Source organism: Streptomyces sp. NBC_00988 (genome assembly GCF_045162645.1).
In the GTDB taxonomy this organism is placed as follows: Bacteria; Actinomycetota; Actinomycetes; order Streptomycetales; family Streptomycetaceae; genus Streptomyces.
The window spans coordinates 3900749-4131434 of record NZ_CP108730.1; the positions used below are offsets into that span (position 1 = coordinate 3900749).

Consider the following 230686-nt stretch of genomic DNA (forward strand, 5'->3'; position numbering starts at 1 on the left):
GTCCGTGACCAGGACGGCCGCGGCGAGCGGGTCGTGTTCGGCCTGGCTGATCAGGTCGGCGGCGACGTGCACCGGGTCGGCGGTGTCGTCGGCGAGAACCGCGATCTCGGTCGGGCCGGCCTCGGTGTCGATGCCGATCTTGCCGGTGAAGTAGCGCTTGGCGGCGGCGACCCAGATGTTGCCGGGCCCGGTGACCATGTTGGCCGGGGCGCAGGACTCGGTGCCGTGGGCGAACATCGCGACGGCCTGGGCGCCGCCGACGGCGTAGACCTCGTCGACGCCGAGCAGCGCGCAGGCGGCGAGGATCGTCGGGTGCGGCAGCCCGTCGAAGTCCGCCTGCGGCGGCGAGGCGAGCGCGACGGACTGGACGCCCGCTTCCTGTGCGGGCACCACGTTCATGATCACGGACGACGGATAGACCGACCGACCGCCGGGCGCGTACAGCCCCACCCGGTCGACCGGCACCCACTTCTCGGTGACGGAACCACCCGGCACCACCTGCGTGGTGTGGGTCGTACGGCGCTGCTCGCGGTGGACGAGCCGGGCGCGCCGGATGGACTCCTCCAGGGCCGCGCGGACGGCCGGGTCGAGCTGCTCCATCGCGTCGCTGAGCGCCTGGGCCGGAACCCGTACCGATTCCAGCCGCACCCCGTCGAACTTCTCGGCGAAGTCGATCAGCGCCGCGTCGCCCCGATGATGCACGGCCTCGCAGATCGGCCGCACCTTCTCCAGGGCGGCCGAGACGTCGAAGTCGGCTCGGGGCAGCAGGTCGCGCAGGGCGGGTCCCTCGGGGAGGGCGTCGCCGCGCAGATCGATTCGGGAGATCACAGAGCAATTCTCGCAGACGGCGATCGGGCGCTGCTCCCGCATATCAATGGCTGATACAGAACGTGGCCGGAACCCGGAAGATCCCCTTCACGTCTAGTGTTCCGGGCGTCACGGAGCGGGCATGAACAGCTGTGCGAAACCCGTGAGTAGTTGAGAGGGATGAAAGAGCAGTGACCGAGGGTGCCGGCATCCGCGCGGGGGATGTGCCGGACGATGCGACCGCCGCCGAGGCCGGTATGTGGCAGGCCTTCCGCAACGGCAGCGTGTACGACCTGAGCAGCGGCGACAGTGTCGTCGACGATCCGCACGGCGGACATCCGTGGGGCCCCGAGCGGACCGTGCGGGCGCGGTTCGTGTGCTGGCTGCTCCTCGACGGACCGCCCGCGCTGTCGGGCCGGGTGGCCTCCCTGAAGCTCACCGGTGTGCAGATCAGCGGCGTCCTGGACCTGGCGGGCGGCACCGTCACGCCGTACGTCGAGCTGAAGGGCTGCCGTTTCGAGCGGGAGGTGCTGCTGCCGGAGGCCCGCTTCCAGACCGTACGGCTGGTGGACTGCTCGGTGCCGCGGCTGGAGGCGGCGCGGGTGCACACGGAGGGTGACCTGCATCTGCCGCGCTGCCGCTTCCACAACGGCGTCCGGCTGACCGACGCGCACATCGGCACCGATCTGCTGCTGAACCAGGCGATCGTCTACCGGGACCGCACCGGGCGTTCGATCGCCGCCGACGGCATGACCGTGGGCCAGGATCTGCAGGCCGAACTCCTGGAATCGCACGGTGAGTTGAGCTTGCGCAGTGCCAAGGTGGGCGTCTCGCTGAGCCTGCGCGGCGCCCGGCTGGCGAACCCGTACAGCCGACTCGCCCTGAACGCGCCCCAGTTGACCGTGGGCCGCACCCTGTACCTGACCCCGGCCGGTGTCGGCGGCCCCTGGCTGAGCGGCACAACTCCCGCGCGCGGGACGCGTATCCAGCGTTTCTCGTGCCAGGGCGGGGTGCGGCTGGACGACGGGCGGTTCGGGGACGCGGTGGACCTGGAGCGGGCCCGGTTCACCTTCACGGACGACCAGGAACTGTCGCTGCTGCGGATCCAGGCGCCGGAGTTGCGCTTCCTCGGGGAGCGGCCGCAGCGCGGCAAGGTGGTGCTGTCGGGGGCGCGGGTCGTCAACCTCATTGACCGGGCGAGCAGTTGGCCAGGTCCGGGCAACCTGCACATGGGCGGCTTCGCGTACGAGAACCTCGTACCGCAGGGCCCGTTCCCGCTGGACGACCGCCTCGGCTGGGTGGCCGCGGCGACCCCCGAGTACGCCCCGGAGCCGTACGAACGTCTCGCGACCGTGCTGCGCAACGCCGGTGAGGACGAGGACGCGCGCGAGGTGCTGCTCGCCAAGCAGCGGCGGCGCCGGGAGAGCCTGCCGGTCGCGGCCAAGGTGTGGGGGGTCGTGCAGGACTGGACGGTCGCCTACGGGTACCGGCCGGGCCGGGCCGCCGTATGGATGGCGGTGCTGTGGGCGGCGAGCTCGCTGGCCTTCGCGCACGCCGCCCACGCGCCGGTGAGCGGGAACGGGCATCCGCCGTGGAGCCCCGCCCTGCTCGCGCTGGACCTGCTGCTGCCGGTGATCGACCTGGGGCAGGCGGGCCAGTGGCAGCTGCACGGCGGCTGGCAGTGGCTGTCGGTGGCGCTGATCCTGCTGGGGTGGATCCTGGCCACGACGGTCGCGGCGGGCGCCACACGGCTGCTCAGACGCGGCTAGAACCCCTCCTGCGGGGTCTCGCGCACAGCACTCGAACAGTTGAGCAACAGTCACCTTTTACCTCGGCTTGACCGAAGCGCGTACAACTTTCAGCCGGGTGGTCAAACGGTCTGGCGCACTCCGGATCGGCGGTCCTTCAATGGTCGACACCATGGCTCTGCTGCGCGCGTTCATCCGTACCGCCCGGATGGCAAGGAACACCTCGCGGCTCGCCGCCCGGCTGCCGGCCGACGACGAGGTCCTCCTCGACGCGCCCGACGACCGGCTCGGCCCCGCGCTGGTCGCGGCCGGGCGCGGCGAGTACGGGCCCGCCTCCGACCTGCTCGCCGCCACGCGCACGGCCGCCGAGTGGGAGGACCGCGACCGCCACACACGCCGGCTCGCCGCGTTCGCCCGCTGCCGCCCCGAGTGGCTGGACGACTGGCGCGCGGCCGCCCCGCGGAACCCGGACGCACTCCTCCTCACGGCCCAGCTGGCGATGGACCGCGGCTGGGAGTCGCCGGCCCGCGCCGAACTGCTCCGCGAGCTGAGCCCGCTGATCACGGCGGCGGCCGAGGCCGAGCCGCACGACCCGGTGCCGTGGCGCATCGCCCTGGACCGGGCGCGGGGCACGAACGCCGGGCACGCCGAGTTCGAACGGCTGTGGGGCGAGGCGGTCCGCCGCTCCCCGCACCACTACGGCTGCCATGTGGCGGCCCTCCAGTACCTGTCGGCGGCCTGCTGCGCGCAGTGGGGCGACACGCCCCACACCGCCCGCTGCTCCCACCGCGAGTGCTTCGACTTCGCCGAACCGGCCGCCCAGGACGCCCTGCCCGGCTCACTCGTCCAGGCCCTGCCGGTACGCGTGGCCTTCGCGTGCCTGACCGACGGCTGCGCTCCCACGGTCCCCCGCGCCCGCCTGGACGCGGCGGCCGACCTGGCCATCGCCCTCTCGGCCACGTACGCGGCGGCGGACCCGTGGCCCGCAGAGGTCCGCAACCTCCTCACGTACGTCCTCATCCGCCTCGAACGCTGGACGGACGCCTTGGACCAACTCCGCCTGATCGGCCCGTACGCCACGTCGTTCCCCTGGGACCGGATCTCCGACGACCCGCTGGGCCAGTTCCTCGAAATCCGGGACGGCGTACGGATAGCGGTCGCCTCGGACGTCCCCCTCGGCGGCCCGGTTCCCCCCGCTCTGCGGGCGATTCCGGCGCAGCCGTGGGCCTTCGAGGACGCACCCGGGTATCCACGGAGTGAGCACGGCGGACGTGCCCGCTCCGGCGACCATTAGGCTTTTGCGCCGTGACCACCGTCCGGCTGCCGCTCTTCCCCCTGAACTCGGTTCTGTTCCCGGGGCTCGTGCTTCCTCTGAACATTTTCGAGGAGCGCTATCGCGCCATGATGCGCGATCTGCTCAAGACCCCTGAGGAGGATTCGCGCCGATTCGCCGTCGTGGCCATCCGCGACGGCCACGAGGTGGCATCGACCGCCCCGGGCATGCCCGACCAGACGGCCGTGCCCGAACGCGGCCCCGCCGCCGGCTTCGGCCCCGACCCGCTCAAGGCCTTCCACTCGGTGGGCTGCGTGGCCGACGCGGCCACGATCCGCGAGCGCGCCGACGGCAGCTTCGAGGTACTGGCGACGGGCACGACCCGCATGCGTCTGCTCTCCGTGGACGCCTCGGGCCCGTTCCTGACGGCCGAGCTGGAGGAGCTGACCGAGGAGAAGGGCGACGAGGCGGGCGCGCTCGCTGAGGGCGTGCTACGCGCGTTCCGCCAGTACCAGAAACGCTTGGCAGGCGCCCGCGAGCGCACCCTGTCGACCGGCGAGGCCGAACTCCCGGACGAACCGGCGGTCGTCTCCTACCTGGTAGCCGCGGCGATGATGCTCGACACGGCGACCAAACAACGCCTCCTCCAGGCCCCCGACACCGCCTCCCGCCTACGCGACGAACTGAAACTCCTCCGCTCCGAGACGGCCATCATCCGCAACCTCCCGTCCCTCCCGGCATCGGACCTGACCCGAGGCCCGACAAGCCTGAACTGACCCCGGAAACCGGACAATTTGATGGCGAAGAAGCCAAAACAACAACAGTCGGGCGGCACCCCCGCGACAGTCGTCCTCACGACCGCCGGGGTGCCGTACGAACTCCACGCCTACGACCACGACCCGTCCCACCCCTCCTACGGCGAGGAGGCGGCCGAGGCGATGGGCGTCTCCCCGGACCGGGTCTTCAAAACCTTGCTGGCGGACGTGGACGGCACCCTGACGGTCGCGGTCGTCCCGGTGGCAGGCCAACTGGACCTGAAGGCCCTCGCCTCGGCGGTAGGCGGCAAACGCGCGACCATGGCCGACCCCACCCTCGCCGAACGCACCACGGGCTACGTCCGAGGCGGCATCTCCCCCCTGGGCCAACGCAAAAAACTCCGTACAGTCCTGGACACCTCGGCCACCACCCACCCCACGATCTGCGTCTCGGCCGGCCGCCGCGGCCTGGAGGTCGAGCTCTCCCCCGAGGACCTGAAAACCCTCACGGATGCGGTACTGGCCCCCATCGGCCGTGCGTAGCCTCTCGACGCCGCGCCTGTCCTCGGTTAAGCACGAGAGACATGTCGAAGAAAACACGGAAACGAAAGTGGCGCGTACGGAAGCACAGGGCCAATCATGGGCGCCGACCGGCGTAGGCGTTTCCAGGGCCATCTCTCCGGGGGGGGTGACTTCTCAACACAGGCCGGCTAAATCCAGCCCGTCCGGCGTTTGAGGACGAGGCCCCTTCAGGGCCGATGGGGGTCTGGGGGCAGAGCCCCCAGGCGGAGCGGAAGGGGCGGCAGCCCCTGGGGATGGGACGGGTAGGGGCGGCGGGGGCGAGAAACCTAGGACAGAGGAGCCCCGTACCCATCCGTAGGCCCGACCCCCTGCGCCACATACCCCGGCTCAGGATCCCGAGGCCCGAACAACGCCGTAAGCCCCAGATGAACGACCAGCGCGGCAACCGGCCAGGCCAGCAACGCCCCCTTCGCCCCCAACTTCAGCGGCGCAGAAAACGTAACCCCCTTACCCACGGCCTTCGCGTGCGCGAGCACATCCTTGGTCGGCCCGAACCACATCCCCAGCCGCCAGGCGAGGAACGAGGCGAGCAGCCCACCCAAGGCCAGCGCAGCGACCAGCGGCACTCCCCCACGCCGCCGCACCAAAAAGACGACAAGCGCGCTCACGACCCCAAAAGCCACCGCGAGCAGAGTGAACGTTCCGTCCACCCCCACGGCCTGCTCGCCCTCGGAGTCCTTGAGGTAGACGACCCAGCTCTTGTCGACGATGTCCCCGACGAGCGGCACATGCGGCGCCAGCCACCACCACAGCACCCCGAGCAACAGCCCACCGACCGCCGAGGCGACCGTGACGACCACGGCCTCGATCAGCTCGGTCTTGATCCCGGGCCCGTCCTGGCCGTAGGACGCGTCCTGCGGGGGATACGCGGGATACCCGGCACCAGAGGCACCCGGGTCACCCGAGGTGCCCGGGTCACCCGGCGGCTGCCACGCGTCGTGCGGGGACTGGTCACGCGGCGGCGGAGGCGGAGTCAGCGGTGCGGTCACTCTGCCATCGTGCCAGGCCCGGCTGTGCGGCGCGTCACCGGACGGCAGCCCGACGGTACGCCCAGGCGGCGACGGCCAGCGAAACGCCCCCGACCCCGGCGCATACGGCGAGGTCACCGAGGACGAGCGCCCAGTCCGGATGCGCCGCGAAGGTCTGCGCGAACGCCTCCACGCCGTACGTCGAGGGCACCAGATCCCGCAGGAACCGCACCGCGTCCGGCATCCGATCAGCCGGCAGCACACCCAGCAGCAAGGCCGCGGACATGCCCAACTGCCCGAGCAGCGTGGCGAGTTCGGGCCGAGGAGCAAGCAGCCCGAGGGCCGCCCCGAGCCCGGCGAGCGCGGCCCCGGCGAGCGGGATCACCGCCGCCAGGATCCAGATGTTCCCCATCGGCAGCCCGAACAGCACGCACCCGAAGACTGCGGTCAGCACGGTCCCGGGCACGGTGAAGGAGGCGTACGCCCCCGCCGCGCCCAGCACCACGGCCGCGGGCGGCACCGGCAGGGTGGCGTAGTGGTCGAGCCCGCCGCTGCCGCGCAGCTGCCCGAAGTACTGCGCGAGCAGGTTGAGCCCGACGTAGGCGACGACGAGTACGGACGAGCCGGCGACGACGAACTGGGCGTCGTGGCTCCCGCCGTCGACGACCCCGCGCATCATGATCAGGATGCCGACCGACTGGAAGGTCGCCACGAACAGCAGCGGGATCCGCGCGACCCGCGCCCGGGACAGCTGCGCCCGGTACACGGCGGCCATGGAGGGCCACAGCCTCGCCCTGGGCCCCAGCTCGGCCGCGCCCGAGGCGGTGGCCTCCGGCACGGCCAGGGGACCACTCGGCAGAACATCGGCGGATACGACACTCACGTCGCGCTGCTCCTCTCGACGCCGGCAGCCGTCCTGTCCCCTACGGATACAACGGCGGTCGCCCTGTCCCATACGGATACGACGGCCCGTGTACTCATGCCTTCACCAGCCCCTGCGCGTTTCCGCCCAGCGTCAGATACACGTCCTCCAGGCTGGGCGTGGCCAGGGTGAAGTCGTCCAGGGCGGCGAACGCGGCCCCGCCGGTCACCGTGGCGACGGCCACCCGGGCCTCCTCGGGCGCCAGCCGCAGCGTCCAGCGGCGGCCGGACTCGACGGCCCGGTCCCGCAGCGCGGCGACCTCCGGGACGTCCAGCGGCGGCTTCTCCCGCCACACCAGCTCGACCCGCACCTCGCCCGCGACCTGTTCCTTGAGCCCGGCGGGGGTGTCGCAGGCGATGACCTTGCCCTGGTCGATGACGGCGACCCGGTCGAGCACGGTCTCGGCCTCGATGACGTTGTGGGTGACGAGCAGCACGGTGGACCCGCGCTCGGCCCGGCGCCGGTCGACGGCGGACCACACGGCCCGGCGCGCCACCGGATCCATCCCGGTGGTCGGCTCGTCGAGCACCAGCAGCGACCGCTCCCCGACCAGCGCGGCGGCCACACAGGCCAGCCGCCGCTGCCCGCCGGACAGCTTCTTGAGCGGCCGCCCGGCAATGGCCGTAAGCCCCAACTCGTCGAGTACGGCGTCCCGCTCGGCCCGTGCGTCGCGCAGGTCCAGGCCGCGCAGCCGGGCGGTGGTCTCGGCGGCGAGCGACACGGTGAGTTCGTCGAGCGCGGAGGACTCCTGGCCTAGGTAGGCGAGGATCCGCGCGGCCCGCTCGGGGTGGCGGACGATGTCGTGGCCGAGGATCTCGACGCTGCCGGCGTCGGGCCGCATGAGCCCGGTCAGCTGGCGTACGAGGGTGGACTTGCCGGCGCCGTTCGGGCCGAGCAGTCCGAAGATCTCGCCCCGGCGGATGTCGAGGGTCACGTCGTCGGTGGCCCGCACCTCGGGGGTGCCCGGCGCACCACGCCGTCCGCGCACCGCCGGGTAGGTCTTGCTGAGCCCGCGCACCGCGCACACGACATCCCCACCGTGTCGAAGTGCCTGTCCCGCGCGCGTACTCACGGGACGAGACTACGGGGTCCTGGAGCCCCGCCCGTTCGCGGGTCGGTCGAGAACGGCACATTCGTCGGTAAAGCCGTCCCGCCGTGAGGCCGCCCGGCCACCGGGCCGACCGGCTCCGCTCACTCTCCGGCAGGGGCGTGCTCGGCCGCCGTCCGTACGTCGATCTCGCGCCAGAAACCGGCCCGGATCGCGTACCGGTCGTGCTCGTCGATCTGGTCGTCCTTGTGCGCGAGGAGGCCGAACCGGGCGGCGTAGCGCAGCAGTTCGCCGTCGATGCGGTGCGGGACCCGCGGGTACATCCCGGACAGTTTCTGCAGGTGGGTGCCATGGTCGCCGAGGCGGCCCATCCAGCGGCGGGCGAAGACCTGGCCCACCTCGTAGGGGTCACCGCCGACCGTGGTGATGTCCTCCTCGCGGTCGGCCCAGCGCTGCTCGGCGGTGGTCAGCTGCGCCAGCGTCGGCATCGAGGCGACCTCGGGCGACTCGGCGGCGCCGCCCGGCCGGTCGACCCACCCTTTGTCGGAGGACCAGCGCAGGGTCGCGCTGGCGGGCTGCTGCGCGGGCGCGGTGGCACCGGGGGCCTTCAGGCTCGCCAGGTCCTTCGGGGTGGGCACACCCTTGTGCGCGGGCACCCGCTCCTGCGAACCGTTCTCCGAACCCGCCTCCGCGACCGCGTGCTCGCCATCCTCGGCCGGCCGCTCACGCGTGGCCGGCGCGGACTCGGGCAGCGGCGCGGACAGGATCGCGGCGATCTCCGGCCGCGGCACCGGCGGCGGGGCGCACACCCCGCCGAGGTCCTTCGCCCGTACGGCCTTGGTGATCCAGGTCCGGTCCAGCACCCGCCGCTCGTCGGCCTCGGCGACCAGGTCCTCGGACTGGTTGTAGTCCCCGTCCGCGGCCTGCACGGCCCACAGGTGTACGGCGACGCCGTGCTCCTTGGCGGCCATCATGCCCGGCAGCAGATCGCCGTCGCCGGTGACGAGCACGACGTCGGAGCAGGCGCGGTTGCGGGCCAGCTCGGTCAGCTCGGCGTGCATGGCGGCGTCGACGCCCTTCTGTGCCCAGCGGCCGTCGCTGCGGGTCAGGGCGCCGAGGCGGACGGTGACGCGGGGCATGACGCGGAGCCTGCGGTGCTCGGGCTGCGGGACGCGGTCGGGGGCGCCGTCGAACCAGTAGATGCGCAGCAGGGGTCGTTCGGTGTCGGACTCGGCGCGCTCGCGCAGCCCCTGGATGAGGGCGGCGTGATCGACGGTGATCCTGGAACGCGAGGGCTCTCCGGCGAGGAGACTTGCTGCGGCCCCCAGCAGGTACCCGGCGTCCACCAGGACGATGCAGCGGTCCACGCGACTCACCCTCTTCCCGGTCGGTTCACTTCGGGCTTGCTTCGAGTCTGCCCGACCGCGCAGGGGTTAACGGCCCGAACTCGATCTTCGGCGTGGCGTTTCGGGTCTTCTCTCTCGTACCAACCATGTCACACACGGTAATTATCCGAAATGCGTTCTTCGTCAGGCTATGTGAATCTGGTCGCGGCCCTGGCCCCTAGATCCCCCTCAGGAGGCAGATCACCATGGCCAAGAACAAGCACCGTGACCGTAAGCAGCCGCAGTCGGAGCGCGCCCAGGAGCAGGCCACGTCGTCCTCGATGGAGGCACAGGCCGAGCAGCGCATATCCCAGGCGACGCCGAGCGACATGGCCCGCAAGGGCAAGCAGAAACGCTTCGGCCACAACTGAGGCCTGTTTCAAGGGTTGTTGAACGACTGAGGGGCGCATCCGTCGACGGATGCGCCCCTCAGTCACGTCTGCTGCCTGTTGCTCAGCCCGCCAGGCAGGCCGCGCCGAGCAGCACCTTCAAGTCGCCGAACAGCGCCGGGTCGGGCTTCACCCGGTGCTTGTCCAGACGCAGGATCGTGGTCTTGGTCGGGCCCTGGAGCTTGATGCGGACCTCGCTGTCGCCCCGGTGGTGGCTGAGGATCTCACCGAGCCTGCTGATCATGGGCGGCGTGACCCTGGTCGCCGGGATGGTGAGGATCACGGGCGCGTTGGTGCCCGCGTTCGACACGTCCGGGACCTGCATCTCCATCGCGACCAGACGGGGCACGTCCTCGCGCTTGTCGAGGCGGCCCTTGACGAACACGATGGTGTCCTCGACGAGTTGGGTCGAGATGAGCTGGTAGGTCGCCGGGAAGAACATGCACTCGATGGAGCCCGCGAGGTCCTCGACCGTGGCGATCGCCCAGGCGTTGCCCTGCTTGGTCATCTTGCGCTGGAGGCCCGAGATGATGCCGCCGATGGTGACGACCGCGCCGTCCCCGTGCTCACCTCCGGTGAGCTGGGCGATGCCCGCGTCGGCCTTGTCGGACAGCACGTGCTCCAGGCCGAACAGCGGGTGGTCGGAGACGTACAGACCGAGCATCTCCCGCTCCTGGGCGAGGAGATACGTCTTCTCCCACTCGTCGGTGGTGAACTCCACGTCGAGCCCGAAGCCGGGCTCGCTGGTGTCCTCCTCGCCCATGCCGCCGAAGAGGTCGAACTGCCCCTCGGCCTCCTTGCGCTTGACCGCCACCACGTTGTCGATCATCGGCTCGAAGTGCGCGGTGAGGCCCTTGCGGGTGTGCCCCAGGGTGTCGAACGCACCGGCCTTGATGAGGGATTCGGTCGTGCGCTTGTTGCAGGCGGCGGCCTCGACCTTGTCCAGGTAGTCGGGGAAGGAGCCGTACTTCCCCTTCGCCTTGCGGGACCTGATGATCGAGTCGACGACGTTCGTGCCGACGTTGCGCACGGCCTCCAGGCCGAAGAGGATCACGTCGTCGCCCTGGGCGGCGAAGTTGTGCACGGACTCGTTGACGTTCGGCGGGAGCACCTTGATCTTCATGCGACGGCACTCGTTCAGGTAGATCGCGGACTTGTCCTTGTCGTCCTTGACCGAGGTGAGCAGCGCCGCCATGTACTCGGCCGGGTAGTTGGCCTTCAGGTAGGCGGTCCAGTACGAGACCAGGCCGTACGCGGCGGAGTGCGCCTTGTTGAACGCGTAGCCGGCGAAGGGGACCAGGACGTCCCACAGGCCCTGGATCGCCTCGTCGCTGTAGCCGTTCTTCCGGGCGCCCGCCTGGTAGATGGTGAAGTTCTTCGCCAGTTCCTCGGGCTTCTTCTTGCCCATCACGCGGCGCAGGATGTCGGCCTCGCCGAGCGAGTAACCGGCGACGATCTGGGCGGCCTTCTGCACCTGCTCCTGGTACACGATCAGGCCGTAGGTCACCGCGAGGACCTCCTCAAGAGGCTCCTCCAGCTCCTTGTGGATCGGCGTGATCTCCTGCCGCTTGTTCTTGCGCTCGGCGTAGTTGATGTGCGAGTTCATGCCCATCGGGCCGGGGCGGTACAGGGCCGAGACGGCGGAGATGTCCTCGAAGTTGTCGGGCTGCATCTGGCGCAGCAGCGAACGCATCGGGCCGCCGTCGAACTGGAACACGCCCAACGTGTCACCCCGGCAGAGCAGTTCGTACGTCTTGGGGTCGTCCAGCGGGAGGGCGAGCATCTCCAGGTCGATGCCCTTGTTGGACTTCACCATCTTCACGGCGTCGTCCATGATCGTGAGGTTGCGCAGGCCCAGGAAGTCCATCTTGATCAGGCCGAGCGACTCGCACTGCGGGTAGTCCCACTGCGTGATCGTCACGCCGTCCGTGTGCCGCACCCAGATCGGGGCGTGGTCGACGATCGGCTCGCTGGACATGATGACGCCGGCGGCGTGCACACCCATCTGCCGGACCAGGCCCTCGACGCCCTTGGCGGTGTCGATGACCTTCTTGACGTCCGGCTCGTTCTCGTACATCCCGCGGATCTCGCCCGCCTCGCCGTAGCGCGGGTGCTTGGGGTCGGTGATGCCGGAGAGGTCGATGCCCTTGCCGAGGACGTCGGCGGGCATCGCCTTGGTGAGGCGGTCGCCCATCGCGTACGGGTAGCCCAGCACGCGCGCGGAGTCCTTGATGGCGTTCTTGGCCTTGATCTTGCCGTAGGTGCCGATCATGGCGACCTTGTCGGCGCCGTACTTCTCTGTCACGTACCGGATGACCTCGACGCGCCGACGCTCGTCGAAGTCGATGTCGACGTCGGGCATGGAGACGCGCTCGGGGTTGAGGAACCGCTCGAAGATCAGGCCGTGCGGGATCGGGTCGAGGTCGGTGATGCCCATGGCGTACGCGACGATCGAACCGGCGGCGGAGCCACGGCCTGGGCCGACCGCGATGCCGTTGTTCTTGGCCCACATGATGAAGTCGGCGACCACGAGGAAGTAGCCCGGGAAGCCCATCTGGATGATGACGTCCAGCTCGTAGTCGACCTGCTTCTGGCGGTCGTCGGGGACGCCGCCCGGGAAGCGGCGCTCCATCCCGAGGCGCACCTCCTCCTTGAACCAGGTGACCTCTGTATAGCCGTCGGGGATGTCAAACTTCGGCATGAGGTTCTTCGCCTCGAACATGCCGGTGGTGTCGATCTGTTCGGCGACCAGGAGGGTGTTGCGGCAGCCTTCCTGCCAGGCGTCCGAGGAGTCCACGGCGTACATCTCGTCCGTCGACTTCAGGTAGTAGCCGGTGCCGTCGAAGCGGAAGCGGTCCGGGTCGGAGAGGTTCTTGCCGGTCTGGATGCAGAGCAGCGCGTCGTGGGCGACGGACTCGTGCGCGTACGTGTAGTGCGAGTCGTTGGTCACCAGGGGCGGGATGCCGAGCTTCTTGCCGATCTCCAACAGGCCGTCACGGACCCGGCGTTCGATCTCGATGCCGTGGTCCATCAGCTCCAGGAAGTAGCGGTCCTTGCCGAAGATGTCCTGGTACTCGGCGGCGGCCTTCAGGGCTTCTTCGGGCTGGCCCAGGCGCAGCCGGGTCTGCAGCTCGCCCGAGGGACAGCCGGTGGAGGCGATGAGCCCCTCGGACCACTGGGAGATGGTCTCCTTGTCCATGCGCGGCCACTTCTGGAGCCAGCCCTCGGCGTACGCGTCCGAGGACAGCTTGAAGAGGTTGTGCAGGCCCGTCTTGTTCGCCGCCCAGATCGTCTTGTGGGTGTAACCACCGGAACCGGACACATCGTCGCGCTTCTGGTGCGGCTGGCCCCACTGGATCTTGCGCTTGTTGCGGCGGGACTCGGGGGCGACGTACGCCTCGATGCCGATGATCGGCGTGACCCCGGCCTTCGTCGCCGTGTGGAAGAAGTCGTAGGCCCCGTGGAGGTTGCCGTGGTCGGACATCGCGATATGGGTCATGCCCATCTCGTTGCACGCGTTGAACATGTCCTTCAGCCGCGCGGCACCGTCCAGGAGCGAGTACTGGGTGTGGACATGCAGGTGCGTGAACGGCGGCTTTGACACGGCTTGGCCTCCAGGGGAAACGATCGACAAAGTGCGGCGGGCGGTCTGGGGGGACGAGACCGAATCCTATGCCTCGGGACTGACATCAGAGATGAGTACTGTGACGCGAAGCGTCTCGATGAGGGGCGGTCGCCGGGTGACGGGCGGGCGGGCACTCCCACGTACCTTCGAGCGTTGGAAGGTGACGACAGACCCGTCACATGTCACGCACCACCCGTACCAGGAGGCACAGAGCGATGTCGGTTCCGCAGCTCAACGACGAGCACCGCGGCGAGGAGATCCTTGCCGTCTTCGACACCGCCTTCGGCGAGCTCCTGGCCGCCGACCCGGCCGCGTTCCGCGTGAAGTTCCGGAAGATGGCGGCCTCCGCCTTCGCCTTCTACCGGGGCACGGCGGCGCTCTTCTACCACGACCTGGATGCCGAGAAGCGGGGCGGCCCGTACCTGGACGACCGCACCTCGCGCGTGTGGATCCACGGCGACCTGCACGCCGAGAACTTCGGCACGTACATGGACTCGAACGGCCGCCTGGTCTTCAACGTCAACGACTTCGACGAGGCCTACGTCGGCCCCTTCACCTGGGACCTCAAGCGCTTCGCCGCCTCCGTGGCGCTCATCGGGTACGCGAAGGCGCTCAGTGACGAGCAGATCACCGAGCTGGTGCAGGTGTACGCGGGCGCGTACCGCGAGCGGGTGCACGCGCTGGCGACCGGCGCGAAGAGCGACGAGGTGCCGCCGTTCACGCTGGACACGGCCGACGGCCCACTGCTGGGGGCGCTGCGTACGGCCCGCTCCCTGACCCGCTTCGAGCTGCTGGACTCGATGACCGAGATCCGCGACTTCGAGCGCCGGTTCGCGTCGGGCGGCGGCTCCATCGAGCTGGACGCGGCGACCCGCTACAAGGTCCTCGCGGCCTTCGACGGCTACCTGGAGACCCTCCCCGAGTCCTCCCTCGACCGCCCCGACTCCTACCGCGTGAAGGACGTCGTCGGCCGCCGGGGCATCGGCATCGGCTCGGCCGGGCTGCCGTCGTACAACATCCTCCTGGAGGGCAACAGCGACGCCCTGGAGAACGATGTGGTGATCTACATCAAGCAGGCCCAGACGCCGGCCGTCTCGCGGCACATCACGGACGCGGCGATCCGGGACTACTTCCAGCACGAGGGGCACCGCACGGTGATCTCCCAGCGCGCCCTCCAGGCGCACGCGGACCCGTGGCTGGGCTGGACCGAGCTGGGCGGGACCGGGCAGCTGGTCGCCGAGGTGTCGCCGTACGCGGTGGACCTGGACTGGAGCGACATCGACGACCCGGAGGAGATCGCCGCCGTCGTCGCGGACCTCGGGCGGGCCACGGCCACGATGCACGCGGCGGCCGACGACCAGTCCGGCGAGTCCCTGGTGCCGTTCTCCACCGAGCGGGCCATCGACGCGGCGATCGCAGCCGACGAGGACGGCTTCGCGGGCGTGCTCGTCGACTTCGCGCACAGCTACGGCGCACGCGCGCGTGCCGACCACCAGACCTTCGTCGACCTGTTCCGCAACGGCCGGATTCCGGGTCTGTAACCATCCGTACGCTCACAGGAACCCTTTAGGGGTCCCTTACCGGAGCACATGACAGACTCACCTCCGCTATGGACATATCCGGGATCCAGCTCAGGGCCGTACGCGCGGCGCTGTTCACGGCACTGGTCGTGACGCTCAGCACCGCGTCGCACGTGCTGCTGTCCCGGGTCCCGCTTCCGCTCGGCACGGTGGCGGCGATCGCCGCCACCGTGTTCGTGATCGCCTACGCGCTCGCGGGCCGCGAGCGCGGCTTCGGCCGGATCGCCGCACTGCTGATCCCGCTGGAGCTGGCCGCCGACACGGTCTTCACCACCGGCCAGCACGCCTGCTACGGCAGGGCGGGCGGCCCGGTCGCCGGACCGCTGCGCGCGGTCGGCCTGGACGTGCTGTGCAGCGGCGGCAGCGTGGGCACCTCGCTGGCCCGGATGACCGACAACCCCCATCAGGCGGCGGCGCTGCTCACGCACACCGACGCCACCGCCGCCTGGCTGCTGCTCGGCGCGCACATCGGTGTCGGCCTCCTGGCCGCCGCTTATCTGCGCCGCGGCGAACGCGCGATCTCCGAACTGCTGCGCGCGGCAACGGCGGTGGGCTTCCGCCCCCTGCTCCTGGCCGTCGCCGCGGTGTCGGGCCGACGCACCGCGCCGGTCCGCCGGCTGCCGCGCGCCACGCACCGCACGGCCACCGCCCGTGAGCGGCTGCTGGTGCACTCCCTGGGACGGCGTGGACCGCCGTGCTCGGTCCTGCCCGCGGTCTGAACACCCCACAGGTACCTGAGCACACATCAGTCCCCCACACGTATTCCGCGTACGACGTGTACGCGTCCCATATGGAGATCACCAACATGAGCAAGCGGAACAGCGCGGCGGCGAAGACGCAGGCCCGTGAGCGGCTGCGCGCCGAGCGCGAGCGCCAGGCCAAGCGCGCCAAGGTCAGGCGGCAGCTCATAGTCGCCGGTTCGGTCGTCGCCGTCCTGGCGATAGCCGGCGGCATCGGCTACGCCGTCGTACAGAACAACAAGCCCACCTACTGGGAGTCGGCGAAGGACGACAAGCTCGTCAAGCCGGCCAACACCACCGGCACCAACGGCACGACCGTCGTCCTCGGCAAGAGCACCGCCAAGAAGACCCTGGTCATGTACGAGGACCCGCGCTGCCCGATCTGCGCCCAGTTCGAGCAGACCGTCGGCTCGACCGTGAAGAGCGACTTCGACGCCGGCAAGTTCAAGATCCAGTACGTCGGCGCCACGTTCATCGACAACAAGGACAACGGCGAGGGCTCCAAGAACGCGCTGAGCGCCATGGGTGCCGCGCTGAACGTCAGCCCCGAGGCGTTCCTCGAATACAAGACCGCGCTCTACTCGACGAAGTACCACCCGGACGAGTCGACCGACAAGTTCAAGGACGACGCGTACCTGATCAAGGTCGCGAACACGGTCCCCGCCCTGAAGAACAACGCGGCCTTCCAGAAGGCCGTGAAGGCCGGCACCTACGACAAGTGGGCGCTGGACATGTCCGCGACGTTCGACAAGAGCGGGGTGACCGGCACCCCGACCCTGAAGATGGACGGCAAGACGCTGACCGGCTCGGACGGCACGAACGCGCCGATGACGGTGGCCGACTTCACCACGGCGATCACGGCGGCCCTCAAGGCCTGAGCCTTGTTGTAAGACGCTGTTGTAAGACGCACAGCCGAAGAGCGGGCGAACTTTTACGAGTTCGCCCGCTCTCGTTAATACTGATCAGTAACCTGGTCGCTCGTGACCAGTCGATACAGAGCACCCGAGAGCGTCAACTCGCCCTCCCCGCGCCGCCGTACGGTCGTCAAGGCCGCGGCCGCCACCGCGGTCCTGGCCGGCCCACTGATCGCCGCACTGCCCGCCGGGGCTGCCACCGAGACCCCTTCCTTCCTGCACGGCGTCGCCTCCGGGGACCCGCTCCCGGACGGCGTCCTGCTGTGGACCCGGGTGACGCCCACCGCCGAGGCGGTCCCCGGCTCCGGGCTCGGCCCGGACACCGAGGTGAGCTGGACGGTGGCCACCGACAAGGCGTTCACGAACGTCGTCTCCAGGGGCTCGCTCACCGCGACCGCCGCCTCCGACCACACCGTCAAGGCCGACATCCGCGGCCTGGCCCCGGCCACCGACTACTGGTTCCGCTTCTCGGCCGGCGGCACCGACTCCCCGGCGGCGCGCACCCGCACCGCGCCGGCGGCGGACGCGACCGTGTCCGGCCTGCGCTTCGGCGTCGTCACCTGCGCCAACTGGGAGGCGGGCTACTTCTCGTCGTACCGCCATCTCGCGGCCCGCAACGACCTCGACGCGTGGCTGCACCTGGGTGACTACATCTACGAGTACAAGTCCGGCGAGTACGCCGCGCGCGGCACGGTCGTACGGCCGCACGCGCCCCTGAACGAGATCATCACGCTCGCCGACTACCGCACCCGGCACGGCAAGTACAAGACCGACCCGGACCTGCAGGCGCTGCACACCAAAGCACCAGTCATCGCGATCTGGGACGACCACGAGTTCGCGGACAACGCCTGGTCGGGCGGCGCGGTCAACCACACCGAGGGCGCCGAGGGCACCTGGACGGCCCGTCAAGCGGCCGCGAAACAGGCGTACTTCGAGTGGATGCCGGTCCGCCCGGCGATCGCCGGCACCACCTACCGCCGCCTGCGCTTCGGCAAGCTCGCCGACCTCTCGCTCCTCGACCTGCGCTCCTTCCGTTCGCAGCAGGCGAGTTCGGGCAGCGGTTCGGTCGACGACCCGGACCGTACGATCACGGGACGCGCCCAACTCGACTGGCTGAAGGCCGGGTTGAAGGCGTCGGACACCAAGTGGCGGCTGGTCGGCAACTCGGTGATGATCGCGCCGTTCGTCATCGGCTCGCTCACCGCCGACCTGCTCAAGCCGCTCGCGAAGCTGCTGGACCTGCCGGAGGACGGCATCGGCGTCAACACCGACCAGTGGGACGGCTACACCGACGACCGCCGTGAACTCCTCGCGCACCTGCGCTCGAACGCGATCGGCAACACGGTCTTCCTCACCGGGGACATCCACATGTCCTGGGCCAACGACGTGCCGGTGGACGCCGGCACGTACCCGCTCTCGCCGTCAGCGGCAACGGAGTTCGTGATCACGTCCGTGACCTCCGACAACCTCGACGACATAGTGAAGGTCCCCGAGGGCACGGTCTCCGCGCTCGCCGCACCGGTCATCCAGCTCGCCAACCGGCACGTCCACTGGGTCGACACGGACCGCCACGGCTACGGCGTCCTGGACATCACGGCCGACCGGGCGCAGATGGACTACTACGTCCTGTCCGACCGCACGTCGGCGACCGCGACCTCGTCCTGGGAGCGGTCGTACCGGACGCGCAGCGGCACGCAGAAGGTGGAACGGACGTACGACCCCGTGTAGTTACAGCGTGTCGAGGAAACCGAGGGCCACCCGCCAGGTGGCCTCGGCGGCCTCCTCGTCGTAGTCCGGGAGGCCGGGGTCGGTGTACAGGTGGCCGGCTCCGGCGTACCGGTAGACCTCCACGTCCGCGCCCGCCTTGCCCATCTGCAGATACCAGGAGCTGAGCCAGTCGTCGGTCTCGAACTGGTCCGGCTCGGCGACGTGCAGCTGGACCGGCAGGTCGTCGACGGAGGCGTTGGCCGCGATGTCCGAGGTGCCGTGCAGGAGGAGCAGCCCGCGGGCCTTCTCGTCGCCGAGGGCGAGGGTCTGCGCGACGGAGGCGCCGAGCGAGAACCCGGCGTAGACGAGACCGCGCTCGGAGTAGGGAGCGGCGGCCAGCACGGCCCGCTTCAGCAGCTCGTCCTTGCCGATCCCGTCGTTGAAGGCCATGCCCTCCTCGACCGTCTCGAACGTATGCCCCTCGAAGAGGTCCGGGGTCCACACCTCGTGGCCCGCCACGCGCAGCCGCTCGGCGGCGCCCTGCACCGCCGGCCGGAGACCGTACGTCGAGTGGAAGAGCATGATGTTCATGAAGCCATCGTGCCAGTACGGTCGGACACATGGAGAACGTACTGCGCCCGCTGATCGTCATCGGCGGCTCCGTCGTCCTCACGCTGCTCATCGGCTGGGTCACCGACCTGCTGCTGCGCAAGGCGGACGCCCGGCACGACGACACCACACTGTGGGGCCTGCTGCGCCGCGGCCGGGTCCCGTACCAGCTCGTACTCTGCGCGGCCTTCCTCCGAGCCTCCTACGACCAGGCACAACTGCTGGAGGAACACCGGATCGGCATCGGCCAGACCCTCACCCTGGTGCTGATCGGCGCCACCGCGTGGCTGATGATCCGGGTCGCGGCGGCGATCGTGGAGTCGTCGTACGCCCGCTACGCCCGCGTCTCCCGGGACGCGGCCCGGGTCCGCCGGGTCCGGACCCAGGTGACGCTGATCACGCGGGTGGTGGCCGCGATCGTCGGCGTGGTGGCGGTCGCGGCGATGCTGCTGACGTTCCCGGCGATGCGCGCGGCCGGTGCATCCCTGCTGGCCTCGGCGGGCGTCCTCGGCATCGTCGCCGGTGTAGCGGCGCAGTCCACTCTCGCCAACCTCTTCGCGGGACTACAGATCGCCTTCGGCGACATGGTCCGTATCGGCGACACGGTGGTCGTGGACGGCGAGTGGGGCGCGATCGAGGAGATCACCCTGACCTTCCTGACGGTCCGCACCTGGGACGAGCGCCGGATCACCATGCCGGTGTCGTACTTCACGTCCAAGCCTTTCGAGAACTGGTCGCGCGGCACCCCCCAGATGACCGGCATCGTCTATTTCCAGGTGGACCACTCGGCCCCGGTCGACGCGATGCGCACGCAGCTCCGCGAAATCCTCCGAGCCTGCCCGGCCTGGGACGGCCGCAGCTACGGTCTCGTCGTCACCGACACCACCCCGAACACCATGGAGGTCCGGGCCCTGGTCACGGCAAAGGACGCGGACGACATCTGGACGGTACGGGTCACGGTCCGCGAACAGATGATCCGCTGGCTGTACGTGGAGCATCCCTACGCGCTGCCTCGCGTCAACACGACGGACGCGGCACCGATCCCGGGCGAGGACCCATCCCCCAACGGAGGCGCCACCCGCTCGGCTCACGAGCCGCCGGGGGGCAACCGGGTCTGAGGATCGGGCGGGGCGGGGCATGCCGGTCGGCTGACGGCCACGGCTGAACTACCCACCCACGCCCACCCGTTCACCGTCTGTTGAGGGGTGGGCGTTTGCCGTTGGGGGGGGTGGCACCTCTGGCGGCTGACCGGTTCAAGGCCTCAACGCCCATGCTGGGCAACGTCGTTGGACCGGGCGACCCGCGAAGCGACCGGGAACTGGCTACGGCTGAGCAACTCCGGGCACCCCAACACCCGTGCCCAGTACCACCATTGACCTGCACGCCCAGCGAGGCAACCGGTCCCCCGCAGCCGGAGCGACCAGCCGGCCCGAGGTCGCAACGCCCATGCCCGGCGAGAGCCCTCCCCCGCCCCGAACGCCCGAGCCCGGGCCGAGGCCAGTGACCGGCACCTCAATCCCCGTGCGCGGCACCGCCGTTGACCGGAACCAAACCCCAGCCGATCAGCCCCAGCCCCTCAACGCCCCCGCTCAGCCCCGCCATTTACCTGAATCACCTGCGACGTCACATGCCCGGCAGCCGGGGACGCGAGCCAGTGCAAGGTCGCGGCGACATCCCCCGGGGTACCGGCCCGCCCGGTCGACGTGTCGTTGATGAGCCGTTCACGCCGGGCGGCGTCGATCTGTGGGCCGAAGAACTCGGTGTCCTCGATGTACCCGGGCGCGACCACGTTCACGGTGATGCCGCGCGGGCCGAGATCCCGGGCCAGGTCATAGGCGTACGGATGCAACGCGGCCTTGGCGCCGCCGTACGCCCCGCTCCCCGAACCCCGGTACGCGGCGATGGAGCTCACGAACAGCACCCGCCCGCCCGGCTCCGCGAGCCGCGGCTTCAGCGCCTCGGTGAGCAGCGCGGCGCTCAGGGTGTTGATGCGGAAGTTGACCGTCCAGTCGTGCGCGACGCGGTCCAGCGGATCACTGCTGGCACTGCCCGGCTCCAACGCCCCGGTACCGCCCGCGCCGTGCACCAGCACATCCACGGTGCCGAACTCCTCGGCGACGAACCGCCCCACCCCGCGCACGACTTCGGGCTCGCTCAGGTCCCCGGCGTACGTCAGCGCCCCCGGCACCGCGGCCTTCTCCAACACCTCGCGCCGTCGCCCGAGGAGCAACACCCGATCCCCGTCGGCCGCGAAGGCATGCGCCGCGGCGAGCCCAATTCCCGTACCGCCACCACTGATTACGACGTTGCGAGCCATGCGACGAGCCTACAAAGCGAACCGGGCGTTCCTCTCCCGCGTTACAGGACTGCCATGCGCGGGCGGAAGGCCGCCGACGGCGCCGCGCCCCCCACGGCAAACGCCCACCTGTCGGCCAACGGTGTACGGGCGGTGCGTAGGTGGGAGAGCACTCACCTCAAGCTACGGACATCCAGATGCCGGAGCACCCGGTCCACGATCTCCGGATCCGCCCCGGGTTCGCTCCGCGCAGCCAGCACCTCATGCCGGGCCGCGCTCATCATCTCCCCCTGGATCCGCCGCATGCGCTTCACCCGCTTCACCCGCTTCTCGTACGCCTCCCGCCGCTCCCCGTCCCCCACCTCGGGAGAGATCCGCACCCCGATGTCGAACGCCCGCCGCAGCAACTGCTCGGACACCTCCTCCGGCAGCTCCTCGACATCCTCGATCTCCCGCAGCCTCCGCTTCGCGGCCTTCGCCGCCCGCACCGCCAGCTCCTTCTCGAACGCCTTCTCGCTGTCGGTGTCGGCCCGCACCCCGAGCCGCTTCACCAGCCACGGCAAGGTGAGCCCCTGCAGCACCAGCGTCGCCATGATCACCCCGAACGCGATGAACACGATCTCGTCCCGGTCCGGGAACGCCGACCCGTCGTCCATGGTCAGCGGAATCGCCAGCGCCAGGGCCACGGACGCCACCCCGCGCATCCCGGCCCACCACATGATCACGGTCTCCCGCCAGGACGTCGGGATCTCCTCGTCGTAGTCCCGCTTGGCGTGCAGCCGTTTCGTCAGCCAGGTCGCCGGCAGCAGCCACGCCAGCCGTACGACGACCACGACCCCGACGATCGCCGCGGCCCAGCCGAGCATCTCGCCCCACCGCCCGGACGCCGTACGGATCGCGTTGTGCAGTTCGAGCCCGATGAGCCCGAACGCGACCCCGGTGACCAGCGTGTCCACGACATCCCACACGGTCGCCCCGGCGAGCCGGGTCAACACGTCGTCGGCACCCAGGGAGTACTCCGCCAGGAACAGCGCGGTGGTGAGCACGGCGAGCACCCCGGAGCCGTGCAGTTCGTCGGCCAGGACGTACGAGGCGTACGGCACCAGCAGCGTCAGCCCGATCTGCAGGGTGGCGTCGTCGAGCGCCGACATCAGCTTGTTCGTGGCCCACCCCAGGGCCACTCCGACCACTACGGCGACCACGGCGGACAGCACGAAGTCGAGCCCGGCGCGCCAGAACTCGAAGCTCCCGCTGACGGCGGCGGCGATCGCCACGTGGTACAGCACGATGGCCGTCACGTCGTTGAAGAGACCCTCGCCCTCCAGGATCGACACCAGCCGCCGCGGCAGCCCGAGTTGCCCCGCGACGGCAGTCGCGGCGACCGGGTCGGGCGGCGCCACCAACGCGCCGAGCGCCACCGCGGCCGCGATCGGCAGCCCCGGCACGATCACGCTCGCGACGGCGGCCACGGCGAGGGTGGTGACGAACACCAGCGCCACGGCCAGCAGGAAGATGGGCCGGATGTTGGCCGTGAACTGCCGCCAGGAGGTGCGCCGTACGGCCGCGTACAGCAGCGGTGGCAGCAGCAGGGGCAGGATCAGTTCGGGCGGGACGTTCACGTTCGGCACGAAGTCGGCCACCGCGAGGACTATCCCGAGAAGGGTCATGAGCACCGGCGCCGGCAGACCGAACCGGTCCCCCAGCGGGACGCTCACCACGGCCCCGAGCAACAGGACGAACAACAGGGCCAATTGATCCACGGTCAGGGCTCCGGCCGGATCTCGACGTTCACACAACGGACGCCCCAGCCTGCCACGCCGCCTACCCCACCAGCTCTTTCGACGCCCCTCGGTTGTAGAGCAGGTCGCAGAGCACCGGTCAGAGAACGCGCCGCATCGCCAGGTGCGGAATCCCGGCGTCCGCGAACTCCGGCCCGTACGCCTCGTAGCCGAGCCGTTCGTAGAACCCGAGGGCATGCGTCTGCGCATGCAGATCTACGGCGGCCAGCCCACGCGCGCGTGCCGCGTCCTCGATGGCCCGCACCAGCGCGACCCCGACCCCGAGCCCCCGTGCCTCCTTGGTGACGGCCAGCCGCCCCAGGGACCCCACGGCCGGGTCCCCGCCGGTCTTCGCCGCGGCCGCCTCGCCGTACAACAGCCGCCCGGTCCCGAGCGGCGTCCCGTCCTCACGCACGGCGAGGACATGCGTCGCTACGGCGTCGTACGCGTCGTACTCGATCTCCTGGGGCACGCCCTGCTCGACGACGAAGACGTCCTTGCGCACCGCGAAGCAGGCCTCGCGGTCGGCCGGGTCCTCGGCGACGCGCACCGCGTACGACGTCGGACTCATGCGTAGGTCTCCTCGCGCACCAGGTCGAGGGCCTGCTGGAGGTCGTCCGGGTAGCCGCTCTCGAACTCGACCCACTGGCCGTCGGCGGGGTGCTCGAAGCCGAGCCGGACGGCGTGCAGCCACTGGCGGGTCAGGCGCAGCCGCTTGGAGAGCGTCGGGTCGGCGCCGTAGGTCAGGTCGCCGACGCACGGGTGGCGGTGGGCGGCCATGTGCACGCGGATCTGGTGGGTGCGGCCGGTCTCCAGCTTCACGTCGAGCAGGGAGGCCGCGCGGAACGCCTCGATGAGGTCGTAGTGCGTGATCGACGGCTTGCCCTCGGCGGTGACCGCCCACTTGTAGTCGTGGTTCGGGTGGCGGCCGATGGGAGCGTCGATGGTGCCGCTGGTCGGGTCCGGGTGGCCCTGGACCAGCGTGTGGTAGCGCTTGTCGACCGTGCGCTCCTTGAACTGGCGCTTCAAGGAGGTGTACGCACGCTCCGACTTCGCGACGACCATCAGGCCGGACGTGCCGACGTCGAGGCGGTGCACGATGCCTTGGCGCTCGGCGGCACCGGACGTCGAGATGCGGTACCCGGCGGCGGCCAGGCCGCCGATGACGGTCGTCCCGGTCCAGCCGGGGCTGGGGTGGGCGGCGACGCCGACCGGCTTCACGATCACGATCACGTCATCGTCGTCGTAGACGATCTCCATGCCCTCGACGGGCTCGGCGACGATCTGCACGGGCGCGGGCGCCTGCGGCATCTCGACCTCCAGCCAGGCCCCGCCGTGCACCCGCTCGGACTTCCCGACCACCGAGCCGTCGACCGTGACCTTCCCCGCCGCGGCCAGCTCGGCGGCCTTCGTACGGGAGAAGCCGAACATGCGGGAGATGGCGGCGTCGACACGCTCGCCCTCCAGGCCGTCGGGCACGGGCAGGTTTCGGATCTCGGGAACTGTGCTCACCCGGTCGAGTATGCCGGACGGGTCCGACACCGCCTTACCCGAGCCGAGGCGCTCAGGCTCTGCGGACCCGCGCTCAGCCCTCGTGGATCCGCGCTCAGTCCTTGTGGACGGTGCCGTCCGGGTCCAGGCCGCGGAAGGAGAGCAGCACGATCAGGATGCCGCCGCACACGATCGCCGAGTCGGCGAGGTTGAAGACGGCGAAGCCCTTGGGCGCGATGAAGTCGACGACCTCGCCCTGGAAGATGCCGGGCGAACGGAAGATCCGGTCGGTGAGGTTGCCGAGCGCACCGCCCAGCAGCAACCCGAGCGCGATCGCCCACGGCAGGCTGTAGAGCTTGCGGGCCAGCCGGGCGATCACCACGATCACGGCGGCCGCGATCATCGTGAAGATGACCGTGAAGGCCGCGCCGAACCCGAAGGCCGCGCCGGGGTTGCGGATCGCGTGGAACTCCAGCCAGTCCCCGAAGACCTCGATCGGCGCGTGGTGCTCCAGCTTGGCGACCACGAGTAGCTTGCTGACCAGGTCCAGGGTGTACGCGAAGGCGGCCACCACGAACAGGACGGCGATCCGGCGCCTGCCCCTGGGGGGCGACGCGGTGTCACCCTGCTCCGGCTCTGCCCCCGCCGCCTCTGGGGTATCCGGCGTACCGATGATGCGCTCCGCCTCTGCCACGTGAGTCCCTCGACCTAGGTGCCTAACTCAGGATGAGGGTACGGCACACCTGTCGGGGGCTTCAGTACCGGCGTTCAGTACCGGCGCTCCTGCTTCTGCTTGCACTCGACGCACAGGGTGGCCCGGGGGAAGGCCTGCATACGGGCCTTGCCGATCGGGTTGCCGCAGTTCTCGCACAGGCCGTAGGTGCCGGCGTCCAGCTTCCCCAGGGCGCGCTCGGTCTGGATCAGCATCTCGCGCGCGTTGGCGGCCAGCGCCATCTCGCTCTCGCGCGTGATGTTCTTGGTGCCGGTGTCGGCGTCGTCGTCGCCCGCGCCGTCCCCGGAGTCCCGCATCAGACCGGCGAGGGCCTGCTCGGTGGACGTGATCTCCTCGCTGAGCCGTGCGGCCTCGGACTGCAGCTCGGTACGGGCCTCCTCGACCTCCTCGGGCGTCCAGGGGTCCTCGCCGGGGCGCACCGCGAGCTCGCCGGGCACCGCCGCGACCCGCGCCTTCGGAACGGCCCTCTTCGCCGCCGTGGCCGTGCCAGGAGTCTTCTTCGCAACCACCGTCGTGGCTCCCGTCTGCTCCGCGGCCTGCGCCGCGCCCGCCTTTGCCTTGTTGGCCGCGCTCTTCTTCGTACCGGTCGTGCCCTTGGTTCCCGCAGTGCGATTCGTGCCCGTGGTGCTCTTCGTGGAACCGCTTTTCGCGCCGGCGGTGCTCTTCGTAGGGCTGCTCTTCGTCGACGTGCTCTCAGGGGCGGTCTTCTTGACGGCCGCTTTCTTCACGGCCGCTTTCTTGACGGCCGTCTTCTTCGTGTCCGTGGCCTTCGGGACGGCCGTCGCCTTCGTAGCGGTCGTCTTCGTAGCCGTGGCCTTCGTAGCCGCCGCCTTTTTCGTCGCCGTGGATGTGGATTTCGAGGCGCTCTTCTTGGCCACCGTCTCCTCGGCCACCGCCTTCTTGACGGCCCCCGGTCTCTCGGCCCCTTCCGCAGTCGCCTTCTCCGAAGAAGCCGCCTTCGTAGCGACCGCCTTCTTCGCCGCGGTCTTCTTCGTTGCGGTCTTCTTCGCCACCATGGCCGCGGCCCCTTCACATTTTGTGATCACGCACGCGAATCGTGCTGGGACGATAAATCGACTTGAGTCCCGCGGCAACGGGGCACGCCGCCCGATTCGTCCACCCCCCTGGCCCCGCGCGGCAAGCCTTCATGCGTTGTGCCCAGCTCCCCGCCGGGTAATCCGCCGAGTCCGGCACCTCGAACATCGAACGCGTGTTCAGCGCCATTCGAGTCATGAAACGTGTTCGCAAGCCTCTCGCCGAGGCCCCCGCAAAACCGGTCGGCCGCTGTCCGTGCGGCGCCGTACACTTGCCGGAGCGAGAAGCGTGGATGGGGACGAGTAGCGGCGTACGCAGCCCAGAGCGACCCGGGGACGGTGGAAGCCCGGGGGCGAGCGCGACGTGAAGATCACCCCGGAGCCGCCGGAAGAAAGCCGCAGCCCACCAGCCGCGGCCGGTAGACCCGGTATCGCGACCCCAATGAGGGGGCTCACTGGTGTGCTGGACGCACCGGGGAGCCAAGGAGGGTGGTACCGCGGGAGCGCGCCGCACACGGCGTACGGAAAGTCGTAGCTCTCGTCCCTCCGGACGGAAGGCAGAAAGTCCGCCGGAGGAAGCTCGCTGATGACAACGCCGACGTACCGCCAGGTGCCCGCCCAGGTCGACCTGCCCGCGCTGGAGCATGCCGTGCTCGACTTCTGGCGCGAGCAGAAGATCTTCGCCAAGACCCTGGACCAGTCCGAGGGGCGCCCCGAGTGGGTGTTCTACGAGGGCCCGCCCACGGCCAACGGCATGCCGGGCGCCCACCACATCGAGGCGCGCGTCTTCAAGGACGTCTTCCCCCGCTTCCGCACCATGCGCGGCTACCACGTGGCCCGCAAGGCCGGCTGGGACTGCCACGGCCTCCCGGTGGAGCTGGCGGTCGAGAAGGAGCTGGGCTTCACCGACAAGCAGGACATCGAGGCGTACGGCATCGCCGAGTTCAACGCCAGGTGCCGCGAGTCCGTGACCCGGCACACCGACGCCTTCGAGGCGCTCACGACCCGCATGGGGTACTGGACGGACCTCGACGACCCGTACCGCACGATGGACCCCGAGTACATCGAGTCGGTCTGGTGGTCCCTCAAGGAGATCTTCAACAAGGGCCTGCTCGTCCAGGACTACCGCGTCGCCCCCTGGTGCCCGCGCGACCAGACGGGCCTCTCGGACCACGAGCTGGCGCAGGGCTACGAGACGGTCGTCGACCCCTCCGTGTACGTCCGTTTCCCGCTCACCTCCGGTCCGCTGGCCGGCCGTGCCGCACTCCTGGTCTGGACGACGACCCCCTGGACGCTGGTGTCCAACACGGCCGTCGCCGCCCACCCCGAGGTCACCTACGTCGTCGCGACGAAGGGCCCCGACAGCACAGAGCAGCTCGTCGTCGCCGAGCCGCTGCTCGCCAAGGCCCTCGGCGAGGGCTGGGAGACCACCGGTGAGTCCTTCACCGGCGCCGAGATGGAGCGCTGGACGTATCAACGTCCGTTCGAGCTCGTGGAGTTCCCGGAGCCCGCCCACTACGTGGTGAACGCGGAGTACGTGACGGTCGAGGACGGTACGGGTCTGGTCCACCAGTCCCCCGCCTTCGGCGAGGAGGACCTCAAGGTCTGCCGCGCGTACGGCCTGCCGGTCGTGAACCCGGTCCGCCCGAACGGCACGTTCGCCGAGGACGTCCCGCTCGTGGGCGGTGTCTTCTTCAAGAAGGCGGACGAAAAGCTCACCGAGGACCTCAAAGACCGCGGCCTGCTCTTCAAGCACGTGCCGTACGAGCACAGTTACCCGCACTGCTGGCGCTGCCACACCGCGCTGCTGTACTACGCGCAGCCCTCCTGGTACATCCGCACCACGGCCGTCAAGGACCGCCTCCTCCAGGAGAACGAGAACACCAACTGGTTCCCGGACACCGTCAAGCACGGCCGGTACGGCGACTGGCTGAACAACAACATCGACTGGGCGCTGTCCCGCAGCCGCTACTGGGGCACCCCGCTCCCGATCTGGCGCTGCGCGGAGGACCACCTCACGGTCGTCGGCTCCCGCGCGGAGCTGACCGAGCTGACGGGCACCGACCAGTCGGGCCTGGACCCGCACCGCCCGTTCATCGACGCGGTCAGCTTCGCCTGCCCCCAGTGCGGCGAGAGCGCCACGCGCGTGCCCGAGGTCATCGACGCCTGGTACGACTCGGGTTCGATGCCGTTCGCGCAGTGGGGCTACCCGCACAAGAACAAGGAACTCTTCGAGTCCCACTACCCGGCGCAGTTCATCAGCGAGGCCATCGACCAGACCCGCGGCTGGTTCTACACGCTGATGGCGATCGGCACCCTGGTCTTCGACAAGTCGTCGTACGAGAACGTCGTCTGCCTCGGCCACATCCTCGCCGAGGACGGCCGCAAGATGTCCAAGCACCTGGGCAACACCCTGGACCCGATCCCGCTGATGGACCGTCACGGCGCGGACGCGGTGCGGTGGTTCATGGCGGCTGGCGGCTCCCCGTGGGCGGCACGCCGCGTGGGCCACGGCACGATCCAGGAGGTCGTCCGCAAGACCCTCCTGACGTACTGGAACACGGTCGCCTTCCAGGCCCTGTACGCGCGCACGTCCGACTGGGCGCCCAGCGCGGCGGACCCGGCCCCGGCCGACCGCCCGGTCCTGGACCGCTGGCTCCTGTCCGAACTCCACGCGCTCACCGACCAGGTGACGCAGGCTCTGGAGTCCTACGACACCCAGCGCGCCGGCAAGCTCCTGTCGGCGTTCGTCGACGACCTGTCCAACTGGTACGTCCGCCGCTCCCGCCGCCGCTTCTGGCAGGGCGACAAGGCCGCGCTGCGCACCCTGCACGAGGTCGTCGAGACGGTCACCCAGCTGATGGCCCCGCTGACCCCGTTCATCACCGAGCGGGTCTGGCAGGACCTGATCGTCCCGGTGACCCCGGGCGCCCCCGAGTCGGTCCACCTGTCCGCGTGGCCGGAGGCGGACCTCTCCGTCATCGACCCCGAGCTCTCCAAGCAGATGGTCCTCGTACGGCGCCTGGTGGAGCTGGGCCGGGCCACGCGCGCGGAGTCGGGCGTCAAGACGCGCCAGCCGCTGTCCCGCGCGCTGATCGCGGCCACGGGCTTCGCCGCCCTGGACCGGGAACTGCACGCGCAGATCACGGAGGAGCTGAACGTCGAGGGGCTCGCCTCGCTGAGCGAGGTCGGCGGCTCGCTGGTCGACACCACGGCGAAGGCCAACTTCCGCGCCCTGGGCAAGCGGTTCGGCAAGCGCGTCCAGGACGTCGCGAAGGCCGTGGCGAACGCGGACGCGGCCGCGCTGTCCCTGGCGCTGCGCGAGGGCACGGCGTCCGTCGAGGTGGACGGCGAGACCATCACGCTGGCCCCGGATGAGGTGATCATCACAGAGACCCCGCGCGAGGGCTGGTCCGTGGCCTCCGACTCGGGGGCGACGGTCGCCCTCGACCTGGAGATCACCGAGGAGCTGCGGCAGGCGGGCCTGGCCCGTGACGCGATCCGCCTGATCCAGGAGTCCCGCAAGAACAGCGGCCTGGACGTCGCCGACCGGATCGCCCTGCGCTGGACGTCGACCGACCCGGCGGTCATCGCGGCCCTGTCCGAGCACGCGGCCCTGATCGCCGACGAGGTCCTCGCCACGGACTTCGCCCAGGGCGAGGCCGACGACAGCTACGGCACCCCGTTCACCGACGAGGGCCTGTCCCTGGTCTTCCGCCTGCACAAGGCGTAAGCACCACCACCGGCACGGGAAAAGGGCCCGGCCTCCTTCGTGGAGGCCGGGCCCTTTTCTCACGCCCAACGGTCAACTCACCTGAACCAACGGCCGACTCACCTGCCCCAACGGTCAACTCACGTGATCCAGCGCTCAACCCGCGTAAAAAGGGCGGGGCCCCGGATCGAAATCCGGGGCCCCGCCCTGAACGCTGCCGACGCCGAAGGCGTACTAAAGGCCGGTCAGTTGTCGTCCTCGTCGATCAGGAACCCGCGCATCGGCGAGGGAGCCTGGCCCATCGGCGACGGGCCCTGCGGCCGTACCGGCGCCATCGGCTGGGTCATGGCCGGGGACATCTGCTGCTGGCCGCCGTAGGACGGACCGGCGGGCGGCGGGCCGCCCATGCCCTGGTTGCCGCCGTACGACGGGGCGCTCGCGCCGGCCGGGGCCATGGAAGGCGCCGGGGACGGCGGAAGCGACGCGGTCGCCGGAGTGCGCGGCGGGGCCAGCGAGTCGTCGGCCTGGGTCTCCAACTGACGCAGCTGGGACTCCAGGTAGGACTTCAGACGCGTGCGGTACTCGCGCTCGAAGCCGCGCAGGTCCTCGACCTTGCGCTCCAGCGTGGCGCGGGCGGACTCCAGGGAGCCCATCGCGACGCGGTGCTTCTCCTGCGCGTCCCGCTCCAGGGCGTCGGCCTTGGCTCGGGCGTCACGCTCAAGACCCTCGGCGCGCGAACGGGCCTCGCCGACGATCTTGTTGGCCTCGGAACGGGCCTCGGCGATCGCCTGGTCGGCGGTCTGCTGGGCCAGCGAGAGGACACGGGCGGCACTGTCGCCACCGGGGCCCTGCTGCGGCATGCCGCCGCCCATGGGACCGCCCATGGGGCCGCCCATCTGCTGCTGCATGGGGGGCTGGCCGCCCATCTGACCCTGCATCGGGCCTTGGCCCATCTGCTGCATCTGACCCTGCATCGGGCCCTGGCCCATCGGACCGCCCATGGGGCCCTGTCCCATCGGACCCTGACCCTGCGGGCCGCCCTGACCCTGGCCACCGGGGCCGGCGGGCAACTGCGGGGCACCGCTCGGCAGCTGAGGCGGGCCGCCCATGGGGCCGCCCATCTGCTGCTGCGGCGGGCCCGATATGCCGGCGGGCACCGGGCCACCCGGACCGCGCATGCCTTGCGGGGGCATGCCCTGCGGGGGCATCCCCTGCTGCTGCATGCCACCTTGCTGCATGCCGCCCTGCTGCATGCCACCCTGCTGCTGGTCCTGTTCGGGGGGCTTGCGCATGTTCTGTTGGTTCTGCGCCGCGGCGCGCGTGGCCGCGGCCAGCTTGGCGCGCAGGTCCTCGTTCTCGCGCAGCAGGCGCGTCAGTTCGGCTTCGACCTCGTCGAGGAAGGCATCGACCTCGTCCTCGTCATAGCCTTCTCGGAGGCGGACGGTCGTGAACTGCTTGTTCCGCACGTCCTCGGGGGTCAACGGCATCTCTTCACCTCAACGTAGTCATCGGCAGTCGGCAAGACCGTATCGTCCACTGTCACCTCGCGAGATTGCCCACGATAGAGATCAAGATGTAGACGATGATCATCAGGACGAAGAAGGACAGGTCGAGCGCCACGCCCCCGAGACGCAACGGCGGGATGAACCGCCGCAGAAGCTTCAACGGTGGATCGGTGACAGTGTAGGCGGCCTCCAGAACGACCACCATCGCCTTGCCGGGTTGCCATGAGCGGGCGAACTGGAAGACGTAGTCCATGACCAACCGGAAGATGAGCACGATGAGGAACACCATCAGCGCGATGTAGATCACCTGCGCGAACACGCTCATGGTCTGTCTTTCCCTCTCCCCTGTTCCGTGCTTTCTAGCGGCTGTCTGTCTCAGCTCTGATTGAAGAACCCGCCCTCTGCGATGCGGGCCTTGTCCTCCGCCGTGACATCGACGTTAGCAGGCGACAACAGGAACACCTTCTGCGTCACCCGCTCGATGCTGCCGTGAAGACCAAACACCAAACCGGCCGCAAAGTCGACAAGTCGCTTGGCGTCTGTGTCATCCATCTCAGTCAGATTCATGATCACCGGGGTGCCTTCACGGAAGTGTTCCCCGATGGTACGGGCCTCGTTGTAGGTCCGGGGGTGAAGTGTGGTGATCCGGTAAGGCTCTCGTTCCGACACGACCTTGGGCATGATCACCGGTGCGTTCTTCTCCAGGGACTGGCGTTCTTGTGTGATGGATGCCACGGGCGCGATTCGCGCCGGACGCCCTGATTCCGCACCCAGCGAAGCGGAATGGGACACCGGTTCGCGAGGGGCCGGAGGCTGCACCACTCGTACTGGTTCGTCCCTTTGAGACTGATGTGGGGTGTGTGACTGGTGCGACGGCTCGTGCCGTCGACGGTCCCGCTCGGGCTCCGGGTCCAGTTCGGGTTCGAAGTCGTCATCGGGGTCGAAACCCCGGCCGTCGTACCCATCGTCCTCCACGAGGCCGAGGTAGACCGCCATCTTGCGCATCGCGCCGGCCATGCTCTGAGTCCTCCGCTCTGTGGTGGATCGGCTGACGACTGCCAAGTGCCCGCGATCCACGAGGTCGTTATGCCCGCCTTCAGCGGCATTGACCATATTTTCTGCTGTGGTCCGACTTCCTGGCGACGTTACCCGAGCCTGGGGCGCACGCCGAGTACCGCAGTGCCGACGCGTACATGTGTCGCTCCGGCTGCCACGGCCTGTTCGAGGTCCGCACTCATCCCTGCCGACACCATGTTCGCAGCAGGATGGGCTCGGCGCAGGTCAGTCGACAAATCCATCAACCGCCCGAACGCCTCCAGTTGGCGTCCGGCGTACTCACCGGTGAGCGGAGCGACGGTCATCAGCCCGTCGAGCCTCAACCCCGGAGCTCCGGCGACGAGATCGGCCAACTCCCCGATCCCGCCCGGTCCGACGCCGCCCCGCTCGCCCCGCCCGCTCACTCCCGCGTCGAGCGCGACCTGGATGAGACAGCCCAGTTGGCGTCCGGACCGCTCGGCCTCCTTCGACAGCGCGGTGACGAGCCGGGCCCGGTCGACCGACTGCACGACATCGGCGTAACCGGCCACGGATCGCACCTTGTTGGTCTGCAACTGACCGACGAAGTGCCAACTCAGCGGCAGATCCGCGCATTCGGCGGCCTTCGGGGCGGCGTCCTGGTCCCGGTTCTCGGCGACATGACGCACACCGAGTTCCGCCAACATCCGCACGTCACTTGCCGGATAGGTCTTGGTGACCACGATCAGGGTCACTTCTTCACGCTTCCGCCCGGCCGCGGTACACGCGGCGGCGATGCGCTCCTCGACTTTCGCCAGATTTACGGCGAGTTCGTCCCTACGGTCCGTCATGTCCCGTCAGTCCAGCCAGACATAGCTCGCCAGCCGCCCGGTCGTCCGGTCGCGGCGGTACGAGAAGTGGTCGTCCGATTCACGGGTGCACACCGGCGACTGCTCCCGGTCGCGCACCCCGAGCCGGTCGAGCTGCGCGTGCGCCCCGGCGGTCACGTCGACCGCGGGAGTGCCCCAACTCGTCTCGGCGTACGCCGCCGGTTCCACGGCGGCGACGTCGGCGCGCATGTCCGCGGGCACTTCGTAGCACCGGCCGCAGACGGCGGGTCCGGTGCGGGCGACGATCCGCGCGGGATCGGCGCCGAGTTCGACCATGGCCCGTACGGCGGCGGGGACGACCCCGGCGACCATGCCCGGGCGTCCGGCGTGGGCCGCGCCCGCGATCCCGGCGACCGGGTCGGCGAGCAGGACCGGCGTGCAGTCGGCGGTCAGCACGGCGAGGGCGAGGCCGCGCCGGGCGGTGACGACCGCGTCGACGGAGGGGACGTCCGAGGCACCCCAGGGCCCCTCGACGACCGCCACGTCCGCGCCGTGCACCTGGTTCATCCAGACCACCAGGGCCGGATCCAACCCCAGTGACTTGGCGGCCAGTTCGCGATTGGTACGGACCGCGTCGGCGTCGTCGCCGACCGCGCCGCCGAGGTTGAGCTCCTCGTACGGAACGGCGCTCACCCCGCCCCACCTGTCGGTGAAGGCGAAATGCGCGCCGCTCACGGTGTCGAACTGTCCTATCACTTCAGGAAGTCCGGTACGTCCAGCTCCTCGGCGGCGCTGTCCGAGTAGGTCCGCGACGGCGGGACCGGCGGGGCGACCGGGAGGTCGGCGACCGGCTCCTGGGCGGGCTCCGGCTCCTCCTTGGGCTTGACGCTGCCGAGCGAGCCGAAGGACGGACGGCTCTCCTGCCGTACCGGAGTCGGCTCGTCGCGGCGGGCCGAGGACGAGCTCGTGCCCGTCTCGCGGCGGGTCGGCGGCTGCCCGCCGTCGAAGCCAGCCGCGATGACCGTGACCCGGACCTCGTCGCCGAGGGCGTCGTCGATGACCGCGCCGAAGATGATGTTGGCCTCGGGGTGGGCGGCCTCGCTGACCAGTTGGGCCGCTTCGTTGATCTCGAACAGGCCGAGGTCGGAGCCGCCGGAGATGGAGAGCAGGACGCCGCGGGCGCCGTCGATGGAGGCTTCCAGGAGCGGCGAGGAGATCGCCATCTCGGCCGCCGCCACCGCGCGGTCGTCGCCGCGGGCCGAGCCGATGCCCATGAGGGCCGAACCGGCCTCGGACATCACGGACTTGACGTCGGCGAAGTCGAGGTTGATCAGGCCGGGCGTGGTGATGAGATCGGTGATGCCCTGCACACCGGAGAGCAGGACCTGGTCCGCCGACTTGAAGGCGTCGAGGACCGAGACCTGGCGGTCCGAGATGGACAGCAGCCGGTCGTTCGGGATGACGATGAGGGTGTCGACCTCTTCGCGGAGTTCGGCGATGCCGTCCTCCGCCTGGTTCGCCCGGCGCCGTCCCTCGAAGGTGAACGGGCGGGTGACCACGCCGATGGTGAGGGCGCCCAGGGAGCGCGCGATGTTGGCCACGACGGGGGCGCCGCCGGTGCCGGTGCCGCCACCCTCTCCGGCCGTCACGAAGACCATGTCGGCCCCCTTGAGGACCTCCTCGATCTCCTCGCGGTGATCCTCGGCGGCCTTGCGGCCGACGGCCGGGTTGGCGCCGGCGCCGAGTCCGCGGGTGAGTTCGCGGCCGACGTCGAGTTTGACGTCGGCGTCGCTCATCAACAGCGCCTGCGCGTCGGTGTTGATGGCGATGAACTCGACGCCCTTGAGACCGACCTCGATCATCCGGTTGATGGCATTGACACCACCGCCGCCGACACCGATGACCTTGATGACTGCGAGGTAGTTCTGCGGTGCTGCCACGTCGAAGGCCTCTCGCCTCGAATTACGTCGCCGTCACCGTGCGGTTCCGCGCGGGACGGCAGATGCCGAATGGGACGGTCCGTAGCGCCGACCCGAACCCTAACGTTGAAGTTTAGGGTTACCAATGTGTCCGTTCCATGAAGTCTTCTGAACAGGACACTAAGTCGACAAGTGGCGCACGTTCAACGAACACGCCGAACCTCCCGTTTTTCTTTTCACCCTATGTGATCAGCCGTAGCGCTGCCCAACCAGGGTGCTGGCCTGCGCGAATGTGCGTCAACTCCCGGCTGACGCAGGGGCGGTGGGAACACTTACGTCGAAGTGCCGGGCGCCGGAAGCTGCTTTCATGAGAGCGGTGAGCGTACGCGCCTTCGCTGTGCCCTTCTCACCGCTTCCCCACGCGACGGTACGGCCGCCGGTCAACTCCAGTGAGATGTCGTCGTAGGAACGGACCTTGACGACCTGGGTGACGCGTGCGATCGCGGCCGGAATGTCACCCGCGACCTTCACCGCCTCGCGCACGAGTCGGTCCTCGCCGAAGCGGCGCAGGCCCGCCGCGGACGAACTCGACGGGGAGAGCGTCAATTCGAGGGTGGGGACGGACTTCGGCGGCGTGGAAACGGTGGCGAATCGCACGCCCTCGTCGTCCACTTCGATGAAGTTTCCGCCCTTTTTCTCCACCAGGACCGGGCTGCGTTCGGTCACTTTCAGCCCGATTCCATGAGGCCAGGAACGGACTACGTCAACGGTGTCAATTCGGGGCAATTTCCTGCGGAGTCGGGCTTCGATCGCATCGGTGTCGACGGAGACGAGCGGTCCGCCGACTGGAACGCCGGCGGCTTCGCGCACCTGCTCCGGCGTCAGGACCTTCGTGCCGGAGACCGACACCTTCTCGACCCGCAGCCACTGCGAGCCGTAGAGCAGCCAGACCGCGGCGGTGCCCAACAGGACCGCAGCGAGGGCGAGTACGACAATCAGACGAAGGCGTCTTGGTCCCAGACGCCGGACAAGGGGCGGGCCGGACGACTCCTGTTGGCGTTCACCGCGCTCGGCGGTGGTCGGTCCGGCCACGCTCCCCTGCCTCTCTCACATATGACTAACGGTGCCGCGAGGCGATCGCCTCGTACACCATGCCGACGAGCAGGTCGTCGGCGTCCCGGCGGCCGAACTCGCTTGCCGCGCGCGACATTTCGTACAGCCGGTGCGGGTCGGCGAGCACGGGCAGGACGTTGCCCTGGATCCACTCGGGCGTCAGTTCCGCGTCGTCGACCAGGAGTCCGCCGCCGGCCTTGACCACCGGCTGGGCGTTCAGCCGCTGTTCGCCGTTGCCGATGGGCAGCGGGACGTAGGCGGCCGGGAGTCCGACGGCGGAGAGTTCGGCGACGGTCATCGCGCCCGCGCGGCAGAGCATCATGTCGGCCGCGGCGTACGCGAGGTCCATCCGGTCCACGTACGGTACCGGGATGTAGGGGGGCATCCCCGGCATCTGGTGCACCTGCGGCAGTTCGTTCTTCGGGCCGACCGCGTGCAGGATCTGGATTCCGGCCTGTTGGAGGTACGGCGCGACCCGCTCGACCACCTCGTTCAGGTGCCGAGCGCCCTGCGAGCCGCCGGAGACCAGCAGCGTCGGCAGGTTCGGGTCGAGCCCGAACGCGGCCCGGGCCTCGGGCCGTACGGCCGCGCGGTCCAGGGTGGCGATCGAGCGGCGCAGCGGGATGCCGATGTAACGGGCGTCCCGCAGCTTGCTGTCCGGGGTCGAGACCGCGACCCGGGCCGCGTACCGCGAGCCGATCTTGTTGGCCAACCCCGGGCGGGCGTTGGCCTCGTGGATCACGATCGGCACCCCGAGGCGCTTGGCCGCGAGGTAGCCGGGCAGCGCCACATAGCCGCCGAAGCCGACGACACAGTCCGCCTTGGTGCGCTCCAGGATCTGCTCGGCCGCCTTGATCGTGCCGCGCAGCCGGCCCGGCACGGTGATCAGTTCGGGGGTGGGCTTGCGCGGCAGGGGTACGGCGGGGATCAGCGCGAGTTCGTAGCCCCGCTCGGGTACGAGACGGGTCTCAAGGCCGCGCTCCGTGCCCAGGGCTGTGATCCCCACGGTGGGGTCCTGCCTGCGCAGGGCGTCCGCGAGGGCGAGCGCCGGCTCGATGTGGCCGGCGGTCCCCCCACCGGCGAGTACGACATGCACCGAAATTCACCGCTCTCCGGACGAACGCGCCGCCGAGGCACGCCGTCGCATCGTGTTCCATCTCCGGGGCGTCCGGCCGGAACCGGGTCCCCTGCCCCCACGCTTTCTACCAAAGCGGGGTTGCCGCATCGCAAGCGCCGCCCGCGCAGCGGGGTCGTCGCGCGCGAAGGCGATCAGCAACCCGATGGCGAACATGGTCGGCAGCAGGGCGGAACCCCCGTAGGAGAACAGCGGGAGCGGGACGCCGGCGATCGGCAGCAGGCCGAGCACCGCACCGATGTTGATCACCGCCTGAGCGATGATCCAGGTGGTCACGCCTCCCGCGGCATACCTCACGAAGGGGTCCTCCGTGCGTCCGGCCACGCGGATACCCGCATAGCCTAGAGCCGCGAAGAGGGCGAGCACCGACAGTGTGCCCGCCAGACCCAGTTCCTCACCGGTGACGGCGAAGATGAAGTCGGTGTGGGCCTCAGGGAGTTGACCCCATTTCTCCACACTCGCCCCGAGCCCGGAGCCGAAGATCCCGCCGGATGCGAGCGCGTAGATCCCGTGCACGGCCTGCCAGCAGTCGGCGACCCCGGTCTTGGGCTCGGTGGCGCCGATGCAGGCGAGCCGGGCCATGCGGTTGGGGCTGGTCTTGATGAGGATCACACCGATCACGGCCGCGATCGACAGCACGCCGGCGAAGAGCCGGGTCGGAGCGCCGGCCAGCCACAGCAGGCCGAACAGGATCGCGGTGAGGATGATCGCCGTACCCATGTCGCCGCCGAGCATGATCAGCCCGAGCAGCATGAACGCGACCGGCACCAGCGGCACCAGCATGTGCTTCCACTGGGACAGCATCGCCTTGTCCTGCTTGCGGGCGAGCAGGTCGGCACCCCACAGGACCAGGGCCAGCTTGCCGAACTCGCTGGGCTGGATCTGGAAGGAGCCGCCGAGCGAGATCCAGTTGCGGTTGCCGTTGACCGACATCCCTATCCCCGGCAGCTGCACCAGCGCCATCATGAAGACGGCGCCCGCGAGGATGGGATAGGCCAGCGCCCGGTGCAGTTTGACCGGCATCCGCGAGGCCGCCAGCGCCAGGACCCCGCCGATACAGGCCGCGAGGAACTGTTTGCGGAAGAAATACGAGCCGGGCAGCGAGAGTTGGAGCGCGGTGATCTGGGAGGCCGAGTAGACCATCACCAGACCCAGCACGGTGATCAGCACGCTGCCGCCGGCGATCAGGTAATAGGCGGTCAGCGGGCGGTCCCAGGCCCGGCGCGCGTTGGCGTACAGCCGTCGTACGGGGTTGTCGCGGACGGTCCTGGCGGCGGCGGGACGTCTGGGGGTCCGCTGCTGCACGGGCGGCCGGCCGGTACGGCTACTGGGCATCAGCGCCTCCGCTTGCGTCGGTCAGGCGCCGAGTTCGCGAACCGCCGTGGCGAACGCGTCACCGCGCTTGTTGTAGTTGGCGAACATGTCCATGGAGGCGCAGGCCGGGGCGAGCAGCACCGTGTCGCCGGCGGCGGCGAGCCGCTGTGCCTCCTGGACAGCCGCGAGCATCGCCCCAGTGTCGGTCCGGTCGAGGTCGACGACGGGTACTTCCGGCGCGTGTCGCGCGAGGGCTTCGCGGATCAGCGCGCGATCGGCGCCGATCAGCACCACGCCCCGAAGGTGCTTCGCCGACTTGGCCACCAACTCGTCGAAGGTGGCGCCCTTGGCGAGTCCGCCCGCGATCCACACGATCGACTCGTAGGCCGCCAACGAGGCTTCCGCCGCATGGGTGTTGGTGGCCTTGGAGTCGTCGATGTACGCGACACCGTCCACATCGGCCACGTGCGCGATGCGGTGCGCGTCGGGCGTGAAGGCCCGCAGCCCGTCCCGTACGGCCTTGGCGGGCACCCCGAAGGCGCGCGCGAGGGCAGCGGCGGCAAGGGCGTTGGCGATGTTGTGCGGGGCCGGCGGGTTGACGTCCGCGACCTCGGCGAGTTCCTGCGCGTTCTTCTGCCGGTCCTCGACGAAGGCACGGTCCACCAGAATGCCGTCCACGACGCCGAGTTGGGACGGCGCGGGGCTGCCGAGGGTGAAGCCGATGGCCCGGCACCCCTCCTCGACGTCGGCCTCGCGGACGAGGTCCTCGGTGGCCTTGTCGGCGACGTTGTAGACGCAGGCGACCCGATTGCCCTCGTAGATACGGCCCTTGTCGGCGGCGTACGCCTCCATGGAGCCGTGCCAGTCGAGGTGATCGGGCGCCAGATTCAGGACGGCGGCGGAGTGGGCGCGCAGCGAGGGCGCCCAGTGCAGCTGATAGCTCGACAGTTCCACGGCGAGGACGTCGTACTGCTCGTCCCCGAGTACGGCGTCGAGGACCGAGACGCCGATGTTGCCGACCGCCGCCGTGCGCAGGTCCGCCGCCTTCAGGATGGAGGCGAGCATCTGGACGGTGGTGGTCTTGCCGTTGGTGCCGGTGACGGCGAGCCAGGGGGCCGCATCGGGGCCGCGCAGGCGCCACGCCAACTCCACGTCCCCCCAGACCGGAACGCCCGCCGAACGGGCCGCCGTGAACAGCGGCTTGTCGGGCTGCCAGCCGGGGGTGGTGACGATCAGTTCGGTGCCGTCGGGCAGGGTCGCACCATCTCCGAGGCGCACGGTGATGCCGAGCGCCTCCAACTCCGCGGCCTGGGCCCGGGAGCGCTCGTCGGCGCCGTCGTTGACGACCGTGACGAGCGCGCCGAGTCCGTGCAGGACCTTGGCCGCCGGGATCCCGGAGACACCGAGCCCGGCGACGGTGACGTGCTTGCCCTCGAAGGAGGGCCCCTGCCCTTCGGTCACTTTTTCGCTGCCCATCCCGCGTAGAAGAGGCCCAGGCCGACGATCACGCAGATGCCCTGGATGATCCAGAATCTGACCACCACGAGCACTTCGGACCAGCCCTTGAGTTCGAAGTGGTGCTGGAGCGGGGCCATGCGGAAGACCCGCTTGCCGGTGAGCTTGAAGGAGCCGACCTGGATGACCACCGACATGGTGATGAGGACGAAGAGGCCACCCATGATGGCGACGAGCAGCTCCGTGCGGGAGAGGATCGCCAGACCGGTGAGGACACCGCCGAGGGCGAGTGAGCCCGTGTCCCCCATGAAGATCTTGGCCGGCGAGGTGTTCCACCACAGGAAGCCCAGGCAGGCGCCCATCAGTGCCGAGGCGATGACCGCGAGGTCGAGCGGATCGCGCACTTCGTAGCAGGCGTTCGGGTTGGTCAGGGTCTGCGCGTTGGCGCAGGACTCCTGGAACTGCCAGACACCGATGAACGTGTAGGCACCGAAGACCAGCACCGAGGCGCCGGTGGCCAGGCCGTCCAGACCGTCCGTCAGGTTCACGCCGTTCGACATCGCGAGGATCATGAACAGCGCCCAGATCACGAACAGGATCGGGCCGAGCTTCCAGCCGAAGTCCGTGATGAACGACAGCTTCGTGGAGGCCGGGGTGTTGCCGCTGACGTCCTTGAACTGCAGGGCGAGCACCGCGAAGCTGATGCCGACGATCAGCTGGCCGGCCATCTTCGCCTTGGCCCGCAGGCCCAGCGAACGCCGCTTGACGATCTTGATGTAGTCGTCGAGGAAGCCGACCAGGCCCATGCCCACCATCAGACCGAGCACCAGCAGACCCGAATAGGTCGGCGCGTAACCGGTGATGACCTTGGACAGGAAGTACGCGGCGACCGTCGCGAAGATGAACGCGATACCGCCCATCGTCGGCGTACCGCGCTTGCTGCCGTGCGTGCGCGGGCCGTCGTCCCGGATGTACTGGCCGTAGCCCTTGCGGGCCAGCAGCTTGATCAGCAGCGGGGTGCCCACCAGGGTCAGGAACAGGCCGATGACTCCTGAGAACAGGATCTGCTTCATCATCGGACGGCAACCTCACCCTCGGTACCGGCCTCGACGAGCGCCTGCGCCACGCTCTCCAGACCGACCGACCGGGACGCCTTCACGAGAACGACGTCTCCCGGGCGCAACTCGCTGCGCAACAGGTCGACCGCCGCCTGTGCGTCGGACACGTGCACCGACTCCTCACCCCACGAACCCTCGTTATATGCGCCCAGTTGCAGCCAGGACGCTTCCCTGCCCCCGACCGCGACGAGCTTGCCGACATTGAGCCGGACGGCCAGCCGTCCGACCGCGTCGTGCTCGGCGAGCGCCTCGTCCCCGAGCTCGGCCATCTTGCCGAGCACCGCCCAGGTCCGCCGCCCCTTGCCCATGGCCGCGAGCGCGCGCAAGGCGGCTCGCATGGACTCGGGGTTCGCGTTGTAGGCGTCGTTGACGATGGTCACGCCGTCCGGTCGCTCGGTGACCTCCATCCGCCAGCGGGAGAGGGAGCCCGCCTCGGAGAGCGCGGTGGCGATCTCGTCTGCGGACATGCCCAGCTCATGGGCGACGGCGGCCGCGGCGAGCGCGTTCGACACGTGGTGCTCACCGTACAGGCGCATGGTCACTTCGCTGCACCCGGAGGGTGTGTGAAGGCTGAAGGCGGGCTGTCCGCTGTCCGTGAGTCTCACGTTCTCGGCCCGTACGTCCGCTTCGCCGGACTCTCCGAAAAGGATCACCTTCGCCTTCGTACGGGACGCCATGGCCCGTACGAGCGGATCGTCCGCGTTGAGGACCGCGACGCCGCCGTCTTCAACTGAAGGGAGCGCTTCTACGAGTTCGCCCTTTGCCTGTGCGATCTGCTCCCGGCCGCCGAACTCGCCGATGTGGGCGGTGCCGACGTTGAGCACGAGGCCGATCTGCGGGGGCGTCAGATCCGTGAGGTAGCGGATGTGACCGATGCCGCGGGCGCCCATCTCCAGGACGAGGAACCTCGTCTCGGCGGTGGCGCTCAGCGCGGTCAGCGGCAGCCCGATCTCGTTGTTGAACGATCCCGGTGTGAACACCGTGGGCGCCTTGCGCGCGAGCACCTGGGCGATGAGGTCCTTGGTGCTGGTCTTGCCCGCCGAGCCGGTGAGGGCGACGAGGGTCGCGCCGAGCCGTCGTACGACATGACGGGCGAGGGCGCCCAGGGCGCTCTGCACGTCGTCCACGACGATCGCGGGCGCGCCGACCGGGCGGGACGCCAGGAGGGCCACCGCGCCCGCCTCGACGACCGCGTGCGCGAAGTCGTGGCCGTCGACGTGCTCGCCGACGAAGGCGACGAAGAGGCTGCCGGGTTCCACTTCCCGGGAGTCGCGGACCACCGGGCCGGTGACCTGGACGGACGGATCCGGTATGTCGTGCGTCTGCCCGCCGACGACTTCTGCGATCTCGGCGAGGGAGAGGGCGATCACAAGTTCATCCCTGGGTCTTCTGGATAGCTTCGCGAAGCACCTGGCGGTCGTCGAAGGGACGGACCACTCCGGCGATGTCCTGGCCCTGCTCGTGGCCCTTGCCCGCGACCAGCACGGTGTCCCCCGGCTGTGCGCGGGCGACGGCGGCGGCGATGGCGGCGGCCCGGTCCTCGAAGACCTGGACCTCGCCACGCTCGTGCGCGGGCACCGACGCGGCGCCCTGGAGCATCGTCGCGAGGATCGCGAGGGGGTCCTCGGAGCGGGGGTTGTCCGATGTCAGTACGGCGGTGTCGGCGAGCCGGGCGACAGCGGCGCCCATCGGCTCACGTTTCGTCTTGTCCCGGTCCCCGCCGCAGCCGAGCACGACGTGCACCTTGCCCTCGGTGACCTTGCGCAGCGCGCGCAGGACCGATTCGACGGCGTCCGTCTTGTGGGCGTAGTCGACGACCGCGAGATACGGCTGTCCGGCGTCCACGCGCTCCAGGCGGCCCGGCACGCCCGGTACCGCGGCGATGCCGTCGGCGGCGAGCTGCGGGTCGAGGCCCGCGGCGGCCAGGGCGGCGATCGCGGCGAGGGTGTTGGCCACGTTGAAGGAACCGGCGAGCGGCGAACGAGCGGTGATCAGCTCGCCCTTGGGGCCGACCGCGGTGAACGTCGAGTCCATCGGGCCGACTTCGACGTCCTGGGCGCGCCAGTCGGCGTCCGGGTGGCCCTCGGCGGAGTAGGTGATCACGGGGACCGTGGCCTCGGCGGCGAGCCTGCGGCCGTACGCGTCGTCGAGGTTGACCACCCCTTGCCGGCTGCGCAGCGGGGTGAACAGCTGCGCCTTGGCCTGGAAGTAGTCCTCCATGCCCGTGTGGAACTCCATGTGTTCCGGGCTGAGGTTGGTGAAGACCGCGATGTCGAAGATGCAGGCGTCGACCCGGCCGAGGACCAGCGCGTGGCTGGAGACCTCCATGGCGACCGCGTCGACCCCGCGCTCCAGCATGACCGCGAACAGGGCCTGGAGATCGGTGGCTTCGGGGGTCGTGCGCTCCGACTTGATGCGCTCGTCGCCGATGCGCGTCTCGACCGTGCCGATCAGCCCCGTGGACCGGACCGTTCTCAGGCCGCCCTCCACGAGGTACGCGGTGGTGGTCTTGCCGGACGTTCCGGTGATGCCGATCTGGAGCAGATCGCGGCCGGGGTGACCGTAGATGGTCGCCGCCAGCTCGCCCATCTGCCCGCGCGGGTCCTCGACGACCAGCACCGGCAGACCCGTCGCGGCCGCGCGGTCGGCACCGGCCGGGTCCGTCAGGACGGCGACCGCACCGAGGCCGGCCGCCTGCGTGACGAAGTCGGCACCGTGCAGACGGGCGCCGGGCAGCGCGGCGTACAGGTCGCCGGGGCGGACGGCGCGCGAGTCATGGGTGATGCCCGTGATCTCGGCGGTCGGCACCGGCGCTGTCGTCATGGTCACGGCGGCGCCCAGTTCGTCGGCGAGTTCCGCGAGGGGTGTGGCGGAGATCTGCGCCGGCCTGGGCGGCCCCGGGTAGGTCACGGATGCGCCCTTCTGGGGGGTTTGGGAGTGGTCGGCGGGTGGCACGGCGGTGAGCGTACCGGGCGCACCCGCCCCGGGGCGAAGCGAGGGGCCGGGCCTGCTGTCCTGCTGGCCCTGGTTCCCGGACTGGGAGGTGATCATGGTCACGGATCGGTTCCTGGCTGTTGCGCTGATCAGGGCGTGAAGGTCACGGGCAGATTCGCGGCCTTCGCCCCGGTGGGCGGGACCTGGAGGGTCTTGAGGGCGAACTCCATCACCTGCTTGTAGATCGGTCCGCAGATCTGACCGCCGAAGTAGCTTCCGCTGGTGGCGTTCTGGATCGCGCAGTAGACGGTGATGCGGGGGTTGTCGGCGGGCGCGAACCCGGCGAACGACGAGGTGTATCCCTTGTACTTGCCGGTGGCCGGATCCACGCGGTTGGCAGTGCCGGTCTTGCCCGCGACCCGGTACCCCGGAATGGCGGCCTTACCGCCCGTGCCCTGCTCGTCGTCCACCACGGACTCCAGCATCTGGGCGAGGGTCTTCGCCGTCTTCGCACTGATGACCCGGGTCTTCTTGGGCGTCGCCGCGGGCGTGAAGCGGCCGTCGGGCCCCTTCGTGCCGCGCACCAGGGTGGGTTCGACGCGGACTCCGCCGTTGGCGACCGTCGAGTAGACGGAGGCCGCCTGGAGCGCGTTGAGGGACATGCCCTGGCCGAAAGGAATCGTGTACTGCTGCGAGGTCGACCACTTGTCGGCGGGCGCGAGGATGCCCTTGGTCTCGCCGGGGAAGTTCAGCCCGCTGTAGCTGCCGATGCCGAACTTGCGCAGATACGAGTACAGGACCTGGTTGGCCTCGGGCTGCGTCTTGCCGAGCTGGCCGGCCGCCTCGATGGTCCCGATGTTGCTGGACTTCGCGAGGACACCGTTGAGCGTCAGGTTCCAGGTCGCGTGGTCCACGTCGTCCTGGAAGAGCCGGTCCCCGCGGTGCAGCCGGTTCGGCACGACGACATGCGTCAGCGGGGTGGCCGCGTTCTCCTGGAGTACGGCGGCCATCGTCATGACCTTGGCGGTGGAGCCGGGCTCGTAGGCGTCCTGGACGGCCGCGTTGCCCAGGGAGGCCGCGTTCGCCTGCGCAAGGTCGTTCGGGTCGAAGCCGGGCGCGTTGGCCATGGCGAGGATCTCGCCGGTGCGGGTGTCCTGCACTATCACGTACCCGCGGTCCGCCTTGGACCTCTTCACCTGCTCGGTAATGGCGTTCTGCGCGGCCCACTGGATGTCACGGTCGATCGTCAGCTCCACGTCGGCCCCGGGCACCGCCGGCGTCTCCGTGGACCCCGCGGTGGGCACCTGGAGACCGCCGGACTGGGCGTAACGGACCTTGCCGTCCTTGCCGGTGAGGTCCTTGTTCAACTGCTGCTCGACCCCGCCGCCGCCCTTGCCGTCGGCGTTGACCCAGCCCAGTATCCCGGCGGCGAGATCGCCGTTCGGGTACACGCGCTTGGTGGTGGGGACGGCGAGGACACCGGCCAGCACGTTGACCGTGGTCGGGTCGGTGGCGGACTTGGTGTTCAGCGCGCTCTTCAGGTCCTTGATCTGCTTCCAGACCTGCGGGGTCTGCCGGTTGGCGAGCACTACGTAGCGCAGGTTCTTGTTCGCCGGGCTGAGCTTCTTGACGAGGGAGGCCTGGTCCACGCCGAGGATCGGGGCGAGGAGGGCGGCCGCCTGTTCGGGCCCGTCGTCGATCTTCAGCTGCTTGCGGGTGAACAGCGTCGGGTCGGCGGTGATCGTGTACGCGTCCACGCTGGTCGCCAGCGCCACGCCGGAACGGTCGGTGATCTCACCGCGCTCGGCGGCCAGGACGTAGTCGACGTACCGGTTCTGCGCGGCCTTGGCGGCGTACGCGCTCGCGTCGACGGCCTGCACCTGGAGCAGTCGTACGACGAACGCGATGAGTACGAGGGTCAGCGCGAGGCTGATCATGCGCAGCCGGGGGCGGGGGCTGCCGAGGCGCAGGGAGCGCGGGCCCGCCGGGCGGCCGGCTGCGGCTGAGGGAGGAGGTGAGGCCGGGCGGCGGGCCGGACGGGCACCGGGACCGGGGCGGCGCCGAGGGGCGTTGCCCCCTTCTGGCCGTTCGGGCCTGGCCGGTCCGGGCACTCGGCGGCGCGGCGGTTCCCTGTCGGACACTTCCGTCACCTGCCGGGGGTTGTCGGGGTGGAGGACTGTGCTGTGGATGACTGCGCTGTGGAGGTCTGGGTTGTAGAGGACCGTGCTGTAGAAGTCTGTGCTGTAGAGGACTGTGCTGTAGACGACTGCGCGGGCCGGGTCGCGACGGGGGTGGCCGCGGGGGCCGGTGCCGGTACGGCGGCCGTGGGGCCCGGGCTCGAACTGGGGCTCGGGCTCGGCCTGCTGACGAGTGCTTCGGGTGCGAGGACCGCCGGTGCACTCACGGTCTTGGCGGCGGCCTGCTCCGGGACACCCTTCACCGTGCCGTTCGGGCCGAGGAAGGCGGGGTCCCCGCCGGGCACCATGCCCAGCTCGTGGGCGCGGCGCTGGAGGGCGTCAGGGGCGGAGTAGGCGTCGACGTCCCGCTGGAGGGCCTGTTCCTCGTCGGTGAGGCTCTTCGTCTGCTTCTGGAGGTCGTCCAGCTTGAACTGCCCTTCGCTGAGCGCGGAGTTCAGCACCAGCAGTCCGATCAGGCCGCCACCGAGGAGGAGTACGACAAGGAGGACGAACGGGGTCCGGGCCGCCTGGATCCCGCCTGTCTGTGCGGGCCCGGTCGGGAAGAGCCGCGCGAGTCGGGCTGCTCTCCCCCTCAGTTCAGGTTTCCTACTCACTCACGCCCCCGAGTTGGAACATCAAACCCACCCGCTACGAGCACCGGCTCAACCCGCGAGCCGACCCTCCGCCGCACCCCGTGCTCAATCAACCTCACCCCGTGCTCAATCAACGACGTCCTCCCTGATGCGCTCGGCCCCCCGCAGCCGCGCGGGTGCTGCTCGCCGGTTCTCGGCGACCTCTTCCTCGGTGGGAAGTTCGGCACCGCGCGTCAGGAGCTTGAGCCGGGGCTGGTACTGCTCGGGCACGACCGGCAGCCCAGGAGGCGCGGTGTTGGCGGCGCCGGCCGCGAACACCTGCTTGACCAGGCGGTCTTCGAGCGAGTGGTACGACAGGACGGCGATCCGGCCGCCCACGGCAAGCGACTTCACGGCGGCGGGGATCGCGCTCTCCAGGACGGACAGTTCGCCGTTGACCTCGATGCGCAGCGCCTGGAAGGTGCGCTTGGCCGGGTTGCCGCCGGTGCGCTTGGCGGCCTGCGGCAGCGAGTCGCGGATCAGCTCGACGAGCCGCGCGCTGTTGCTGAACGGCTCCTTGTCGCGCTCACGGACGACCGCGGAGACGATCCGCTTGGCCTGCTTCTCCTCGCCGTACGCCCGCAGGATGCGGACGAGTTCACCGGGCGCGTAGGTGTTGAGGACCTCGGCTGCGCTGATGCCGGTCGTCTGGTCCATGCGCATGTCGAGGGGGGCGTCCTGCGCGTAGGCGAAGCCGCGGTCGGCCTCGTCGAGTTGCATGGAGGAGACGCCGAGGTCGAACAGAACACCCTCCACGCGCGCGAGGCCGAGCCGCTCCAGTACGTCGGGCAACTCGTCGTAGACCGCGTGCACGAGGGTGGCGCGGTCGCCGAAGGGGGCGAGGCGCTCGCCGGAGAGGCGCAGGGCCTCCTTGTCGCGGTCGAGGGCGACGAGGCGGGCCTCGGGGAACCGGGTCAGCAGGGCCTCGCTGTGCCCGCCGAGGCCGAGCGTGCAGTCGACGACCACCGCGCCCGGCCGCTCCAGCGCGGGGGCCAACATGTCCAGGCACCGCTGGAGCATCACCGGGACGTGTCGACTCTGGCTCAAGGGGCCCTCTCAGATCCGGCACGGAGCTGTACGCACCGCCGGGTCCCCGCCCGCCGATGAAGAGGAGGCCTGCCGGCGCCGGAAGCGTCAGCCGACCGGGAGCGGGAGGAGGCCGAGCCGTACGTACGCGCCGCGCACGTGTCGTTCAAGCTGGGGGAGAATCCGGAAGGTCGCCGGGGTCTCCGGGAAAAGTCCAGCAGGGAGAGCCTCGCCTCCCGCTTCGCGCAACTTTAGTCCACGCTGTCTCACGGTCAATCAACCGGCCTGCGCGTCGCGGGCCCGGGTGCGTGCGAAGCCTCAAAACGGGAAGAATCACCCGGACGGGTGCACCCCCGCCACCCGTGTGGGTTACCTCACAAGAGGACGCAATGACGCTCTTTTTCCCGTCCCGCACCAAGACCGCACCGCCGGTGACCAGTACCGTCATAGATATGACGACCTCCGCATCCGTACCCACAGAGTCCGAAGGCGCCATAACCGACGGCGGGACCGTGACGGACCGCCTCGTCGAGGCCAACGCGCGGTACGCCGCCGCCTTCACCGATCCCGGGATGGACGCCCACCCCGTCCTGCAGGTGGCCGTGGTGGCCTGCATGGACGCGCGTCTCGACCTGCACGCCGCGCTCGGCCTGGAGCTCGGCGACTGCCACACCATCCGCAACGCGGGCGGTGTGGTCACCGACGACGTGATCCGTTCCCTCACCATCAGCCAGCGGGCGCTCGGCACCCGCAGTGTCGTTCTCATCCACCACACCGGCTGCGGCCTGGAGTCCCTCACCGAGGAGTTCCGGCACGACCTGGAGATGGAGGTCGGCCAGCGCCCCGCCTGGGCGGTGGAGGCCTTCCGGGACGTCGAGCAGGACGTACGGCAGTCCATGCAGCGTGTGCGTACCTCGCCGTTCCTGCTGCACACTGATGATGTGCGCGGCTTCGTCTTCGACGTGAAGTCGGGTCTGCTGCGCGAGATCGACCCCGCCTGACGCACCCGCCCGCCCCGAAACTTCGAAAAGTTCGCCCCTCGGACCGCCCAAAAGGTCGTAAGACCCGACAAAGCGAAGGCAGTTGTCCACAGGCGAGTGACACGAACCGGTAACGGCAACAAGAATGCGGGTGTGGCGTCGCGCGGAACTTTTTCTGCGCGGTGTCCGTGTTTCGGGGTGGGCCGGTCCGCAGTGCGTGCGCCGGCCCATGGAAAGAACGGGCCGAGGAGGGCCGGGTGACGACCTATGACGATCGAGCGAGCCTTACAGATCTGACCGCCACTGTGGAGCGAGTCCGCAGTTCGGTGGAAGGAGTGATCGAGGGCAAGCCCGAGGTCGTACGGCTTTCGCTGACCGTGCTGCTCGCCGAGGGACATCTTCTGATCGAGGACGTTCCGGGTGTGGGCAAGACAATGCTGGCCAAGGCGCTGGCGCGGTCGATCGACTGTTCGGTGCGGCGAATCCAGTTCACGCCCGACCTGCTGCCTTCGGACATCACCGGTGTGTCCATCTGGGACCAGCAGCAGCGGGACTTCGAGTTCAAACCGGGCGCGATCTTCGCGCAGATCGTGATCGGCGACGAGATCAACCGCGCCTCGCCGAAGACCCAGTCCGCGCTCCTGGAGTCCATGGAGGAGCGGCAGGTCACCATCGACGGCCAGACCTACGAGCTGCCCAGCCCCTTCATGGTGGTCGCCACGCAGAACCCGGTCGAGATGGAGGGCACCTATCCGCTGCCCGAGGCGCAGCGCGACCGTTTCATGGCCCGGGTCTCCATCGGCTATCCCAGCGCGGAGGCCGAGCTGCAGATGCTGGACATCCACGGCGGGGCGAGCCCGCTGGACGACCTCCAGCCCGTGGCGCACGCGCACGACATCGTCAAGCTGGTCGAGGCGGTCCGCGGCGTCCATGTCGCCGACCCGGTGCGCAGGTACGCGGTGGACCTGGTCTCCGCCACGCGCAACCACGCCGACCTCAGACTCGGCGCCTCCCCGCGCGCGACGCTGCACCTGCTGCGCGCGGCGAAGGCCTCCGCCGCCCTGAGCGGCCGTGAGTACGCGCTGCCGGACGACATCCAGGCGCTCGCGGTCGCGGTCCTGGCGCACCGCCTGCTGCCCACCGCGCAGGCCCAGCTGAACCGTCGTACGGCGGAGCAGGTCGTCCAGGAGATCCTCCAGCGCACCCCCGTGCCCGCGGCGCCGGCCCCGCAGAGCGGCCTGGGTCTCGGGGCGTACGGGCAGCAGCAGCCCCGGAGGCTGTGATGACCACCGGGGAGGCGGAGACCGACCGGGACGAGAAGGGCGGTGTCCGTACGGCCCTGGCCGGGCTGACGACCCGTGGGCGTTCCTTCCTGGCCGCCGGTATCGCCGCCGCGGTCTGCGCGTACGTCCTGGGGCAGAGCGATCTGCTCCGGGTCGGGCTGCTGCTGGCGGTGCTGCCCCTGGTCTGCGCGACCGTGCTCTACCGCACCCGCTACCGGGTGGCCGGCAGCCGCCGGCTCTCCCCCGCGCGCGTGCCCGCCGGCAGCGAGGCCCGCGTCCATCTGCGGATGGACAACGTCTCGCGGCTGCCCACGGGCCTGCTGATGCTCCAGGACCGGGTGCCGTACGTGCTCGGCCCGCGTCCCCGGTTCGTCCTGGACCGGGTCGAGGCGGGCGGCCGGCGCGAGGTGTCCTACCGGGTCCGCTCCGACCTGCGCGGCCGCTACCCCCTGGGCCCGCTCCAGCTCCGCCTGACGGACCCCTTCGGGATGTGCGAACTGACCCGCTCCTTCTCGACCTTCGACACTCTCACGGTCATCCCGCGCGTGGAGGCCCTCCCCCCGGTCCGCCTCAGCGGCGAGGCCAAGGGCTACGGCGACGGCCGGAACCGCTCGCTGGCCCTGGCGGGCGAGGACGACGTGATCCCGCGCGGTTACCGCTACGGCGACGACCTGCGCCGCGTGCACTGGCGCTCCACCGCGCGCTACGGCGAGCTGATGGTGCGCCGCGAGGAGCAGCCCCAGCGCGCCCGCTGCACGGTCCTGCTCGACACCCGGGGCATCGCCTTCGCGGGCCAGGGCCCTGACTCGGCCTTCGAGTGGGCCGTCTCCGGCGCCGCCTCCGTCCTGGTGCACATGCTGGAACGGGGCTTCTCCGTACGGCTGTTGAGCGACACCGGCAACTCGGTGCCGGGCCAGGACGCCGACGGGTTCGCGGGCGCGAGCCAGGAGTCGGCGGACGCAGCCGGGCTGATGATGGACACCCTCGCGGTGATCGACCACTCGGACGGCTCGGGCCTGTCCCGGGCCTACGACGTTTTGCGCGGCGGGAACGAAGGGCTGCTGGTGGCCTTCTTCGGCGACCTCGACGAGGAGCAGGCGGCGGTGGCCGCGCGGATGCGCCAGCGCAGCGGGGGCGCCCTCGCCTTCGTGCTGGACAGCGACGGCTGGGTGCGTGAGTCGACCGATGTCCCCGGTGCGGGGGACGAGCCCGAGGAGCGGCTGCGGATGCTGCGCGACGCGGGCTGGACCGCCGTGGGCGTGCCGCGCGGCGCCTCGCTGACAGATCTGTGGCAACAGGCCGACCGGGAGCGCAACGGCATCACCGCGACCGGACTCGGGGAGGGATGGGCATGAGCGGGCGGGCACGACTGGCGATCTGCGCCTGGGTCGCGACACTGCTGGCGTCCTGCGCCATGCTCCCCCTGGTCTCCCCGGCGACCTGGATCATCCAGGCCGCCTTCATGCTGGCGATCCAGACCGGCGTGGGCGCGGCGACCCGCCGGGTGCCGCTGGCCCGGCCGCTGACGGTCGCGGCGCAGGCCCTGGTCACGCTGCTGATGCTGACCCTGGTCTTCGCGCACACGCAGGCCCTCGCCGGGTTCGTCCCGGGCCCCGAGGCCTTCCAGCACTTCGCCGACCTGCTGCAGCAGGGCTCCGACGACGTCTCCCGGTACGCGATCCCGGCACCGCTGCACGACGGCATCCGGCTGATGCTCATCGGCGGTGTCCTGGTGATCGGCCTCGCGGTGGACACCCTGGCCGTCACCTTCCGCAGCGCGGCCCCGGCCGGACTGCCGCTGCTCGCGCTGTACTCGGTCGCCGCCGGGTTGTCCGAGAGCAGCGTCAGCTGGCTGTGGTTCCTGCTCGCCGCCGCCGGCTATCTGATGCTGCTGCTGGCCGAGGGCCGGGACCGGCTCGCCCAGTGGGGCCGCGTCTTCGGCGGGGCACAGCGCACCACCCCGGGCTCGGACTCCTCGGGCCCGCTCGCCCCGGTCCGCACCGGGCGGCGGATCGGCGCGGTCGCGATGGCCATCGCCCTGCTGCCGCTGCCCACCATCTCGGGCGGCCTGCTGGACGCCGCCGGGACGGGTGTCGGCGCGGGCAACGGAAGCGGCGGCACGATCTCCGCGGTCAACCCGCTGGTCTCGCTGCGCGACAGCCTGAACGTGGACGAGAACCGCCAGGTCCTGTCCGTGCGCACCAACACGAACGACATCTCGGACATGTATCTGCGGATCGTGTCCCTGGACGACTTCGACGGCACCACCTGGAAGCCGTCCCAGCGGCACATCCAGAGTGTGCCGAACACGTTCCCCACCCCGACCGGTCTCGGCGCCGACATCAAGCGCTCGGAGATCAAGACCCGGATCTCGGCCGCGGACTGGTACGCCCAGGACTGGCTGCCGATGCCGTACCCGCCCAGCGGCGTGAGCATCGACGGCAGTTGGCGCTACGAGCCGGTGGGCATGACGGTCGTCGGCGATCACGGGCAGAACACCCGCGGGGTGACCTACCAGGTCACCAGCCTCGACGTGCAGCCGACCGCGGAGCAGCTGGCCACGGCGCCGGAGCCGTCGGCGACCCTGCGGAACCAGTACACGAAGGTGCCGAAGTCGCTGCCGGCGGTCGTGGCCGACACCGCCCGCAAGGTCACCGAGGGCTCGACCAGTCACTACGAGCAGGCGGTCAAGCTCCAGGACTACTTCGCGGTGAACGGCGGCTTCCAGTACGACACCCAGGTGGACGTCGGCACCGGCCGCGACGCGATCGCCAAGTTCCTGAAGGACAAGCAGGGCTTCTGCGTCCACTTCTCCTTCGCGATGGCGGCGATGGCCCGCACCCTGGGCATCCCGGCCCGGGTCGCGGTGGGCTTCGCGCCGGGCACCCCGGAGGCCAACGGCTCGGTGTCGGTGGGCCTGAAGGACGCGCACGCCTGGCCCGAGCTGTACTTCGAGGGCGTGGGCTGGACCCGCTTCGAGCCGACCCCCAACCGGGGCTCGGTGCCGTCGTACACCCAGTCGACCACGCCCGGCAGCGACGTCCCGGACCCGGCCCTCCCCTCGACCTCGACGAGCACGGCGCCCTCCGCGGCCCCCTCGGCGAGCGAGAGCTGCACGGCCCAGCTGCGGAAGCTGGACGGCTGCACGAGCCAGGCCCCGGCACTCGCGACGGGCGATGACCCGCGCGGCCCCTGGTCGTACGTACAGCTGGTGGCGCTGGGCCTGGGCGCGCTCCTGCTGCTGACGATCCCGTTCTCGCCGATGCTGTGGCGGACCCGGATGCGCTCCGTACGACTGGGAGCGCACGGTCGTACGGATGCGGACGCGGCGGTCCACACGCTGGCGGTGTGGGAGGAACTGACCGATACCGCCTGGGACTTCGGGATCTCGCCCGACGAGTCGCTGACCCCGCGCAGGGCGGCGGCGCGGATCGTGGAACTCGGGCATCTCGATCCACCGTCGGCCGCCTCGGTGCACCGGGTGGCGGACGCCGTGGAGCAGGTCCTGTACGCGCCCCGGCCGCAGCTCGCGGCGGGGCTCGCGCAGGACGTGCGGCGGGTGGCCGTCGGGTTCCAGGACACGTCCGGCCGCTCCACGCGGCTGCGCGCACTGGTCGCCCCGCGCTCGACCGTCCGGGTGGTGTGGGCGCTGTCGGCCTGGTGGACGTCGGTGACGACGCGGGCGGCGGCGCTGCGGCCGACCCTGCGCAAGCCGTCCGGACAGCGGGGCTAGCGAGCGCGGCCCAAAGAGCACGGCAGGGCATACGGGAGGGGGTGACCACCGGACCGGTGGTCACCCCCTCACTCGTGTCCGAGGAGCGCCGCGTGTGCTGCTTCCGCGGCGCCGGGTGCTGCTACTGGCCGCCCTGCTGCTCGTCGCGGCGGCGCTGCCAGCGCTGCTCGATACGATCCATCACCGAGCGCCGCTGCCGTCCCTGGCTGCGGGCGTGCGGAGCGCCTGCGGCGGGCTGTTCGCCAGGCTTGGGGGCCTTGCGCCAACCGGTCACGGCGAGTACCGCGCAGCCCAGCATGACGAGGAATCCCACCACGCTGACCCAAATCTGCAGCGTGACCATGCCGGCGATGAGGAGCGCGATACCTACGAGAAAGCCGGCCACTGCCTGGTAGACCCGTCGCCGGGTGTACGTGCGCAGGCCGCTTCCTTCGAGCGCTGTCGCGAACTTGGGGTCTTCGGCGTACAGCGCTCGCTCCATCTGCTCAAGCATTCGCTGCTCGTGCTCCGAGAGCGGCACGGAGTCCTCCTCATCGTGCAGTCGCCGGGGCGACCCGGGGGGTCCCTTCAGGATAGGCAGGGAATCGCCCCCGTGAAACCCGCCCCTCTACGCCAATTGGCCAACCGGAACCCGCCATGGCCGTTCCGACTCGCTGAAGCTTCCATTCCCCAGGAGCCGTCCCGTCATGCCGGGCGGTCTCCCTCGATCATACGGCGCCGGGCCCCCGATCGGGGGGCCTGTGGCGTACTCCATGTGCTGTCGAGCCCCTGATCAGGGGTCCGGCGCGGGAGGCCACTCACGCCTCGCCGGCACCTCGCGTCTCGCCGAGCACATGAAGCTGCGTGGCCACGGAGTGGAACGCCGGGAGCTCGGCCGCCGCGGCCTCCAGCTTCAGCAGCGCGTCCAGGGCGCCGGGCTCGGTGTCCACGAGGACGCCGGGAACCAGGTCGGCGAAGACCCGCACCCCGTGCACGGCGCCGACGTCGAGGCCCGCGCCCTCGACGAACGCGGCGAGCTGCTCGGCGGTGAAACGGTGCGGAACGGGGTCGGCGTCGCCCCAGCGGCCGTTCGGGTCGTCGAGGGCCTGCCGGGCCTCCTTGAAGTGGCCGGCGAGGGCGCGCGCGAGGACGGCACCGCCGAGTCCGGCGGCGAGCAGGCTGAGGACGCCCTCGGGGCGCAGCGCGGCCACCACCGTGCGGACGCCCTCGGCGGGGTCGTCCACGTACTCCAGGACGCCGTGGCACAGCACCGCGTCGTAGCCGCCGCGCTCGACCACGTCGAAGAGGCCGTGCGCGTCGCCCTGGACGCCCCGCACGCGGTCGGCGACACCGGCCTCGGCGGCGCGGCGCTCCAGCGCGAACAGCGCGTTCGGGCTGGGGTCGACGACGGTGACGCGGTGCCCGAGGCGGGCGACGGGCACCGCGAAGTTGCCGCTGCCGCCTCCGGTGTCGAGGACGTCCAGCGCGTCCCGACCCGTGGCCTTGACCCGGCGGTCGAGGGCGTCCTGCAGGACGTCCCAGACCACGGCGGTACGGAGGGAGGCGCGGGGGCGGCTCGGGTCCGACACGGCAGTTGACTCCTCGGCGCGGCACCGCCTGTGCACGGCGGAGCGAACGGGCTGCCTCCCCGGCCCGGGTGCGGGCGGAGGGAAGGCTTCAGGCGCCTTCCACCCTATTGCCTCCGGTGCCGTACCTGGTCATGTGTCTCGCGCGGCGAAACGCCGCCGGCTCACCCGGCGCGGTCCCCCGGCCGCTCCGGGTCCTGGCGTGGCTGGGGCAGGACCGGCTGGAGGACGAGCATGCGCTCGACCAGGCGCAGGAACATCGCCACGTCGCGTATGAGGTCGTCGGCGTCCCGGCGGGTCGCCGCGCCCTGGATGCCCGCCTCGGCCCGCGCGCGGCGCCGGGCGCCGGAGGCGAACAGGGCGCTCCACTCGGTGAGTTCGGGCGCGATCTCGGGGAGCACTTCCCAGGCGCTGCGGATACGGCCGCGGCGCCGGGCCGTGGGCTCGGGCTGGACGCGCGCGGCGAGTACCGCGGCGGCGGTGCGCAGGGCGGCCAAGTGGGCTGTGGCGTAGCGCTCGTTCGACGTTTCGAGGACGGCTGCCTCGTCCAGTCCCGCACGGGCCTGGGCGAGGAGGTCGAGGGCGGCGGGCGGGGCCGTGGCCCGGCGGAGCACGGGGTGCACGTCGCTCGCCGGGCCGGTCAGTGAGGGGGCAGGGCCGGCGGCGCGGCGCCGACGGGCGGCGGCTGCGGACGGGTGGGCCATGACGAACCTCCTGTCGTCGTGTGACGGCACGCCCAGTCAGGTAGTGCCGTATGTGCCCCATCGTGGGGTATGGCACTGACAATCCGTTCTGACCTGCGCTTTTGCTTCGATCGAAGGTTCGGGTTACTTTTTGCACTGACCAGTCAGTTCAAAAGTTCGTTTGCGGGCAGGGGGCGGGGAACCGTGGGTGGGGTCGGTGTCACGGCCGAGGACTTCGGGGTCAAGGGGCCGCGCGGCTGGGCGTTCCGGGGGATCTCCCTGGACGCCGGCCCCGGCTCGCTGATCGCCGTGGAAGGACCGTCCGGGTCCGGGCGTACGAGCCTGCTGCTCGCGCTCACCGGGCGGATGACGGCGTCCGAAGGGACCGCCGCCGTGGGCGAGTTCACGCTCCCGAAGCAGTCGGCGGCCGTGCGGCGGGTCAGCGCCCTGGCGAATGTCGCCGGGGTCACCGACCTCGAACCGGCACTGACCGTCGGCGAGCATCTGCGCGAACGGGCGCTGCTGCAACGGCGGTTCGGGGACTCGGTACGCGGGCTGCTGCGGCCCCGCACCGAGCGCGCCGTCGAGGCGGGGCTGCGGATCGAGCGGGCCCTGACCGCCGCCGGGCTCGACCGCGAGGCGCTGCCCAAGGGCGCGCGGACCGCCGTACGGGATCTGGAACGGCCGCAGGAGCTGCGGCTGTCCATCGCGCTGGCGCTCATCGGGCGGCCCGCGCTGCTCGGTGTGGACGACGTCGACCTCAAGCTCTCGGCTGCCGAACGGGCGGAGATCTGGGCGCTGTTGAGGTCGCTCGCCGATTCCGGAACGACTGTCGTAGCGGTGTCCACCGAGGGGACGGAGAAGGCCGATGCACGCGCCACGACTGGCCGCGCTTGAGCTCAAGCGCTTCGGCAGGGGGAAGCTGCCGCGCGCGGCGCTCGTCGCCCTCCTGCTGCTGCCGCTGCTGTACGGCGCCCTGTACCTGTGGTCCTTCTGGGACCCGTACGGCCGCCTGGACCGCATCCCCGTGGCGCTCGTCAACGACGACAAGGGGGCGAGTGCCGACGGGAAGAAGGTCACGGCGGGCGCCGACATCACCAAGGGGCTGCGCGACAGCGGGACGTTCGACTGGCACGAGGTGAGTGCGGCCACCGCACGGAAGGGCGTCGAGCACGGCACGTACTACTTGTCACTGACCATGCCGGCCGACTTCAGCGAGCGCGTCACCTCCAGCGCGGGCGACTCCCCGGAGACGGGCGCGCTCCAGGTGCGGACGAACGACGCGAACAACTACATCGTCGGGCAGATCTCCCGGACGGTGTTCAGCGAGGTGCGGTCGGCCGCGTCCACCAAGGCCTCGCGGACCTTCCTGGACCGGATCTTCGTGTCGTTCTCCGACATCCACGGCCAGACCGTTAAGGCCGCGGACGGCGCCGACAAGCTGAAGGGCGGCATCGGTACGGCCGAGGAGGGTTCCAAGGATCTCGCCGACGGCCTGAAGGACGCCAAGAAGGGCAGCGGCAAGCTCTCCCAGGGTCTGAAGAAGCTGGACACGGGCGCGGGCGATCTGGAGGACGGCTCGCAGCAGGTGGCGGCGGGGACGCAGACCCTCGCCGACACGGTCAACGGGGTCGCCGACAAAGTGGGCCCCTTCCTTAAGGACAACGAGAAGACCATCGGGGACACCGCTCAGTTGGTCGCCGACTCGGCGAGGACGATCCGCGCCAACCTGGGCACCCTCGTGAAGACGGCCCCGGTCGCCGCCAAGGGCGCGCACGCGGCCTCGGACACCCTGGACGAGGTCTACAGGGCGCGCTGCGAAACCGCCGTCCTGAAGGACGCCGCCTGCCCCGACCTGAAGAAGGCCGCCACGGCCGCCTCGGACGTGGCGAAGGTCGCCGACGACGTCAACAGCCTGGTCGCCGACCAGAACGGCGACCTGAAGAAGCTCGACGCGAACCTGGCCACGCTCCAGACGCAGGCCCAGGCGCTCGCCGACCGCGCCCCGCACCTCTCCGAGGACCTCGACGACGCGGTGGCCAAGGTCAACAGGTTGAACGAAGGTGCCTCGAAGGTCGCCGCGGGCGCCAAGACCCTGCACACCGGGCTCGGCACGGCGAAGACCGGTGCCGCCGACCTGGACACCGGCGTCGGCAAGCTGAGGACGGGCGCCGTGGACCTCAACGGCGGCCTGTACAAGCTCGTCGACGGCTCCGGGAAGCTCGCCGGCGGTCTGCACGACGGCGCCGCGCAGATCCCGGACTACGACAAGCAGGACCGCGACCAGCGCACCGGTGTCATGGCCGACCCGGTCCAACTGGCCTCCCAGGACCTGCACAAGGCGCCCAACTACGGCACCGGGTTCGCCCCGTACTTCATCCCGCTGTCCCTGTGGGTGGGCGCGATGGTGGCCTACATGCTGATCGCGCCCATGAACCGGCGCGCGCTCGCCGCCGGTGCCTCGGCCTGGCGGATCGCGCTCGTGGGGTGGCTGCCGGTGGTGGCGGTCGGGGTGCTCCAGACGGTGGCCCTGATGGCCGTACTGCACTGGGCGATCGGCCTGGAGATGGCACGGGCGGCCGGCACGGTCGGCTTCCTGTTCCTGGTGACGGCGTGCTTCGCGGCCATCGTGCAGTGGCTGAACGCACGCTTCGGGGCGGCGGGCCGGATCCTCGTACTCGCCCTGCTGATGCTCCAGTTGACGTCGGCGGGCGGCACTTATCCGGTGCAGACCAGTCCCGGTTTCTTCAACGCGATCCACCCCTTCCTGCCGATGAGTTACGTCGTCGAGGCCCTACGGAGGCTCATCACAGGCGGTGGCCTGGGACCCGTGTGGCACGCGTGCGTGGTGCTCGTCGCCTTCACCGCGGGGGCGCTCGCCCTGACCGCGCTGTCGGCGCGCCGCCGCCAGGTGTGGACGCTGGACCGGCTGCACCCGGAGCTGAGCCTGTGACCGCGCGCGGGACCTCGGCACCCGTGCCCGCGGCGGGAGCCGGGCCTGTGACAATCAGGCCCATGGAAAGCAGCAACACCCCGTCGGGCGGCAGCACGCGCCGCGAGGCCACCCGGCAGAAGCTCTACGAGGCGGCCGTCACCCTCATCGCCGAACAGGGCTTCTCCGCCACCACGGTGGACGAGATCGCCGAGCGTGCCGGGGTCGCGAAGGGCACCGTCTACTACAACTTCGCCAGCAAGTCCGTCCTCTTCGAGGAGCTGCTGCGGCACGGCGTGGGCCTCCTCACCGCCTCGCTGCGGGAGGCGGCCGAGCAGACCGCGCGGGACGGCGGCAGCAAGGTCGACGCCCTGGACGCGATGGTCCGCGCGGGCCTCGTCTTCATCGCCCGCTACCCGTCCTTCACCCAGCTCTACGTGGCCGAGCTGTGGCGCACCAACCGCGCCTGGCAGCCCACGCTCATGGTGGTACGGCAGCAGGTGAACGCGGCGATCGAGGACGTGCTGCACGCGGGCGTGGCCAACGGCGAGTTCAGCCCCGAGATCGATGTCCGGCTGACCGCGGCCGCGCTGATCGGCATGGTCGTGGTGGCCGCCCTGGACTGGCAGTCGTTCCAGCCGGAGCGCTCCCTGGACGACGTCCACGCGGCGCTGTCCCGGCTGCTCCAGGGGCGGGTCAGCGGCGGCCGCTGACGGCGGCACACGGACAACGCACACACAGAAGCGCCGGTCCGTTGTGGCCGCGTCCCCCGCGGGCCACCTCGAACCGGCGCTCCCTTGTGCTCCCCCGTACGTTCCCCCTGTTGGAACCCCCGTTGGTCAGTCCCAGGGTTCCCCCGTGCCTCGCTTCCGCCGAAGGTCCGGCGGAAGGAGCGGCCAAGGGCGCGGGCCCCGTTCCGCCGCCCCGTGTCGGCGGTTCCGGAGCCGCGCCCCTTTCCGTGCCCCTACTCTCTCGTTCGCGCAGGTCGCACCCCATCCGCGCGCGTACTCATCTCACTCCCTAGGTACGGATACTCAGCCGTACGCACTCAGGCCCAGGACGCCATGTTGCCGAGTGGTTACTATCGCCTCCGTGTCCGTACTCCCCCTGGTCTTCACCAGCGGCTGGGCCAGCGGCGTCAACGCGTACGCGGTGGTGCTGCTGCTCGGGATCTTCGGCGCGACCGGAGTGACCGACGCGGTCCCCGAGTCGCTGCAACGCCCTGAGGTCCTCGTCACAGCGGGCGTCCTGTTCCTGTGCGAGGCCGTCGCCGACAAGATCCCCTACGTCGACTCCCTGTGGGACTCCGTGCACACGGTGATCCGGCCGGCCGCCGGGGCGTGGGTCGGGGCGGTGCTCGCGGGGCACAGCGGTTCGATGAACGATGTCGTGGCGGGCCTGATCGGCGGTTCGTCGGCGCTGGCCAGCCATACCGTCAAGGCCGGGACGCGGATGGCGATCAACACCTCGCCGGAGCCGTTCAGCAACGTGATCATGAGCTTCGCGGAGGATCTCGGGGTCGGCGGGATCGTCTCGTTCGCGATGTTCCATCCCCAGGCGGCGGCGATCATCGCGGCCGTGCTGCTGGTGGCCGGACTCACGGTCCTGTTCTTCCTGGTCTCGCGGATCCGGCGCTTCCTGCGCCGCCGGGCCCAGCGCCGGGAGGAGAAACAGCTCGCCGCGCAGGTGGGACACCCATCCGGCCGGCCACCGGACCCGCCACCGTGGTGACAGCCCGCGACCGGACTGTCAGTGGCGGCCGATAAAGTCGCAGGCATGGCACGGATTGCGGTGATCGGCGCCGGCATGGGCGCGATGGCGGCCGCTGCCCGGCTGGCCGTCGCGGGCCACCGGGTGGCGGTGTACGAGCGTACGGAGACGTACGGCGGTGCGGTGCGCCGCTTCGAGCGGGACGGGTTCTCCTTCGACACCGGCCCCGGACTGCTGCCCGTGCCCGCGGTGTACCGCGACCTGTTCGTCAAGACCGGCAAGGAGCCGCTGGAGGACCTGGTCGAGCTGGTCCAGGTCGACCCGTCGTCCCGGCACGTCTTCGCGGACGGCACGGAGGTGTCGTTGCCGAACGCCTCCCGCGCGGGTGTCGTCACGGCCCTGGACGAGGCCCTGGGCGGCAGCGCGGGCCAGCGCTGGGGCGACTTCCTGATCCGGGCCCGCGAGGCCTGGGACCGCACCCGCAGGCCCCTCCTGGAGGAGCCCTTGTGGACCGACTGGCCGGTGCTGGCCGGCCAGGAGCCGTATCCGTCGGTCCCGCACAAGAAGCTGCTGCGCACCCGGCGGGCGGGCACCCTCGCCGAGATCGGCGCCTGGGAGCTGCGCGACGAGCGCCTGACGGCCCTCCTGGAGAGCCACGCGCTCGCGTACGGCCTCGATCCCCGTACCGCTCCGGCGAGCGCGGCCGTGCTGCCGTACATGGAGCACGCCTTCGGCACCTGGTATGTGCCGGGCGGCATACGGGAGTTGGCGCGCGCGGTGTACGAGCGGTGCGTGGCGAGGAGGGTCGAGTTCGTCTTCGGGGCCGAGGTGACGCGGGTCCTGGAGAAGGACGGGCGGGCGGCGGGAGTGGAGCTGGCAGACGGGACAGTGATCGACGCGGACCATGTCGTCGCGGACGTGGACCCGCCACGGCTGCGGACCCTGACGGAGCGTCCGCTGGACGAGGAGGGCGATGTGCGGGCCGACGCGGACTCACCCCGGCCGGTGCGGTGCACGCTCCTGCTGGCTCTGCGTGGCCCGCGTGAGGACGGGACCGTTCACCGGACGGTGGTCCACGCCCCGGACCGCGAGGCCGAGTTGGACCTTCTGGCCTCCCCCGGCGGCGACGAGCCCCGCTGTCCCACGGTGACGGTGCTGCGCCCCGACGACCCCGCGCTCCGGCCGGACGGTGACCACGAGTCCGCGGTGGTGTCCGCCGTGCTGTCCAGCGAGGCCGGCTGGGACGACGAGGGCACGGTCCGGCGGTACACGGACTTCCTCCTGGAAGCCGCCGGACGGGCCGTACCGGGGCTGCGGGAGCGCCTGTTGTGGCACGAGGTGCGTACCCCGCAGCACACGGAGGGTGAGACGGGCGCCCGCTTCGGCGCCGTGCCCGCGCCCTCGCTCGCCGCCGGGCAGGGCCGTTTCCTGCACCCGGCGAACACCACGCGCGTGCCCGGGCTCTACCGGGTCGGCGGCTGGTCCCACCCCGGCGGCGGGCTTGCGCACGCCGGTATGTCGGGGGCGCTGGTCGCCGGACTGATCGTGGAGGGGCCGCAGTTCAGAGGGTCCCAGTAGACGGGGCCTGCCTGGTGGGCGGGTCCGAGTAGTCGGGCCTCAGTAGTCGGGTCTCAGTAGCTTCAGAAACGGTACTGCTCGTCGTAGCCGGGGCCCGACTGCGGCTGCTGCTGCGGCTGTTGCTGGCCGTCGCCCTGGTAGGGGTACTGCTGCTCCGGCGGCATCTCGCCGCCGTAGGTCTCGTCGTTGCGCTGCTGCGGGACCCACACCCCGCCGGCCGGGGTCTCGCCGCCGTAGCCGCCGTTGCCGTACTGGTCCTGCGTGTAGCCCTGTTGGGGATACTGCTGCTGACCGTCGTAGCCCGTGTCGTAACCGGTGCCGCCGTAGGTCTGGGTGCCGATGTACGGGTCGGAGTAGGCCGCGTACTGCTGCTGGCCGGTCGTGTCGTAGCCGTACTGCTGCTGGTCGTAGCCCGTGTAGTTGTTGTTGTCGTAGCCGTAGTTCTGGTCGGCCGCCGCGTAGGCCTGGTCCTGGGTCTGGCCCGCGGCCGCCGCGGCGTACGCCTGGTCCGCGCCCTCGTAGTTGGGGTCCGTGGCGTTGGCGTACGCGGCGGCGCTGTACACGCCGTACGAGCCGGTGTCGTCCGGGAGGGGCTGCGGCTCGTAGACCGAGGTGGTCTCGGCGGCCGTGGGGGCGACGGGGCGGTTCGGGGTGAACACGTCGTCGCGGTCGTAGTCGTCGTCCTGGCCGAAGGCCTTGTTCTGGCCGTACTCCTGGAAGCCGTCCGCCGCCCCTTCGGGGCCGGAGGCGTCCAGGTTCGGGTCCTGCTCGTCGGGCTCGCCGCGGCGGCGCTTGGTGCCGCCCGCGCCCGGTCGGCCGGAGACCGCCCAGCCGGCTTCGAAGCCGCGGCGGAACGACAGCGTGACGTAGGTCTGGCCGACGGCGAACGCCACGGCGCCCAGGCCGATCACGACGACGGAGGGAATCAGCACTCCGAGGACGACGCCCAGGAAGCCGACGAAAGCGAGCAGCCGCCAGCGCAGGCGTGCCTTGTACTGCAGCAGCACCTCACCGAGCAACCACAGTGCGACGACGCCGAACGCGATGTAGAGGACCGTCCAGCCCATGTACGCCCCTCTCCCAGTGGCCGCTACGCAGTGTGTCCTATTCCGGAGCGACCGGTCTAGGCCCGCGGTGGGTGGTGCAGGCCCAAGTTCTCGTAGATTTCAAGTGACGCCGTGGAGCTGTTGAGCGTGATGAAGTGCAGTCCGGGGACTCCCTCGGCCAGCAGCCGGGCGCAGAACTCGGTGGCGAACTCGATTCCGATCGAGCGTACAGCGGCCGGATCGTCTTTGGCTGTGAGGATTCGCTCTTTCAGAGCGGCCGGGATGTCGGCGTTGCTGAGCTGCGGCAACCGCTCCAGCATCCGCACGCTGGTCACCGGCATGACCTCGGGGATGACCGGGGTCGCGCAGCCCGCGGCCCCGACACGGTCGCGCAGCCGCAGATACGACTCGGGTTCGAAGAACATCTGGGTGATCGCGTAGTCGGCGCCCGCCCGGCACTTGTCGACGAAGTGCGCGACGTCCGTGTCCCAGTCCGGGGAGCGCGGGTGCATCTCCGGGAAGGCGGCGACGCCGACGCAGAAATCGCCCGACTCCTTGATGAGCCGCACCAGTTCGGCCGCGTACGTCAGCCCCTGCGGGTGCGCCACCCAGTCGGCCATGGGGTCGCCGGGCGGGTCGCCGCGCACGGCGAGGATGTTGCGGATCCCGGCGTCGGCGTACTGGCCGATGATGTTGCGCAGTTCGGCGACGGAGTGGTTGACCGCGGTGAGGTGGGCGACCGGGGTGAGCGTGGTGTCGGCGACGATCTGCTCGGTCTCCCTGACGGTGCCCGCGCGCGTCGAGCCGCCGGCGCCGTAGGTCACCGAGACGAAGTCGGGGGCGACCGCCTCGACCCGCCGCAACGCGCTCCACAGGTTCCGCTCGCCCTTGGGGGTCTTCGGCGCGGAGAACTCGAACGAGTACGTCGCTTTGCCGGTCGCGAGCATGTCCCGCACGGTGCGTGCGCGATCAGTCCTGGTCGATGCGGTTCCGAAGGCCATACCCGCAGGTTAGTCAGGGGGCGGCGGTCACCCAACCGGAACAGGGAATTTGCCGGGTTTGTCGCCCTGTTGTCCACCCATCGGACAACAGCACGCCCTCTGGGCGCCGGTCAGGCCTGCCGCAGCCGCTTCGCGAATTCCATCGCCGCCGCGCCCGGATCATCGGCCTCCGTGACGGCCCGTACGACGACGACGCGGCGGGCGCCCGCTTCGAGGACCTCGTCCAGGTTGCCGAGGTCGATGCCGCCGATGGCGAACCAGGGGCGGTCGGTGCCCAGGGCGGCCGTGTACCGGACCAGGTCGAGGCCGGGGGCGTGGCGGCCGGGCTTGGTGGGGGTGGGCCAGCACGGGCCGGTGCAGAAGTAGTCCACGCCCTCCTGGACGGCGGCCGCGGCCGCTTCGGACTCGGCGTGCGTGGAGCGGCCGATCAGGATGTCCTCGCCGAGGATCGCGCGGCCCGCGGGGACCGGGAGGTCGCCCTGGCCCAGATGCAGTACGTCGGCGCCAGCGGCGTGGGCGACGTCCGCGCGGTCGTTGACCGCGAGGAGTCTGCCGTGCCGGGCGCAGGCGTCGGCGAAGACCTGGAGGTGCTCCAGTTCCTCGGCGGCCTCCATGCCCTTGTCGCGCAGCTGCACGATGTCGACCCCGCCGGCCAGGACCGCGTCCAGGAACTCCGCGAGGTCGCCCTGGCGTCGGCGGGCGTCCGTGCAGAGGTAGACCCGGGCGTCGGCGAGTTCCGCGCGGGCGGCGGCTGCGGCGGTGTCGGGCATGCGTGTGTCCCCCGTTGTCCTGCTTGTCGTGTGGTGGTGTCGCGCACGGGCCGCGGGCAGGGCCTGCTCAGGCAGGCCCTCACGTCGCCGCGGCCCGTACACCTCTCGGGCGTGCGGGTCAGACGGCGAGCGCCTGGGCGCGGCGCTTCACCTCCGTGCCGCGATTCTCGCTCAGCGCCTGCGCGGGGGTGCCGGGCAGGCTGGGGTCGGGGGTGAAGAGCCATTCGAGCATCTCTTCGTCGGAGAAGCCGTCGTCCCGCAGGAGCGTCAGGGTCCCCGTAAGGCCCTTGACGACCTTCTGCTCGGCCCCGTCGATGAAGGCGGCGGGGACGTGCAGCGCGCGGTTCTCACCACGGCGTACGGCGATGACTTGGCCGTCCTTGACCAGCTGCCGCACGCGTGTCACCTCGATATCGAGCATCTCTGCGATGTCGGGCAGCGTGAGCCAGGCGGGGACGAGAGCTTCGGTCTTTGCGTCAATCTCGGTCACGTAAACAGCGTGCCATCCCGGACTGACAGTCGGAAGTCGGGCCGGTCCGACCCGGGGGGACGAACTAGGCGATAGCCGCCTTCATCGGCAGAGAAGCATCGGCCAGCAGCGTGTGATCCATGGGCGTGGCCGACTCGATCAGACGGCGGCCCTGGGCCAGGTCACGGGGGCGGCCGACCGCCAGGAGGGCCACCAGACGGTCCCCGCGCAGCCAGCAGACGCTCCACGCCGGGGTGGCCGGGTCGCCGCGCCACAGGGTGGTGTCGGCGGACGCGTGATGGCCGGCGTACTGGACGAACCGGCCGAACTGCTCCGACCAGAAGTACGGCACCGGGTCGTACACCGCCGGGCTCTCCCCGACGATGTTCGCGGCGACCGTGCGCGGCCCCTGGAGGGCGTTGTCCCAGTGGTGGACGAGAAGTCGCTCGCCGTACCGTCCCGAAGGGAAGGAGGCGCAGTCGCCGACCGCGTACACGTCCGGTACCGAGGTGCGCAGCCCGGCGTCGGCCAGGACCTCGCGGTGCGCGCCCAGTTCGATGCCGGAGCCCGTCAGCCAGGCGGTGGCGGGGCGGGCGCCGATGCCGACCACGACGGCGCCCGCGGGCAGCCGTGAGCCGTCGTCGAGGACCACCTCGCCGGGTTCGACGTGCGCCACGCGTGCGTGCGTCCGCAGCGAGGCTCCGGCGGCGGCGTACCAGGCGGCCATCGGCGCGGCCACCTCGGCGGGCAGCGCGCCCGCGAGCGGCCGGTCGGCGGCTTCTACGACGGTCACCGCGCAGCCCGCCTCGCGCGCGGCCGTGGCGAACTCGGCGCCGATCCAGCCCGCGCCGACGACCACGATGTCGTGCTGCCGGGCGAGCACCGGGCGCAGCCGCTCGGCGTCGTCCAGGGTGCGCAGCAGATGCACGCCCGGGATGCCGTCGGCGCCCGGCAGCCGGATCGGTTCGGCACCGGTGGCGAGGACGAGGACGTCGTAGGGCACCGGGCCCTCGGCGGTGTCCAGTTCGTGGTCGGCGGGGCGCACGCCCACCACCTCGCGCCCCAGCTGCACCTCGATGCCGAGCGCCTCGAAGTCGACGTCGAAGGCGGAGCCCTCGGCCTTGCCGAGCAGGACGGCCTTGGACAGCGGGGGCCGGTCGTACGGCTGATGGGGTTCCGCGCCGATCAGGGTGACGGTGCCGGTGAAGCCCTGCTCCCGTAGCGCGACCGCGGTCTGCACCCCGGCCATGCCCGCGCCGACGACGACCACACGCCGCCCTGTCACCGTGCCCTGGTCCCGCGTCTGCTCGCTCACTCGATCACCATAGACACCTGACAATTTGTCAGTCAGCGGGCGCGTCAGGTGACCTGTTCCACAGTGCTGGTCCCGTTTCCCGCCTGGGACTCCCACTCCCAGGTCTCGTCGAGGCGAATGCGGCCGTCGGGCAACTCGACCACTTCGGACACGCAGTGCCCGGAGGACGTCGTCCCGTCCGTCTTCAACTGCACGTACCGGAAGTCCAACCGGTCCCCCGCGCGCGTGCCGACGAGACGCCCCCGTACGACGTCGCCGCCCGCGTACTCGGCCCAGATCTCACCGTCCTGCTCGTGGTACGCGAACCGGGTGCGGGTGCCGACCTGACCTGGGGCCTGGTCCGCGACGGGGGCGAGGACGAGACCGTCGAGCGAGCGGGCCATGGACGAAGGCTCCCTTACTGGCGCACAAAGCACGGGCTAGGGTGGCCAAGGTAAAGCACTCGCGGGAGTCCGGACGTACCGGGCTGAGAGGGAGGCTGGCGGCCTCCGACCGTACGAACCTGATCCGGGTCATGCCGGCGAAGGGAGGGGCTGGACGCCCATGCCTGCACACAACTCAGACGTCCTCGTCGTCGGGGGCGGGATCATCGGCCTGGTCACGGCCTGGCGCGCGGCCCAACGCGGCTTCGCCACGGCCGTGGTGGACCCCGAGCCGGGTGGCGGGGCCGCCCAGGTGGCCGCCGGGATGCTGGCCGCCGTCACCGAACTCCACTACGGCGAACAGACCCTGCTCGCCCTCAACCTCGCCTCGGCGCACCGCTACCCGGACTTCGCGGCCGAACTGACCGACCTCACCGGCCTCGACCTCGGCTACCGCCGCTGCGGCACGCTGGCCGTCGCCCTGGACGCCGACGACCGCGCCCATCTACGCGAACTGCACGCCCTGCAGCACCAGTCGGGGCTCGACTCCGAGTGGCTGTCCGGGCGCGAGTGCCGGCGCCTGGAGCCGATGCTCGCGCCGGGCGTGCGCGGAGGGCTCAGGGTCGACGGCGACCACCAGGTCGACCCGCGGCGGCTGGCGGGCGCGCTGGTGGCCGCCTGCGAGCGCGCCGGGGTCGTCTTCCACCGGACGTGGGTCGAGCGGCTCACGGTCGGGCGGGACCGCGCCACGGGGGTCGTCACGCGCGAAAACACCGCGCTCACCGCAGACCAAGTGGTGCTCGCGGGCGGCAGCCTCAGCGGGCGGCTGAAGGGGGTCCCGGACGACGTCCTGCCGCCCGTACGGCCCGTGAAGGGGCAGGTGCTGCGGCTGACCGTGCCGGAGCGGTACGCGCCGTTCCTGAGCCGGACCGTGCGGGCCGTGGTGCGCGGCAGCCAGGTGTACCTGGTGCCGCGCGAGAACGGCGAGCTGGTCGTCGGCGCGACCAGCGAGGAACTGGGCTGGGACACCACCGTGACCGCGGGCGGTGTCTACGAACTGCTGCGCGACGCCCACGAGTTGGTCCCCGGGATCACCGAACTGCCGCTCACCGAGACCCGGGCCGGACTGCGCCCCGGGTCCCCCGACAACGCGCCACTGCTCGGCCCGACCGCCCTGCCGGGACTGCTGCTGGCCACCGGGCACTACCGCAACGGCGTGCTCCTCACGCCGGTCACCGGCGACGCCCTGGCGCACGCGCTCAGTACCGGTGAACTCCCGGACGAGGCACGCCCGTTCACCCCGAAGCGGTTCGCCCGCACGCGCCTCGTGGAGCAGCCCACATGAACATCTCCGTCAACGGCGAGCACCGGGAGATCGCTCCCGGCACGCCCCTCGACGTGCTCGTACGGTCCCTCACCCCGGCTCCCTCGGGTGTGGCCGCCGCCCTCAACGAAACCGTCGTCCCGCGCGCGGAGTGGCAATCGACCTCCCTCTCCGAGGGAGACCGCGTCGAGGTCCTCACCGCCGTCCAAGGAGGCTGACCCATGGCCGACGACCCCTTCGTCCTCGGTGGCACGTCCTTCACGTCCCGGCTGATCATGGGCACCGGAGGTGCGCCCAGCCTCGACGTCCTGGAGCGCGCGCTGGTGGCTTCCGGCACGGAACTCACGACGGTCGCGATGCGGCGCGTCAACGCCTCCGTGCACGGCTCGGTGCTGTCCGTCCTGGAACGGCTCGGCATCCGGGTGCTGCCGAACACCGCAGGCTGCTTCACGGCGGGCGAGGCCGTGCTGACGGCCCGGCTGGCGCGGGAGGCCCTGGGGACCGCGCTGATCAAACTTGAGGTGATCGCGGACGAGCGCACCCTGCTGCCCGACCCGATCGAACTCCTCGACGCCGCCGAGACCCTGGTCGACGACGGCTTCACGGTGCTGCCGTACACGAACGACGATCCCGTGCTGGCGCGGAAGCTGGAGGACGTCGGGTGTGCGGCGGTCATGCCGCTCGGGTCGCCCATCGGTTCCGGGCTCGGGATCCGCAACCCGCACAACTTCCAGCTGATCACCGAGCACGCGCGTGTGCCGGTGATTCTGGACGCGGGGGCGGGTACGGCGTCCGACGCGGCGTTCGCGATGGAGCTGGGGTGTGCTGGTGTGATGCTTGCCTCAGCCGTGACGCGGGCACAGGAGCCGGTGCTGATGGCGTCGGCGATGCGGAGCGCGGTGGAGGCGGGGCGGCTGGCGTTCCGGGCGGGGCGTATCCCCCGTAGGCACTTCGCCGAAGCGTCCTCCCCGACAACCGGCGTGGCCTGCCTGGACCCGGAACGCCCCGCCTTCTGAATCCCCGGCCCGCGCACCACCCGCCGAGCCGCACAGCCCGGCCCCAGGCACCCGCCCCACCATGAGGTATCCGTCACAGGTCGGCTGCAGTACCGCCTCGAAACCGGGCGAAAGGGCCGTGCTTTCAGCCTTGGCTCGTACACTCACCTGCGTGGATACGACCCTTCATGACCCTCTCGTCGGGCAGTTGCTCGACGGCCGGTATCGCGTCGACGCGCGGATCGCCGTCGGCGGGATGGCCACGGTCTACCGGGCCGTGGACACCCGCCTGGACCGGGTTCTCGCGCTCAAGGTGATGCACCCGACGCTGGCGGCCGACGCCCACTTCGTGGACCGGTTCATCCGGGAAGCGAAGTCCGTGGCGCGGCTGGCGCATCCGAACGTGGTGCAGGTCTTCGACCAGGGCGCCGACCGGTCGTACGTCTATCTGGCGATGGAGTACGTCGCCGGCTGCACCCTGCGGGACGTGCTGCGCGAGCGCGGGGCGCTGCAGCCGCGGGCCGCCCTCGACATCCTGGAGCCGGTGCTGGCCGCGCTCGGTGCCGCGCACCGGGCCGGGTTCGTGCACCGGGACATGAAGCCGGAGAACGTGCTCATAGGGGACGACGGCCGGGTCAAGGTCGCCGACTTCGGGCTGGTCAGGTCCGTGGACACGGTGACCAGCACCACGGGGTCCGTGCTCGGCACGGTGTCGTATCTCGCGCCGGAGCAGATCGAGGGCACCACCGCCGACCCCCGGGTCGACGTGTACGCGTGCGGTGTCGTCCTGTACGAGATGCTCACCGGCCAGAAGCCGCACGACGGGGACTCCGCCGCGATCGTGCTCTACAAGCACCTGCACGAGGACGTCCCGCCGCCCTCGGCGCTCGTCCCGGGCCTGGCGTACGAGCTGGACGAGCTGGTCGCCACCGCCACCGCGCGCACCCCGGACCTGCGGCCGTACGACGCGGTCGCGCTGTTCGGTCTTGTCCGCGAGGCGCGGTCGCGGCTGAGCACCGGGCAGCTGGACGCGGTGCCGCCGCAGGCACTGACCTCGGAGTATCCCAACGCCGAGAACCGTACGAGTGTGATCCCGCGCTCGCTGACCGTGCCGCGTCCGCTGCCGGTCAACGAGGACGACGAGCCGGGTGACACGTTCGACCGGACCAGCCGGTTCGAGAGCGGTCCGCCGCTGCCGCCCCGGCGGCGCGAGGCGCGGCGGCCCCGGCGCGGGCTGCTGGCGATCGTCGCCGCCCTGCTGCTGATCGTCGGGGTCGGGGCGGGGGTCTGGTACATCAACTCCGGCCAGTTCACCAAGGTCCCGCCGCTGCTGGCGAAGACCGAGGCGCAGGCGAGGGAGCGGCTGAAGGACGCCGGTCTCGACGTCAAGAAGGTCGACCACGCGTACAGCGACACCGTGAAGCGCGGCACGGTCATCAGCACCGACCCGGAGTCCGGCGCCCGCATCCGGGACAACGACTCGGTGGCCCTGACCATCTCGGACGGCCCGGAGACCGTGAACGTCCCCGACCTGACGGGCACCCGCCTGGCCAGGGCGCAGACCCTGCTGAAGCGGGACGGGCTGGCGGCCGGCATGGTCATCAGGGAGTTCAGCGACGACGTCGCCAAGGGCCTCGTGATCAGCACGGACCCGGAGGCGGGCACCAAGCGCCACGCGGGCTCGGCGATAGCCCTGACCGTCAGCAAGGGCAGCGCGGTCGACGTGCCCGACGTCACCGGCGAGGACCTGGACGACGCGAAGTCGGACCTCCAGGAGGCCGGTCTCACCGTGAAGGTGTCCGACACCGAGATCACCTCGGAGTACGACGCGGGCCAGGTCGCCCAGCAGACCCCGGCCGGCGACGGCCAGGCCGCCGAGGGCGACACGGTGACGCTGACGCTGTCCAAGGGCCCGGAGATGGTCGAGGTCCCGAGCGTGGTCGGCGCGAGCGTCGACGCCGCGACGAAGCTCCTTGAGCAGTCCGGCTTCGAGGTCAAGGAGGACCGGGGCCTGCTCGGTCTGTTCGGCGACACCGTGAAGAGCCAGTCCGTGGACGCGGGCGAGCAGGCTCCCAAGGGATCGACGATCACGATCACCATCCGGTGACGGAGGCGGCACGCGCGCGTGACACCCTGGACGGGTGAGCAGCGAGTCCCCTTCCAGCGCCCCCGGATTGCCTTCCAGCGCCCCCGAGTTCCCCTCCCGCAACCCGGTCGGCGGCCATGTCCCCGTGGCCGGCGGCCTCCACTCCGTGGGGCTGTCCTACGCCCGTGAGCTGGCCGCCGAGACCGTGCAGGTCTTCGTCGCCAACCCGCGCGGCTGGGCCACACCGATCGGGAACCCGCGCCAGGACGAGGAGTTCCGCGCGGCCTGCGAGGCCGAGTCGATCCCGGCGTACGTGCACGCCCCGTACCTGATCAACTTCGGCTCGCACACCGAGGCCACCGTAGAGAAGTCCGTTGATTCGCTACGGCACTCGCTGCGGCGCGGGCGGGAGATCGGCGCGCTCGGTGTCGTCGTGCACACCGGGAGTGCGACGGGCGGGCGGGAGCGGTCGGTGGCGCTGGCCCAGGTGCGCGAGCATCTGCTGCCGCTGCTCGACGAGTTGACCCACGACGACGACCCGTTCCTGCTCCTGGAGTCGACGGCCGGCCAGGGCTCGTCCCTGTGCTCCCGGACCTGGGACTTCGGACCGTACTTCGAGGCGCTGGACGCCCACCCGAAGCTGGGCGTCTGCCTGGACACGTGCCACATCTTCGCCGCCGGGCACGACCTGACCGGCCCGAGCGGCATGCACCAGACCCTCGACCTGCTGGTGGACACCGTCGGCGAGGGCCGGCTGAAGCTCATCCACGCCAACGACTCCAAGGACGTCGTCGGCGCCCACAAGGACCGCCACGAGAACATCGGCTCCGGTCACATCGGCGAGGACCCGTTCCGCGCCCTGATGACCCACCCGGCGACCGCGGGCGTACCGCTGGTCATCGAGACGCCCGGCGGCAAGGAGGGGCACGCGGCGGATGTGGAGCGGCTGAAGAAGCTGCGGGACGGCTGACGCCCGGACCGCCGTCAGCCGGCACCCAGCGCGTACGCCCCCACCACCAGCCCCGCGCCCAGCAGCGCCAACGCCCCGCGCAGGAAGCGGTACTTCGCCGCGAGGATCACGCTGACGTCCTGGAACTGCGTGAGCAGCCAGCGCACCGGGTCCCGGCCGACCTCGGCGACACCGCGCAGCAGTGCCTCGGGGTCGTCGCGGGCCTCGACCGCGTCGGCGTAGAACGTCGGGCCCAGGGTCCTGCGTACCGTCCAGGTGCGGGGCAGGATCACCCCGAGCAGCAGGAGGGTGCCGGCCGCCCACAGCACCGCGGCGCCCACGAGCAGCACCCGGCCGGTGCCGGAGACGCCGGCCGGCGCCCGGCCGCCGCCGATCAGCAGCGCGGGCACCGCCAGGGCACCGGAGAGCAGCACGGACGCCTTCACGTCCGCCCTGCCCAGGTCCTCCCGTACGGTGAGCAGCAGCCGTTCGGCGACGTACCGGGCGTCGGTGTCGGAGTCCGGCACCACGGGCTCCGGGGAGTTCACGTCCGGCCGCCGGACTCGTCCGTGGTGTCCGGCGCGGCGTCCTGCGGCTCGTCGGCGTACGGCTTCGGCGCGGCGGGCGGCACCGGCAGGGCGCCCGCCACGGCCGGCGGCGGCATCAGCGGTGCCGGAGGTACCGGCGGCGCGAGGGGCGTCGGCGGAACGGGCAGCGCGGTCGGGGCGGGCGGCAGTCCGTTCTGGAAGACACCGTGGGCGGCCGTGCGGCTGAAGTCGATGAGCGCCTGTACCTGGTCGTCGATCTGGTGGCGCTGCACCACCCCCTGGTTGATCAGGTTGGTGAGGTAGTCCAGGGCGCCCTGCCGCTGCTCCCGCGCCTGCACCTGGAGCGCGCCCAGGATGTCCTGCGCCCGGGACGGGTCCTGGGCCAGGACGTGGGCGTACTGTTCGGCCTCGCCCGCGGCGATGAGCCCCCGGGCGACGTCCATGTTCGCCTCGATCCGCGCGTTGTTGGCGGCGTCCACGGCCCTCTGGACCTCGCTGTCCGACTGCACCGCCACCATGTTGGCGTGGTGGTCGGAGGCGGCCTGGCCCAGGTCGATGCGGATGAACACCTGGGTGGACAGGCCCAGTTCGGCCCCGAAGTCGTTCCAGCGGCCGCTCGCCAGCTCGTCCTGGATCGCCTCGTCCGCCTGCTGCGCGGAGTCCAGGTTGTGCCGCCTGCTGATCCCGCGCAGCCGGGCCTCAAGGGGCGGGCGGAGCATCCGCTCCACGTCCACCACCCGCTTCTCAGCGGCCAGATGGAAGTTGTGCACCTCCCAGTTGACGTCGGCGCCCGCCTTGAAGCGTGACTTGTCCCCGTAGGTGGGAAGTTCCAGCTGGAAGGAGACCTGGTGCTGGCCGCGGGCGATCCAGCAGACCGAAGTCGGCTTGCCCATCAGGGGTTTGTTGTGGTGCTCGGCCCCGCGGACCGTGACGACGCTGTGTCCGCCGTTGCGGTAGAAGAGCACCGAGGCGACCTGGCTGCTGCGGTGCCGGTAGGGGCCCGTCGGGGTGAACTCCGTGACGAAGGGGCCTCTGATGTTGTGCGGAAGGACGAACTCCCCCTGGGGGTTCTGGGGCTGCCAGGCCTGTTGGCCCCACATGTTGTTGCTCATGGTGTTCCCGCTCCCTGGACCGCCTCCCACATACGGCGGACCTGCTGGTCGTCCAACGGATTGTCGGGGTCTTCCGACAGTTCTTTGATCAGTGAAAGCAACCGGTGCCGGTCGTCCGGCCCATGCACGAGCAGCGGCAGGAACCGCTCCAGCGGCTCCGCCCAGACCCGGCCCGCGCAGCCGCGCAGCCAGTCCGCCAGGGTCTCCACGGCCGCCTCGTACGACCGGCCGGTCTGCAGCGCGGTCCACAGCAACCCGGCGAGTTCCGGGGCGAGTTCGGGCCGTACGGCGGCCAGCGCCAGCATCAGCGGCCAGTCGCCGTAGCCCTCCAGGTCCGGGTGCTGGTTCCACAGGTCGACCACGGAGAGGCCGGCCAGGTAGATCGCGCTCTGCAGGCCGAGGTCCTGCTGCGGCCGCCGCTCGTCGGAGAGCCACAGGCGGATCCGCCGGAAGGTCGCCGAGTCGCAGTTCGCACCGCTGAAGTGGGCGACCTGGGCCGAGGCGACGGTCCTCAGCTTCCCCTCCTCCCAGACGCCGATGCCGCCGAGGAGGTCGAGCGAGTCCCGGACGGTGACGGTGGCCCGGCCCCGGCCGAGCACCGCTGCGGCCGTCCAGCGCAGGTTCTCCTCCCCCTCGCGCGCCCAGAGCCCGACCAGGGCCCGGGTCGCGCTGCCGACCTCCGGGGAGGCCACGGCCACGTCGAGCACGTTGGCGGCGAAGACCCGTCGGCGGAGCTGGTCGGCCTGGCCCATGGGCTGCACCAGTTCCTGCACGGTGTGCGAGCAGTCGAGCCGGCACAGCTGTCCCGCCGCGACCGCGGCCCGGACCCAGACCTGGGGACGGCCGTCCTCGCACAGCCCGGACAGCCAACGCAGCACCGGGCCGCGCACATTGTGCCGGTGCTCCCAGAGATGGATGAGGACGGCGGCGGCCAGCGACTCGCCCCGGAACCGGACCGTGCGCACCGGGACGTCCTCGTCGCCGACCTGTTCCACGCCGAGTTCGGCCACGGCGCGCGCGGAGACGAGCCGGGCGTCGACACCGTCGCTGAACAGCGGGCGGCCCGGTGTCGACTCCGGGGCCACGGTGACGGCCAGCTCCCAGGCGAGGATCTCCGCGGCCTCGGCGACCGCGCTCAGCGAGGCCCCGCCGAGCACCGCCACGGCGATCCGGTACGCCGCGTCCCGCAGCCGCTGCGGAGTCTCGGACCGCGGGCCTCCCACGAACCACTCGGCGGCCTGCGCCTTCGCGAACTCCCGGCATTCGTCGAGGAGTTCGGCATGGGTACGGGATCCGCGCGCGTACTTGGCGACCAGCACCGCGAACCGGGCCGCCTCCCGCGGCCGGAGCTCACCGATGCCGAGCGCCGCGGTCACGTCCGGGGCGGTCGCGGCCGACCGTGCCGTGCTCTGCGCCGGCGGCGGCACGTCCTCAAGTTCGTTCGCGAGGTGCTTCTCCAGTACGTCGGCGGCGGCGGCCGGGGTGTGGAGGCGGTGGTAGCGCCCGCCCTGGGTGTACAGGTCGCCGACCTCGGGCACGGCCAGCAGGACGGCGTACGCCTTGCGGTCGCCGAGGAGGGCGCACCACCGGTCCAGGCCGGCCTCGCCCGGCAGTCCGGTGGTCGAGGACTCCAGGACGTAGCCGTGCCCCTCGTGGATCTGTTCGGCCTCCAGCTCGTCCAGGTCGGTCTCGGGGTCGAGCCGGGAGACCTTGCCCCGGGTCAGGTCGTCCACCAGGGACAGGGCGGTGTACATCCGGCCGGTCCCGGGCTGTCCGCACAGCAACAGCAGCCGCCGGGACCGGAGTTGCTCCTTGAGTCCGTCGTATCCGTCGGGCTCCTGGAAGACCTGGCGCAGCGTGCGCAGTTCCTCCTCCGGCACCGGGCCGGCGAGCAGCCGCGGTCCCTGCTGCCCGAACAGGTTGACGGCCCCGATGGAACCGCCGCTGATGAGCGTGCTCGACCCCTGCGAGGTGAAACTGGGTCCGGCCGACCGGTAGACGCGGGCCCCCGCCGCGCCGGACCCCAGCCCCTCCCCCGCCAGCGGGTCGGCGGACGCGCCCCCGATGACGTCCTGCGCCGGCTCGGACCCGGCGACGGGCTCGGCCTTCGGCTGCTGGTCCTGCTGGGGGTTCGGGGGCCCGGCTCCGGCGGGCTGCCCGCCGGGGTTAGGTTTCGGGTTGGGTCCCGGGGGCGCCGGGTTCTGCGCGTTCACCGCTCACCGCCCGGGTGTGCGGACCTGCCGATGTTGATCGTTTCGATCCGTTCGCTGTTGATGATCTCGCCGCTGCCGTAGTTGTGGTTGTTGACCACGCGCCCGGGAGCCGCCGCCGGCGCGGCCGGTGCTGACGGCGCGGCCGACGCGGGGCCGGAGGTGCCCGCCGAGGGCTTCCCTGGTTCGGGCAACGGCGGCTGCGGCAGCCCCGGGACCATGAACCACGCGGTCTGCGGGCCTTCCTTGAGCTTCACCTCGCGGTCGGCGTAGTGCTCGGGCTCCACCCAGCGCCCGCCGGGCCGTACGACCTCTTCGTACAACCGGTCGGAGACCACCGCGACCAGGCCTGCCTGCGGGGCCAGTTCGAGGACGGCCTTCGCCGTGTCGCAGTTGCCGAGGCGGCAGGCCAGGTCGACGGCCCGGCCGGAGCGGCCGTGATTGTCGGCGGTGACCGGACCGATGTGCATGCCGGCGCGGAGTCTGAGCGGGACCCTGGCCCGGTCGTTGCTCTCGCGCAGGTTCTGGTGGAGATACTCCAGCCATTCGCCGACCACCCGCTTGGGCGCCACGGTGGACGTCAGGATGCTGAGGATCCCGTCCCCCCGGTCCTCCTGGTACAGGCGCGGCGCCCGGATGCCCGCCTGTTCGAAGGCCTTGCCCGACACCTCGTAGAGCCTGGCCCGCATGTCCGGTTTCTCCGAGTCGGACAGCAGCCCCGACCCCTGAGCGTCCAGATTCACGATGAAGCCGTACTCGGCTTGCCCCTCCATCACTTTCCCCTCCCTGCCGTTCCGGCGACCCCGGACCCATGCGATGTTCCCGGGTCCGACGGGTCGCCGCTGTAGCCGTTTACACAGCGCGGGACTTCCGTGTCGTCAGGTGTCCTGCTCCCGGTGCTCGCCGCTCGCCAGCAGCCGGAGTGGTTCCAGGTCGGCGACGGCCAGGGTGCCGGGGCCGGTGCGGACCAGGCCCTGCTCGCGCAGCAGTCGCAGTGCCTTGGCCACGGCCTCGCGCGTGGAGCCCACGGAGGCGGCCAGTTCGTGCTGGGCGAGGGGCAGTCTGATCGTGACGCCGGTGCCCTCGGGCCGGCCGGTGCGGTCGGCGAGTTCGACCAGCCGCTCCGACAGTCTCTGCAGCACGGTCATGGAGGCCAGGGCCCGGCGCTCGTGGTCGGCGCTGCGCAGCCGTTCGGTGAGCTGTCCCACCAACAGGGCGTTGGCGTGCGGCCGTTCGGCGAGGAACCGGCGGAACCGCTCCGCCGTGACGACCAGGCCCGTGACCGGGCCGAGCGCGCTCACCGAGGCGCTGCGCGGTCGGCCGTCGAGGGCCGCCATGTCGCCGACGACCTCGCCGGCCTGACGCAGCCCCAGGATCAGCCGTCCGCCCCGCTCGGTCGTCGACCACACGGTGCACCAGCCACTGAGCACGACCACGGCGAACGTGGTGCGCTCCCCCTCCGCCATGAGGGGATCCTGCGACGCATACGGATGGCGGGTGCCGAGCGCGGCAAGGGCCGCGCGATCAGCGGTAGCCAGTCCGCCCATGAAGGTATGGCGCTCGCCGAACAGCCCCACCGTAGTCCCCCGACCGATATCCCCCGATGGTCGCCAAGCGGAATGCGGCAGGGCCCGGTGAACTAGTCCGCCCGTGGCCTCGCCCGCCAAGCGAGGCACTCAGAGTAGCGCTCTCGGCACGGAATGCGCCCCCAGTTACCGGAATGCGACCTTGGCAGCACGGCGAGTGAGAGACATCAGAGTTCGGGGCCGTCCTCGGGCTCCTCCTGATACGAGTACCGCTGCTCTTTCCACGGGTCCCCCACGTTGTGGTACCCCCGCTCCTCCCAGAACCCCCGCCGGTCCGCCGTCATGTACTCGACGCCCCGGACCCACTTCGGGCCCTTCCAGGCGTACAGGTGGGGGACGACCAGGCGGAGCGGGAAGCCGTGTTCCGCGGTGAGGAGTTCGCCGTCCTTGTGGGTGGCGAAGATGGTGCCGGCGGCGGCGAAGTCGGCGAGGCGGAGGTTGGCGCTGAAGCCGTACTCCGCCCAGACCATGACGTGCGTGACCGTCGGTGCCGGCGGGGCGGTGTCCAGGATCGTACGGGCGGGGATGCCGCCCCATTCGGAGCCGAGCATGCTGAACTTCGTGACGCAGTGCAGATCGGCCACCACCGAGTCGTAGGGCAGGGCCGTGAACTCGTCGTGGTTCCAGCAGTGCTTGTCGCCGTCGGCGGTGGCGCCGAAGACCCTGAACTCCCAGCGCTCGGGGCGGAACTTGGGCACCGGGCCGTAGTGGGTGACCGGCCAGCCGCGCTGGAGCCGCTGGCCCGGCGGAAGCTCGGACTGTTCGACCCCTCTCTGACCCATGACTCCATCCTGACAGACCGGGGGCGATGCACATGACCGACTCTGGGCGGATTCGGGCAACTCCTACTAAGCATGCACTTACTGGACGACGTCTTCGCGCCGGTGCAATCATGCGGCGCAACCCGCCAGTTCCCCCGTTTCTGGAAGGAGCCTCTGCGATGCAGGGCGACCCCGAGGTCCTTGAATTCCTGAACGAGCAGCTCACCGGCGAGCTGACCGCGATCAACCAGTACTGGCTGCACTACCGCATCCAGGACAACAACGGCTGGACCAAGCTCGCCAAGTACACGCGTGAAGAGTCCATCGACGAGATGAAGCACGCGGACAAGATCACCGAGCGCATCCTGATGCTCGACGGTCTGCCGAACTACCAGCGGCTGTTCCACGTCCGGGTCGGCCAGACGGTCACCGAGATGTTCCAGGCGGACCGGCAGGTGGAGGTCGAGGCGATCGACCGCCTCAAGCGCGGGATCGAGGTGATGCGCACGAAGGGCGACGTCACGTCGGCCAACATCTTCGAGGACATCCTTGAGGACGAGGAGCACCACATCGACTACCTCGACACGCAGCTGCAGCTGATCGAGCAGCTCGGCGAGGCGCTCTACATCGCACAGCAGATCGAGCAGCCCAGCTAGGCAGCGTCTTCGAGTCCGGCCATCTCACTCAGCCCGGCCATCTCCGCGAGCATCGGCTTGCCCTGGTCGGAGAGCTCGCGGCGCGGGCAGGCGCCCCGGCCCAGCAGGGCCTGGATCCGGCGCACGCACGACCCGCAGTCGGTGCCCGCCTTACAGGCCGACGCTATCTGCCGGGGGGTGCAGGCACCGCCCTCCGCGTGCTTCGCCACCTGCGCCTCGGTCACACCGAAGCAGTTGCAGACGTACACGCGGGTCACCTCCCGGGCGGGATCGAAGGTCGTCGTGCCATCCCGATAATCGGTGAGGCTAACCTAACCTTACCCGCCACGCAGGAGCCGCAAAAGTGCCGTGGGGCGGGGATCGTATGTGATCCCCGCCCCACGGCACACTGCTGTAACAGGCGAAACGGCTACTGGTCCCTGTACATCTCGGCGACGAGGAAGGCCAGGTCAAGCGACTGACTGCGGTTGAGGCGCGGGTCGCAGGCCGTCTCGTAGCGCTGGTGCAGATCGTCGACGAAGATCTCGTCGCCGCCGCCCACGCACTCGGTGACATCGTCGCCCGTGAGCTCGACGTGGATACCGCCCGGGTGGGTGCCGAGGCCCTTGTGGACCTCGAAGAAGCCCTTCACCTCGTCGAGCACGTCGTCGAAGCGGCGGGTCTTGTGACCGGAGGCCGCCTCGTACGTGTTGCCGTGCATCGGGTCGGTGATCCACGCGACGGTCGCGCCGGACGCGGTGACCTTCTCGACCAGCTCGGGCAGCTTGTCGCGGACCTTGTCCGCGCCCATCCGCACGATGAAGGTGAGCCGGCCGGGCTCGCGGTCCGGGTCGAGGCGCTCGATGTACTGCAGCGCGTCCTCGACGGTCGTCGTCGGGCCGAGCTTGATGCCGATCGGGTTGCGGATCTGGGAGGCGAACTCGATGTGCGCGCCGTCCAGTTGACGGGTGCGCTCGCCGATCCACACCATGTGCCCGGAGACGTCGTAGAGCCTGCCGGTGCGGGAGTCGACCCGGGTCAGGGCCGACTCGTAGTCCAGCAGGAGCGCCTCGTGCGAGGAGTAGAACTCGACGGTCTTGAACTCCTCCGGGTCCGTGCCGCAGGCCCGCATGAAGTTCAGCGCGCTGTCGATCTCGCGCGCGAGCTGCTCGTAGCGCTGGCCGGACGGGGACGACTTCACGAAGTCCTGGTTCCAGGCGTGCACCTGGCGCAGGTCGGCGTAACCGCCGGTGGTGAAGGCGCGGACCAGGTTGAGCGTGGAGGCGGACGCGTTGTACATCCGCTTCAGGCGCTCGGGGTCCGGGATGCGGGACTTCTCGTCGAAGGCGAAGCCGTTGACCGAGTCGCCGCGGTACGTCGGCAGCGTCACGCCGTCACGGGTCTCGGTGCCCTTGGAGCGCGGCTTCGAGTACTGGCCGGCGATGCGGCCGACCTTCACGACCGGCACGGAGGCCGCGTACGTGAGGACGGCGCCCATCTGGAGCAGGGTCTTCAGCTTGTTGCGGATGTGGTCGGCGGACACCGCGTCGAAGGCCTCGGCGCAGTCGCCGCCCTGGAGGAGGAACGCCTCTCCCTTGGCGACGGCCGCCAACCGGGCGCGCAGCTGGTCGCACTCGCCCGCGAAGACGAGCGGCGGATACGACTCGAGGTCCGCGATCACTGCGCGCAGAGCCTCGGTGTCGGGGTACTCGGGCTGCTGCGCCGCGGGCAGGTCTCGCCAGGTGTTGCCAGCGCTGGCGCTGGTCTTAGCGTTCACGGTCACGCCCTCAACATTACGGGGTCGTGTCGAGCTATTTTCGCGCGGCTCGACAGGTGAGACACCCTCACGCTCAGGTGCGCGTGGGGTAGGGTGCCCCCCATGTTCGCGCATTCGACCCGTAACTGGTGGTGGACCGCTCATCCGGCGGCCCACTGACTGCGCGTACTCCCAGTACTCCGCGAAGGCCGCCCGAGGGGCGGCCTTCGGTGTGTCCGGGGTCCGTTCCTCTCCACGAGAAGGAACCAAGGACCCATGCATCTGGACGACCTGCTCAGCGATCCCCGCCCGTTCGCCCTGCTGCGCCGTCGCACCCCGGGCCACGACCAGGACGTGATCGAGGTCATGCTCGGCCCGGTCACCTCCTACGACCGCCTCGCCGACCTCCCCGACGAGGGCCTGGCCCTGATCCCCTACCGCCAGATCCGCGAACGCGGCTTCGACGTCCGCGACGACGGCACCCCGCTGTCCTTCCTCAAGCCCGAGGAGTCGTACGAGATCCCGCTCGCCGACGCCCTGGACCAGCTGCCCGCGCATGACGTCCGGGTCGAGGGCGGTGGCTTCGACGTGGACGACGAGGCCTACCGCGAGATCGTCGGGCGCGTGCTGCGGGAGGAGATCGGGCGGGGCGAGGGCGCCAACTTCGTCATCCGGCGGACGTACGAGGGGGAGATCCCGGGGTACGGCAGGGCCGAGGCGCTGGCGTTGTTCCGGCGGCTGCTGGTCGGGGAGCGGGGCGCGTACTGGACGTTCGTCGTGCACACCGGGGAGCGGACGCTCGTGGGCGCGAGCCCTGAAGTGCACGTCCGGATGTCCGGCGGGACCGTCGTCATGAACCCGATCAGCGGGACGTACCGCTATCCCGCCGAGGGACCCACGCCCGAACACCTCCTCGCCTTCCTCGCGGACGGCAAGGAGATCGAGGAGCTGTCGATGGTCGTCGACGAGGAGCTCAAGATGATGTGCACGGTCGGCGACATGGGCGGGGTCGTGATCGGGCCGCGACTGAAGGAGATGGCCCATCTCGCGCACACCGAGTACGAGTTGAGGGGCCGGTCCTCGCTGGACGTGCGCGAGGTCCTCAAGGAGACGATGTTCGCGGCGACCGTCACCGGCTCGCCCGTGCAGAACGCCTGCCGGGTCATCGAGCGGCACGAGGTCGGCGGGCGCGGCTACTACGCCGGTGCGCTGGCGCTGATCGGCCGGGACTCCGGCGGTGCCCAGACCCTCGACTCCCCCATCCTCATCCGCACCGCCGACATCGACCCGGCCGGGCGGCTGCGGGTACCGGTCGGCGCCACCCTGGTGCGCGGTTCGGACCCGGCGAGCGAGGTCGCGGAGACCCACGCGAAGGCGGCGGGGGTCCTGGCGGCTCTCGGCGTACGACCGTCCCGGCCACGGGACGAGAACACGCGCCCCCGGCTGGCCGACGACCCACGCGTGCGTGCCGCGCTCGACGGTCGCCGCGGCTCGCTCGCCCCGTTCTGGCTGCGGATGCAGGAGCGGTCCGAGGAGCTGACCGGGCACGCGCTGGTCGTCGACGGGGAGGACACCTTCACGGCGATGCTCGCGCACGTGCTGCGGTCGAGCGGCCTTGAGGTGACCGTCCGGCGGTACGACGAGGACGGGCTGCGGGAGGCGGTGCTCGCGCACGAGGGGCCCGTGGTGCTGGGCCCCGGGCCGGGCGACCCCTCCGACACGGCCGACCCGAAGATGCGGTTCCTGCGCGCGCTGGCCGCCGAGGTCCTCCGGGGGAACCGGCACGGCGTCCTCGGCGTGTGCCTCGGACACGAGCTGATCGCGGCGGAGCTGGGCCTGGAGATCGTACGGAAGGAGGTTCCGTACCAGGGGGCGCAGACGGCGATCGACTTGTTCGGGCGGGCGGAGACCGTCGGCTTCTACAACAGCTTCGTGGCGCGGTGTGACGACGAGGCGCTGGGCGAACTGGCCGCGCACGGGGTCGAGGTGAGCCGGAGCGAGACCGGGGAGGTGCACGCTCTGCGGGCTCCTGGCTTCGCCTCGGTCCAGTTCCACCCGGAGTCGGTGCTGACGCTCAACGGGGCAGCTGTCGTACGGGAGTTGGTGAGTCAGCTGCGCGGGACGAGCACGTTCTCGGAGCGGCGGCCGGCCGTGTAGTCGAGGACGTTCCGGACGGTGGCCTCGATGATCTGGCCTACGGCGTCCTCGGTGTAGTACGCCTGGTGGGAGGTGACCAGGACGTTCGGGAAGGTGACCAGACGGGCCAGGGTGTCGTCGTCGACGGCCTCCAGGGACTTGTCCAGGAAGAACAGGCCCGCCTCCGCCTCGTAGACGTCCAGGCCCACGCCCGTGAAGCGGCCCTCGCGGAGTTCGGCGACGAGGGCCGCGGTGTCGATCAGGCCGCCGCGGCTGGAGTTGATGAGGATCGCGTCGTCCTTCATCAGCTTCAGGGCGTCCGCGTCGATGAGCCGCTGGGTCGCGGGCATCAGCGGGACGTGCAGGGTGACCAGGTCGGACTCGGCGAGGAGTTGGTCCTTGGGGACGTAGGCCATGCCGAGTTCCACACAGGCCGGGTTCTCGGCGACGTCCCAGCCGAGCAGGCGCATCCCGAAACCGTGGGCGATCCGGGTGAACGCCTCACCGATCTTGCCGGTGCCGAGGACTCCGACGGTACGGCCACGCAGGTCGCGTCCCATCAGGCCGTCGAGCCGGAAGTCGAAGTCCCGGGTGCGGGTCGCCGCGCGGACGATACGGCGGTTCACGGCCATCGCGAGGGTCCAGGCGAACTCGGCGACGGAGTACGGGGAGTAGTACGAGACGCGGGCGACCGTGATGCCGAGGCGTTCGGCCACGTCGAGGTCGATGTTGTTGAAGCCGGTGGAGCGCTGGGCGATGAGCCGGGTGCCGCCGGCCGCGAGGGTCTGGAGGACACGGGGGTTCAGGTCGGCGTTGACGCTGGTGGAGACGATCTCGTGCCCGGCGGCGATCGGCGCGGTGTCCTCGTCGAGAAAGACGCTCAGACAGCGGACCTCGTGGTGCCCGGCGAACGCCCTCTCGATCAACGGCTTCTCGTCGGCCTGGACACCGAAGGCAAGGATCTCCACGACCGCTCCCGTTCTGTGGGGTTATGGGCCGAATATATGACCCATAACCCACCAGTGCCGGTTCAGCCGAAGAACACCCCGACCTCCTCGTACAGCTTCGGGTCGACCGTTTTCAGTTGGGCCGTCGCCTCCGCGATCGGTACGCGGACGATGTCCGTGCCGCGCAGGGCGACCATCTTGCCGAAGTCGCCGTCGCGGACGGCCTCGATGGCGTGCAGGCCGAAGCGGGTGGCGAGCCAGCGGTCGAAGGCGCTGGGGGTGCCGCCGCGCTGGATGTGGCCGAGGACGGTGGTGCGGGCCTCCTTGCCGGTGCGCTTCTCCAGCTCCTTGGCCAGCCACTCGCCCACCCCGGACAGTCGGACGTGTCCGAAGGAGTCGAGGGTGCCGTCCTTGAGGACCACGTCGCCGTCCTTCGGCATGGCCCCCTCCGCGACGACCACGATCGGGGCGTACGACGCCTTGAAGCGGGAGGTGATCCAGGCGCAGACCTGGTCGACGTCGAAGCGCTGCTCGGGGATCAGGATGACGTTCGCGCCGCCCGCGAGGCCGGAGTGGATGGCGATCCAGCCGGTGTGCCGGCCCATGACCTCGCAGACCAGGATGCGCATGTGCGACTCGGCGGTGGTGTGCAGCCGGTCGATCGCCTCGGTGGCGATGCCGACGGCGGTGTCGAAGCCGAAGGTGTAGTCGGTGGCGGACAGGTCGTTGTCGATGGTCTTCGGTACGCCGACACACGGCACCCCGCTCTCGTCCCACAGCCGCGCGGCCACCCCCAGGGTGTCCTCGCCGCCGATCACGATGAGCGCGTCGACCTCCTGCGCGGCGAGGTTGGCCTTGATGCGGCTGATGCCGTTCTCCAGCTTCAGCGGGTTGGTGCGGGAGGAGCCGAGGATGGTGCCGCCGCGGGGCAGGATGCCGCGCACCGCGGGGATGTCGAGCCGGACGGTGTCGCCTTCGAGTGGACCTCGCCAGCCGTCCCGGTAGCCGACGAAGTCGTAGCCGTACTCCTGTACGCCCTTGCGGACGATGCCCCGGATGACGGCGTTGAGTCCGGGGCAGTCGCCGCCTCCGGTCAGTACTCCGACGCGCATGGAAATATCCCTTCGCCGCGGTTTCCTGTGACAGCCACGCTAATGGTGATCCAGGTCACAGAGGGATGGGCGGGAAGGTCAATTCGGCTGAATTATGGGGGAGTTGATCTACGCGGCGGATCAACCCGTGGGTCTACGCGTCGTCGAGGCCGCGCTCTATCGCGTACCGGACCAGCTCCACCCGGTTGTGCAACTGGAGCTTGCCCAGGGTGTTCTGGACATGGTTCTGGACCGTGCGGTGCGAGATGACCAGGCGTTCGGCGATCTGCTTGTAGCTCAGGCCCTTGGCGACCAGGCGCAGTACCTCGGTCTCGCGGTCGGTGAGTTGGGGTGCCTTGGGCTGGTCGCCGTCGGCGGCCGGCGCCGGGTCGGAGGCCAGGCGGCGGTACTCCCCGAGGACCAGTCCCGCGAGCCCGGGTGTGAACACCGGGTCGCCGACCGCCGTCCGGCGCACCGCGTCCAACAGCTCTTCCGTGGAAGCCGACTTGAGCAGATAGCCGGTCGCGCCCGACTTCACCGCCTCCAGCACGTCGGCGTGCTCGCCGCTCGCGGAGAGGACCAGGACGCGCAACGCCGGGTTGGCGCCCACCAGTTCCTTGCAGACCTGGACACCGGGCATCTGCGGCAGGTTCAGGTCGAGGACGAGGACGTCGGGGGCGGCGGCCTTGGCCCGGCGCACCGCCTGCTCGCCGTCACCGGCGGTGGCGACCACGTCGAAGCCGGACTCGGCCAGGTCGCGGGCGACGGCGTCGCGCCACATCGGGTGGTCGTCGACCACCATGACCCTGATCGGGCCCTGCTGCTCACTCATCGTGTCCCCGCCTTCCCCCGCGCCTTCGGTACCTTCAGCTCGACTTCCGTGCCCTGCCCGGGAATCGAGACCAGCTCGGCGCTGCCACCGAGGTCCCGCAACCGCCCCCGGATCGACAGGGCGACCCCGAGCCGCCCCTCCCCCTCGGCCTGCGCGAGCCGCCCCTCGGGAATCCCGGGCCCGTCGTCCCGCACGGTCACCACGACCTCCCGGGGTTCGTCCTCGACCAGGATCCACGCCCGCGCGTCCTCACCGGCATGCCTGCGCACATTGTCCAGGGCGGCCCCGACAGCGGCGGCCAGCTCCTTCGCCGCGGGCGCGGGCAACGGCACCGGAGCCCCCGGCTCGGCGAAACTCACCCTGGCCGCGGCATACGGCGCGAGCAGCGACCGCAGATCGACCGGCCCGTCGTCGCCGGGTTCCTCGACTTCTCCTTCTACGGCTCTCACGACCGCGCCCTCCGCCGCGTCCAGCGACACCCGGGACACGGGCACCAGGGCGCCGGAGACCAGGGTGCGCAGCGCGATCTCCTGTTCGCCCGCCATCCGGCCCAGCTCACCCGCCTCGCCGCCGAGGACGGCACCACGCCGCTGCACCATCGCGAGCACCTGGAGGACCCCGTCGTGGATGTCGCGGGCGAGGCGCTCCCGTTCCCGGGTGGTCGCCTCGATCTCCAGGGCGCGGGCGAGGGTGCGCTCGGAGGCGCGGGCGACCTCCACGACGTAGCCGATGGCGATGGAGGCGACCCAGACGAGGACCACGTTGTGGACGGTGTCGCGGGCCGGGGAGCCGCGCTCGATCAGGTTGGCGGCGGCGACCGGCGTGGAGGCGAACGCGGCCCAGCGCCAGCCGCCCTTGATGGCGTAGGCGAGGACCGATCCCGCGGTCCATATCGACGGCAGGGTGGGGCCGCCGCTGGAGATGTGGTGGTCGTCGGCCGCCAGCGGGGTGAGGACGATGCCGGTCAGCGCGATCGCGAGGTCGACGGCGAGGAAGCGCTTGGTGCAGGCGACCGCGCTCTGCACCCGGGGCAGGGTGGCGAGCGTCCACACGAACAGGACGACGTAGAAGGCGATGGCGATGCCGGGGCGGTCGAACTCGTCGTAGGCGGAAGCGAAGAGCCCGATCGCGTACAGCATGGTCAGCACGCGGTAGCCGCTCAGGGCACGCCAGAGCGGCTGCTCCACGGACATCCTGACGACACGTACCTGCTTGGCCATCTCCCCACCCCCGACACAGACTCCGGCCCGCCTATGGGCTGGTCTGTTCCTTCTCCGCTTGTGCGAGCACGGCCTTGGCCGCCCTGTCCGCTTCCTTGTCGGCCTTCGCCGCCTCCGCGATCTGCCGCTTGGCGGCGGTCGCGTAGATGTCGACGTACTCCTGGCCGGAGAGCTTCATGATCTCGTACATGACCTCGTCGGTCACCGCGCGGAGGACGAAACGGTCGTGCTCCATGCCGTTGTACCGGCTGAAGTCGAGCGGCTTGCCGATCCGGATGCCCGGGCGCATCAGCTTCGGCATGACCTTGCCGGGCGGCTGGATCTTCTCCGTGTCGATCATCGCGACCGGGATCACCGGGGCGCCGCTGGCGAGCGCCACGCGCGCGAGGCCGCCGGGCTTGCCCCGGTAGAGCCGGCCGTCCGGGGAGCGCGTGCCCTCCGGATAGATACCGAACAGTTCACCGCGCTCCAGGACGTCGATCCCGGCCTTGATCGCGGCCTCGCCCGCCCCGCGCGCACCGGAGCGGTCCACCGGAAGCTGGCCGGCGCCCTTGAAGAACGCGGCCGTCAGCTTGCCCTTCACCCCGGGGGTCGTGAAGTACTCGGCCTTCGCGATGAAGGTCACCTTGCGGTCCAGGACCGCGGGCAGGAAGAACGAGTCCGAGAACGAGAGGTGATTGCTCGCCAGAATGGCGGCGCCGTCGTCCGGAATGTTCTCCAGGCCCTCCACCCAGGGTCGGAAGGCGACCTTCAGCGGTCCCCCGATGGCGACCTTCATCGTGCCGTACAACAAGCGAGTGCCTCCCGTGTCCGTCGATCAGACCTTAACCCGGAGCACTGTCAAAGGACCCGACGACCCTGGTCGGTGTCAGTGCGGTCGCGTACGGTTAACCGCACCTGGACTTGTTCAGACCCCTCTCATGAACACGCGTCTCACCATCACGCCCTTCTCATGAACAGGAGACCGAAGGTGCCGGTCCTCCCCGGAGCCGAGCCGTACCGCCACGAGGGCGGGGAGGTCGGAGTGCTCCTCTGCCACGGCTTCACCGGTTCCCCGCAGTCGCTGCGCCCCTGGGCGGAGCATCTGGCCGAGCGCGGCCTCACCGTGTCGCTGCCGCTGCTGCCCGGGCACGGCACGCGATGGGAGGACATGCAGCTCACCGGCTGGCAGGACTGGTACGCGGAGGTGGACCGCGAGCTGCGCGCCCTGCGTGAGCGCTGCTCGCAGGTCTTCGTCGCGGGCCTGTCCATGGGCGGCGCGCTGGCCCTACGGCTGGCCGCGAAGCACGGCGACGAGATCAGCGGTGTCGTGGTCGTCAACCCCGGCATCAAGGTGCACGGCCTCGCGGCGTACGCCCTTCCGGTGGCCCGCCATCTGGTGCGTACGGCGCCGGGTATCGCCAGCGACATCGCGAAGGAGGGCAGCGAGGAGGTCGGGTACGACAAGGTGCCGCTGCACTCCGCGCACTCCCTGCGTATTTTCTTCCGGCTGGTCGACCGCGAGCTGCCGCAGGTCACCCAGCCGCTCCTGCTGCTGCACAGCCCCCAGGACCATGTGGTTCCGCCGGCCGACTCGGCTCGTGTCCTCAGCCGGGTTTCCTCGGCCGACGTGACGGAGATCCTGCTGGAACAGAGCTACCACGTCGCGACGTTGGACCACGACGCGGACCGGATTTTCGAGGAGAGCTTCGCGTTCATCGGCCGGCTCGCACCCAGTGCCGGCAAGCAGGCGTCCGACACGGGCCGGGTGAGCGAGCAGGAAGGGACGGCCACAGGTGGCTGAGCACGACTCCGACCGCGAGGGCCTCGAACCGGACGAGCAGGGCGTCCCGTTCGACGAGGAGGCCGCGTGGGCCGCGATCGTCGCCGGATACGGCGACGAACCCAAGGATCCGCCGGGCGCCAAGCCGTTCAAGTCGATCGAGGATCTCGCGCTGCTCGATCCCGAGAAGAACGACGAGCGGCCGAAGGCCAAGGAGCCGGACAAAGGCACCGGCAAGGACAAGGCCGCGGAGGAGCCGCCGGCGCCCGCGAAGCCGTTGGGCAGTTCGGTCTCCTTCGCGCCCGGTGTCGGCGGTCCCCGTGACTTCACCGCGCCGGACTCCTCCGAGGAGGACTTCGACGAGGACGACGAGGGCCACTTCGTGCCGCCGGAGCCGCCTCCGCTGCCGGACGCCGACACGACCGCCAAGTTCGCCTGGCTCGGGGTGATCGGCGGCCCGATCCTGCTGCTGCTGGCGGTGCTGCTCAGCTGGGACATGACCTGGTGGCTGGCGACCATCGGGATCGGCGGGTTCCTGGGCGGGTTCGGCACGTTGGTGATGCGGATGCGGACGGACGAGGAGGACGGGGACGATCCGGGGCGGGGTGCGGTCGTCTAGTCCGTCTCGTTCGTCTGGTTCCTGGAGTTCGCGGGGATTCTGAGGGCGGCCAGCACCGGGAAGTGGTCGGTGGCCGCCCTCACGTCTGCCTCCGTGACCCCGGGCAGCCCGAGCGGTACCCCGCAGCCGAGCACCTCGATGCCCTGCGTGGCGAAGATCGCGTCGATGCGCTGGAAGGGGTCGCCGGGGGTCCAGGTGTACTCCTCGCCCCAGGGGGCGGTGGCCCAGCAGTCCTGCAGTTCCTTGGCCAGGAGCCCGAAAGTCCGGCCGTCGGGGCGGTCGTTGAGGTCGCCGCCCGCGATCACGTGGTCCACGCCCATGCCGGCCAGCCGGTCGAGCAGCATGCCGCCCTGTTCGTAGCGTTCGTCCTGGCGGAGGCTGAGGTGGCAGCTGAGGACACCCAGCCGGGTGCCTCCGATCCGTACGACCGCGGTGGCGAAGCCGCGTCGGAACTGGCCCGGGGTGAGCGGCAGGAGTACGTCCTCCGTGCGCTCGACCGTTGCCCGGAGTGAGCACAACAGCGCCGGGCCGGCTGATGTGGCTCCGCCGGAGAGGACCACCAGGCCGGACGCGGAGGCGAGGCGGGCCAGTTTCTTGCGCCAGCGGAAGAAGAGGGGGGCCTCTTGGATCAGGACGAGGTCGGGAGCGCAGGCCTTGATGACGCGGGCCAGGGCGTCCGTGTCGTCGCGCATCGAGCGGATGTTGTAGCTCAGGACGCGGATGATCGCCGAACCGTCCGGTTCAGTGCGGGAGTTGGGGAGCAGCGGGGTCGAGGTCGCCATGCGGATCAAGATACGACGAAGAATGAGGATGCGCGGGTCGGGTGTCGGCTGCGGGTGCGTCGTGGCTGGTCGCGCAGTTCCCCGCGCCCCTAAAAGCAAAAAGCAGGGCGCGGGGAACTGGCGTCACTCAAGCAGTGGGGCCTACATGATCGGGTCCGGCTCCCTCGCCAGGTCCGCCGCTCCCACCATGCCCGCCTTGTTGCCGAGCTGGGCCGCGATCACGTCCGCGACCGGGCGCCAGTTGCCGCCCACCAGCCAGCGTTTGTAGGACTTGCGGATGGGATCGAGGACCAGCTCGCCCTCGTCCGAGAGGCCGCCGCCGACGATGAACGCGGAGGGGTCGAAGAGCGAGGCCAGGTCGGCGAGGCCGGCGCCGGCCCAGCGGGCCAGTTCGCGGTAGGAGTCCACGGCGACCGGGTCACCCTGACGGGCGGCCATGGAGATGTGCTTGCCCTCGATGCCGTCGGGGGTGCCGTCGCCGAGCGAGAGGAGCACCTCCGCGGACTCGGGGGTGGCGTTCGCGCGCTGCTTGGCGTAGCGCACGAGGGCGCGGCCCGACGCGTACTGCTCCCAGCAGCCCTGTGAGCCGCAGCCGCACAGCAGGCCGTCCGGCACCATGCGGATGTGGCCGAACTCGGCGGCCACCCCGAAGTGCCCGCGGCGCAGCTTGTTGCCGATGATGATGCCGCCGCCGAGGCCGGTGCCGAGCGTGATGCAGATGACGTTGCGGTGGCCCTTGCCGGCGCCGAACTTGTACTCGCCCCAGGCCGCGGCGTTCGCGTCGTTCTCCACGACGACGGGGAGGCCCACGCGGGCCTCGACCTTCTCCTTCAGCGGCTCCTGGCGCCAGTCGATGTTCGGCGCGAAGTAGACCGTGGAGCGCTGACGGTTGACGTATCCGGCCGCACCGATGCCCACGCCGACGATCTCGTGCCCGGCGCGTGCTCCGTCGACTGCGGCGGCGATGGCGTCCACGATGCCCTCGGGCGTACCCGGAGTCGGCACCTTGTGGGTCGAGAGGATGTTGCCTTCCTCGTCGACAACCCCGGCCGCGATCTTGGTGCCGCCGATATCGACGCCGATGGTGAGTCCCATGAATCCCTCAGTTTCGGTCGAGCCCCGCTACGGCCCACCGTACCCGAGGGGCTGCCGTCGGAATCGCGGCGTTCGCCCGCTGGGCGGGCCCAGAGGGCTCTGGTGGCGGTGAGGGAAGTGCGCACCAGAACCCGCCGGGCGGACGCGAATCCGGCAGCAGGCCCTCAGGGGCTTCTAGTCGAGGTCGATGCGCTCCCCGGGACCGGAGTCGTCTCCCCGGTCGCGGCGGTCGTTCTTCAGGTCCTTCAGCTCGCTGTCCCGGGCCGTCCAGCGCTGCTCCTGGGCCTGGACCGCGGAGCGGTACGCGGCGAGGAGTTCGCCTCCGGCCGCCGCCAGGTGGTCGAAGACGTCCGGGTTGCGTTCGATGACGGGCTCGACGGCGGCCTTGGCCTGCTGGACGACCTGCTTCACCACCTGCTGGGCGGCCGGTCCCGCGACCTGGCCGAGCAGCGGGGACTGGAGGCCGGACAGCTTGTCCGCGACGGTGTCGACGAGCTTGCGCAGTTCCTCGGCGGCCGAGACCGGCGGCTGGCCGTACTGGGTGCGGCGGCGGGCCTTCTCCGCCGCGAGGTCTTCGGCGGCCGCCGTCGCCCAGGCGTCGGCGTCGGTCGCCCGCACCTCGTCGAGCGCCTCGTCCTTGCGGGCGTCGGACGGGGGGAGCTCTTCGCTCATGACGGACTCCTGACTACGGTTCGTCTCTACGACGTTACCCGAATGGGCGTACGTGCTTCACGGCTCCGCACCCACCAATACTCATCTTCCCTGGGGCCACAAGTCCGGGTCCGGGGCGAAACGGATGCGCAGTTCGCCCTCCCGCAGGGCCGCACCGGCCACCGTGCAGCGGCGCAGGGCCGACGGCAGGGGCACGATCCGGCGGAACCGGCCGACGGTGACGACGAGTTCGTCGCCGCGGCGGACCAGGTCCAGCTCGTCCCGTATCGCGCCGGGCAGCGGAATGCCCCAGACCAGCACACCGTCCTCGGCCAGCCGGTCGGTGACCGGCCACTCGACCGCGGACCCGGCCGCGTCGACACCGGGCACGGCGAGCGCGCCGAGGTCGTCGGTGCCGCGCGGGTCGTGGCCGAGGTGCGGGACGTGCCGGACGTCGTCGTACGTCCCCTGCCACTCGTCCAGGGTCTTGCGCTGCTGCGCGTTGAGGCCGGCCAGCCAGGTGTCCTCGACGGACTCGGGCAGCACCCGGTTGGCGACCAGCACGTCGGGGCGCAGGCCGCGCAGGGCGAGCGCGAGTCCGGCCGCGCGGACGGCGTCGGCGCCCGCCGGTCCGGGCTCGGCGACCAGTCGTACGGTCGTGTTCCGGTCGGCGAGAACCGCTTCCACGGCGGCCAGTTCGACGTCCCAGCGGCCCGCCGTGTCGTAGAGCCACTCCGAGGGCATCGGGACGCCCGCGAGGCGGCCGAGGACCGGGCGGAGGGCGCGGGCCGCCTGGCGCTCCGCCGGGAGGAGGCGGCGGAGGTAGCGGCGGAGTTCCTCGGGGAGGGCGAGGAGCGCGAGCGCGTGGGGCGTCGGCGGGAGGTCCACGACGAGGAGGTCGTAGGCCTCGGACAGGGCCGCGTCCCTGAGGGCTCGGAGGAGGGCCAGTTCCTCGGCGCCGGGGAGGGGGGTCAGTTCTTCCGCGTCCAGGCGGGCCGCGCCCAGGAGTTCGAGGGCGGTGGAGGCGCGGTCCTGGAAGGCGGTGAGGTCTGCGCGGAAGGACTCCGTGGCGTCGGGGCGCCATGCCGTGAGGTTCTCGGCGGCTTCCACGGGGGCCGCTCCCGTCACCACGCCCAGGGCGGCGCCTAGGGTGTCGCCGCGGTCGGCACCGAGGAGGAGTGTCCGGGTGCCGGTGCCTGCGGCGGCTTGTGCGGTGGCTGCGGCGATGGTGCTGCGGCCGCTGCCGCCTGGGCCGGTGATCAGGATGGTACGCATATGAGTGAACGGTAGTCGCTGCGTGGGGGTTGGGCGCCGTTGCCGGCCCGGGCTGCGAAGCCTCCGCTCTGCCCCTACTGCTCCGCCGACCTGGCCCCCGGGTCCTCCCCCGACTCCACCCGCTTCTTCAGCCCCGCCAACGCCCGGTCGATGATGACCTTCTCGGCCTTGCGCTTGATCATGCCCAGCATCGGGATCTTGACGTCCACCGTGAGGAGGTACGTGACCTCCGTGGCGCCCGCGCCCGAAGGCTTGAGGAGGTAGGAGCCGTCCAGGGAGCGCAGCATCTGGGACTTGACGAGGGTCCAGGAGACCTCGTTGTCGCCGGTCCAGGTGTACGCGAGGGTCTGGTCGTCCTTGATCGCGCCGGCGTCCATGACGAGGCGGACCTGTTCGGCGCGGCCACGCTCGTCGGTCTTGAGGACGTCCGCCTCCTTCACCTCACCGGTCCAGTCCGGGTAGCGGGCGAAGTCGGCGATCACTTCCATCACTTCGGCCGGTGCCGCCTCGATCGTGATGCTCGAACTGGTGTGTTCCGCCATCGCTGTGGCTCCTCCAGATGCGGACCGGCAGGGCGTCGTCGTCGTGCGCATGTGCGTGCAGCGTGAAGGCTACCGCGCGGCCGACCGCCCCACTTCACCCCCTACCTGCGGACATCGGGGGGGGCGGTCACCATTCCAGCGCCCACGGCTTGCCGCTCCCCGCGAAGTGCCCCACGTTCACACACTCGGTCGCCCCGATCCGCATCCTGCGCACCAACGGCTGGTGAACGTGGCCGAACAGCGAATAGCGGGGCCTGGTGCGGCGGATGGCGTCCAGGAGGGCGCGGCTGCCGCGCTCGAAGCGGCGCGCGACGGTGTCGTAGACCAGCTCGGGGACCTCGGGCGGGATGTGCGTGCACAGGACGTCGACCTCGCCGACCGCCTCGATCTTCGCGGCGTACTCCTCGTCGCTGATCTCGTACGGGGTGCGCATGGGGGTGCGGAGGCCGCCGCCGACGAAGCCGAACGTCCAGCCGCCGATCTCGACGCGTTCGCCGTCGAGCACGGTCGTTCCGGGGCCGGCGTACTCGGACCACAGGGTCGGCATGTCGACGTTGCCGTAGGTGGCGTACGTCGGGGTGGGGAAGGCGGCGAACATCTCGGCGTACTGTTTGCGGACCGCCTTCTCGATCAGGGCCGCCCGGTCGCCGCCGACGCCGGACCAGAGGCGGGCGCCCAGTTCCCGGGCCTCCTCGAAGCGGCGGGCGGTGCGCAGCTCGACCAGGCGGTCGGCGTTCTCCTCGCCGAAGAGTTCGGGGAAGATCCCGCGCGTGTGGTCGGCGTAGTCGAGGAAGAGGACGAGGTCGCCCAGACAGATCAGGGCGTCGGCACCCTCGCCTGATCTGGCCAGGTCACGGGCGTTGCCGTGTACGTCGCTGACCACATGGATGCGCGTCCCGGAGTTACCGGCCGGTGTGGGTGCCATGACGATCAAGCGTAGGCGTGTGCGGCAAACGTGAACAGTGGCGGCGGAGCTTGCGGTTACTGGCCAGTCAAGAAAGGGGTGGACTACTGTGCGCGAGGAAACACCAATCTGTGTGACGCAGCGAACATCTCGCCGGACCCCCCTGTCGTAGGAGCCATACCGGCGGGTAACGTCCGGGCAGTCCAGTCGTGCTCAGGATTTCAACCACCGGGTCCTGACGCACCTGCCCGAGTCTTGGACCGGACCGTCGCATCACACAACGTCGTGGCGCCGGCGCCCTATGAGGAGCAGCAGTCTTGCGCGAGTTCAGCCTTCCGGCTTTGTACGAGGTCCCTGCGGACGGCAATCTGACCGACATCGTCCGCAGAAACGCCGCGCAGCACCCAGATGTCGCCGTGATCGCCCGCAAGGCGAACGGCGGCTGGCAGGACGTGACCGCCACGGTCTTCCTCGCCGAGGTGCACGCCGCCGCCAAGGGGCTCATCGCCTCCGGCGTCGAGCCCGGCGACCGGGTCGGCCTGATGTCCCGCACGCGGTACGAGTGGACGCTGCTCGACTTCGCGATCTGGTGCGCGGGCGCGATCACCGTGCCGGTGTACGAGACCAGCTCGCCGGAGCAGGTGCAGTGGATCCTGAGCGACTCGGGCGCCACCGCCGTCATCGTCGAGCAGGACGGGCACGCCGCCACCGTCGAATCGGTGCGTGCACAGCTGCCCGCGCTCAAGCACGTCTGGCAGATCGACGCCGGCGCGATCGACGAGCTGGACCGCGCGGGCAAGGACGTCACCGACGCGACCGTCGAGGAGCGCAGCTCGCTCGCGAAGGCCGACGACCCGGCGACCATCGTGTACACCTCCGGTACTACGGGTCGCCCCAAGGGCTGCGTGCTCACCCACCGCAGCTTCTTCGCGGAGTGCGGCAACATCGTGGAGCGACTGCGCCCGCTGTTCCGCACCGGCGAGTGCTCGGTGCTGCTGTTCCTGCCGCTCGCGCACGTCTTCGGGCGGCTGGTGCAGATCGCGCCGATGATGGCGCCGATCAAGCTCGGCCTGGTCCCGGACATCAAGAACCTCACCGACGAACTCGCCTCGTTCCGGCCGACGTTGATCCTCGGCGTGCCGCGTGTCTTCGAGAAGGTCTACAACTCGGCGCGCGCCAAGGCGCAGGCGGACGGCAAGGGCAAGATCTTCGACAAGGCGGCCGACACCGCGATCGCGTACAGCCGCGCGCTGGACACTCCGGCGGGTCCGTCCCTCGGTCTGAAGATCAAGTACAGGACCTTCGACAAGCTCGTCTACAGCAAGCTGCGCGCGGTGCTCGGCGGCAAGGGCGAGTACGCGATCTCGGGCGGCGCCCCGCTGGGCGAGCGTCTGGGTCACTTCTTCCGCGGCATCGGCTTCACGGTCCTGGAGGGCTACGGCCTGACCGAGTCCTGTGCGGCCACCGCGTTCAACCCCTGGGACCGGACGAAGATCGGCACGGTCGGCCAGCCGCTGCCCGGCTCGGTCGTGCGTATCGCGGACGACGGCGAGGTGCTGCTGCACGGTGAGCACCTGTTCAAGGGCTACTGGAACAACGAGGCGGCCACGGCCGAGGCGCTGGCCGACGGCTGGTTCCACACCGGGGACATCGGCACCCTCGACGAGGACGGCTACCTCAGCATCACGGGCCGCAAGAAGGAGATCATCGTCACCGCGGGCGGCAAGAACGTCGCCCCGGCCGTGATCGAGGACCGCATCCGCGCGCACGCGCTGGTCGCGGAGTGCATGGTCGTCGGCGACGGGCGGCCCTTCGTGGGCGCGCTGGTCACGATCGACGACGAGTTCCTGGGCCGCTGGGCTGCCGAGCACGGCAAGCCGGTGGGTTCCACCGCGGCGTCGCTGCGTGACGATCCGGACCTGGTGCGGGCGGTCCAGGACGCGGTCGACGACGGCAACGCCGCGGTGTCGAAGGCGGAATCGGTGCGGAAGTTCCGCATTCTGTCCTCCCAGTTCACGGAGGAGTCGGGCCACCTGACGCCGTCCCTGAAGCTCAAGCGCAATGTGGTGGCGAAGGACTACGCGGACGAGATCGAGGCCATCTACCAGAAGTAGCGGGCCCGGTACGGAAGTTGGGCTATGACGCGGTGTCCTCGGCGAGGACCCGCGTCATCGTCCTTTCCGCGAGTGCGGTGATCGTCACGAACGGGTTGACCCCGATCGAGCCGGGCACCAGCGAGCCGTCGGTGATGTACAGCTTCGAATACCCCTTCACCCGGCCGTAGTTGTCGGTGGCCTGGCCCAACACGCAGCCGCCGAGCGGGTGGTAGCAGAAGTCGTCGGCGAAGACCTTGCTGGTGGAGCCGAACAGGTCGTACCGGTAGATCGTCCCGTTCGCCGTGTTGATCCGGTCGAACAGCTTCTTCGCCATGGCGACCGAGACCGCGCTCTGCGCCGCGGTCCAGCCGAGCTTCACCGTTCCTGAGGCGGAGTCGTACGTGAACGACGCCCGTTGGGGGTTCTTGGTGATCGCCAGATACAGGCTGATCCAGTGCTCGATGCCCATCGGCAGCGGGGCGATCTCCGCGAAGACGGGGTTGTCGGTGTTGGCCCAGTCGTCGATGCCCATGACCGGCATCGTCGACTCGTTGGCGCCGACGGTGTCCCAGATGTGGTTGGCGCGCCCGACCATCGTGTTGCCGTTGGTCCCCCAGCCCGCCCCGACGCTCGCGTTGAGGGCCGGGAGGGTGCCCGTGTCCCGGGCGCGGACGAGGAGTTCGGTGGTGCCGAGGCTGCCGCCGCCGAGGAACAGATAGGTGCAGCTGTACTGCTTGGTCTCGACGACCGTGCCGGTGTCGTCGATGCGGTCGACGGTCAGGACGTACGACCCGTCGCTCGCCCGCGTGATCCCCTTCACCTTCTCCATGGTGTGGATGGTGACCTTGCCGGTGCCCAGCGCGGAGGCGAGGTAGGTCTTGTCGAGGCTCTTCTTGCCGTAGTTGTTGCCGTAGATGACCTCGGCGGCGAGCGCGGACTTGGTGGCGGTGCCGGCGGCCTCCTGCTGCATGTAGCCGAAGTCGTAGACGTTGGGCACGAAGGTGGTCTTCAGGCCGGCGGTGGTGGCGGCCTTCCGTGAGGTGCGGGTGAACTGGTACCACTCCGTCGACTCGAACCAGGTCGGGTCCACGGTGTTGACGCCGAGCATGGTGCGGGCGCGCGGGAAGTACGTGCTGTACATCTCGGTGGCGTCGACGGTGGGGAACTGCTCGGTGAAGTACGACTGGAGCGGGGTGACGGCCATGCCGCCGTTGACCAGGGAACCCCCGCCGACACCACGCCCCACGTACACGGACATGTTGTCGTAGTGCACGCGGTCCAGGACGCCGGGGTACAGGCCGATGTCCTTGTTGACGATGTCGAGCCACAGGAAGGTGGCGAGCGGGGCCTCGGTGCGGGTCTTGAACCACATGGAGCGCTGGTCCGGGGCGGAGGTGGAGCAGAAGATCTTGCCGTCGGCGCCGGCCGTGTTCCAGAGCTTGCCCATCTCCAGAACGAGGGTGGTGATACCGGCCTGCCCGAGCCGGAGGGCGGCGACCGCACCGCCGTAACCGGACCCGACGACGATCGCGGGTGCGGTCTCGACGGCCGCGGGTTCGACGGCCTGCGCGGACTGCAGACCGATACGGGTGAGACCGGCGGTGGCGGCGGTCTGGAGGGCGATCATGCCCAGTATTTGACGTCTCGTCAGCTGATGCTGCGTCAGTTTTGCTGTCATGCGCGCAGCATGTGCGGATTATTGGGTTCCGCCTAGAGGTACTGCCGAGTATGGATCGGACCCTTGGCGCAGCTTTTGACAGCCGGCTCCTGCGGAGGTGCCCCTCGGCCCGCTACAGCAGCGCCCGGAGCTTCTCCGCGAGGAGATCCCAGCGCCACCGTTCCTCGACCCACTGCCGCCCCCGCTCGCCCATGTTCTGGCGCAACTCCGCGTCGCCGAGGAGCGCGGTGATGCGGTCGGCGGCGTCCTCCGGGGAGCCGCCTCGGACGACCCAGCCGGTCTCGCCGTCGAGGACGGCGTCGGGGGCGCCGCCGGAGTCCCCGGCGACGACGGGGAGGCCGGTGGCGGAGGCCTCCAGGTAGACGATGCCGAGGCCCTCGACGTCGAGGCCGCCGCGCCGGGTGCGGCAGGGCATCGCGAAGACGTCGCCGGCGCCGTAGTGGGCGGGGAGTTCGGACCAGGGGACGGCGCCCGTGAAGCGGACGGAGTCGGTGACGCCGGTCTCGTGGGCGAGGCGGCGGAGGTCCTTCTCGTACGGGCCGCCGCCCACGATCAGCAGCACGGTGTCGGGCTGTTGGGCCAGGATGCGCGGCATGGCGAGGATCAGGGTGTCCTGGCCCTTGCGCGGGACGAGGCGGGAGACGCAGACGACCACCGGCCGGTCGGTGAGGCCGAGGCGCGCCCGGACCTCCGCTCCGCCCGACCCGGGGTGGAAGACCTTCTCGTCGACGCCGGGCGGGAGTTGGACCATCCGCGCGGCCGCCGCCGGGCTCAGCGCGGCGGCGATCCGTGAGCGCGTGTACTCGCCGAGGTAGGTGATCGTGTCGGTGGACTCCCCGATGCGGTGCAGGAGTTGACGCGAGGCGGGGAGCTGGGCCCACCCGGCCTCGTGGCCGTGGGTCGTGGCCACCAGCCGTTCCGCGCCCGCCTTCCGCAACGCCGGCGCCATCAGCCCGAGCGGCGCCGCCGCCCCGAACCACACCGCCGTACACCCGTGTTCACGCAGCAGCCCCACGGCCCGGCGGGTCGCCGCGGGCGTCGGCAGCAGCATGGTCGTGGTGTCCCGTACGACGGTGAACGGCTGCTCGGCGTCGAACGCGGCCGTCGCCTCCGCGCCCTCCCGCCCGCGCTTCCAGGTCGAGGCGTAGACGACGAGCCGCTCGGGCTCCAGCCGTAGCGCCATGTTGTGCAGAAACGCCTGGATGCCACCGGGCCGGGGCGGAAAGTCATTGGTCACGATCAGGGTCTTGCGCACGCGGCAGACCCTACCGGCCCTACCGGACGACGACTCACAGGCCGGCACGGCCGCGCTTCATGGCCATCGCACAGCAGATCGGGAGACCATGTGCCCCACATCGGCAGGCACGGCACGGAACAGGGGTTCAGGTGGAGATCGCGGGCGCGGGACGGCGGCTGGCGCCGCTGCTGGGAACCTGGGGCCTGACCAGAGTCGTCCTCCTGCTGTTCGTCTTCAAGGTGCTCGTGTTCCCGGGCCCGGACGTCACCAGCGACGTGTCGGTGATCTACCAGGGCTGGTACGAGACACTCCGCCACGGCGGCTTCCCGCTGGACGACGTCACCTGGCAGTACCCGCCCGCCGCCGCCCTCCCGATCCTCTCCCCCGCCCTGCTGGGCTTCCTGGACTACGCGTCGGCGTTCTTCGTCCTCGCCTGCCTCGCTGACCTGACCGTCCTGGCCCTGCTCCTGTACACGGGCCTGCGCCCCGGCCGCACCCTGCGCGGCGCCTGGGTCTGGATCGCGGGCGTCCCGCTCCTCGGCCCGACCGTGTACGCGCGCTACGACGTGATGGTGACCGCGGTCGCCGTGGCCGCGCTGCTCGCCGGCACCCGGCATCCCCGCGTGATGGGAGCGCTGGCCGGCTTCGGGGCGCTCCTGAAGGTGTGGCCGGCGCTGCTCCTGCTGGGCGCGGTCAAGCGCCGCGCGTGGGGAGCGGCGGCGGTGACGGTGGTGGTGATCGCCTCGCTCTTCGCGGTGTCGATGCCGGGCGCGTTCGCCTTCCTGAACTTCCAGCGCAACCGGGGCACGGAGGTGGAGTCCCTGGGCTCCCTCGTCTTCCATGTGGCCCGGCACTTCGGCTGGCCGGGCCAGGTGCTCCTGAACTACGGCTCGGTCGAGTTCGTCGGCCCGTACGTCAACTGGGTCAGCACGGCCGCCCTGGGCCTCACCGCGATGGCCTTCGGCTGGCTCATGTTCTGGCGCCTGATGGCGGCCCGCTTCCTGCCCCACACCCTCGCGGACGCGGCCTTCGTGGCCGTCCTGATGTTCACGGTCACCAGCCGCGTGATCAGCCCCCAGTACGTCGTCTGGCTGATCGGCCTCGCGGCGGTCTGCTCCTGCTTCCGCGCCAGCCGCATGAGACTCCCGGTCGCCCTGGTGCTCGCGGCCGCCTTCGTCACGGCCCTGGAGTTCCCGATCTGGTTCGCCCACGTGGTCGCGAGCGACGGCCTCGGCGTGACCCTGCTGATCGTCCGCAACGGCCTGCTGGTGGCCGCGACGGTCTCTGCCGCACGGGAGCTGTGGCGCGCGTCGGTCACCTGGGCGGACGTGCCGCCGCTGCCGACTCAGGCGACGCGCTCGAAGGCGACTTCGGCGTCGTCCTGAGCCAAGACCCGTTCGGATCAGCCGAGTTGAGCCTTCAGATACTCCCGCCACTGCGCCGTGAAGTCCTCCAACGTCACCCCGAGCACGCTCTTCATCGCGTCCTCCACCGCCCCCGCCCGCTTCTTGTGGGCACCAACTGCCCGGTAGAACTTACCGAGTTGGTCGACTCCCCACCGCTCCTCGATCATCCGGCAGGCCATCCACCCGCCCTCGTACGCCTGCGCTAGCTTCGTCGGCTCGCTGCTGAAGCCGAAGTCCTTGTCGGCGGGGAGGGCAGTCGGGAGGTCGCCGTCCTCTACGGCGCGGTAGAGCTCCGGGGCGGCCTGGACCGGGGTGCGTCCGGTGCCTCGGTAGCCGATCCAGTCGGCGTAGCCCTCCGAGAGCCAGAGGGGGGTGGCGGCCGTGGTGTGTGCGCGGGTCGCCACATGGGTCGTCTCATGGGTGAGCACCACCTGCTTGCCCATCGAGCCCAGGAGCGCGTACGCGTCCGGGTTGACGATGATCCGGTCCGCGGGCGCGCTGCCCGAGCCGCCCGCCTCGCCCGTCGTCACCGCGGCGATGCCCCGGTAGGAGGCCGCCGGTGAGCCCAGGAGGCCCGCCATGCCGTCCAGGGAGCCGGGGACGAGCACGACGACGTGCCGGGTCCAGTCCGTGCCCCACGCGTCCGACACGGCCGGTACGGCGTGGTCCGCGAGGGCCCGGTAGTCGTCGAGGCTGTCGGCGTCCTGGCCGACCCCCATCACGAGGCTGTGCGCGCCCTTGACGACGCTCACCTTCCCCTGGTCCCACAGCTGTTGGCCGGACTTCTTCGCGGGCTTGTCCGAGCCGACGTACCACTGCCCGTCCACGGTGAGCCGGAGCGTGAGCGTGCGGCCGACGGTGACGGGTGAGGTGTCGTAGCCCTTGACCTTGTAGCTCAGTTCGGCGTCGGCGGTCGCGGTGGCGCCGGTGCGGTGCAGGGCGGTCAGCCGGTAGGACCAGGAGGCGAAGGGGACGGCGCTCAGGTTCTCGTACGCGGTGCGCGCGCCGGTCCTCATGTACGCCGTCTCGTCGTGGTGCAGGACCGCCGCGGACCGGCGGTCGAGGAGGCTCTGGACCTTCGCCTTCGCGCTGCCCGCCGCCGGCTGCCCGCCGCAGCCCACCAGCGGGACGAGCAGCAGCCACAGCGCGAGCACTCCGGAGCGCGACGCCCGCCTACGACCAGTCACTTCCCGATCGTACGACCCTTTCGGGCAGGTTCAGACCCTCGTGACCGACGAGATGGGCATCATGCCGACCGGGTCGTAGCGCACCGGCGCGCCGGGGTAGGGGGCGTGGATGACCTGGCCGTTGCCCACGTACATGCCGACATGGCTGGCGTCGGAGCGGTAGACCACCAGGTCGCCGGGCTGGGCCTGGGAGAGCGGGATCTGGTGGCCGGCGTAGCGCTGTTCCTGCGAGGTGCGCGGGAGGTGGACGCCCGCGTGGGCGTACGACCACTGCATCAGGCCGGAGCAGTCGAAGCCGCCGGGGCCGTTGGCGCCCCAGATGTAGGGCTTGCCGAGTGCGGACCGGGCGGCGGCCACGGCTGCCGCCGCGCGGCCCGAGGACGGGACGCCGGCGCCGAGGTCGGGGATGTCCTCGCGGGTGGAGCGGGAGGCCCGGTCGAAGGAGGCGCGCTCGGCGAGCGGCATCTGGTTGAGGAGCTGCCGGGCCTTGGCGAGTTTCCGCTCGACGGTCTTCTTGTGGGTGGCGACGGCCTTGCGGCTGCGCTCCAGTTCGGCGAGGTGTCCGGCGGCCTCGGTGCGTTCCTGGGCGAGTTCGCGCATGGCCTCCTGGAGGTCCTTGAGCTGGCCCGCCTGCTGGGTGGTGATGCGGTCGAGGACGGAGGCCTTGTCGAGGTAGTCGGCCGGGTCGTCGGAGAACAGCAGCGCGACGGTGGGGTCGATGCCGCCGGAGCGGTACTGGGCGCCGGCGAGTGAACCCAGCGCGTCCCGCATGGTGTTGATGCGCTGCTGCTGCCGGGCGATCCGGTCCTGGGCGTTGCTCACCTGCCGGTGCAGCTGCCCGGCGCTCTCGTCGGCCTTGTCGTAGGCCTCGGTCGCCCGCTCGGCCTCGTGGTAGAGCCGGTCCACCTCGGCCCGGGAGTCGTCGTGCGGCGCGGCCACGGCGGAGCCGGCCGGCAGGGCGCCGAGTGCTGCTGCGGCGGCGGACAGGACACAGACCGCGGCACTGGCGCCTCGGTCGAACCCGGACGGTGCAAGGCGACGACGGGATCCCACGGGAAGCCGCACTTCCTTCCGCTGGCGGACACGGACCGCTCCCCCGGTGTGGGGAAACGCGCCAGACAGTAGCTCTGTGAAGGGGTGCGGGCCAAAGACCGCCGCGAGCACACAACGTGACGCCCCGCCTATGACGCAGGTCATCGGCGGGGCGTGGAGTCAGCCTGGTGTGTCGCGATTCGCCCGTTCGGGCGGTCCGGAAGGACCGGACGAGGACGGTTGCGGTCGGATCAGATCCGGACGCCGAACTCGAACGTCATGTTGCCGATCGCCTCGTACCGCACCACGGCGCCGGTGTGCGGGGCGTGCAGCACCTGGCCGTTGCCCGCGTAGAGGCCGACGTGGTGGAAGTCGCCGTAGAAGATGACCAGGTCGCCGACCTTGAGGTCGCTCTGGCTGTAGATGCGGGTGCCGGCGTTCGCCTGCGCCTCGGACGTGCGGGGTATGGAGACACCCGCCTGCGCGTAGGCCCAGGACGTCAGGCCGGAGCAGTCGAAGGAGGACGGGCCGGAGGCGCCGTAGACGTACGGCGAGCCGATCACGGACTGGGCGGCGGCGAAGGCGGAGGCGGCGCGGCCGGAGGCGGAACCCGTGTTGCCGAGGTCCACGCGCGAGCTGGAACGGTTGGCGGCCTGCGCCTGCTCCTGGTCGAGCGCCGCCTTCTCCGCGGCGGTCAGGGTGTTGAGCAGCTTCTGGGCCGAGGCCAGCTTGGCCTTGACCTCGTCCTTCTTCTTCTTGAGCTCGGTGCGGGTGGCGGAGAGGTCCTTGAGCTTGCTGCTCGCCTCCGCGCGCTCCTGGGCGAGTTCGCGCTGCTTGCCCTGGATCTTCGTGAGCGCCTCGACCTGCTGACTGCTCAACTGGTCCATCGTGGACGCCTTGTCGAGGTAGTCGTCCGGGTTCGAGGACAGGAACAGCTGGATCGAGGGGTCGATGCCCCCGGTGCGGTACTGGGCGCTCGCCATCGTGCCGAGGCCGTCCCGGAGCTTGTTGAGCTCCTCCTGGCCGCGGGCGACGTTGTCCTGGATGGTGGAGATCTCCTTCTGGAGCTTCTCCTGCTTCTCCTGGGCCCCGTCGAGCTTCTCGGTGGCCTGCTCGGCCTGCTCGTAGAGGGCGTCGACCTTCGCCTTGACCTCGTCCTTGCTGGGCTTCTCGCTCGGCGCGGCGTTCGCGGCCTGAGCGCTGAAGGCAACGGCGGCTGCGGCTGCGGTGGTCAGCACAGTCACACGCGTGCGGCTCGGCTGCTTCGGTCGACGATGGGACGCCACGGAGTCGAGCTCCTTCTATTGAGTGATCACCCGTTCGGAGGTTCGAGGCCTGACCCTAGTGATGTTTCTGTGATCAGTTCAAATCCTCACACGAAAAAATGCTGTCACTCAAAGCATTCTTTGCACATAACCAACGTGCAGTGATGGCCGATTGACGCTACGTTGCGTGACGGTTCGGTCAATTCCGGCATTAAACCTGTTCGTTGACCTTCACGACAGTCGCTTGAGGAGTACCGCAGAAGCGACGGGCCGGGCGCCCGCCTTCGCGATGCCGTCGGCCACCTCGCGGTCGGTCGACGCGACGATGACGGGCCGGCCGGGCGGCTCGGCGCGCACCAGCTGGCGGATCAACTCGTCGGCGGTGACGCCCGGTTTGGAGAACAGCACCCGCACCCCGCGCGGCGGCGCGAGCAGCACGGGCGCGGCCAGCTCGGCCCCGTCGAAGACACAGGTGACCTCGGCGCCGGTCTGCGCGGCGAGCTGCGACAGCTGCCCCAGGAGCCTCAACCGCTGCTTCTCCAGGGGCATTTGGGGATAGCCGGTCTTGGTGACGTTGTAGCCGTCGACGACCAGGTGGGCCTGCGGCAGCGCGAGCAGCTGGTCGAGGATCGCGGGGTCGTTGTCCGACAGCGCCCGCGCGGCGATGTCTTTCGGGGTCATTCGTCCCGGTTCGACCGCGTCGACGGTCTCGGCGGGCCGCACCGAGACCGGCGGCAACGCCAGCTCGCGGCGCAGCCCTTGGGCCGCGTCCAGCACGGTGTCGAGCAGCAGCCGTACCCGCATGTCCTCGACGCTGCGGCCCTCGCGGGCGGCCTTGCGGGTGGCCTCAAGGGCCGCCTCCGCCTCGCCGAGCCGGGCCTTGAGGCGGCGGCTCTCGCTCTCGGCGGCGGACACCTGGGTCTGGCTCTCGGCGCGCGCGGTGTCCGTCTCGGCCCGCAGCTTGCGCAGGGCGGCCTCGCCGCGCTTGACGTCGCTGTGGGCGGCACGCAGCTTGCGGTGCAGCGAGTCCGCTTCCTTCTTCGCCGCGTCCAGCTCGGTGCGCAGCCGCTCGGTGTCGGTCCGGGTCGCGTCCCGCGCCTGCGCCAACTCCTCGCGCAGCCGCTCCAGTTCGGCCCGGCTCTCCTCGTCGGCGCGCTCGGCGTCGGCGCGCAGCGCCTCCTCGCCGGCGGCGGTCACGAGCTTCACCCAGCCGGTGGGGCGCAGAACATAGGCCGCGGCCGCCACGTCGAGCGGATCCGCGGCCGGGGGCGGCGAGCCGGAGTCGAGAGCGCCCGCGAGCTCCGACTGGGCCTCTCTGAGCTTCTCCCCGATCCGCTGCCGGAACAGCGGATCGGTCTCCAGCGCGGCGGCCATGGCATTACCCGCGAACTTCGCGCGCCGGTTGGGGGCGAAGCGGGCGTACTGTCGTAGCTGCGCGGGGAGTTCGGCGACGGTGAGGCCGCCGAAACTGTCCGACACGATCTGTACGACTCTTCTCCGCACGCCGTCGGGCAGCGGACGGTCGAGCACCTCGGCGGCGCCGTCGCCCGGCCCCCCGCCTGAGTTCTCCACCATCCTCACACCCCAATGTCTGTGCGGGGCCTCTCCCTCTCAGGAGCCGGCGCCCGGCCTGTCCACGAGTTCCACCTGATCCATGGCGTTGCACCAGCGGCAGCGCACCGACTCGATGGTCTCACTGACCACCTCGCGCTCCTCCACCTTCGGCTCACCCGCCAGGTCCAGGTGGAGGTACTCCACGACCTTCGACGAACGCGTCACGTCGAAGCGCGTGAGGTTGCCGCAGAGGGTGCAGCGCCACCGCGTGGAGCCGGTCGGCAGGGGAACCGTCATCGTGGCTGTCCGCTTCCTTCTTGTTCCAGTTTCCGTGATCGCCGGTTTCCCCGGCGAGTGTGGCTCGTAACCCTACGGCCTGGCGGGTACTCGCCGCTCGGCCGTCCACAGCGGCGATTCACCCTGTCCGGTTGCGTCCCGTTACGTCATGCTCTGTGTCCATGATCAGCAACTGGGGTTCGGCCCTCGTCAGGACGTTCCGCGGCACCTCGGCGCCCATGACGTACACCCTGATCGGCCTGTGCTGCCTGATCTTCGTCCTCGGCCCGGCCTCGGGCTTCGTCCCGTCCTACGGCACCGGGGACGCGCTGCTCGCCGCGCAGCGGGCGTACTTCCGCCGCTGGGGCGTGGTCCCGGCCGACCTGTTCGGCAGCCCCGCCCGCGAGGCCCTGACCCCCGTCACGGCCCTCTTCATCCACGGCAGCTGGATCCATCTCCTCGGCAACATGCTCTTCCTCTACGTCTTCGGAGCGATGACCGAGGAACGTCTTGGCCGAGTCGAGTTCACCCTGTTCTACGTGGTCTGCGGCTACCTGGCGCTGCTGGGCTACGCGGTGGCCAACGCCGACTCCGAGCAGTCCCTCGTCGGCGCGTCCGGGGCGATCTCGGCGGTCCTCGGGGCGTTCCTCTACTTGTTCCCCCGGGCCCGCGTGACGAGTCTCCTCCCCTTCCTCTTCTTCCTGCCGCTGCGCTTCCCCGCCTGGGTCGTCCTGCCGTTCTGGGCGGCCCTGCAGTGGCTGGCGGCGGGCCAGGCCGCGCAGGGGCCGGGGGTGGCGTACCTCGCCCACCTGGTGGGCTTCACGCTGGGCTTCGGTTACGCGTGGGTGAGATTCGGTCGTACCACTAGAGTTGGGCCCGCCCCAGTAACGGTCCCCGAGGGAGAGAACCAGCCGTGATCACCGCGATCGTCCTCATCAAGACCAGCGTGGACCGGATTCCCGAGATCGCCGAGTCGATCGCCGCGCTCGAATCCGTGAGCGAGGTCTTCTCCGTCACCGGGACGTACGACTTGATCGCGATGGTCCGGGTGCGGCAGCACGAGGATCTGGCCGAGGTGATCCCCGGACGGATCAGCAAGATCCCCGGGGTGGAGGGGACGGACACGCACGTGGCGTTCCGGACGTACTCGCAGCACGACCTGGAGGCGGCGTTCGCCATCGGGCTGGACTCCTAGCGAGCCTTCAGCCGCTTCCACAGGGTGACCAGCGCGCCCCAGTTCACGACCTCCCAGGCCGGCACCTCTGTGCGGTGCGGGTCGCCGTGTCCGTCCCTGCCCCGCAGGGCAAGTCGGACGTCCCGCGGTTGCAGCCACCATGACGCCGGCACGGGAAGGTCCGGCAGGTTGACGGCGAGACGCGGCTCCCACATGTCGGCCCACCGGTACGCCAGCCGGCCGCCCGGCACGAACAACCCGTGCGCGTCCGCCGTGAGCGGACCGAAGGTGACCTGCCGGTCCTTCTCGATCCGGTCGAGCATCGCCGGGACCTGAGCCTCGGCCACCCGCTTCCGGACGTGCTCGGCGGCGGACCGGATTCGCAGGTTCTCGAAGGGCTCGACGACCATCGGCCCCAGCTCGGTGCGCCGCTCGGCGACAAGGAAACCCCGTTCCTCCCCGTCACCGAACCGCAGCAGGTGTCGGTGGACCAAGGTGTACCAGGACCTGTCGCCGTTCTCGTTGGCCTTGACGTTGACGTCGACGGTGGAGCGCCAGCGCGTCACGTCCGCCCAGCGACGGGCCCGCGCACCGGGGACGAGGACGAGTCCCTCCTCGTACAGGTACACCGGCCTGCCGCCGAGGAGGCGCGGCGTACGCCGTACGAGTGCCTCGTCCAACAGCTCGCCGAGCCCTTCGGCCGCCGCCGACTCACTCACCCGAGGTGGAATGCCCACCCTGGGATCATCACACGGCCGGCACGCAACGGCCGTCCTCCGTACGGTAGTTCCACTTGGCGCCGTCGGTCACGAGCTCCCGTACGGCCGTGATGAACCGCTCGACGTGCTCGTCCGGAGTGCCCGCGCCGAAGCTCACGCGGATGGCGTTGAGGGACTTCTCGCCCGGGGCCGCCTCGGGGGCGCCGCACTCGCCCTGGGTCTGGGGGTCGCTGCCCAGCAGGGTGCGGACCAGGGGGTGGGCGCAGAAGAGGCCGTCGCGGACGCCGATGCCGTACTCGGCGGAGAGCGCGGCGGCGAAGTGGGAGCTGTTCCAGCCGTCGACGACGAAGGAGATCACGCCCACCCTCGGGGCGTCGTCGCCGAACAAAGACAGCACGCGCACCTCCGGGACCTCGGCCAGGCCCGCCCGCACCTTCTCGATCAGGTGCTGCTCGCGGGCGACCAGGGTGTCGAAGCCCGCCTCCGTGAGCGCCTTGCAGGCCGACGCGATGGAGTAGGCGCCGATGACGTTCGGGGAGCCGGCCTCGTGGCGGGCCGCGCTGTCGTGCCACTCCACGTCCACTCCCCCGTCCTCGCGCCGCGTGACCTTGCGGCTGGCGCCGCCGCCCGCGAGGTAGGGGTCGGCCGCCTGGAGCCAGTCGGCGCGGCCGGCCAGGACGCCCGAGCCGAAGGGGGCGTAGAGCTTGTGGCCGGAGAAGGCGATCCAGTCGACGTCGAGGTCCTGGACGGACACCGGGTGGTGCGGGGCGAGTTGGGCGGCGTCCAGGACGATCCGGGCGCCGTGGGCGTGCGCCGCGGCCGCCAGCTCCCGTACCGGCCACAGCTCGCCGGTGACGTTCGAGGCGCCGGTGACGCAGACCAGGGCCGGGCCCTGGGGGTCGCGGGCGGCGAGGGCCTGCTCCAGGGTCTCAACGGCCTGGCCCGGGGTGCGCGGGGCGTTGAGGTAGGTGACCCGGGCGTTCTTCCAGGGGAGCAGGGACGCGTGGTGCTCGGTCTCGAAGACGAAGACCTGGCAGTCGGCCGGGAGGGCGGCGGCGAGGAGGTTCAGGGAGTCCGTCGTGGAGCGGGTGAAGATCAGCTGGTCGTCGGGGCGGCAGTCCAGGAACTCCTCGACCGTCCTGCGGGCGTTCTCGAACAGGTCCGTCGACAGCTGCGAGAGGTAGCCGGCGCCGCGGTGCACGCTGCCGTAGTACGGGGCGTAGGCCGCCACGTCGTCCCAGACGCGCTGGAGGGCGGGGGCGCTGGCCGCGTAGTCGAGCGCCGCGTAGGTGACTTCGCCGCCCGTGACGAGCGGGACGGTGACATCCCGGCCGAGAACGGGCAGCTGGGCACAAATGGTCTGAGCGGCGGCAACGGTGGAGACAGACATGGCGAACTCCCGTGAGAGGCAGGCGAATTCACTGCGCGAGCGGACACGGCTTCGGCGCAGGAAAGGGTGAAAGGGGATGTGCGGAGTGGGGGCTTCGCGCCCTATCGCATTCGCTTGCTCACAGAGAGCTCCCTCGATGACCAGGACCCCTGGTGTCTTTCGAGGGGCCCGCGCTTGCCGCAGACCTCGCTGCCCACGGCCTGGTCTTCACCCGGGGCACCCCGCCACGGACGGAGGGTTGCCGGACAGTCGGCCGGGGCCTCATGACTGTCACTCATGACCTGGTCAGAAAACCTACGCGAGGTGATCGTCGTCCCGCAACCCGTGTCCGGATCGCGGGACGACGACCGCCGTACCGCTATGCGTTGCTGGCGGCCGCCCAGCGCTCCAGCGTGCGCTTGGCCGCCCCCGAGTCGACCGACTCCCGAGCCTTCTCCATCCCGGCCCGGATCCGGTCCACCAGCGGCCCGTCCCCGGCCTCAAGCGCCACCAGGGCAGCCGCCGAGTTCAGGAGTACGGCGTCCCGTACGGGGCCGGTCTCGCCGTCCAGGAGACGGCGGGCGACGCCGGCGTTGTACTCGGGGTCGGCGCCGCGCAGGGCTTCCACGGGGACCAGTTCGAGGCCGACGTCCCTCGGGTCGAAGGCCTCCTCGGTGACCTTGCCGTCGCGGACGATCCACACCCGGGAGGTGGCCGTGGTCGTCAGCTCGTCGAGGCCGTCGTCGCCGCGGAACACCAGCGCGGAGGAGCCGCGTTCGGCAAGCACGCCGGCGATGAGCCCGGCCATGCGGGTGTCGAAGCAGCCGACCGCCGACGAGGTGACCCTGGCCGGGTTGGTCAGCGGACCGAGGAGGTTGAACGCGGTCGGCACCCCCAGGTCCCGCCGGACCGCGCCCGCGAACCGCATCGTGGGGTGGAACTTCGCCGCGAAGCAGAACGTGATCCCGGCCTCCTCCACCACCTGCGCGACCCGCTCGGGCGACAGCTCCAGGTTGATGCCGAGCCGCTCCAGCACGTCGGAGGAACCGCTCGCCGAGGACGAGGCGCGGTTGCCGTGCTTGACGACCCTCGCGCCGGTGCCCGCGATCACGATGGCGGACATCGTCGAGATGTTGACCGTCTTGGCCCGGTCGCCGCCCGTACCGACGATGTCGACGGCCGGCCCCGGGATGTCCAGCGGCTTCGCGTGGGCGTACATCGTCTCGACGAGGCCGTTGATCTCCTCGACGGTCTCGCCCTTGGCCCGCAGCGCCACCAGGAAGCCCGCGATCTGGGCGTCCGCCGCCTCACCGCTCATGATGCGGTCCATCGCCCACGCCGTGTCGGCGGTGCTCAGGTCCTGTCCGGCCAGCAGCGCGCTCAGTACGTCGGGCCAGGAACGGGCCGCCGCGGTGTCGCCTCCAGCGGGGGTCACAGCGCTCATACGGCCGCTCCTGAGTGTCGTAGAAACCTGGTTTCCCTATGCGTCCCCACCCTATCCAGCGCGGGGCACGGCGAAGGGCCCCGTCCGGTGTTCGGACGGGGCCCTTCGACTGTGGCGTGGCGACGCCTCAGCGATCAGTGGTGGCCGTGGCCGCTCGTGATCTCCTTGTACTCCTCGACGGTGGGCTTGGGGATCTGGGACTCCTCGCCGTAGTACGCCTCGCTCAGCTTGGCGCGCAGCTTCTGGGAACCCTTCACCTTGCGCTCGACGCCGTTGTCGTCGACGGTCGCGCCGATCGCGGCCGGCTCGTACTGCTCGTGCGCGGTGAGCGTGTGCAGCGCGTCCTGGCTGAGCGGCTCGTGGATCTCGACGAACTCACCGTGCGGCAGGCGCTTGATGATGCCCGACTCGCGGCCGTGCAGCACCTTGTCCCGGTCGCGGCGCTGGAGGCCGAGGCAGACCCGCTTGGTGGCGATGAAGACCAGCACCGGCACCACGAAGAAGCCGACGCGCACGAACCAGGTGATCGAGTTGATCGACAGGTGGAAGTGCGTGGCCCAGATGTCGTTGCCGCCACCGATGAGCAGGACGAAGTACCACGAGATCCACGCGGCACCGAAGGCCGTACGGGTCGGGACGTTGCGCGGGCGGTCCAGGATGTGGTGCTCGCGCTTGTCGCCGGTGACCCAGGACTCGATGAACGGGTAGACCGCGATCGCGACCAGGACCAGCGGGAAGATGATCAGCGGGATGAACACGCCCAGGACGAGCGTGTGACCCCAGAAGTTGATCTCCCAGCCCGGCATGACACGGATCAGGCCCTCGGAGAAGCCCATGTACCAGTCGGGCTGGGCGCCCGTGGACACCATGTCCGGACGGTACGGACCCATGGACCAGATCGGGTTGATCGAGGCGATCGCCGCGACGGCCGCGATGACACCGAAGACCAGGAAGAAGAAGCCTCCGGCCTTGGCCATGTAGACCGGCAGCAGCGGCATGCCGACGACGTTGTTGTTCGTCTTTCCGGGGCCCGCGAACTGCGTGTGCTTGTGGTAGAAGACCAGGATCAGGTGGCCGACCACCAGGCCGAGCATGATGCCCGGCAGCAGCAGGATGTGGATCGAGTAGAACCGTGCGACGAAGTCGCCGCCCGGGAACTCGCCGCCGAAGAGGAAGAACGACAGGTACGTGCCGACGATCGGCACGGACAGGACCGCGCCCTCCATGAAGCGGACACCGGTGCCGGAGAGCAGGTCGTCCGGGAGCGAGTAACCGGTGAAGCCGGTGAACATGCCCAGGACGAACAGCAGGAAGCCGAACAGCCAGTTGACCTCACGCGGCTTGCGGAACGCGCCCGTGAAGAACACCCGCATCATGTGCACGAACATGGCGGCGAGGAAGATCAGCGCCGCCCAGTGGTGGATCTGCCGGATCAGCAGACCACCGCGCACATCGAAGGAGATGTGCATCGTCGAGTTGAACGCCTCCGACATCAGCTGCCCCTGGAGCGGGACATAGCTGCCGTGGTACGTCACCTCGTTCATCGACGGGTGGAAGAACAGCGTCAGATACACACCCGTGAGGATGATGATGATGAAGCTGTAGAGGCAGACCTCACCCAGCATGAACGACCAGTGGTCGGGGAAGATCTTGCGCATGTTGGACTTGGCCAGGGAGTAGATCCCCAGGCGGCCGTCCGCCCAGTCGGCGATCTTCTCGCCGGCCGGTGCTTTCTCGCGTGACCGCGAGTCGGTGTTCGCCGTAGTACTCATCCGCGCTCCCAGAATGCAGGACCGACGGGCTCCTCGAAGTCGCCGAGCGCCTGGAGGTAGCCCTCGTCGCTCACGCCGATGCGCAGCTGCGGCAGGGCGTGACCGGCCGGGCCGAAGATCACTCGGGCACCGTCGGAGAGGTCGAAGGTGGACTGGTGGCACGGGCACAGCACGTGGTGCGTCTGCTGCTCGTACAGGGAGATCGGGCAGCCCACGTGGGTGCAGATCTTCGAGAAGGCCACGATGCCCTCGTGCGCCCACTCCAGCTCGCGCTTGTCCTTGATGTTGTCCGGCTGGAGCCGGACGATCATCAGGGCCGACTTGGCGATCTCGGTCTGGAACTCCTCGTCGGTCTCCTCCAGGCCCTCGGGCTTGGCGAAGGTGAGCGAGCCGACGACCACGTCCGAGGGACGCAGCGGCAGGTTCGTGTTCATGTTGACGAGCAGCTTGCCCTTGGACCACAGGGTGTGGCGGAGCTTCGTCCCCGGCAGCGGGCCCAGGTCGCGCAGCAGCATGACGCCGGAGAGCGGGAACAGGGCCAGCGCGCCGAACATCGTGTTGCGGATCAGCTTGCGACGGCCGAGCGCCGACTCCTTGGCACCGTCCTTGAAGTCGGCCATGACCTTGGCCTTGACCTCGGGGGGCGCCTCGATCGCGTGCCGCTCGTCGGCGATCTCCACGTCGGACATCAGGGTGCGGGCCCAGTGGACCGCGCCCGCGCCGATGGTGAAGAGCGCTCCTCCGAGGGTCAGACCGAGCGCGAAGTTGAGCGCGTTGATGCGACCGATCGGGAAGACGAAGATCGCCTTGTCGTGCGGGATCGCCACGTACGAGGCGATGAAGCCGACCGTGAGGAGCATCGACAGCGTGAACAGGAAGGCGACGACGCGCTCGGACCGCTTGGCGGCCTGCTCGTCGATGTCCTGGACACGGTGCTCGTGCGGCGGAAGCCCCGGGTCGGCGAACGGGTCCTGCTCGTCCGCGACCGACACCGCGCCGTGCGCGTCCTGCTCAGCGGGCAGGTTCTCTTCTGGAATGTCTTGGCTACTCATGACTTCTTGGCCTTTGCGGTCCGAGCGGCGACCCAGACGGCTACCGCGATCAGCGCGCCCAGACCGAAGATCCAGGCGAAGAGACCCTCACTGACCGGACCGAGACCACCCAGCTCAAGCCCGCCGGGGCTCTCGGTGTTGTCGCCGTTGACCGCGTTGAGGTACGCGATGATGTCCTTCTTGTTCTTCGACGACAGCGTGGTGTCGGGGAAGGAAGGCATGTTCTGCGGGCCGGTCTGCATGGCCTCGTAGATGTGCTTCGGGGACACGCCTTCGAGGCTCGGCGCGAACTTGCCGTGCGTCAGCGCGCCGCCCTTGCCGGTGAAGTTGTGGCACTGGGCGCAGTTGGTGCGGAACAGCTCGCCACCCTTGGCGATGTCCGAACCCGCGGGCCCGTACTCGTTCTTCGTCGGGATGACCGGACCGGCGCCCAGCGAGGCGATGTACGCCGCGAGCTGGTCGATCTCGGCCTGGGAGTAGATGACCTTCTTGGCCGGGATCTGAGCACCCGGCTGCTGGGCCGGCATACGGCCGGTGCCGACCTGGAAGTCGACCGCCGCGGCGCCGACGCCCACAAGGCTCGGACCGTCGGAGGTGCCCTGACCGCCGGTGCCGTGGCAGCTTGCGCAGCCGACGGCGAACAGCTTCTTGCCCTCGTCGATGGCGAGGGACTGGGCGGACTCGTCGGCCTGCGCCTTGCTCGCGGGCGCGAACGCGGCGTACAGCCCCCCAGTTGCCGCCAGCGCGAGGAGTAGAACGACGACCGCCGCCAGCGGATGGCGTCGTCGTGTGGAGAGCTTTTTCACGGATTACCCCGGTGTCAGGATCTTCTGCGTCGATGCTTCTGGAATGTGCGCTTCTTGGCTGCGCGCGGGATCGGGCCCGACTACTTGATCAAGTAGATCGTGGCGAAGAGGCCGATCCAGACGACATCGACGAAGTGCCAGTAGTAGGACACGACGATGGCCGCGGTCGCCTGTTCGTGAGTGAACCTCTTCGCCGCGTAGGTACGTCCGAGGACGAACAGGAAGGCGATGAGGCCGCCCGTCACGTGCATGCCGTGGAAACCGGTGGTCAGGTAGAACACCGAGCCGTACGGGTCGGAGGACAGCGAGAGGCCGTCCTTCTTCACCAGCTCCGTGTACTCGAAGATCTGACCGCCGATGAAGATCGCACCCATCACGAACGTGATGATGAACCAGCCCCTGAGCTTCTTCACGTCCCCGCGCTCGGCGGCGAAGACGCCGAGCTGGCAGGTGAGCGAGGAGAGCACCAGGATCGTGGTGTTGGTCGCGGAGAACGGAAGGTTGAGATGGCTCGCCATCTCCTTCCAGTGATCCGGACCGGTCACCGATCGCAGGGTGAAGTACATCGCGAAGAGGGCCGCGAAGAACATCAGCTCGGAACTCAGCCAGATGATGGTTCCGACGCTGGTGAGGTTCGGCCGGTTGACCGACGGGTGCGCGTGCCCGGTTTCTACTGTCGTTGCTGTCGCCACGACCGACATTATGTCGGTCGCTTATCCCGCCCTCACTCCGGGGGGTGCCGTTCGGAGTGTCCGCAGCGTGTGTACTGCCCGTATGGCCCATCGCAGGGGTGTTCCAACAGGTGTTGACGGGGTGTTCAAGGGAGTAGCATCCGCGCAACGGACCTTGGGAGGAAGAATGCAGGCGACCGCCACGGTGCTGGTCTACAGCGATGACTCCAACACCCGCGAGCAGGTGCGGTTGGCCTCCGGCAAGCGGCCGGCATCTGACGTGCCGTTGGTCGAGTTCCTTGAGTGCGCTACGCCCGCGGCGGTTCTGAAGGAACTGGACCGGGGCGGCATCGATGTCTGTGTGTTCGACGGGGAGTCCTCGCCGATGGGTGGCATGGGGTTGTGCCGCCAGGTGAAGGACGAGATCTTCAACTGCCCGCCGGTGCTGGTGCTGATCGGGCGGCCCCAGGACGCGTGGTTGGCTACGTGGAGCCGCGCTGAGGCCGCTGTGACCCTTCCGGTGGATCCCGTTGAGTTCGCGGCCTCTCTTGCCTCTCTGCTGCGTCAGAAGCGGGCCTTGAGCGCCTAGTGGCTCGGGGCGGCCCGCAGTTTCGCGGCTGCGGGCCGGTCGTGGTTGCTCACGCCCACGCGGCGGAGCCGCGAATGTCACAGCCCCACGCCCCTGACAGGGCGCTTCACACCGACTCGGGGCGAAGTCTCGCCGCGTCCTCCGGCCTGGGACCGTCGGGCGTTCCGCCCACCAGCGCGCTGCCGCCTCGCCAGTTCTTCCAGCCGAGGTTCCAGTCGCCGAAGCCGTTGCCGAAGGGTTCCATCTCGTCGCCGTTGGAGTTGACGACCTTGACGACGTCGCCCTCGTGGACGGTGTCGAAGAACCACTCGGCGTTGCTGGTGCTCATGCCGGTGCAGCCGTGGCTGACGTTCTCGGAGCCCTGGGAGCCCACCGACCAGGGGGCGGCGTGGACGTACTCGCCGCTCCAGGTGACGCGGGTCGCGTAGTAGACGGGCAGGTCGTACGAGTCCGAGGAGCCCTCGGAGATGCCGACGGTGGTTCCGCGCATCCGTACGAAGTACTCCTTGCCCAGTACGACCTTGACGCCGTTGCGGGTCTCGAAGCCGGGCTTGCCGGTGGTGACGGGGATCTCGTTGATCTCCTCGCCGTTCCTGTAGACCGTCATCTCGTGGGACGCGGCGTCCGTCACGGCGACGATCTTGTCGCCCGTGGTGAGCTTGAGGCCCTTCGAACTGCCGCCCCACAGACGGTCGCTGATCTTCACCCCGTCGAGGTCGCTGCGGACCTGGACGGTGGCGTGGGCGGGCCAGTAGTCCTTGGGGCGGTAGTGGAGTTCCTTGTCGTCCACCCAGTGCCAGGCGCCCTCCACGGCGGGCACGGAGTCCACCCTCAGGGCGCGTTCCACGACGGCCCGCTGCGCCTTGTCCTTGACGGGCATGTTCAGTTCGGCGGTGACCGGCTGGCCGACGCCGTACTTGCCCGCGTCCGGCCCGAACTTCACGGTCAGGCTCTTCTTCGTGGTCGGCTTGCTGGTGTCGAAGGTGAGGACCTTGCGGCCGGGGGCGCCGTCCTCGTCCTCCGTGCTCACCCGGACCGTGTAGTGGGCGTTGGCGGCCAGCGGGGAGGTGCTGTGCCAGCGAGTGCCGTCGGCTGCGAGCTCGCCCGTGACGTAGCGCCCCGTGGCGTCCACGGCGGTGACATCCGTGATGCGGCCGTCGTCACCGGAGGCGGTGACGGCCAGGGGCTTGTCGGGGTCGACCTTCTTGCCCTTGCCGGACGGGCCGTTGAAGGAGATCTGCCCCGCCGCGTCGTACGGCTTGTCCGACAGCGGGTTGCCGCCGCCGGATCCGCAGGCGGTGACGCCCGCGCCGAGGGAGATCACCAGCAGGGTGCAGCTGACGACGGTGCGGGTGCGCGGAGTGTGGCTCATGAAGCCGAGGCTATGAAGCTTCGTCAGCCGCGGCGCGGTGGGTAACTCGGACGAGGGACACGCGTTGCGGCAAAAGCACGAGCCCGGACCCTCCTGACGGAGTGTCCGGGCTCGCGAGTGCTCTGCGCGTGCTACTGGGTGCGGTCTTCACCGCGGTAGTACTCGAAGACCCAGCCGTACAGGCCGATCATGATGATCGGGGCGGAGAAGTACAGCAGCCACCAGCCGATCGCGATCGACAGGAAGGCCAGTGCGCCACCGACACCGAGGGCGAGGGGCTGCCAGCTGTGCGGGCTGAAGAAGCCCACCTCGCCGGCCTCGTCCGCGACGTCGGCCTCCTTGTTGTCCTGCGCGAGCGTGTCGATCCGCCGGGCCGTGAAGCCCAGGTAGAAGCCGACCATGATGCACAGGCCGAAGGCGAGGAAGAGCGCCGTGGTACCGGCGGGCTCCTTCGACCACAGGCCGTAGACGACCGCCGTGGCGAGCACGAAGACGGCCAGCCACATGAACATCCTGCCCTGGACCTTCACTTGCCCGCCTCCTTGCCGCCAGTGAGGGCCTTGTCGCTGTGGTGCGCGTTCTCAAGCTGGTCGAGAGCGGCGATCTCCGGGTGGTGCAGGTCGAACGCCGGGGATTCGCTGCGGATCCGCGGCAGGGTGAGGAAGTTGTGCCGCGGCGGCGGGCAGGACGTCGCCCATTCGAGCGAACGGCCGTAGCCCCACGGGTCGTCGACCTCGACCTTCTTGCCGTACTTGGCCGTCTTCCACACGTTGTAGAGGAACGGCAGGATCGACAGGCCGAGCAGGAAGGAGCTGATCGTCGAGATCGTGTTCAGGGCGGTGAAGCCGTCGGCCGCGAGGTAGTCCGCGTAACGACGGGGCATGCCCTCGGCACCCAGCCAGTGCTGGACCAGGAAGGTGCCGTGGAAGCCGATGAACAGCGTCCAGAAGGTGATCTTGCCGAGGCGCTCGTCGAGCATCTTGCCGGTCATCTTCGGCCACCAGAAGTGGAAGCCGGAGAACATCGCGAACACGACGGTGCCGAAGACCACGTAGTGGAAGTGGGCGACGACGAAGTACGAGTCCGAGACGTGGAAGTCCATCGGCGGCGAGGCGAGGATGACACCGGTCAGACCACCGAAGGTGAAGGTGATGAGGAAGCCGGTGGCCCAGAGCATCGGGGTCTCGAAGGACAGGGACCCCTTCCACATCGTTCCGATCCAGTTGAAGAACTTCACGCCGGTCGGTACGGCGATGAGGAACGTCATGAAGGAGAAGAACGGCAGGAGGACTCCGCCGGTGACGTACATGTGGTGGGCCCACACCGTCACGGACAGGCCGGCGATGGAGATCGTGGCCGCGACCAGTCCCATGTAGCCGAACATCGGCTTGCGGGAGAAGACCGGGATGACCTCGGAGATGATGCCGAAGAACGGCAGCGCGATGATGTACACCTCTGGATGGCCGAAGAACCAGAAGAGGTGTTGCCACAGCAACGCACCGCCGTTGGCGGCGTCGAAGACGTGTGCCCCGAATTTCCGATCCGCCTCCAGCGCGAAGAGCGCGGCGGCGAGGACCGGGAAGGCCAGCAGAACGAGTACGGCGGTCAGCAGCACGTTCCACACGAAGATCGGCATGCGGAACATCGTCATGCCCGGTGCGCGCATGCAGATGATCGTGGTGATGAAGTTGACCGCACCGAGGATCGTGCCGAAGCCGGAGAAGGCCAGACCCATGATCCACATGTCGGCGCCGATGCCCGGCGAGCGGACCGCGTCCGAGAGTGGGGAGTAGGCGAACCAGCCGAAGTCTGCCGCACCCTGCGGGGTGAGGAAGCCACCGACCGCGATGGTCGAGCCGAACAGGTAGAGCCAGTAGGCGAACATGTTCAGCCGCGGGAACGCCACGTCGGGCGCGCCGATCTGCAGCGGCATGATCCAGTTCGTGAAACCGGCGAACAGCGGCGTCGCGAACATCAGCAGCATGATCGTGCCGTGCATCGTGAACGCCTGGTTGAACTGCTCGTTCGACAGGATCTGCAGACCCGGCCGGGCCAGTTCGGCGCGCATCAGCAGCGCCATGACGCCGCCGATCAGGAAGAACGCGAACGACGTGACCAGATACAGCGTGCCGATCGTCTTGTGGTCGGTGGTGGTGAGCCACTTGATCACGACGTTACCGGGTTGCTTGCGCCTTACCGGCAGCTCGTCCGCGTAGTGGGACTCTGCTGCCGCGGCACCCTGAGGTTCGTTGAGGATGCTCACAGGTTGTTCGTCTCCCGGTTCTTCTCGTGGCTCGTCTGCGCGATGCCAGCGGGGATGTAACCGGTCTGCCCCTTCTTGGCGAGGTCCTTGAGGTGCTGCTGGTAACGCTCCGGCGAGACGACCTTCACGTTGAACAGCATCCGGGAGTGGTCGACGCCGCAGAGCTCGGCGCACTTGCCGAGGTAGGTGCCCTCCTTGTTGGGGGTCACCTGGAAGGAGTTGGTGTGGCCCGGGACGACGTCCATCTTCATCAGGAACGGCACCACCCAGAAGTCGTGGATGACGTCACGTGAGGTGAGGACGAAGCGGACCGTCTCGCCCTTGGGGAGCCAGAGGGTCGGACCCGGGTTGCCGGTCTGCGGGTTCTTCGTGGCGGGCGTACCGACGTCGTAGACTCCGCCGGCGTTCGCCGGGAACTCCTTCTTGAACCGGTCCGGAATCGCGGCCAGGTTCTTGTCGGTCGTCGCGTCGCCACTGACACCGTCGACGTTCTCGATGTAGTTGAAGCCCCAGCTCCACTGGAAGCCCACGACGTTGACCGTCACGTCGGGCTTCTTGTCGAGGCTCAGGAGCTTCGTCTCGTCGCGGGCGGTGAAGTAGAACAACACCGAGACGATGATGAGCGGAACAACCGTGTACAGCGCCTCAATAGGCATGTTGTAACGGGTCTGCGGGGGGATCTCGACCTTGGTGCGGCTGCGCCGGTGGAACACGACGCTCCACATGATCAGGCCCCACACCAGGATGCCGACGGCGAGCGCGGCGGCCCAGGACCCCTGCCACAGGGAGAGGATCCGCGGACCCTCTTCCGTGGTCGGGGTGGGGAAACCAAGGCGAGGAAAGTCCTTGGATGTGCAACCGGTCGCGGTCGCCAGGACCAGGCCCGCAGTCATTGCCTGCAGCAGCTTCCGCCGCATCGGGCGCCGCGGCGAGCGGTCGGAGCCGTTGGGACTCACGTAGCGCCTTCCCGAGAGTCTCGCCCGCGCGGATTGGCTGCGGCCTGCCTTCACGCGGGTCGGTCGCCGCCCTGCGTCGGGCAGGGGTTTGGATGTTTATGCGGACCAAACCCTAGCCGACGCCCTCCGGGGGTTCGCGGGGAGGGTGGCATACGCGCCGGGGGTTACTCCGGGCGCCTAATAGCTCGGGGGTTGAGGTGGTTTGGGCGAGTGCGGGATGCGTTGTGGTCGCTCGCACAGTTCCCCGCGCCACTCTGAAAAGCGCAGGTCCGCTTTAACGTTGCTGTGTGTCCTACTTTGATGCCGCATCCTCCGCTCCCCTTCATCCCGTCGCGCGGCAGGCGCTGTTGGCGTCTCTGGACGACGGGTGGGCGGATCCCGCCCGGTTGTACCGGGAGGGGCGTAAGGCGCGATTGCTGCTGGACGCCGCCCGCGAGGCCGCCGCCGAGGCTGTGGGGTGCCGGGCCGACGAACTCGTCTTCACCTCCTCCGGGACCCGGGCCGTACACGCGGGGATCGCGGGGGCGTTGGCGGGGCGGCGGCGCGTCGGGCGTCACCTGATCGTGTCAGCGGTTGAACACTCTTCCGTGCTCCATTCGGCCGAGGCGCTGGTCGCGGAGGGCGGTTCGTCCACCGAGGTGCCCGTGGACCGTACGGGTGCGGTGAGCGTGGCGGCCTACGCCGACTCCCTCCGCTCGGACACCGCGCTGGCCTGCCTCCAGTCGGCCAACCACGAGGTGGGGACGGTCCAGCCGGTCGCCGAGGTGGCCGAGGCGTGCCGGGCGGTCGGGGTGCCGCTGCTGGTCGACGCGGCGCAGTCGCTGGGGTGGGGTCCGGTCGAGGGCGCGTGGTCGCTGCTCACGGCGAGCGCGCACAAGTGGGGCGGCCCGGCCGGGGTCGGTCTGCTGGTGGTACGCAAGGGCGCGCGCTTCGCACCCCAACGCCCCCTGGACGAAAGGGAGTCGGGACGCGCCGCCGGCTTCGAGAACATCCCCGCCGTAGTGGCCGCGGCCGCCTCGCTCCGCGCGGTCCGCACGGAGGCGACCCAGGAGGCGCTACGGCTGCGGGAACTGACGGAGCGGATCCGGGCGCGGGTGCCGAAGCTGGTGCCGGGCGTGGATGTGGTCGGCGATCCGGTGCGGCGACTGCCGGGGATCGTCACCTTCTCCTGTCTCTATGTCGATGGAGAGACCCTCCTCCACGAACTCGACCGCGCCGGTTTCTCCGTCTCGTCCGGTTCGTCCTGCACGAGCAGCACCCTGACGCCCAGCCATGTGCTGAAGGCGATGGGCGTGCTGAGTGAGGGGAATGTGCGGGTGTCGTTGCCACGGGGGGCGGTGGAGGAGGACGTAGAGCGTTTCCTCGCCGTACTGCCGGGGGTGGTGGCAGGGGTCCGGGAGAAGTTGGGAGCGCAGGCCCCGGTGACCGTCGTAGAAGACGACTCCCTCGTCGTGGACGCCCTCGGCAAGCGCTGCCCGATCCCGGTGATCGAGCTCGCCAAGGTCATCGGCGATGTGCCGATCGGCGGCACGGTCAAGGTCCTGTCCGACGACGAGGCGGCACGGCTGGACATCCCGGCGTGGTGCGAGATGCGGGGCCAGGAGTACCTGGGCGAGGAGGAGGGCCCGGCGTACGTGATCCGCCGGCTGAGTTGAGCGCTCCTTAAGGGGCGCGGGGAACTGCGCAACCAGCCCCCACGCACCCGACGAATCAGCCCAGGTAAACCCGAACCTCACCAGCCGCGTCATGCCCATACGCCTTGGTGAACCGGTCCATGAAGTGCACCCGCCGCAGCTGGTACTCCTGCGTACCCACCGTCTCGATGACGAGAGTCGCGAGCATGCAGCCGACCTGCGCCGCCCGCTCCAGCGAAACCCCCCACGCCAGCCCCGAGAGGAAACCCGCCCGGAACGCGTCGCCGACGCCCGTGGGGTCGGCCTTGCGCTCCTCCTCCGCGCAGCCGACCTCGATCGGGTCCATACCGACGCTCTCGATACGAACGCCGCGCGAGCCGAGCGTGGTGACGCGGTGGCCGACCTTGGAGAGGATCTCCTCGTCGCTCCAGCCGGTCTTGGACTCGATGAGTCCCTTCTCGTACTCGTTCGAGAAGAGGTACGCCGAGCCCTCCAGCAGGATGCGGATGTCGTCGCCCTCCATGCGCGCGATCTGCTGGGAGAAGTCCGCGGCGAAGGGGATGGAACGGGTACGGCACTCCTCCGTGTGGCGGAGCATCGCCTCGGGGTCGTCCGCGCCGATCAGGACCAGGTCGAGGCCGCCCACGCGGTCGGCGACGGTCTTCAGCTCGATCTGCCGGGCCTCGCTCATGGCACCGGTGTAGAAGGAGCCGATCTGGTTGTGGTCGGCGTCGGTGGTGCACACGAAGCGGGCGGTGTGCAGCGTCTCGGAGATCCGCACCGAGCCGGTGTCGACGCCGTGCCGGTCGAGCCAGTCGCGGTACTCGGCGAAGTCGGAGCCGGCGGCGCCGACCAGGATCGGCGCGGTGCCGAGCTGGCCCATGCCGAACGCGATGTTGGCGCCGACACCGCCCCGGCGTACGTCGAGGTTGTCGACCAGGAAGGAGAGCGACACCGTGTGCAGCTGGTCCGCGACCAGCTGGTCGGCGAAGCGGCCGGGGAAGGTCATGAGGTGGTCGGTGGCGATGGAGCCGGTGACTGCGATGCGCACGGCGAGGACTCTCCTGAGGGAGGCTGCGTTGACACTTCACGCTACCCGGTCCGCGCGGCGCCTCTGAAGCGGCCAAAACTACCCGATAGTAGATCTTTCTTCGCGAGGTCAAGCGTGCCTACGGTGCCGCTATGGCAAACCTCAAGGTCGACGGCCCCGTTCCGGTTCACGTTCCGGTCCACCTCGAAGGCGAGGGCGAGGCCGACCTCGCGTCGCTGCGCGGCGACTGCGCGCGGATGGCTCCCCACTGGACGGTTCCCGACCGGATCGTCGCCCTCCCGGTGTCCCCGTCGCTCATCCACGGGGTGACCGTGCCGTCGAAGTCGGCCCGCCTGCTGGACGGCATGTCGGAGTACGGCGACTGAGCGGAGTCATTCAGCAGGATCGGCGCGCTCGGGGGAACCGTGCGCTCCCCCGCTGCGTCCCATCGCTGTCCCCCGTAAAGGGGATGCGGGATACGACCTTTCCGCCTGCCCCTTTGACAGGGCCGGGTCAGGGTCAAGGGACAGTTGCGCAGCCGAAGGAGCGATGCGGTGAACACCGAGCGACCCGACAACGACGACACGACCGGCACGTCCGGTGACGTGCGGGGCGTGGGGGACGCCGCGAACGGCTCCGAGAAGGGGCCCGAGGTCGACGGCACCGGGGCCGGCGGGGAGACGGCTGGTTCTACGGCGTCCGGTGCCGAGGCCGGTCACGGTCGGCCGGACGAGACGGGGTCCACGGCATCCGGCGTAGAAACCGGCCGCTCGGAAGACGGCGAGCCGCCGGAGTCTGACGCGGAAGCCGATCGGCCGAAGGAGACCGGGCTCGCGGCATCCGGCGACGCCGAGGCGGACGGACCGGAAGTCACCGACCCCACGCCCCCCGAGGCCACCCACCCGGAGCAGCCCGCCTCCGCCGACGACACCGAACTCTCGCTGCACGAGCACTCCCCCGAAACCGACGACAGGCGCCCGGCGCGACCCCGGTCGCCCCTCGTCATCGCCTCCGTGGCCGCCGCCGTGCTGCTCGTCGGAGGGGGCGGGGCGTATCTCGCGTCGTCCTCGTCCGCTTCCGGGGGTTCGGGGGAAGGTACGGGGTCCGCGGCGTCCGGCGCCGACGGGACTCCGCCGCCGCTCGCGCTCGACGGGTACTCGTCGGGCGGTACGAGTGGGATCGCGTCCGGGGAGCCGAATCCGTACGGGGAGACGTACCGGGCCGTGGGGAGTCTGCCCGACGGGCCGCCCTCCGCCGCCGTCTACGCGCCGGAGGGCGAGGTCGGCAAGGACGCGGTGAGCCGGCTCGCGAAGGCGCTCGGGGTCGTGGGGACGCCGGTCGCCGAGGGGCAGCTCTGGAAGGTGGGCGGGCAGGACGGTACCGGGCCGAGCCTCCAGGTGAACAAGGCGGCGCCGGGCATGTGGACGTTCAACCGCTACGCACCCGGCACCGACGACTGCACCGGCGGCACCCTCAAGTGCACGCACGATCCCGGCACTTCGGCCACCGACCCGGTGAGCGCGGACGTGGCCGTGAAGGCCGCCGCCCCGATCCTCAAGGCCGTCGGCCAGGACGACGCGAAGGTCGACGCGAGCCAACTCATGGGCGCGCAGCGGGTCGTGAACGCCGAGCCGGTCATCGGCGGGCTGCCCACCCACGGGTGGACCACCGGGCTGACCGTCAGCGCCCAGGGTGAAGTGGTAGGCGGGAGCGGTGAGTTGGCGGCGCCCATGAAGGGTGACGTCTATCCCGTGCTGAGTGCGCGGAAGACGCTGGACCTGATGAACGCGGCGCCGAAGACCGACCACCGCATGGGCATCGGCGGTTGCGCCAGCCCCGTACCGCTGAAGGACCGGCTGGAGGCGCCCTGCGGGTCGTCGACCGCCTCGTCCGCTACGCCGACACAAGCCTCGACCACCGTCGAGCACGCGGTGTTCGGGCTCGCCGTGCACTCCGTGGACGGGCGGCAGACGCTGGTGCCGTCCTGGCTCTTCGAGGCGCGGGAGGCGAGCGGGCAGGACAGTTTCACCGTGACGTATCCGGCGATCGACCCGAAGTATCTGACCTCGGCCGACACGCCTACCCCTACGGCGAGTTCGACGTCCACCGCGGCGCCGCACGACATCAAGGCGGACGGTTACACGGCCGACGGGAAGAGCCTCACCGTGGCCTTCACCGGCGGGGTGTGCGCGGACTACAAGGCGTCGGCCGTGGAGACTTCGGACAAGATCACGGTCACGGTCACGGACACGCCCTGGCCGAACAAGATCTGCGTCATGATCGCCAAGATCTACCACCAGACCGTGCAGTTGAAGGCGCCGGTCGGTGACAGGTCCGTCGTGGGACCGGACGGCACGAAGATCCCCGTGGAGAAGAAGGTCGAGGTGGGGGCGGGACCCTCACTGGCCCGGTAGCCACGACCGCGAGGGCACCGAAAAGCCCGAAGGCCATGGGCACCGGAAAAGCCCGAAGGCGGCGGCCCTGTCGGAGGGGGCCGCCGCCTTCGTTCTGCTCAGTTGCCCCCTGTGGGGCTTGAACCGGGCTTAGCTGAACGAGTCGCCGCAGGCGCAGGAGCCCGTCGCGTTCGGGTTGTCGATCGTGAAGCCCTGCTTCTCGATGGTGTCGACGAAGTCGATGGAGGCGCCGCCCAGGTACGGGGCGCTCATGCGGTCGGTGACGACCTTGACACCGCCGAAGTCCTTGACGACATCGCCGTCGAGGGAGCGCTCGTCGAAGAAGAGCTGGTAACGCAGGCCGGAGCAGCCGCCGGGCTGGACGGCGACACGCAGGGCCAGATCCTCACGGCCTTCCTGGTCGAGCAGGGCCTTGACCTTCGCCGCGGCGGCGTCGGACAGAAGGATGCCGTCGGTGACGGTGCTGGTCTCGTCCGATACGGACATCTACATCTCTCCCGGGTTGTACGGAGACTGCTTGCCGACATTTCAACCGGCGTGGCCGCGGATTCATTCCGGGCCGGGCGGCGTTCTTTTCGCCTGTACCTCTTCTGCTCTCTCTTCCATGCTCGCACACACCCGCAAGGTCCCTCACTGAGTGCGTCCTGAGTGCGTCCCGGGATTGATGTCACATCGACGCTATGGCCATCGTCAAACTGACGTGAAGCGGTTATGATAGATAACGTCAATTCGACGAAAAGGCTTGTCCGTCAGAACAGAAAGGGTGCGTGTCGTGACCACCGCCCAGACCCAGGAGCTCGACGTTCAGCCGACGCCCCTCGCCCTGCTCCTGCTCGGCCGCGAGGCCGACCCGACGAGCGAGCGCGGCGTCGAGTGCCCCGGCGACCTGCCCTCGCCGTCCGACCCGGACCTGGTCGAGCGGGCCCGCGCGGCCAAGGAGAAGCTCGGCGACAAGGTCTTCGTGCTCGGCCACCACTACCAGCGCGACGAGGTCATCCAGTTCGCCGACGTCACGGGCGACTCCTTCAAGCTGGCCCGGGACGCGGCCGCGCGCCCGGAGGCCGAGTACATCGTGTTCTGCGGTGTGCACTTCATGGCGGAGTCCGCGGACATCCTGACCGGCGACGACCAGAAGGTCGTCCTCCCCGATCTCGCCGCCGGCTGCTCGATGGCCGACATGGCCACCGCCGAGCAGGTCGCCGAGTGCTGGGACGTGCTGACCGAGGCCGGCATAGCCGAGCAGGTCGTGCCCGTGTCGTACATGAACTCGTCCGCCGACATCAAGGCGTTCACGGGCAAACACGGCGGCACGATCTGCACCTCGTCGAACGCCGAGCGGGCCCTTGAGTGGGCCTTCGAGCAGGGCGAGAAGGTCCTGTTCCTGCCCGACCAGCACCTGGGCCGCAACACGGCCGTCCGCGACCTTGGCCTGAGCCTCGACGACTGCGTGCTCTACAACCCGCACAAGCCCAACGGGGGCCTCACCGTTGAGCAGTTGAGGGCCGCGAAGATGATCCTGTGGCGCGGCCACTGCTCGGTGCACGGCCGCTTCTCGCTGGAGTCCGTCGAGGACGTCCGCGCCCGCATCCCCGGCGTCAACGTCCTCGTGCACCCCGAGTGCAAGCACGAGGTCGTGAGCGCGGCGGACTACGTCGGCTCAACTGAGTACATCATCAAGGCACTTGAGGCGGCCCCGGCCGGTTCCAAGTGGGCCATCGGCACCGAGCTGAATCTCGTACGACGGCTCGCGAACCGTTTCGCCCCCGAGGGCAAGGAGATCGTCTTCCTCGACAAGACGGTCTGCTTCTGCTCGACGATGAACCGCATCGACCTCCCCCACCTGGTCTGGACCCTGGAGTCCCTCGCCGAGGGCAACCTGGTCAACCGCATCGAGGTGGACAAGGAGACGGAGACGTTCGCCAAGCTGGCGCTGGAGCGGATGCTGGCGCTGCCGTAGGCCGGCCGGGCTATTCCACCCGCGGCCGGACCAGGCCCGACTCGTAGGCGATGACGACGAGTTGGGCCCGGTCGCGGGCGCCGAGTTTGGACATGGCGCGGTTGACGTGGGTCTTCACCGTCAGGGGGCTGACCTCCAGGCGTTCGGCGATCTCGTCGTTCGAGAGGCCGCCGGCGACCTGGACGAGGACCTCGCGTTCGCGGACGGTGAGGGCGTCGAGGCGTTCGGCTCGGGCGGGGTCTCGGTCGTCGTCGAGGTCGCCGCCCTGGGCGAGGAAGCGGGCGATCAGGCCCTTGGTCGCCACGGGGGAGAGCAGTGCTTCTCCGGCCGCCGCGACCCTGATCGCGCTGAGGAGTTCCTCCGGTTCCGAGCCCTTGCCGAGGAAGCCGGACGCGCCCGCGCGCAGGGACTGGACCACGTAGTCGTCGACCTCGAAGGTCGTCAGTATGACCACGCGGACGTGGGCCAGGGACGGGTCCGCGCTGATCATGCGGGTCGCGGCGAGGCCGTCCGTGCCGGGCATCCGGATGTCCATCAGCACGACGTCGGCCCGCTCCTCCTTCGCCAGCCGTACGGCCTGAGCGCCGTCCGAGGCCTCTCCTACGACCTCCATGTCGGGCTCCGAGTCGACGAGTACGCGGAAGGCGCTGCGCAGCAGGGCCTGGTCGTCGGCGAGCAGGACACGGATCGTCGTCATACGGGGTCCCCCGAGGCGCGTGGGCGGGTCTTGACCGGCAGGATCGCATGCACGCGGAAGCCGCCTCCGTACCGGGGACCGGTGGTGAGGGTGCCGCGCAGGGCGGTGACGCGCTCGCGCATGCCGAGCAGGCCGTGGCCGCCGCCGGAGTCGGGGTCGTGGTCCTCGCCGGAGCCGTTGTCGAGGACGGTGACCTCCACGTTCGGGCCGACGCGGACGACACTGACCTCCGCCTTCGCCTCCGTGCCGGCGTGTTTCTGCACGTTGGTGAGGGCTTCCTGGATGACGCGGTAGGCGGCCAGGTCGACGGCTGCGGGGAGGGTGGTGCCGTTGTCGGCGCGGGCGACCTCGACCTGGAGGCCGGCGCTGCGGAAGGTGCCCGCGAGTTCTTCCAGGCGGTCGAGTCCCGGGGCCGGTTCGGTGGGTGCCTCGGGGTCGCCGGACTGGCGCAACAGGCCGACGGTGGCGCGGAGTTCGTTGAGCGCGGACCGGCTCGCCTCGCGTACGTGCGCGAGGGCCTCCTTGGCCTGGTCCGGCCGCTTGTCCATGACGTGCGCGGCGACTCCGGCCTGGACGTTGACCAGGGCGATGTGGTGCGCGACCACGTCGTGCAGGTCGCGGGCGATGCGGAGCCGTTCCTCGGCGACCCGGCGGCGGGCCTCCTCCTCGCGGGTGCGTTCGGCCCGTTCGGCGCGCTCGCGTATGGCGTGCACGAATTCCTTACGGCTGCGTACGGCGTCGCCGGCGGCGGCGGCCATGCCGGTCCAGGCGAAGATGCCGAGGTTCTCCTGGGCGTACCACGGGAGGGGGCCACCGAGCATCGCGGCGCCGGTCAGCACGGTCATCGTGAGCAGGGCGACACGCCAGGTCGTCGAGCGGTCGGTGGTGACGGCGACGGTGAACAGGGCGACCACCGCCGACATCGCGACCGGGGCGCGCGGGTCACTGGTGACGCTCTCGATGAGGGACGCGGTGGAGGTGACGGCGAGCACCAGCATGGGGGCGCGGCGGCGTTTGACCAGCGCGGCGGCGCCGACCGCCATGAGGATCAGGCTGAGGGGGGCGGGGGTGCGGAGGCCCCAGCTCACCCCGTTGTCCCCGTGGGGGTCGACGAAGGATCCGGCGACCATGCAGACGAGCACCGCGGCGGCGAGGGCCGCGTCCAAGGCGGAGGGGTGCGCGTTCGCTTGGCAGCGGGCGCGGTCCAAGGTGCTCATTCTGGCAACGGTACGGGGTCCCTGCCGGGGGCGGAACGGGGGTCAGCTGTACGTTCGCTGTGCCTGTGCGGGGTGTTGGGGTGGGCGCAGCCGGGGGCTGCGCCCCCCAGACCCCGCTTCGGCCTGAACGGCCTCGTCCTCAAACGCCGGACGGGCTGAAAACGCGGGCCTGTGCTGGGAAGGTGCCGCCTCGTCCGGAGACGCCGGACCAACTGAAATGGCCGACCTGCGCTGAAAAGTGCGGCCCCTCCAAGCGCCGCCCCCAGCAGGTGGGTGGGGGCTTGGGACGGCTCCGCCTCGTCAGCAGACGCCAGACCGGCTGGGTTTGCCGGCCCGCGCTGAAAAGTGCCGCCTCTCCGAACGCTGCCCCGGAACTACCCCGGGATCAAGCCGTCGTCGCTCAGCAGGTCCCGGACCTCCTCCAGGGTTGCGTCCTCGGCCGGGAGGATCAGCTCGGACGGTTCCAGGGAGTCGTCCGGCAAGGGCTCGCCCAGTTCTCGGACCTTTGCCAGGAGGGCCTGGAGGGTTTGGCGGAAGGCTGGGACGTCGCCGCTCTGGACCTCCGTGAGGAGGACGTTGTCCAACTTGTTCAGCTCGGTGAGGTGGCTGTCGGCCAGCCTCACCTGCCCCTCCCCCATGATCCGTACGATCATGTCGCCCTCCTCAGGCGTGGGCCTACTGCTTGTCGAAACGCGGGGTGTCCTGCGGCTGCTGGGGCTGCGCCTTGTCGGTGCCGCCTTCGATCGCCTGCTGTGAAGCGGACGAACCGCCGGCCAGCTCCGCCTTCATGCGCTGGAGTTCCAGCTCTACATCCGTACCACCGGACAGGCGTTCCAGCTCGGCCTGGATGTCGTCCTTGGCCATGCCGGTCGGGTCGTCCAGGGCGCCGGAGGCGAGGAGCTCGTCGATCGCGCCCGCGCGGGCCTGGAGCTGCTGGGTCTTGTCCTCGGCACGCTGGATCGCCAGGCCGACGTCGCCCATCTCCTCGGAGATGCCGCTGAAGGCCTCGCCGATCCGGGTCTGTGCCTGGGCCGCCGTGTACGTGGCCTTGATGGTCTCCTTCTTCGTACGGAAGGCGTCCACCTTGGCCTGGAGGCGCTGGGCCGCGAGGGTGAGCTTCTCCTCCTCGCCCTGGAGAGTCGTGTGCTGCGTCTCCAGGTCCGTCACCTGCTGCTGGAGCGCCGCGCGGCGCGAGAGCGCCTCGCGGGCCAGGTCCTCGCGGCCGAGGGCGAGCGCCTTGCGGCCCTGGTCCTCCAGCTTCGAGGACTGCGACTGCAGCTGGTTGAGCTGGAGCTCCAGACGCTTGCGGGAGGTGGCGACGTCGGCCACTCCCCGGCGCACCTTCTGAAGCAGCTCCAGCTGCTTCTGGTACGAGTAATCGAGGGTTTCGCGCGGGTCCTCGGCCCGGTCAAGGGCCTTGTTCGCCTTCGCGCGGAAGATCATCCCCATACGCTTCATGACACCGCTCATGGGCTTCGCGCGCCCCCTTCTGACGGACTCCAGCTCCAGCGACTGCAACAGAACCCACAGTACGGGCCCTGCATCCATTACCGCACTGTTCGGGGACGGATGCGCTCATCCCCAAGGACGACTGACCGCGGTCCTGATCCGGCGTAAGGAGTAGGTGCTCCCCTGGTAGGACCCGCTCATGACGTCCTTCTCTGTCCCCCTACAGACGAGCGGTGTTGCCGGATCGTTCCCCACAGGGCTGGGGTCCAACCCCATTCACCCCTTACCCTTGGGTTTTGTGTTCCGTAGCCGCGCCAAGGAAGAGAAGGCAGCGTCCACCGACAAGGTGTCGCTGACCGACTCCACAATGCCCCGAGACCCTCAGGCCCCGAAGGGTCGGCCCACGCCCAAGCGCAGTGAGTCACAGACTCAGCGCCGCAGCGTCGCCAACACCTCGACGACGCGCAAGGACGCCTCCAAGCGCCAGCGCGACGAGCGGCGCACGCAGATGGAGAGGCAGCGCCAGGCGCTGTCCGGCCGTGGCAACGAGCGGGATCTGCCCCTCCGTGACAGGGGTCCGATCCGCAAGTTCGGGCGTGACTACATCGACTCGCGCATCAACATCGCCGAGTTCTTCCTGCCGCTGGCCGTGGTGATCCTCGTGCTCAGCGTGGTGCAGGTCCCCGCGTTGCAGAACATCGCGCTGCTGCTGTGGCTCGTGGTGATCGTGCTGATCGTGGTCGACTCCTTCTGGAGCGTGTTCCGGCTGCGCAAGCTGCTCGCCGAGCGCTTCCCGGGCCAGAACACGAAGGGCACGGTCTGGTACTCCATGATGCGCTCCCTCCAGATGCGTCGACTCCGGCTGCCGAAGCCGCAGGTCAAGCGCGGAGAGCGGCCCTGAGCGCGGACTCCTTCACCGGGGGCACGGCGGACGCCTGGCTGAGCAGGCTGGGCGGGCTGCGGAATGTCGTACGGCAGGAGCTGGTGGCCCGGCAGCTCGACGAGCAGATAGCCGGCCGGTATCCGGTCGGACAGCGGTTGCGGGTGCTCGACGTCGGGATGGGCCAGGGCACGCAGGCGCTGCGGCTGGCCCGGGCCGGGCATCAGGTGACCGGGCTCGAACAGGAACCGAAGATGGTCGCCGCGGCCCGTGAGGCGCTGTCCGGCGAGCCCGAGGGCATCCGGGAGCGGGTGCGGATCATCGAGGGCGACGGCCGGGACACGGGCGTGCACTTCCTGCCGGGCAGTTTCGACGTCGTGCTCTGTCATGGCGTACTCATGTACGTGTCCGAGCCCGATCCGCTGCTCGCGGGTCTCGCGCGGATGCTCGCGCCGGGCGGGCTGCTGTCGCTGCTCGTGCGGAACGCCGACGCGCTGGCGATGCGGCCCGGGCTGTCCTGGGACTGGGCGTCCACGGCGGCCGCGTTCGACTCGGCCGCGTACCGCAACCGGCTCGGTGTCGACGCGCGGGCGGACCGGCTGGACACCCTGACGGCGACGCTGGCGGGGATCGGGGCGCCGCTGCAGTCCTGGTACGGCGTGCGGGTCTTCACCGACACGGCTCCGGAAGGGGCCGAGATCCCGGCGGACGTCGAGCCGCTGCTGGCCGCCGAGGAGCGGGCCGGGCGGACCGATCCGTACCGGGCGGTGGCCGCGCTGCTGCATCTGTGCGGCGTGCGGGGCTGAGCGCGCCCCTCCCCCTAGGGGCCCGTTCGGGTCAGCAGTACAAGCCGGATATTCACCCCAAAGAGACACTCGCGGTATGGACTCCTCCCCTACCCGTACTCGTACCCGTGCCCTGCGGCCGGTCGCTCTCCTCGCCGGTCTCGCCTGTTCGCTCGCGCTGGTCGCCGGATGTTCCGACTCCGGGGCCGCGTCGTCCTCGTCGGCCTCCTCGAAGAAGGACGGCTCGACCACGCAGGCCGCCGAGGCCGCCGTACCGATGTCCGGTGACGACCTGCAGAGCGACTACCTGAAGGTGATCAAGGAGGTCCTGCCGTCGGTCGTGCAGATCCAGGCCAGCAGTGATCTGGGGTCGGGGGTCGTGTACGACGACCAGGGGCACATCGTCACCAACGCGCACGTCGTCGGGGACGAGAAGACCTTCAAGGTGACCACCGCGAACAGCGAGGACGTGCTCACCGCCAAGCTCGTGTACTCGTATCCCGCGCAGGACCTGGCCGTCGTCAAGCTGGACAAGGTGCCGGACGGGCTGAAGGCGGCGACCTTCGCGGACTCCTCCAAGGTCCAGGTGGGGCAGATCGTCCTCGCCATGGGTTCGCCGCTGGGACTGTCGTCCAGCGTGACACAGGGCATCGTGTCGGCGACCGGACGGACCGTCAGCGAGGGCAGCACCGGGGGCGGTACGGGCGCGACCATCGCCAACATGGTGCAGACCTCGGCCGCGATCAACCCCGGCAACAGCGGGGGCGCGCTCGTCGATCTGAACGGGCAGGTCGTCGGCATCCCGACCCTCGCCGCGACCGACCCGAGCTTCGGGGGCGGTGCCGCGCCCGGTATCGGGTTCGCGATCCCGTCCTCGATGGTGAAGACGGTCGCCGACCAGATCGTCAAGGACGGCAAGGTCACCGACTCGGGGCGGGCCGCGCTCGGGATCACCGCCCGCACGGTCGTCGACGACAGTTACCAGGCCGCCGGGGTCGCCGTGGTCGAGGTGAAGAGCGGTGGGGCCGCCGCCGAGGCCGGCATCCGGGCCGGGGACATCATCACGCGGCTCGGTGACACGGGCATCACCACGATCACCTCGCTGTCGGAGGCGCTGGCCGCCGACAAGCCGGGGCAGAAGACGACGGTGACGTACTCGCGGAACGGGGCGTCGAAGAAGGTCGATGTGACGCTGGGCGAGCAGTAGCCCGGCTCAGTTCAGTTCAGGAACGAGGTGGGGGCGGCCGGTGTTTCTCCGGCCGCCCCCGACCTCTTTGGCCCACGACGGGCTACGCGTCCTCGGCGTGCAGGCTCATCGGCCCGTAGATCTGTGTGCCGTCCTCGAAAAGGAACACCTGGTCCGCGCCGCCTGCGACGAGTTCCTTCCAGATCTCGCCGAGCCAGGACTCCGCGTCGCCCTGTGTGGTGAACTCCTCCGGCTGTACCGCCGGTTCGACCTCGGTCCCGTCGGACTTCTCGAACCGCCAGATCCATGCCGCCATGTACGCCTCCAAGGTCTCAGCGCATGCAGAGCAGAAGCCGGATCTTGGTCCGGCTTCTGCTGAGCAGCCTATTCGCTCCGCTGGGTCAGTGGGGGGTGAGCTGCGGATATTCCGGTCGGGTGCGGGTCCGGTGGGGGCTGGGCGCGCCCCGCGGCGGAGCCGCGAATGTCACAGCCCCGTGCCCCTTGGGGGTCCAGGATGGGCATGTTCATTGGTGAGCGGTGAAAATCGATCCGTGGAACTCACTCTGCTCGGCACCGGTGCTCCCGCGGGGCTTCCCCGCCTCGATTGCCCCTGCGCGGCCTGTGCCGTGTCGCTCGGGGTCGATGCGCGGGCTGCTACCGCCGTGCTCGTGGACGGGACGCTGTTGCTCGATCTGACGCCCGGGGCCGCCTTCGCCGCGGCTCGGGCCGGGCATTCGCTCGGCGGGGTGCGGCAGGTGTTGTTGTCGCATCCGCATGACGGGCCCGCTGTGGAGGTGCCGGCGGGGCTGCCGCAGCCGGGGCGCGTGCCGGACGGGCGGGAGCTGGCGTTGTTGACGGGGCATCGAGTGCGGGCGGTGGCGATGGACGGGCCCGGTACCGGGTACGCCGTCACCGGGCCCGACGGGCAGCGGATGCTGTATCTGCCGCCGGGGGGTGCGCCGGCCGGGCTGGAGGAGGGGGCCGTGCCGTCGTACGACATGGTGCTCGCCGATGTCGTGGGGCGGCCGGATGCGCTGGCCAAGCTGCGTGCCGTCGGGGCGATGGGGCCCGCGACCGACGTCATCGCCGTCCATCTCGATCACGATGTGGCGCCGGGGGCCGAGTTGGCGCGGCGGCTGGCCGCCGTGGGGGCGCGTGCCGTGCCGGACGGGACGACGTTGACCGTGGGGGTGTACGAGGACGTACCCGATGTGCCGCGGCGGACGCTGGTGCTGGGCGGGGCGCGGTCCGGGAAGTCGGTCGAGGCGGAGCGGCGGCTGGAGGCCTTCCCGGACGTGCTGTACGTCGCGACCGGCGGCTCGCGCAACGGGGACACCGAGTGGGCCTCCCGGGTCTCGACGCACCGGGAGCGGCGGCCGGGGTCGTGGCGTACGGCGGAGACGTGCGACCTGGTGCCGTTGCTCGCCGAGGACGGGCCGCCGTTGCTCATCGACTGTCTGTCGCTGTGGCTGACGGACGCCATGGACTCCGCGGGGGCGTGGGACGACACGGAGTGGGGGGACGGCGGGGAGAAGCAACTCCGGGAGCGGGTACGGGAGTTGACCGCTGCCGTGCGTGCCACGCGGCGGACCCTGGTCGCCGTGTCCAACGAGGTCGGCTCGGGGATCGTGCCGGCGACCGCGTCCGGGCGCCGGTACCGGGACGAACTCGGGCGGTTGAACGCCGCGATCGCCGGTGAGTGCGAGCACGTGTTGCTGGTGGTGGCGGGGCAGGCGCTCGCCTTGCGCGGCTAGGGCCGCTGTTTCTGGAGCTGCTGTTTTCTGCGGGCGATCAGGCGTTGCGGGGGCGGGAGCCGGTCCTGGAAGCCCCGGTGTTCGGTGACCAACTCGCAGCTGTGGGGCTCCAGTTGGGTGCGGAGGTCGTCCGGGCGGCCTTCCAGGAGGAGGAGGCCGCCGGGGCGCAGGACCGTGAGGGCGGCGCGGAGTTCGGCGTCGGGGTCGGAGGCCGGTGAGCGGTCGCGCAGGAGGCTCACGACGTCGTAGCGGGACTGGAGGGCGGTCGTGATGTGCGGGTCCGTGAGGTGGCCGGCGTAGGCCTCCTCGATGCGTTCGGCGGCGCGGGCGCGGACGACTCGGGGGGTGGGGTCGAGGCCGTCGAAGGAGGTGTACGGGAAGAGGGCCTTCGCCGTTTCCGGGAAGTGGGCGTCGCCGGTGCCGACGTCGAGCCAGCTCTCCGGTTCGGGGAGGAGCCGGAGGATCGCGCGGGCCAGCGCGCGGTGGCGGCGGCGCGCGTCGAGGGTGCTGACGCGCGTGCTGACGCGGGTGCGCAGGCTGTTCATGGGCGGCTCCCGGAGACGTACGACAAAACGGTGCAAAGCGATACGTACGGGATCTAGATCTTGAGGGCAAGGACGTCCGGGGCGCGTGGTGGCCATGTGGCGCTGTCGCGTTCGATCGCTGCCGGTACTGTTCGGCGAATGAGCTCGCTTAATCTCGACGACTTCACCGATCTGATCGAGCGCCCCGACGGCGGTGTGCGCCGTGACGCGGAGGCGCGCCGCGAACGTCAGATCGTGCCGCCCGGGTCGCTGGGGCGACTCGACGACCTGGGTGAGTGGCTGGCGGCGGCGCAGGGCGCCGTGCCGGTGCGGCCGGTCGAACGGCCGCGTGCGGTGTTGTTCGCGGGCGACCACGGGGTCGCCGAACTCGGTGTGTCGGCCCGGCCCGCGGGCAGCGCCGGGGAGTTGGTGCGGTCGGTGCTGGAGGGCGGCAGCCCGGCGGCGGTGCTCGCGCGACGGCTCGGGGTGCCGGTGCGGATCGTGGACATGGGCCTGGACTGCGATCCCGGCTCGCTGCCGGACGCGGTCGTGAAGCACCGCGTACGGCGGGGCAGCGGGCGTATCGACATCGAGGACGCGCTGACGCTGGAGGAGGCGACGGCCGCGTTCGAGGCGGGGGTCGCCGTAGCGAACGAGGAGGCCGACTCCGGTACGGATCTGGTGGTCCTCGGCGATGTGAGCGTCGGCGGTACGACGCCTGCCTCCGTGCTGATCGCGGCGCTGTGCGGGACCGACGCGTCCGTCGTCACCGGGCGGGGCGGCCTCGCGATCGACGACCTCGCGTGGATGCGCAAGTGCGCGGCGATCCGGGACGCGCTGCGGCGGGCCCGGCCCGTGCTGGGCGATCAGTTGCAGCTGCTCGCGACGGTGGGCGGCGCCGACCTCGCCGCGATGACCGGGTTCCTGCTGCAGAGTGCCGTACGGAAGCTGCCGGTGATCCTGGACGGCGTTGTCGCCGCCGCGTGCGCGCTGGTGGGCCAGCGGGTCGCCTTCCGGGCGCCGGACTGGTGGCTCGCCGGGCAGAACAGCGGCGAGCCGGGCCAGGCGAAGGCGCTGGACCGGATGGCCCTGGAGCCGCTCCTCGACCACGGCGTGACCGTCGGCGAGGGCGCGGGCGCGCTGCTCGCACTGCCGCTGGTGCAGGCCGCAGCGGCACTGGCGGCCGAACTCCCGCTGAAGCCGGAGGAGTTGGAGGAGCCGGTGGAGGCAGAGGCGGTGACGGCGGCCGAACCGGAAGACTCGGCGGTGACGGCGGAGCCTTCCGTGGCGCCCGAAACGGCGGAGAAGGATGCCGACGCCCCGGAAGCGGCCGTGGGCCCCGAGAAAGCCCAGGACACGACGCCTTCCGAAAAGTCCGTGACGGCTGCGGAGCCGGAGAAGCCCGCGCAGCCGGAGTAGGCCGGGAGCGGACGCGAGCCCAGAAGCGGACGCGTGCCCGGTGAAGGCCGACGCCCCGGCCGAGGCCTGGAACCCGTCCGACGTGCGGCCCCTGGCCGACGCACGGCAGCCGGCCGGGGTCGGTAAGTCGGTCGGCCAGGGGCGTGGAGACCGAGGAGTGACCGGGGCGTGATCGTTGCGGCGGCGGATAAGAACCGTTCGTCGCGACAACGCCCATATGATCCTCCTTCATGGGAGATGTCCGGGTCGGGCCCGTTCAGGAACGTCATAGCTCAGGCGCCTCGCGGCGGGCCGCGGCCTTCGCCGTCTGGTATCTGCGGGCCGTCGCGTTCATCAACTTCCTCAGCGCGGCGTGGGTTTCGCTGGGGCAGGACGTACGACGGCACAACCAGGAGAACTTCTTCACGCCGTATCTGCTGACGGCCGGCTTCGCGTCCGGGGTGTTCACGGCGTTCCTCGCCATCACCATGCGGCGCCGCAAACGCGCCGCGTGGATCCTGAACCTGGTGGTCAGCGGGCTGTTCCTCGCGCTGTTCGGGTTCGCCATGTCGTTCCAGGAGATCCGCCAGTACCCGCAGAACTGGATCTCCCTGGTACTGACCGCCGCGTTCGTCGCCGCGCTGGTGGTGGGGCGGCGGGAGTTCTACGCGAAGGGCGACCGGTCCAACCCCCGGCTGGCCGCCGTCGTCGCCGTCGGCGGCACCCTGGCCGCCTCGCTGCTGGCCGCGCTGCTGGTGACGGTCACCAACCAGGCGCACGACGCGTCCCGTTCGACGTTCGTGGAACGCTGGCGCTACGGCGCGTTCCGGCTGGTGTCCATCGCCGCGCCGGAGAATCGCTTCCCCGGCATCTGGACCCCGAACTGGGTCAACGTCGTCATCAACGTGCTCAGCACGGTCCTGGTCCTCGCCGTGTTCTACGCCGCGTTCCGCTCCCGGCGTGCCGTCGACCCGCTCACCGAGGACGACGAGAAGAAGCTGCGGGCGCTCCTTGAGCGGCAGGGCGAGCGGGACTCGCTCGGGTACTTCGCGCTGCGCCGGGAGAAGAGCGTGGTGTGGTCGCCGACCGGCAAGGCGGCCGTCGCGTACCGGGTCGTGGGCGGGGTGTCGCTGGCCTCCGGCGACCCGATCGGCGACCCGGAGGCGTGGCCCGGCGCGATCGAGCCCTGGCTCGCGGAGGCACGGGTTCACGGGTGGATTCCGGCCGTCATGGGCGCGAGCGAGGAAGCGGGCACCGTCTACGCGCGGCACGGCCTCGACGCCCTCGAACTCGGGGACGAAGCCCTCGTCGAGGTGGCCGAGTTCACCCTCGAAGGACGCGCCATGCGGACCGTACGGCAGGCCTACAACCGGGTGAAGCGGGCCGGGTACACCGTGCGGATCCGGCGGCACGAGGACATCCCGGCCGAGGAGATGGCGTATCTGCTGAAGCGCGCCGACGACTGGCGGGACGGGGCCACCGAGCGCGGGTTCAGCATGGCGCTCGGGCGGCTCGGGGATCCGGACGACGGGCGGTGCGTGATGCTCGAATGCACCGACGGGGACGGTGAGTTGAGGGCGGTGCTGTCCTTCGTGCCGTGGGGCCCGCACGGGCTCTCGCTCGACCTGATGCGCCGGGATCGCGACTCCGACAACGGGCTGATGGAGTTCATGGTGATCGAACTCCTGCGCCGCGCCCAGGAGATCGGGATCACCCAGGTATCGCTCAACTTCGCCATGTTCCGCTCGGTCTTCGAAAGGGGGGCGCGGATCGGTGCCGGGCCGGTGCTGCGGCTGTGGAGGTCACTCCTCAGCTTCTTCTCGCGCTGGTGGCAGATCGAGTCGCTGTACCGCGCCAACGCCAAGTACCGGCCCATCTGGGAACCCCGGTTCCTGCTCTTCGAGAAGAGCGCGGACCTGCTGCGCATCGGCCTCGCGGCGGCGCGCGCGGAGGGGTTCCTGGAGGCGCCGGGCCTGCCGAAGTGGCTGCACCGCAAGCACCTGGAGACGCACAGATGAACCGCCTCGCCCGCTGGGCCCGCGCCGAATGGGGACTGCTCTACGTCACCGTGCGCGAGCCGCTCCTGAAGCGGCACTGGCGGGCGATCCCGATGACCATCGGGATAGTGCTGCTGACCGCGGTGCTGCAGTTCGTGCAGAACCAGTCCTGGGGCTACCAGTTCGTGCAGGACACGGGCGGGGTACGGGCCGTGGACCCCCTGTGGCTGGCCCTCCTCCGCACCCCGCTCTCCCTCTTCGTGCCTGCGCTGGACCTCCCCGTGTGGGGCGCCCTCGCCCAGATCCTCTTCGTGTTCGGCATCGCGGAGATCTGCCTCGGCCGCTGGCGCACCCTGGTCATCGCCTACGCCGCGACGCTCGCCGGCACGTTGTACGCGCGGCTGGGCATCTGGCTCGGCTTCGACAACCCCTTCGGGCTGCCCGGCACGGACCGGCTGGTCGTGGACACGGGTCCCTCGGCCGCCGTGGTCGGCCTCGCGGTGTTCGTCGCGTGGCGCTACGGCGCGTACGTCACCGCTCTCGCGGTCACCGCGGCGATGGCGATCGAGGTGATGCTGAAGGGCAACCTCGCGGGCAAGGAACATCTGGCGGCGATCATCGCGGTGGGGTTGCTGTGTCTGGCTTCGGCACTGCGGCATCGGAGGGGTGGGTTCTGGGCGGGGGCGGACCCGCGGTCACGGTGAGGTCGCCAGGCTGCGCCAGGGACCCTTCCGACGATCCCCCTCCTCAGGGCCGACCGGGAATCCGGACCGGCTCCGGATCCGGTTTCCCCCCGAGCCAGTCCTGGACCGCGCGGCGCGGGCCCGCCCAGCGGCGGTCGTGGTGGTAGGCGCGGAGGGTGGAACGGGCTCGGGCCCGGTGGCGGCGGTTGCGGTAGAAGCGCTTGGCCCACGGGGAACCCGGGCGGGCCAGGCGGACCGCGCCGACGACGGCGACCAGCGGGACGAGGACGCCGAAGACCGCCGTACGGGCCTTGCCCTTGCTCAGGGCGATGAGCGAGAAGAGGAAGTTGACCGCGACGCTCACGATCACGCCGGCGCGGTCGTGGAGTTCGGCGGCGGTGAGGTCGTTGACACCGAAGGGCGAGAAACCGGCGAGGACGAAGCCGACCAGGGCTGCCGTGAGCACCACCGCCTCGACGCTCTTGCGGCCCGCCTCGGTCCAGTACACGTCGTCGAGGTAGAGGATCAGCGCGAACTCGTCCAGCACCAGGCCCGCGCCCATGCCGAAGACGATCGCGAAGAGCGCCGATCCGACGCCGTAGCGGGTACTGGCCACCGCGCCGAAGCCGCCGATCACGGTGAGGACCACGCCCGGGACGACGTGGTGGATGTGCACGTCGCCGGCCTTGATGTTGCCGAAGGGGCCCTTGCCGGCGCGGATCAGGCGGGTGATGACCCGGGTGATGAGGAAGGTCAGGACGAAGGCGGTGAGCGCGAGGAGCAGGGGTAGTTTGCCCGGCTCGACGATGTTGCGGTGCAGCCAATGTCCCATATGGGCACTTTAGCCACGGCCGCGGGAGGCGCCCTGCTGACCGCCGGGTAATCTGCGCCGGTGTCCAAGACCTCGCCCCTTGACGGCCTCCGTTTCGCGTTCGGCACGCTGACTGTTCTCCCGGTCGGGGTGACCCGCTGGGATCGGGATGCCGCACGCGCCGGGATGCTGGTGGCGCCGGTCGTGGGAGTGGTCGTCGGGGGGTGTGCGGCTGGGCTCGGGCTGCTGTTTCTGTTCCTGGGCGCGGGTCCGCTGCTTGCCGCCGTTGCCAGCGTTGCCGTGCCTGCCGTTCTTACCCGGGGGCTGCATCTGGACGGGCTTGCGGACACCGCTGATGGGCTTGGCAGCGGGAAACCCGCCGAGGACGCGCTGCGGATCATGAAGCAGTCGGACATCGGGCCGTTCGGGGTGCTCGCCCTTGTCTTCGTGCTTCTGGCTCAGGTGGCCGCGCTCTCTCAGCTCTACGGCGACTCGTGGACCCGGGGTGCGGTCGCGGCCGTCGCCTCGGGGGTCGCGGCTCGACTCGCGCTGACCCTGGCCGCGCGGGCGGGAGTGCCTGCGGCTCGGCCGGAGGGGTTGGGGGCGGCGGTCGCGGGCGTGGTTCCGGTCGCGGGTGCGCTGGGGGTGGCGGTGGGCATCGTCGCCGTGGCGGAGGTGTGCGGGTTGGCTCTCGGGGTGTACGGGGTCGCCCGCGCGTTCGTCGTGGCGCTGGTCGTCGCTGAGATTCTTCTGCGGCACTGTCGGCGGCGGTTCGGCGGGGTCACCGGGGACGTGTTCGGGGGGCTTGCGGAGACCGCGGCTACGGCTGCGTTCGTGATGCTTTCGCTGGGTGGGTGAGTGCGGGTGCCCCGCGCCCCTGACGTCGGTCGCCCTGAGGCGTGTCTAACAGGACCGGCGCCACGCACCCAACTCGTACTTCTTCTCCAGTGAACTCAGCTTCAGGCGGCGGGAGTCGGCGCAGAAACGGCTCGTCGGGAGGTCGTACTCGACGTGGAAGACGGCCTTGTTCGCCTTGATGAACGGGGTCAGGGTGTCGCACTCGTCGTACTGGGCGCACTGTTCGTTGACCGCGAAGTCGAAGTCGCTTACCAGGGCGGGGATCTGGTCGAGGTCGTTCTTCAGGCCGACGGCCATGCCCCGGGCGTGGGCCAGCTTGGCGATGAGGCGGTTGTAACGGAGTTGGTCGGCGGCCTTGAGGGGGAAGCCGGTGTCGTTCTGGTAGCCGTCCATGTTGTCGGGCTCGACCGCGTCGAAGCCCTTCTCGCGGCACATGTCGAGGCGGGCCGCCATCAACGGCTCCAGCACGTCCGTGCGGCGGATGTCGAGCCAGCGTTCGCCCTTCCAGCCGTTGCCCTTGCCCAGCACCGACTTGGGGAACTTCTTGGCGTCGGGGCGGAAGTCCTCCCAGGCGCCGGTCGAGATGTAGCAGATGACCTTGCGGCCCTTGTCGTGCAGCGCGGTCACCGTCGCCTTGGAGTGGTCGAAGCCGTCGATGTCGTAGACCGGGACGTCGACGGAGGTGTCCAGGCGCCCGCTGAGCTGCCACTGCCAGGCCACTCCCGGGCGGGGCTGCCAGTGCTTCCCGGTGGTCTGCGTGGGGGTCGGCTTGTCGTCGGGGGTGGACGTGCAGCCCGCGAGGAGCAGCAGGAGCAGGGCTGGCAGCAGGGTGGGGCGTCTCACTGAACGGGCTCCAGGGTGTGGGGCAAGGTACCCCACGGATGATCTCCCACGCCCGGTACCGCGCAGTGCACCGAGGCCCCTCGCGCCCGGGCCTCCGCTTCGAAATCGACGTCGGGCGGGACGCCGTGGACGAGGTGGCCGAAGCGGATTCCCGTTGTGCCTCGCCAGGACTGGGGCGGTAGTTGGCGGTACGTCGTCCAGGGGCCCTCGAAGGTCACCAGGACGTCGGCTATGCGGGCGTACGACGAGTGCGGGGTCGTGCCGTGGTTCAGGACGAGTGTGGCGCAGCCTGTGCCCCAGGCGGCCGTGGCGATGCGCTGGTAGTGCCTGAACTCCTTCTGGTCTGCTGCCACTTGGTCCAGGAAGGCGCCGTCCGTGCCGTACCAGTCGCGGTAGTGGGTCAGGTCCTCCACTACGTCCGCGTAGGGGCGTCGGCCGTAGTCCGTGTCCGTGTAGCCGAGCAACCGGACTCCCCCAGAGGGGGTACCCCCAACCGCGCGGAGTTGGGCCGCCACCTCGGCGAAGGCCGGGTCCGGGGCCTCGCCGGGGCCGCTGGCCGGGTTGAGGACCACGGCGTAGAGGCGGGGGGCCGCCGCCACGATCGCGGCCCACTCCGCGGGGCGGACGGTCGGGTGCTCGTAGTACGGGACCAGCAGTTGGCTCATCTGTGGGCCGTCACCCTGCCCAACAGTGCGCAGATCAGGGCTGCTTGGACCAGGGCCGCGGTGCCGTTCACGAACAGGGCGATCCAGTGCGGGCCGGCTGCGTGGGTGAGGAGTGCCAGCGTCTGGGCCAGCGCTGCCGTGCAGCAGATCGCTGCCGCGCCGAGGACCGCGCCGAAGGACTGCAGGAGCAGGCCCGTCCACAGGACCGTGCCCAGGAGGAGCAGGGCGGCGAGGCTCACTCCGTCGATGCCGGGGGTGTGGGGCCAGAGGGTGGTGGCGAGGGCGGTGAGGGCGGACAACGCGGCCAGGTATGTGGTCAGGCACAGGGTGAGGGTTCGGCCTGTTGTGAGCCAAAAAGCCTTGGGGGTACGGCTGTTGCGCAGGCCGGTGAGGCTGCCGCTGCGGAAGCGGTACAGGAGCCATTCGGCTGGGCCCATGCTCAGGGTCAGCGCGACTGCGGCTGGGGCCGCGGCCGCGCTGTGTGTTGTGCCGGCGAGGATGTCTCCCAGGGCTGCGTAGAGGACCAGGGCACCGCTGCTGAAGCCGAACAGGGCGAAGGGGAGGCTGGCACTGAGTCGGGGGTTGAATACAGCCCCGCGCCCCTTGAAGGCAGTCCCGTCGGGCCTTACTTCAAGTAGAGCCAGTGTCGTCACCGCCAGCAGGGAGCCCAGCAGCAGGGCCAGTCTTGCCGCGTCCGGGATCTCGTGGACCATCGCTGCCACCGCGCCCGCCGTCATCGGCAACAGCGTTGCCAGCAACGCCCGTTCGCGGCCCATGACCAGGAGGATGGTGGCCGCGCCCAGGTAGCAGGACTGGCCGGCCGCGAAGGCAACGGCGACCGACTGGGCGGTGCCCGCGACGGCCAGCGCGACCGCGGCGCCGAGGAGTGCGCCCAAGGGTGCCCCGACGAGGAGGCTGCGGCGGGCGGCGGACTTGTCGCCCAAGCCGAGCCAGGAGTACGCCCGGTGGGCCAGGCCCTGGTTCCAGGTCCACCCGACCAAGGCGCCGGCCAGAAGGGGGAGGGTGCCTGCGGGGAGGCCGAAGGACTCGGGGTGGCCTGCCAGGAAGGGGGCGCCCAGGACGTAGCCGAAGCCGGGCAACGCGAAGACGACTCCCCTCAACAGGCAGCCGAGCAGGCCTACTTGCCACGGGTCGTGGACCGGGCCGTCCGGCTCCGGGAAGCGGCGGGCTACGCGTTCGTACAACTCCTCCGCCAGGGCGAAGGAGTTCTTGACGCCGTACCGCTCGCGTATCTGGTCGTCCGACATGCCGTCGGATTCGAGGAGGGCGGCGATCTCGTCGGGGTGCACGGCCGCGGCGACGAACTCGTCGAGGCGTTCGGCGAGTTCGGCGATCGGGTCGGGTTCGGCCCAGCTCGGCGAGGGGCGTTGCTTGGGGACGCCGAGGAGAGTTTCCGAACTCGCGCCCGGTGGCAGCCAGATGGAACCGGTCACCAGTCCGTCCCGTCCGTGGCGACGGCCTTGTACCACGGATCGCGCAGCTCGGCGGTCCAGTCGGCGACGGTCTCGACGGTGGGCTCGTACACCTCGGGGCGGCCCGCGAGCTCTTGGTAAATAGTCCGGAAATTATCCACCGAGCGACGCAACGTGAAGCGCTCGATAACCCTCTGGCGGGACAACTCCCCCAATTTCAGACGGCGTTCGTCGTCCCGGAGAAGGGTGAGGGCGGCGGCGGCCATCTTCTCCGGCTCGCGCGGCGGCACCACGAGGCCGGTGTCGCCGACGGCCTCGCTCACTCCGCCGACGTCGGTCGAGACGGTCGTACGGCCGCAGGACATGGCCTCGATGATGGAGAACGGGAAGCCCTCGGAGATCGACGACAGCATGACGACGTGACCGGCGGCGTAGGCCCGCCACACTTCGGTGATGCGGCCCTCGAAGGTGACCCCGTCGGTGACGCCCAGCTCGGCGGCCAGCTTCTCCAGGCGGGTGCGGTAGGCCTCGCCGCCGGCCGGGACGGGACCGAACAGCCGTAGCCGGGTCTCCGGCATCTCGGCGCGGACCGACGCATACGCGCGTAGAAGTGTTTCAAGATCCTTGATGGGGTCCACGCGGCCGCACCAGGAGAGGGTGGGGATCTCCGGTTCGGGGCCCGCGTGCGGGAAGGCGGCCGGGTCGACGCCGTTGTAGACCGTGCGGATCCTGTCGGCGTCGGCGCCGCCGCGCTCCTCCCAGCGGCGGTTGTACTGGTTGCACGGGGTGATCAGGTCGGCGGCCTTGTACCCGTGGGAGTTCAGCTCGCGGTAGAAGCCGAGCATGAAGGCCTTCACGGGCCAGCGCTGGCCGTCGCGGCGGTAGCCGAGGTAGCGCTCGCGCAGGTAGATGCCGTGCTCGGTGAGGAGGAAGGGCACTCCGTCGAGCTTCTTGGCGGCGAGCGCGGGCAGGGTCGCGAGGCCGCTGCTGACGGCGTGCGCGACACAGTCCTCGGGGATGCGGACGCCGAGCGGGCGAAGTGCGTGCTCCAGCAGGTCCGTTGCGGTGAGCGCGTCGTGAACTGTGGGGCGGGCGGCGGCCGTTGCCAGGTGCGGCATCGTCCATATCCACATCAGCGAGCGCAGCGCCGTCTCGGTGCGCAGGGCCGCCGACAGGCGTCCTTCGCGGGCCAGTTGGGCCAGGTCGTAGAGGCTCTCGCCGAAGTCGCAGTGCGCCTCGGGGTCGAGGAAGGAGAGCAGGAACCGCTCGTAGGAGTCGACGAAGCGGCGGCGGGCGGCGCCGTACAGGCCGTGCCCGCGGCGGCCGGGGCGCGGGCCCCAGGTCGGGACGGACGTGTGGCGGTAGGCGTTGGACGGCAGCTCCCAGGTCACGGGTTCGCGACCGCTGCCGGTGAGCGACAGGATGTGGAAGTCGACCTCCGGCATGCCCTTGACGAGCTGGTCGCACCAGGTGCTGACCCCGCCGTGGACGTGCGGATAGGTGCCTTCGGTGAGCATGGTGACATGACGGCCGGTGCGCATCATGCGAGTTCCCCCCTGCGGAACTGTTGACGGCTCTGGCGTACCCCGGCCGGTCGGTGGTGGCCGGGGTACGCGTGATGGCTGGCTGCGCTGCGCTGTCGTGGGGTCAGGCGGGCAGGTTCAGCGTGAGAGCGGTCTGCGTAAGCTCCGGCGTGGTCCAGGCCGAGCGCTCTCCCGCGTACGGCGTCCCGAACGCGGTGGTGCCGAGCAGGAGTTGCTTGGTGGTCCCTTCGGGTGCGGTCACCGGGATCTGGACCCCGGTGGGGGCGTCGACGGTGACGGTGGTGCCGATCCGGTACGCCTCGACGTCGCCGTTCGTGACGGCGGTCTGCCAGGCGGTGCGGTTCTGCAGCTCGGTGCCGATCGCGCTCTCCCGCAGGTTCTCCAGCGGGGTGTTGTCGGCGAACAGCGCCTGGTAGTCGGCGAGCACCTTGTCCAGGACCGGGTAGAGGACGCGGTCCTCGGCCAGGTTGGACTGGTGCGCGTAGTGCGGGAGCGGGTCGTTGCTGATGGCGTGGCCGAGGTCGGTGGCCGCCTCCTGCGGGACGATGTAGTCGTCGTAGCCGGTGGCGGTGTCCAACGGGGCTGCCAGACAGGTGGAGTCGGGGTTGTTCTCGCAGGCGCCGCTGCCGCCGTCGACCGTGGAGGTGTAGATCCAGTTGTACTCGTCGGCCATCTCGGCCTTGGTGCCCGTGTTGTAGTACACGTTCATCGGGTAGCGGGGCACGGTGAGCGTGTCGCCGACGGCCCGCTGGTCGCTCTCGCGGGAGTGGTCGGAGGCCGTCCAGGTGATGCCGTTGGCGGTGAGGGCGCCGGCCAGGTTCGGGTTGTCGTCGGGCTGCTGCGGCAGCGTCTTGAGGCCCGAGTGCTCACCGGTGACGAGCTCGTCCCGCTCGACCGGAAGGCCGTTCGCCAGCGCCCAGTCGTAGTTGTCGGCGATCTCCGCGGAGATGTCGGCCTGGCTCATGTACTGGGTCGTACCGTCCGCGTTCTTCGCGCAGCTCCAGGGCACGGTCGTCAAGTCCTGGACGCAGCCGAGGAATTCGTGGGTGTACGTGTGGTTGATCCAGCGGAAGTCGGCCTTGTCGGCGAGGAGTTGGTCGGTGAGGGCGTCCGTGCCGCCGTTCTCGCTCTTCCAGTCCTCGCCCAGGCCCGCGTTGAAGGCCAGGTCGAAGGTGAAGCCGTGGTCCTGCTCCCACTGGGCCGCGTACGCCGCGTCGGCCGCGGTCATCCGAATCGGCGTGGCCGTCGAGCCCTCGCCCGCCGCGCAGTCGTAGTCGCCGGGCGTGCAGTTGAGCGCGGTGTCCCAGCGGTCGTCGGGCGCGAAGACGTCGTCGACATGCACCGAAAAATAGTTGCGCGCCTGGCCCAGGTGCACGCCCTGAGTCAGCCATTCGACGATGCCGGGCGCCAACACCCGGAACTGCTCCTGGTATTGGTTGTACGCGAAGGTCAGCACCAGTTCGCGGCGCCCGTCGTGCGCGTACTCGCCGACCAGGCTGCCGCGCCCGGTGCCGCCCGGTACGGCGGTGTCGACGTAGCTCGTGAAACCGGTCCTGGGCGTGGCCACGAAACCGTAACTCTCCTGCACGGACGAGGAGTTGTCCTCGAACGTGAGCGGTCCGTCGAGATAGCCGAAAGAGCCCGCCCTGCCGTCGGCCGTGACATCTGCCTCATGCCCGTCGAGTGCCCCGGAGTAGGCGGCGTAGTCGAGACCGACCTCCGGGTGCGCCCACGTGTAGGCGTCGACCTGCGGGATGCCGTACGTCGTCTCGTAGGCGTCCAGCGCGGTCTGTTCCGCCGAACTCGTCCCGAACGGCGCCTCGTTGGGCAGGACGACGCCCTGGTACTTCGCGCGGGGTGTGCCGTCGACCGTGTCGCTGAGGAAGGCCGCGTCGATCGTGGGGCGGCCCGAGTCGTTCAGGTTCACAGTCGTGTACGGAATGCCCTCGCTCTTGAGCTGGGCGGCGATGGCCCCGACGGGACTGTCCCCGTTGTCCACCACCAGTACCTTGAGATCGATGCGAGGTTCGTCGGCGGCCGATGCGCCAGGTGCCTCCAGGCCCAGCACCAGCAGTCCCGCGGCCGCCAGTACCGCGGCCCCGGTTCTCCACCTGTGCGTTCTCTGTGCCATGTCGTCCCTCCCCCAGGCGATCCCCCCTGTGGTCGTCTCGCGGAGGATCCGTGGAAATCATGCAAATCGATGAGCATGTCGCCCACATGAACCTCACGAGTGTGGCGCAGGACATCCAGGGTGAGGATCGAGAAGTGGCCACTCCGCTTCCGATAGGTGAACCCCTCGCGGGAACCGGTGAACCCCCCGCCGGGAATGAGCCATCAGGCACACGCGCGTACGCTCGTCCTGGGCGCTCCACCAGCCCCCTATGCCCACCACCGCCGCAGGTCGGAAATAGGGTCGGCTGTCGGGCCCGGTCGACCCACCCCGATCGACCACAGGAACTTCACATCGGAAGCGAGAATTCACCACTGTGACTGCTCTCACTCTCAGCACCGCCGCGGCGCCCGGCCTGCGGGCCGACGCGATCGTGATCGGTGTCGGCAAGGGCGGCAAGGGCCCGGTCGTCGCACCGGGCGCCGACGCCGTGGACAAGGCGTACGACGGCAGGCTCGCCGGCGTCCTGGAGACCCTGGGCGCCTCCGGTGCCGAGGGCGAGATCACGAAGCTGCCCGCACCGGCCGGCTTCAAGGCACCGCTCGTGCTCGCGGTGGGACTCGGCGCGGAGCCCGAGGAGGGCGAGGAGTACGGCGCCGAGGCGCTGCGCCGGGCCGCCGGCGTTGCCGCCCGCGCGCTCACCGGCGCCAAGAAGGCCGCCTTCGCGCTTCCCCTCGCGGACGCCGCCGACGCCGGCGCGATCGCCGAGGGCGCGCTGCTCGGCGCGTACTCCTTCGACGCGTACAAGGGCGGCGCCAAGGACGCGAAGGGCAAGGCCCCGCTCGGCGAGGTCGCCCTGCTCGGCGGCAAGCCGCGCGACAAGGAGTACAAGGCGGCCGTAGAGCGTGCGCTCGCGGTCACCGAGGAGCTCAACCGCGCCCGCGACCTGATCAACACCCCGCCGAACGACCTCGACCCGGAGGCCTTCGCCGCCGTCGCGCAGACCGCGGCGAAGGAGCACGGCATCAAGGTGGAGGTGCTCGACGAGAAGGCCCTGGAGAAGGGCGGCTATGGCGGCATCCTCGGCGTCGGCGCCGGTTCCGCGGCCGGTCCGCGCCTGGTGAAGCTGTCGTACACGCACGCCGACGCGACCAAGCACCTCGCGTTCGTCGGCAAGGGCATCACGTACGACTCGGGCGGCATCTCGCTCAAGCCGGCCGGGCACAACGAGACGATGAAGTGCGACATGAGCGGTGCGGCCGCGGTGTTCGCGGCCGTCGTCGCCGCCGCGCGTCTGGGCCTCGCCGTCAACGTCACCGGCTGGCTGGCGCTCGCCGAGAACATGCCGTCCGGTTCCGCGACGCGTCCCGGTGACGTGCTGCGCATGTACAGCGGCAAGACCGTCGAGGTCCTCAACACGGACGCGGAGGGCCGGCTCGTCCTCGCGGACGCGCTGTGGGCGGCGTCGGCGGAGAAGCCGGACGCGATCGTGGACGTGGCGACGCTGACGGGTGCGATGGTGTTGGCGCTCGGGAGCCGGACCTTCGGTGTGATGGCGAACGACGAGGCGTTCCGCTCCGCGATCGTCGATGCTGCCGAGGAGGTCGGCGAGCCGTCGTGGCCGATGCCGTTGCCCGAGCACCTGCGCAAGGGGATGGACTCTCCCACCGCCGACATCGCGAACATGGGTGAGCGGATGGGTGGCGGGCTCGTCGCCGGGCTGTTCCTGCGGGAGTTCGTGGGCGAGGGGATCACCTGGGCCCACGTCGACATCGCTGGACCGGCGTTCAACGAGGGCGGGCCGTTCGGCTACACCCCCAAGGGCGGTACGGGGTCCGCGGTGCGGACGCTGGTGCGGCTGGCGGAGCTGACCGCGGCCGGGGATCTGGGCTGACGTTCCTCGCCTCATAGCTCGATGCCTCAGGGGCGTGGGCGGCTGCATATCGACACAGCCCCGCGCCCCTGGGGCATCGCACCTTGGTGTCTCTCAATTGAGCGTGTGGTGTCTCACACCCAGGCCCGGCGTCTCGTTGGGCCTCGACAAGTGCGAAGATGGGCTCGGCAGGACAGGGCCCCCACCACAGGGCCGAAGAAAGAGCGGCCGGACACCAGCCGCCGACCGGTCGTCGCCGACCGGCGTGGCGCACATGCATGGAGGACGTGACGTGGCGAACGACGCCAGCACCGTTTTCGACCTAGTGATCCTCGGCGGTGGTAGTGGCGGGTACGCCGCGGCGCTGCGCGGGGCCCAGCTGGGTCTGGACGTCGCCCTGATCGAGAAGGACAAGGTCGGCGGCACCTGCCTGCACCGAGGATGCATCCCCACCAAGGCCCTGCTCCACGCGGGCGAGATCGCCGACCAGGCCCGCGAGAGCGAGCAGTTCGGCGTCAAGGCCACCTTCGAGGGCATCGACGTACCGGCCGTCCACAAGTACAAGGACGGCGTGATCTCGGGCCTGTACAAGGGACTCCAGGGTCTGATCGCATCCCGCAAGGTGCACTACATCGAGGGTGAGGGGCGGCTCTCCTCCCCCACCTCCGTCGACGTCAACGGCCAGCGCATCCAGGGCCGCCACGTCCTGCTGGCGACCGGCTCCGTGCCGAAGTCGCTGCCGGGCCTGGAGATCGACGGCAACCGGATCATCTCCTCGGACCACGCCCTCGTCCTGGACCGCGTCCCGCAGTCCGCGATCATCCTGGGCGGCGGTGTCATCGGCGTGGAGTTCGCCTCCGCGTGGAAGTCCTTCGGCGCCGACGTGACGATCATCGAGGGCCTCAAGCACCTCGCCCCTCTTGAGGACGAGAACTCCTCCAAGCTTCTTGAGCGCGCGTTCCGCAAGCGCGGCATCAAGTTCAACCTGGGCACCTTCTTCTCGAAGGCCGAGTACACCGAGAACGGTGTCAAGGTCACCCTCGCCGACGGCAAGGAGTTCGAGGCCGAGCTCCTGCTGGTCGCCGTGGGCCGCGGCCCGGTCTCCGCCGGTCTCGGCTACGAGGAGCAGGGTGTCGCCATCGACCGCGGCTACGTCACGGTCGACGAGTACATGCGGACGAACGTCCCGACCATCTCCGCCGTCGGTGACCTCGTCCCGACGCTCCAGCTCGCGCACGTCGGCTTCGCCGAGGGCATCCTGGTGGCGGAGCGTCTGGCCGGTCTGAAGACCGTTCCGATCGACTACGACGGTGTCCCCCGGGTGACGTACTGCCACCCCGAGGTCGCCTCCGTGGGCATCACCGAGGCCAAGGCCAAGGAGATCTACGGCGCGGACAAGGTCGTCGCTCTGAAGTACAACCTCGCGGGCAACGGCAAGAGCAAGATCCTCAACACCTCGGGCGAGATCAAGCTCGTCCAGGTGAAGGACGGTGCCGTGGTCGGCGTCCACATGGTCGGCGACCGCATGGGCGAGCAGGTCGGCGAAGCCCAGCTGATCTACAACTGGGAAGCGCTGCCCGCCGAGGTCGCCCAGCTGATCCACGCCCACCCGACGCAGAACGAGGCGCTCGGCGAGGCCCACCTGGCACTGGCGGGCAAGCCTCTCCACTCCCACGACTGACCCCCTCGGTCGGACGACGACACAGACTTCCGCAATTCGTAAGGAGCAACCGAAACCATGGCGGTTTCCGTAACCCTTCCGGCGCTCGGTGAAAGCGTCACCGAGGGCACTGTCACCCGCTGGCTGAAGGCCGAGGGCGAGCGAGTAGAGGCCGACGAGCCGCTGCTCGAAGTGTCGACCGACAAGGTCGACACCGAGATCCCCTCGCCGGTCGCCGGTGTGCTGGCCTCCATCAAGGTGGCCGAGGACGAGACCGTCGAGGTCGGCGCCGAGCTGGCCGTGATCGACGACGGTACCGGCGCTCCCGCCGCTGCCCCGGCCCCGGCCGCCGAGCCGGCGCCCGCTGCCGCTCCGGCCCCGGCGCCCGTCGCCGAGGCCCCCGCGGCTCCGGCGCCCGCCCCGGCCGCCCCCGCCCCCGTTGCCGCCGCTCCGGCGGCCGGCGCCACCGGTACCGACGTCGTGCTGCCCGCACTGGGCGAGTCGGTCACCGAGGGCACCGTCACCCGCTGGCTGAAGCAGGTCGGCGAAGAGGTCGCGGAGGACGAGCCCCTCCTGGAGGTCTCGACCGACAAGGTCGACACCGAGATCCCCTCCCCGGTCGCCGGCGTCCTGCTGGAGATCCTGGTCGGCGAGGACGAGACCGCCGAGGTCGGCGCCAAGCTCGCCGTCGTCGGCGCCCCGGGTGCCGCTCCGGCGGCTGCCCCGGCGCCCGCCGCCCCGGCGCCCGCTCCGGCGGCTGCCGCTCCGGCTCCGGCCCCCGCGCCGGTGGCCCCCGCGGCTCCGGTCGCACCGCCCGCCCCGGCTCCGGCGCCCGCTCCGGTCGCCGCCGCTCCGGCTCCGGTCGCGCCCGCTGCCCCGGCCCCCGCGCCGGTCGCGGCTCCGGTGGCCCCGGCCGCTCCGGCGCCCGCCGCCGCGCAGGCGACGGACGACGGCGCCTATGTCACTCCGCTGGTGCGCAAGCTCGCGTCCGAGAACGGCGTGGACCTGTCCACCGTCAAGGGCACCGGCGTCGGCGGCCGTATCCGCAAGCAGGACGTCATCGCCGCCGCCGAGGCAGCGAAGGCCGCCGCGGCGGCCCCGGCTCCAGTCGCTGCCGCCGCACCGGCCGCCACCGCCAAGAAGGCCCCCGTCCTGGAGGCCTCCCCGCTCCGCGGCCAGACCGTCAAGATGCCCCGCATCCGCAAGGTCATCGGCGACAACATGGTCAAGGCGCTGCACGAGCAGGCGCAGCTGTCCTCGGTCGTCGAGGTCGACATCACGCGGCTGATGAAGCTCCGCGCGCAGGCGAAGGACTCCTTCGCGGCCCGCGAGGGCGTCAAGCTCTCCCCGATGCCGTTCTTCGTGAAGGCGGCGGCCCAGGCGCTGAAGGCCCACCCGGCCATCAACGCCCGGATCAACGTCGAAGAGGGCACGATCACCTACTTCGACACCGAGAACGTCGGTATCGCGGTGGACTCCGAGAAGGGCCTGATGACCCCGGTCATCAAGCACGCGGGCGACCTGAACATCGCCGGTATCGCCAAGGCCACCGCCGAGCTCGCGGGCAAGGTCCGGGCGAACAAGATCACCCCGGACGAGCTGTCCGGCGCGACCTTCACCATCTCCAACACCGGTTCGCGCGGCGCCCTGTTCGACACGATCATCGTGCCCCCGAACCAGGTCGCGATCCTCGGCATCGGTGCCACGGTCAAGCGCCCGGCGGTCATCGAGACCGAGGAGGGCACGGTCATCGGCGTCCGCGACATGACGTACCTGACCCTCTCCTACGACCACCGCCTGGTGGACGGCGCGGACGCCGCCCGCTACCTGACGGCGGTCAAGGCGATCCTGGAGGCGGGCGAGTTCGAGGTCGAGCTCGGCCTGTAGCCGACTCGTCAGCCACCTGGCCTGTTGTCTGTACGGTGCCCCCGTTCCGGAATCTTCCGGGCGGGGGCACCGCGCGTTTCCCGCACGGGCGGCGGCAGGGCGTACGTCGTGTCCGGGCAGCCCGGTGAGGTGGGTTCCCGCTGCGCCGCCTGCCGGACCACGGCCCCGGGCTGCGCCCACGTCGCTCGTCGGGGAGCCTGCGCGGCGGTAGCGGGTCGCGCCCGGGGACATGCGGTCGAGCGTCCCCGCGTACGATCCCGTCGGGTGCCGGCGCCGGTGTGGCCGCCGGGCGGGGCGCACAGCCGACCCCGGCCGACTCGGCCGGACTCCCGGGTGCCGTCCGGTCTCACGAAGACACGGGCGCCGCCGGGAGCGGGGTGCCGGCAGCGATCCGTAGCCGCGCGGCGCCCGCCGGACCGCACGCCGGAGTGAGCGCCGGTCGACAACCGGTCACCCCACCGCCACCAGCCTGGGACCCCGGACCTCGCTTCGAACTCCCCAGTTCATCGCGCCCCCCGACGCCCCCAAGGGCACCCGCGCAGACCGCCCACCAGCGTGTAAGTCTCGTCTCACCTGCATGAAAGCGCCCCCGTGCGCCCCTCCCGAGCGGGCGTGCGGCCTTATTGTCTAAACGTCAAACGCCCTTAAGGAGCTCTCATGACCGCGCCCGTCGTCCACTCGCTGCGCGAACAGATCCGCGAGCACATCGTGGAGGGGATCGTGAGCGGCCGCTGGAAGCCGGGCGAGCGGATCGTGGAGCGGCGGATCGCGACGGAGCTTGAGGTCAGCCAGACGCCGGTGCGGGAGGCCTTGCGCGAGCTGGAGTCGCTGCGGCTGATCGAGTCGGCGCCGAACAAGGGCGTACGGGTACGGAATCTGACCGCGGCCGACCTGGAGGAGAGCTACCCCGTGCGGGCCGGTCTTGAGGCCATCGCGGCGGAGCTGGCGGCCGAGCGGCTCGCCGCGGACTGCTCGGCCCTGGAGCCGCACGTCGCCGCGCTCTACGAGGCCGACCGGAACGCGGACGGCACCGGCCAGGTCCGCCACACCGTCGGCTTCCACCGCGAGCTGGTCCGCGCCGCCGGCAACTCCGTGCTGCTGCACACCTGGGAGGGCCTCGGCATCGAGGTGTTCACGGCGCTGTCGATCCGCTGGCTGGGGACGGTCCAGCAGTCGTACGCGGAGGAGCACGAGGAGTTGGTGGCCGCGTTCCGGCGCCGGGATCCGCGGATCGCGGAGCTGGTGAAGGCGCACGTTCTGGGCTGCGCCCCGCGCCCGTGACGCAGCCGAGCGCAGGTACGCTCACCTGCGAAAACTCCTCAGAAACCGGCGGAAAACACGGCACCCGGTGCCCCGGCAAAAGGCACCCCGTGCCGACTTTCTCGTAATCAAGATATTTTGCCCGGGAACCTTTGATCGATCATCGATCAGGGAGTTACAGTCACCGACGGGCTCCTACAAGGGCCCGCCGCCCTGTCCTGCCAAAGACCAAGGGCACCCCCGAAATCCCCTTGCCGATGAGGGAACCCCCCTTCGACTGAGGAAGGCGGCGTTATGACCGACCCCTACGCCATCCAGCCGAGCGAGCTCGACCAGCTCCCGGACCGCGACCCCGAGGAGACCGCCGAATGGCAGGCCTCCCTGGACGCCGTCGCGAAGGCTGCCGGCCCGCACCGTGCCGCATACCTGATGCGCCGCACGCTGGAGCGCGCGGAGGGCAACGGCGTCGCGCTGCCCAAGCTGCTTGAGACGGACTACGTCAACACCATCCCGACCCCCGCCGAGCCGTCCGCGCCCGGCGACGAGGCGCTGGAGCGCCGGATCACCGCGTGGAACCGCTGGAACGCGGCGGCGATGGTGACCCGTGGCGCGAAACACGGCGTCGGCGGCCACATCGCGACCTTCGCGTCCGCGGCCTGGCTGTACGAGACCGGCTTCAACCACTTCTTCAAGGGCAAGGAATCCCAGGAGGCGCCCGGCTCGGGCGACCAGCTCTACATCCAGGGCCACGCCTCCCCCGGCATCTACGCCCGCGCCTTCCTCGACGGCCGCCTCACCGAGGCGCACCTCGACAACTTCCGCCAGGAGGCGGGCGGCAACGGCCTCCCGTCGTACCCGCACCCGCGCCGCCTCCCCTGGCTGTGGGAGTTCCCGACGGTGTCGATGGGCCTCGGCCCCCTCTCGGCGATCTACCAGGCGCGCTTCAACCGCTACCTCACCGCGCGCGGCATCAAGGACGTCTCCGAGTCCCACGTCTGGGCATTCCTCGGCGACGGCGAGATGGACGAGCCCGAGTCGACGGCGGCCCTCGCACTCGCTTCCCGCGAAGGTCTGGACAACCTCACCTTCGTCATCAACTGCAACCTCCAGCGCCTCGACGGCCCGGTCCGCGCGAACTTCAAGATCGTGCAGGAGCTGGAGGCCCAGTTCCGGGGTGCCGGCTGGAACGTCATCAAGTCCCTGTGGGGCAACGCCTGGGACGAGCTGTTCCGGCTCGACACCACGGGCGCGCTCGTACGACGCCTGCGCGAGGTACCGGACGCCCAGGTGCAGACGTACCAGACGCGTGGCGCCGCCTACATCCGCGAGGACTTCTTCGGCAAGGACCCGGCGCTCGTCGAGCTGGCGAAGCTGCTGAGCGACGACAAGATCCTGGAGTGTTTCCACCTCTCCCGCGGTGGTCACGAGGCGAACAAGGTCTACGCCGCGTACAAGGCGGCCGTAGAGCACAAGGGCGGCCCCACGGTCATCCTGGCGCAGACGGTCAAGGGTCACACGCTCGGCGCGGGCTTCGCGTCGAAGAACGCCAACCACCAGATGAAGAAGCTGTCGACGGACGAGTTCAAGCAGATGCGTGACCTGCTCGAACTCCCCATCAAGGACAGCGACTTCATCGACGGAGTCGTTCCTTACGGCCACCCCGGCGCCGACTCCCCCGAGGTCCGCTACCTCCAGGAGCGCCGCGCGGCCCTCGGCGGCCCGGCCCCGGCCCGCCGTACGCACGCGCTCGCTCCGCTGCCCTCCGCCGCCGACAAGACGTTCGCGTCCTTCGACAAGGGCTCGGGCAGCCAGAACGTCGCTACGACGATGGCGTTCGTACGGCTGGTGAAGGACCTGGTCCGCGACAAGGAGACCGGCAAGCGCTGGGTGCCGATCGTCCCGGACGAGGCGCGCACGTTCGGCATGGAGAGCCTGTTCCCGTCGCTCGGGATCTACTCCCCCAAGGGCCAGACGTACGAGCCCGTCGACCGCGACCAGCTCATGTACTACAAGGAAGCCAAGAACGGCCAGATCCTCAACGAGGGGATCACCGAGGCCGGTTCGATGGCGGACTTCATCGCCGCGTCGACGTCGTACGCGACGCACGGCGAAGCGATGATCCCCTTCTACATCTTCTACTCGATGTTCGGCTGGCAGCGCACGGCCGACCAGATGTGGCAGCTCGGCGACCAGCTGGGCCGCGGCTTCCTGGTCGGAGCGACGGCGGGCCGCACGACTCTCACGGGTGAGGGCCTTCAGCACGCGGACGGTCACTCCCCCGTGATCGCGGCGACGAACCCGGCGGCGCTGTCGTACGACCCGGCGTTCGCGTACGAGGTCGCGGCGATCGTGAAGGACGGCCTCCGCCGGATGTACGGCGAGGCTGCCCCGGGCGAGGACTCGAACGTCTTCTACTACCTCACCGTCTACAACGAGCCGATCCCCCAGCCCGCCAAGCCGGCCGGCCTCGGCATCGACGAGGGCATCGTCAAGGGCCTGTACCGCTTCAACACGGCGGAATCGGCGGGACTTTCGCCGGCTGCCAACGCGGCGCGGATCCAGCTGCTCGGTTCCGGTACGGCGATTCACTGGACGTTGAAGGCGCAGCGGTTGCTCGCGGAGGAGTGGGGGGTGGCGGCTGACGTGTGGTCGGCCACGTCCTGGACCGAGCTGCGGCGGGATGCGTTGGACGCGGACGCGGCGTTGCTGCGGGGCGAGGAGCGAGTTCCGTACGTGCGGCAGGCGCTGCAGGGTGCCGAGGGGCCTGTGCTCGCGGTGTCCGACTACATGCGCCAGGTCCCCGACCAGATCGCGCAGTGGGTCGAGCAGGACTGGTCCTCGCTGGGTGCGGACGGGTTCGGTCTGTCGGACACGCGGGACGCGGCTCGGCGGTACTTCGGTGTCGACGCGGAGTCGATCGTCGTGGCGGCCCTTGCGCAGCTGGCGCGACGTGGGGAAGTGAAGGCTACGGCGGTGAAGGAGGCGCGGGAGCGGTACGGCCTGTAGGGCTTTTCTTTCGCCCCCGCCGCCCCTACCCGTCCCATCCTTCTGGGGCTCCGCCCCAGACCCCGCCAGGGGGCTCCGCCCCCCAGACCCCCGCTCCTCAAACGCCGGAGAGGCTGAAAATCAGCCTCTCCGGCGTTTGGTCTTTCAGCCCGTCCGGCGTTTGAGGACGAGGCCGTTCAGGCCGAAGCGGGGGTCTGGGGGCGGCAGCCCCCAGTGATGGGACGGGTAGGGGTGGCGGGGGCGAGATCCCTCATCATGAAGGCATGCGCGCTGCCCGTCTCATCAAAATGGTGCTGCTGCTCCAGTCCCGGCCCTCGATGACCGCCGCCGAGCTGGCCCGCGAGCTGGAAGTCTCCGAGCGGACCGTCACCCGGGACGCGCAGGCACTGTCCGAGGCGGGCGTCCCGGTATACGCGGACCGGGGGCGGGCCGGCGGATATCGGCTCGTCGGCGGGTACCGGACCCGGTTGACCGGGCTGGGCCGTAGCGAGGCCGAGGCGCTCTTCCTGAGCGGGGTCCCGGGGGCGTTGCGCGAGATGGGGTTGGAGGATGCCGCGTCGGCCGCCCGGCTGAAGGTGTCCGCGGCACTGATGCCCTCCCTGTCGGATGCCTCGCGGGCGGCGGCCCAGCGGTTCCACCTCGACGCCCCCGGCTGGTTCACGGAGCCCAAGACACCCGAACTGCTCCCCGCCGTAGCGGACGCGGTCTGGGACGACCGGAGGCTGCTCGCGCGGTACCGGCGCGGGGACTCCGACGTCGAACGGGAACTGGAGCCGTACGGACTCGTCCTCAAGGCGGGGGTCTGGTACCTGTGCGCGCGGGTCGCCGCCAACCTCGATTCCTACCGGGTGTACCGCATCGACCGGTTCACGACGGTGGAACCGGGCGCAGAACGCTTCGTACGGGACCCGGATTTCGAACTTCCGGCGTTCTGGGACGAGCGGGCGGAGCAGTTCGCGCGGTCGATCCTGCGGGCCGAGGTGGTGGTACGGCTCTCGGCGGACGGCGCGCGAAGGCTGCCGTACGCCGTCGATCCGGCCGCCGCGCGGGAGGCACTGGAGGCTGCGGGCACACCGGACGCCGACGACGGGTGGGTGACGGTGACCCTGCCGGTCGAGTCCGAGGAGGTGGCCCACAGCCAGCTCGCGGGTCTCGGCCCGGACGTGGAGGTACTGGCACCGAAGAGTCTGCGGGCACGCTTCACGAACGACGCGCTACGGCTGGCGGCGCTGTACGGAACATGACCACCCGCTCCACCCCACCTGCCCACGGCACCTGCCCACCCTGCCGAAACGGCACGGCGACCGGCCGCGCTGCGCCCCCGCCCAGAGCCGACGACCGCACCACACCTCACTGGCCCTCACCGCACCGCACCGCCCATAACGATCTGCCCCGCTCCAGGTGACAATCCGCTGCACTCCACGTGCGCACCACCCCTCCAGGCCCGATGCTTGACCCGTGATGGACGAGACGGAGTTCTGGGAGTTGGTGGACGCCACCCGCGAGGCTGCCGAGGGCGACCCCGAGGAGCAGGCCGACCTGCTCGTCGACCGGCTTCTGCTGCTGGACCCGGAGCTGGTCCTGGACTTCGCCCGGCATTTCGAGGCCCGTTACAACCGCGCGTACACGTGGGACCTGTGGGGTGCCGCGTGGGTGCTGCTCGACGGCGCGAGCGACGACGCGTTCGACTTCTTCCGGTGCTGGCTGATCGGTCAGGGCCGCGAGGTGTACGAGGGTGCGGTGCACGACCCCGACTCGCTGGCCGAGCTCCTCGACGACTTCGACGACGAGATCGACGGCGACGGGGAGGAGCTGGGGTACGCGGCAGACGAGGCGTACGAGCAGCTGACCGGAGCCGTCGCCCCCGACCTGGGGATTCCGCCCGCGCCGGCCGAGCCGCTCGGGGCGCCGCTCAATCTGGAGAACGAGGCCGTGCTCGCGGAACGTTTCCCGAAGCTGCGGGAGAGGTTCCGGCAGGATTGACGGGGGTACGGCGATGGGTGCCCACCCCTCGACCGAGTCGAGGGGCTCGATCGACCAGATCCCAGTGAGGTCACCGTGGCTCGAATACCGTACCCGGAGCGTTCCGCCGAGGCCGTGGACGCGCTTCCCACCCCGTTGAACGCGTTCCGCATGCTCTCCCACGCCCCTGATCTGACAGGTCCGGCGATCGACCTGGGCATGGCCGTGCTCGGGTCGTCGATACCGGTGCGGTTGCGCGAGCTGGTGGTGATGTCGGTGGCGGCGCACACGGACTGCGCCTACGGGATCGTCCAGCACCGCCCGATCGCGCTCCACGCGGGGGTCACCGTCGACCAGTTGGCGGCGGTCGTCGAACTCCGGCGCGAGGAGGGCGAGTTCGACGAGGTCGAGTCGGTGATGCTGACGGCGACGGAGGAGCTGCTGGCCCAACACACGCTGGCGGACGCCACGTTGGAGACACTCCGCAAGCATCTGACCGACCGTCAGGTGGTCGAGCTGATCACGACGGTCGGGTACTACACGATGCTGGCCGGTCTGCTGAACGGGCTGGGCGTGGACATCGATCCGGTGGGCGAGAAGTACCTGGGCATGGGCCGGAGTTAGGACCTGTCCTGGCTAGGACCCGTCCTGGTCAGGACAGGTCCTGGTCAGGACCCGTCCCGCTTCCTCTGATTCCTCCGCTTTCCCGTAACGACGGGTCGACCCACGTGTCACAGCGGTGTCCTGATGCCACTGAGGTCAGAACAACTGCCCGGCCGCGCCCCTCCTATGGAGCGACAACACCCGCTCGGTCCACCCCTCGGAGGGGTCATGTTCCCGATCGTTCGCCCGCGTTCGATGATGCTGCTCGGCGCCGTCCTCATCGTCGTACTGATCGGCTCGGTGGTCGGCGCCCTGCTGCTGATCGGGGAGGACGCCGAGGGCAAGGAACTCAACGACCCGGATCCACAAGCCGTCAGCGAGGTCGCCGTCTGCTCGGACGTCAAGGTCCACGCCTGGCTCACCATGAACGTCGGGACCGTCGCCAAGCCCGACAACAAGAACGTCGACTACGACGTCGCCGCCACCGGCCACGACCGCGACCCGTTCGGTATCACCGCGGCCACGGGCTGCGAGGGCGCCTTCGGAGCCTTCGGGACCCGCGCGGAGTTCAAGACCCCCGGCCTGAACAAGGGCCGCCCGTTCCATGTGACCACCCCGGCCGACCGCCGACACGTCCTGGTCCTCCGCCTCACCCAGCACGCGGACGGCACGGTCACCAGCACCCAGGAACTGGTCGCCGCCCGTTGACGGCCGCGGCTGGATCAGGGTCGGCGCGCGGCTCCCCATGAGAGGCTGGACGGCATGGGGGCAGTGCCGGACGATCAGGCTTCTCGGGACTTCCTGGCCGGGATCCACGTCGGCGACCTGTGCAGCGGGACGGTCTCAGAGATCACGCGGTCGGACGGGGTGGCGGTGACCCTGGACGGGTTCCCCGCACGCCCGCTGGGGATCGTCTCGCAGGCAGACGTCTCCTGGCTTTGGAATGACGCCACGGCCCTGGAGGTCGGCCGGCGGATCACCGCTGAAGTGACGGCCGTCGACCCGGACGAGGGCCGGGTCCGGCTGGCGATGACCGCCACCGAGAACCCGGAGCTCTGGGCGTTCCTGGCATCGCGTCGGCGCGGTGAGATTCTCTCCGGGACGGTCGCGGCGATCGAGCGGTTCGGCGTGTTCGTGTCGCTGGACGACGGCCCTGACCATCCGGTCTTCCCCGGCGTCGGGTTCATCACGGTCGCCGAACTGTCGTGGCGGCATGTCGAAGCGATGTCGGACGTCGTGCACGTCGGACAGCACATCTCATGCGAGTTCCTCCAGTTCGACGACTGGAACGGAGAGGCGAGACTGTCCTTGAAGGCGATGCAGCCGGACCCTTTCACAGCGTTCGTCGAAGGGCTCGCGGTGGGCCAGAGGCTGCAAGGACAGGTCACCAAGTTGGTCCCGTTCGGCGCCTTCGTCCGGGTCGCCGACAGCGTTGAGGGACTGGTTCATCTCCGAGAACTCGCCTCGGCGCCTGTGGAGACTCCGGAGGACGTCCTCCAGGTCGGCGACGAGGTCACGGTCGTCGTCACCGAAATCGACCGACAACGGCGCAGGTTGGCTCTCTCCCGACGCCAGGCCTCATAAAGGCGGGACCTCGGCCCAACCCGGTGAACCCACACGGTCACAGCACTAGTGTGCTGCGCCAGAAATCCTGATGGTTAGTTCTGCTCGGTTTTCTGGCTGACGGTTCCGACCTTGGTGAGGTAGTCGGCGAGGGAGTTGAGGATCTCGTCGGCGGTCTTGGTCCAGGTGAAGGGCCGTGGGTTCTCGTTCCAGGTGTCGATCCATGCGGTGATGTCGTTCTCCAGGGCCTTCACGGAGGTGTGGACGCCGCGGCGGATGAGCTTGTCGGTCAGCAGGCCGAACCACCGCTCGACCTGGTTCATCCAGGAGGAGCCGGTGGGGGTGAAGTGGATGTGGAAGCGCGGGTGTCTGCTCAGCCACGTCTTGATCTCGGCAGTGTTGTGGGTGGCGTAGTTGTCGCAGACGATGTGGACGTCGAGTCCGGTGGGCACCGCCTTGTCGATCCGGACCAGGAACTTCTTGAACTCAATCGCACGATGACGGCGGTGGAGTTGGGATATGACGGTGCCGTCAGTGATGTTGAAGGCGGCGAACAGGCTGGTGATGCCGTGCCGCAGATAGTCGTGGGTCCGGCGTTCGGGCATGCCCGGCATCATCGGCAGGACCGGCTGCGAGCGGTCCAGTGCCTGGATCTGGGACTTCTCGTCCACACAGAGCACCACCGCCTTCTCTGGCGGGTGGTGGTACAGGCCCACGACGTCGACGACCTTGGCGACGAACCGCGGATCGGTGGACAGCTTGAAGGAGTCCTGCAGGTGGGGCTTGAGGTCGAACCGCTTCCAGATCCGGCCGATGGTCGACTTCGACAGGCCGGTGCGCTGCGCCATCGAGGCCCGTGACCAGTGCGTGTCCCTGCCCGGAGTGGACTCCAGGGTGGCCACGATGACTTCCTCGACCCGGTCGAGGAGGACCGAGGGCGGCCGGCCCGAGCGGGGCTCGTCGTGCAGACCGTCGAGGCGTTCGGCAACGAACCGGGCCCGCCAGCGGTCCACGGTCGACCTGTCGATGCCGAGGTCGGCCGCGGCCTGCTGGTTCGTCCCGCCCTCCGCGCAGCGCAGCACGATCTTGGCCCGCAGCGCGAGGAACTGGGCGGTCTTCGCCTGCCGCGCCCACTGCGTCAGCTGCCTGCGCTCAGCCTCGTCCAGGACCAGGTCGGCCTTCGGCCGGCCGATCCAGCCGGCGTCCTCAAGCCCGGCCATCCGCTCCGCGGCGAAAGCCCGCCGCCACTTGCCCACCGTCTTGGCCTGGACACCGACGACCCGCGCCACCCCCGCGTTTGACATGCCGTCAGCGCACGCCAGGATGATGCGGGCCTTCTCGGCCGAGCGCCGGTGCGGCAATTCCGTCCGGCGCACCAACTCGGCACGCTCGGCCTCGGACAGCGTGATCTCCACAGCAGAAGGCCCGGGATGCGACATGCCAACAGGGTAGTAACTAACCATCAGGATTTCTGGCGCAGCACACTAGGCGGCGCTCCGGCGGCGGGTCGAGTCCGTGGAGATGCAGGCCTGCGTCTGGTCGGCCCGTACCGCGTGGTGCATCGGGGCCGCGTTGGCCTGGTCGAGCGCGGAGGCCGTGACGGCGGCCGGGCCGAGGATCACGGTCGCGACCGCGCAGACCACCGCCCAGGGGCCGCGGGCGGACTTGGCCCAACCGGCCGACTTCTCCGTGGTGTTGGTGTGACTGCTGTTCATTTTCCCCACCTCCAGTCAGTGCGTGTGCATGACGATAGGGAGCTTGTCTCGGGGGACTCGGTGAGTTGCCTGCGAGAAACCTGTGAGCGCCGGTCGGGGCCGATCGAAGCCGATCGAGGGGTCGGATATCTTCACCGGCATGGAGCCACCCGCGTGCGACCACAAGGTCTTCGAGCATGACCGCGTCCAAATGCGGGTCGATCACGGGATCTTCGAGGTGTTCCGGCGGAATCGCATCATCAGCTCGTACCGGGCCCCGTTGAGCTGGCTGAAGGTACGGGCCGAGGCGCGCAGGGGCGACTTGACCCGGCTGCACTTCGGCCACGTCGAAGAGCTCGACGAACCGATCTACGCGAGCACGACCAGTTCCAGGCACGGGCTCGTCACCGTCGAGATCCAGACCACCGACGAGCCGCTCTACCGGGCGTTCTTCACGGAACTGGCCCACCTGTCCGACCGCCCGATCGCCTCATGACACACCCCTGACAGCGCGGCCCTCACCAACGCGATCCCGTTGAGCGACACGGGAGTTGGAGCCGGTGCCGAAGGTACCGGGCCCAGTCCCGCGCAGCGGCGGCAGATGCCCGTACGCACACCTCGCGGCAACGGGTCGCGGCACTCCCCGCACTCCGCCAAGGTCTCAACCGGCTTGCGTGGAGCGGCGATTGCCGGAGTCCGGGCTTCCAGGCGGTACGACACGAGGGCGGCCGGGGAGCGCACGGGGTGGGGCAGGTCGGCGGTGAGCGCCTGGTACAGGTCGGCCTCTGTCGCCCCGCGCGCCTGCCAGCGGGCGACGAGGGGCGTGAGCCGTTCGATCTCACCGGCGCCGAGACGCAGGGCGGGGGTGCGGTCGCCGAGGCGGGCCAGGAAGTTCGCGGCGCCGCGCTCCAACTCGCTTGGCGGCACGGGCTGGTTGGGGGTGTTCTCCTCGGTGTTCCCGCCCAGGGGGTATGCGCCGACGGCCTGGTCCGCCCCTGCCCCGACCGGCGGGTCCTGGTCACTCGGGCCGAACGCGGTGGCGATCTCTTCCGGTGTCCTCAACGCCACGTTGGAGACGAGCACTTGGGTGGACCACTGGCCGGTCTCGGGGTGCTGGCTGCGCCGGGTGTGGAGGTAACCCTCTTCCTCCAGTTGCCGCCGGGCCTTGCGGACGGCGAGACGGCCTTCCGGCATCTTCTCGCCGATGGACTGCACGGTCTCCCTCGATCCCTCGGGGAGGGACAGCGCCCACTGGAGGAGTCGAACGGCGGTCCCGTTGAGGCGGGGATGCCGGATGATCTCGTTCGGGGTCTGGGAGAAGAAGCGGGCAGGCGGGATAGCATGCTGCAGCATCGCGGTGGACCTCTGATCCACTAGTCGGTGTAGGCCCTCAGATTGGTGTTGGCGCACCGCTGAGGGCCGCTCCGTGTTTGACGCACAGAGGGTGAGGACGTGACTACTTTAGCGCCGACTGTGCGGCCAAGTTTACGAAAATCATCCATTCGTCCAGCGAAAACACCCCTTGCCGGACCCCGCCGGGGGACCCTCCCCGTGAAAGTGTGACACTTCGTGGCAGAGTGTCACACTTCTGGGGCCTACCTCCTGGGGGTGGGCGTGAGTCACTTCCCGGTGGCAAAGCCCACAAATGCCGCCCACTCGCCCAGCGAAAACGCCAGCGTGGGACCGGACTTGGCCTTCGAGTCACGGACGTGGACCGTGGGTCGGGCTGGTTCCAGGGCGACTTCGAGGCACTCTCCGCCCTGGCTGCCGCTGTACGTCGACTTCCGCCACTCCAGCGCGACTTCGAGGCAATCACCGCCCGCGTCTCCGCTGTACGACGACTTCCGCCATTCAAGGGCGACTTCGAGGCACTGCCCGCCGGCATCCCCGCTGTAGCTGGACTTGAACCACGCCAGATCTGCGGTGCTCATAGTTCGCCCACCAACCCCTCGATCAGCTTCGCGGACTCCCCCGGCGGGAGCGCCTGAGACCGGATCATGCCAAACCGCTGGAACATCGCGCTGACTTCTTCGCGATCTTCGACCACCAGGCCCCCGGCCTGCCCTTCAACGTACGCGACCCACTCCCGCTTGGGAGTCTCCAGCAGCGTCCACCCACCGTTGAACCCGGCGTGCGCCTCAACATCCGTCGGCATCACCTGAATCGAGATGTTCCGCTTCTCGCCGAGTTCCAGCAACCGCTCCAACTGCCCTTTGAGAACCGCCCATCCACCGATCGGCCGCCTCAAGACCCATTCCTCGATGACCAGCGCCAGCGACACGGGCGGCACGCGGGTGAGCAGCGACTGCCGTGCCAACCGGGCCTGCACACGGTGCTCGATCGTCTCGTCGTCCAACACCGGCACTCGCGCGCTCAACACGGCGCGCGCGTAATCCTCTGTCTGCACAAGCCCCTTGATGACATGGGTGTCGTACGACCACAGACTGACCGCCTCCGCCTCCCGCTCCACGTAGTCGTCGAACCACGACGGATACCGCCGCCGCTCCAGATGCTCCGCCGCCGCATCGATCGCAACCCGCGCATGCAAGAACTCCCCCGCCCGCGCGATGAATTGCAGGCTCGGCATCCGCTCGCCCCGCTCCACCATCGCCACCTGCGACGCCGAGTACCCCACATGCGCCCCGAACTGCTCCCGCGAACTCCCCTGCGCCTCCCGCAGCGCACGCGAGACCGCCCCGAACATCTTCATGCTCGAAGACCCCTCGACACCGTCCTGCACAGCCAACCCCCTTGCCCGCACACTCCCTTGTGTGCCTCCGAAAGTCCTGTTCAGGCTAGCCACATATAACCCACCGTGAGGGCATGCACACGCAATCGCCCCCTGAAGTGGTGCTCCAACTCCTCGCGGAACCAGAGGGGTTCGCCGCCGCGCGCCAAACCGTCCGGGAGCAGCTCACCGCCTGGGGGTACCCCGAACTCGCCGACGCCGCGACGCTCTGCGTCACCGAGATGCTCGCCAACGTCCACCGCCACGTGAAGTCCCCGGAGTGCGAACTGCACCTCCGCGTACTCCCGGAAGGCGGGGTTCGGGTGGCCGTCGCCGATCGTTCGCCGGAACTCCCCGTCTGGTACACCGAACCCGACTGGGATACGGAGTGCGGACGGGGGATCTTCCTGATCGCGTCCGTGGCGAGCCAGTGGGGTGTCACGCCCAGGCAAGGCCGACGCGGCAAGCAGGTGTGGGCGGAGTTCACAGCCGTGAAGTCTTGACCCGCCCGGTGAGCCCCGGCTTACGGTGGCCGCCGCCGAACAGGAGCGCGCGCCCATGACCAGCCCGTACGTGAAGGGGATCACCCGCGAGGAACACCTCGACCATCTCCGGCTGCACCCGGACGCGAGCCACCTCCAGATCCCCGAGTGGGCCGACGTGAAGCCCGACTGGACGGCGGAGAGCGTCGGTTGGTTCGAAGGCGAGGCGATGACCGCCGTAGCGCTCGTGCTGTACCGGGCGTTCCCCGGCACCGGGCGCTGTCTCGCGTACCTTCCCGACGGCCCCGCGATCGACTGGCACAGCCAGCGCCCGGAACGGTACCTGGACCCCCTGATCGCACACCTGGAGAAGGAGGGCGCGTTCTCCGTCCGCATCGGCCCGCCGCTCGTCGTCCGGCACTGGGACGCGGCCACCGTCGCGGCGGGCGTCGCCGACCCCTCCGTACGGCATCTGCGGGACCTGCCCACGGACGGCATCGACGGGTACGCACTGGACGCGGCGGAACGGCTCAGGCGGCTCGGGTGGCGCCGGTGCAAGGAGGAGGACGGGAGCGGGTTCGGGCTCGGGCAACCTCGCTACGGCTGCCAAATCCCGTTGGCAGGCCGGTCGGTGAACGAACTGCGCGCCGCCCTCTCCCCCCACTGGTTGCAGTCCTTGCAAACCGCCGAGGCCGGCGGCGTCGGGGTCTTCTGGGGTTCGGCCGACGACCTGCCCGCGTTCCATCGCCTGTACCGGGCGACAGCTGAGCGCGACGGCTTCAAGCCCCGCCCCCTGGACTACTTCCGCCGCATGTGGCAGGCGTTGAACGCCGAGGAGTCGGACCGCCTGCGGATCTACCTCGCCGAGTACGACGACGAGGTCCTGTCCTCCGCCCTGATGATCAGCACCGGCCCCCGCGTCTGGCACTCCTACCCCGCGTCCGGCCGCCGAGGCCGCGAACTCCGCCCCAGCAGCCTCCTGTTGTGGCGCATGCTCTGCGAGGCCCTGGACTCCGGCGCGGACACCTACGACCTCCGCTCCATCACCCCGTCCCTGATCGCCGACGACCGCCTGGTCGGCCGCCTCCTCTTCAAGACGGGCGCGGGCGGCCGAGCAGTGGAGTACCTCGGTGAGTGGGAACGCCCGGTGGGGAGTCAAGGGAAGGTCCTGCAACGGGCGTTGAGCATCTATCTCGGCCGCAGGTAGACCCCCTAGGGGCGCGGGGCTGTATCGATTTGCGGCTACCGCCGCGTGGGCGCGACCAGCCCCCACCGGGCCCGCACCCAACACTCGACCCTCAACGCCCCTGCAACCGCGCCGCCCGCTCCCGAACCTCCGGAAGCCGCGCCAACAGCGCCGCCCCCGGGCAACTCGTCATGTACCCGTCCTTGTGCCCCGCGAGGGCAGGCAGCGTGGCCGTCGTCCCGCTGGCGTACCGGCTGAGGCTGTTGCTGGACACCAGGCGCACCTTCACACGCGGGTCCACATCTGCGAGCCCCAGCTTCCAGGCGGCCAGCGCGGCGATCGCGTCGGTCATCGCCTTCGGCACCGCCATCCCCGCCGTGAACGTCCCGATCGCCGCGATCCCCGCCGTACGGTGATTGAACCCCTGCGTGTGCGCCCCCGTGACGGCCCGGTCGACACCCCCCGCCCGCCCCTCGTAGATCGTCCCGCAGTGGTCGACGAGGAAGTTGTACCCGATGTCGTCCCAGTCCCGGACCCCGGTCTGGCCGGCGTACAGGTAGCGGATGATGCGGGGCGCGTCCGCACAGTCGTACCCGTTCGGGGAGTCCGTGTGGTGGACGAAGACGGCGACGACCTTGTCGTCGTAGCGCGGCGGCGGCTGCGCGTGCCGGGAGAGGGCGTCCAGCCAGGCCGAGCGCGGCACGATGCGCGGCTTGGGCGCGGTGTGCCCGACCGACGCGAGGCGGGCCGCGACGGGTGGCCGTACGGCGGCGGTCGTGGCTCTGCGCCCGATGCCGTTCGCGCACAGGGCCAGCACCAGGACGGCGGCGAGACCGGGCAGGCAGGCCAGCAGAACGACCGCCGCGCGGGGTATTCGTACCCGCAGCCGTCGCCTCCGTGCACCCGGCGTTCTTCTCAGGACACGCATGGTCACACTCTCGGCCGGAAACACTCAGTCCGCGATGTGTGCTGTGCCACCCGGTGGAACCATCGTCCTGGTCCGGCACGTTTCTGGGGGTACACGCACGCGTGGTGGGTTCCCGGGGGCCACGCGCGCGTGACTGATCAACGGGCCCGTTCCTCGCGTACTAAGGGTTCCGAGAGAAAGGCGGCTCCGTGGACCTGCTCGACCTGCTGTTGTTGCTGGTGATCCTCGCCTACGCGGCGTCGGGGTACCGGCGCGGCCTCGTCGCCGGATGTGTGTCGCTCGCCGGGTTCGTGGGCGGTGCGGTCATCGGCGTGTGGGTGCTGCCGTGGGTGATGGACCTGGTGACTCCGGGGACGACGACGGCGACGGTGACCGCCGTGCTCACCGTGCTGACCCCGGCGGTGGTCGGGCACGAACTGGCGGGGCGGCTCGCCCTGAAGCTGCGCAAGGAGCTGGACCAGGGGCCGCTGCGGGTGGCCGACGGGATCGGCGGGGCCGCGGCGAACTCGGTGGCGGTGATGATCGTCGCGTGGGTGGCCGCGAGCGTGCTGGGCGCGTCCTCGTCCGCGACGGTCACGACGGCGATCCAGGACTCGACGCTGCTGGGCAGCGTGCAGAAGCTGATGCCGGACACGACCCCGACGTGGTTCTCGCGGGCCACCTCCGCGCTCACCGAGGCGGGCTTCCCGCAGGTATTCAACCCGTTCGAGAACGAGTCGACGGCCGAGGTCGCCAAGCCCACCGGCGACAGCGTCACGGCCGCCGCGACGAACGCCTCCAAGCGGAGCACCGTCAAGATCGAGGGCTCCTCGGGCACCCAGGGCCGCGAGGGCAGCGGCTTCGTGTACGCCCCGCAGCACGTGATGACCAACGCGCACGTGGTGGCGGGCATCGACGACCCGACCGTCCGCATCGGCGGGGTCGGGCGGTCGTACGAGGCGCGGGTGGTCCTCTTCGACCCGCAGAAGGACGTCGCCGTGCTGTACGTGCCGGGGCTGTCCGCGCCCGTGCTGAGCTTCGACGACAGCGCGGCGCGCGGCGACTCGGCCGTGGTGGCCGGTTATCCCCAGGACGGCGACCTGAACCTCCAGGCCGCGACCGTCGCCAACCGCGTGAACGCGACCGGCCAGAACATCTACAACAACGGGACGGTCACCCGCGAGATCTACTCGATCCGCTCCACCGTCCGCCCCGGCAACTCCGGCGGCCCCCTCCTGACCACCGGCGGCAAGGTCTACGGCGTCGTCTTCGCCCGCTCCACCTCGGACAACGAGACGGGGTACGTGCTGACGGCCGACGAGGTCTCCGGGGACGCGCAACGGGCGGCTACCGCGACGGCCCAGGTGGACACGGGCGACCTGGTCACGTCGTAGATCAAGCCCTACGTAGTCGTAGATCAAGTCCTACGTCAGTCGTAGATCAAGCCCTGCGTCAGAGGGCGCGGCCCATGAAGACGTCGTCGACGTACTTCCCGTCGAGCAGGAACTCCTCGGGCAGTACGCCCTCGACGGCGAACCCCTCGGCCTCGTAGAGCCGCCGCGCGGGTGCGTTGTGCCCGAGCACGCGCAGCGTGAGCCGGCGTGCGCCCCGGCGCCGGGCCTCCTCGACGGCGGCCCGGACCAGCGCCCGGCCGACCCCGTGTCCCCGCGCCTCGTCGGCGACGGCGAGCCCCTGGATCTGCCGGACGTGCGCGTTGCAGGCCAGCTCGGTAGGGAAGGCCAGCCGGATGTAGCCGACGATCCGGCGGTCCAGTTCGGCGACCAGATGGTCGTCGGGCGCGTGCCGCTCGTCGAAGAAGGGGGCGTACGGCGGCTGCGGGCGGGGCATGACCGCGTGCAGGTGGGACCAGGTGGCGCGGTCCAGCGCGCCGAGTTCCTCGTCGTCGTCGGGCAGGGCTGTGCGTATGTTCGGCTCGGACATGTGGGCCAGGGTACGGCGGGGGCGGCGCTGTCCTCATGGGGGTTTTATGGATCAACGAGGCAGGATGGGTGCCATGGAACGCTCGCGAATCGCGGTGACCGGCGCCTCCGGTCTCATCGGCAGCGCACTGGTCCGGTCCCTGACCGCGGACGGGCACGAGGTGGTGCGCCTGGTGCGGCGCGGCGCCCGGGGCGCGGACGAGGTGTGCTGGGACCCCGAGGGCCAGTACGTGGACGCGGCCGGGCTCGACGGGTGCGACGCGGTGGTCAATCTCGCCGGTGCGGGGGTCGGCGACCACCGTTGGACGGACGCCTACAAGAAGCAGGTCCGGGACAGCCGCGTGCTCGGCACGGCGGCCCTCGCGGAGGCCGTGGCCGCACTGGACCGGCCGCCGCGGGTGTGGGTGAACGGCAGCGCGATCGGCTTCTACGGCGAGACGGGCGACCGTGCCGTGGACGAGGAGGCGCCGCCCGGGGACGGTTTCCTGCCCTCGCTGTGCGTGGAGTGGGAGGAGGCCACGGCGCCCGTGCAGGAGGCGGGCGTACGGACGGTGTTCGCGCGGACCGGGCTGGTCGTGGCGCGTGAGGGCGGGGCGTGGGCCAAGCTGTTCCCTCTCTACAAGGCGGGACTCGGCGGGCGGTTCGGCAACGGGCGGCAGTACTGGTCGTTCGTCGCGCTGCACGACGAGGTGGCGGCGATCCGGCATCTCATCGACACGGACGGGCTGTCCGGCCCCTTCAACCTCACCGCGCCGAACCCGCTGACGAACCGTGAGATCTCCGCGGCCATGGGGCGTGTGCTGCGCCGCCCGTCCCTCTTCACGGTGCCGGCGCCCGCGCTGAAGCTGGTCCTCGGCGAGATGTCGGGGGATGTGCTGGGGAGTCAACGGGTGCTGTCGAAGCGGCTGTTGGAGTCGGGGTTCACGTTCGCGTTCCCGGAGATCGAGGGGGCGATCCGGGCGGCGCTGTGAAAGCCGAGCGAAGGGCGGGTGCGCGGCGATGACCGTTCGACCCCCGATGATGACGCTCGGCGACCGTATGCGACCGCCGTGCGACCGTGCCCTGCGTATGCGCGACTGCCCTTGACCGATCACGGCCCTAACCTCGACCCGAACTCGGGTATCCCTGGAGGCTGTTGGGGGCATGACGACTCCACCGGCCGCGCAACCTCTAGGAGGGGCACGTGCTTGAGCCCGCGTACCAGGCGGACGTCGTCGTCGTGGGAGCCGGGGTCGCCGGACTCGCCGCGGCGCATCGGCTGATCAGCGCAGGAGTAACGACCGCAGTCCTGGAGGCCGCCCCTTACGTGGGGGGCCGTATGTCGACCGAGAAGGTCGACGGCTTCCGGCTCGACCGGATCGGACAGTTCCTGTCCACCGCATACCCCGAACTACGCCTCACCCCGGGCCTCGACGCCCTGGTGCTGCGCCCCTTCACCCCGGGGGTCCTCCTCCACAGCGACGGCCGCCACCACCACGCGGGCACCCCGGCGCCCGGAGGGAGCGCGTGGGGCGCATTCCACGCGGTACGCGCCCTGGCGAGCGCCCCTCGGGTGGGGGCGGTACCCAGGGTGCGTACGGGGTCTCCGTGGGGCGGGGCGGGTGCTTCCGGGAGCGGGCTGACGTTCAGGTACCGGTTGGGAGCCTCCCGTGGCGGACCGGCGCTCAGGGACCGAACGGGTCCCTCTCGGGGCGGGCTGACGCCCTGGAACCGGGCGGACTCCTCCTGGGGCGGGCCCGCGCTCAAGGACCGGCCCGAGGTCACCCCGGGCTCCTCGACCGTGCCCAGGCCCCGCTCCACCGCCCCCCTCGGCGGCCCCGTCGACCAGGCCCGACTCGGCACCGCGCTGACCCGGTTGGCGAGCACACCGGTCGAACGCATCCTGTCCCGGCCCGAGTTGGCGGCCGGGCAGGCGCTCGCCGCCCGCGGGGTGCCCGCGCGGACCATCGACGGCTTCCTGCGCCCCCTGCTCGCCGCGCTGCTGTGCGACCCGGAGCTGACGACCTCCAGCCGGTGCGCGGACCTCGCGCTGCGGGCCTTCGCGGGCGGGCGGCTGTGTCTGCCGGAGGGCGGCGCGGAGATGCTGCCCGAGGTGCTCGCCGCCGCGCTGCCGCCGGGCACCGTGCACACCGGCGTGCGCGTGACGGCCGTATCGACGACGTCGGTGACCACGGCCGAGCACGGCGAGATCCGTTGCCGGGCGGTCCTGGTCGCGACGGACGCGCGCGCGGCGGCCGAACTCCTGCCCGGCCTGCGCGTACCGGACTTCCACCCGGTGACGGTGGTCCACCACACGGCCGACGACCCGCCCACGACCGGAGCCGCCCTCCTCCTGGACTCCGACCGCGGTGGCCCGGTCGCCCACACGGCGATCGTCAGCGAGGTCGACCCGAGCCGCGCACCGGCAGGCCGCGCGCTCGTGTCGTCGACGGTCCTGGGCCCTCCCCCACCGGACGTCGAGACCGCCGTACGCATGCATCTGTCCCGCCTCTACGGCACCTCGACCACCCGTTGGGAGACCCTCGCCGTGCACCACACCGCCACGGCCGTGCCCGTCATGCGGCCACCGCACGATCTACGGCGCCCCGTACGCCTGTTGGCCGGCCTGTACGTGTGCGGCGACCACCGGGACACGAGCACGGTCCAGGGAGCCCTGCACTCGGGTCACCGAGCGTCGACGGCGATCCTGGCGGACCTGGGCGCGGCGGCCCCGATGCACCGAGCAGACCCGGTCCCGACAACACAGGCCGCCTGAGATCTTTCAGGGGCGCGGGGCCGTATCGATGTGCGGCTCCGCCGCGTGGGCGCGACCAGCCACAACGGAGCCGCACAGTCGCGCCCACCCACCTCACCCGAAGGCCGCGACCTTGTCGCGATACCCCCGCACCGGCGCCGCGTCCTTGTACGGCTCAAGCCGCCGCTCGAAGTCCCGCACATACTCGACCGCCCGCACGGACCGCATCTCCACGGCCTGCCCCGCCGCCTCCGCCCCCAACGCACAGGCCTGGTCGAGCTCACCGAGCCCGAGCCGGGCGGAGGCGAGAACGACCCGGCAGAACAGCCGGCTTCGGGCGAACGCAGGCGCCCGCAACTGCAGGGAACGTTCCGCGTGTTGGGCAGCCGCCCGGAACTGCTGCAGATCCCGATGCGCGTGCCCGAACTCGTCGGCGAGCTGCGCCTCGTCGAAGAACCGTGCCCAGTACGGCACTTCGTCCCCGGCGCGCGCGGTTTCGAGGGCGCGTTCGGCCCGCACGAGCGCGGAGGTGCACGCCCGCACCTCCCCGAGCACCCCGTGCGCCCGCGCCTCCACGGAGTGCAGCAGCGCCTGCACGACGGGCGGCGCGCTGGTCCCGACCCCCTGCTGCGCGACCCGCGCGAGCTGTACGGCCTCCCGTCCGTGCCCGAGATAGACGGCCTGCCGGCTCATGGTCATGAGCACGTACGAGCCGTAGGCCCGGTCCCCGGCGGCCTGCGAGAGCCTGAGCGCCTGCACGAAGTACCGCTGGGCGAGCCCGTGCGCGGCGATGTCGTACGAGGTCCAGCCCGCGAGCCGGGTGAGGTCGGCCGCCGCGGCGAACAGGCGCCGGCCGGTCTGCTCACCGTAGGTGCCGCGCAGCATCGGCTCGGTCTCGTGCTCCAGGTAGCGCACGAGGGCCTGCCGGGCGTGGCCGCCGCCGTAGGCGTTGTCGAGGGTGCGGAAGAGTTCGCCGACCGAGCGGAGGGCGGAGATGTCGCCGCCGGTGACCTTTTGGCCGGGCCCGCGCTCGGCGGCCTGACCGCGCTGGCGGGGGACGGCGGGGCGGCCCTGCGGGGGCACGCGGTTGGCGGGTTCGGCGCGGCCGACGCGGTCGTCGGCACGGCCGATGAGCCAGTCCCGGCTGGGCACCACGAGCCCGGCCGGGGTGAAGGCGATCTTGCGGAGCTCGGCGTGGCTGCCGGAGTCCTTGCGCCACAGCCCGCTGACGATGTCGACGGCCTCCTCGGGGGTCGCGGCGAATTCGAGCCCGGCGTACACCGGCGCACAGGCGTCGAGCCCGAGGTCCTGGGCGGTGAGCCGGCGGCCGAGCCTGCGGGTGAAGACCTCGGCGATGAGGGCGGGCGTGGTGCCTCTGGGCTGCTGTCCGCGCAGCCACCGGGTGACGGATGTCTTGTCGTATCTGAGATCGAGTCCGTGCTCCAGACCGAGCTGGTCCACGCGACGGGCGAGACCTGCGTTGGAGAACCCCGCTTCTGCGATGAGCGCGGCGAGCTGACGGTTGGGAGTGCGCTGCGCGGGTCGTTCCGTCATCTGCGGTGCGGTCTCCTGCCTTTCGGGCCCCAACAGAGGCCGATGCGGCCACTGCCTGCCCGGATTGCCTGTGAGCAGCCCTTTTGGCCTCGTGAACGGCGCGAATGTAGCGGAGCGTAAGCATCCCGTCGCACATTCCGACGTGCATTCATCCGATCGTGTGAGGATTGGTCGTAGGGCTGACGGTCCCGGCCGCCCGGAGCGCTGTCAGCGGTCGGTCGTACAGTGGCGTAGGCATGTTTCGTGCCTTACGACTCATAGGTGCTGCTGAGGAGGCGCTTGCCGTGGGTGAGTTGCGGTTCGTCCGGATGGGCTTCGGCGCGGACGCCGTCGAGTACCAGGAGGCGTGGGACGAGCAGCGCCGGGTGCACGCGGCCCGCTTCGCGGACGAGGTCCCCGACACCGTGCTACTGCTGGAACACCCGCCGGTCTACACGGCGGGCCGCCGCACCCAGGACAACGAGCGCCCGCTGGACGGCACCCCGGTCATCGACGTCGACCGCGGCGGCAAGATCACCTGGCACGGCCCGGGCCAGCTCGTCGGCTACCCGATCCAGCAGTTGCCCCGCCCGGTGGACGTCGTCGCGCACGTACGACGCCTGGAGGAGGCGCTGATCCGGGTGTGCGCGGAGTTCGGCGTGGAGACCAGCCGGGTCGAGGGCCGTAGCGGCGTGTGGATCCTGGGCGACCCGGTCGAGCAACGTCCGTCGATCGGCGGCCTGTCCCTCGACTTCGACCCCCGTCTGCACGACGAGGAGTTCGACCCGCGGATGAACGGCCCGGAGTACGCCCCCTCGAACGCCGGCCAGCGCCGCGAGGACCGCAAGATCGCCGCGATCGGCATCCGCGTCGCCAAGGGCGTCACGATGCACGGCTTCGCCCTGAACGTGAACCCGGACAACCGCTGGTTCGACCGCATCATCCCGTGCGGGATCCGCGACGCGGGGGTCGCCTCCCTGGCCGCCGAGCTGGGCCGCGACGTGACGATCGACGAGGTGCTGCCGGTGGTGGAACGGCACCTGAAGGACGTACTGGAGCACGCGGACCTGAAGCCCCGGGAGATCGAGAAGGCGACCGCCTGACCCGGGAATGTGACTTTCCGCTCTGAGGTTGGCCTCAAGGCGGGGGTCGGAAATCACGGGCGTACCCTGGTGTACGCCGAAGAATCGAAGCTACAGGGAGCCGATGTGTCCGCAGTCGCACCCGACGGACGCAAGATGCTGCGCCTGGAGGTCCGGAACGCCCAGACCCCCATCGAGCGCAAGCCCGAGTGGATCAAGACCCGGGCGAAAATGGGTCCCGAGTACACGAAGATGCAGGCGCTCGTGAAGAGCGAGGGTCTGCACACGGTCTGCCAGGAAGCCGGCTGCCCCAACATCTACGAGTGCTGGGAGGACCGCGAGGCGACCTTCCTCATCGGCGGCGACCAGTGCACGCGGCGCTGCGACTTCTGCCAGATCGACACCGGCAAGCCCGAGGCCCTGGACCGCGACGAACCGCGCCGGGTCGGCGAGTCCGTCGTCACCATGGACCTCAACTACGCCACGATCACCGGCGTCGCCCGCGACGACCTGGAGGACGGCGGCGCCTGGCTGTACGCGGAGACGGTCCGCCAGATCCACCAGCAGACGGAGTCCCGCGAGGCCGGCCGCACCAAGGTGGAGCTCCTGGCCCCCGACTTCAACGCGGTCCCGGAGCAGCTCGCCGAGGTCTTCTCCTCCCGCCCCGAGGTCTTCGCGCACAACGTCGAGACGGTCCCCCGCATCTTCAAGCGCATCCGCCCCGGCTTCCGCTACGACCGCTCGCTCAAGGTCATCACCGAGGCCCGCGACTACGGTCTGGTCACGAAGTCGAACCTGATCCTCGGCATGGGCGAGACCCGCGAGGAGGTCAGCGAGGCGCTGCGCCAACTGCACGAGGCGGGCTGCGAGTTGGTCACCATCACGCAGTACCTGCGGCCGTCCGTACGGCACCACCCCGTGGAGCGCTGGGTGAAGCCGCACGAGTTCGTCGAGCTGAAGGAGGAGGCCGACCAGATCGGCTTCTCCGGTGTCATGTCCGGCCCGCTGGTGCGCTCGTCGTATCGTGCCGGGCGCCTGTACCAGATGGCGATCGAGAAGCGGGGCGCGTACGTGGCCTCGCAGGCGGTGTGACCCGGGCCTGCCCCGGTCCGCCTACAGCTGTGTGAATTCGCGCACAAGTAGCTACTCGCGGGTAGCACCCCGCTACGACGCGGTCCTGACCGTCCTCCCAGTTGAGGGCGTCCATCAGGGCCGCGTCAGCGTTTCGGCCCCGCGCATCAAGGCTTCATTGGTGTTTGACCGGTCGGTCACGCCCTGGTAACACCAAACAGTGACAATGGATTTACAGCACGTAGACCCATACCCAGAGCTGTTCCGAGGGGGGACCTCCACGATGCAGGCCGCGCCCGTCCGTGCCACCGCCATCCCGTCCGTCACCGACGCCCTGCGCGCGGTCGAGTCGCTGCTGCTGAGCAGCGGCCAGCGCACCGCCCGCCGCAACGCGTGGACCTCCGTCCTGGAGGACCGCCGCCGCGCCAAGGACCGGGTCGAGGCACAGCTCGTCATCGAGCAGGCCCTGATCTCGCACTCCTGAATCCCCACCCTGCGGGCACCGCCGTCGTCGGCGCTCCCGCGGGCACGTAGACTTCCTCGCATGGCGAGGAAGGACACGACAGCGGAAAACGCTGCGAACCCCGGGCGACTCAAGCAGATCGCTCTGACGTACAAGATGACGCGCAAGGCCGACAAGACGATCGGTCTTGTACTCGCGGCTGTCGGAATTGCCACCTTCGGTGTCTTCCTCGCGATCGGCTTCTTGCTCGGTCACCCCATCTATCTGGGCATTCTCGGCCTGCTGCTCGCCTTCCTCGCGGCGGCGATCGTCTTCGGACGACGCGCCGAGCGGGCGGCCTTCGGGCAGATGGAGGGCCAGCCGGGCGCGGCCGCGGCGGTACTGGACAACATCGGCCGGGGCTGGACGACGACTCCGGCGGTGGCGATGAACCGCAGCCAGGACGTGGTGCACCGCGCGGTCGGCAAGGCCGGCATCGTCCTGGTCGCCGAGGGCAACCCGAACCGGGTGAAGTCCCTGCTGGCCGCCGAGAAGAAGAAGATGAACCGCATCGTCGCGGACGTCCCGGTGCACGACGTGATGGTCGGCACGGCCGAGGGCCAGATCCCGCTCAAGAAGGTCCGCACGACGATGCTGAAACTCCCGCGCGTCCTGACCGGCCCGCAGGTGACGGCGACCAACGACCGCCTGCGCGCGATGGGCGACCTGATGAGCAACATGCCGCTCCCCAAGGGCCCGATGCCGAAGGGCATGAAGCTGCCTAAGGGCGGCGGCGGCAAGGCCCGCTGAGCCTGCACACACGGCTTGCATGGCTCTACGACGGAGGGGCGCCCGGATCAGTCCGGGCGCCCCTCCGTCGTAAGCCGATCCCCGTCAGGCCAGGGTCCTGAACCCCCGGTCGTAATACACCATCGGGGACCCCTCCCCCAGTCGCACTCCCGTCACCCGGCCGATCAGGACCGTATGGTCCCCGGCCGGGTGACGTGCGTGGGCGGTGCAGTCCAACTCGGACAGGGCGCGGTCGACGGTGGGCAGGCCGTCGGGGCTGGTGCGCAGGCCGCCGGAGGCGAACTTGTCGCCGCCCTTGGTCGCGAAGCGCACGGCGAGCGGGCGGTGAGCCGGGGCCAGCACGCTCACGGCGAAGCGGTCGCAGTGCCCGAACGACGGCGCCGAGTCGGCGGAGTTCGCCAGACAGACCAGGACCATCGGCGGCTCCAGCGAGACCGAGCAGAAGGAACTGGCCGTGAAGCCGCGCGGGGTCCCGTCCTCGCAGCACGTGGTCACGACCACGACACCCGAGGGGAACCGGGCCATCGCCGCCCGGAACTCCTCTGGCGCCACAGTCGCGCGTGCTGTCTCCAGTACTTCCTGACGCTCCGGCATGACGGTGCACCACCTGTCGGGCCTCGCGGGAGGCCACCGCGGGTTCAGCAGCCTCGGGCCAGCCTCGGATGCGGCTCACCGACAGTGATCGGGACCGCCACCCGGGTCCAGATCGACTATGCGGGCAGGGTCGTGGACCGGCAACTGGGGCGAGGGTGGGGGTGGGGGGATCAGATCGGCGTATCGGCAACCGGGGCCAGGTTGAAACAGGGCCGAGATCGGGGCCGCGGCACGGCCAGGGCCGGAGCGGGGGTCGGAGCCGCGGCCAGGCTCGGACCCGCGCACCAGCATCCGGGATCGGGGCCGGCCCGAGGCCGGACGGCGGTGGGGGCCGGTCCAGACCGGGCCGAGGACGAGGTCGGGGCCGGAACTCGGACCGCGACCGGCACACCGGCAACCGGGGACGGGCCTCGATCGGGCCGGGACCGGAGCCGAGATCAGCGCTCCGACAACCGGGGACGGGATCGGGATCGGAGCCAAGCGCACCGGTCATCCGGGATCGGGGCCGGCTCGGCGCACCGGCAACCGGCGCCGGAACCGGCCCGGGGTAGGAGCCGGGCGGGGTCGGATCAGCGCACCGCACCCGCCCCCCGCTCCTCCCCGGACAACGCCCACGCACCGTATGCCGCGCCCGTCGTCTCGAAGGACAGGGCGACATGTGACGCGGCGCTGTTCACATCGCGCCAGAAGCGCTGCACCGGGTCGGAAGACGACTGCCCGGACGTGCCGCTGGCACGGAAGACGCGGTCTACCGCCGAGACCAACAACTCCACCGCCAGTGCCAGGTCCCGGGCGCCCCGGACCGCTGCCTCACCGCCCGGTGGGTACTTCTCCGCGCCGTCGGCGATCGCCGCCGTACGCAGGATCAGGAGTTCGGCGGCGTCCACCTCGGCGGCCGAGCGGGCCAGCGCGACCTGGGTCGAGGGCTTCTCGCCCACGGCCTGGCCGCGGCGGTCGACGCGCGCACCGGTCCGCGCGATCCAGGCCCGCAGCGCGCCCCGGGCCGCGCCGACCAGCGGGGCGGCGAACGGCAGGGCGTTCACGGCGTGCATCGGGACGATGTGGCAGCGGGCGTCCGAGGCGGGGGCCCGGCCCGCGTGCACCACCGAGCGGGCCAGGGTGCGGTGTTCGGGCACGAAGGCGTCGGAGAGGACCAGGGTGTCGCTGCCCGTCCCGCGCATCCCTACGGTGAACCAGCTGTCCTCGATCGAGAAGTCCGTGCGCGGCACGGCGAAGAACCGCACCTCGGGGCGTACGTCGGGGTCCTCGGGCCGCTCCGCCGGTACCGCCGCGCAGGCCAGTGCCCAGTCGGCGAAGTGCACCCCGCTGATGTACTTCCACTCACCGCTCAGCCGCCAGCCCCCGGCCACGGGCTCCGCCTTGCCGGACGGCATGAGCGCGCCGGCCAGCAGGACGTCGGGACCGTCCGCCCAGATCTCCGCCTGGCCCTCGGCTGGGAGGAACGCCGCGTACCGCCCGGCGTAGGCAGCCAGCGAGGCGGCCCAGGCGGCGGAGGTGCAGCCCTCGCCCACCAGGCCGACCGCGGAGGTCAGTTCGGAGAAACCACCGGCCTCGCCGCCATGGGCCACCGGTACGAAGTGCCGCGCGAACCCGGCGTCCAGCACCGCCCGGACCACCTCCGGCGAGAGCCGCCGCGCGGTCTCCGCCTCGTCCGTGTGCCGGGCCGCGATCTCCGCGACCCCCGGCGCCCGGGTCACGATCGTCGACTTGTCGCCTTCCGGCATCCTGCCCACCACCTCCGTCGGGAACAGGGAGTGTCCCCGGCCGGACCCGCCCTCGACCGCACCCCGGGCCGAGACCACCCGACCGGCACGGAAAAGAGGCACCCGGCACGGCGAAAGGGGGCGCCCAGATCGCTCCGGGCGCCCCCTTAGTCGTACGACTACTGCTTCCTTCTAGATCCGGTTCCTTCTAGATCCGGACCTCCACCGTGCGCGCCAACCGGTCGTGCAGCCCCCGTCCGTCCCGGTCCCAGATCAGGGCCGGGATCGCGATGCAGAGGAGGGCGGTGCGGAGCAGGGTGCGGAGGGGGTTGGGGCGGCCGGTGTCGAGGGCGTACACGCGGAGGCCGAAGAGGCGCTTGCCCGGGGTGAAGCCGATCGTGCCGACCGTGAGGGCGCTGAGGACGAAGAAGACGAGGAGGGCCCAGTTGCCGGTGGCCCCCGGCTTGTAGCCGTGGGTGAGCAGGCCGTATGCGATCAACAGGCACAGGGCCCAGTCGACGGCGAGGGCGCCGAGCCGGCGGCCCGGGCGGGCGATCGAGCCGGGGCCGTCCTCGGGCAGGCCCAGCTGCTCACCGCGGTAGCCGAAGTCGACACCTGCTCGCTCCGCGGCCTCACGGGGCCCGGAGAGCCATGAGCCGATTGCATCCCTGTTGTCCACCCGTCCACGGTACTGCCCGCGTTCTGCCATGCGGACAGGAGGGGCCAGCGGGCCCAAGACCGGTTAACCTGGGCGAAACAAATGGGTCACGCTTGAGAAATCCCCCGTCCCTAAGGTCGGGCCCAGCGTGTGCCACCGCACTGGCCGCACGAACGAACTACCACCCCGGCACGGACGGTCGGGAGTAGGAGGAGCTGGATGTTCCAGAACGCCGACGAGGCCAAGAAGTTCATCGCGGACGAGGACGTCAAGTTCGTCGACGTCCGATTCTGCGATCTGCCGGGTGTGATGCAGCACTTCACGCTGCCGGCGACGGCCTTCGACCCGGACGAGGAACTCGCCTTCGACGGCTCCTCGATCCGCGGCTTCCAGGCCATCCACGAGTCCGACATGGCGCTCCGCGCCGACCTGTCGACCGCGCGCGTGGACCCCTTCCGCCGCGACAAGACGGTCAACATCAACTTCTTCATCCACGACCCGATCACGGGCGAGCAGTACTCCCGTGACCCGCGCAACGTGGCGAAGAAGGCCGAGGCGTACCTCGCCTCCACCGGTATCGCGGACACCGCGTACTTCGGTCCCGAGGCCGAGTTCTACGTCTTCGACAGCGTGCGCTTCGAGACCAAGGCGAACGAGTCCTTCTACCACATCGACTCCGAGGCGGGCGCCTGGAACACCGGTGCGGTCGAGGACAACCGCGGTTACAAGGTCCGCTACAAGGGCGGCTACTTCCCGACCCCGCCGGTCGACCACTTCGCCGACCTGCGTGCGGAGATCTCCCTGGAGCTGGCCGCGTCCGGCCTCCAGGTCGAGCGCCAGCACCACGAGGTGGGCACCGCCGGCCAGGCCGAGATCAACTACAAGTTCAACACGCTGCTCGCCGCGGCCGACGACCTCCAGCTCTTCAAGTACATCGTGAAGAACGTGGCCTGGCGCAACGGCAAGACCGCGACCTTCATGCCGAAGCCGATCTTCGGCGACAACGGCTCGGGCATGCACGTCCACTCGTCGCTGTGGGCGGGCGGCACCCCGCTCTTCTACGACGAGGCCGGCTACGCGGGTCTGTCGGACCTCGCCCGCTACTACATCGGCGGCATCCTCAAGCACGCCCCGTCGCTGCTCGCGTTCACCAACCCGACGGTGAACTCGTACCACCGCCTGGTGCCGGGCTTCGAGGCGCCGGTCAACCTGGTGTACTCGCAGCGCAACCGCTCCGCCGCGATGCGTATCCCGATCACGGGCTCCAACCCGAAGGCCAAGCGCGTCGAGTTCCGCGCGCCCGACTCCTCCGGCAACCCGTACCTCGCCTTCTCCGCGCTGCTGCTGGCGGGCCTGGACGGCATCAAGAACAAGATCGAGCCGGCCGAGCCGATCGACAAGGACCTCTACGAGCTGGCCCCCGAGGAGCACGCGGGCGTCGCCCAGGTCCCGACCTCCCTCCCGGCCGTCCTCGACCGCCTTGAGGCCGACCACGAGTTCCTGCTCGCGGGCGACGTCTTCACGCCCGACCTGATCGAGACGTGGATCGACTTCAAGCGCACGAACGAGATCGCGCCGCTGCAGCTGCGTCCGCACCCGCACGAGTTCGAGCTGTACTTCGACGTGTGATCCAACCGATCGAACCGATCGTCGGGTGCCCCCGTCTCTCTTCGGAGAGGCGGGGGCACCGTCGTACGCAGACTGGTTCACGCAGACTGGTCTACGCAGACTGTTTTCCGGGAGGGGCAACGGGGATGGGACAACAACAGGGCGACGAGGAGCGGGAGTTCGACCTCAAGTGGGCCGACGGGGCCGAGCACAAGGAGCCGTCCGCTCGGGCTCGGATGCTGGCCGCCCGGTGGAAGGAGAACCCTCCGGGGCCGGTGCCGTTCCGGGGTGAGCCCGAGGGGGTGGGGCCTCGGCGGTCGTCCTGGATATCTACGGCGGTCGTCCTGGGGAGTGTCGTCGCGGTCATCGTGGTGCTGGGGTACGTCAACTTCCGGGCGCCGTACTAGAGATGGACGAGATCATCAGCGCGAAGATCGATCTCGGGGATCCCCTCGCGTGGCTTCGGCTGGACGAGGCGTTGCGGCGTGAGTCGTACGCGCCCTCCGGCCTCGTTCAGCCTCGGCTGGCGATCGACCTGTGCCACCGCGACGGCAGGATTCGGGAGGCGGCGCTCCAACAGGCGGTCGGGGACCCGGCGTTGCTGCCGCTGGTCGTCGTGCGGTGTGCCGACTGGGTCGGGCAAGTGCGGGAGCGGGCGCGGGAGTTGCTCCGTGCGGCTCTCGACGTGGAAACCGGCGTCGCGCTCGCGCCGCTGATTCTGCTCTTCGGGCGGCGGGGGCGGGGTGCCTTCGCCATCGAACTGCTCGACGAGGTGCTGCGCCGGGCGTCCCGCGAACAGCTCACTCCCCTCTTCACGGACGCCGACCGTGCCGTGCGTCGTCACGTCCACCGGCTCGCCGTCGAGGAGGGCCTCCTCTCCCCCGCCGAACTCGCCCGCGCCGCCGCCCGGGACACCGACGCCGTCGTACAGAACCTGTGTGCGGAGGCCGCGCTGGCCGCCGTAGCGAAGACGGGCGGCTACGGCGAGGTGCTCGAACCGCTGCTCGGGGCGCGGAATCCGCGGGCCCGGGCGAGTGGGGTCACCGCGTTGCGGGCGGCGGGGCGGGCGGATCGGGCCGAGGGGTTTCTCGGGGATCGGTCGGGGGTCGTGCGGGCCTGTGCTCGGTATGTCGTGCGGCAGGGTGGGGGTGATCCGTTGGCGTTGTACCGGGCCTGGTGCCTTGCGGCGGAGCCTGTGCCGGGGGCCGTGATCGGGCTTGCCGAGTGTGGGGAGCGGGGGGATGCGGCGTTGTTGTGGCCGCTCGTCTCGCATCCGCGTGGTGCCGTGCGGGCACGGGCCGTGGCCGGGTTGCGGGCGCTGGACGTCGTGGACGTACGGCGGATGGTGCCGTTGCTCGATGATCCGGCGCCCGGGGTCGTGCGGGAGGCGACGCTCGCGCTGTTGCCCTCGGCCGGGCTGGTGCCGGACGGGCCGCTCATGGAACGGCTCGCGGGTGGGTGGCCCAAGGGGTGGCCCCGGCATGTGCGCGTCGCGGCGTTCCGGCTGCTGGACGCGCGGGGCGGGATCGTGCGGCTGCGGGCCGCCGTGACCGTGCTCGATGATCCGGACGAGCGGTTGCGGGCCTGGGGTGCGCAGGTGGTGCAGCGGTGGCATCTGGAGGAGGGGATGACGCCCGGGGACGCCGAGGTGGGTGAGCTGCTCGGGCGGGCGCGGCAGCTGTTCAGCGAGTACGTGCTGACGCGGCGGCTGTGGGAGGCCGGGCTCAGCGGCTGACCTGGGCCCCCGCGCGCTCATCGGATTCTCAGGTGTTCCGGGGACCTTTTGCTCCGCCTAGGGCCGATCGGGACCACTTCATGGGAAGCGCCGGGTGCACACTGGGCGGTGGGACGAGTGCCTGACTGCGGGGTGATGGCAGATGCAGAGCCGCTTCCGGAGCGACCGGCGGTTGACCATACGTATGGGTCTGACGCTGTTCCTGCTCGGGCTGTTGTACGTGGCGTTCGTGGCCGCGCTGATCGTGTTGCTGAAGTCCTGGGTGCTGGTCGTGGTGCTGGCGGGCGGGCTGCTCGTCGCGCAGTACTGGTTCTCCGACCGGATCGCGCTGTACGCGATGCACGGGCGGATCGTGGAGCGGGAGGAGTATCCCGAGCTGCACGGTGTGATCGACCGGCTGTGTGCCGTGGCCGACATGCCCAAGCCCGTCGTCGCCGTCTCCGACATCGACATGCCGAACGCCTTCGCCACCGGGCGGAACGCCGACCACGCCGTCGTCTGCGTGACCACCGGTCTGCTACGGCGGCTGGAGCCGGCCGAGCTGGAGGGCGTGCTCGCGCACGAGTTGTCGCACGTGGCGCACAAGGACGTGGCCGTGATCACGGTGGCGTCGTTCCTCGGGGTGCTCGCCGGGCTGATGGTGCGGTTCGCGTTCTACTCGCAGATCTTCCGGGGGCGCAAGGACCAGAACACCCTCGCGATCTTCGCGGGGATCATGGGCATCTCGGCGGCCGTGTACGCGATCAGCTTCCTGCTGATCAGGGCGTTGTCCCGGTACCGGGAGCTGGCGGCGGACCGGGCGGCGGCCCTGCTCACCGGCAAGCCCTCGGCGCTGGCGTCCGCGCTCACCAAGGTCGACGGGGACATCGCCCGGATCCCGACCAAGGACCTGCGGACCGCGCAGGCCTTCAACGCCTTCTACTTCAGCCCGGCGAACGGCGCCGAGCCCGGTATCTCGCGGTTCTTCTCGACCCACCCGAGCCTGGAGCAGCGGCTCGACCAACTGGGGCGGATCTCCGCCGAGTTGGGTGAGGCGGCGGTGCCCGGTATCGGGAAGGCGGACTGAGGATGGGATTGCTGGACATCCTGCTCGGCCGTACGAAACCGGTCGCTCCCAATCTGGACCAGCTGTTCGCGCTGCCCTCGGCGGCGGTGACGCTGGAGGCGGCGGCCGGGTTCCGGGCGACCGGGCGCGGTGCGGTGTGCTTCGCGACGGTGGAGGGCGGGGCGTTCGAGCAGACGCACCGGGAGGTGCAGGCGCTGCTCGACGCGGATGCCGAACGCACCGGTCCGCCGGTGGAGTTGACCCAGGACGCCTACGGCTACTCGTGGCTGGTCTCGCGCCGGACGCCCGATCAGTTGTCGGCGCTGGTGAACGATCTGCACGCGGTGAACAGCGCGATGGAGGTCAACGGCTTCGGGCCTCAACTCCTGTGCTCGCTCGCCGGGTTCGAGGATGACAGTGGGCGGAAGCTCGCTCTCGTCTATCTGTACAAGCGCGGCACGTTCTTCCCGTTCGCGCCGCTGGCCGGTGACGGTCAGCGGCGCGACAGCGCGTTGGAACTCCAGGTCAAGTCGATGCTCGGCAACGACCTGCGGATCGAGCAGGACCTGAGCCGGTGGTTCCCGGTGTGGGGCGCCCCCGGGTTGTGACGGGCGCCCCTGTCTCCTACTTGCTCTTCTGACGGGCCTGCCGACGGGACTCCAGGGGGCGCTCGCGCTGGTAACGGCGCTCCCACTTGGCCTGCTTGTCACGGCGGTCGCGGTACGCGCGGTAGCTCGACGGGGTGCTGCCCGAGGAGGAACCGCCGCCCGACGAGGACGACGTGGACGAGGTCGATGACGTGGACGACGTCGAGTCCCTGCCGTATCGCACGTAGAGGAAGAGCACGGCGACGGCGGCGAGCCACCAGACGTGGTTTCCGAATCCTAGGACGACCAGGACGACGGTCCCGGAGATGACGATGGTGCCCATGACGGGCCTCCGTGGGCGTGGGTGTGGTGTCTGAGCGGTACGAACACTGTCCCGACGAGGCGCTGGGGTGGGCGGCCGACCGTCGGTGGGTTGGGTGCGAACGAGACTAGCGCCGACTCCGCAGGGTGACGCCTGCCCTGCGTGAAACGGTGGTGACCTGCTCCGCAATGCGTCTCCAGCGTAGGGAGTCGGTCACTCGGTGTGCATCTTCTTTTTCTACGGGCGGTCAGATGCCCGGTGCCGCCGTGACCACGCCCGCCGCCACGGCCGCGCCGAGAGCGGCGTGGTCGGCGGTCGTCTGGCTGGCGTAGGACAGGGCGAAGTCCGCCACGGCTCGTTCGAACGTGTCGCTGTTGCCCAGGTAGGCGGCGATGGCGACGCGGTCGCCGGAGCGGGCGTGGGCCCGGGCGAGGGCGTTGCCGCAGAGGCGGGCGTAGGCCGTGAGTGCCTGTGGGCTCATGCCGGCGACGTCCGCGGAGCCCTTCATGTCGCGGAGCTGGCGCCAGTAGAAGGCACGGCCCTGCGGTCCCGTCATCCAGCCGAGGAAGATGTCGCTGGCCGCCTGGAGGAGGCGCTGGCCCGCCACGACCCGGTGGCCGGGGTGGACGTACGGGCCGTTCGGCAGGTGCTCTTCCAGTACGGACTTCCGCGCCTCCTTGATCTGCAGGAACAGCGGGTCGTCCTGGTCGCGGCCGGCGAGCAGCACGATGAAGCAGCGGGTGCCCACGCTGCCGACGCCGACGACCTTGCGGGCGGCGTCGACGAAGCGGTACCGGTCGAGGAGCAGGCGGCGTTCCTCGGAGAGCGTGGAGCGGTAGTCGCTGAAGATCTTGCGCAGGGAGGCCATGTCGGCGGCGCCGGCCGGTTCCAGGAGGGGCGGGTCGTGGACGATACGGCGGCGGCCGTCGACGGTCTCGGTCAGTTTGCCCACGGCGTGCAGGCTGGTGCGGCGGCGGGCCCGGGTGAGGCTGGACTCCACCCGGCGGCGGTGGCGGCTGGAGCGGACCAGCGGCAGCAGGCTGTCGGCGTCGATCCGCTCGTACCAGACGGCGAGTTCGCCCTTGCGGGCCAGACCGCGGAGGGCCGTACGGTACGCGGCGGTCGCCTCCAGCGCGGCGCGGTGGGCCTTCGTGTCGCTGTGGCCGCTCTCGCGGGCGGCGACGGCCACGCTCGCGGCGAGACGCTTGACGTCCCACTCGAAGGGGCCCGGGAACGTCTCGTCGAAGTCGTTGAGGTCGAAGAGCAGGGCGCGTTCCGGGGAGGCGTACAGGCCGAAGTTGAGGAGGTGGGCGTCGCCGCAGAGCTGGACGGTGAGGCCGGTGTGCGGCTGGGACGCCAGGTCCGCCGCCATCACGGCGGCCGAGCCGCGCAGGAACGCGAAGGGGGAGGCGGCCATGCGGCCGTACCGGATCGGGAGGAGTTCCGGGAGTCTGTCCCGGCCCTGTCGTTCGAGTACGGCCACGGGGTCCGGGCGGTCCACGGAGGGGATCCAGCCGGCGTGGGCGGAACGGGCAACGCGTTTGCGCGCGGCGCGGCCCCGCTCCGCCCGGTCGGCCGGGGTGGTCATGTGCCGTGTCTTTGCATGCCGCCGCCTTCTGGGATGGCACCGCCTGTTGCTACGCAGTGAAACCGGGTCGGCGTGGGGGTGCATTTCGGGGACGTCGATCGGGTGAACGTTTACTGTCGGTCGAGAAGTGGACGTCTTCGAGGCGAGGTCGAGATGAGTCGCACCCCCCGTCACATCACCACCCCCGAGCGCCGAGCCCGCCTCGCCCTCCGCCACCGCCTCGCCGCGTCCACCCACGCCGCCACCCCCGAGGCCGTCGCCGACTCCCTCGTCGCCCTGCACGGCACGGACCCCGCGACGGTGTACCTGGCGGTGGGCGCCCGCCTCGCCGACCCCTCCCTCACCGTCCCGGAGACCACCCGCGCCCTGTACGAGGACCGCACCCTGCTCCGTATGCACGGCATGCGGCACACGGTGTTCGTGTTCCCCGCCGAGCTGACCGCCGTCGTCCACGCCTCGACCGGACTCGCCGTCGCCGCGCGTGAACGAGCCTCCCTGCTCAAGCACATGGCGCAGGCCGGGGCGCCGGACGCGGCCTGGCTGAAGGAGGTCGAGGCCGCGCTGTTGACCGCGCTGGCTGAGCGCGGCCAGGCGACGGCGGCCGAACTCGCCCAGGACGAACCGAGGTTGAGGGAACAGTTCGTGTACGCGGCCGGGAAGAGTTACGAGGGCGTCCACACGGTCTCGACCCGGCTGCTGAGGGTGCTGGGCGTGGAGGGAAAGGTCGTACGGGGACGGCCGTTGGGCTCGTGGACATCGAGCCAGTTCCGCTGGGCGGTGGCGCCGGAACACCCCGAACTGAACGCCGCCGAGGCGCAGGCCGCGCTCCTCGGCCGCTGGCTCGCCGCGTGCGGCCCCGCCACCGAGGCCGACCTGAAGTGGTGGACGGGCTGGCGGGTGACGGACGTCCGCCGGGCCCTGACGACGATCGGCGCGGAGCCGGTGTCCCTGGACGAGGGAACGGGATACGTCGCCGCGGGCGACCTGGCTCCCCTGGCCGGTCCCGCGGAGCCGTGGGCGGCCCTGCTGCCCGGGCTCGATCCGACGGCGATGGGGTGGCAGCAACGGGACTGGTACCTGGCACCGGAGCTGCGCCCCGCGCTGTTCGACGGGAGCGGCAACGTGGGGCCGACGGTGTGGTGGGACGGGCGGGTGGTGGGGGGTTGGGCCCAGCGGCCGGACGGCGAGATCGTCTGGCGGATCCTCGACGGCGAGGGCATCGGCCGGGAGGCGGAGGCCGCGATCGGGGTGGCGGCGGAGCGGTTGCGGGGGTGGGTGGGGGTCACTCGGGTGACGCCGCGGTTTCGGACGCCGGTGGAGCGGGGGTTGTTGGGGTAGGGGTGGGGGTTCGGTGGCGTGGGGCGCGGTTTCCAGCGGTGTGGGGACGCGCCTTCCTCGGCGTGGGGCGAGCGTCATGGCGGGGTTGCGGTGCGCGTTCCGCCAAGCTACGAGCGGGTGTTGTGCGGCGTGGGGACGCGCGTTCCGTCGCCGTAGTGGCGCGCGTTCTGCCAGCGTAGGGGCCGGCATTCTCTGGGCACGAGGCAAGCCTTTTGAGCTCCGGTCGGCATCATCCCCAGCCCGTCTGGGGGTCCCCCCTCTGGGGGAGTTTGAGGACGAGGCCGTTCAGGCCGAAGCGGGGGTTCGGGGGCGGCAGCCCCGGGGGCGTGAGCATCGGCGCCGGGTGCCCAAGAAGCACAGGGCACCCGGCGCCACCCGCTCAGCGCGAGTACCGCATCAGCGCTCGGACCATGTGACACGTCGTGTCGGACGGGGCGTGGACGCCGATCAGCTCGGCCGTGCTGCGGATCGTCTCGTTGCGGGCCTGGTTCGGGACGTACACGCCCGAGTCGAGCAGGGCGATGGCCAGCCGCATCGCCTTGAGGCGGCGGTTGTGCGTGACGTACCAGTCCCGCGGGCGCCCGGGCGGCAGCGGGCGCTTCTCCACGGGCACGTAGGGCAGGTCGAGTTGGACGGAACGCTTCGCGGTGGACTGGGTCGGCAACGGCTTCGGCTTCAGTGCGGCAGCGGGCACGGACATCCTCCTGTCGCGGTCAGGGCGCCGTCCGGACCCCCCGGCGACACCCTCGAACACTGCTCCTAGTTTACTGCCCGCCACTGACAACGGGCGAACCCCGACGACCCACCAAATCCCCAGGTGGGAAAGGATATTGCCGTCGTGTCACGCAAGCTCCGGGAGGTATGCGTGAGGCGGCATCAAATTCGAACAGAGCGGGTATCGGGGCGATCCCTCTCCCCGCGGACACCGTCGACGTCGTGATCTCCAACTGCGTGATCAACCTGTCCATCGACAAGCCGGCCGTCTTCGCCGAGACCTTCCGTGTTCTGAGGCCCCGCGGGCGTCTGAGCGTCTCGGACGTCGTCGCCGACGGCACGCACTCCGCCCTCGTCCGCGCCACGAAGCCGCTCACCGGGCCGGACCGGGCGGGTCTCGCCTAACGTGAACACCATGGAGATCTGGATCAACCCGGCCTGTTCCAAGTGCCGTAGTGCCGTGAGTCTGCTCGACGCCGAAGGGGCCGAGTACACCGTCCGCCGCTATCTGGAGGACGTGCCGAGCGAGGGCGAGATCAGGGACGTACTGGAGCGGCTCGGGCTCGAACCGTGGGACATCACGCGCACCCAGGAGGCTGTGGCGAAGGAGCTGGGGCTCAAGTCGTGGGCGCGGGACGCGAGTTCGCGGGAGCGGTGGGTGTCGGCGCTCGCCGCGCATCCGAAGCTGATCCAGCGGCCGATCATCACGGCGGAGGACGGCTCGGCGGTGGTGGCCCGCAGCGACGAGGCCGTACGGGACGCGCTGTCGCGGCAGTCGGGGTCCGGGGCGGGGTCGGGCTCCCAGTAGGTCAAGTGGCCGATGTCCGTTCGTTTCGGCGTGTTAGAGGGTTGCCCCGGCATCTTCAAGTCTCGTACGAGAGCGGAGAGTTCCCCCCGATGATCAACCGCCGCAGCGTTCTCAGGTCGACCGGCGCCCTCACCGCCGGCGGCCTCGTTCCTGTCCTCGCCCCGGGCCGGAACGGATCCGGTGGTGCGTCCCGACTCCGGCCCGGTGAGCGGTACGTCGACGTGCCCGGTGGCCGGGTCTGGGTGAACGTCGTCGGCAGCGGGGCGCGTCCGCCGCTGCTGGTGCTGCACGGCGGGCCGGGGGCCGGGCACGACTATCTGGAGTCCCTGGGCGATCTGGCCGTGGACCGGTCCGTCGTGTTCTACGACCAGCTGGGGTGCGGGCGTTCGGAGAAGCCCGACGACCCGGCGCTCTGGGTGGTCGACCGGTTCGTCGCCGAAGTAGAGGCGGTCCGGCGGGCGTTGGGGCTGCAGCGGTTCCACCTGTACGGGCACTCGTGGGGCGGCTGGCTCGCCATCGAGTACCTGTTGCGTCAGCCGCGTGAGGTGAGCGCGGTCGTGCTGGCCAGCACGGGGGCGAGCGCGCCCCAATTCGTCGCCGGTACACGGGAGTTGCGCACGCGGCTGCCGGCCGACGTGCAGCGCGTCCTCGACGAGTACGAGGCGAAGGGCGACTACACGGCACCCGAATACCTCGACGCGGTGAACGTCTTCTACGCGAACTTCTTCTGCCGCCTCGACCCGTACCCCGAGGCCCTGTTGCGCAGCGCCGCGAACGTCGACGGCAACCAGGTGTACGCCACGATGAACGGCCCGAACGAGTTCGTGATGACCGGCAACCTCGCTTCCTGGGACCGGACTTCGAAGCTGCGCCGGATCAGGAAGCCCGTCCTGCTGACGCGCGGACGCTACGACGAGTTCGCCGTGGAGTGCACGGACACGCTGGAGCAGGGGCTTCCCTTCACCGAGCGGGTCGAGTTCCCGCACAGCGCGCACATGGCGATGTGGGAGGACCGGGAGGCGTACATGCGCACCGTCGGGTCGTTCCTGGCCGACTGGGACCGGGTGTGCTGAGCCTCAATCCCCTTGTGATGCACGTCACTTATGTGGCTCCTGTGTCCGCTGAGTTACATCGTTCGGTATCCCGTACATAGCGGCGTACGCTCCCCTACCCCACAGGAGACGCGCATGTCGCGCAGGAGAACTGCCAGTACGAAGAAGAAGCTGGCGCTGCTGGTCACCGCCGCGGCGGTCGCGGGCGGCGGGGCCTTCGCCCTGGCCACCACCTCGAACGCGTCGCAGTCGACGGCGCAGAACGCCAAGACGCTGTCGGCCACGAACTCGACGGTCTGCCAGGGGCTCGCCACCGCGCTCGGCAACAACCAGAAGTTCATCGACGGCCAACGCGCCGCGCCCGACGCCCAGTCGAGCGCGCGGATCGCCAACCGCGAAGCGGTCATCGCGCAGATCAAGGTGCAGCAGAAGGCGTCGGGTTGTGCGGTTGGGGAGTCGGCTCAGGACTCCCAGGTCGCACAGCCGGCGCAGTCGGCGCCCGCGGGTTCCAAGACCACCCCGGCCGCGACCCCGCCGGCGGCGGGCAACACCGGTGGCGGAGCCGCCGCGGGCAGCCAGGTGTGCAACGGCTCGACCGTCACGCTCTCCGGCGAGGCCGGTGCGCCCGCCGCGTCGAGCAACCAGTTCCCGGCGGGTACGACGCTGAAGGTCACCAACCTGGACAACAACAAGTCCACGACGGTGAAGGTGACTTCGGTCTCCGGCAGCTGTGTCCTGCTGAACAACGCCGCGTTCGAACAGGTCCGTGAGCCCGGCAAGTTCCTCATCCGCCGCGCTCTGATCCAGAAGGTGGGGTGACGCTCAGGATCCGAGAAACCCGGTGAGGTGACGGCCCAGTCGCTCCGGCGCGGCATGCGGCAGCGCGATGGGGGTCCCCCCGCTCGAGCGAAGTCGAGAGTGGGGGAGTGAGACATCCGGGAGGATGTCCGTCTCGACGCGCGGCAGCAGACCGCCCGCCCGGGCCGCCACCAGGTGCGTGTCATAGGTCCTGCTGCTTCCGGCCAGAAGCAGCAGGACCGACGCGTTCAGCCCGCGCAGCGCCTCGGGCGCCGGACGGGGACCGGTCACCGGTTTCGCGGACGGGAACCCCGCGCCCGCCTCCTGGAGGCGGAGCCAGTCGAGGTCCAGCGGCGCTCCCCCGGTCTCCCACTCCAGGAACGCGCGGACGCGGCGCGGAGTGGGCCGTAGCAGCATCGGCAGTGCGTGCAGCAGGTACGCCGTCTCGAACCCGGCGAAGCACTGGGTCGGGTCGAGGAGGAACAGACGGCGTACGCGGGCGGGCGCGCGCAGTGCGTAGTGCAGCGCGATCCAGCCGCCGTACGAATGGCCGCCGAGGTCCACGACCGGCGCCCCCAGCCCGTCGAGCACCGCGTCCAGCCAGTCGACCAGATCGGCCACCGTGCGCGGCCTCCGGCCGACCACCGGAACGCTGCGGCCCGGGGCGCCGATCAGGTCCATGGCGTAGAGGCGGTGGGTGCGGGCGAGGTCGGCGGCCTGGGCGTACCAGGACGCCGAGGTCGCTCCCCCGCCGCCCGGCAGCAGCACGAGCGGGCGGCCGTCGGCGGGCCCGCACACATTGACGTAGGTTTCCCCGAACGGCGTCGGGACGGTCACCGCCTCCCGGTCCGCGGGCCACTTCGCCATGACCTTGTCGTAGGCGGACTCGAAGCGGTCCCTGTCGTACGGGCTGCGGATTCCCATGCCGCTCACCTCTCCCTCCCCTTCATTGTCCCCGGGCGTCGCGGTCGAACTCGGCCTGCGCAGCGCCCTGATCGCCCTCATGGACGCGGACCGGGCCGGCGAGGAGATGACGGCCGGGCGGCTCGGCGGCGCGCTCGGGCTCAACTCGGCGGGGACCGGCGGAGGGTCGTGGTCGAAGTGGACCAGCGGGCGGTCGCACTCGGGCAGTCCTTCTTCGGTCCGCTCATCGGGAATGCCGTAGAACTGCTCCAGGGCTACGACGACCGGGAGTTGGCGGCGATCCGCAGCTTCCTGGACGGGGTCCGCGAGGCCGCCGCCGAGAGCTAACCCCATCGCATACGAGCCGTACGGCGACCCCCGTCTGCGACTGCGAACAGCGGGTTCACAGCGGTCCCCCGGCGCGCCGTGCGCAGCGCACGTGAACCGCGACACAGCGCCACCAGGTAACACGGGGTTCACACTTGGGCAATGATCGGGAAATCGCATGTTGACAGGCTGCCCGGCATGAATCGCGGCGCTCCAGTGCCGCTGCGCCGCAGCACCCGCAAGTGCGACGAATGACCCACCCCGAAGGATGTGGCCCGTGACCTTCAAGGCTGAGTACATCTGGATCGACGGCACCCAGCCGACGGCCAAGCTCCGTTCCAAGACGAAGATTCTGGCCGACGACGCCAAGGGTGAGGAGCTCCCGATCTGGGGCTTCGACGGGTCGTCCACGAACCAGGCCGAGGGGCACTCCTCGGACCGCGTGCTCAAGCCGGTCGCCAGCTTCCCGGACCCGATCCGCGGCGGCGACGACATCCTCGTCATGTGCGAGGTCCTTGAGATCGACATGACGCCGCACGAGTCCAACACGCGTGCCGCGCTCGCCGAGGTCGTCGCGAAGTACGGCTCGCAGGAGCCCATCTTCGGCATCGAGCAGGAGTACACCTTCTTCGACGGCGCCCGTCCGCTCGGCTTCCCCGAGGGCGGCTTCCCGGCCCCCCAGGGCGGCTACTACTGCGGTGTCGGCGCCGACGAGATCTTCGGCCGCGAGATCGTCGAGGCCCACCTGGAGAACTGCCTGAAGGCCGGTCTCGCGATCTCCGGCATCAACGCCGAGGTCATGCCCGGCCAGTGGGAGTTCCAGGTCGGCCCGGTCTCCCCGCTGGAGGTCTCCGACCACCTGTGGATCGCCCGCTGGCTGCTCTACCGCACCGCCGAGGACTTCGGCATCTCCGCGACCCTCGACCCCAAGCCGGTCAAGGGCGACTGGAACGGCGCGGGCGCGCACACCAACTTCTCCACCAAGGCGATGCGCGAGGGCTACGACGCGATCATCACCGCGTGCGAGTCCCTCGGCGAGGGCTCCAAGCCCCTCGACCACGTCAAGCACTACGGCGCCGGCATCGACGACCGCCTGACGGGCCTGCACGAGACCGCCCCGTGGAACGAGTACTCCTACGGCGTCTCCAACCGCGGCGCCTCGGTCCGTATCCCGTGGCAGGTCGAGAAGGACGGCAAGGGCTACATCGAGGACCGCCGTCCGAACGCGAACGTCGACCCGTACCTGGTGACCCGGCTGATCGTCGACACCTGCTGCGCCGCCCTGGAGAAGGCCGGCCAGGTCTGATCCCCACCCCGCTTCCCCCGAAGAGGCGTCCACCGTCGTGGTGGGCGCCTCTTCGCGTTGTCAGTGGCGCCTGCCATGGTTGGGAACATGGAGATCGACGGAGGTCTCGACATCAAGGTCGAGACGGAGAACGGGCAGGCGCACAACCGCATTTCGGCGCTACGGCTGCGGGAACTGGTGGCGCGGATCGGCGGCGCCGGCGACCGTTTCCTGGTCGTGCAGCGGATACCGGACCTCCCGGACGTGTTCGCGCAGGTGTGGCACGAGGAGGACGGGGACTACCGGCTGGAACACCGGCTGAGCGAGGACGGGTTCTACGGTACGAACCTGGACGGCGCGGACCGGGTGGCGGATCTCCTGACCGGCTGGGCACGGCAGGCTGACGCCGGCTGGGACGCGGGCGTCGACTGGGAGCCGGTCGACCTGGGGCCTCAGGAGGAGGTTCCCGAGTTGCCGGACGAGGTGCGGGAGAAGGTCGAGGAGCGGGTCCGGGTCCGGCTGCGCTGCGGCTACGACGACCGGAAGGTGCTGACCGAGATCGCCGAGGAGTGGCTGGTCGACGGCGACGAGCGGCCGGTGTCGCGCGCCCAGGCGGCGCGGCTGGTGGACCGGTTGTGGCTGGAGCGGGTGGCCGAGCAGGCGGACTGGGCGGACGTCACCGACCCGGACCGGCTCAGCCGCGCCTTCGAGGCGCTGGACGCTAGCGGCATCATGGCCCGGGAGAACTTCGCCTGCTGCCGGGGCTGCGGCCTCGCGGAGATAGGCGCCGAGCGGGAGGACGCCCGCGGTTTCGTCTTCTTCCACCAGCAGGTCACCGAGCACGCCGCCGAGGGGTACGGCCTCGCGCTGCACTACGGCGGGTTCGACGGCTCGGCCGGGACCACCGCGGCCGTCGGGCACGAGGTGCTGGCCGCGCTGCGTGGAGCCGGGCTGTCCGCCGGCTGGGACGGCGATCCGGACAAGGCGATCGACGTCGTACCGCTGACCTGGCACAGACGGCTGGTGGGCTGAGGAGCCGGGCGTCGACTTCACGCCAAGGAAGCGTCCAAGCTGTGAGAGGAGGGTCCTGTTGCGGGCGTGTGTCTGCTTCAATGGACGTATGGGCAACTACCAGAAGTGCGGAGCGACGGGTCGCCATGACCTTGAGCCCTTCTGGCCCTCCCGTCAGCACCATGACTTCGACCGGGTGTGTTGTCGCGCGATGAACGCGCCGGCCCTCTAAAGCCGAAACACCCTCGGCCTCCGGCCTGCGCGACTCGACGTACGTCCCCTCGACGAACCTCTCGCGCGAAAGAGCTGACTTCTCATGGCGATCATCCGTTCTCTCCCCGCTCTCCCCGCCACCACGCTCGACACCCCCACCCCGAACGCCCCACGGCACCATCTGCGCGCCGTGGACCGGGACGAGGTGATCGACGTCGCGGAGTTCCTGCCCCCGGGCGCCACCTGGCTGCCCGCGCCTCCGCACACGCTGCCCACGCTGCCGGGGCAGCCGCCGATGGTCGGGTACCTCGTCCTCATCCCGGCCGACAGCCCGCACCTCACCCGCACCGACCCGGTCCCGTCCCTCCCCGCCGAGGCCGAACCCCTCGTCCGCATCGACACCGTGCAGCGCACCGCCCAGCTGAACGGCGCGGAACTCGACCTGACGTACCTGGAGTTCGAACTCCTCGCCCACCTCGTCGCGCACCCCAACCGGGTGCACACGCGCGACCAGCTCGTCACCACGGTGTGGGGGTACGGGCATGTGGGCGACGGCCGTACCGTCGACGTCCACATCGCGCGGCTGCGCCGCAAGCTGGGCGTCGAGCACCGGAAGGCGATCCAGACCGTGCGGCGGGTCGGGTACAAGTACACGCCGCCGACCGCCCGTTGATCATCGACGGTCCGGTCATCTGCTGATGGCAGAGCCGTGTTCCGTTCCGTGCGCCTCGCGGGCAGAGTCGGCGGTATGAGACTTCTGGTGCTGGGCGGTACGGAGTTCGCGGGGCGGGCCGTCGTGGAGGCTGCCCTCGGTCGGGGCTGGGAGGTGACCGTCCTCAACCGGGGCCGGCGCGAACCCCCTTCCGGGGTACGGGCGTTGCGGGGTGACCGGACCGCGCCCGGTGGGCTCGCCGCGTTGGCCTCGGGCGAGTGGGATGCCGTGGTCGACACCTGGTCGGCGGCGCCGCGCGCGGTCGACGACGCGGCGCGGCTGCTGGCCGACCGGGTGGGCCGGTATGTGTATGTGTCGAGTTGCTCGGTGTACGCGTGGGCGCCGCCCGCGGGGTACGGGGAGGACGCGCCGCTCGTCGAGGGGGCCTTGGCCTCCGCCGACAAGACCGACTACGCGCGGGACAAGCGGGGCGGGGAGCTGGCCGCGCTCGGGGCGTTCGGGGCGGAGCGGTCGGTGTTCGCTCGGGCCGGGCTCATTCTCGGGCCGTACGAGAACATCGGGCGGTTGCCGTGGTGGTTGGGGCGGGTTGCGCGGGGCGGGCCGGTGCTGGCGCCCGGGCCTCGGGATCTGGCGCTTCAGTACGTCGATGTGCGGGATCTTGCGGAGTGGCTGCTCGGTTCCGTGGAGCGGGAGTTGAGCGGGGCGTACAACCTGATCTCCCCGCAGGGGCACGCGACGATGGGGTCGCTCCTGGACGCGTGTGTGCGGGTCACCGGTGGAGGGGCCGAGCTGCGGTGGACCTCGCCGGAAGTCGTGCTCGGGGCTGGGATCGAGCCGTGGACTCAGTTGCCGGTGTGGATTCCGGCCGGTAGTGAGGGGTACGACGCGTTGCACAGTGCGGATGTGTCTCGGGCGCTGGCTACGGGGTTGAGGTGTCGGCCTGTGGCGGAGACCGTGGGTGATACGTGGCGTTGGTTGCGGGGTGTTGGTGGGGTCGCGCCTCAGCGGCCTGATCGGCCGGTGGTGGGGCTTGACCCTGCTGTTGAGGCGAAGGTGCTTGGGGTGCCGGTGGAGGGGTGATTCGTCGGGTGCGGGCGCGTTGGGGCTGGGCGCGCCCACGCGGCGGAGCCGCATATCGATACAGCCCCGCGCCCCTGAAAACAGGTGTTGTTGGCGACACCCCCATCACGGGGGCCGGGGCCCGTGACCCCGTCGGCCTGTTCCGTGAGACTGGGCCGTATGGACACGAACAGCGAGGGTAGGCGGGCCCGTACCGTTCTCACGGCCGGGTTGCGTGCGCTTGCCCTCGCCCTCATCTCTCTCGGCGGTTCACTCACCCTCTTCGTCCTCACTCTCGTCTCCCTCGCGCTCATCCCGGCTGGTGTCGGGCTGATCACCACCCCCTGGGTGTTGGCCGGTGTGCGGGCGCAGGCGAATCTGCGGCGAGTGCTCGGCGCGCAGTGGTGCGAGGTGCGTATTCCGGTGGCGTACCGGGCCATCCCGGCCGACGCGCGTCCGTGGACGCGGACCTTCCGCATGCTTGGTGACCCCGCCACCTGGCGGGATCTCCGCTGGCTGCCCGTCGACATGGTCGCCGGGTTCGTCACCGCGCTGGTGCCTGCGGCTCTGGTGTTCTATCCGCTGGAGGGCTTCGCGTTGGCGTTCGGATTGTGGCGGGTGTTCACGGACGGGACGTATGTGGGGTGGTGGTACGGGTTCGTGCCGGTGGGTGGGCAGGGCAGTGCGCTGCTCGCGGGGCTTCTGGGGGTCGGGATTCTCGTTGCCTCCCTCTTTCTCACCCCTCCCCTCCTCCGCGTTCACTTTCTGCTGACGCGTTCTCTCCTTGCCCCGGGGCAGGGTCAACTCGCCGAGCGGGTACGGGTGTTGACCGAGACGCGGCGGGATGCGGTGGACGGTTCCGCCGCTGAGCTACGGCGGATCGAGCGCGATCTGCATGACGGGGCGCAGGCCCGGCTGGTCGCCATGGGGATGGATCTCGGGACCATCGAGGCGCTGTTGGAGAAGAACCCTGCCAAGGCCCGGGAGTTGCTCGCCCGGGCTCGGCAGTCCTCCGTCGAGGCTCTCGACGAGCTGCGTGATCTCGTTCGGGGTATTCATCCGCCGGTGCTGGCGGAGCGTGGACTCGGGGATGCCGTACGGGCGTTGGCGTTGCGGATGCCGGTGAGTACCGAGGTGAGTGCGGAGCTCGGGGGCGGGCGGGCCGACGCGCCGGTCGAGTCGGCCGCTTATTTCGCCGTCAGTGAGGTGCTCACCAACGCCGTGAAGCATTCCGGTGCCGATCGGATCTGGGTCGATATGCGGTATGCGGAAGGGGCGTTGAGGGTCTCCGTCACCGACAACGGGCGGGGTGGTGCCGTGGTCGGGGGCGGGTCGGGGCTCTCCGGGGCCGAGCGGCGGCTGGGTACATTCGACGGCGTCCTGGCCGTCAGCAGTCCCGCGGGCGGTCCCACCATGGTGACCATGGAGATTCCGTGCGTGTTGTCCTAGCCGAAGACCTGTTCCTGCTGCGGGACGGGCTGGTGCGGCTGTTGGAGGCCTACGACTTCGAGATCGTCGCGGCCGTGGAGAGCGGGCCCGAACTCACCAAGGCGCTGGCCGAGTTGGCGCCCGACGTCGCCGTGGTCGACGTACGGCTGCCACCCACGCACACCGACGAGGGGCTGCAGTGCGCGTTGCGGGCGCGACGGGACCGGCCGGGGCTGCCGGTGCTCGTGCTGTCGCAGCACGTGGAGCAGCTGTACGCGCGGGAGCTGCTCGCCGACGGGACCGGTGGGGTGGGCTATCTGCTGAAGGACCGGGTGTTCGACGCCGAGCAGTTCGTGGATGCCGTCAGGAGGGTGGCGGGGGGCGGGACGGTGATGGATCCGCAGGTCATCCAGCAGTTGCTGGCGCGGCGGGCCGCCGACGACCGGCCGCTGGGGCGGTTGACGCCGCGGGAGGTCGAGGTGCTGGAACTGATGGCGCAGGGGCGGTCGAACGCGGCGATCGCGGGGCAACTCGTCGTCACGGAACGGGCGATCGGGAAGCACACGTCCAATATTTTCGCCAAACTGGGGCTGGAAGTCTCGGACGATGACAATCGCCGCGTGCTGGCGGTATTGGCCTATTTGGACCAGGGACGCTGAGCACTACCTGTGAGTCGATCACAACTGCTGGTGTTTAAAGGGCAGTTGGGAGGGGACTTACCCAGGAATCTCTCATCAGTTTCTGAGACGGCTGAACACTCCTGGGACCCCCTGCGTATCAAAGGGCGCCGCTTCACTCCTGTCGGGCGCCTCGCTGCCCCGCAAGGAAGTCAGAGGAGTTCCATGGGACGCAATGATCGTAAACGCCGTACGCCGCTGGCCACCAAGGCCATTGCCGCATCGGCTGCCCTAGCGCTCGGTGGGGGCGGGCTGCTCTGGGCACAGATGAACGCTTCGGCGCACGAGTCCAACTCGTCGGGGCAGAACCAGACCAAGGCCGCGGCCGCCGCGGCGCAAGTCGCGACGATCGCCTGCCCGGACGTCGGCCAGCAGCTGACGAGCGTGCCTCAGAAGGCTCGTCAGGGTGTCGCCACCGAGCTGGCGAACCTGGACAAGCAGATCACCGAGGCCTACGCCCGGCTCGCCTCGACGCGTCAGGCCCAGGCGAATGACGCGAGCTTCGTGCAGAACGCGATCGTCGGCCCCCTCAAGGAGAAGCGGGCCGCGACGATCGACCGCATTCGCATCGACATCCAGCGGGTCGGCGGCACCGTCAACGCGACCGCGCTGAAGCAGCTCGCCGCCTGCACCACCCAGAACGCCACCAACACCACCACGGCAGGTCGTGGCGGCGGTCGGGGCAACGGCGGCAAGGGCGGCGGCAAGAACAACGGCGGCGGGCAGAACACCGCCGCGCCGAGTGCGAGCGCGAGCGCCAGTGCCTCCGCGGCGCCGCCCGCCAACAACGGCGGCCAGGCCGGCAACGGCCCGACGGCGGCCGACTTCGTGGACATCACGAAGGTGGCGAACAATGTGCTGGCGAAGCCGCAGAACAGCGGCCAGGCTTCGACCGGTTCGTTCACCACCAAGTGCGGTGTCAACGCGAACAAGAACCACAACACCGACAACGTCATCGTGGCGCCCGGCGTGACCAACGGCGCGCACCACGAGCACGACTACGTCGGCAACCAGAAGGTCAACGCGTTCTCCACGAACGACTCGCTGCTGGCCGCCCCCTCCAGCTGCCAGAACCAGAGTGACCTCTCGGCGTACTACTGGCCGGTCGTGCGTGTGCAGGACGGCTCGCAGGAGTTCGACGCGAACGCGGACGGCGGTGGCAAGGAAGGCAACGTCGGCAAGATCCTGACGCCGCAGTCGGCGCAGATCAAGTACGTCGGCTCGCCGGCCAGCAAGGTCGTCGCGATGCCGCAGTTCCTGCGCATCATCACCGGTGACGCCAAGACGCTCACCAACGGTCTGGCGAACGCCAACGCGCACTGGAGCTGCACCGGCTTCGAGAACAAGGTCCAGCTGACGGAGCAGTACCCGATCTGCCCGCAGGGCAGCAACGTGGTCCGCACCTTCGCGTTCCAGAGCTGCTGGGACGGCGTGAACATCGACAGCGCCAACCACCGTACGCACGTGGCCTTCGCGGACCCGGCGAGCGGCGTCTGCGGGAACGGCTTCAAGGCCATCCCGCAGCTGACGATGAGCCTGGTCTACAAGATCACGCCCCCCACCCTCCAGGCGGACGGCACCGTGAAGAACGCCTACGCGGTGGACGGATTCCCGGAGCAGCTGCACAAGCCGTCGACCGACCACGACGACTTCATCAGCGTCACCAAGAACAACCTGGCGGCGAAGATCGCCAACTGCGTCAACGCCGGCAAGAACTGCCAGTGAGCACGACTAGCAGCCGGTAGGACCCGGTAGCGCGAAGCGGGCGGTGGGTTTCTCCCACCGCCCGCTTTCGTGTGTGTCCCGGCCTAACCGGTGTCGGCCCTTTGAGGGGTGTGAACCGGGTACAGCCTTTTCAGCTGGTGTGCTTCGAGTGGTCGGTGCCGATCTCCTCGTTGCCACCGAGCGTCGTCTGCAGCTTCTTGACGATCGTGTCGGTGCCCACGGCGACCCACTTGCGGCCGACGAGGTAGAACCCGCCGTAGTCCTTCGCGTCGTTGATCCACTCGCGCTGGCCGCGGTCGGTGGCGAAGGTCGCGAGGACGAACTTGCCGTAGCTCATCTTGCAGATGGCCTGGCGGAGTTCGTCGGCGTCGGTCTGGATGTCGGGCGTGCACTTCACCTTGGCGGCCAGGCTCTCCAGGCTGCCGGTGGCCTCCGTCGGCACGGTCGCGGCCTTGGTGTCGGCACCGCACCCCACCAGCGCCAGCGCCGCCGCGGCGCCGGCCATCGCGAGCATCGGTCGGGTCAACCTCATCTGTCGTTCCTCCGGTCGTCCGGTCAACAAAAGCATGCCGCGACGCACCCCGGCGAGGGGCCGTCTCATCCGATACGGCCCCGAAGCGCCCAGCACTCAAATCCATGGTCATCGGCTGGACACGTGTGCGAGGGTGACGCCCATGGATCGAGCTGTGGATCAAGACTGGGAAAACCGCGTGACCGCCGCCTGGGCGACCTTCGACGACTACGCCGAGGAAGACGCGGCCGAGTTCCGTACCCTGATCGACGCGCTCGTCGCCGAACTGCCGGACGGAAGTCCGCTACGGCCGTTCGAACAGGCCTGCGCCTGGGACTCCACCCGGCACTCCGACAAAGCCGTCCCGCTGTACCGGGAGGCGCTCGCGCGCGGGCTGGACGGCTACAAGGGGCGCCGGGCGAAGATCCAACTCTCCAGCTCGCTGCGGAACATCGGGCAGGCGGAGGAGGGCGTCAAGCTGCTCACCCCCGAACTCGACGGCCCCTCGGACGAGTTGGACGACGCGGTCCGCGCGTGCCTCGCCCTGTGTCTGTCCAGCCTGGGCCGCGACCGCGAGGGCCTGTCCCTCGTGCTGGGCGCCCTCGCGCCCCATCTGCCGCGCTACCAGCGGTCGATGGCGAACTACGCGCGGGCACTGGTCGAGCCCGAGGACTGACCGGAGCGCCGAGTCCCCCGGGCGGCGGTGACCAACTCACCATTCGCTCGTTTTGCTGAACGTGCAGTCACAGGATGTCGCCAAGCGCCCCGCAGCTTCACCCACCGACCCGGTCGTCGATGTCGAACAGGCCGAGGCCGCGCTCGTCGAGCACTATCCACGGCTCGTCCGGCTCGCCTATCTGGTGCTCCCCCCGAGCCTCGGCCGCAACCGGCGCGTCCTGACCGCGCACGCCCTCACCCAGCGCGCCCTGCCCAGAGGCCGCGCGTCCGCGTCCGTGATCCCGGCCCAGTCGACCGGCCGCGACGTCGACCCCAGCTACGCCTTCGTCCGCCTCAACGTCGTCCGTACGGCACTGGAGGCGGGCCTCCCGCTGTCGTTCCGGGCGTGGCCCAAGCGGTCCCAGCTCCCGCCGCTGCTCCCCCAGGTGCGGGGCCTGCGGCTCTTCCCGCGCTCGGGCGGCGCCGACGAACTCGCCCTGGACCAGCGGCTGTCGGCCCTGTCCGGCCCGGCCCGCGCGGTGTACGTGCTGCGCGGCCTGGAGAAGCTGCCCGACGGCGACGTCCGCAGGGTGCTCGCGGCGGCCGGCGTAGATGCGGAGGAGGTCGACGAGGCGCTGAGCGAGGCCGACGAGGCGCCCGCGCAGTACGAACTCCTCAACTCTCCTGAGTTCGACCCCTGTTCGCTGCACGCGCGGCCCACCGACCTGATGCGCCGCCGTCAGCACGGCAAGGCCGCGCTCGCCGCCGCGGCGGCCGTCGCCGTGTGCGGGGCGCTGCTCGCGCTGCCCGGCGGCGGCTGGGGCCCGGACGGCGCCGCCGCACCCGCGTACGCGCAGAACCCGGCGTCCCAAGCCGCCCTGAACCCGGGCAGGTTGATCAGGATCGCGCCCACCGCGTGGAAGTCCTCCGCACGCGAGGACTTCTCCGTCTGGCCCGCCCGCGGCGACCTCACCGAGGACACCGCCCTGCTGCGCCGCGCCCTCGCCGTCTGGGCCCGCCCCGGCGAGTCCGTCCAGGTCTCGGCCACCCCCGGCACCCCTTCGGGCGGCCCGGCGGGCCCGCCCCAGCTCCTCTACGCCGGCACGGTCGACAACGCGCGCGTGGTGATCCTCTACGACGGTCTGCGCATCGCCCGTTACGCCGAGCCGAAGGACGGCACCAAGGGGGCCGCGCTGGACTTCGCGCGCGTCGACGGCGCGACCGGGTCCGAGGCGAACGCGGTGGTCCTGGACCGCGCCGACGGCAACGTCCGCTATCTGACGGCGCCTTGGGTGAAGAAGGCGGCCGAGCGCGACCTGCAGAAGCCGAACGCCGGCGCGCTGCCCATGACCCTCACCGACGGGATCACCTCGCCGCTGGCCAGCCCCGCGCAGGCGACCGGCGCGTGCACGTCGTGGAACGTGCTCCAGCTGACCGACGACACCGGCACCCGCCTCATGAGCGACCTCGGCGAACTGGTCCCGGCGCACCTCACCGCCGGCCGCCCCGGCTCGGTCCACGAGGTGTCCGGCGCGGCGGCCCAGCACGCCTGGGCGCCCTTCGCCTGCTCCCTCGGCGCGATGCGCTCGCTCGGCGTACGGACCGTGAACGCCTGGCAGTTCGCCCAGCAGCCGCTGCCCGACGCGAGCGGCGCGGCGGACTGGGTGTGCACCCGGGCGGAGACCTGGCAGGGCGGCGGCGAGCGGGTGCTGGCGCAGTTCCGCACGCCGGGCGGGATCTACGGCGCGGTCGCCGCGAAGGCGCAGGGCGTACCGGCGTGCGGGGCGCGCGACCCGCACGTCCTGGCCGGAGTCCTGTGGAAGTCGGCGGCGGGCCACTGGTACCTGCTGGCCGCGGGCAGCAAGGGCACGGAGGCGATCAGCGCGACGGGCGGGGTCAACGGCTCGGCGCGGGGCGGCCTGCTGGCGGTGAAGACCAAGCAGGGCGTCCAGGCCGAGCTGAAGGGCACGCTGGCCGACGGCGGCACGATCAGCGGCCTGCGCTAGCCGACCCCCACCACCACCGCTAGCTGACATCCGCGTCAACAAGTCCCGGCACAAGGCTTCCCCAGGGACTTACCCGTCAGTACATTGACGCCATGTCTAACACGCCGCTCAAGGCCCGAAAGGTGTCCTTCTCCTGGGAGGGCACCCCGCTGCACTGGGTGCCCGGCGATCCGTTCACCACGCACACGATCAACGTGCTGCATCTGCTGCTGCCCGCCGGTGAGCGGTGGTTCGTGCACGTCTACAAGCAGGTGCTGCCCCTGATCCGGGACGAACAACTGCGCGCGGACGTGATCGGGTTCATCGGCCAGGAGGCGATGCACTCCCAGGCGCACGACGAGGTCCTCCCGCACCTGAGGGAACTGGGGCTCGACCCGACGCCGTACACCGCGCAGGTCGACTGGTTCTTCGAGAAGCTGCTCGGCGACCGCACGCTGCCCCCGGGCAAGGCCCGGAAGTGGTGGCTGCTGGAGCGGGTCGCGATCATCGCGGCGATCGAGCACTACACCGCGTTCCTCGGCAACTGGGTGCTGAACGCAGAGGAGTTGGACCGGCGCGGCGCCGATCCGACCATGCTGGACCTGCTGCGCTGGCACGGCGCCGAGGAGGTCGAGCACCGGTCCGTCGCCTTCGACCTCTTCACGCACGTCGACGGCAGCTACCGGCGGCGCGCCCGGACCTGGGCGACCGCGTTCGCCGCCCTGATGTTCCTGTGGCAGCGCGGGTCCCGCTTCTTCATGGCGAACGACCCGACCCTCGTCGACGCCCACGTGAGCTTCAAGGACTTCTACGTAGCCGGGAAACGCGGCACCCTGCCCGCCACCGGGGACATGCTCAGGTCCATACCCCGCTATCTGAGCCGCGCCTACCACCCCTCGCAGGAGGGCAGCACCGAGCAGGCCGTCGCCTACCTCGCGTCCTCGCCCGCCGCGGTGGCCGCCGAGAAGAGGTCGGAGTAGTGCCGAAGCCCCTCACCGTCGCCGTCCTGGCCGGCGCCGCGCTCCTGACCCGCCGCGCGCTACGGCGCCGGGTGCGGGCCTCGCCCCTGTGGCCGCTGCCCGCGCTGGACCCGCCGATCTCCGGCCGGCCGCGCACACGGGCACTGAAGCTGACGGTCGCCGGGCGGGAGACGGTGGCCGAGGGCGTCGTACAACTGCGCCTGGAAGGGCGGGACTTGCCGCGCTGGGAGCCCGGGGCGCACATCGATCTGGTGCTGCCTTCGGGGCTGGTGCGGCAGTACTCGCTGTGCGGGGACCCGGCGGACACCTCGTCGTACACGGTCGCGACGCGGCTCGTCGAGGACGGGCGGGGCGGGTCGCGCGAGGTGCACGAACAGGTGCGGGTGGGCGCGGAGTTGGAGGTGCGGGGGCCGCGTAACAGGTTCCCGCTCGTCGACGCCGCCGCGTACGTCTTCGTCGTCGGCGGGATCGGGATCACCCCGGTGCTGCCGATGCTGCGGGCACTGCCGGAGGGTGTCAACTGGCGTCTGCTGTACGCCGGTCGGACGCGGGAGTCGATGCCGTTCCTGGCCGAGATCGAGGAACTCGGTGCGGACAGGGTGACCGTCGTGGCCGGACTGCCCGATCTGGACGGGGAGTTGGCCGACGTACCCGACGAAGCCGTCGTCTACTGCTGCGGGCCGGAGGGGCTGATGGCGGCCGTCGCGGAGCGCTTCCCGAACGTACGCCTCGAACGCTTCGCACCCCGCACCTCACCGGACGGCAACCGCGGCGACGCGGCCTTCGAGGTCGAACTCCGGCGCAGCGGGCGGACGTTGACCGTGCCCGCCGACTCCACCGTGCTCGCGGCCGTCCGCGCGGAGCTGCCGAACACCCTCTACTCCTGCGAACAGGGATTCTGCGGGACCTGCCAACAGCGGGTGCTGGAAGGGGAAGTGGAGCATCGGGACGAGTTGCTGACCGACTCGGAGCGGGCCGACTCGATGTTGATCTGCGTGTCACGGGCCCGAAGTGAGCGTCTGGTGCTGGATTTGTGATGAGGTGATGTGAACAACCCTGTCGGTCCGGTCCGTTCGGGGCCGGAACGGATCGGTAAGGTGTTCGCATGAGTACCCGGGTTCGCCGCAGGATGGGAGTCGAGGAACGGCGACAGCAGTTGATCGGCGTCGCTCTCGACCTGTTCAGCCATCGCTCGCCCGACGAGGTCTCCATCGACGAGATAGCCGCGGCCGCGGGCATTTCCCGGCCGCTGGTCTACCACTACTTTCCCGGCAAACTCAGCCTGTACGAGGCCGCGTTGCAGCGCGCCTCGGACGATCTCGCCGGGCGGTTCGTGGTCGCCGAGGAGGGTTCGCTGGGGGGACGGCTGCTGCGGGTGATGGGCCGGTTCTTCGACTTCGTGGACGACCACGGGCCCGGTTTCGCGGCGCTGATGCGCGGCGGTCCGGCGGTCGGCTCGTCCACCACCAACGCGTTGGTCGACGGGGTGCGGCAGGCCGCGTATCTCCAGATCCTGTCCCACATGAAGGTCGAACAGCCGCCCGCCCGGCTGGAGTTGATGATTCGCTCCTGGATCTCGCTGGTCGAGTCGACGGCCCTGATCTGGCTGGACGGCAGGCGCATCCCGCGCGCCGATCTGGAACGCCAACTCGTGCACGACTTCGGGGCGTTGGCGGCGGTGAGCGCGGCGTACGACGACGAACTGGCCGCGCTGCTGCGGGAGTCCCTCCGGAACGAGCCGGGCGACGGGCCGTTCACCGACCTCGTCGTCCGGCTGATCGCGCTCGCGTCCTAGCGCGCCCCCAACAGGCCTTAGCGCTCGAACTTCCGGTAGGACGCGTCCAGTTCGCGCACCTCGGCCGAGGCGTGCAGGACGGAGCCGTCCTCGTCGACGTACTCGCGGAGGAGGTCCAGGACCTTCTCGGTCAGCTTGGCCTTGGTCTCCTCGCTGCGTCCGGCGAGCAGGCCGAGGGTGACGTGGACGACGGTGTGTCCCAGCTCGTCGAGACCCTCGTACCCGAAGGCCGTGTACTCGCTCGGGCGGAACTGCGTCTTGCACGCCTCCGGTTTCGCGGCCGCGATCTCGACGACCGCCTCGTGCAGCGCACGGGCGAAACCGTCCTGGTCGAAGGAGATCGTGTGGGAGTGGTCGACGGTGATCTGCGGCATCAGGCGCTCCTGTTTCTCAGCCAACAACGGGCTCACCCTAGCTCCCCACGGGCTCACCCCAGCCGTAGCGCCAGCATCGCGATGTCGTCGTCCCGGTCGACACCGAAGCAGTCGAGCAGGGTGTCGCACAGGGCATCCAGGCCGGGCAGCGCGCCGGAGGCGGCCGCGCGGAGGTGTTCCATCGACACGGAGATGTCCGTGCCCCGGGTCTCGATGAGGCCGTCGGTGATCATGAGGAGCCGGTCGGTGGGTTCGAGGAACAGCTCCGTGGGCGGCGGATGACGCAGGCCCACGCCGAGCAGCGGGCCGGCCGCCTTGGCGTAGTCCGCGCTGCCGTTGTCCCGGATGATCAGCGGCGGGATGTGGCCCGCGTTGGCGATGAGGGTGCGCCCGGTGTCCGGGTCGACGAGGGCCAGGCAGACGGTGACCGTGGTCTCCGGGTGGTAGTGCTGGAGCATCCGGTCCAGCCGCTCGGCGAGGACGCTCGGGTCGCTCTCGTCGACGCAGTAGGCGCGCAGGGCGTGCCGTATCTCCACCATGACGGTGGCCGCCTCCAGCGAGTGCCCGACGACGTCGCCGACGGCGAACAGCACTCCTCCGGCGACCTTCAGGACGGCGTAGAAGTCGCCGCCGATCTCGGTGTCCTGGGACGCGGGCACGTACCGTACGGCCGCGTCGACGCCCGGGAGTTCGGGCAGCCGGTCCGGCGTGGGCAGGAAGCTGCGCTGGAGGGTGAGGGCGACATGCCGCTCGACCTGGTACATGAGGAGCGGTTCGGCGGCGAGCGCGGTGGCCTGCGCGAGCTGCGCGAGCAGGGCGCCGGCCTCGGGGCCCACCCGCCGCAGCCCGCGGGTGGGGGCGGCGAGGCAGACCGGGGCCCGGCCCTCGTGGGTGAGGACCAGCGCGAGGCGGGCGTCGTGTTCCACGCCGGGCCGGAAGAACCCGGTGGGCCACAGGGGCGCGGGCACCGTGGTGATCTGCACCCCGGACTGCCCCTGCGAGAGCCGCCGCAGCAGCCGGGCCACGGTCCGGTCGGCGTCCTCGCCCGGCAGCGCGACCGCGGTGCGGTCCCGGGGCAGGCCGCGGTACAGCTGGTCGTCCCGGTCGAGGACGAACACGGCGGCGGGGGTGCCGGTGAGCCGCGCGGTGCCGTCGGCGGCGACGTCGACGAGCTCCTGGAGGGAGCGCGCCGCCTGGATGGTGACGATCATCTCCGACAGCAGGGTCAGCCGTCGTACGAGCGCCTGGTCGTCGGCGCGCAGCCGGGCGGCGCGGACCGCGGACCGGACCGCGGCCTCGATCTCCTCGGGCTCCGCGGGCACCGTCAGAAAGGCCTCGTCGCCCGCGTCGAGCGCCTGGCAGCGGTCGCTCGGGGGCGTGGCGAGGGCCGAGACGTGCACCACCGGCAGGCCCGCCATGCGCGGCCGCTCCTTGAGCAGCCGGCACAGTTCGAACCCGCTCATGTCCGGCAGGTGCACGTCGATCAGGGCCACGTCGGGCAGGTTCCCCTTGCGCAGCCGCACATCGAGTTCGTCGAGCGCCTCGGCGCCGCTGCCGACCGCGAGGACCCGATGCCCCGCGCGGCTCAGCACACTCTCGACCGCGAACCGGCTCGCCGGCTCGTCGTCCACGACCAGTACGGTCGCGTGCGTCAGTTTGCCGTTGACGTCCATTTCTCAGACCTGGCCCTTTGACACACCGGTGGGGCAGGCCGGTGTCCACAGCCTGCCCCACTACGGTAATGCGCTTTCAGGGTGTCCGGGTGAATACCGCCACAGTGCGTCCCGGAACGGCGAAGGTGCCCGAAACCTTCGCGTACGACGCCGACTTCACGGTGGCGTCCGCACCGGCCGCCTGCACCGGGTGCAGCCGGTAACCGGTACCCGCGAGGGAGCCCACCTTCTGCTCCTGCGCGCTCGGCGTCGCGTTGAACACGACCACCAGATCACCGAGTTCCATGGTGATCACCCCGGGCGTCTCGTCCTTCCCGGACAGCGGGAAGGCCAGCTTCGCCTGCACCTGCCCGGCCGTCCCGAGCGAGAACACGGGCTCGGTCGTACGGATCTTCAGCAGATCCTGGTACGCGGCCGAGGCCCCGTCGATCTGCCCGCAGCCCACCTTGACCGACGTCAACAGGCCTTTCGCGTACGGCCACTTGGACGCGTTGTCGGCCGCCATCGGCAGCCCCCGCCCGAAGCCGTTGCCGTCCGCGCAGTTCCAGTGGATCGCGTTGAACCAGTCACCGCTGTCGAACGAGTTGCGGTCCAGGGACTTGGAGCGCAGCAGATCGGTACCGGCCTGAGAGAGGGACGGTCCCTGCGAGAGGGTCGCCGTGGCCATCGCGAGGACCTGCATCCGGGCCCGGTCGGAAGCACTCGTCGTGGCGGGCAACTTGTAGGTCAGCGCGTCGAACAGCGACTCGTTGTCGTGCGCGTCGACATAGGCGAGGGCGTCACCGGGCGCGTCCGCGTAGCCGGCGGGAGCGCCGTTGTAGTCGATCTCGGCGCCGGTGACGTCCTTCCCGTCGGTGTCGGTGAACCGGTACGCGGCGAGGTTGCCGCTCAGGCCGACCTTGATGAGGTCCTGGTAGTGCAGGAGACGGACCTTCTGCTCGGCCGAAGTACCGTTCGCCGTAGAGGAGTTGGGGTCGGTGTAGAGCCCGGAGGCGAAGCCCTGCACCCCCGGGTCCTCGTCGAAGGGGCTGCCGCCGCGTACGGCGTCACGGGCCCGGTCGGAGAAGGTCGCGATGCCGGTGCCGGCCATGTTCTTCTGCGTGGCCTGCACGAAACGGGCGTCGTCGGCGACCTCGCCGAAGTTCCAGCCCTCGCCGTACATGATGATCTTCTTGCCGTCGACACCGTCCTTCGCGAGGGTCAGCGCGTCCAACGCCTTGCGTACGGCGAGGATGTTGGCCTTCGGCTGGTGCCCCATGAGGTCGAAGCGGAAGCCGTCGACCTTGTACTCCTTGGCCCAGGTGACCACGGAGTCGACGACCAGCTTGCCCATCATGGCGTTCTCGGTGGCCGTGTTGGCACAGCAGGTGGAGTTCGCCACGCTGCCGTCGGCGAGGAGGCGCTGGTAGTAGCCGGGCACGATCTTGTCCAGGACCGAGTAGTCCGCCTGCCCGCTGGCCGCCGTGTGGTTGTAGACCACGTCCATGACGACCCGGAGCCCGTCCTCGTTCAACGACTTGACCATCTTCCGGAACTCGACGGTACGACCGGTGCCGTCCGGGTCAGTGGCGTACGAACCCTCGGGAACCGTGAAGTGGTAAGGGTCGTAACCCCAGTTGTAGGCGTCCTTCGCGGCGACGGCCGCCACGCATTCCTGCTGCTTCTCCGAGTCGGCGGCGTAGGAGGCGAGATCGCAGTCGGTGGTCGACTGCTCGGACTTCTTCTCCGGGATGGTGGCGATGTCGAAGGCCGGCAGCAGATGCACGTACGACGTCCCGGACTTGGCCAGCTCGCGCAGATGCTTCGAGCCGTCGCTGTTCTTGTCCGTGAAGGCGAGATACGTACCCCGGTCGGCGGCCGGGACCGTCTTGTCGTCAACCGAGTAGTCCCGGATGTGCAGTTCCTGGATCTCGGCGTCCTTCAGCGCCACCGCCTTCGGCTTCTTCAGGGTCGACCAGCCGCTCGGGGCAAGGGACTTGTCGGCGAGGTCGACGACGAGGCTGCGCTTCGAGTCGGTGGTGAGGGCGACCGAGTAGGGGTCGGTGACCTCGTTGGTGACGAGCTTCTGGACGGTCGGCGCCCACACCTTCACGACGTACCGGTACGGCTTGTTCTTCCAGGAGGCGGGACCGGTGACGGACCAGACGCCGGTGGTGGCGTCACGGCTCATCTTCTTCAGCGAGCCGTCCAAGTCGAGCTGGACGGACTGCGCGGTCGGCGCCCAAACGGCCAGCGTGGGAAGGCCGTTGTGGAAGGTCGGGCCGAGGTCGGCCTTGGTCGCGGTGTCGTACAGGTCGTCGAGAACTCCGGCGATCTGCACGCCGGTGGCCGCCAACACCGCGCCGTTCACGGCCCGTTGGGAGGCGATGAGCTGCCCGTTCAAGGCTTCTCTTACGCGGCCTCGGTCACGTGGGTCGACGGACCAGGCCGAATAGTCCTTCAGGTAGGGGAACTTGGCCTTCTGTGCGTCGGTGAGCGTGGTCTTGGACAGCCGCAGCCACCGCTCGTCGTCACTCGTCAGCGTGCCGTCCTTCACGGCGATCGAACCGTCGTGGGAGTACACGAGCTGGGTGGAGGCAGCCGCGTCCGAGCCGTTCCAGGCGACCGTGTTCCGGTCGACCCAGACCGCCTTGGAGGTGGTCAGGTCGAGGGCGGCCGCGCTCCCGGCGGGCTGCGGCAGGAGGTACTTCTCCTGGCCGTTCAACAGCCACACCTCGTTGCCGTTGGTCTTGATGTCCAGCGACTGGTCGGCGGAGAGGTCCTTCTCGTCGCCCTTGTGGATGATGTAACTGAGGCTGGTGGCACCGGAGTTGAGCGGTACCTCGAAGACAGCGCCATACGCGTCAGTCTTCACCGGCTGCAGCGGGCTCGACCAGTCCGTGGGGCTCGCGGCACCCGTCCAGACGTGCAGCCCCCAGCCGGTGTAGTCGCCATCGGCACGGTGGTAGTGGATGAGGGCCTTGGTGGTGTCCTGCGCCGGGTAGTCGGGCCGCTGTGTCTGTACGGCTTCCTTGCCCTGCTCGACCCACACCTCGCCGGTCTGCGTGACGTCGATCGAACGGTCGGCGGAGACGTCCTTGTTGCCGTCCTTGTCGATCACCAGAAAGCTGACGTTCGTCGCGCCGGGCTTCAACTTGACGTAGGCGAAGGCGCCGTAGGCGTCCCGGCCGACGAAGGGGTGACTGGCCGGCCAGGTCGTCGCCTCGCCGTCGGCGAGGTCGCCCCAGGCGTAGAGGCCCCAGTTGTCGTAGTCGCCGTCGGTGCGCTTGTAGTGGACGATCGCGTAGTCGCGCGAGGAGGCGGTGGGGACCTCTTCGGCGGGCGGGGTGCCGGTGGTGGAGACGGCCGTCGCGCTCGCCGTGCGTCCGGTCGAGTCGACCACAACTGCCTTGTAGCGCAGGGCGGTTCCGGCCGGTACGTCCTTCCCGATGGCCTGCGTGACCTTGTACGGGGCGTGGTCGGCGGAGCCCAACGTCTGCCACTTGCCGTTGCCTGTCTGGGCGGCGAAGACGACCCGGTTGAGCTGACCGCCGGTGACGTCGGCGCTCAGCTCGACGGTGCCGGTGGCTCCGGAGTCCGGGGTCTTGAGGGTGAGCGTGGGGTTGGTGACGGGCTTGGCGAGAGTGCCGACCGCCTTGAGGACGATCGCAGCACCGGCGGGGACGGTGACGGTGACCTTGTTGTCGGCGCCGCTCGTCGCAGTGGCCGAAGTGCCGTAGATCCCCCGGTACTTCATGTCCGGCGAACCGGTCGCGAAGGTCACCGTCTTCGCGGTGTCGGCGTTGTTGAGGGCGACGACGTATTCGTTTGTAGACGATCCCGTGCCCGTCCGCGTGAAGGCATAGACACCGGCGCCGTCGGCCGCGTAACGCTCGGTCTGTACGCCGTCCGTGAGAGCCGGGTTGTCCTTGCGGAGCTTGGAGAGGGCCGCGATCTCCTTGTACAGCGGGGCAGTTGAGTCGTACGAGTCACTGGCGGCGGTCCGGTCGGTGCCGATCTCGTCGTCATCGAGATAGTCGGCGACCTTCGACGCGAACATCGTCTGGCGGGCGTCCTTGTCGCCGCCGGAGCCGGTGAAGCCCTGTTCGTCGCCGTAGTAGACGACGGGGTTGCCGCGGCTGAGGAACATCAGCTCGTTGGCGAGCCTGTCCTTGGCGAGGAGTTGGGCGTCGGTGGCCTTCGGGTTGTCCTGGTCGAGGAAGTAGCCGATGCGGCCCATGTCGTGGTTGCCGAGGAAGGTGACCTGCTCGTACGCGTTCGCCTTGTCGGTCGTGTACTTGTAGTCGTCGCCGAAGACACTCGCGAGCTTCTGTGCGCTGCCTCCCTGGGAGGCGTAGGCGCGGGCCGCGTCCTGGAAGGGGAAGTCGAGCGTGGCGTCGAGGCGGCCCTGGGTGACGTACGGCGAAGTGATGGACGTGTCGGCGGAGTAGACCTCGCCGAACATGAAGAAGTTCTTCCGGCCGTGCTGCGCCGCGTACTTGTCGAGCGCGGTGGCCCACTGGGTCCAGAAGTCCATGTCGACGTGCTTGACGGTGTCGATGCGGAAGCCGTCGACGTCGAAGTCGCGGACCCACTTCTCGTAGATCTTCTCCATGCCGCTGACGACCTCGGGGCGTTCGGTCCACAGGTCGTCGAGGCCGGAGAAGTCACCGTAGGTGGCGTTCTCTCCGACGTACGTCGAGTCGCCCCGATTGTGGTACATCGTCGGGTCGTTGAGCCAGGACGGGACCTTCACGTTCGCCTTGTCGGCGGGGACGGTCGGGGTCTTCGGGAAGGACGCGGTGGTGACGGCGGGGAAGGTCTTCTTGCCGTCCGCGTAGTCGGCGTCGTCGAAGGGCTGCCCGTCCTTGGTCAGGTACGGGAACGCACCCTTGGAGAGGTAGTCGTAGGACTTGCCCTCGTAGTCGACGACGTCGGCGGTGTGGTTGGTGATGACGTCGAAGAAGACCTTCATTCCCTTGGCGTGGGCCTTGGAGATGAGGGTCGCCAGGTCCTTGTTGGTGCCGAAGTGCGGGTCGACCTGGGTGAAGTCCGTTATCCAGTAACCGTGATAGCCGGCGGAGGCGTCGCTCCCCGTGCCCTGGACAGGCTGGTTCTTGAAGATCGGGGCCATCCAGATGGCGGTGGTGCCTAGGCCCTTGATGTAGTCGAGCTTCTTTGCCAGGCCCTTGAGGTCGCCGCCCTGGTAGAAGCCCTTGTCGGTGGGGTCGTAGCCGGTGCTGAGGCGTGAACCGGTAAGCCCGCCTTGGTCGTTGGAGGTGTCGCCGTTGGCGAACCGGTCCGGCATCACGAAGTAGAACTGCTCGCGGGTGTCGTCGTGCCGGGCGGGCGTCGCGGCCAGCTTGGCGTCCGACGGGGGTGCGGGCGGGGTCGCGGCGTGGGCGGCGAGGGGTTGGACGAACGCCGCGAGGAGCGCGGCGGCGACGACGCCCGTGATCCTTCTCCGTCGCTCGGTGCGGCGCGTACGGGGCGCCGGCCATCTCGGTATCACAGGCGTGAACTCCTTGCGATTACGGCTCAGTTCGGGTCCGACCCCGGCGAGACCGTATCGCCGACGCAAGGGTTGCAGCAAGAGGCCTGAAAGTCACAGAAAGAACTTTCAGCCGCAACCTTGACGTGCCCTTCTCAACTGGCCCACGCTCACCAGTTGTTGAACGCCGAATCCTCTCTTCCGGAGCCGCAGATGAGCAGATACGGACCAGCACGGCGCATGGCGAGCGCCGTCGCCGCCGGCGCCCTCGCCCTGGCGGGCGTGATCGCCCTGCCCGCCGCCACCGCCCACGCCGACACCTCCGCCAAGGGCGATGTCATCGCCAACCTCTGGGAATGGAACTGGGACTCCATCACCTCGGAGTGCACGAACGTACTGGGCCCGGCCGGTTACGGCGCGGTCCAGGTGGCGCCGCCCGCCGAGTCGCTGAAGCAGACCAACTACTACTGGTGGGACGTCTACCAGCCGTACTCGTACAACCTGAACAGCCGCTTCGGTACGGCGGCGCAGTTCGCGAGCATGGTGTCCGCGTGCCACACGGCGGGCGTCAAGGTCTACACGGACGCGGTGGTCAACCACACCGCCGCGCAGACCGGCACCGGCTACAACGGCACCACGATCACCAGCAAGTACGACACCCCGGACTGGGACCCCGGCGACTACCACACCTCGGCGGACTGCCCCACCTCCGACCTGACCATCCAGGACTACTCGAACCTCACCCAGGTCCAGAACTGCGAACTCCTGGGCCTGCCCGACCTGAAGACCGGCTCGGACTCGGTCCGCGCGGGCATCGCGAACTTCCTGAACAAGCAACTCGCCCTGGGCGTCGACGGGTTCCGGGTCGACGCGGCCAAGCACATCCCCGAGACCGACATGGCCGCGATCGAGGGCAAGCTGACGAACACGACGGCGGGTTCGGCACCGTACGTCTTCCAGGAGATCTACCCGGGCTCGACCCCGCAGCCCAGCGACTACTACGCCTCCGGTGACGTCCTCGACTTCACCTACGCGAGCAAGATGAAGTCGGCGTTCCAGGGCAACGTGAGCGACCTGTCGTCCCTGGAGAGCAGCGGCATTCTCCCGGCCGCCAACTCGGTGTCCTTCGTGACGAACCACGACACCGAACGCAACGGCCTCCACATGAGCTACAAGGACGGCGACACCTACAAGCTCGCCAACCTCTTCCAGCTCGCCTACAAGTGGTCCACCCCGACGGTGTACGCCAGCTGGGAGTGGACGCAGAGCGACCAGGCCCCGCCGAACTCGTCCGGGTTCGTCACCAACACCGACTGCTCCAGCGGCAGTTGGTACTGCCTCGACCGTGACACCGGGGTCGTCGGCATGGTGGCCTGGCACAACGCGGTGGACACGGCGGCCGTCTCCAACTGGCAGACCAAGTCGTCGAGCGTGATCGGCTTCGGCCGGAGCGGAGCGGGCTTCTTCGCGCTCAACAACGGTTCCTCGGCGGCGACTTACAGCTTCACGACGGGCATGGCCGACGGGACGTACAAGAACGTCATCGACGGCGGCGCCTCGACCGTCACCGTCTCCGGCGGCAGCGCGTCCCTCACCGTCCCGGCGAAGAGCGCGATCGCCTTCTACAACTCCTCCTACACCTGCACGGTCGGCTGCGACGACACCGGCGGCGGCGGTTCGTCCGGTTCCACGGTGACCGCCACCTTCGACGAGTACGCGGCCACGACGTCCGGTACGAGCGTCTACGTCGTCGGCTCCATCGACGCGCTGGGCGGCTGGGACACCTCGAAGGCGGTCGCGCTGTCGTCGTCCGGGTACCCGGTCTGGTCCGGGGCGGTGAGCGTGCCGACCAACACGTCCTTCACCTTCAAGTACATCAAGAAGGACGCGTCCGGCAACGTCACCTGGGAGTCGAACGCCAACAGGTCGGCTACAACGGCCAGTTCGGCGGTCACGCTCAACAACTCCTGGAACGTGGCCGACACGGATGCCACCGACGTCACCTTCAACGAGTACGCGACCACCGACTACGGCACGAACGTCTACGTCACCGGCTCCATCGCCTCGCTCGGCTCCTGGAACACGAGCGACGCGATCCCGCTGTCGTCGGCGTCCTACCCGACGTGGAGCAAGCTCGTCATCGTCCCCAAGAGCACGGCCTTCACGTACAAGTACATCAAGAAGGACAGCTCCGGGAACGTGACCTGGGAGTCCGGCACGAACCGCTCGTACACGACGGGCACCTCGTCCGGCTACACGGCGAGTGACACCTGGAAATAGGTCCTTCCGCGATTCCCTCCGACTTCCTCCGATCTTCTGCGAACAAAACCGCCGTACCGCGCATCGAACCTTGTGTACGGCACCAGAAGGACGGTGCGGGCCGCAGACCACGGCCCGCACCGCGGAGCAGGAGTGGGGAACATGACCGTGAACGAAGTCCAGAACACCACCGACCAGGCCGGCACCGCCAAGCACCGGCGCCGCGCCGACCGCAAGCTCGGGCGGACGATGATCGGCCTGGGCGCCGTCGTCGGTCTGGGGCTCGCGGCCTGGGCGGGTACCGCGAACGCCGCGACCTCCAGCGGTACGGCCACGGCGAAGGCCACGCCGACCTGCTCCGCCGCCGCGCTGAAGGCGACCTACGGTCAGCAGCTCGCCGGTGGCATGAACCACGAGGGTGTCGTCATCAGGCTGCGCAACCTCAGCGGCACGACCTGCGCGCTGCGCGGCTACCCCGGCCTGGGCCTGGAGAACTCCGCCCACAAGAAGCTCACGACCCACACCACCTGGGGCAACACCTGGTACGCGCACAACCCCGGGAAGAAGACCCTCACCCTCAAGGACGGCGAGAGCGCCGAGGCCGTCGTCGCCTGGACCCACGCCAACACCGGCACGTCGGGCGCGGTGCACGCCGCCTACCTGGAGATCACCCCGCCCGCCTCCACCCAGCACAAGACCCTGGCCCTCCCCCAGTGGGTCGACCACGGCGACCTCGCCGTGACGGCCCTGGCGAAGCACATCACCGTCAACTCCTGATCCCCCACGGGCCGGACGGCGGCGACGTCCACCCTCACGCCGCCGCCGTCCAACACCGGGATCAGCAGCTCGACTTGCCCGAGTAGATCGCCAACGCCGTGTTGCTGCCCAGCGTCGCCGTGAACTGCCCGCTGGAGTTCACGGTCACCGACGTGTTGTTCTGGACGTTGCAGTACGCACCCGCCGCCATCGACGTCTGGTACGTCTGCGTCACCGACGACGACTCGTGGTTGATGGCGACGTAGCCCTTGCTGCCGCGGCCGAAGGCGATCGCGTCGTTGCCGTCGTCCCACCAGTTGGTGAGGGACTGGCCGCTCGTGGCGTTGCGGAAGGCGACCATGGACTTGATCTCCGGCCAGGCGTGCTGGCACTTCCAGCCGTCCTGCCAACAGGCCGTCACCGAGCCGCCGTTGGGCGGGCCGGCGTCCGCGTCCGACCACTCGTAGCCGGAGTTGATGTCCGGGGCGCCGTAGGGGTAGGCGAGCATGAAGACGTTGGCCAGCGTGTAGTTGGCGCCGTCCTTGTAGTTCAACGTGCTGCCGTTGCGCTCCGTGTCGTGGTTGTCGACGAAGACCGCCGCCACCGAGCTGCTCATGTAGCCCCAGCCCTCGCCGTAGTTCTTCAGGTAGGCGAGGTTCTCGTTGTTGAAGACCCGCTTGAGGTCGTAGGCGTAGCGGAACTCCTGGACGTCGCCGTTGCCGGTGTACTCGGTGGGCTGGACGGCCTCGCCGGCGCCGTAGATGACCTCCTGCTTCCAGTACGCGGAGGGGTTGCTCAGGCGGGACTTGATGTTCGCGAGGTCGGTCGCCGGGATGTGCTTGGCCGCGTCGATGCGGAAGCCGTCGGCGCCGTAGCCGAGGAGGGTGTTCATGTAGCCGGCGATGGTGGCGCGGACGTACTCCTCGCCGGTGTCCAGGTCGGCCAGGCCGACGAGTTCGCAGTTCTGGACGTTGGCGCGGTTGGTGTAGTCGCTGACCGTGGATGTGCAGTCGTCCATGTCGTACGAGGAGTACAGGCCGGGGTAGTTGTACTTCGTGTACGACGAACCGCCGGTGCCGGTGCCGCTGCCCGCCGACATGTGGTTGATGACCGTGTCGACGACGACCTTCACGCCCGCCGCGTGACACGTGTTGATCATGCTCTGGAAGGCCGTCGCGTCGCCGAGCCGGCCCGCGATCTTGTAACTCACCGGCTGGTACGACGTCCACCACTGCGAGCCCTGTATGTGCTCGGCGGGCGGCGAGACCTGGACGTAGCCGTAGCCGGCGGGGCCGAGGGTGTTGGTGCACTCCTTGGCGACGGAGGCGAAGTTCCACTCGAAGAGGACGGCGGTGACGTCCTTGGTGCCGGGTGGGGAGGCATGTGCGGTGCCGGGCACCAGGAGGGCCGTCGCGGCGGCGAGGGCGAATGCTCCTGCAAGTGATCTGCTGTTGGCCATGTGGGGTTCCTTCTCCGTTGAAGGTTCTTGACAGCTCTTGCTGAAACACCGTGGAAACCTTGCAGTCGCCCAGATGTTAGAGGCCCGCCGCCCAAAAGGGCAGCGGGCCGTGTGAAGTTGCTGCAAGAACTTCCCCTGGCGCAGCGGTGGTTGGTGGTTACGGTGTGGTGGTCCACCAGACCGTCGTGTCGGCCGGCAGCTTCGCCTCGCCGGCCACCTCGGTCACCTCACCGCTCGCGAGCAGGAGACGACCGTACGCCGATGTCGTCACCGACTCCCCGCTGGTGTTCGCGACACACACGAACTCCCCACGCCGGAAGGCGAGTACACCCTCGGGCGCCCGCAGCCACTCCACCGAGTCACCCGCGCCGAGGTCCGGCTGGGTGCGGCGCGCGGCGAGCGCGGCCCGGTACAGCTCCAGCGTCGAACCGGCCGTCCCGGTCTGCGCCTCGATGCTCAACTCGCCCCAGTCGTCCGGCTGCGGCAGCCAACTCCCGCCGTTTCCAAAGCCGTACGACGATCCGTCACGCGTCCACGGAATCGGCACCCGGCACCCGTCCCGGAAGCCGTCCTGGCCCGCGCCCCTGAAGTACGCGGGGTCCTGGCGGACTTCGTCCGGGAGGTCGACGACGTCCGGCAGGCCGAGCTCCTCGCCCTGGTAGATGTACGCCGATCCGGGCAGCGCCAGCATGAGCAGTGTCGCGGCGCGGGCCCTGCGCAGGCCCAGCTCCCTGTCCCCCGCCAGCCGGATCTGGGTGCCGAGGCCGGGCGGGTTGGCGAAGCGGGTGGCGTGCCGGGTGACGTCGTGGTTGGAGAGGACCCAGGTGGCGGGGGCGCCTACCGGGCGCATGGCCTCCAGGGTGCGGTCGATGACCGTACGGAGCTCTTCGGCGTCCCAATCGGTCGACAGGTACTGGAAGTTGAAGGCCTGGTGGAGTTCGTCCGGGCGGACGTAGTTGGCCGTCCGCTCCACCGTGGGCGTCCATGCCTCGGCGACGAAGATGCGCTCGCCCGCGTACTCGTCGAGGACCGTGCGCCACTGGCGGTACACGTCGTGCACGCCGTCCTGGTCGAAGAACGGCATGACATCGTTGCCCAGGAGCTTGAGCTGTTCGTGGGAGCCGAGGTCGGGCAGGCCCTCCGCCTTGACGAGGCCGTGGGCCACGTCGATGCGGAAGCCGTCGACCCCGATGTCGAGCCAGAAGCGGAGGATCGAGCGGAACTCGTCGCCCACCGCCGGGTGTTCCCAGTTGAAGTCGGGCTGCTCCGGCGCGAAGAGGTGCAGGTACCACTCCCCCGCCGAGCCGTCCGGTTCGGTGACCCTCGTCCACGCCGGGCCGCCGAAGATGGACTCCCAGTCGTTGGGCGGGAGTTCGCCGTTCTCACCCTTGCCGGGGCGGAAGTGGTAGCGCTCCCGCGACGGCGAGCCGGGACCCTCCCTCAACGCCCGCTTGAACCACTCGTGTTGGTCCGAGGAGTGGTTCGGGACGAGGTCGACGATGATGCGCAGGCCGAGTCCATGGGCGTCGCGGATCAGCGCGTCGGCGTCGAGCAGGTTCCCGAACATCGGGTCCACGGCACGGTAGTCGGCGACGTCGTAGCCTGCGTCCGCCTGCGGTGAGGCGTAGAACGGGCTGAGCCAGACGGCGTCGATCCCGAGGTCACGCAGATACGGGAGGCGGGCGCGGACGCCCTCCAGGTCGCCCATGCCGTCGCCGTTGCTGTCGGCGAAACTGCGGGGGTAGACCTGGTAGATCACCGCGTCTCTCCACCAGTCGCTGCGCTTGGCTGCGGCGGGGATCGGTGCCGGGGCGGTGGCGGAGTGCTGCTGGGTCATGGCGTCCTTGGTACGTAACGGGGTTCGGATCATGGGGAGTTGGTGACGAGGCGACCGCGGTGATAGCGGGGTCGGATGACCACCACGGCCGCCTCGGGTCTAAGGGGGGTTTGGGAGGCAGCGCCCCCAAAGGGGCGCGGGGCTGTATCGATATGCGGCTCCGCCGCGTGGGCGCGACCAGCCACAACGGCCCCGCAGACAACAACGAACCCGCCGTTCTAGCCCTTCGTGCCACCCGCGGTAAGGCCGGTGACCAGGTTCTTCTGCACGAGATAGAAGAACGCAGCAACCGGTATCGCGATCAACACCGCCGTCGCAGCCATCAGGTTGCGCTGCGCGTCGTGCTCGCTCACGAACGTCTGCAACCCGACCGCGAACGTGTACTTCGTGTCGGACAGCATGAACGTCGAGGCGAACGCGACCTCGCCGAAGGCCGTGAGGAAGCTGTAGAACGCGGCGACCGCCAGGCCCGGCTTGGCGAGCGGCAGGATCAGTCGCAGGAACGTGCCGAAGGGGTTCAGCCCGTCGACGCGTCCGGCCTCGTCGATCTCGAACGGGATCGTGTCGAAGTAGCCCTTGAGCAGCCAGGCGCAGTAGGGCACGGCGGTCGAGCAGTAGACGAGGATGAGACCAAGGTAGCTGTCGATGAGCTGCAGATCGGCCAGAATCTGGTACATCGGCACGATGAGTACCGCTATCGGGAACATCTGGGTGACCAGCAGCACCCACATGAACTTCCGGTAGCCGGGGAAGCGCATGCGCGAGACCGCGTAGCCGGTGCTGGCGGCGATGGTCACGCCGATGACCGTGGTGCCGAGCGAGACGATCAGCGAGCTCTTCAACCAGTCGAAGAATCCGGTGTGTTGGAGGACGAACGAGTAGTTGTCGAACGTCATCTTCTTCCAGATGCCGCCCGGGTGGAGATAGTCGTCCGAGTCCGGGCCGAGGGAGAGGAAGACCAGCCAGGCGATCGGGAAGAGCGCGATCAGGCTCGCGATGATCAGGATGCCGTGCGAGCCGAGGGAGCCGGCGCGGCTCAACTCGCCCCGGCGGCGGGTCCGTTCGGGTGTCGTGGTGCTCATGGGGACTCCTGCCTCAGATCGCGAGCTGTTGGTCATTGCGGTTCAGCCAGCGGCGGTAGAAGGAGGTGAAGACGATCAGGATGGCCAGCAGCAGGATTCCGTAGGCGGCCGACTGGGCGAATTCGCGCGGCTGTTGGCCGAAGCCGAGGAAGTACGACCAGGTGACCAGGATCTGGGCGTCCGGGGCGGTGTTGCCGAACAGCAGGAAGATCACGGCGAATTGGTTGAAGGTCCAGATCACACCGAGCAGGACGACGGTGGAACTGACCGACCTGAGGCCCGGGAGAGTGACGTAGCGGAAGCGCTGCCAGGGGCTCGCGCCGTCCATCTCGGCGGCCTCGTAGAGCGAGGTGTCGATGGACTGGAGGCCGCCGAGCAGCGAGACCATCATGAAGGGCACACCGCACCAGGTGTTGACCATGATCGCGGCGAACCGCTGCCAGAACGTGCTCTCCAGCCAGTCGGGTTGGGGCAGATGCAGGCTGTGCAGCGCGGAGTTGATGATGCCGCCGTCGGCGAGCATGAAGCGCCAGCCGAAGACCGTGACGAAGGTGGGGACGGCCCACGGCAGGATCAGGATGAGGCGGTACAGGGTCCTGGCGCGCAGCTTCTGGTTGAGCAGGAGTGCCAGGGAGAGGCCGACCGTGTAGTGGAGGGCGACGCAGAGCCCGGTCCAGACGATCGTCCAGATGAAGTGCGACCAGAAGCGGTCGTACGACGTCGGGCCGAACAGGATGTCCTTGTAGTTGTCGAGCCCGATGAACTTGTAGGTGGCGTCGATGTGGTTGACGCCGATCGTGCGCGCGGTGTTGAGGCTGTCGGCGTCCGTGAGCGTCAAGTAGAGGCCGTACACCAGCGGGTAGAGCACGAGGACGCCGAGCACGACGACCACGGGGATGATCATCGCGTACGCGTACCAGTGCTTCTGGTAGGCGTGCTTGAGGCGGCTGCCGGGTCCGGGTCGGGGGGCGCGGTCACCGTGGCGCTTGCCGGTCGCGCGGTCGATGGCGACTGTCATGGTTCGTTCGACACCTTCTGGAAGACCTTCTGGAAGTTCAAGCGGGTACGGCAAGTTCGAGGGCTACGGCGGCGCAGGCCGATGGCCGTCGGATCCGTCCCCCACGCTCACGCTGGCGGATCCGACGGCCACTCGGGGCTACTTGCTGAAGTCCGGGACCAGCTTGGCGATCGCCAGCTCGGCGTTGCTCAGGCCCTTGTCGAGGGACTCCTTGCCACCGGCGACCTTGGGCAGTTCGGTGTCCAACGGGCCCCACAGGGAGCTGTATTCGGCGAGCGCCGGGCGCGGCTGGGCGGCACCGAGGACGCTCTGGAAGCCGGCGATCCCCGGGTCCGACTTCACGGCGGCGGTGTACGCGTCGTCGCGGGTCGGCAGCGTCGAGTTCTTCAGCGCGATCGTCGACTGGGAGGCGGCGGAGGTCATGAAGTTGACGAACTTCAGGGCCGCCTTCTGGTGCGCGGAGTCCGAGCCGGCGTAGACCGAGAGGTTGTGACCGCCGGTCGGGGCACCGGACTTGCCGGTGGAGCCGGCCGGGATCGTGGCGATGCCGAGGTTGGACTTGTCCTTGAACGCCGAGCCCTTGTAGAAGTTCGTGATCTCCCACGGGCCCTGGATGATCGCGGCGACCTTGCCGTTGACGAACGCGTCCTGGATGTGGGCGTAGGCGTCCGCGGTGGTGTCGGCCTTGTGCAGGCCGGTGCCGGAGAAGAGGCTCAGCCAGGTGCCGTAGGCCTTCTTCGCGGCGGCGGAGTCCACGGTGATCTTCTTCGCGGAGGCGTCGACGGTGTCGGTGCCCTCGCCGTAGAGGAAGGTCTGCGCGTAGTAGGCCTGGGTGGAGCCCCAGTAGCCGTCGACCTTGGCCTTGGCCTTGATCGTCGCCGCGTCGGTCTTCAACTCGTCCCAGGTGGTGGGCGCCTGGGTGATGCCGGCCTGCTTGAAGAGGGCCTTGTTGTAGACGAGCGCAAGGGTGTCGGTGACCAGCGGCACGCCGTACGTCTTGCCGTCGTACTGGGCCTGCGTGATCAGGTTCGACTTGAACTTCGCCTGGTCCGCGAGGGCTTCGGTGCCGTCGAGCGGCAGGAAGTAGCCCTTCTTCGCGAAGGCGGGGGTCCAGCCGACCTCCGAACGCAGCACGTCCGGGGCGCCCTTGGAACCGGCGGCGGTGTCGAACTTGTTCTGCGCCTGGTCGAAGGGCACGTTGACGTACTTGACCTTGACGTTCTTGTTGGCCGCCTCGAACTTGGCGACCAGGGCCTTGTACGTGGGTGCCTCATTGGTGGCGTTCGAGGTGTCCCACCAGGTGATGGTGACCGGCCCGTCGGACTTGCCGCTGCCACTGTCACTGCCGCCGCAGGCCGTCGCCGCGAGGGCGATGGACGCCACCAGCGCGGTGGCCGCTATGCCACGCCGCATGAGTTCTCCTTGAGGGTGAAAGCCCGTGAGGTGCAGGGAGGCGGTCCCGTCCGCCACCCTGTCGACTTGCCGACTGCGCCGTTGCGTCCGCCGGGCGTCGCCGAACGTAACAGCGATGCAAGCGTGGCGAAAGTACTTGCTGCAAAAAACTGCAAGACCGCCTGAGAGTTACCCTCCCGTGACCTCACCTCGACCCCCGCGAAACCCGGTACTGGCGCGGCTGAGCGGGCAAGGGGACACTTGTGCAAGACTCTGCAAGCTCTTGCCGCAGGCCGTACGTCGACCAGCAGCCGACCAGAACACGAGGGATCGCGATGACGCAGCAACCCGCAGCGCGCCGACGGCCGGTACAGTCCACTCCCGTGACCACACGGCTTGCCGACATCGCCGCCCAGGCGGGGGTGAGCGAAGCGACCGTCAGCCGCGTCCTCAACGGCAAGCCTGGCGTCGCCGCCACCACCCGCCAGTCCGTCCTCGCCGCGCTCGACGTGCTCGGCTACGAACGTCCGGTACGGCTGCGGCAGCGCAGCGAGGGCCTGGTGGGCCTGATAACACCGGAGTTGGAGAACCCGATATTCCCCGCCCTGGCGCAGGTCATCGGCCAGGCGCTGACGCGGCAGGGCTACACACCGGTGCTCGCCACGCAGACCCCGGGCGGTTCCACCGAGGACGAGCTGACCGAGATGCTCGTCGACCGCGGCGTCGCGGGCATCATCTTCGTCTCCGGGCTGCACGCGGACACCTCCGCCGACATGCAGCGCTACGAGCAACTCCGGGCGCAGGGCGTGCCGTTCGTCCTCGTGGACGGCTTCTCGCCGAAGGTGCAGGCGCCGTTCATCTCCCCCGACGACCGCGCGGCGATGACCCTCGCGGTCACCCACCTCGTCTCGCTCGGCCACACCCGCATCGGACTGGCGCTGGGCCCCAAGCGGTTCGTACCCGTACAACGCAAGATCGAGGGCTTCGTCCGCACGATGCAGGACCAACTGGCCCTGACCGCCGAGGACGTGGAGACCCGGCTCGTGCAGCACTCGCTGTACACGCTGGAGGGCGGGCAGGCCGCGGCCGCCGCGCTGATCGACCGTGACTGTACGGCGGTGGTGTGCGCGAGCGACATGATGGCGCTCGGCGCGATCCGGGCGGCCCGGCAGCGCGGTCTCGACGTACCCAAGGACGTCTCCGTGGTCGGTTTCGACGACTCCCCCCTGATCGCGTTCACCGACCCGCCCCTGACGACGATCCGCAAGCCGGTTCCGGCGATGGGACAGGCGGCGGTGCGGACGCTGCTGGAGGAGATCGGCGGGACGCCTGCCCCGCACAGCGAGTTCGTGTTCATGCCGGAACTGGTGGTGCGGGGGTCTACGGCTTCGGCGCCCGGAGACCGGAATCGTCCCTGACTCCCCCTGACTCCTCCCTGAATCGTCCCTAAGGGGGAGGAAACGCGGCCGGATACAGTGCGCTGGTTGTAGTCCGGGGCCTCTCCTCGTCGTAGAACATGCGAGCCGGACCCGACCAAGGGATGATCGGTCGCGGAAGCCTTTTCTGGCAGACTTCATGTCTATGGGTGAGACCACCGTGACGACATTGGAAGGCCGTGAAGAAGCCGTTCCGAGCCCCGTCGCGGACGCCGCGGGGCAGGGTTTTCTGCGCCGGTTGCGTCGGTTGCGGACTCCGCGCCGGCCCCGGCTGTGGTTCGAGATCCTGCTGATCGCGGTGAGTTACTGGACGTACTCACAGATCCGCAACGCGGTCCCGGAGCAGAAGAGCGCGGCGCTGCGCAACGCCGACTGGATCTGGCGCGTCGAGAACCATCTCGGTATCGCCGTCGAGCAGTCGGTCAACCACGCCGTGAATTCGGTGACTTGGCTGATCGTCGGCATGAACTACTACTACGCCACACTGCACTTCGTGGTGACGCTGGGTGTCCTGGTGTGGCTGTTCCGCAGCCATCCGGGCCGGTACGCGGCGACGCGCCTCGTCCTCTTCGCGACGACGGCCGTGGCCCTGGTCGGCTACTACTTCTTCCCGCTGGCCCCGCCCCGCCTCATGAACGGCAGCCACTTCGTCGACACGGTCATGGTCCACCAGACCTGGGGTTCGATGGCGTCGGGCGACCTGAAGCACGTGTCGAACCAGTACGCCGCGATGCCGTCCATGCACATCGGCTGGTCCCTGTGGTGCGGCCTGACGATCTTCACCCTGGCGAAACTCCCCTGGGTCCGCATCCTCGGCCTGCTCTACCCGGCGGCAACACTCCTGGTCATCGTCTCCACGGCCAACCACTTCTGGCTCGACGCGGTGGGCGGCATGCTCTGCCTGGCCTTCGGCTTCACGGTCTCCCGCCTCTGGTACGGCGCGCTCCCGTACGCCCTGCCGAGGACGGTGGCGGTACGCGGCACGAACGGGACCTGGCTCCCCACGAAAGCGTGAACGCTCCGCTGGCGGCGTTGGGCTGCGTGCGCAACGTGCGCTGCGTGAGCTGCGTGAGCTGCGTGAGCTGCGTGAGCTGCGTGAGCTGCGTGAGCTGCGTGAGCTGCGTGAGCTGCGTGAGCTGCGTGAGCTGCGTGAGCTGCGTGAGCTGTGTCGATATGCGGCTCCGCTGCCGGGCGGCCGCGCTGCCGTCGTTCCGCTGCCGCGCCGTCGTGGCTGGTCGCGCCCACGCGGCAGAGCCGCAAATCGACACAGCCCCACGCCCCTTCGAGGGCGCTGCCGGACTGCGACTGACTCCGGACTGCGACTGACTTCACCCGACCCGCTCAGCCCTCGTTCGCAGCCTCCCGGACGGCCGCGTGAATGGTCCGTCCGGGCTCCGGATCCCTTACGACCCGTACGACCACGTCCGGATTGCGGCAGCCAAGCCCCAGCCGGGGACCTCACCCGACCCCGCTCAGCCCCCGTTCACCGCGTCCCGCAACGCCCGCAGAAACACCCGCAGAGCCGGCTGCGGCGGCGCCGACTCCCGGACGGCCGCATGGATGGTCCGTACAGGCTCCGGATCCCGTACGACCCGTACGACCACGTCCGGATGACGGCTGCCGAGGCCCAGGCGGGGAATCAGGGTCACCCCGAGGCCGGCCGCGACGAAACCCTGAGCTGTCACGTAGTCCTCGCTCTCCACCGCGAAGCTCGGCCGGAACCCCGCCGCCTCGCACGCGTCGAGCTGGGCGTCTAGACACGGCCCCGGCCACTCGCTGCCGACCCACGGTTCCTCGGCCAGCTCCCCCAGCTCGACGCTCCGCCGCGCGGCCAGCCGGTGCCCCTTGGGCAGGACGGCGAGATACGGATCGTCGAGCAGCTTCACCAGCCGTACGCCCTCGTGGCTCCCGGACACTCCGGACGCCCCGACCACCAGCGCGACATCCGCCCGCCCCTCCTTCACCTCGGGCAACGGGTCCTCGGGGTCGGTGAGCTTCAACTCCAGCTGGACTCCGGGGTGTTCGGCACGGAGCCGGGCCACGGCGGGGGCGACCAGGGCGGCACCGGCGGTGGCGAAGTAACGGACCGCGAGCCGTCCCGTGCGCCCGGCCACCAGGTCCGCCAGCGCCGTCTCCGCCTCGGCGACCTGCCGGCCGATCGCGTCCGCGTACCCGGTGAGCAGCAGCCCGGCCGCCGTGGGTCGCACCCCGCGCCCGACCCGCTCAAGGAGCGCGGTCCCGGCCTCCTTCTCCAGCGCCCCGACCTGCTGACTGACGGCGGACGGCGTGTACCCGAGCCGGGCCGCCGCCGCGGTCACCGACCCACACCCGACCACAGCCCGTAGTACCTGCATGCGTCGCACATCAAGCATGTAGCACAGGTTAACGGTCACTGTAGAATCATTCG

At 70.1% G+C, this 230686-nt stretch carries 207 protein-coding genes, 1 pseudogene and 2 riboswitches (1 of these 210 only partly in view); of the genes and pseudogenes, 94 read left to right on the forward strand and 114 right to left on the reverse strand.

From position 1 onward, the window contains the following. Positions 1-828, reverse strand: partial view of a histidinol dehydrogenase gene (hisD, locus tag OG496_RS17710; protein WP_405971544.1) — the 5' portion only. The gene continues 495 nt to the left of window position 1, outside the view; only the first 828 of its 1323 coding nucleotides appear in the window; the start codon lies at positions 826-828; the stop codon falls past the left edge of the window. A gap of 170 nt (positions 829-998) precedes the next feature. On the opposite strand from hisD, the gene OG496_RS17715 reads away from it, so the two are divergent. From OG496_RS17715 to ybaK, 4 genes are all read left to right on the forward strand, one after another. After that, positions 999-2576 (forward strand): oxidoreductase, encoded by a 1578-nt coding sequence (locus OG496_RS17715; protein WP_399394531.1) that lies wholly within the window; start codon positions 999-1001, stop codon positions 2574-2576. A 139-nt stretch (positions 2577-2715) separates the two neighbouring features. Further along, on the forward strand, positions 2716-3849 hold the full coding sequence (locus tag OG496_RS17720) for a hypothetical protein (RefSeq protein ID WP_405971545.1): 1134 nt from the start codon (positions 2716-2718) through the stop codon (positions 3847-3849). 11 nt (positions 3850-3860) lie between these two features. Then, complete coding sequence (locus tag OG496_RS17725; RefSeq protein WP_405971546.1) at positions 3861-4604, forward strand: LON peptidase substrate-binding domain-containing protein; 744 nt, start codon at positions 3861-3863, stop codon at positions 4602-4604. Positions 4605-4625: 21 nt separating this feature from the next. Further along, positions 4626-5126, forward strand: a complete 501-nt coding sequence (gene ybaK / locus OG496_RS17730; RefSeq protein ID WP_366494064.1) for a Cys-tRNA(Pro) deacylase — start codon at positions 4626-4628, stop codon at positions 5124-5126. A gap of 305 nt (positions 5127-5431) precedes the next feature. Here ybaK and OG496_RS17735 read toward each other — a convergent pair whose 3' ends face one another. From OG496_RS17735 to OG496_RS17750, 4 genes are all read right to left on the reverse strand, one after another. Further along, a complete protein-coding gene (locus OG496_RS17735; RefSeq protein WP_405971547.1) occupies positions 5432-6154 on the reverse strand; it encodes a DUF2567 domain-containing protein in 723 nt (240 codons plus the stop codon). A gap of 34 nt (positions 6155-6188) precedes the next feature. Then, positions 6189-7016 (reverse strand): ABC transporter permease, encoded by an 828-nt coding sequence (locus tag OG496_RS17740; protein WP_405971548.1) that lies wholly within the window; start codon positions 7014-7016, stop codon positions 6189-6191. Positions 7017-7110: 94 nt separating this feature from the next. Beyond that, complete coding sequence (locus tag OG496_RS17745) at positions 7111-8082, reverse strand: ABC transporter ATP-binding protein (RefSeq protein WP_405976642.1); 972 nt, start codon at positions 8080-8082, stop codon at positions 7111-7113. A 164-nt stretch (positions 8083-8246) separates the two neighbouring features. Beyond that, a complete protein-coding gene (locus OG496_RS17750) occupies positions 8247-9470 on the reverse strand; it encodes an NYN domain-containing protein (protein ID WP_405971549.1) in 1224 nt (407 codons plus the stop codon). Positions 9471-9694: 224 nt separating this feature from the next. Here OG496_RS17750 and OG496_RS17755 point away from each other — a divergent pair, with 224 nt between their 5' ends. Next, positions 9695-9859, forward strand: a complete 165-nt coding sequence (locus OG496_RS17755) for a hypothetical protein (protein WP_019067731.1) — start codon at positions 9695-9697, stop codon at positions 9857-9859. Between the two features lie 82 nt (positions 9860-9941). On the opposite strand, the gene dnaE is transcribed toward OG496_RS17755, so the two are convergent. After that, positions 9942-13481, reverse strand: coding sequence for a DNA polymerase III subunit alpha (gene dnaE / locus OG496_RS17760; protein ID WP_405971550.1), 3540 nt, complete (start codon positions 13479-13481; stop codon positions 9942-9944). A gap of 236 nt (positions 13482-13717) precedes the next feature. Between dnaE and OG496_RS17765 the strand changes: the two genes are divergently transcribed. The 4 genes from OG496_RS17765 (at position 13718) to OG496_RS17780 (ending at position 18464) form a co-directional block, all read left to right on the forward strand. After that, complete coding sequence (locus OG496_RS17765; protein ID WP_366494059.1) at positions 13718-15043, forward strand: DUF2252 domain-containing protein; 1326 nt, start codon at positions 13718-13720, stop codon at positions 15041-15043. 68 nt (positions 15044-15111) lie between these two features. Beyond that, entirely contained in the window at positions 15112-15801 is a 690-nt protein-coding gene (locus OG496_RS17770; protein WP_366494058.1) for a hypothetical protein, read from the forward strand. Positions 15802-15887: 86 nt separating this feature from the next. Continuing rightward, complete coding sequence (locus OG496_RS17775; RefSeq protein WP_366494057.1) at positions 15888-16700, forward strand: thioredoxin domain-containing protein; 813 nt, start codon at positions 15888-15890, stop codon at positions 16698-16700. A 102-nt stretch (positions 16701-16802) separates the two neighbouring features. Next, positions 16803-18464, forward strand: a complete 1662-nt coding sequence (locus tag OG496_RS17780) for an alkaline phosphatase D family protein (protein WP_405971551.1) — start codon at positions 16803-16805, stop codon at positions 18462-18464. On the opposite strand, the gene OG496_RS17785 is transcribed toward OG496_RS17780, so the two are convergent. After that, positions 18465-19034, reverse strand: a complete 570-nt coding sequence (locus OG496_RS17785; RefSeq protein WP_405971552.1) for a dienelactone hydrolase family protein — start codon at positions 19032-19034, stop codon at positions 18465-18467. 29 nt (positions 19035-19063) lie between these two features. Between OG496_RS17785 and OG496_RS17790 the strand changes: the two genes are divergently transcribed. Then, positions 19064-20170 carry a mechanosensitive ion channel family protein gene (locus tag OG496_RS17790; RefSeq protein ID WP_405971553.1) on the forward strand — a complete coding sequence of 369 codons (1107 nt, stop codon included), beginning with the start codon at positions 19064-19066 and terminating at the stop codon, positions 20168-20170. Positions 20171-20628: 458 nt separating this feature from the next. On the opposite strand, the gene OG496_RS17795 is transcribed toward OG496_RS17790, so the two are convergent. The 6 genes from OG496_RS17795 to OG496_RS17820 form a co-directional block, all read right to left on the reverse strand. After that, positions 20629-21369, reverse strand: coding sequence for an SDR family NAD(P)-dependent oxidoreductase (locus OG496_RS17795; protein WP_405971554.1), 741 nt, complete (start codon positions 21367-21369; stop codon positions 20629-20631). Positions 21370-21521: 152 nt separating this feature from the next. Next, on the reverse strand, positions 21522-23108 hold the full coding sequence (locus tag OG496_RS17800; protein ID WP_405971555.1) for a Na+/H+ antiporter: 1587 nt from the start codon (positions 23106-23108) through the stop codon (positions 21522-21524). Between the two features lie 118 nt (positions 23109-23226). Beyond that, entirely contained in the window at positions 23227-23697 is a 471-nt protein-coding gene (locus tag OG496_RS17805) for a GNAT family N-acetyltransferase (protein WP_405971556.1), read from the reverse strand. Then, entirely contained in the window at positions 23694-24638 is a 945-nt protein-coding gene (locus OG496_RS17810) for an RluA family pseudouridine synthase (RefSeq protein WP_366494049.1), read from the reverse strand. Before OG496_RS17810 ends, OG496_RS17805 begins: the two co-directional genes overlap by 4 nt. 94 nt (positions 24639-24732) lie before the next feature. Next, positions 24733-25311, reverse strand: a complete 579-nt coding sequence (lspA, locus tag OG496_RS17815) for a signal peptidase II (protein WP_328683893.1) — start codon at positions 25309-25311, stop codon at positions 24733-24735. A 74-nt stretch (positions 25312-25385) separates the two neighbouring features. Beyond that, a complete protein-coding gene (locus tag OG496_RS17820; protein ID WP_405971557.1) occupies positions 25386-26366 on the reverse strand; it encodes a TraR/DksA family transcriptional regulator in 981 nt (326 codons plus the stop codon). A 604-nt stretch (positions 26367-26970) separates the two neighbouring features. Between OG496_RS17820 and ileS the strand changes: the two genes are divergently transcribed. Next, complete coding sequence (gene ileS / locus OG496_RS17825; protein ID WP_405971558.1) at positions 26971-30117, forward strand: isoleucine--tRNA ligase; 3147 nt, start codon at positions 26971-26973, stop codon at positions 30115-30117. A gap of 224 nt (positions 30118-30341) precedes the next feature. Here the strand turns inward: ileS and OG496_RS17830 are convergent, their stop codons facing one another. The 16 genes from OG496_RS17830 to rsmH all read right to left on the reverse strand — a co-directional run bounded on the left by OG496_RS17830 (position 30342) and on the right by rsmH (position 48289). Next, positions 30342-31583, reverse strand: a complete 1242-nt coding sequence (locus tag OG496_RS17830; protein WP_405971559.1) for a DivIVA domain-containing protein — start codon at positions 31581-31583, stop codon at positions 30342-30344. A gap of 52 nt (positions 31584-31635) precedes the next feature. Continuing rightward, on the reverse strand, positions 31636-31926 hold the full coding sequence (locus OG496_RS17835; RefSeq protein WP_019062316.1) for a YggT family protein: 291 nt from the start codon (positions 31924-31926) through the stop codon (positions 31636-31638). 50 nt (positions 31927-31976) lie between these two features. Next, positions 31977-32618, reverse strand: a complete 642-nt coding sequence (locus tag OG496_RS17840; RefSeq protein ID WP_033284465.1) for a cell division protein SepF — start codon at positions 32616-32618, stop codon at positions 31977-31979. Between the two features lie 128 nt (positions 32619-32746). Then, on the reverse strand, positions 32747-33466 hold the full coding sequence (locus tag OG496_RS17845) for a YggS family pyridoxal phosphate-dependent enzyme (RefSeq protein ID WP_405971560.1): 720 nt from the start codon (positions 33464-33466) through the stop codon (positions 32747-32749). Positions 33467-33472: 6 nt separating this feature from the next. Beyond that, positions 33473-34201, reverse strand: a complete 729-nt coding sequence (gene pgeF, locus OG496_RS17850) for a peptidoglycan editing factor PgeF (RefSeq protein ID WP_405971561.1) — start codon at positions 34199-34201, stop codon at positions 33473-33475. Continuing rightward, entirely contained in the window at positions 34198-35385 is a 1188-nt protein-coding gene (gene ftsZ, locus OG496_RS17855) for a cell division protein FtsZ (protein ID WP_366494043.1), read from the reverse strand. The genes pgeF and ftsZ overlap by 4 nt, the downstream gene beginning before the upstream one ends. 276 nt (positions 35386-35661) lie before the next feature. Further along, positions 35662-36456, reverse strand: a complete 795-nt coding sequence (locus tag OG496_RS17860) for a cell division protein FtsQ/DivIB (protein ID WP_405971562.1) — start codon at positions 36454-36456, stop codon at positions 35662-35664. A 25-nt stretch (positions 36457-36481) separates the two neighbouring features. Beyond that, on the reverse strand, positions 36482-37573 hold the full coding sequence (gene murG / locus OG496_RS17865) for an undecaprenyldiphospho-muramoylpentapeptide beta-N-acetylglucosaminyltransferase (protein WP_366494041.1): 1092 nt from the start codon (positions 37571-37573) through the stop codon (positions 36482-36484). A gap of 6 nt (positions 37574-37579) precedes the next feature. Next, positions 37580-38947 (reverse strand): putative lipid II flippase FtsW, encoded by a 1368-nt coding sequence (gene ftsW / locus OG496_RS17870; protein WP_366494040.1) that lies wholly within the window; start codon positions 38945-38947, stop codon positions 37580-37582. A gap of 21 nt (positions 38948-38968) precedes the next feature. Beyond that, positions 38969-40402 (reverse strand): UDP-N-acetylmuramoyl-L-alanine--D-glutamate ligase, encoded by a 1434-nt coding sequence (gene murD / locus OG496_RS17875; protein WP_405971563.1) that lies wholly within the window; start codon positions 40400-40402, stop codon positions 38969-38971. Further along, complete coding sequence (mraY, locus tag OG496_RS17880) at positions 40384-41457, reverse strand: phospho-N-acetylmuramoyl-pentapeptide-transferase (RefSeq protein WP_366494038.1); 1074 nt, start codon at positions 41455-41457, stop codon at positions 40384-40386. Before mraY ends, murD begins: the two co-directional genes overlap by 19 nt. After that, complete coding sequence (gene murF / locus OG496_RS17885) at positions 41454-42869, reverse strand: UDP-N-acetylmuramoyl-tripeptide--D-alanyl-D-alanine ligase (RefSeq protein ID WP_405971564.1); 1416 nt, start codon at positions 42867-42869, stop codon at positions 41454-41456. Before murF ends, mraY begins: the two co-directional genes overlap by 4 nt. A gap of 4 nt (positions 42870-42873) precedes the next feature. Further along, positions 42874-44409, reverse strand: a complete 1536-nt coding sequence (locus tag OG496_RS17890) for a UDP-N-acetylmuramoyl-L-alanyl-D-glutamate--2,6-diaminopimelate ligase (RefSeq protein ID WP_366494401.1) — start codon at positions 44407-44409, stop codon at positions 42874-42876. Positions 44410-44582: 173 nt separating this feature from the next. Beyond that, a complete protein-coding gene (locus tag OG496_RS17895) occupies positions 44583-46574 on the reverse strand; it encodes a peptidoglycan D,D-transpeptidase FtsI family protein (RefSeq protein WP_405971565.1) in 1992 nt (663 codons plus the stop codon). A 5-nt stretch (positions 46575-46579) separates the two neighbouring features. Beyond that, a complete protein-coding gene (locus OG496_RS17900; RefSeq protein ID WP_405971566.1) occupies positions 46580-47224 on the reverse strand; it encodes a septum formation initiator family protein in 645 nt (214 codons plus the stop codon). A gap of 105 nt (positions 47225-47329) precedes the next feature. Further along, positions 47330-48289: a 16S rRNA (cytosine(1402)-N(4))-methyltransferase RsmH gene (gene rsmH / locus OG496_RS17905; protein ID WP_405971567.1), complete on the reverse strand. Its 960-nt coding sequence runs from the start codon at positions 48287-48289 to the stop codon at positions 47330-47332. Positions 48290-48720: 431 nt separating this feature from the next. Here rsmH and OG496_RS17910 point away from each other — a divergent pair, with 431 nt between their 5' ends. The 4 genes from OG496_RS17910 (at position 48721) to OG496_RS17925 (ending at position 54264) form a co-directional block, all read left to right on the forward strand. Next, complete coding sequence (locus tag OG496_RS17910) at positions 48721-49269, forward strand: carbonic anhydrase (RefSeq protein WP_366494032.1); 549 nt, start codon at positions 48721-48723, stop codon at positions 49267-49269. Positions 49270-49505: 236 nt separating this feature from the next. Then, complete coding sequence (locus OG496_RS17915; protein WP_366494030.1) at positions 49506-50531, forward strand: MoxR family ATPase; 1026 nt, start codon at positions 49506-49508, stop codon at positions 50529-50531. Further along, positions 50531-51886, forward strand: a complete 1356-nt coding sequence (locus OG496_RS17920) for a DUF58 domain-containing protein (protein WP_405971568.1) — start codon at positions 50531-50533, stop codon at positions 51884-51886. Before OG496_RS17915 ends, OG496_RS17920 begins: the two co-directional genes overlap by 1 nt. Further along, the gene (locus OG496_RS17925) at positions 51883-54264 is read left to right on the forward strand and encodes a DUF3488 and DUF4129 domain-containing transglutaminase family protein (RefSeq protein ID WP_405971569.1); all 2382 of its coding nucleotides are present in this window, start codon (positions 51883-51885) and stop codon (positions 54262-54264) included. The genes OG496_RS17920 and OG496_RS17925 overlap by 4 nt, the downstream gene beginning before the upstream one ends. Before the next feature lie 121 nt (positions 54265-54385). On the opposite strand, the gene OG496_RS17930 is transcribed toward OG496_RS17925, so the two are convergent. From OG496_RS17930 to OG496_RS17940, 3 genes are all read right to left on the reverse strand, one after another. After that, a complete protein-coding gene (locus OG496_RS17930; RefSeq protein ID WP_327404724.1) occupies positions 54386-54784 on the reverse strand; it encodes a DUF3040 domain-containing protein in 399 nt (132 codons plus the stop codon). A 277-nt stretch (positions 54785-55061) separates the two neighbouring features. Further along, positions 55062-55832 carry a methyltransferase gene (locus tag OG496_RS17935; RefSeq protein WP_366494027.1) on the reverse strand — a complete coding sequence of 257 codons (771 nt, stop codon included), beginning with the start codon at positions 55830-55832 and terminating at the stop codon, positions 55062-55064. A gap of 161 nt (positions 55833-55993) precedes the next feature. Then, positions 55994-56533, reverse strand: coding sequence for an SAV_6107 family HEPN domain-containing protein (locus OG496_RS17940; protein ID WP_019062337.1), 540 nt, complete (start codon positions 56531-56533; stop codon positions 55994-55996). 183 nt (positions 56534-56716) lie between these two features. Between OG496_RS17940 and OG496_RS17945 the strand changes: the two genes are divergently transcribed. The 5 genes from OG496_RS17945 to OG496_RS17965 all read left to right on the forward strand — a co-directional run bounded on the left by OG496_RS17945 (position 56717) and on the right by OG496_RS17965 (position 62732). Further along, complete coding sequence (locus OG496_RS17945) at positions 56717-57409, forward strand: ATP-binding cassette domain-containing protein (protein ID WP_405971570.1); 693 nt, start codon at positions 56717-56719, stop codon at positions 57407-57409. Then, entirely contained in the window at positions 57381-59465 is a 2085-nt protein-coding gene (locus tag OG496_RS17950) for a YhgE/Pip family protein (protein ID WP_405971571.1), read from the forward strand. The genes OG496_RS17945 and OG496_RS17950 overlap by 29 nt, the downstream gene beginning before the upstream one ends. Positions 59466-59527: 62 nt before the next feature. Further along, entirely contained in the window at positions 59528-60157 is a 630-nt protein-coding gene (locus OG496_RS17955) for a TetR/AcrR family transcriptional regulator (protein ID WP_366494024.1), read from the forward strand. 379 nt (positions 60158-60536) lie between these two features. Continuing rightward, positions 60537-61175: a DUF4126 domain-containing protein gene (locus OG496_RS17960; RefSeq protein ID WP_405971572.1), complete on the forward strand. Its 639-nt coding sequence runs from the start codon at positions 60537-60539 to the stop codon at positions 61173-61175. A gap of 45 nt (positions 61176-61220) precedes the next feature. Continuing rightward, positions 61221-62732, forward strand: coding sequence for a phytoene desaturase family protein (locus tag OG496_RS17965; RefSeq protein ID WP_405971573.1), 1512 nt, complete (start codon positions 61221-61223; stop codon positions 62730-62732). A 62-nt stretch (positions 62733-62794) separates the two neighbouring features. Here OG496_RS17965 and OG496_RS17970 read toward each other — a convergent pair whose 3' ends face one another. The 6 genes from OG496_RS17970 to OG496_RS17995 all read right to left on the reverse strand — a co-directional run bounded on the left by OG496_RS17970 (position 62795) and on the right by OG496_RS17995 (position 67716). Continuing rightward, entirely contained in the window at positions 62795-63799 is a 1005-nt protein-coding gene (locus OG496_RS17970) for a hypothetical protein (protein ID WP_405971574.1), read from the reverse strand. Positions 63800-63855: 56 nt separating this feature from the next. Then, on the reverse strand, positions 63856-64779 hold the full coding sequence (gene metF / locus OG496_RS17975; RefSeq protein ID WP_366494020.1) for a methylenetetrahydrofolate reductase [NAD(P)H]: 924 nt from the start codon (positions 64777-64779) through the stop codon (positions 63856-63858). Positions 64780-64889: 110 nt separating this feature from the next. Next, positions 64890-65549, reverse strand: coding sequence for a thiamine phosphate synthase (thiE, locus tag OG496_RS17980; protein WP_405971575.1), 660 nt, complete (start codon positions 65547-65549; stop codon positions 64890-64892). A 118-nt stretch (positions 65550-65667) separates the two neighbouring features. Next, positions 65668-66039 carry an Rv2175c family DNA-binding protein gene (locus tag OG496_RS17985; protein WP_363100981.1) on the reverse strand — a complete coding sequence of 124 codons (372 nt, stop codon included), beginning with the start codon at positions 66037-66039 and terminating at the stop codon, positions 65668-65670. A 64-nt stretch (positions 66040-66103) separates the two neighbouring features. Continuing rightward, positions 66104-67333 carry an NAD(P)/FAD-dependent oxidoreductase gene (locus OG496_RS17990; protein WP_405971576.1) on the reverse strand — a complete coding sequence of 410 codons (1230 nt, stop codon included), beginning with the start codon at positions 67331-67333 and terminating at the stop codon, positions 66104-66106. A 44-nt stretch (positions 67334-67377) separates the two neighbouring features. After that, a complete protein-coding gene (locus OG496_RS17995; RefSeq protein WP_405971577.1) occupies positions 67378-67716 on the reverse strand; it encodes a hypothetical protein in 339 nt (112 codons plus the stop codon). Between the two features lie 51 nt (positions 67717-67767). After that, positions 67768-67879: riboswitch (TPP riboswitch) on the forward strand. Between OG496_RS17995 and thiO the strand changes: the two genes are divergently transcribed. The 5 genes from thiO to OG496_RS18020 all read left to right on the forward strand — a co-directional run bounded on the left by thiO (position 67877) and on the right by OG496_RS18020 (position 73070). Further along, entirely contained in the window at positions 67877-69040 is a 1164-nt protein-coding gene (thiO, locus tag OG496_RS18000) for a glycine oxidase ThiO (RefSeq protein ID WP_405971578.1), read from the forward strand. It overlaps the preceding riboswitch by 3 nt. Further along, positions 69037-69237, forward strand: coding sequence for a sulfur carrier protein ThiS (gene thiS, locus OG496_RS18005; RefSeq protein ID WP_405971579.1), 201 nt, complete (start codon positions 69037-69039; stop codon positions 69235-69237). The genes thiO and thiS overlap by 4 nt, the downstream gene beginning before the upstream one ends. Before the next feature lie 3 nt (positions 69238-69240). Continuing rightward, positions 69241-70035: a thiazole synthase gene (locus tag OG496_RS18010; protein ID WP_405971580.1), complete on the forward strand. Its 795-nt coding sequence runs from the start codon at positions 69241-69243 to the stop codon at positions 70033-70035. 151 nt (positions 70036-70186) lie between these two features. After that, on the forward strand, positions 70187-72121 hold the full coding sequence (gene pknB / locus OG496_RS18015) for a Stk1 family PASTA domain-containing Ser/Thr kinase (RefSeq protein ID WP_405971581.1): 1935 nt from the start codon (positions 70187-70189) through the stop codon (positions 72119-72121). 34 nt (positions 72122-72155) lie between these two features. Continuing rightward, on the forward strand, positions 72156-73070 hold the full coding sequence (locus tag OG496_RS18020; protein WP_366494011.1) for a deoxyribonuclease IV: 915 nt from the start codon (positions 72156-72158) through the stop codon (positions 73068-73070). A 14-nt stretch (positions 73071-73084) separates the two neighbouring features. Here the strand turns inward: OG496_RS18020 and OG496_RS18025 are convergent, their stop codons facing one another. The 6 genes from OG496_RS18025 to OG496_RS18050 all read right to left on the reverse strand — a co-directional run bounded on the left by OG496_RS18025 (position 73085) and on the right by OG496_RS18050 (position 79287). Then, on the reverse strand, positions 73085-73576 hold the full coding sequence (locus OG496_RS18025) for a Pycsar system effector family protein (RefSeq protein WP_366494009.1): 492 nt from the start codon (positions 73574-73576) through the stop codon (positions 73085-73087). Between the two features lie 17 nt (positions 73577-73593). After that, positions 73594-74709 (reverse strand): hypothetical protein, encoded by a 1116-nt coding sequence (locus OG496_RS18030; protein ID WP_405971582.1) that lies wholly within the window; start codon positions 74707-74709, stop codon positions 73594-73596. Next, entirely contained in the window at positions 74706-76922 is a 2217-nt protein-coding gene (locus OG496_RS18035) for a hypothetical protein (protein WP_405971583.1), read from the reverse strand. Before OG496_RS18035 ends, OG496_RS18030 begins: the two co-directional genes overlap by 4 nt. Next, positions 76919-77692: a hypothetical protein gene (locus OG496_RS18040; RefSeq protein ID WP_405971584.1), complete on the reverse strand. Its 774-nt coding sequence runs from the start codon at positions 77690-77692 to the stop codon at positions 76919-76921. The genes OG496_RS18035 and OG496_RS18040 overlap by 4 nt, the downstream gene beginning before the upstream one ends. Before the next feature lie 105 nt (positions 77693-77797). Further along, a complete protein-coding gene (locus OG496_RS18045) occupies positions 77798-78466 on the reverse strand; it encodes a Crp/Fnr family transcriptional regulator (RefSeq protein WP_366494005.1) in 669 nt (222 codons plus the stop codon). Between the two features lie 206 nt (positions 78467-78672). Further along, positions 78673-79287 (reverse strand): sulfite oxidase-like oxidoreductase, encoded by a 615-nt coding sequence (locus OG496_RS18050; protein ID WP_366494004.1) that lies wholly within the window; start codon positions 79285-79287, stop codon positions 78673-78675. Between the two features lie 158 nt (positions 79288-79445). Between OG496_RS18050 and bfr the strand changes: the two genes are divergently transcribed. After that, complete coding sequence (gene bfr, locus OG496_RS18055; RefSeq protein ID WP_366494003.1) at positions 79446-79922, forward strand: bacterioferritin; 477 nt, start codon at positions 79446-79448, stop codon at positions 79920-79922. On the opposite strand, the gene OG496_RS18060 is transcribed toward bfr, so the two are convergent. Next, entirely contained in the window at positions 79919-80179 is a 261-nt protein-coding gene (locus OG496_RS18060) for a (2Fe-2S)-binding protein (protein WP_366494002.1), read from the reverse strand. The two genes, bfr and OG496_RS18060, sit on opposite strands and share 4 nt — an antisense overlap. Positions 80180-80331: 152 nt before the next feature. Then, entirely contained in the window at positions 80332-81684 is a 1353-nt protein-coding gene (locus OG496_RS18065; RefSeq protein WP_366494001.1) for a class II 3-deoxy-7-phosphoheptulonate synthase, read from the reverse strand. Positions 81685-81780: 96 nt separating this feature from the next. On the opposite strand from OG496_RS18065, the gene OG496_RS18070 reads away from it, so the two are divergent. Further along, complete coding sequence (locus tag OG496_RS18070) at positions 81781-81837, forward strand: trp operon leader peptide (protein WP_073735655.1); 57 nt, start codon at positions 81781-81783, stop codon at positions 81835-81837. 96 nt (positions 81838-81933) lie between these two features. Then, positions 81934-83814 carry an anthranilate synthase family protein gene (locus OG496_RS18075; RefSeq protein WP_405971585.1) on the forward strand — a complete coding sequence of 627 codons (1881 nt, stop codon included), beginning with the start codon at positions 81934-81936 and terminating at the stop codon, positions 83812-83814. On the opposite strand, the gene OG496_RS18080 is transcribed toward OG496_RS18075, so the two are convergent. The 5 genes from OG496_RS18080 to OG496_RS18100 form a co-directional block, all read right to left on the reverse strand. Further along, positions 83766-84761: a 2-hydroxyacid dehydrogenase gene (locus OG496_RS18080; RefSeq protein WP_405971586.1), complete on the reverse strand. Its 996-nt coding sequence runs from the start codon at positions 84759-84761 to the stop codon at positions 83766-83768. The genes OG496_RS18075 and OG496_RS18080 overlap by 49 nt on opposite strands. 62 nt (positions 84762-84823) lie before the next feature. Next, complete coding sequence (locus tag OG496_RS18085) at positions 84824-85852, reverse strand: 6-phosphofructokinase (protein WP_366493998.1); 1029 nt, start codon at positions 85850-85852, stop codon at positions 84824-84826. Between the two features lie 133 nt (positions 85853-85985). Further along, entirely contained in the window at positions 85986-86663 is a 678-nt protein-coding gene (locus tag OG496_RS18090; protein ID WP_366493997.1) for a response regulator transcription factor, read from the reverse strand. Further along, positions 86660-87883, reverse strand: a complete 1224-nt coding sequence (gene macS / locus OG496_RS18095) for a MacS family sensor histidine kinase (protein ID WP_366493996.1) — start codon at positions 87881-87883, stop codon at positions 86660-86662. The genes OG496_RS18090 and macS overlap by 4 nt, the downstream gene beginning before the upstream one ends. A 31-nt stretch (positions 87884-87914) precedes the next feature. Further along, complete coding sequence (locus OG496_RS18100) at positions 87915-88661, reverse strand: lysophospholipid acyltransferase family protein (RefSeq protein WP_405976643.1); 747 nt, start codon at positions 88659-88661, stop codon at positions 87915-87917. A 192-nt stretch (positions 88662-88853) separates the two neighbouring features. Here OG496_RS18100 and OG496_RS18105 point away from each other — a divergent pair, with 192 nt between their 5' ends. Both OG496_RS18105 and OG496_RS18110 read left to right on the forward strand, forming a co-directional pair. Further along, the gene (locus OG496_RS18105; protein ID WP_366494398.1) at positions 88854-89666 is read left to right on the forward strand and encodes an alpha/beta fold hydrolase; all 813 of its coding nucleotides are present in this window, start codon (positions 88854-88856) and stop codon (positions 89664-89666) included. Beyond that, positions 89659-90264, forward strand: a complete 606-nt coding sequence (locus OG496_RS18110) for a hypothetical protein (RefSeq protein ID WP_405971587.1) — start codon at positions 89659-89661, stop codon at positions 90262-90264. Before OG496_RS18105 ends, OG496_RS18110 begins: the two co-directional genes overlap by 8 nt. Here the strand turns inward: OG496_RS18110 and OG496_RS18115 are convergent. From OG496_RS18115 to OG496_RS18140, 6 genes are all read right to left on the reverse strand, one after another. After that, complete coding sequence (locus OG496_RS18115) at positions 90261-91046, reverse strand: endonuclease/exonuclease/phosphatase family protein (protein WP_405971588.1); 786 nt, start codon at positions 91044-91046, stop codon at positions 90261-90263. The two genes, OG496_RS18110 and OG496_RS18115, sit on opposite strands and share 4 nt — an antisense overlap. A gap of 141 nt (positions 91047-91187) precedes the next feature. Next, complete coding sequence (locus tag OG496_RS18120; protein ID WP_327404692.1) at positions 91188-92141, reverse strand: ROK family glucokinase; 954 nt, start codon at positions 92139-92141, stop codon at positions 91188-91190. 174 nt (positions 92142-92315) lie between these two features. After that, the gene (locus tag OG496_RS18125; protein WP_366493992.1) at positions 92316-92813 is read right to left on the reverse strand and encodes a DUF5304 family protein; all 498 of its coding nucleotides are present in this window, start codon (positions 92811-92813) and stop codon (positions 92316-92318) included. Between the two features lie 81 nt (positions 92814-92894). Further along, positions 92895-94067 (reverse strand): ArsA family ATPase, encoded by a 1173-nt coding sequence (locus tag OG496_RS18130; protein ID WP_405971589.1) that lies wholly within the window; start codon positions 94065-94067, stop codon positions 92895-92897. Positions 94068-94141: 74 nt separating this feature from the next. Beyond that, positions 94142-94609 (reverse strand): SRPBCC family protein, encoded by a 468-nt coding sequence (locus OG496_RS18135; RefSeq protein ID WP_366493990.1) that lies wholly within the window; start codon positions 94607-94609, stop codon positions 94142-94144. A 127-nt stretch (positions 94610-94736) separates the two neighbouring features. After that, positions 94737-95534, reverse strand: coding sequence for a metallophosphoesterase (locus OG496_RS18140; RefSeq protein ID WP_399394602.1), 798 nt, complete (start codon positions 95532-95534; stop codon positions 94737-94739). 296 nt (positions 95535-95830) lie between these two features. Here OG496_RS18140 and OG496_RS18145 point away from each other — a divergent pair, with 296 nt between their 5' ends. Continuing rightward, positions 95831-97627: an AMP-binding protein gene (locus OG496_RS18145; RefSeq protein ID WP_366493988.1), complete on the forward strand. Its 1797-nt coding sequence runs from the start codon at positions 95831-95833 to the stop codon at positions 97625-97627. Between the two features lie 22 nt (positions 97628-97649). On the opposite strand, the gene OG496_RS18150 is transcribed toward OG496_RS18145, so the two are convergent. Together OG496_RS18150 and OG496_RS18155 are read right to left on the reverse strand one after the other, a co-directional pair. Beyond that, on the reverse strand, positions 97650-99236 hold the full coding sequence (locus OG496_RS18150) for a GMC oxidoreductase (protein WP_405976644.1): 1587 nt from the start codon (positions 99234-99236) through the stop codon (positions 97650-97652). Positions 99237-99399: 163 nt separating this feature from the next. Beyond that, positions 99400-100542: a glycosyltransferase family 4 protein gene (locus tag OG496_RS18155; RefSeq protein ID WP_405971590.1), complete on the reverse strand. Its 1143-nt coding sequence runs from the start codon at positions 100540-100542 to the stop codon at positions 99400-99402. Between the two features lie 131 nt (positions 100543-100673). Here OG496_RS18155 and OG496_RS18160 point away from each other — a divergent pair, with 131 nt between their 5' ends. Beyond that, positions 100674-101909: a glycosyltransferase 87 family protein gene (locus OG496_RS18160; RefSeq protein WP_405971591.1), complete on the forward strand. Its 1236-nt coding sequence runs from the start codon at positions 100674-100676 to the stop codon at positions 101907-101909. Positions 101910-101926: 17 nt separating this feature from the next. Here the strand turns inward: OG496_RS18160 and OG496_RS18165 are convergent, their stop codons facing one another. From OG496_RS18165 to OG496_RS18185, 5 genes are all read right to left on the reverse strand, one after another. Next, positions 101927-103117, reverse strand: coding sequence for a hypothetical protein (locus OG496_RS18165; protein WP_405971592.1), 1191 nt, complete (start codon positions 103115-103117; stop codon positions 101927-101929). A gap of 30 nt (positions 103118-103147) precedes the next feature. Beyond that, positions 103148-104170, reverse strand: coding sequence for an NlpC/P60 family protein (locus tag OG496_RS18170; RefSeq protein ID WP_366493984.1), 1023 nt, complete (start codon positions 104168-104170; stop codon positions 103148-103150). A 230-nt stretch (positions 104171-104400) separates the two neighbouring features. Next, the gene (locus OG496_RS18175) at positions 104401-105435 is read right to left on the reverse strand and encodes an NlpC/P60 family protein (RefSeq protein WP_365309820.1); all 1035 of its coding nucleotides are present in this window, start codon (positions 105433-105435) and stop codon (positions 104401-104403) included. 210 nt (positions 105436-105645) lie between these two features. Further along, positions 105646-106989, reverse strand: a complete 1344-nt coding sequence (locus OG496_RS18180; protein ID WP_366493983.1) for an NYN domain-containing protein — start codon at positions 106987-106989, stop codon at positions 105646-105648. A 36-nt stretch (positions 106990-107025) separates the two neighbouring features. Then, complete coding sequence (locus tag OG496_RS18185; RefSeq protein WP_366493981.1) at positions 107026-107265, reverse strand: hypothetical protein; 240 nt, start codon at positions 107263-107265, stop codon at positions 107026-107028. Positions 107266-107426: 161 nt separating this feature from the next. On the opposite strand from OG496_RS18185, the gene OG496_RS18190 reads away from it, so the two are divergent. Then, positions 107427-108161: a rhomboid family intramembrane serine protease gene (locus OG496_RS18190; RefSeq protein WP_399394612.1), complete on the forward strand. Its 735-nt coding sequence runs from the start codon at positions 107427-107429 to the stop codon at positions 108159-108161. Beyond that, positions 108158-108439 (forward strand): Lrp/AsnC family transcriptional regulator, encoded by a 282-nt coding sequence (locus OG496_RS18195; protein ID WP_019062383.1) that lies wholly within the window; start codon positions 108158-108160, stop codon positions 108437-108439. The genes OG496_RS18190 and OG496_RS18195 overlap by 4 nt, the downstream gene beginning before the upstream one ends. On the opposite strand, the gene OG496_RS18200 is transcribed toward OG496_RS18195, so the two are convergent. From OG496_RS18200 to OG496_RS18230, 7 genes are all read right to left on the reverse strand, one after another. Then, complete coding sequence (locus OG496_RS18200) at positions 108436-109155, reverse strand: hypothetical protein (protein ID WP_366493979.1); 720 nt, start codon at positions 109153-109155, stop codon at positions 108436-108438. The two genes, OG496_RS18195 and OG496_RS18200, sit on opposite strands and share 4 nt — an antisense overlap. Positions 109156-109165: 10 nt before the next feature. Beyond that, positions 109166-110527 (reverse strand): aminotransferase class V-fold PLP-dependent enzyme, encoded by a 1362-nt coding sequence (locus OG496_RS18205; RefSeq protein ID WP_405971593.1) that lies wholly within the window; start codon positions 110525-110527, stop codon positions 109166-109168. A gap of 165 nt (positions 110528-110692) precedes the next feature. Next, a riboswitch (SAM riboswitch) is annotated at positions 110693-110809 on the reverse strand. Positions 110810-110885: 76 nt separating this feature from the next. Next, positions 110886-111950, reverse strand: a complete 1065-nt coding sequence (gene trpD / locus OG496_RS18210; RefSeq protein WP_366493977.1) for an anthranilate phosphoribosyltransferase — start codon at positions 111948-111950, stop codon at positions 110886-110888. Between the two features lie 134 nt (positions 111951-112084). Continuing rightward, complete coding sequence (locus OG496_RS18215) at positions 112085-113722, reverse strand: cytochrome bc complex cytochrome b subunit (protein ID WP_366493975.1); 1638 nt, start codon at positions 113720-113722, stop codon at positions 112085-112087. Then, positions 113719-114774 carry a Rieske 2Fe-2S domain-containing protein gene (locus OG496_RS18220; RefSeq protein WP_366493973.1) on the reverse strand — a complete coding sequence of 352 codons (1056 nt, stop codon included), beginning with the start codon at positions 114772-114774 and terminating at the stop codon, positions 113719-113721. The genes OG496_RS18215 and OG496_RS18220 overlap by 4 nt, the downstream gene beginning before the upstream one ends. Beyond that, the gene (locus OG496_RS18225) at positions 114771-115580 is read right to left on the reverse strand and encodes a c-type cytochrome (RefSeq protein WP_366493972.1); all 810 of its coding nucleotides are present in this window, start codon (positions 115578-115580) and stop codon (positions 114771-114773) included. Before OG496_RS18225 ends, OG496_RS18220 begins: the two co-directional genes overlap by 4 nt. A gap of 80 nt (positions 115581-115660) precedes the next feature. After that, positions 115661-116281, reverse strand: a complete 621-nt coding sequence (locus OG496_RS18230) for a heme-copper oxidase subunit III (protein WP_019067823.1) — start codon at positions 116279-116281, stop codon at positions 115661-115663. A gap of 157 nt (positions 116282-116438) precedes the next feature. On the opposite strand from OG496_RS18230, the gene OG496_RS18235 reads away from it, so the two are divergent. Beyond that, entirely contained in the window at positions 116439-116840 is a 402-nt protein-coding gene (locus OG496_RS18235) for a hypothetical protein (protein WP_366493971.1), read from the forward strand. 106 nt (positions 116841-116946) lie between these two features. On the opposite strand, the gene OG496_RS18240 is transcribed toward OG496_RS18235, so the two are convergent. The 4 genes from OG496_RS18240 to coxB all read right to left on the reverse strand — a co-directional run bounded on the left by OG496_RS18240 (position 116947) and on the right by coxB (position 121431). After that, positions 116947-118212, reverse strand: a complete 1266-nt coding sequence (locus tag OG496_RS18240; RefSeq protein ID WP_405971594.1) for an Ig-like domain-containing protein — start codon at positions 118210-118212, stop codon at positions 116947-116949. 131 nt (positions 118213-118343) lie between these two features. Continuing rightward, complete coding sequence (locus OG496_RS18245; protein ID WP_366493969.1) at positions 118344-118742, reverse strand: cytochrome c oxidase subunit 4; 399 nt, start codon at positions 118740-118742, stop codon at positions 118344-118346. Further along, positions 118739-120475, reverse strand: coding sequence for a cytochrome c oxidase subunit I (gene ctaD / locus OG496_RS18250; protein WP_366493968.1), 1737 nt, complete (start codon positions 120473-120475; stop codon positions 118739-118741). Before ctaD ends, OG496_RS18245 begins: the two co-directional genes overlap by 4 nt. Further along, the gene (gene coxB / locus OG496_RS18255; protein ID WP_033284151.1) at positions 120472-121431 is read right to left on the reverse strand and encodes a cytochrome c oxidase subunit II; all 960 of its coding nucleotides are present in this window, start codon (positions 121429-121431) and stop codon (positions 120472-120474) included. Before coxB ends, ctaD begins: the two co-directional genes overlap by 4 nt. Positions 121432-121718: 287 nt before the next feature. Between coxB and OG496_RS18260 the strand changes: the two genes are divergently transcribed. After that, positions 121719-123086: a cysteine desulfurase/sulfurtransferase TusA family protein gene (locus OG496_RS18260; RefSeq protein ID WP_405971595.1), complete on the forward strand. Its 1368-nt coding sequence runs from the start codon at positions 121719-121721 to the stop codon at positions 123084-123086. Between the two features lie 55 nt (positions 123087-123141). Here the strand turns inward: OG496_RS18260 and OG496_RS18265 are convergent, their stop codons facing one another. Beyond that, the gene (locus tag OG496_RS18265; protein WP_366493965.1) at positions 123142-124116 is read right to left on the reverse strand and encodes a carbohydrate kinase family protein; all 975 of its coding nucleotides are present in this window, start codon (positions 124114-124116) and stop codon (positions 123142-123144) included. 131 nt (positions 124117-124247) lie between these two features. Between OG496_RS18265 and OG496_RS18270 the strand changes: the two genes are divergently transcribed. Further along, complete coding sequence (locus OG496_RS18270) at positions 124248-124481, forward strand: hypothetical protein (protein ID WP_399394623.1); 234 nt, start codon at positions 124248-124250, stop codon at positions 124479-124481. Positions 124482-124649: 168 nt separating this feature from the next. After that, positions 124650-126509, forward strand: a complete 1860-nt coding sequence (locus OG496_RS18275; protein WP_405971596.1) for a hypothetical protein — start codon at positions 124650-124652, stop codon at positions 126507-126509. Between the two features lie 129 nt (positions 126510-126638). On the opposite strand, the gene OG496_RS18280 is transcribed toward OG496_RS18275, so the two are convergent. After that, positions 126639-126995 (reverse strand): iron-sulfur cluster assembly accessory protein, encoded by a 357-nt coding sequence (locus OG496_RS18280; protein ID WP_019065032.1) that lies wholly within the window; start codon positions 126993-126995, stop codon positions 126639-126641. 286 nt (positions 126996-127281) lie between these two features. Here OG496_RS18280 and nadA point away from each other — a divergent pair, with 286 nt between their 5' ends. Next, positions 127282-128466: a quinolinate synthase NadA gene (gene nadA / locus OG496_RS18285; RefSeq protein ID WP_405971597.1), complete on the forward strand. Its 1185-nt coding sequence runs from the start codon at positions 127282-127284 to the stop codon at positions 128464-128466. 10 nt (positions 128467-128476) lie between these two features. Here the strand turns inward: nadA and OG496_RS18290 are convergent, their stop codons facing one another. From OG496_RS18290 to OG496_RS18305, 4 genes are all read right to left on the reverse strand, one after another. Continuing rightward, positions 128477-129163, reverse strand: coding sequence for a response regulator transcription factor (locus OG496_RS18290; RefSeq protein ID WP_366493961.1), 687 nt, complete (start codon positions 129161-129163; stop codon positions 128477-128479). After that, on the reverse strand, positions 129160-130380 hold the full coding sequence (locus OG496_RS18295) for a sensor histidine kinase (protein ID WP_366493960.1): 1221 nt from the start codon (positions 130378-130380) through the stop codon (positions 129160-129162). Before OG496_RS18295 ends, OG496_RS18290 begins: the two co-directional genes overlap by 4 nt. 374 nt (positions 130381-130754) lie before the next feature. Next, on the reverse strand, positions 130755-131033 hold the full coding sequence (locus tag OG496_RS18300) for a PspA-associated protein PspAA (protein ID WP_399394628.1): 279 nt from the start codon (positions 131031-131033) through the stop codon (positions 130755-130757). Positions 131034-131055: 22 nt separating this feature from the next. After that, positions 131056-131850: a PspA/IM30 family protein gene (locus OG496_RS18305; protein ID WP_266767872.1), complete on the reverse strand. Its 795-nt coding sequence runs from the start codon at positions 131848-131850 to the stop codon at positions 131056-131058. A 178-nt stretch (positions 131851-132028) separates the two neighbouring features. Here OG496_RS18305 and OG496_RS18310 point away from each other — a divergent pair, with 178 nt between their 5' ends. The 3 genes from OG496_RS18310 to OG496_RS18320 all read left to right on the forward strand — a co-directional run bounded on the left by OG496_RS18310 (position 132029) and on the right by OG496_RS18320 (position 134701). Beyond that, entirely contained in the window at positions 132029-132730 is a 702-nt protein-coding gene (locus OG496_RS18310; RefSeq protein WP_366493958.1) for a DUF3043 domain-containing protein, read from the forward strand. 83 nt (positions 132731-132813) lie between these two features. After that, complete coding sequence (locus tag OG496_RS18315) at positions 132814-133515, forward strand: class I SAM-dependent methyltransferase (RefSeq protein ID WP_366493957.1); 702 nt, start codon at positions 132814-132816, stop codon at positions 133513-133515. Positions 133516-133591: 76 nt separating this feature from the next. Then, positions 133592-134701, forward strand: coding sequence for a S1C family serine protease (locus tag OG496_RS18320; RefSeq protein ID WP_405971598.1), 1110 nt, complete (start codon positions 133592-133594; stop codon positions 134699-134701). Positions 134702-134783: 82 nt separating this feature from the next. On the opposite strand, the gene OG496_RS18325 is transcribed toward OG496_RS18320, so the two are convergent. Then, positions 134784-134996, reverse strand: a complete 213-nt coding sequence (locus OG496_RS18325; RefSeq protein WP_366493954.1) for a hypothetical protein — start codon at positions 134994-134996, stop codon at positions 134784-134786. Between the two features lie 235 nt (positions 134997-135231). On the opposite strand from OG496_RS18325, the gene OG496_RS18330 reads away from it, so the two are divergent. Then, on the forward strand, positions 135232-136434 hold the full coding sequence (locus OG496_RS18330) for a bifunctional adenosylcobinamide kinase/adenosylcobinamide-phosphate guanylyltransferase (RefSeq protein ID WP_405971599.1): 1203 nt from the start codon (positions 135232-135234) through the stop codon (positions 136432-136434). Here OG496_RS18330 and OG496_RS18335 read toward each other — a convergent pair. Beyond that, complete coding sequence (locus OG496_RS18335; protein WP_405971600.1) at positions 136431-136979, reverse strand: methyltransferase domain-containing protein; 549 nt, start codon at positions 136977-136979, stop codon at positions 136431-136433. The genes OG496_RS18330 and OG496_RS18335 overlap by 4 nt on opposite strands. A 138-nt stretch (positions 136980-137117) precedes the next feature. Here OG496_RS18335 and cobT point away from each other — a divergent pair, with 138 nt between their 5' ends. The 3 genes from cobT (at position 137118) to OG496_RS18350 (ending at position 141057) form a co-directional block, all read left to right on the forward strand. Further along, positions 137118-138377: a nicotinate-nucleotide--dimethylbenzimidazole phosphoribosyltransferase gene (gene cobT / locus OG496_RS18340; protein ID WP_405971601.1), complete on the forward strand. Its 1260-nt coding sequence runs from the start codon at positions 137118-137120 to the stop codon at positions 138375-138377. A 230-nt stretch (positions 138378-138607) separates the two neighbouring features. Beyond that, positions 138608-140374: a phosphatidylglycerol lysyltransferase domain-containing protein gene (locus OG496_RS18345; RefSeq protein ID WP_399394637.1), complete on the forward strand. Its 1767-nt coding sequence runs from the start codon at positions 138608-138610 to the stop codon at positions 140372-140374. Next, entirely contained in the window at positions 140371-141057 is a 687-nt protein-coding gene (locus OG496_RS18350; RefSeq protein ID WP_405971602.1) for a hypothetical protein, read from the forward strand. The genes OG496_RS18345 and OG496_RS18350 overlap by 4 nt, the downstream gene beginning before the upstream one ends. Before the next feature lie 43 nt (positions 141058-141100). On the opposite strand, the gene OG496_RS18355 is transcribed toward OG496_RS18350, so the two are convergent. Further along, positions 141101-141868, reverse strand: a complete 768-nt coding sequence (locus OG496_RS18355) for a hypothetical protein (protein WP_405971603.1) — start codon at positions 141866-141868, stop codon at positions 141101-141103. Between the two features lie 60 nt (positions 141869-141928). Here OG496_RS18355 and OG496_RS18360 point away from each other — a divergent pair, with 60 nt between their 5' ends. Continuing rightward, on the forward strand, positions 141929-142705 hold the full coding sequence (locus OG496_RS18360; protein WP_405971604.1) for an adenosylcobinamide-GDP ribazoletransferase: 777 nt from the start codon (positions 141929-141931) through the stop codon (positions 142703-142705). Between the two features lie 45 nt (positions 142706-142750). On the opposite strand, the gene OG496_RS18365 is transcribed toward OG496_RS18360, so the two are convergent. The 5 genes from OG496_RS18365 to OG496_RS18385 form a co-directional block, all read right to left on the reverse strand. Next, positions 142751-143548 carry an endo alpha-1,4 polygalactosaminidase gene (locus tag OG496_RS18365; protein ID WP_405971605.1) on the reverse strand — a complete coding sequence of 266 codons (798 nt, stop codon included), beginning with the start codon at positions 143546-143548 and terminating at the stop codon, positions 142751-142753. Continuing rightward, positions 143545-144213: a spherulation-specific family 4 protein gene (locus OG496_RS18370; RefSeq protein WP_405971606.1), complete on the reverse strand. Its 669-nt coding sequence runs from the start codon at positions 144211-144213 to the stop codon at positions 143545-143547. Before OG496_RS18370 ends, OG496_RS18365 begins: the two co-directional genes overlap by 4 nt. Then, on the reverse strand, positions 144210-145667 hold the full coding sequence (locus OG496_RS18375) for a hypothetical protein (protein WP_405971607.1): 1458 nt from the start codon (positions 145665-145667) through the stop codon (positions 144210-144212). The genes OG496_RS18370 and OG496_RS18375 overlap by 4 nt, the downstream gene beginning before the upstream one ends. Further along, positions 145664-147190, reverse strand: a complete 1527-nt coding sequence (gene pelF, locus OG496_RS18380; protein WP_405971608.1) for a GT4 family glycosyltransferase PelF — start codon at positions 147188-147190, stop codon at positions 145664-145666. The genes OG496_RS18375 and pelF overlap by 4 nt, the downstream gene beginning before the upstream one ends. Before the next feature lie 103 nt (positions 147191-147293). Then, positions 147294-149321 carry a hypothetical protein gene (locus OG496_RS18385; RefSeq protein WP_405971609.1) on the reverse strand — a complete coding sequence of 676 codons (2028 nt, stop codon included), beginning with the start codon at positions 149319-149321 and terminating at the stop codon, positions 147294-147296. A 355-nt stretch (positions 149322-149676) separates the two neighbouring features. Here OG496_RS18385 and OG496_RS18390 point away from each other — a divergent pair, with 355 nt between their 5' ends. From OG496_RS18390 to OG496_RS18435, 10 genes are all read left to right on the forward strand, one after another. Next, positions 149677-151194, forward strand: a complete 1518-nt coding sequence (locus OG496_RS18390) for a leucyl aminopeptidase (RefSeq protein ID WP_405971610.1) — start codon at positions 149677-149679, stop codon at positions 151192-151194. Positions 151195-151465: 271 nt separating this feature from the next. Then, positions 151466-152854 (forward strand): dihydrolipoyl dehydrogenase, encoded by a 1389-nt coding sequence (gene lpdA, locus OG496_RS18395; protein WP_200691806.1) that lies wholly within the window; start codon positions 151466-151468, stop codon positions 152852-152854. 57 nt (positions 152855-152911) lie between these two features. Further along, entirely contained in the window at positions 152912-154720 is a 1809-nt protein-coding gene (gene sucB / locus OG496_RS18400; protein WP_405971611.1) for a 2-oxoglutarate dehydrogenase, E2 component, dihydrolipoamide succinyltransferase, read from the forward strand. 657 nt (positions 154721-155377) lie between these two features. Continuing rightward, the gene (locus tag OG496_RS18405) at positions 155378-156001 is read left to right on the forward strand and encodes a GntR family transcriptional regulator (protein WP_366493938.1); all 624 of its coding nucleotides are present in this window, start codon (positions 155378-155380) and stop codon (positions 155999-156001) included. 273 nt (positions 156002-156274) lie between these two features. After that, positions 156275-158986, forward strand: coding sequence for a pyruvate dehydrogenase (acetyl-transferring), homodimeric type (aceE, locus tag OG496_RS18410; protein ID WP_405971612.1), 2712 nt, complete (start codon positions 156275-156277; stop codon positions 158984-158986). Between the two features lie 263 nt (positions 158987-159249). After that, positions 159250-160230: a helix-turn-helix transcriptional regulator gene (locus OG496_RS18415; protein ID WP_405971613.1), complete on the forward strand. Its 981-nt coding sequence runs from the start codon at positions 159250-159252 to the stop codon at positions 160228-160230. Positions 160231-160447: 217 nt separating this feature from the next. Beyond that, complete coding sequence (locus tag OG496_RS18420; RefSeq protein WP_366491402.1) at positions 160448-160969, forward strand: DUF4240 domain-containing protein; 522 nt, start codon at positions 160448-160450, stop codon at positions 160967-160969. A gap of 75 nt (positions 160970-161044) precedes the next feature. Further along, on the forward strand, positions 161045-161572 hold the full coding sequence (locus tag OG496_RS18425; RefSeq protein ID WP_405971614.1) for a carboxymuconolactone decarboxylase family protein: 528 nt from the start codon (positions 161045-161047) through the stop codon (positions 161570-161572). Positions 161573-161779: 207 nt separating this feature from the next. After that, a complete protein-coding gene (locus tag OG496_RS18430) occupies positions 161780-162259 on the forward strand; it encodes a hypothetical protein (RefSeq protein ID WP_405971615.1) in 480 nt (159 codons plus the stop codon). Between the two features lie 54 nt (positions 162260-162313). Further along, a complete protein-coding gene (locus OG496_RS18435) occupies positions 162314-163135 on the forward strand; it encodes a S1 RNA-binding domain-containing protein (RefSeq protein ID WP_405971616.1) in 822 nt (273 codons plus the stop codon). Between the two features lie 74 nt (positions 163136-163209). On the opposite strand, the gene OG496_RS18440 is transcribed toward OG496_RS18435, so the two are convergent. Both OG496_RS18440 and OG496_RS18445 read right to left on the reverse strand, forming a co-directional pair. Continuing rightward, on the reverse strand, positions 163210-164553 hold the full coding sequence (locus tag OG496_RS18440; RefSeq protein WP_405971617.1) for an IS630 family transposase: 1344 nt from the start codon (positions 164551-164553) through the stop codon (positions 163210-163212). 45 nt (positions 164554-164598) lie between these two features. Beyond that, positions 164599-164829, reverse strand: coding sequence for a hypothetical protein (locus OG496_RS18445; protein WP_405971618.1), 231 nt, complete (start codon positions 164827-164829; stop codon positions 164599-164601). A 139-nt stretch (positions 164830-164968) separates the two neighbouring features. Between OG496_RS18445 and OG496_RS18450 the strand changes: the two genes are divergently transcribed. Then, positions 164969-165304, forward strand: a complete 336-nt coding sequence (locus OG496_RS18450) for a hypothetical protein (protein ID WP_405971619.1) — start codon at positions 164969-164971, stop codon at positions 165302-165304. Here the strand turns inward: OG496_RS18450 and OG496_RS18455 are convergent. The 3 genes from OG496_RS18455 to OG496_RS18465 form a co-directional block, all read right to left on the reverse strand. Further along, on the reverse strand, positions 165247-166161 hold the full coding sequence (locus OG496_RS18455) for a hypothetical protein (protein WP_405971620.1): 915 nt from the start codon (positions 166159-166161) through the stop codon (positions 165247-165249). The genes OG496_RS18450 and OG496_RS18455 overlap by 58 nt on opposite strands. A 266-nt stretch (positions 166162-166427) precedes the next feature. Next, complete coding sequence (locus tag OG496_RS18460; RefSeq protein ID WP_405971621.1) at positions 166428-166739, reverse strand: DUF397 domain-containing protein; 312 nt, start codon at positions 166737-166739, stop codon at positions 166428-166430. Further along, the gene (locus OG496_RS18465) at positions 166736-167518 is read right to left on the reverse strand and encodes a helix-turn-helix domain-containing protein (protein ID WP_405971622.1); all 783 of its coding nucleotides are present in this window, start codon (positions 167516-167518) and stop codon (positions 166736-166738) included. The genes OG496_RS18460 and OG496_RS18465 overlap by 4 nt, the downstream gene beginning before the upstream one ends. 113 nt (positions 167519-167631) lie before the next feature. On the opposite strand from OG496_RS18465, the gene OG496_RS18470 reads away from it, so the two are divergent. After that, positions 167632-168039, forward strand: a complete 408-nt coding sequence (locus OG496_RS18470) for an ATP-binding protein (RefSeq protein ID WP_405971623.1) — start codon at positions 167632-167634, stop codon at positions 168037-168039. A gap of 55 nt (positions 168040-168094) precedes the next feature. Then, on the forward strand, positions 168095-169225 hold the full coding sequence (locus OG496_RS18475; RefSeq protein WP_405971624.1) for a lipid II:glycine glycyltransferase FemX: 1131 nt from the start codon (positions 168095-168097) through the stop codon (positions 169223-169225). Between the two features lie 91 nt (positions 169226-169316). Here OG496_RS18475 and OG496_RS18480 read toward each other — a convergent pair whose 3' ends face one another. After that, complete coding sequence (locus OG496_RS18480; protein ID WP_405971625.1) at positions 169317-170132, reverse strand: peptidoglycan recognition protein; 816 nt, start codon at positions 170130-170132, stop codon at positions 169317-169319. A 188-nt stretch (positions 170133-170320) separates the two neighbouring features. Here OG496_RS18480 and OG496_RS18485 point away from each other — a divergent pair, with 188 nt between their 5' ends. Beyond that, positions 170321-171505 (forward strand): MarP family serine protease, encoded by a 1185-nt coding sequence (locus OG496_RS18485; RefSeq protein WP_366491320.1) that lies wholly within the window; start codon positions 170321-170323, stop codon positions 171503-171505. 58 nt (positions 171506-171563) lie between these two features. Here OG496_RS18485 and OG496_RS18490 read toward each other — a convergent pair whose 3' ends face one another. Then, complete coding sequence (locus OG496_RS18490; protein WP_366491319.1) at positions 171564-172052, reverse strand: GNAT family N-acetyltransferase; 489 nt, start codon at positions 172050-172052, stop codon at positions 171564-171566. A 73-nt stretch (positions 172053-172125) separates the two neighbouring features. Between OG496_RS18490 and OG496_RS18495 the strand changes: the two genes are divergently transcribed. Both OG496_RS18495 and OG496_RS18500 read left to right on the forward strand, forming a co-directional pair. Beyond that, positions 172126-173022, forward strand: a complete 897-nt coding sequence (locus OG496_RS18495; protein ID WP_405971626.1) for a TIGR01777 family oxidoreductase — start codon at positions 172126-172128, stop codon at positions 173020-173022. 212 nt (positions 173023-173234) lie between these two features. Next, entirely contained in the window at positions 173235-174806 is a 1572-nt protein-coding gene (locus tag OG496_RS18500; protein ID WP_405971627.1) for an NAD(P)/FAD-dependent oxidoreductase, read from the forward strand. Positions 174807-174899: 93 nt separating this feature from the next. Here OG496_RS18500 and OG496_RS18505 read toward each other — a convergent pair whose 3' ends face one another. Further along, complete coding sequence (locus tag OG496_RS18505; protein WP_366491316.1) at positions 174900-176339, reverse strand: regulator; 1440 nt, start codon at positions 176337-176339, stop codon at positions 174900-174902. A gap of 284 nt (positions 176340-176623) precedes the next feature. On the opposite strand from OG496_RS18505, the gene lipB reads away from it, so the two are divergent. The 4 genes from lipB to OG496_RS18525 all read left to right on the forward strand — a co-directional run bounded on the left by lipB (position 176624) and on the right by OG496_RS18525 (position 179723). Next, positions 176624-177421 (forward strand): lipoyl(octanoyl) transferase LipB, encoded by a 798-nt coding sequence (lipB, locus tag OG496_RS18510; RefSeq protein ID WP_366491315.1) that lies wholly within the window; start codon positions 176624-176626, stop codon positions 177419-177421. A 105-nt stretch (positions 177422-177526) separates the two neighbouring features. Next, positions 177527-178492 (forward strand): lipoyl synthase, encoded by a 966-nt coding sequence (gene lipA, locus OG496_RS18515; RefSeq protein ID WP_327404627.1) that lies wholly within the window; start codon positions 177527-177529, stop codon positions 178490-178492. Between the two features lie 262 nt (positions 178493-178754). Beyond that, entirely contained in the window at positions 178755-178955 is a 201-nt protein-coding gene (locus OG496_RS18520; protein ID WP_327404626.1) for a hypothetical protein, read from the forward strand. 60 nt (positions 178956-179015) lie between these two features. Beyond that, positions 179016-179723: a DUF4191 domain-containing protein gene (locus OG496_RS18525; protein WP_366491314.1), complete on the forward strand. Its 708-nt coding sequence runs from the start codon at positions 179016-179018 to the stop codon at positions 179721-179723. Between the two features lie 84 nt (positions 179724-179807). On the opposite strand, the gene OG496_RS18530 is transcribed toward OG496_RS18525, so the two are convergent. From OG496_RS18530 to OG496_RS18540, 3 genes are all read right to left on the reverse strand, one after another. Further along, a complete protein-coding gene (locus OG496_RS18530; protein ID WP_366491313.1) occupies positions 179808-180317 on the reverse strand; it encodes a flavin reductase family protein in 510 nt (169 codons plus the stop codon). 569 nt (positions 180318-180886) lie between these two features. Further along, entirely contained in the window at positions 180887-182062 is a 1176-nt protein-coding gene (locus OG496_RS18535) for an acyl-CoA dehydrogenase family protein (RefSeq protein ID WP_405971628.1), read from the reverse strand. 187 nt (positions 182063-182249) lie between these two features. After that, on the reverse strand, positions 182250-182720 hold the full coding sequence (locus OG496_RS18540) for an RDD family protein (RefSeq protein ID WP_366491311.1): 471 nt from the start codon (positions 182718-182720) through the stop codon (positions 182250-182252). 198 nt (positions 182721-182918) lie between these two features. Between OG496_RS18540 and glnA the strand changes: the two genes are divergently transcribed. The 5 genes from glnA (at position 182919) to OG496_RS18565 (ending at position 187695) form a co-directional block, all read left to right on the forward strand. Beyond that, entirely contained in the window at positions 182919-184328 is a 1410-nt protein-coding gene (gene glnA, locus OG496_RS18545) for a type I glutamate--ammonia ligase (RefSeq protein ID WP_019064482.1), read from the forward strand. A gap of 125 nt (positions 184329-184453) precedes the next feature. Beyond that, the gene (locus tag OG496_RS18550) at positions 184454-184714 is read left to right on the forward strand and encodes a hypothetical protein (protein WP_405971629.1); all 261 of its coding nucleotides are present in this window, start codon (positions 184454-184456) and stop codon (positions 184712-184714) included. A 2-nt stretch (positions 184715-184716) separates the two neighbouring features. Beyond that, complete coding sequence (locus tag OG496_RS18555) at positions 184717-186042, forward strand: hypothetical protein (protein ID WP_405971630.1); 1326 nt, start codon at positions 184717-184719, stop codon at positions 186040-186042. A gap of 142 nt (positions 186043-186184) precedes the next feature. Further along, a complete protein-coding gene (htpX, locus tag OG496_RS18560) occupies positions 186185-187108 on the forward strand; it encodes a zinc metalloprotease HtpX (protein WP_405971631.1) in 924 nt (307 codons plus the stop codon). A 2-nt stretch (positions 187109-187110) separates the two neighbouring features. Further along, positions 187111-187695 (forward strand): hypothetical protein, encoded by a 585-nt coding sequence (locus OG496_RS18565; RefSeq protein ID WP_405971632.1) that lies wholly within the window; start codon positions 187111-187113, stop codon positions 187693-187695. Between the two features lie 16 nt (positions 187696-187711). Here the strand turns inward: OG496_RS18565 and OG496_RS18570 are convergent, their stop codons facing one another. Next, positions 187712-188017 (reverse strand): hypothetical protein, encoded by a 306-nt coding sequence (locus OG496_RS18570; RefSeq protein WP_405971633.1) that lies wholly within the window; start codon positions 188015-188017, stop codon positions 187712-187714. A 226-nt stretch (positions 188018-188243) separates the two neighbouring features. Beyond that, complete coding sequence (locus tag OG496_RS18575; RefSeq protein WP_405971634.1) at positions 188244-189584, reverse strand: DUF2252 domain-containing protein; 1341 nt, start codon at positions 189582-189584, stop codon at positions 188244-188246. 153 nt (positions 189585-189737) lie between these two features. Between OG496_RS18575 and OG496_RS18580 the strand changes: the two genes are divergently transcribed. After that, the gene (locus OG496_RS18580; RefSeq protein WP_405971635.1) at positions 189738-190922 is read left to right on the forward strand and encodes a winged helix DNA-binding domain-containing protein; all 1185 of its coding nucleotides are present in this window, start codon (positions 189738-189740) and stop codon (positions 190920-190922) included. Between the two features lie 379 nt (positions 190923-191301). Here OG496_RS18580 and OG496_RS18585 read toward each other — a convergent pair whose 3' ends face one another. Continuing rightward, positions 191302-191616 (reverse strand): hypothetical protein, encoded by a 315-nt coding sequence (locus OG496_RS18585; RefSeq protein ID WP_033284269.1) that lies wholly within the window; start codon positions 191614-191616, stop codon positions 191302-191304. A gap of 242 nt (positions 191617-191858) precedes the next feature. Here OG496_RS18585 and OG496_RS18590 point away from each other — a divergent pair, with 242 nt between their 5' ends. From OG496_RS18590 to OG496_RS18605, 4 genes are all read left to right on the forward strand, one after another. Further along, a complete protein-coding gene (locus tag OG496_RS18590; RefSeq protein ID WP_405971636.1) occupies positions 191859-192041 on the forward strand; it encodes a hypothetical protein in 183 nt (60 codons plus the stop codon). 10 nt (positions 192042-192051) lie between these two features. Continuing rightward, positions 192052-192444 (forward strand): arsenate reductase family protein, encoded by a 393-nt coding sequence (locus OG496_RS18595; RefSeq protein ID WP_405971637.1) that lies wholly within the window; start codon positions 192052-192054, stop codon positions 192442-192444. A gap of 89 nt (positions 192445-192533) precedes the next feature. Beyond that, entirely contained in the window at positions 192534-193517 is a 984-nt protein-coding gene (locus OG496_RS18600) for a proline iminopeptidase-family hydrolase (protein WP_405971638.1), read from the forward strand. 114 nt (positions 193518-193631) lie between these two features. Then, complete coding sequence (locus OG496_RS18605) at positions 193632-194315, forward strand: hypothetical protein (protein ID WP_366491300.1); 684 nt, start codon at positions 193632-193634, stop codon at positions 194313-194315. Between the two features lie 3 nt (positions 194316-194318). Here OG496_RS18605 and OG496_RS18610 read toward each other — a convergent pair whose 3' ends face one another. Beyond that, a complete protein-coding gene (locus tag OG496_RS18610; protein WP_405971639.1) occupies positions 194319-195218 on the reverse strand; it encodes an alpha/beta fold hydrolase in 900 nt (299 codons plus the stop codon). Between OG496_RS18610 and OG496_RS18615 the strand changes: the two are divergent. The 8 genes and pseudogenes from OG496_RS18615 (at position 195217) to OG496_RS18650 (ending at position 203595) form a co-directional block, all read left to right on the forward strand. Continuing rightward, positions 195217-195545 (forward strand): annotated as a pseudogene (locus tag OG496_RS18615) (hypothetical protein). The gene OG496_RS18610 and the pseudogene OG496_RS18615 overlap by 2 nt on opposite strands. A 256-nt stretch (positions 195546-195801) precedes the next feature. Next, complete coding sequence (gene glnII / locus OG496_RS18620) at positions 195802-196830, forward strand: glutamine synthetase (protein ID WP_405971640.1); 1029 nt, start codon at positions 195802-195804, stop codon at positions 196828-196830. Between the two features lie 87 nt (positions 196831-196917). After that, a complete protein-coding gene (locus OG496_RS18625) occupies positions 196918-197841 on the forward strand; it encodes a DUF6891 domain-containing protein (RefSeq protein WP_405971641.1) in 924 nt (307 codons plus the stop codon). Positions 197842-198136: 295 nt separating this feature from the next. Continuing rightward, on the forward strand, positions 198137-198706 hold the full coding sequence (locus tag OG496_RS18630) for a winged helix-turn-helix domain-containing protein (RefSeq protein ID WP_405971642.1): 570 nt from the start codon (positions 198137-198139) through the stop codon (positions 198704-198706). Positions 198707-198781: 75 nt separating this feature from the next. Next, positions 198782-199786, forward strand: a complete 1005-nt coding sequence (locus OG496_RS18635) for an NAD-dependent epimerase/dehydratase family protein (RefSeq protein WP_405971643.1) — start codon at positions 198782-198784, stop codon at positions 199784-199786. Between the two features lie 159 nt (positions 199787-199945). Next, positions 199946-201214: a sensor histidine kinase gene (locus OG496_RS18640; RefSeq protein WP_405971644.1), complete on the forward strand. Its 1269-nt coding sequence runs from the start codon at positions 199946-199948 to the stop codon at positions 201212-201214. Then, a complete protein-coding gene (locus OG496_RS18645; RefSeq protein ID WP_405971645.1) occupies positions 201199-201852 on the forward strand; it encodes a response regulator in 654 nt (217 codons plus the stop codon). Before OG496_RS18640 ends, OG496_RS18645 begins: the two co-directional genes overlap by 16 nt. Positions 201853-202035: 183 nt before the next feature. After that, positions 202036-203595 (forward strand): DUF1996 domain-containing protein, encoded by a 1560-nt coding sequence (locus tag OG496_RS18650; RefSeq protein ID WP_405971646.1) that lies wholly within the window; start codon positions 202036-202038, stop codon positions 203593-203595. A 130-nt stretch (positions 203596-203725) separates the two neighbouring features. On the opposite strand, the gene OG496_RS18655 is transcribed toward OG496_RS18650, so the two are convergent. Next, complete coding sequence (locus OG496_RS18655; RefSeq protein ID WP_366491291.1) at positions 203726-204127, reverse strand: hypothetical protein; 402 nt, start codon at positions 204125-204127, stop codon at positions 203726-203728. A gap of 142 nt (positions 204128-204269) precedes the next feature. Between OG496_RS18655 and OG496_RS18660 the strand changes: the two genes are divergently transcribed. The 5 genes from OG496_RS18660 to OG496_RS18680 all read left to right on the forward strand — a co-directional run bounded on the left by OG496_RS18660 (position 204270) and on the right by OG496_RS18680 (position 209523). Beyond that, positions 204270-204782 (forward strand): tetratricopeptide repeat protein, encoded by a 513-nt coding sequence (locus OG496_RS18660; protein WP_405971647.1) that lies wholly within the window; start codon positions 204270-204272, stop codon positions 204780-204782. Positions 204783-204843: 61 nt separating this feature from the next. Beyond that, positions 204844-206769, forward strand: a complete 1926-nt coding sequence (locus OG496_RS18665) for a hypothetical protein (protein ID WP_366491289.1) — start codon at positions 204844-204846, stop codon at positions 206767-206769. Positions 206770-206861: 92 nt separating this feature from the next. Continuing rightward, on the forward strand, positions 206862-207728 hold the full coding sequence (locus OG496_RS18670; protein WP_405971648.1) for a metal-dependent hydrolase: 867 nt from the start codon (positions 206862-206864) through the stop codon (positions 207726-207728). Beyond that, positions 207728-208765 (forward strand): PDR/VanB family oxidoreductase, encoded by a 1038-nt coding sequence (locus tag OG496_RS18675; RefSeq protein WP_405971649.1) that lies wholly within the window; start codon positions 207728-207730, stop codon positions 208763-208765. Before OG496_RS18670 ends, OG496_RS18675 begins: the two co-directional genes overlap by 1 nt. 68 nt (positions 208766-208833) lie before the next feature. Further along, positions 208834-209523, forward strand: coding sequence for a TetR/AcrR family transcriptional regulator (locus OG496_RS18680; protein WP_405971650.1), 690 nt, complete (start codon positions 208834-208836; stop codon positions 209521-209523). 17 nt (positions 209524-209540) lie between these two features. On the opposite strand, the gene OG496_RS18685 is transcribed toward OG496_RS18680, so the two are convergent. The 3 genes from OG496_RS18685 to pulA all read right to left on the reverse strand — a co-directional run bounded on the left by OG496_RS18685 (position 209541) and on the right by pulA (position 217061). Then, positions 209541-209897 (reverse strand): 5-carboxymethyl-2-hydroxymuconate Delta-isomerase, encoded by a 357-nt coding sequence (locus OG496_RS18685; RefSeq protein ID WP_405971651.1) that lies wholly within the window; start codon positions 209895-209897, stop codon positions 209541-209543. Positions 209898-209950: 53 nt separating this feature from the next. Beyond that, entirely contained in the window at positions 209951-211570 is a 1620-nt protein-coding gene (locus OG496_RS18690) for a fused response regulator/phosphatase (protein ID WP_366491284.1), read from the reverse strand. Positions 211571-211646: 76 nt separating this feature from the next. Further along, complete coding sequence (gene pulA, locus OG496_RS18695; protein ID WP_405971652.1) at positions 211647-217061, reverse strand: pullulanase-type alpha-1,6-glucosidase; 5415 nt, start codon at positions 217059-217061, stop codon at positions 211647-211649. Between the two features lie 192 nt (positions 217062-217253). Between pulA and OG496_RS18700 the strand changes: the two genes are divergently transcribed. Both OG496_RS18700 and OG496_RS18705 read left to right on the forward strand, forming a co-directional pair. Then, positions 217254-219320 (forward strand): carbohydrate-binding module family 20 domain-containing protein, encoded by a 2067-nt coding sequence (locus OG496_RS18700; protein ID WP_405971653.1) that lies wholly within the window; start codon positions 217254-217256, stop codon positions 219318-219320. 141 nt (positions 219321-219461) lie between these two features. Further along, a complete protein-coding gene (locus OG496_RS18705; protein ID WP_405971654.1) occupies positions 219462-220076 on the forward strand; it encodes a DUF4232 domain-containing protein in 615 nt (204 codons plus the stop codon). 61 nt (positions 220077-220137) lie between these two features. On the opposite strand, the gene OG496_RS18710 is transcribed toward OG496_RS18705, so the two are convergent. The 5 genes from OG496_RS18710 to OG496_RS18730 all read right to left on the reverse strand — a co-directional run bounded on the left by OG496_RS18710 (position 220138) and on the right by OG496_RS18730 (position 226864). After that, a complete protein-coding gene (locus OG496_RS18710) occupies positions 220138-221514 on the reverse strand; it encodes an alpha-amylase family protein (protein WP_405971655.1) in 1377 nt (458 codons plus the stop codon). A gap of 157 nt (positions 221515-221671) precedes the next feature. Continuing rightward, positions 221672-223351 (reverse strand): glycoside hydrolase family 13 protein, encoded by a 1680-nt coding sequence (locus OG496_RS18715; RefSeq protein ID WP_405971656.1) that lies wholly within the window; start codon positions 223349-223351, stop codon positions 221672-221674. Between the two features lie 218 nt (positions 223352-223569). Beyond that, positions 223570-224433: an ABC transporter permease subunit gene (locus OG496_RS18720; RefSeq protein WP_366491278.1), complete on the reverse strand. Its 864-nt coding sequence runs from the start codon at positions 224431-224433 to the stop codon at positions 223570-223572. Positions 224434-224446: 13 nt separating this feature from the next. Further along, positions 224447-225451 carry a sugar ABC transporter permease gene (locus tag OG496_RS18725; RefSeq protein WP_366491277.1) on the reverse strand — a complete coding sequence of 335 codons (1005 nt, stop codon included), beginning with the start codon at positions 225449-225451 and terminating at the stop codon, positions 224447-224449. 138 nt (positions 225452-225589) lie between these two features. Beyond that, complete coding sequence (locus tag OG496_RS18730) at positions 225590-226864, reverse strand: extracellular solute-binding protein (RefSeq protein ID WP_366491276.1); 1275 nt, start codon at positions 226862-226864, stop codon at positions 225590-225592. A 362-nt stretch (positions 226865-227226) separates the two neighbouring features. On the opposite strand from OG496_RS18730, the gene OG496_RS18735 reads away from it, so the two are divergent. Next, a complete protein-coding gene (locus OG496_RS18735) occupies positions 227227-228261 on the forward strand; it encodes a LacI family DNA-binding transcriptional regulator (RefSeq protein ID WP_318015932.1) in 1035 nt (344 codons plus the stop codon). 163 nt (positions 228262-228424) lie between these two features. Next, on the forward strand, positions 228425-229294 hold the full coding sequence (locus OG496_RS18740; RefSeq protein ID WP_405971657.1) for a phosphatase PAP2 family protein: 870 nt from the start codon (positions 228425-228427) through the stop codon (positions 229292-229294). A 457-nt stretch (positions 229295-229751) separates the two neighbouring features. Here the strand turns inward: OG496_RS18740 and OG496_RS18745 are convergent, their stop codons facing one another. Next, positions 229752-230651, reverse strand: a complete 900-nt coding sequence (locus OG496_RS18745) for a LysR family transcriptional regulator (RefSeq protein ID WP_405971658.1) — start codon at positions 230649-230651, stop codon at positions 229752-229754. Positions 230652-230686: the final 35 nt, after the last annotated feature.

What these genes read in the sequence shown, in the direction of transcription:
- OG496_RS17720 (WP_405971545.1), top strand. Translation starts at nt 2,716, where the DNA reads ATGGTCGACACCATGGCTCTGCTGCGCGCGTTCATCCGTACCGCCCGG.
- ybaK (WP_366494064.1), top strand. Translation starts at nt 4,626, where the DNA reads ATGGCGAAGAAGCCAAAACAACAACAGTCGGGCGGCACCCCCGCGACA.
- OG496_RS17755 (WP_019067731.1), top strand. Translation starts at nt 9,695, where the DNA reads ATGGCCAAGAACAAGCACCGTGACCGTAAGCAGCCGCAGTCGGAGCGC.
- OG496_RS17765 (WP_366494059.1), top strand. Translation starts at nt 13,718, where the DNA reads ATGTCGGTTCCGCAGCTCAACGACGAGCACCGCGGCGAGGAGATCCTT.
- OG496_RS17770 (WP_366494058.1), top strand. Translation starts at nt 15,112, where the DNA reads ATGGACATATCCGGGATCCAGCTCAGGGCCGTACGCGCGGCGCTGTTC.
- OG496_RS17775 (WP_366494057.1), top strand. Translation starts at nt 15,888, where the DNA reads ATGAGCAAGCGGAACAGCGCGGCGGCGAAGACGCAGGCCCGTGAGCGG.
- OG496_RS17785 (WP_405971552.1), bottom strand. Translation starts at nt 19,034, where the DNA reads ATGAACATCATGCTCTTCCACTCGACGTACGGTCTCCGGCCGGCGGTG.
- OG496_RS17790 (WP_405971553.1), top strand. Translation starts at nt 19,064, where the DNA reads ATGGAGAACGTACTGCGCCCGCTGATCGTCATCGGCGGCTCCGTCGTC.
- OG496_RS17795 (WP_405971554.1), bottom strand. Translation starts at nt 21,369, where the DNA reads ATGGCTCGCAACGTCGTAATCAGTGGTGGCGGTACGGGAATTGGGCTC.
- OG496_RS17805 (WP_405971556.1), bottom strand. Translation starts at nt 23,697, where the DNA reads ATGAGTCCGACGTCGTACGCGGTGCGCGTCGCCGAGGACCCGGCCGAC.
- OG496_RS17820 (WP_405971557.1), bottom strand. Translation starts at nt 26,366, where the DNA reads ATGGTGGCGAAGAAGACCGCAACGAAGAAGACCGCGGCGAAGAAGGCG.
- ileS (WP_405971558.1), top strand. Translation starts at nt 26,971, where the DNA reads ATGACAACGCCGACGTACCGCCAGGTGCCCGCCCAGGTCGACCTGCCC.
- OG496_RS17830 (WP_405971559.1), bottom strand. Translation starts at nt 31,583, where the DNA reads ATGCCGTTGACCCCCGAGGACGTGCGGAACAAGCAGTTCACGACCGTC.
- OG496_RS17835 (WP_019062316.1), bottom strand. Translation starts at nt 31,926, where the DNA reads ATGAGCGTGTTCGCGCAGGTGATCTACATCGCGCTGATGGTGTTCCTC.
- OG496_RS17840 (WP_033284465.1), bottom strand. Translation starts at nt 32,618, where the DNA reads ATGGCCGGCGCGATGCGCAAGATGGCGGTCTACCTCGGCCTCGTGGAG.
- OG496_RS17845 (WP_405971560.1), bottom strand. Translation starts at nt 33,466, where the DNA reads ATGACGGACCGTAGGGACGAACTCGCCGTAAATCTGGCGAAAGTCGAG.
- ftsW (WP_366494040.1), bottom strand. Translation starts at nt 38,947, where the DNA reads ATGCCCAGTAGCCGTACCGGCCGGCCGCCCGTGCAGCAGCGGACCCCC.
- murD (WP_405971563.1), bottom strand. Translation starts at nt 40,402, where the DNA reads ATGGGCAGCGAAAAAGTGACCGAAGGGCAGGGGCCCTCCTTCGAGGGC.
- mraY (WP_366494038.1), bottom strand. Translation starts at nt 41,457, where the DNA reads ATGATGAAGCAGATCCTGTTCTCAGGAGTCATCGGCCTGTTCCTGACC.
- OG496_RS17910 (WP_366494032.1), top strand. Translation starts at nt 48,721, where the DNA reads ATGACGACCTCCGCATCCGTACCCACAGAGTCCGAAGGCGCCATAACC.
- OG496_RS17920 (WP_405971568.1), top strand. Translation starts at nt 50,531, where the DNA reads ATGACCACCGGGGAGGCGGAGACCGACCGGGACGAGAAGGGCGGTGTC.
- OG496_RS17925 (WP_405971569.1), top strand. Translation starts at nt 51,883, where the DNA reads ATGAGCGGGCGGGCACGACTGGCGATCTGCGCCTGGGTCGCGACACTG.
- OG496_RS17940 (WP_019062337.1), bottom strand. Translation starts at nt 56,533, where the DNA reads ATGGCCCACCCGTCCGCAGCCGCCGCCCGTCGGCGCCGCGCCGCCGGC.
- OG496_RS17950 (WP_405971571.1), top strand. Translation starts at nt 57,381, where the DNA reads ATGCACGCGCCACGACTGGCCGCGCTTGAGCTCAAGCGCTTCGGCAGG.
- OG496_RS17955 (WP_366494024.1), top strand. Translation starts at nt 59,528, where the DNA reads ATGGAAAGCAGCAACACCCCGTCGGGCGGCAGCACGCGCCGCGAGGCC.
- OG496_RS17965 (WP_405971573.1), top strand. Translation starts at nt 61,221, where the DNA reads ATGGCACGGATTGCGGTGATCGGCGCCGGCATGGGCGCGATGGCGGCC.
- OG496_RS17970 (WP_405971574.1), bottom strand. Translation starts at nt 63,799, where the DNA reads ATGGGCTGGACGGTCCTCTACATCGCGTTCGGCGTCGTCGCACTGTGG.
- metF (WP_366494020.1), bottom strand. Translation starts at nt 64,779, where the DNA reads ATGGCCTTCGGAACCGCATCGACCAGGACTGATCGCGCACGCACCGTG.
- thiE (WP_405971575.1), bottom strand. Translation starts at nt 65,549, where the DNA reads ATGCCCGACACCGCCGCAGCCGCCGCCCGCGCGGAACTCGCCGACGCC.
- OG496_RS17995 (WP_405971577.1), bottom strand. Translation starts at nt 67,716, where the DNA reads ATGGCCCGCTCGCTCGACGGTCTCGTCCTCGCCCCCGTCGCGGACCAG.
- thiO (WP_405971578.1), top strand. Translation starts at nt 67,877, where the DNA reads ATGCCTGCACACAACTCAGACGTCCTCGTCGTCGGGGGCGGGATCATC.
- thiS (WP_405971579.1), top strand. Translation starts at nt 69,037, where the DNA reads ATGAACATCTCCGTCAACGGCGAGCACCGGGAGATCGCTCCCGGCACG.
- OG496_RS18010 (WP_405971580.1), top strand. Translation starts at nt 69,241, where the DNA reads ATGGCCGACGACCCCTTCGTCCTCGGTGGCACGTCCTTCACGTCCCGG.
- OG496_RS18030 (WP_405971582.1), bottom strand. Translation starts at nt 74,709, where the DNA reads ATGAGCAACAACATGTGGGGCCAACAGGCCTGGCAGCCCCAGAACCCC.
- OG496_RS18040 (WP_405971584.1), bottom strand. Translation starts at nt 77,692, where the DNA reads ATGGAGGGGCAAGCCGAGTACGGCTTCATCGTGAATCTGGACGCTCAG.
- OG496_RS18045 (WP_366494005.1), bottom strand. Translation starts at nt 78,466, where the DNA reads ATGGGCGGACTGGCTACCGCTGATCGCGCGGCCCTTGCCGCGCTCGGC.
- OG496_RS18050 (WP_366494004.1), bottom strand. Translation starts at nt 79,287, where the DNA reads ATGGGTCAGAGAGGGGTCGAACAGTCCGAGCTTCCGCCGGGCCAGCGG.
- bfr (WP_366494003.1), top strand. Translation starts at nt 79,446, where the DNA reads ATGCAGGGCGACCCCGAGGTCCTTGAATTCCTGAACGAGCAGCTCACC.
- OG496_RS18075 (WP_405971585.1), top strand. Translation starts at nt 81,934, where the DNA reads ATGCATCTGGACGACCTGCTCAGCGATCCCCGCCCGTTCGCCCTGCTG.
- OG496_RS18085 (WP_366493998.1), bottom strand. Translation starts at nt 85,852, where the DNA reads ATGCGCGTCGGAGTACTGACCGGAGGCGGCGACTGCCCCGGACTCAAC.
- OG496_RS18090 (WP_366493997.1), bottom strand. Translation starts at nt 86,663, where the DNA reads ATGAGTGAGCAGCAGGGCCCGATCAGGGTCATGGTGGTCGACGACCAC.
- macS (WP_366493996.1), bottom strand. Translation starts at nt 87,883, where the DNA reads ATGGCCAAGCAGGTACGTGTCGTCAGGATGTCCGTGGAGCAGCCGCTC.
- OG496_RS18100 (WP_405976643.1), bottom strand. Translation starts at nt 88,661, where the DNA reads ATGAAGGTCGCCATCGGGGGACCGCTGAAGGTCGCCTTCCGACCCTGG.
- OG496_RS18115 (WP_405971588.1), bottom strand. Translation starts at nt 91,046, where the DNA reads ATGGCGACCTCGACCCCGCTGCTCCCCAACTCCCGCACTGAACCGGAC.
- OG496_RS18120 (WP_327404692.1), bottom strand. Translation starts at nt 92,141, where the DNA reads ATGGGACTCACCATCGGCGTCGATATCGGCGGCACCAAGATCGCGGCC.
- OG496_RS18125 (WP_366493992.1), bottom strand. Translation starts at nt 92,813, where the DNA reads ATGAGCGAAGAGCTCCCCCCGTCCGACGCCCGCAAGGACGAGGCGCTC.
- OG496_RS18130 (WP_405971589.1), bottom strand. Translation starts at nt 94,067, where the DNA reads ATGCGTACCATCCTGATCACCGGCCCAGGCGGCAGCGGCCGCAGCACC.
- OG496_RS18135 (WP_366493990.1), bottom strand. Translation starts at nt 94,609, where the DNA reads ATGGCGGAACACACCAGTTCGAGCATCACGATCGAGGCGGCACCGGCC.
- OG496_RS18140 (WP_399394602.1), bottom strand. Translation starts at nt 95,534, where the DNA reads ATGGCACCCACACCGGCCGGTAACTCCGGGACGCGCATCCATGTGGTC.
- OG496_RS18150 (WP_405976644.1), bottom strand. Translation starts at nt 99,236, where the DNA reads ATGATCGCCCTCCAGACCGCCGCCACCGCCGGTCTCACCCGTATCGGT.
- OG496_RS18180 (WP_366493983.1), bottom strand. Translation starts at nt 106,989, where the DNA reads ATGGTGGAGAACTCAGGCGGGGGGCCGGGCGACGGCGCCGCCGAGGTG.
- OG496_RS18185 (WP_366493981.1), bottom strand. Translation starts at nt 107,265, where the DNA reads ATGACGGTTCCCCTGCCGACCGGCTCCACGCGGTGGCGCTGCACCCTC.
- OG496_RS18190 (WP_399394612.1), top strand. Translation starts at nt 107,427, where the DNA reads ATGATCAGCAACTGGGGTTCGGCCCTCGTCAGGACGTTCCGCGGCACC.
- OG496_RS18205 (WP_405971593.1), bottom strand. Translation starts at nt 110,527, where the DNA reads ATGTCTGTCTCCACCGTTGCCGCCGCTCAGACCATTTGTGCCCAGCTG.
- trpD (WP_366493977.1), bottom strand. Translation starts at nt 111,950, where the DNA reads ATGAGCGCTGTGACCCCCGCTGGAGGCGACACCGCGGCGGCCCGTTCC.
- OG496_RS18215 (WP_366493975.1), bottom strand. Translation starts at nt 113,722, where the DNA reads ATGAGTACTACGGCGAACACCGACTCGCGGTCACGCGAGAAAGCACCG.
- OG496_RS18220 (WP_366493973.1), bottom strand. Translation starts at nt 114,774, where the DNA reads ATGAGTAGCCAAGACATTCCAGAAGAGAACCTGCCCGCTGAGCAGGAC.
- OG496_RS18230 (WP_019067823.1), bottom strand. Translation starts at nt 116,281, where the DNA reads ATGTCGGTCGTGGCGACAGCAACGACAGTAGAAACCGGGCACGCGCAC.
- OG496_RS18235 (WP_366493971.1), top strand. Translation starts at nt 116,439, where the DNA reads ATGCAGGCGACCGCCACGGTGCTGGTCTACAGCGATGACTCCAACACC.
- OG496_RS18240 (WP_405971594.1), bottom strand. Translation starts at nt 118,212, where the DNA reads ATGAGCCACACTCCGCGCACCCGCACCGTCGTCAGCTGCACCCTGCTG.
- OG496_RS18270 (WP_399394623.1), top strand. Translation starts at nt 124,248, where the DNA reads ATGGCAAACCTCAAGGTCGACGGCCCCGTTCCGGTTCACGTTCCGGTC.
- OG496_RS18280 (WP_019065032.1), bottom strand. Translation starts at nt 126,995, where the DNA reads ATGTCCGTATCGGACGAGACCAGCACCGTCACCGACGGCATCCTTCTG.
- OG496_RS18290 (WP_366493961.1), bottom strand. Translation starts at nt 129,163, where the DNA reads ATGACGACGATCCGTGTCCTGCTCGCCGACGACCAGGCCCTGCTGCGC.
- OG496_RS18295 (WP_366493960.1), bottom strand. Translation starts at nt 130,380, where the DNA reads ATGAGCACCTTGGACCGCGCCCGCTGCCAAGCGAACGCGCACCCCTCC.
- OG496_RS18300 (WP_399394628.1), bottom strand. Translation starts at nt 131,033, where the DNA reads ATGATCGTACGGATCATGGGGGAGGGGCAGGTGAGGCTGGCCGACAGC.
- OG496_RS18305 (WP_266767872.1), bottom strand. Translation starts at nt 131,850, where the DNA reads ATGAGCGGTGTCATGAAGCGTATGGGGATGATCTTCCGCGCGAAGGCG.
- OG496_RS18310 (WP_366493958.1), top strand. Translation starts at nt 132,029, where the DNA reads ATGACGTCCTTCTCTGTCCCCCTACAGACGAGCGGTGTTGCCGGATCG.
- OG496_RS18320 (WP_405971598.1), top strand. Translation starts at nt 133,592, where the DNA reads ATGGACTCCTCCCCTACCCGTACTCGTACCCGTGCCCTGCGGCCGGTC.
- OG496_RS18325 (WP_366493954.1), bottom strand. Translation starts at nt 134,996, where the DNA reads ATGGCGGCATGGATCTGGCGGTTCGAGAAGTCCGACGGGACCGAGGTC.
- OG496_RS18335 (WP_405971600.1), bottom strand. Translation starts at nt 136,979, where the DNA reads ATGAACAGCCTGCGCACCCGCGTCAGCACGCGCGTCAGCACCCTCGAC.
- cobT (WP_405971601.1), top strand. Translation starts at nt 137,118, where the DNA reads ATGAGCTCGCTTAATCTCGACGACTTCACCGATCTGATCGAGCGCCCC.
- OG496_RS18345 (WP_399394637.1), top strand. Translation starts at nt 138,608, where the DNA reads ATGGGAGATGTCCGGGTCGGGCCCGTTCAGGAACGTCATAGCTCAGGC.
- OG496_RS18350 (WP_405971602.1), top strand. Translation starts at nt 140,371, where the DNA reads ATGAACCGCCTCGCCCGCTGGGCCCGCGCCGAATGGGGACTGCTCTAC.
- OG496_RS18355 (WP_405971603.1), bottom strand. Translation starts at nt 141,868, where the DNA reads ATGGGACATTGGCTGCACCGCAACATCGTCGAGCCGGGCAAACTACCC.
- OG496_RS18370 (WP_405971606.1), bottom strand. Translation starts at nt 144,213, where the DNA reads ATGAGCCAACTGCTGGTCCCGTACTACGAGCACCCGACCGTCCGCCCC.
- pelF (WP_405971608.1), bottom strand. Translation starts at nt 147,190, where the DNA reads ATGATGCGCACCGGCCGTCATGTCACCATGCTCACCGAAGGCACCTAT.
- OG496_RS18385 (WP_405971609.1), bottom strand. Translation starts at nt 149,321, where the DNA reads ATGGCACAGAGAACGCACAGGTGGAGAACCGGGGCCGCGGTACTGGCG.
- sucB (WP_405971611.1), top strand. Translation starts at nt 152,912, where the DNA reads ATGGCGGTTTCCGTAACCCTTCCGGCGCTCGGTGAAAGCGTCACCGAG.
- OG496_RS18405 (WP_366493938.1), top strand. Translation starts at nt 155,378, where the DNA reads ATGACCGCGCCCGTCGTCCACTCGCTGCGCGAACAGATCCGCGAGCAC.
- aceE (WP_405971612.1), top strand. Translation starts at nt 156,275, where the DNA reads ATGACCGACCCCTACGCCATCCAGCCGAGCGAGCTCGACCAGCTCCCG.
- OG496_RS18415 (WP_405971613.1), top strand. Translation starts at nt 159,250, where the DNA reads ATGCGCGCTGCCCGTCTCATCAAAATGGTGCTGCTGCTCCAGTCCCGG.
- OG496_RS18420 (WP_366491402.1), top strand. Translation starts at nt 160,448, where the DNA reads ATGGACGAGACGGAGTTCTGGGAGTTGGTGGACGCCACCCGCGAGGCT.
- OG496_RS18430 (WP_405971615.1), top strand. Translation starts at nt 161,780, where the DNA reads ATGTTCCCGATCGTTCGCCCGCGTTCGATGATGCTGCTCGGCGCCGTC.
- OG496_RS18435 (WP_405971616.1), top strand. Translation starts at nt 162,314, where the DNA reads ATGGGGGCAGTGCCGGACGATCAGGCTTCTCGGGACTTCCTGGCCGGG.
- OG496_RS18440 (WP_405971617.1), bottom strand. Translation starts at nt 164,553, where the DNA reads ATGTCGCATCCCGGGCCTTCTGCTGTGGAGATCACGCTGTCCGAGGCC.
- OG496_RS18445 (WP_405971618.1), bottom strand. Translation starts at nt 164,829, where the DNA reads ATGAACAGCAGTCACACCAACACCACGGAGAAGTCGGCCGGTTGGGCC.
- OG496_RS18450 (WP_405971619.1), top strand. Translation starts at nt 164,969, where the DNA reads ATGGAGCCACCCGCGTGCGACCACAAGGTCTTCGAGCATGACCGCGTC.
- OG496_RS18455 (WP_405971620.1), bottom strand. Translation starts at nt 166,161, where the DNA reads ATGCTGCAGCATGCTATCCCGCCTGCCCGCTTCTTCTCCCAGACCCCG.
- OG496_RS18460 (WP_405971621.1), bottom strand. Translation starts at nt 166,739, where the DNA reads ATGAGCACCGCAGATCTGGCGTGGTTCAAGTCCAGCTACAGCGGGGAT.
- OG496_RS18465 (WP_405971622.1), bottom strand. Translation starts at nt 167,518, where the DNA reads ATGAAGATGTTCGGGGCGGTCTCGCGTGCGCTGCGGGAGGCGCAGGGG.
- OG496_RS18470 (WP_405971623.1), top strand. Translation starts at nt 167,632, where the DNA reads ATGCACACGCAATCGCCCCCTGAAGTGGTGCTCCAACTCCTCGCGGAA.
- OG496_RS18475 (WP_405971624.1), top strand. Translation starts at nt 168,095, where the DNA reads ATGACCAGCCCGTACGTGAAGGGGATCACCCGCGAGGAACACCTCGAC.
- OG496_RS18480 (WP_405971625.1), bottom strand. Translation starts at nt 170,132, where the DNA reads ATGCGTGTCCTGAGAAGAACGCCGGGTGCACGGAGGCGACGGCTGCGG.
- OG496_RS18490 (WP_366491319.1), bottom strand. Translation starts at nt 172,052, where the DNA reads ATGTCCGAGCCGAACATACGCACAGCCCTGCCCGACGACGACGAGGAA.
- OG496_RS18495 (WP_405971626.1), top strand. Translation starts at nt 172,126, where the DNA reads ATGGAACGCTCGCGAATCGCGGTGACCGGCGCCTCCGGTCTCATCGGC.
- OG496_RS18505 (WP_366491316.1), bottom strand. Translation starts at nt 176,339, where the DNA reads ATGACGGAACGACCCGCGCAGCGCACTCCCAACCGTCAGCTCGCCGCG.
- OG496_RS18520 (WP_327404626.1), top strand. Translation starts at nt 178,755, where the DNA reads ATGCAGGCCGCGCCCGTCCGTGCCACCGCCATCCCGTCCGTCACCGAC.
- OG496_RS18525 (WP_366491314.1), top strand. Translation starts at nt 179,016, where the DNA reads ATGGCGAGGAAGGACACGACAGCGGAAAACGCTGCGAACCCCGGGCGA.
- OG496_RS18530 (WP_366491313.1), bottom strand. Translation starts at nt 180,317, where the DNA reads ATGCCGGAGCGTCAGGAAGTACTGGAGACAGCACGCGCGACTGTGGCG.
- OG496_RS18535 (WP_405971628.1), bottom strand. Translation starts at nt 182,062, where the DNA reads ATGCCGGAAGGCGACAAGTCGACGATCGTGACCCGGGCGCCGGGGGTC.
- glnA (WP_019064482.1), top strand. Translation starts at nt 182,919, where the DNA reads ATGTTCCAGAACGCCGACGAGGCCAAGAAGTTCATCGCGGACGAGGAC.
- OG496_RS18550 (WP_405971629.1), top strand. Translation starts at nt 184,454, where the DNA reads ATGGGACAACAACAGGGCGACGAGGAGCGGGAGTTCGACCTCAAGTGG.
- OG496_RS18555 (WP_405971630.1), top strand. Translation starts at nt 184,717, where the DNA reads ATGGACGAGATCATCAGCGCGAAGATCGATCTCGGGGATCCCCTCGCG.
- htpX (WP_405971631.1), top strand. Translation starts at nt 186,185, where the DNA reads ATGCAGAGCCGCTTCCGGAGCGACCGGCGGTTGACCATACGTATGGGT.
- OG496_RS18565 (WP_405971632.1), top strand. Translation starts at nt 187,111, where the DNA reads ATGGGATTGCTGGACATCCTGCTCGGCCGTACGAAACCGGTCGCTCCC.
- OG496_RS18570 (WP_405971633.1), bottom strand. Translation starts at nt 188,017, where the DNA reads ATGGGCACCATCGTCATCTCCGGGACCGTCGTCCTGGTCGTCCTAGGA.
- OG496_RS18575 (WP_405971634.1), bottom strand. Translation starts at nt 189,584, where the DNA reads ATGACCACCCCGGCCGACCGGGCGGAGCGGGGCCGCGCCGCGCGCAAA.
- OG496_RS18580 (WP_405971635.1), top strand. Translation starts at nt 189,738, where the DNA reads ATGAGTCGCACCCCCCGTCACATCACCACCCCCGAGCGCCGAGCCCGC.
- OG496_RS18595 (WP_405971637.1), top strand. Translation starts at nt 192,052, where the DNA reads ATGGAGATCTGGATCAACCCGGCCTGTTCCAAGTGCCGTAGTGCCGTG.
- OG496_RS18600 (WP_405971638.1), top strand. Translation starts at nt 192,534, where the DNA reads ATGATCAACCGCCGCAGCGTTCTCAGGTCGACCGGCGCCCTCACCGCC.
- OG496_RS18605 (WP_366491300.1), top strand. Translation starts at nt 193,632, where the DNA reads ATGTCGCGCAGGAGAACTGCCAGTACGAAGAAGAAGCTGGCGCTGCTG.
- OG496_RS18610 (WP_405971639.1), bottom strand. Translation starts at nt 195,218, where the DNA reads ATGGGAATCCGCAGCCCGTACGACAGGGACCGCTTCGAGTCCGCCTAC.
- OG496_RS18625 (WP_405971641.1), top strand. Translation starts at nt 196,918, where the DNA reads ATGGAGATCGACGGAGGTCTCGACATCAAGGTCGAGACGGAGAACGGG.
- OG496_RS18630 (WP_405971642.1), top strand. Translation starts at nt 198,137, where the DNA reads ATGGCGATCATCCGTTCTCTCCCCGCTCTCCCCGCCACCACGCTCGAC.
- OG496_RS18635 (WP_405971643.1), top strand. Translation starts at nt 198,782, where the DNA reads ATGAGACTTCTGGTGCTGGGCGGTACGGAGTTCGCGGGGCGGGCCGTC.
- OG496_RS18640 (WP_405971644.1), top strand. Translation starts at nt 199,946, where the DNA reads ATGGACACGAACAGCGAGGGTAGGCGGGCCCGTACCGTTCTCACGGCC.
- OG496_RS18650 (WP_405971646.1), top strand. Translation starts at nt 202,036, where the DNA reads ATGGGACGCAATGATCGTAAACGCCGTACGCCGCTGGCCACCAAGGCC.
- OG496_RS18655 (WP_366491291.1), bottom strand. Translation starts at nt 204,127, where the DNA reads ATGAGGTTGACCCGACCGATGCTCGCGATGGCCGGCGCCGCGGCGGCG.
- OG496_RS18660 (WP_405971647.1), top strand. Translation starts at nt 204,270, where the DNA reads ATGGATCGAGCTGTGGATCAAGACTGGGAAAACCGCGTGACCGCCGCC.
- OG496_RS18670 (WP_405971648.1), top strand. Translation starts at nt 206,862, where the DNA reads ATGTCTAACACGCCGCTCAAGGCCCGAAAGGTGTCCTTCTCCTGGGAG.
- OG496_RS18680 (WP_405971650.1), top strand. Translation starts at nt 208,834, where the DNA reads ATGAGTACCCGGGTTCGCCGCAGGATGGGAGTCGAGGAACGGCGACAG.
- OG496_RS18685 (WP_405971651.1), bottom strand. Translation starts at nt 209,897, where the DNA reads ATGCCGCAGATCACCGTCGACCACTCCCACACGATCTCCTTCGACCAG.
- OG496_RS18690 (WP_366491284.1), bottom strand. Translation starts at nt 211,570, where the DNA reads ATGGACGTCAACGGCAAACTGACGCACGCGACCGTACTGGTCGTGGAC.
- OG496_RS18700 (WP_405971653.1), top strand. Translation starts at nt 217,254, where the DNA reads ATGAGCAGATACGGACCAGCACGGCGCATGGCGAGCGCCGTCGCCGCC.
- OG496_RS18705 (WP_405971654.1), top strand. Translation starts at nt 219,462, where the DNA reads ATGACCGTGAACGAAGTCCAGAACACCACCGACCAGGCCGGCACCGCC.
- OG496_RS18710 (WP_405971655.1), bottom strand. Translation starts at nt 221,514, where the DNA reads ATGGCCAACAGCAGATCACTTGCAGGAGCATTCGCCCTCGCCGCCGCG.
- OG496_RS18715 (WP_405971656.1), bottom strand. Translation starts at nt 223,351, where the DNA reads ATGACCCAGCAGCACTCCGCCACCGCCCCGGCACCGATCCCCGCCGCA.
- OG496_RS18720 (WP_366491278.1), bottom strand. Translation starts at nt 224,433, where the DNA reads ATGAGCACCACGACACCCGAACGGACCCGCCGCCGGGGCGAGTTGAGC.
- OG496_RS18725 (WP_366491277.1), bottom strand. Translation starts at nt 225,451, where the DNA reads ATGACAGTCGCCATCGACCGCGCGACCGGCAAGCGCCACGGTGACCGC.
- OG496_RS18730 (WP_366491276.1), bottom strand. Translation starts at nt 226,864, where the DNA reads ATGCGGCGTGGCATAGCGGCCACCGCGCTGGTGGCGTCCATCGCCCTC.
- OG496_RS18740 (WP_405971657.1), top strand. Translation starts at nt 228,425, where the DNA reads ATGGGTGAGACCACCGTGACGACATTGGAAGGCCGTGAAGAAGCCGTT.
- OG496_RS18745 (WP_405971658.1), bottom strand. Translation starts at nt 230,651, where the DNA reads ATGCTTGATGTGCGACGCATGCAGGTACTACGGGCTGTGGTCGGGTGT.